The organism is Pedobacter sp. MR2016-24, assembly GCF_026239655.1.
GTDB lineage: Bacteria > Bacteroidota > Bacteroidia > Sphingobacteriales > Sphingobacteriaceae > Pedobacter.
Genome location: NZ_JAPIVO010000002.1, coordinates 634,385 through 821,134, shown reverse-complemented (window position 1 = coordinate 821,134; position 186,750 = coordinate 634,385). Strand labels below are relative to the sequence as shown.

Genomic DNA, 186,750 nt, shown 5'->3' with positions numbered 1-186,750 from the left:
CAATTGAGAAGTTCCTTTTTTACCTAATGCAATCTCTAAACCAGCGTGAGCATAAGAGAATTTATCATTAGCAGCAGAAGCAACGCCATCAAAGTTATTGGTTTTCATAAAGTTAACAGTATAACCTAAATCGATGTTAACACCTTTGGATAAACCTAACTTAAAACCTGCACCAACCGGGATGAACCAGTTTTCATCGTAACCAGTGCTTGCACCATTTGGCGTGTTTTGAACATTTGCACTTGATGACATATAACCGGCACCACCAGTAATATAAGGGGAGATGAAATTACGTTTTTGGTTTAAGCTTAAATTAGCTAGTGTAAAGTTTGCACTTACAGCTGCCGACCAGTCAATACGTGTTTCAAACGAGCTTGCATCCTGACCTGCAGAAGGTGAAGGAAGCAGGTTGTCTCTGAAGCCTTTCACTTTACCAGCCAGGAAATCAGCCTGGATACCAAAACCTGGTGAAACTTGCTTCTTAATGTAACCTCCGTAGCCCCAGCTTTCCTGTGGTGTGCGGAAATCACCGTTAGTTCTGTTATTGAAGGGAGTGTAATGCGTCAACATACCACCGTTAAGTCCGATTGACCAGGTGCGGAAATCTTTTTTGTCAAAACGTTTCGTCGTGTCCGAATTCATGTCCTGAGCAAACAGAGAAGTTGACAATCCTACCAGAGATAATATCAATGCTGATTTAGTAATGCTTGTTTTCATTTTTTGGTTAATTAGTGTGAGTAATTTTGTTATCAGCACACATGAAATAATTCAGCCATACAACTTACAGAAGTAAATTTCTCTGTTAAACCTCATTTAAAACGGCGCTGATAGCTTTTTTAATCAGAGCCATTCATCAACTAAACTAAAAAATGTATGTTATTTACTACATCAACTTCTAAAAGCGTCTATTGGCCTTGTCAACGCTAAATTTTCCTATTCCGCTTTTAAAGCTAAATGTTGCTTTACTGGCCGGGTGCAGACTGGTTAACAGGAATTTCAAACCAAAAGTCAGAACCCACATTAACTTCACTATCCACCCCAATTTTTCCCAGATGCCGGTGTATAATTTCGGCCGAAATATACAGTCCTAAACCAAGTCCGGAGAACATATTGGAAGATTCCTCAACCCTGAAAAAGCGGTTAAAAATAAACTCTGCCTTGTCTTTTGGTATGCCTATTCCCTGATCTTTCACTGATACCCTCAGCTTATCACCCTCAATTTTTCTTGCCCGGATCACAATTTCTTTCCCTTTAGGAGAATATTTCAGCCCGTTGGAGATGAAATTTGTCACTACCTGCTCAATCCTGTTCTTGTCAGCTGTGAGCTCAAAATCTTCTATATCCTGAATGATAGTCTGTCCACCCAAATTTCCCTGTATACCATCTACCGCGTCTTCTATTACTTCCTGAATATTAAAAGTAGAGAAAGTAAAGTTCATTTTGCCAGCCTGTATTTTGGTGACATCTAAGAGGTCATCTACCAGCGTAGTCAGTTTTGCAACCTGCTTATTGGCTTTATCAATAAAACCAAAAATATGTCCGAATTTCTCCTGTTCTGCCATTTTCAATGCAAACTGCAGATAACCTTTGATGGTGGTAATTGGCGTCTTCAGTTCATGACTGGCAATACTCATAAATTCATCCTTTTTATACATCAGGTCTTTGGTAGTCTGCTGTGCAATCATCAAATCAGTTACCTCAAAACCAAAAAAAGAAATCCCATCAATTATACCTTCAGCAGAATATACCGGATTGATAATAATATCAAACCAACTGTCTTTCATTTCTCCTGTTTCTGAATCCTGATGGAGCAGCTTGTAAGAATTCGCAACAAAAGTTTCTCCGGTGGCCATCACCTGTTGTTCAAATCCTTTCAGTTCCTCACTGTCCAGTTGCGAACCTTCCCGTAATTTTTCTTTACCTATAAATTCGTAGCCGCCATCAAATTGAATAAAAGCCTCGTTCACAAATTCATAAACCAGGTTCTTTCCCCTTCTGATGCTGATCAGTGCGGGTGCCTTTTTGAAAATACTATAAAATTCATCCTGCTGCTTTTTGATCAGCTCCTGCAACTCGGATCTTCTTTTTTCATTTTCCTTCTGCGTACTGATATCAATCACATAAGTTACGGCTTCTCTAAAATTATCATCATCAAGAATAGCCGAACCCACCAGCACATCCACAGGGGTACCATTTTTATGCAAATATTGTTTTTCAAAAGGTTCACAGTAACCCTGTGTTTTCAGCAATTGCGCAGAGACATTACTTACCGGCATAAATGCCTCCGGAGTAATGTCTTTCCAGTTGATGTTACCCTGCTCAAAATCTTCCATGGTATAACCCAGCATGTCCAGGAAAATATGGTTAGCATTTTCTATTCTGCCTGAATCGATATTGGAGAACAGCATACCAATCACATTAGAATCGAAGATCTTTCTGAATTTGCGTTCAGTAGAACTGAGTCGCGTTTCTGTATCAATCAGCACAGAAATATCCAGCATGGAACCAACCATACGGTAAGGAATCTCATTCTCATCCGTCAGAATACTCCCCCTGTCCAGAATAGTTGCATATTCGCCATCAGCTTTCCTCAAACGGTATTGCGCTGTCCACTGCGTGTCTCCATTATTGATTGCATCGTAAACACCCTTTTTCACCGCGTTGCGCTCGTCAGGATGTATGAGCTCAAAATAGAATCCTATATTTTCATTTACCGGATCTTTTCCATAGCCGTACATGTTGCTGAAATTAGCACTTCTCCACATCGTATTCTCTGCCAGGTTCCAGTCCCAGATAGTATCATTAGTAGCTTGTGAAACCAGATTAAACCTGTTTTCACTTTCAGACAGCCGCATAGTGCGTTCCCGGACTTTGATCTCCAGTTCACTGTTCAGCAACTTAAGATTCTCACGAGTCCCCAGCAGTTCATTGTAATTTTTCTTGAGCTTTTCTTCTGAGATTTTCTGCCTGGTAATATCCGTAATCGTAGCCGCAAAACCGTCAGACATCTTCACAGCCACCAGCTCCAGCCAGGTTTTTTCGTTTAGTTTTAACTCTACCTGCAGCTGGCCTCCCTTTTCAACCACGTTGATGTACCGCTCCATCAGCTGACTATCTGCTATCTCTGGCAGCTGTTCCAGGATCATTGCTTTGGACAGCTCCTTTTCATCTTTCTTCAGAATTTTAAGCGCAGCATTATTGAAAGAAATACATTCAAAATCTGTGATAAAATGCTGCTTGTTCCGGACAGACCTAAAAGCCAATACGCCATTTAAACTGGCATTAAAAACCCCTGTAATAATATTATTCAGTTCAGTGAGCTTGGAGATATTCACAAAAGTGATCACTACACCATCTGTTTTTCGGTCCTTCCTCACATAAGGCATGATTTTCATCAGGCTACTGTCGCCATTCCTGATCTGCACTTCTTTTTCAATCACCTGACCAGTCTCCAATACCTGCTGTATGTCGCCATTCAGGTTATCTGCTTTAATATTATTAGAAATCTGCTCAATAGAGCGGCCAATGTCTGCCGCAATCAGGTTTACCATACTGATGGCAGCCGGATTAAACTTCCTGATATACATGCCCGCATCAACAAAAATCTGACCTATATCCGTGCTTCTGAAGTAATTATCGAGATCGTCATTCAGGTCAACCAATTCCTTAATCTTGATCTGGTGTTCCGTATTTAAAGTATGTAATTCTTCGTTCAGCGATTGTAATTCTTCATTGCTGGACTGGAGTTCTTCATTTGCAGAGAGCATCTCCTCGTTGGTAGACTGCAATTCTTCATTGGTCGTCTCCATTTCTTCTACCGCCAGCTGTAAATTATTCCTGGTTTCGTTCAGCTCCGCTTCCAGCTCAAAAATATACTCGTCCTGCTTGCCGTCACTTATGCCTGACATTCCACGGTCGTCCTTCTCAGGGATAGTCTCCAGTGTACTTTCACCAAATACGATCAGGGTGAAACCCACCCCGTTTTCCTGATCCGGTGGTTTAACCGAAATATTCAAATACGTTTCCACCCGATCCATATGGAAACGTACACGCTTCAAATGCGTGATCTCCTTCTCTTTCCATGCTGTTCTCAAAGCAGTATTTAAAATAACAGATACTTCTTTCGGCACCATTTTCAGGATATTCAACTCTATCTTTTCATCCGGCAGAGACAGGTACCTGCGGTAATCGCCCACAGCATCCTGCATGATACAGGATTTATCTACATATACACCCGCATAGCCCAAATCCCTGGTCAGGAAACTACTGAAACTCTTCTCAATCGGACTCATTGCCAGCTCACTGAGATTAGGTTTCTTCGTTTTGTCGACCAGCGATCTTGCACCTGTATTATAGGTGTTATAGCTGGCATAGTTAATTGTCCCTGTCTTCTGATAGAACTTCCATTTTCCGGATATCTCTGTAAATCCTTCCTTTAACGAAGAAACGGTTTCGCTCGACCCCAGGAAAAGGTATCCTTCCTGTACCAGAGAAAAATGGAATATAGAAAGTATTTTTTCCTGAAGAACGCTGTTCACATAGATCAGCATGTTCCGGCAGGTAACCATATCATTTTTGATAAATGGCGGGGATTTGATCACATCGTGTTTTGCAAAGACCACCATTTTTCTGATCTCGGGTATAACTCCATAGAAATTTCCGTCCTGCACAAAATAATTCCTGAACAAAGACTCCGGAATCTCTTTACTGATATTTGGAGGATATTGGTTTTTCGAGGCAATCTCTATGCTTTTATCATCGATATCTGTAGCAAATACCTTAATGTCAATTCTCTTCCTTGATCGTTTAACCGCATCAGCAGCCAGTACCGCAACGGTATAGGCTTCCTGTCCCGTACTGCAGGCACAAACCCATATTTTTAAAGTATCACCATGCGTTTTTCGTTCAATTACCTCCTCCAGCTGTTCCGAGAACAGTTCAAAAGCAGCAGTATCTCTAAAGAATTTAGTTACCCCAATCAGGAAATCCTGCCCCAGTATTTTCACCTCCCCTGTATTTTCTTTCAGGAAGTCAACATAGGCATCAAGGGATTTAATGTTATTTTCATTCATTCTCCGGCCAATGCGACGGATAATGGTTGGCGTTTTATACAGATTGAAATCATTGCCGCTTTGCTGATGAACGAGCGTAAAAATCTCATCCAGCAATGCCTCGTTGATCTTGCCGTTTTCCAATACCTTTACCGGTTCTTCCTTTACATAATTGAACAGTTCGACGCTCATTTCTGCAGGTGAAAGAATAAAATCTGTATGACCGGAGGCAATTGCGCTGTTCGGCATTCCGTCAAATTTAGCGGTTGAAGGCTCCTGTACAATGACCATCCCTCCATAGTCTTTTATCGCCTGGATTCCCCTGGTACCATCTGTTCCTGTTCCGGATAATATAATAGCTATCGCTTTTTCCTTTTTATCCTTCGCAAGCGTATGTAAAAAATGGTCTATTGCCGTATTTGGGGCTTTCACTAACGACTTTTCCGTCAGCTTCAACCTACCGCGACTCACCGTCATCAATTTATTATTAGGGATAATATACACACAATCCTGTTGTACAGCCATGTCATCCGCTGCCTCAAACACTTTCATATGTGTATGTTTACCTACCAGTTCTACCAGAAGGCTTTTATAGTCGGAAGACAAATGCTGAATCACCACAAAGGAAAAACTGGCGTTTGCCGGCATATGATCAAAAAACTGATGAATAGCTTCCAATCCTCCTGCCGAAGCCCCTATGGCCACTATATATTTATCGTATCTCTTGTTGTTTTCTTTTGTATTATCTTGCCTCATTACAGGTTGTTGCATTAATTAAATTGCTGGTCAGCACTGAATTGAAATAAGAAGTTCCTTAGAGATTCTGCAAGTTCCAGCTCAGTTTCATTCCAGATTTCAGACTGTCCGTAAACAGTCTCCAGCCATAGTTTAAAAGAGTTGCGCGGATGATAACTCAAACCATCTTTCTCCAAATTGATGGCCTGATTCGGATCACCACCCCACTTAATGTCCCTTATTCTTTCCGGTCTGAAACAGATCAGCAGGTCACCCCTGTTTCCGCTAACCGGGATAATCAATATACCGCTGGCTACATCCTTATATGACTTCCCCTCTTCGTAGATTTCGCCCAGTTCATTACTTGCAAAAACATTCCCAAAAACCTTACCTTCTGCCCACAGCAGCAAACTTTCCAGTTCTTCCTCTTCCGGAACAAGTCCCACAGACGAAATCTTACCCTTCAGATTTACAGCAAATCCGCTGCAATTAAACAATTGATTCAGGTTTTGGTTTTCATCCTCAATTAAACCCTTTACCACGTCTCCCTTAGAAAAGATGTTTTCTGTAACCGATGCTTTCAGTTTAAGCAAATGCGCAGAAACAGCAAGTTGTTCCTGCTGAATTACCGAAGAAATACGATAAGAGATTTCTAAACTCAGCCACTCAAATATAAACCTGCTTTCGGTACTGAGGTATTTAGGGTGGGTATGATGACAGGAGATTAATCCCCAAAGCGCGTCGCCCACCATCACCCTGATAGACATTGATGCGGCAACATGCATGTTGGCCATGTATTCCAGGTGAACACCTGCAACACTTCTCAGATTACAATCAGACAGATCAAGAAATCCGTTTGTAATACTGTTGATTACCGGGAAAAGCTTGTATGATTTGTAATTCCTGTCTGGAATTAACCGGAAAGGATTTTTAATATATAATGCCCGTGCCTGTCTTGGCACATCAGATGCAGGAAAGGTCTGTCCGAGGTAACTTTCCAGTTCTCCTTCAATCTCTTCTGCTATTACTGTACCGTTCCAGTCTTTATCAAAACGATACATCCTGATACCATCAAATCCTGTTATACGGCGGATTTCATGAATACTGGCTTCACAGATATCCTGTAAACTAGCTGTATTTTCAAGCGTAGAGATGAAAGACCGCACTTCCTGAAAAACAGCAGAGAAACTACGTTCAGGTTCCTCGTCATCCTTTTCAATTTCGAGGATAATCAGATCACTTTTAATGTGGCATAGTATATTTACCGGAATCAATATACCATCATTGTTAAAAGAAAAGCTAAACGGCACTCTATTTCTTGGACCTCTGGCCATCTCTTTTCTGAGTTCAGAAAGCTGGGCAGCAGTGAAAAATTCAGAAAGATGTGTTCCGATAAGTTCACGGACAGGTTTTGAACAGATGAGTTCTAAGTTTTCACTTCCCTGAACTATCTCCAGGTTTTCTATATCCGCCACTATCAGGTATCCGTAATCCTGTATAGAGTTGGTTTGATGTATAGCCAGATTACCACAAAATGCAGCATCGTAGTTTTTATTTTCATTCATAAGCAATACCCGCCGATGTAAGCGGAAAGGGCTTAAAAATATGGATTATTCAATAAAATGAGCAATAATGAGACATATAAATTGACTTTACAACTTGCAGGAATGAGAGAAAACATCCCTGGCATGTCACCTTGAGAAAATTCAATACTGAGTTTGCCCTTTTCCAAATCTGTAAATGGGCGGACAGCTAAGCACTTCTTTGAAAAAGAATCGTAGCATAGTTGTAACGTAATTGTAGCATCCTATTCATACCTGTCCAAAACATTTATGTCTGGATATAAAAATGGACTACGCTTTTCAGCAGATGAGCTAAGAACTGGAAATAAAAGACTTCCTGTACACGTTAGGTGATTGATCGGTGTAGCGCTTGAATAATTTATTAAAAGATTGCGGGTGCTCAAAACCCAGCTGATAAGCAATTTCAGCAATTGTAAGTCTCGTGGTACTCAAACTTACTTTAGCCTTTTCAATTAATTGTTCGTGGATATGCTGCTGGGCACTTTGTCCCGTCAATGTCTTCAGCATATCCGTTAGATATCTTGGCGAGACATGAAGATATTCAGCCACCTCAAGAACTGTGGGTAAGCCCTCTACCTCACTTGCAAAACGTTCTGCCAGGTAGCTATTCATTTGAGTAATCAGATCATGATGAACTGCTTTGCGTGTAAGGAACTGCCGGTTATAAAAACGGTTACTGTAATTAAGCAATAGTTCGATTTGGGAAACCAGCACATCCTGACTAAAGCTGTCGGTATTACTTTCCAGCTCAGCAGCAATATTTTCAAATAGACCAACCAAAACTTTTTTCTCTTTGTCTGATACAAACAATGCTTCATTTACCTCGTAAGCGAAGAAACCATATTGCTGAATGTTCTTTCCCAGCTGATAATTCCGTATCAGATCGGGATGAAAAAACAACATGTAGCCATCCTCATAACAGCTTTCTTCGGTAGACATGGTGATCATTTGATGGGGAGCCAGAAAAGCCAGCCCCCCTTCTTCAAAATCATAATGACCCTGTCCGTATTTCACATGGCCACTGAAATGCTCCTTCAATGAGACCTTGTAAAAGTTAATCAGGAAATTTCTTCCGGCATTTTCACGGCTCACCTGATCGCTATCGTATTTCACCAGTGCAATTAAAGGATGCAGCGGTTTAGGCAGCCCCAGATCGCGCATAAATGCTGAGATGCTTTTGATAACGTTAAGCTGTGGTTTAACTTTCATGATGAAGCTAATTTAAGATTTATCCTGTTATTAAACCACGGTGAGTATAATCTTACCTTGAATATGACCAAGAGCAGCCCTTTCATGTGCCCTTTGAGCTTCCGCCAGCGGAAAAGTACTGTCTATCACAACCCGAATCTTTCCGGCCTGAAGTAATTTACCAAGTTCTTCAAGCTGTGCACCATTTGAGCGAACCTGAGTGGCCGAAACCGTAACTCCCAATTGACCTGCCTCACCATCATCTGAAAAACCTAAAGGGAAAATCGGGAATAAAGCACCGCCAGGTTTAAGTGTACGTAAGAAACGACTGGTTGTCGGACCGCCGACTGCATCAATAACCAAATCCAGATCCCGTACCATATCCTCAGGACGAGTCTTTGTATAGTCGATAAACTCATCCGCACCGAGATCTCTCAGCATAGCTTCATGTTTTCCAGATGCCACTGCGATTACTTTTGCACCTTTCCATCTGGCTATCTGCAATGCAAAGTGCCCTACCCCACCTGCTGCTCCGTTCACGAGTACGGTTTTACCTTCGAGCAGGACTGGTTCATGCCTGTTTGGCTGAAGTGGATTCGGTTCATTATGCCCAAGATCTACGAGAAACTGCCATGCAGTAAGCCCTGCCATAGGTACCGCAGCGGCTTGAATGTGATCGATAGCTGCGGGTTTGAGCGCAAGTTGAGAAGCCGGGACGCTGACGTACTGTGCATAGGCCTTACTTAGTCCGAAACTCGGAAAGCGAACCATGGAATACACTTCATCACCGATGGAAAAATCATTCACATCATCAGCGATAGCCGCAACAACTCCTGAAATGTCTGTTCCAGGGATGACCGGGAAAGGCACGTTTGGCTGCCACTCAGGCGGCAACATCTTGTATCCGTCGCGCAGGTACCAGTCGGGCGGATTAATGCCAACCGCATAAACGCGAACCAGTACTTCTCCAGACTCCAGCTCAGGAACTGGTGCATCCTCATATTTTAATACTTCAGGGCCACCAAACTCATGTAACCGGGTGGCTTTCATCAACAGTTTGTTAGCAGTCTTATTGGCTTTGTTTTTAAATTGTTCCATCTGATTTTGTTCTTTTGATTATACAAAAGTCAGCAAAGGCGTTATTTAAAAATTAGTCTGGATTGTCAAAAGTGTATCCAAAATCCCTGCGCTCTTATTATTTCGCATCTTCTTCCATGTGATCAATATATTAAAATCATTGTTTATGATAGTATCAGTGTGGTTCCAGTCGACTTTAGTGGCTGTTTAACTTTACTTTTTTTCGGGGCAAACAGGGGGTTAAAGTAGGGTTAAAGGCCCTTTTTAGCGCTAATAAGCGCACTAACCCCCCACTAACCCCGCACTAACACCCTACTAGAGGGCTGTCAAAGCAAAAAAGAAGCTGAGGATTAGCAAAACCTATCCTAACCGAAATCAAAGTGTCCTATACGGGTTTACTTGACACATTAGGCTTAATGATTCATGTTAATTACTGTTTTTACTTGACATTTTACGAAGACCAGGATCGGGGCTGGCGGCTATATTGGTCAGGTATTCATTTGGTATTGGTTTGGTATTGTCTTGATACTGTTTTGATAAATCAGACCAATACCACTTTAATATCATGTTATAGTTAAGCGAAGATAGCCTCTTACCCGTAGTATCATCATAAGATAAATTCGATAATCATCAATTATTATCTAAATACTATTGATGCTTGCAATAGCCTTATCCAGCGCATCATCTGTTAAACCAGGGATGTAAATGAGGGTGTTCCAACAAAGCTCGAATGTGTTTCTAAAGTGAGATATATCAGCGATGCGCTATAGGTGCTGAATGGCAAATGGAAACCCACCGGTTACTGTGACTTATGAGTCAACAACTTACAGCGATACGCTGAAAAATGTGCTGCATGAGCTGGGCGATTGGGGTGAACAGCCCCGGGCGAAGATCAAACAAAGCATACGAAAATGTTCTTAGTTCATTCCCAGCAGGTTAACGAATTATCTTCCCGGAATTGGAAAGATATCAGGTTGTCATCATTGGAAAGATTGAGACGCATCAGCGAAAGCTTGATACAAAAACTCAGTTCTGATAACTTTGAACCTCTTATTTTTACAATCCTGATAAAAGGATAAGGAGAACATCGTAACCAAACATAAACATGAACAAATTTATCAATTTAAAATGCCTCAGCTTACTGACCTGCTTTTTTACCTTGGTACAAAGTCAGGCTCAGGAAAGAAAAGCCCCTTCCTACCCCCTCATCACACACAACCCTAATTTTAGCATCTGGTCAAATACTGACGAGCTGAATGCATCTACGACTACGCACTGGACCGGAGCTAATCACTCGCTGCTGGGTCTGATCAATGTTGACGGCAATATTTACCGCTTCATGGGCAAGGAAGAAGCAAATTACAAAACAATACTCCACACAGCTGACGAAGCACCTTTTACCGTTAAGTATACGGAAAAGGCTCCGCAGGGAAACTGGATGTCCGGCACTTATGCTGCGGGCGACTGGAAATCAGGTTCAGCGCCTATAGGGGATAATGCAAGCCTGGTAAAAACGCTCTGGAAATCAAAAGATATCTGGGTAAGAAGAACATTTACAATTGCCAATCCGGCCAGTATCAATGAGCTGTTGTTAAAGATAAACCATGATGACAATATCGAAGTATACCTGAATGGCAAAAAGGTCTGGCAAAAAGAAGGCTGGACTACCTCTTTCCAATATTATCCACTCCAGAAAAAAGACTTGAAAGCGGGTAAAAACGTAATTGCTATCCATCTGGCCAATAATGCGGGTGGCAGGTATCTCGACTTTGGTTTGGCAGATAAACAGCAAGACAATGCAGCAAAGATTCAGTTAGCGAAACAAAAAAATGTAGAAGTTACTGCCACACAGACAATCTATGATTTTACCTGCGGCAAAACAGATCTGAAAGTAACCTTTACCTCCCCTCTTTTAATGAATGATTTAGGGCTGCTGGCGCGTCCGGTGTCTTACATCACCTACACCGTTCAGGCTAATGACAAAAAAGATCATGCTGTTAAAGTCTTTCTAAGCGCCTCATCAGATATCGCTGTATACAGACCTTCACAGGAGGTAACGGCAAAAAAATATGCAACGCCGGAATTGACCATTCTCAAAGCAGGTACCAAAGAACAGCAAGTGCTGCAAAAAGGAGCTGATGATATGCGCATAGACTGGGGATATTTCTATGTAGCCGCTCCCAAATCCGGCAATGTTTTACAGTTCATCACCAGTGGCAGTACTGCAGCCGACGCTTTCAGGAAAGGTTCTTCTGTTTCTACTGCTTCACGCGGTAAATCACTTGCTCTGAATACGGTGGTATCGTTTGAAACGGTGGGTCAGAAACCGGTAGAACGTTTTCTCGAACTGGGTTACGACGAGATTTATTCCATTCAGTATTTTAAAAAGAACCTCAGACCCTGGTGGAATACTTCTGGTAAGGAAACGATCGAAGGACAGCTCACCAATGCCGCCAAAGAATATACAGAGGTGATGCAGAAATGCGAAACCTTCGATGCAAGTGTTTATGCAGACGCGTTAAAATCGGGCGGCAAGGAATATGCGCATCTATGTATGCTCGGCTACCGTCAGAGTATTGCGGCGCATACCCTGGTAAAAAGTCCTGAGCAGGAAATCTTATGGTTATCGAAAGAAAATAACAGCGGCGGTTTCATCAATACAGTAGATGTAACCTATCCTTCTGCCCCTTTGTACCTGATCTACAATCCGGCTTTAATGCAGGGAATGTTAACTGGTATTTTCTATTTCAGCGAAAGCGGTAAATATCCGCATCCATGGGCTGCACATGATTTAGGTACTTATCCACTGGCGAATGGTCAGACTTACGGAGAGCCGATGCCTGTTGAGGAATCTGGTAACATGATCATCCTTACCGCAGCCATAGCAAAAGCGCAGGGTAACGCAAATTATGCAAAAGCACATTGGAAAACGCTGACGATCTGGGCAGATTACCTGGCAAAAGAAGGGCTGGATCCTAAAACACAATTGTGTACGGATGATTTTGCAGGTCACCTGGCAAGAAATGCAAACTTATCTGTAAAGGCCATTGTAGGTATTGCCAGTTATGCACAAATGGCAGAAACGCTGGGTTATACCGAAACTGCTCATAAATACAGGGCTATTGCAGAAAGCATGGTACCAAAATGGATAGAAATGGCAGATGCGGGCGACCATTACGCGCTTACTTTCGATGACAAAAACACCTGGAGCCAAAAATACAACCTGGTATGGGATAAAGTATTGGATCTGAACCTTTTTCCACAGCAAATTTATAATACGGAGATTAAGTATTATCTTAAAAAACAGAACAAATTTGGTCTGCCGCTGGACAGCAGAAAGGCTTACACTAAAAACGACTGGATTCTTTGGACTGCGACTTTCGCCCCTAACCGCGATGAATTTGAAGCGCTGGTAAAACCAGTGTACAGGCATGCTATCGAAACAGAATCACGCGTTCCGCTGAACGATTTTTATGATTCCAATACGGGTATCCGTGACAACTTCAAAGCCAGAAGCGTAGTCGGCGGCTTCTACATGAAAATGTTCGCTGACAAACTTAAAGGGAAATAAAAAATAAAAGACTGTCTCAAAGGGACAGTCTTTTATGCTTTTGCCCCCATTTATCGAGTTGTTCGATAACCGGCTTCAGGTCATATCCAATTGCAGTGAGTTCGTATTCTACGCGGGGCGGCACTTCAGCATAAACCGTTCGCTTTACAATTTTACTATCCTCCAGTTTTCGCAATTGTAAGCTCAGCATTCGCTCTGTGATGTTAGGCAGAAAGCTTTTCAATTCTCCAAACCTGAGCTTGCCGTTAATTAACCAGGAGCATATGACCAAAGCCCACTGACCTCCTATAATTTGAGCGGCATATACTTCCGGACACTCATCAGCCAGGGCTTGTTTGTTAACGAAGTTAGATGAAGTTTCTTTGATCGTGGACATTACTTACATTTTTTATAGTACATTACAATTGGTTGCTAATGTATCAAATATAAATTATGCGCTTTAGATTAGCTTATAATTACAAGCAAATCATATGAAAACATTAGTAATAGTTACCCATCCGGATATCGAAAATTCTGCCGTTAACAGGAGATGGATTGAAGAACTGAATAAATTCCCCGACAAATATGTAGTGCATCAGCTGCACAAAGTTTACCCTGATGAAAAAATTGATGTGCCGGCCGAACAGCAGCTGGTTGAGCAATATGACAAAATTGTATTCCAGTTTCCCTATTATTGGTTTAACAGTCCCGGTTTTTTGAAGAAATGGCTAGATGAAGTTTTAACTCACGGATGGGCTTATGGAAGTAAAAGCGGTTACAAACTGGAGGGAAAGAAAATTTCGCTGGCTATGTCTGTAGGCGTTGATGAAAACGAATACAGTACGTTGGGAACCTATAAATATACGCTGCAGGAATTGACCCGTCCATTCGAGCTGAGCTTTGAATATGTAAAAGCGGATTACAGACCGTTTTTTGCGCACTATGGATTAGAATACAATTCTTCTGCTGAATGGATTGAGAAAAGTGTTCCGCTTTATCTGGATTTCCTGAATAATTTATAAAAAGAAATTGCACCATAAACCGGATAAAAAGATGATGATTGCAATGAGATAAAACATAGCAATCATCATCTTCAAAAGGTATGTGCAGCTGAATAGGCGGCACCCTTATTCAATTGTTATCTTTTAATAAATGGGAGAAAGGATACTGAAAAACTGACGTATGGGGATGAACCATTACTGGTCTTGTAAAAATAGTCCTTGGGTTTATCATTCCTGTCGAACATTCGGGATGATAACGTATTGAAAAGTCCGCCGCTAACCCCCAAAACCAGCTTTTTGGTAGCCAGGTACTCGAAAGTTGCTCCGCTGCGCAATTCTGCATAACTGTAAATATTATCTCGTGGCAAAGCAGGCTGGTCTAAATCGAAGAATTGCAGACTTCCACCCAATTCTGTTCCTAAAGAAGCCCAGCTTTTCTTAGACAATTGCTTTCTCAGGGCTAACCTTGAAGGAACATCAACAAATAATTCCAGCTCAGATTCCTTGAATTTATGCCAGTAACTTACAATAGTGAAAAACGGGGTAACGGCAGATGGATCTAAAATAACTACTGCGCCTAAACTCAATGAGGTATTGAGGGTTCTTTTGATGGGAATAGTCAGCACGCCGACAAAGTTGAGCCTTTTGATGGAAGAGAACTCATCTGTTACTCCGGTTACTCCGCCAGAATAAAATACCTGGTGATTGAAAACCGTATCAGAGCGACTAAAGTTGGCGCTTATGCTCACCGTGCGCTTGGTAATATCGATGGCTGTAGTAGGAAAACCAGCATCAAAACTATTGATTTCTGTGATTTGCGTGCGTTGTTGCTGATAACCTACAGTAGCACTGATCAGGTTTCTGCCCCAGTGTTTTACTGGCACGCTGAAGTTAGACCTGATGCGGGTCATGTTCATTTTCCCTTCATATAAATCTTTTCCTTTTAACTCCCCTTTTACGTTGGTATTTCCAATCACATCAAAGGCAACAGCACCCTGCCGCAGTTGAGGGTAACGTTTTGCATATTCAGACAGACCTTCCAGTGTGAGTGAATCGCGCATTCTTTTGATGGCAATTTCCTGTTTCGTTTGTGCAACCACAGTATTCATCCCTGCACCTAAAACCATTGCAACTGTTAATACTTTGTATTTCATATAGAGTAGCTGAATATTAATTATGGGCTTCCAGCAATAGCTGTTTTTCACCCTTTTTATGAGAAAATTTTGCAATCAACTTATCTATAATGAGATACATGGAAGGCACCACAAATAAGGTAAGGATCATTGAACTGGTTAGTCCCCCAATAATTACCCAGGCCATACCATTTTTGATCTCGGCTCCCGCACCACTGGCAAGAGCGATCGGCAACATCCCTAAAATCATGGCCAGTGTTGTCATTAATATCGGTCTCAGCCTTTCTTTTCCTGCCTCCAGGAGTGCTTCTTCCACACCATGTCCTTCGCTTTTAAGCTGATTGGTAAAATCTACAATCAGGATGGCATTTTTAGAAACCAGCCCCAATAACATGATCATTCCAATAATAGAGAAAACATTCAGGGTATCCATCGTTAGTGCCAGTGCCAGTAAAGCACCAATCAGTGCCACAGGAATAGAAAACAGTACCACAAAAGGATAAATCGCATTTTCATACAGCGCTACCATAATCAGGTAAACGAGCACTATAGCAACTACCAGCGCAAATCCCAGACTGCCAAATGCATCACCCTGATTTTTTGCATCTCCAAGGTATTCTATACTTACGCCAGCAGGCAGTTTAATCTGGCTTTCCTTAGCTCTGATATCTTTGGAAATTGAGCCCGATGGCCTGCCGGCCACATTCGCATTTACCGTAATGGAATTTAGACGGTCACTCCGCTCCAGCACACTCTCTCCCAAACCTTCTGTTACTTCAGCAAACTGACTCAGTACAAAGGTCTGCCCGTCGTTGTTACTAAAGGACAGGTTCCGTACATTATCAATATTTGATTTGTCATAGCTATCCAGACCAATCAGGATATCATATTCATTACCTGCCTGCTTAAATTTACTCTGATCGTTTCCTGTAAAAGCATTTTGCAGTGCAGATCCCACCTGACTGGCATTGATGCCTAACAAGGTCATTTTTTCCCTGTTCAGGTTTACCTCGACCTGCTGTTTCTGATTTTTAACAGATAACTGCACAAAACGGGTACCGGGTACAGACGCAACAAGTTTCTGGTAATCCTCAGCTACCTTGCGGATAGCTTTCAGATCAATGCCTTTAATGGCAATCTGGATGGGTGCTGCTGTGGCGCCGCCCACTAATGAAGTAGGTGCAGCGGTAATTTTCACCCCTGGTATGACCTTGCTGAGCTTTTTCTGCATATCGTTACCAAATTCCTCGGCCGATAAACTTCTTTCTTTTTTGTCCTTCAGGGTAACTGTGATTTCAGCCAGATTGGCGTTATTACCTGCACCAGCCACGCCGCCGCTGACAAAACCGATACTGGAGAAGGTTCGCACTACTGCAGGATCTTCTTTAATCATTTGCTCTGCTTCCTGCGTCACCATATTGGTCTGATAAATGGTCGCAGATGGAGCCAGTTCCAGTTTAATTAATAATTCTCCCTGATCTGCGGAAGGCATAAATGCAGCGCCGATAAAGCCGAAGGGGATGAGCGTTATTGAGCCGATAATCAGCAGGATAACTCCACCCAAAAGCCATCTCTTTTTGTGTAATATAACAGCCAGTGCACTGCCATACCCGCCTTTAACTTTATCAATAAAATTTTCAAATCCAATATTGATTTTCCCCCATAGGGTATGTTCGTTCATCTCTTCAATCCTGCCGAACCTGCTGGCCAGTAAAGGTGTTACCGTAAAAGATACAAACAGACTCATTAAGGTAGAAAATACTACTACCAGTGAGAATTCCTGTAACAGGGAACCAATAATACCGCCTGAGAAAGCAATGGGCAGAAACACTACCACATCCACCAGGGTGATGGCCAGGGCAGTAAAGCCAATCTCACTACGGCCATCAAGAGCGGCCTTTTTTCTGTCGGAGCCCATTTCCAAATGCCGGTAAATATTCTCCAGCACCACAATAGAGTCATCCACCAGGATTCCCACTACCAGCGACATTGCCATGAGGGTCATCAGGTTAAGGGAGAAGCCCAGAAAGTACATGATGATAAATGTGGGTATGATGGATGAGGGCAATGCCACCAGCACGAACATGGAACTTCTGAAACTGTGCAAAAAAGCAAGCATTACAATTCCTACGATCACTACAGCCAGGCCAAGGTCTTCCATCACCGCATCTGCGGATTTTAAGGTATACTCACTCTGGTCAGAAGACACCGTAAACTTAATCGCATTGGCTTTATATTGTGCCTGTATCTCATCAAATTTGGCTTTCACCTGCTCGCTCACATTTACTGCATTGGCATCACTTTGTTTGATGATCTGCACACCGATGGAAGGGATCCCGTTGATATGGTTAATAGCGGTGGTTTTTGCAGTTGCATCTACTACCTCTGCAATATCACGCAGATAAACACTCCCCGCTTTGGGCTGCTGCATCACGATCAGTCCGCGTACCTCTTCAATAGAGGTTACATTGGCGTCAAAACGAATGGACAGTTTCTGGTCGCGCGTTTCAATACTGCCCGCTGGAAAAGATTGGTTGGCATTACGGAGCGCATCCGTTACCTGACCAATGGCGAGGCCGTAAGCTTTGAGTTTTTCCTGGTCGATATTCACCTGGATCTGCCTTTCATCGCCACCAATGATGTTTACCTGCCCAACACCTGTCACATTCTGCAATATGGGCAAGAGTTGTTTGTCGACAAAATCGTATAAATCTCTGGGTGCCATGGTTGATGTTACACCGGCCTTGATTACGGGCGATTCTTCAAGGTTCACTTTGTTGACGAGTGGTTTATCTACATCATCCGGTAGATCGTTTTGTGCCTGATCTGCCTTACGTTGTATATCACGCTCGGCCTGATCTACATCTGTACCACTTTTCAATGCAACAACAATACTGGATACCCCCTCTTGTGAAGTAGAAGAAATTTTATCAAGACCTTCCACAGCAGCGAAAGCATCTTCCAGTTTCTTGGTTACGGAAGTTTCTACCTCCGCTGCTGCTGCACCGGGATAAGTGGTGGTGACAGAAACGGTGGGCACTTCCAGCTTGGGAAGCAGGTTATAATTTAAACTGAAGTAGGATCTTGCGCCAAATATAAACAGCACAGTGAAAATCACTACAATTAATAAAGGCCGTTTAACGGCAATTTCGGTTATTGACATTGCTGCTGATTTTATTTGGAAATACTTATCTGTGAACCATCCTTAAGATTGATCTGTCCGGATGTAACTACGATCTCACCTTTATTTAATCCGCTGATCACCTGTATCATGTCGCCCATCTCTATACCTGTTTTGATAGCTTTCTGGCGAACCACATTATTCTCCACCACATATACCGAAGCATCTTTGATACTTTCTGTAAGTGATTCTCTGGGTATAGACAATACTTTCTGGGTAGTTTTTCTGGAGAAGTCGGCATATACAAAGGTTCCTGAACGCAGCAGGGAGCTTTCTTTATTGTCTGCCAGGATTTCGATCCTGTAGTTATGCGTTTCGTCTGCCTGCGGACTGATAAAGGTAATTTTACCATTGAACACCTGACCGGGATAAACATCTGTGGTGATCTTTACCTGCTGGCCCTGTCTGGCCTGATAAACTTCCGTTTCAGTAAGGTTAAGCTGAACTTTAGCTTGTGACAGGTTGACAATAGTAGCAATCTCTGCTCCGGCATTGGCAAAAACACCTTGCTCTAAAGGTTTATCTGCTATCGTTCCGCTGGTCGGTGCTTTGATAGCTGCGTCAGCAATTTGTTTTTTCACCTGACTCACCTGATTGGTCGCATCCAGGTAATTCTGTCTGATCTCATCTACCTTTTCCTGGGTAGCTGCCTGCCCCTGCAGCAATTCTGTATAATTATTCAGATCACGGCGCAATTTAGCAGCATTGGTCTGCGCTTTTTGCAAATCAAGCTGCATCAAACGTGTATCCATGACAGCTAAAATCTGACCTTCAGTTACATGGTCTCCTAATTTAAACCGAAGCTCCAGTATGGTACCGCCTACAGTAGATAATACTTTGGCTTCTTTGAAAGGCGCCAGGTTACCGGTCTTTTTCAAATTGATTTCTTGTAGTTCCTCTTTAACTGCCGAAACTTTTACAGGTATCCGTACCACACTATCCTGGGTAGGTTTTTCCTTTTCGCTTAGTTTACTCTTGTTGGCTGCAAGCTTAAAGATGATGAGTCCGATAATGACCACGACAATCAGACCTACGATGTATTTTGTTTTCATTAGTTTAATATTTGTTTTTAAGGTGATGAAGCTGTCACAAGCTGTTCATTGCTAATTATAAGCTTATGATGGTCTCCAGTTTAGAGTGATGTATAAAATGTTTTAAGACTTCCGGCAGCTTTTTCGAGGTCCAGTTTAGCCTGCAAAAAACTATAGAGTGAATTGAGATAAGTATTTTGAGCATCCTGAATAGCACTCTGGGCATTTAACCATTCTGTAAGGGTTTCAACACCTTTTTTATACTGCAAATCAGTCACCGTAAATACAGATTGTGCCAATACGATATTACGCTGGTCGTTCTCCAGACTGCTTTGCGCTTTGATCAGTTTTGTTTTGGCATTTTCGTATTCCAGTTCATATTTTCCGGCATCCACTTTCATGTTCTCCACTGCATTAATGCTTTTATACTTCGCCTGGTTGTACTGGGCATTGCGTTTAAAAAAGTCGAACAGCGGTATATTTAACTTCAGGCCTACCGCAGAATAACTATTTAATTCCTTTACTGCAGGCCCCAGGGTATTTCCAAAGCCATTTGCACCATACTTGGCATAGGCGCTTAATTTTGGTAGCCAGCCAGACTTCAGTCTGCTCTGATCTATTTCCAGTAGCCGCGCATTCACTTCAGAAAGCTGGTAATCTGTACGGTTGATGACAGTGAAATCCGGATTCTGAGTAGTATTGGCCACCTGCGGCAATACATCCTGCTGAGATATGCTATCCACCGCTAATTGTTCGCTAATGGGATAACCCATTTCATATTTGAGTTGATTTTGTGCCAGGATCAGGTTACTCTCCGCAACACGGATCTGCGAGAGGGCATTGTTATAATCTACGGTAACCTTATCCAGGTCCTTTTTCAGCGTTACCCCTTTTTTTACCTGCAGAGCGGAAATATCAATTTGCTTCAGGTAGGTCTGGAGGTTTTCACGTAATAATGCCAGTTGCTCGCGATAAACATAGATCTGGTAATAGGCATTGCTGATATTATAAATAATTGTTTCCTGGTTCTGCTTGATATTCAGATCGGCCTGCTGTTTATTATACTTATTGGCCTTCAGGCCTACTAAAATTGATTGATCGAAAATAGTCTGGTCAAGCTGTACCAGTCCATTGGTATTATACTTCTGGCTAAAGGCAACCCTGATATCTTCCGGCCCGAAAACACCTGCAGGAATAATAGATTCCTGCACTTTTAAGTTGTTATCCAATGTCGCGGTAACACCAATTTTTGGTAAGTATTCTGCCAGTGCCTCTTTGGCCTTCGCATCGGCAGCCTTCTTTTCATTCTCATACACTACATTGGTACGGTTATTTTTTAACCCGTATTCAATGCATGTTTTTAAGGTATATGACGATTGTGCACAGAGCCCCATAGGAAGCAATGCAAAAACGAAAAAATATAGTCTCTTATTCATATCTATTTAAATTGTCCTTTTCTACCCGCATTAATTCGTGGTATTGAGCTGAAAAATCTAAATATAGTGGCCTTAAAAGGCTATTTTGGGGGTAATTGAACCGAGATGGACAAATGAATATACGAGATGTACAAAAAGCGTATTGAACTGCCCAAGGTTTATTGCTCTACCCATAGCAGGAAATCCTGGACTTTGAGGCGACTGACTATAATTTTTACAGGGGTATCACATTGTAATTTCAGGAACAGCCTTCGGTTGAAATAATGCTCAATATCCTGAATTGAATTACGGTTAATGATAAATTGTCGGTTAGCCCTGAAAAAAAGCTGTGGATTAAGCATGGATTCCAGCTGATCGATAGTGAACGGTACCGTATACTCCTGATCTGTGGTGGTATTGAGTGTGGTAACACCGGCAGTGGCATAGACAAAACACAGTTCAGCAACCTTCACGGGAATAATCTTATCCCGGTAATGCACCAATAAAGATTGTTTATAATTGCTGTCCAGCTGCACCAGTACCTTATTGAGGCTGGCACCGTAAGCTGATGGTGAATAATGGTCTTTAATGCGGTTATATTTTAACAGGCTCCGCTCTACCATTTCTTCTTCCAGGGGTTTTAGCAGGTAATCGATACTATTGGATTCAAAAGCATGAATGGCATACTCATCGTAGGCCGTGCAAAAGACAATGGGAACGTTGAGCTGTACTGCTTTAAAAATTTCAAAACTCAGGCCATCACCCAGTTGAATATCAGAAAAAATCAGGTCCGGCGGAGTTTCTTCCTGAAACCATTTGATTGCGCTCGCTACTGAAGAAAGTATGGTCAGCACTGTAATAGTACTGTCGAGATTTTCCAGTATGCCACTTAACTCCTTCGCGGTGCGTGGCTCATCCTCAATGATGATAACTTTCATGACTGATCAGGGGTAAGGTAATAGTGAAATCGGTGTCCGTCTCCGCTACTACAATTTCCCGGTTAAAAAGTAAACGGTAACGGTCGTTGATATTTTTTAAGCCCATTTTGGTGCTCTCCACTGGTATGTTTTTAGGTTGGAAAGGATTATTTACCACCAATTCCTGTTGATCATTCACATAAATTTCTATATGCAGCGGCATATCAAGAGAGACTACATTATGTTTGATGGCATTTTCGATCAGTAACTGTACAGACAGTGGCGGAATTAAATAATCATTATAATGTTCGGGTATCTGAATAGTAACCTTCAGTGCATGCTCAAAACGGGTACGCAGGATATAAAGATAAGCATGTACAAATTTGAGTTCTTCGGCTATCTGTGTAATTTGATGTTTGTTGATACTGAGCAGGTAGCGGTACACATGTGACAGATGCACCACAAACTGTTTCGTATCTGCTTCATGAGTAATTGTTTTCAAGGTAGATAATGAGTTGAACAGGAAATGGGGACTAATTTGTTCCTGCAGTGAATGCAATTGTGCACGCAGATGCGCTTGTTTAAACTGCTCATTTTCCAGTTTGGTTTTCTGCAGGATATCGTGGGTAAAAAGTGTAGAGTACACCACATAACAGATCATGGTCAGAAAGAATATCCCTACTCCCCGCCGCACTAAATCTGCAAATGTAGGTTCATAAGGAAGTTCGGACAAATAGAACTTTGTTGGAATATGGTTTAAAATGAAATAAGTAAAAGCCAGCAGTGCTGCAATAGACAGCACAATACTCACTACAGCATTTACCTTATCACTGCTAAAAATATGATGCCGCTTGAAATAAGCAATAATGAGCCAGGAAATCAGAACAGAAAAAACAATAGACAAAACGTTTCCAATATACTGGAGTAAATGGAAAGTCTCAAAACTGGAAAGCTTGACCAGACCAGTACCCACCACCAGGATACCGATGAGAATGAAAGACCATTTCAGTTGATAATTCTGATACATGCACAAATGTAATTAATCAGGCATACAACACATCACTGAAAAGGGGAAGTGTACAAAATAGGCTTTGAAATGCACCAGTGCTTAAGCGACTATTGAATGTCAATAAACAAGCTGAATCGTTCTTTTTCAGATAAAAGATTCTTTTTAACTGCTGACATAGGGCTGTCACTGTTCATATGCAACTTTGTTTATACGAACAATTCAATCTTTCCCATAGGTGCTCGGGGATTGGGCGGATAAAAATTAAAACTTAATGTCAGCAGGAAAAGGTTATATCATTATCATGTACACGAATATTTGTACATCACAGGATCTTGGAAAACTATCAATTACGCTGGATTCATTCTCCAGCGTAATGGGATGGTCAATCGATATGTTTGATTGCGATAAAGTACTCCGGATTGAGGCCAGTAAAGATATTACCATCTCCCTGATAAAGGAGCTCAGACCTTCAGGTATTGAGTGTAATTTAAAGGGAATTTTTAATAAAAGGCCAATAGATACTGAATGAGTAGCTTACCAGGGAATTTCTCCCGTGTCCGGATTGGTCTCTTCGCTAAAAAACTTACCTGTTGGTCCGTTTTGATCAATTAACGCGTAATGAATGATGCGTTTTGCTGCTATTTCAACATCGCCTCCATGCTGTCCGGTAAAGTCGGTTTTTGTATAACCCGGGCAAACCGCATTTATCTTAAAAGCAGTATCACGCAATTCGTAAGCCAGGTGCACTGTATACATATTCATTGCCGCTTTTGAGGAAGCATAAATTGCGTATTTTGCATAGTCATATGCAGGCCAGTTTGCATCGCTTTGTAACGACAACGAGCCTACACTTGTACTTACATTTACAATTCTTGGTTCGGCCGACTGCTGCAATAAGGGTATAAAGGATTGAGTAACACGAACCACACCATACAAATTGACATCAAATACTTCATTGTAATGGTCAGCTGAAGTCTCCAGGGCATTTTGAGGCAGAATTCCGCTGATGCCTGCATTGTTAATCAGGATATCTAAACTCCCCTTTTCCTGTTCAATGATCGTTTTGGCCGACAAAATCGTATCAGGTTGGGTAACGTCAATCTCAATCGTCCTGATATTTTCAAATCCATCATCGCTTAATTCCTTTACGATAGTCTTTCCTTTTTCAATATCTCTGCTTCCCAGATAAATGAAAAACCCTTCTTTTGAAAGTTGTTTTGCTGTTGCTAAGCCAATTCCTTTATTGGCTCCTGTGATCAATACTGATTTCATTCCTATTTTTTTTATGAATCAAAATTGGCCTTTAGAAACAGGAAATCATTTACCATTTGGTAAAAACGGATCTAGCGAATATTTTTTCTGATTCTACTAAGCGATTGTTGCGTAATCCCTAAATAAGACGCGATGTAAGCCAGTGGAATACGGTTAGTCAACGATGGATAATTTTCCATAAACTCATGGTAACGCGTAGTGGCATCTTGTGAAATCACAGGGCCCTTTCTTGACTTTTGATACATACACTTTTGAACCATCTTATTTTTCATATTGTCCCAGCCAACAATGGTATGAGAAAGGTCCTCCCAATCAGCTTTTGAAAATACGATGAGTTTGCAATCGGTGCAGGCCTGTAAATATTCTGATGAAGCAGTGTTTGCTTCAAAATTGATATAGTCGACCACCAGGCTGTCTTCACCCACAAAACATCTGGTGATTTCATCGCCTTTGTTATTGTAATAACAACCTCGTATAATCCCTTCCACGATAAAGCCTAACTGCCTTGGGATGATTCCTGCTTCAGAAAAATAAGCATCTTTTTTCAGGTTAATTTCTGTTCCTTTCTTCTCAATAAGGTCTGTCTGTTGCTTGTTGAGATTGCCAAATTGTAAGCTATATGCCGTGAACGCTTTCATAGGAGCAAATTAGACAAAGCAATTTTAAATACATTTATCATTTGGTAAAAATGACAGGTAACAATGATTCGGATCAACATGGTACAGGATTTTAATTTCTGCAGCCGGATATGAACAAATCCTTTACTAAGCTGTTCTGCTATTAAATTCAATTGCGTGTTATTTCTATGGCTAAAAAGCGTGAACCTTCTTACCTTAATTTTGATAAAGAGAGTTATCCATGGAAACCGGATATAAACTACAGGAAGCAGCCCCTGGCTTACCGCGTAGGTAAAGGAGAACAGGGTGTGTTGATCTGTGAACCATACAAATCTGAGATTGGCCGGTACTGGCGATTCAAAAATCCGGAAATTGCAAGTGAGAGTAGCAGGGTAATATTCGACCTTTTTACAGCATATGTAAACAACAAAGATTTTGTAGGTGCAGACATGGCCAGAAAATTTTTGCAAATGGGTTATACGCGGGCCAGGCGTTATGCAAATTATAAAGGTGGTAAAAAATACGATAAGAATAATGGTTATGCGCAAATGGAGCGCGGAACCGGTGAACCGGAAAAAGCAGAAGCCGCAGCAATTTTTTACGTGAGCTGGAAAAAAGCGGAGGCTGATCCTGATTACCAGGAGATGAAAGCAGACTGGAAGGAAAGACTGGGATGAGATACAATAACAATAAACCTAAAATAGAAGATAATGAACAATGACCGCCCATATGTAATGTGCCTGATGATGACTTCGGTAGACGGCAAAATATTAGGAGAAAAATGGGGAAACAGCCCAAAAATGAAGATACTTAGAAATAAATTCGAAGAAGCACATGAAGAGCTTGGCATTAAGGCCTGGATAGTTGGCCGTACCACCATGGAAAAGGATTTTACAGATTTTACTAAACCTATACTTAAAAAGGGTCATCAGACGTTGGATCGCAGCGACTTTGTAGCGGAACATCAAAGTGATTCCTTTGCAATTGTTATAGATGGGAAGGCCAAACTGGGATGGAAAGAATCAACCATGCAAGGTGATCATGTGATTACTATATTGACAGAGGATGTACCTGATGCTTACTTAGCACATCTTCGCGATATAGGCCTGTCCTATATTTTTGCGGGTAAAAAAGATATCAGTTTAAAGACAGCACTCAGAAAATTACGTTCTCTTTTTGGTATTGAACAACTCATGCTTGAAGGCGGCAGTCATATCAATGGAAGTTTTCTTAATGAAGAACTGATAGATGAACTCCACCAATTGCTCCTCCCCATTGCAGATGGAACAATTGAAACGGCAACACTTTTTGAGATAGAGGCGAGCGTAAAGAAAAAGGGAGCAACATTGATGAAACTGGAGAATGTAAAACGGATAGAAGATGATGTGCTGTGGCTGACTTACAAGTTTGATTATTGATAAACCCAAGCTGTTTTGCATTATCTTTAGGAGATCTTTGATCTGCATATTTCCTGATGAACAAAAAGAATTCCCTTCCGCTGCACATCCTCCCTGAAACACAGTTCTTAGCAGTGGATGAGCAAATTGCATTTGGTGAACATTTCATCAATCACCGGATCGATTTCTATGCCATTATCTGGTTTACTCAAGATCAGGATATCCATTATATAGATTTCGAGCCCTTTCCGATCAAAAAAAACGTCGTATATCTTTTAGCAAAGAATCAGGTTCATTCTATCCCATCACAGGTACTGCCTAACGCAAGGATCATTGTTTTCTCTGATGATTTTTTTCATGCTCTTGAAGAAGCACAACTCAAACAGCTTTTTCTCCCTTTCGAAAATGAAGGGATCAGTATACCGGCCGAGATGATACCTTATCTGGAGAACCTGTTTTCACTGATCATAGCGGAATTTCAGGGCGATGCAGAGATTAGTTTGCTGATCAAATACACTAGTGCATTTCTGTTGGTGCTCCGGCGTTTCGCAAAACAACGCTCCCCTATGATTTACAGTAACGATACGCGGATTATGAAGCTATTATCTTTGATCGAGCAGCATTTCAGGGAACATCAACCGGTTTCGTTTTATGCTGATCAAATTGGCTTGACGCCCAAAAGAACCAATGAGATTTTAAAGGAGATTTTAGCGGTCAGTGTCAGTCAGCTTTGTCAACAGCTTTTATTGCTGGAAAGTAAAAGGGCGCTCTATATGGGCACCCTTTCTGTTAAGGAAATTGCCCACCAGCTCGGATTTTCAGACCAATCCTATTTTTCACGATTTTTCCGGAAACATAGCGGTACCACGCCTGAACAGTTTCGGAAAAATTTCCTTGATCCGGATGAGTTATAAAAGCATATGTTCAATTTGTGCTAATAAAAAGCAGTTATGTGCTAAGCTTAGCGCCTCCTATTGTCCAACTTTAAACCCACTAAATTGTTCTTGGAATATCAATTCCGGATTCGCGCCTTTCGCAAATCCGGGTAAATAAAAAAAAATGGAAAAGTTAAAAAATAAAGTGATCGTCATCACTGGCGCAGCAATGGGTCTGGGATTGGCAAGTGCATTAGAAGCCGCGAAAAATGGGGCTTTATTATCTCTGGTTGATTTTAATGCTGAATCCCTGGAAGCGGCGAAGAAAGAAATTGAATCAAAATATCCCGGAACCCAAATCCTGACTGCTGTTGCGGATGTATCTGATGAGGAAGCCGTAAAAAAGTACGTGGAGGAAACTGTAAACACCTTTGGGCGGATTGATGGGTTTTACAACAATGCGGGTATTGAGGGCAGACAGGCTCCTTTAGTGGATTACGACCTGGACGTATTTAAAAAGGTTGTAGATATTAACCTGATGGGTGTGTATTATGGGCTGAAGTATATTATTCCCGTTATGCAAAAACAGGAATATGGAAGAATTGTAAACGTTGCCTCAGTAGGAGGAATCAGAGGTGTAATGAACCAGACACCATACGTTGCTACTAAACACGCTGTTTCAGGTATCACTAAAACTACTGCACTGGAGTATGGAAGGTTTGGCATTTTATCTAATGCTATAGCTCCGGGAGCCATCTTAACGCCAATGGTTGCAGAAGCTTTCAAACAAGTCAATCCATCCGATCCTCAGGCGGCCGAAGATGAATATGCAAAAGCAAATCCTACAAAAAGATTGGGAAGACCTGAAGAAGTAGGTAAATTGGTTGTATTCCTGCTAAGTGAAGACTGCAGTTACGTAAACGGTCAGGTGATTGCCATTGATGGAGGTCAATCCAACGCTTACGGAAACGTTTAGCGATAAATCAGCCAGGCACTATTGGGGCCTGGCTTCATCTGTATGATACCTCACATAAGTATCCCTGATATATTGCTCAATCATTGCAATTGCATGGGGAATAGTCTGATCGCTTTTTAAATCCAGCATTTCCACGATCACCTTTTCATGATCCTGCCTGAATTTTTGCACTGCCTGTTCTACAGCGTGCTCTATACCGGATTTTGCGATCTGAGCCAACAAATCATCCTTCTGCCCTACCCAGCATAAGGTATCTGTACGGTGGTCAGCGAGACGCTCATTATATTCGTCATAATCGTCATCGTGCAAAAAATACATGATCATGGAGGCAAAGTCGTCCGCATGTTTTTTGACATACTCCTTTATTTCTTGAACCTGTTTCATAATGTTTATATGTGGCTCCACAAAAATAATAAAATTATCAAAAATATGGCTCTTCAACCATTTTTATTAGAACAAATAATATCTTCTTTAGTGTCCGAAAATGGAGGACTCAGGAAAACGGTATAGAAGAGATGAAGCTTTAATTAAGCTGGTGGGCCACAATATCCGTAAGTACCGAAAACTAAAAGGTTTCACTATCGCTGCTTTCGCCACAATGATAGAAATGGATGCCAAGCAACTTTCCAATTATGAATTAGGTAAGGTAGATACAAATATTACAATGATAGGCCTTATAGCCCGGCATCTGGACATAGAACCTTACATACTGTTTATAGAATAACGTTTGCTTTGTAACCCGCTATAAATCAGGAAAAATTTATGATCCATCCTCACTGATGCTTACTGAACTTATCTACAAAGCAGGTTGCAATTGATTGCGATTGATCAATCGGTTAACTATAGCAGCCAGGTGATCAATATCAAATGGTTTGGCTATAAAATCTTCCGCGGTACAGTCTTCTTTCATCGTAGCGATTTTCGAATTTGCAGTCATCACTACCACCGGGATATGTTTAGTGTCTTCAGCAGATTTTAGCGCTCTGCAAACATCAATTCCATTACCATCAGGAAGCATTACATCCAGTAAAAAAAGATCCGGAGAGAGGAGGTTTACATTTGCCTTGAAAGCTGATACAGTCTCAAAACCAAAAACCTCATATTCTTCCTCTTCGAGCACAATTTTTATGATCTCAAAGATCTCTGTGGTGTCCTCAAGAACACATATTCGTTTATTCATTATTTAATAATACAGGTATTAGTTCAGAAACCCTTAAAACATGTTTTTTGTTTGGACACAAAACTAAAAAAATATTCGAATTTCACTTCCGTCCAATCTTAACTATCTTACAAAGAACAACCCTATAAATAGTAATCTTAAATACGCTCTGCATACAGGCCTCCGGATTGGTATGAACCCGGGGGCCTGCGAGCTTAGGTTGACTATTGTCGTGTACCGGCTTTATAATACAGTTCGGCCAGTGTTTTTTGATATCCGGAGATCATACTTTCGCGTTTGATTTTCATGTCTATCAGTTTTGACTCGCGACTATTGATCAAAAACAATGTGCTTTCTCCCAAATCAAATTTCTGAGTTTCCCCCTTCAATAAGGTCTGCTGATTGCGGATACTTTGCACCTGCACATCAAGTTGTGAAGAATAGGCAGAAAGATCGTTATAAGAGGCAAGAATGTTATTCCTGATCTCACGCCCGGTTTGCTGCAGGTCGTAATCCAGCTCTCTCTGTTTGATCTTTACTTCGCGCAGTTTTCCACGCTCTGCACGTAAAAAAAGGGGAAATGCAAACTCAACACCAAGCTTATAATTACTCCAGTTAAAATCGTAATAGTCAGGCACATTACCGCTAAAGCTTGTCCTGTTGGATATTAAAGTACCGCTAACATTCAGTTTGGGCTTCAGCATCTCCTGGCGGTAACTCCTTTCAATAGCCAGCTGACCACTTTTAATTTGTAATTTGAGCAGTTCAGGATGCTGGTTCGCAGCCTGGCCCATTAAGGTATCCAATACGGATTGCCCTGGCTTAGTTATATTTTCATCTATATGCTGAGGTGCCGCATTTAAGGGCAACTCCAGCGGGGTACCTTGCTCACTCCACAGGTGATTAGATAATATCAATCGCGCGTTTTGCAATTCTATCTTCGTTTTTTCTTTCTGAATGATACGCTCCTGTACGGTAATATAAGCTTCCACAGAATCAATAGTAGGTTTATCACCAATTGCCGTTTGCCTGCTTAAAGCTTTAAATCTGCGTTCGGCAAGTTCTACGCCTTCATTAACCAAAGCAAACTGTCTGTAAGCATAATACCAGTTCCAGTAATCTTTAACAACAGCATACCAGGCATTGTTAATTTGTTTTAACTGTTCGGCTTCAGCGTACTGTACCATTATTTTCGACTGCCTTAAGGTACTGCGACGGGCATCAATAAGCAAGCCCTGTCCCAGGGGGATACTCAAACCGACGCCAGACAGACCTTCAGGTGATGTACGCGTTTGCGGGTTGGTATAAGTACCTACACTACGGTCATATCCAACTTTTAAATCTGCACCGGCAAGCCATAGCGGAATTTTAAGTTCACTGTTCCAGTTATTGTAATATTCTGTGTCACCGAATAATTTGCGGTTAAAACCGGCTTTCAGGGCTGGATCAAAATAGCCGAGCGACTGCAATACATTTGCCCGGGCAGATTCGCTGAGCAAAGCTGCCTGTTTTACTATAGGATGGTACCTGAAAACTAATACCTGCAGATCTTCAAGCGCAAATACGCTCGATGTATCGTTTACAGGTTTGGTTTGTGCAAAGCTCCCGGCTGTGATCAGGAGCAGCAATATCAGTATGCATGTGGCAGGAAATCTCCTGAAATATCTATTCATCTCATCACCTCCATCGTTAACTTTTCTCTTTACTACTGGTTGGCTCTTTTTCCAGACTTGGCGGGAAACCGTTAAGCTGACGCCAGATTTCGTACCATAATGGTACTGACCTCAGAATAATACGGCCATATACGCCTGAACCTTGTCTTAGTTGTGGCGGCCAGGGTTCGTCTTTTGTTGGAACCGGACTAGTTTGTCTGATCAGTAATCTATACTTACCTCCGGTACTGCTAATACGGTCGATTGCCGAAATCTTTCCTGCAAAAGTACCGACAGCAACAGATGGCCAGCCCGAAAACTGTACGGAAGGCCAGCCTTCAAATTGGAGGCGGACATCACTGGTATCCAATATCAACGGCACATCCATAGCACTCACATATAACTCGGCGGCAACTAATGGCGATTTAGGTTGTAAGGTTGCTACCGACTCCCCTTCTTTGATATTCTCGCCTATACCGGCTTTGAGTGTTTTTACCACGTATCCGCTTTGCGGTGCCCTGACAATGTACAGACCGCGCCTGATATTAATGTTTGAAATATCATTCCTTAGCTTGGCAATATCGCCCTGTGCACTGGCCCTGCTCGAAACTGCTGAACTCATATCTGACTGTGCTTTGGCGAGCGACTCCTGATATTTAGCCCTGATATTGTCCAGTTCTATACTAGAGTTAAGCAGGTTCTGAGCGGAATTACTCAGTTTGTTTTGCTGACTGATTACTTTTGCCCTGTCTTCCTGCAATTTTAGTCTGCGCGTTTCAATATCGGTTAAGGAGAAGAGCCCATTTTTATAACCAGCTTCATAACGCTCCAGACGTACTTTGGTAGTTTCGTAAAACTGCTGAACCGCAAGCAAGTCTGCACTGTCAATCCGAACGTAGTTTTGTGCCTGTCTTACTTTATTCTCTGCAGCACTGAGCTGATAACGCAACCCATCGCTCAAAGCCCTGATCTGCAAATTTGTGGCGTCCATTTTTTTGGATGCCGCAGTTTCACTGCCGCGTTTTGCATCGAGCTGCTCATTTAAACGTGCGGGTAACTCCGGATCAAAATAAGACTGACTCGTTTCTGATATCACCAGAATAGTATCCCCTTTTTCTACTTCCTGCCCTTCGCGCACGGCCCAGTGTTCAATACGACCACCAATTTGATTTTGTACAGTCTGAGGCCTGTCTTCAGGTCTTAAGGCAGTGACAGTACCACGCCCTGGTATCGTTTGCCTCCAGGGCAGCAGCAGCAATACTATAAAAAGAAAAAGCAAAATCAGCATCACCTTTCCTAATACTCTGGGGCCTTTTGCCTTTAGAATTTTACTGTTGGTCTGAACAGACAGTTCTTCCCAGTTTTTGATCTGGGTTAGATTCTTACTCATCTTAGCCATGTATCGTATCTCCTTCCTCTATTTCCAGATCGGTTACTACGGCAAGCTTTTCACTACCAGTTACCATATCGAAAACTGTATTTAAATTGGTCATCAGTTTTTCTATTGCATAACTGATCTGAACAATAATCACTTCCGCGGCTACAAACTGTCCGAATGTCATTTCACGCTCTACAACAAAATAGGAACCCAATAAAAGCAGGGAACCCATCAATATGGTCCGCATGGCTACGGCACTCACAAAAAACCTTTTAAGGATGCTAAAATGATCATTTCTTGCCTGAATGTAATTAGCAGTTATTTCATCTGTGCGGGTAATGACTTCCTGACACTTAGCCGCATTATGCCGGTAGGCATCAAGATCACCAGCTACTTCCTCCAGGTAGGCCACCACTTCATATTTATATTCCGATTCTTCAATACTGGTTTGCACCCCACGCCTGTAATACAAGACCACAACCAATACAATTACCAGCAGGACAAAAATGCCAAAGGCCATAAATACCGGGTGATAGAAGGATAACAGGATAACGCTGAAAAAGATCAGCACCGCAGCAGCTACAATATCTACAAGTAATTTCGTTAGTCCCTTTTGTATGGTTAAGATATCAAAAAAGCGGTTAACAAGTTCTGAGGGGTTCTCACCTTCCAGTGCCTGCTTTTTTATCCGCGGTAAACGGAAGGCAAATTCAAGTGCCGCTTTAGCAAATATCTTCTGCTCAATAACCTCCACCAGGGTAAGCTGGCCGATCAGCAGCAGTCCGCCGATCACGATACCAATTAAAATAACAGCAATAAGAATGTAGGTAGAGCTGTACATCGCCCCATTAGACAGCAAGTTGAAAACTGCACTTGTACCCAATGGCAGGGTAAGGCCAATCAAGCCAATCAGCATCGCGTAGACGTAAATATAATTGATGGTAGAACGCTCGTAGTAAAGTATACGTACGAGTCTTTGCCAGGGCGTTGGGGCTCCGGCAGTATGATGTTTCTTCATTCTGATGAGAATATGAGTTGATAAATTATTTCATGAACCGAAGGCAGCGTACTGCATACGGGATTAGAAATGTATTGCCTGAGCGCAAATACAAATAATTTATACGAGCTGGTCGGGAGGCGGTGTTGGGACAGTCTTTAGCGGATGACTCCCTATTTGCATGATGTAGGAATACATGCTGAGTGGTAAATGGTTAACCCATAAATCATGTCCGTGATCTATACAGGAAAAACCAAATGTGAGCATTTTCTTGTCTTTTTTATCGAAAGCTTCTTCTTTGATGTCTTTTCCTTCCTCTGCACTTTTTTCAATAGCGAGGGGATTAAGAGAAGATGAAAGATAAGAAATTGAAAAGGCGCATACTTTCAGGAGCATGATACTGAGCAGCACCACGCCTAATACGTTTTTTAACAATTGATTCCTTAATAGCTTCATCATCAGACATTGCAAATATAGCGCATTATATTTTTTTTCTGTTAACCTGTTTGAACACAGTAATGTCATCTGTAAAACCTAAAATCGGCTATCTTTTGGAATTGCTGACAAGCAAGTTAGCTGGTAGCAAAATAAGCTCATCAGTCCACAGCGCTTCAGGAGACGGGAAGGCTAAAGAAAAATGTGGCGCCTTTACCCAGTTCACTCTCCGCCCATATCCTCCCGCCATGCCGTTCAATAATCTCTGAACTTAAATAAAGTCCTATCCCGAATCCCGAGATATGCTGCATATTATTGCTTTCCACCCTGTAAAAACGTTCAAATAGTTTCTCCAGATCTTCGGGTTTAATACCCATTCCCTGGTCATGGATGGCAAGGGTTACACTGCTATTTTCAACACTAGAACTGATTTTAATCAATTTATTGTCTGGTGAATATTTAATCGCATTGCTCAATAAATTAGATATCACAGAGCCAATTTTATCACGGTCGGCATCTACTTCAATGGCTTCCATGTGCTCAAAAACTAACTGATGCTGACTATGGGAAAGCTCCGTTTCGTCGATAATTTCACTGATCAGGGCATTAAGATCAAATTTGGTGGTAGCCAGAACAATTTTCCCTGACTGTAATCTGGATACATTTAGAAAACCATTGATCATGGTACCCATCTTTTTCACCTGTCTTAATATCCTGTCCAGTTTATCAGTAGCAAAGCTGTCATCCGATTTCCGGGCCCGCATTTGCAGTACCTGCGTAAAGCCGCTCAGTGTCGTCAGCGGTGTTTTAAGTTCATGGCTTACCATACCAATAAAATCATCTTTACGCTGACTGTCTTCTTTAATTTCAGTAATATCCAATATAGTTCCAATCACGGAAATTGCTTCTCCCTTCTCATTCAACTCCGCCATACCACTGGTATTCAGCCATTTTGGCTTATTGCTTCCTATAGGAGTGATTTGATAATCCTCATTAAAGCTGCCTTTGTTTTCAACTGCCTGCGCAATAGCGGATAAAAGTTTTTCCCTGTGTTCAGGAACGACCATTTCAGCAGCGCCCAAAAATGTGAGTTCCACATCAGGCGCAAATCCATGCAGTATCCTGGCGCGCTCAGAAATGATCAGCTTACCTGTAAGTAAATCCGACCGCCATATACCCATTGCTGCGGCATCAACAGCAAGTTTGAGGGTATCATTTACACGTTCCAGTTCATGGCGGGCCAAAACCTGTGCAGTTACATCTGCGGCTACAGCCATCATACCGGTTACTCTTTCATCATCTTCACGCAGGGCCTCAATAGTCAGGTTGATAAAGAGCTCCTCTTTTTTGCCAAAACGAACCAGTTGAACTGGTATGTCGCCCGATATAAAACGTTCCCCTGTCTGATAAACATGGTCCATCATTTCTTTGAATCCCTGTGAAGCCAGTTCAGGAAGAGCATTAAGCAAAGGCTGTGCAATGACTTCATTTGCTGTCCTGCCCCAGTATTGCAGCATCCTGTCATTCGCCATTTCAATAGTATGCATTTTCCCGCGGTAGATAGCAATGGCTACCGGTGCTTCGGTAATCAGGTTGCGGAGCTGCTGTTCTGCACGGTTACGTGCTTTAGTAATTTTGATCTGGGTACTGATTTTTGTGAGCAACTCTGACGCTGAAAATGGTTTCACCAGGTAATCATCAGCTCCCGCTTCCAGTCCGTCTATCCTTGCTTCTTCACCGGCACGAGCCGATAAAAAAATTACTGGCAGGCGCATCGTCGCATGTTCCTGTCTGATCTGTTCCAGCATAGTTTTACCATCCATTACCGGCATCATGATATCACTTAACACCAGATCCGGTTCAAAATGCGGGATCTTTGAAAGTGCGTCTTGACCGTTTACAGCTATCGCTGTAGTAAAATATGGCTCCAGAATTCTGTTCAGATATGCACGCATATCTGCATTATCATCCACTATGAGAATGCGTGTATTTTCGTCGGTTTCAACATCAGGATAAGAGTAACCAGCAGTTGCTTCAGTATGAGTTGCGACAGGTTGACTTTCCGTTTGTAAAAGACCGGAGGCTTCCTCTATAAAAGAAGTTTTCTGTGCACTGGTATCTATTTCTTTAGGATGGCTTTGAATGAGTTCCGGCGGAAGATGGGCTTTACCCATTGGTATAACCACAGTAAAAGTTGATCCGCTTCCTTCTATGCTGCTCACACTGATCTGCCCACCATGAAGTTGTACCAGCTCATATACTAAGGAAAGTCCTATACCTGTACCCTCATGCGTTCTTCCTGCGGAGTTTTCCACCCGGTGAAAACGTTCGAACATATGCGGTAACTCTTTTTGGGGGATTCCCACCCCTGTATCTGAAACTTGCAGTACAGCAGAATTCCCCTGACAGAAAAGCGTAAGTGTAATTGTTCCCTCAAGCGTATATTTGAAAGCATTGGAGAGTAGATTTAAAACAATCTTTTCCCACATCTGGCGGTCGACATAAACATCCCCATCCACCGCCGGACTGTCCACTATCAATTGCATACCCGCTTTTTCTATAATAGAGCGAAAACTGCTGGCAAGGTCAGTAGTTAACTCTGCCAGATCTATTTTTTGGTAAGCAGCCTGGGTACGGCCGGCTTCCACACGACTGTAATCCAGTAAATTATTAACCAGTTTTAATAGTCTGAGTGCATTGCGCTGTGCAGATTGAACAGTTTCCTGTATATCTGCAGGCAACTGACTGCGGTTAAGCAAATCATCCAATGGCCCGAGTATCAAAGTAAGCGGGGTTCGGAATTCATGACTTACATTGCTGAAGAAAGCAGTTTTTGAGCGGTCTATCGCAGCCAGTGCTTCTGCTCTCTTTTGTTCCTGTTCAAAAGCATATACATTGGATACGGCAGTGTTAAAGGTATTCGCCAGCTGGTCATAAAAATTATGGTAATCGCTGTCCAGCGCCCTGGAGGCACTTACACCTGCTACTACAAAACCGAACACATCTTCTTGTCCGCTGATTTTAAGCGGTAAGATCATTGCTGATTCAGGCCCGTTAGCATAGGGCTCGCAGTTAAACGTGCCGAAACGTTCCTGCAGGTGATTCAACTCTTCTAGCTGACCAGAATTGTTGACTTCCGCAAATGGCCAGGGACTTTTTTCTACAGACAAGTCCACTGTTACAGGTGCTAAAGCAGTGCCGTCAGCTAATCCTGCAGAATTGATTAAGTGAGCAATTCCTGTTTGCGCATCAAATTTATAAATCAGTATAAAGGGAATATCCAATAAATATTCCGGATAATTTTTTTGTGTAAAACTGCCAATTTCCTCAATACTTTTGGCTTTCGCCAGTACCACACCCAGCTCCTTTAATACCTGGGTTCGCCGGCCACTCAGCATTTTTGCTGTGGTTTCGGTAATTGGATGAAATATCCCGCCTACTCCGCCAGATTCATCCCGGATCGGAGCAAAAGAGAAGGTCATCCAGGCCTCTTCAATATAACCATAGCGGTCAAGGAACATGCGTTGATCATTAATATACGTTCCTTCTCCTTCTCCGCCACGCTCAAAGGCATCACCCACTACGGGTAAAGCGGTTTCCCAGCAAACCCGGAAGGGCATCCCCATAGATTGTGGATGTTTGGCACCGCAGATTGGTCTATAACTGTCATTATAGATTTGTATCCTGTCTGGTCCCCATGCAATCAGAATTGGAAACGTAGAAGAAAGACACAAACTGACCGACGTACGCAGGCTTTGTGGCCAGGTTTCGATTGGTCCTAAGGCAGTAGAAGACCAATCCATTGAGCGGATAAGTTTACCCATCTCTCCGCCACCTGACAAAAATTGTTCTTTACTTTCAGAAGAGCTTAAAATCATAATTGAACATAACAGCATTGAACAAATATCCACTATACTGTGGTGTAAAGATATGCATCTGATTTGCTTAAGCAAAAAAAGAGAATACACCTCCCTGTCTTATTACCTCTGGTATGCTGATATACGCACGCTTTCAGGTACTGAATGATGCATTTTATTGATCCGGAGGAAGTAGCTGATAAAAAGATTTTATTATCCTTTTTAATACTAATATTATTAGTATTTTTGACCTATGGGTATGAATGAAGAAAAGGGGTTTCACAGGCTATGGCACCTATACAATGAAGCGAAAAAAAACAATTGTTTTATTTACGACAAGAGCAGGAAAATGTGGTATACGCCAGAACATTTCAAAGAAAAGTATGGTAACATAAAAGCCACAGATAGCTTAATATCGAGCTTTTTAGACGACTTGGTAGTCAGAGATCCTACGGCAGATCTCCATGCTGATCAAAAACAACTCGTCGAAAAAATCGATAAATTAAGGGCCGAAATTGCTAAAGAATTGCGAAGATTATCGGAGCTTAACAGGACTGGCTTAAAATCTGATCAGGATAGACAAAAAGAATAATACAGTTGGCCGGCTCTTATTTACTAATAATAATAGTAAATCATATCCTGTTATTCTTGTTTTTCAGATTGACTTAATGCGTATAAATACTTATGTTTTTTCAGTATAAATCCTCTCTTCTACACTTATATATGTATGTAACTTCGCCGCAAAACACATGCATAGGTATTCGGAGATCTGTTTATTTAATCGGGAAGCTAATAAAATTATGAAAAACATGTATAATGAAATTAAAATAGCTGATTATAAAACCGCGCTAATCACACTCTGGAAAGAAGAACCAGAATTGCAGATTGCAATGGGCTTAAATTCATTTTTAAATATTTTCATTCCATCAGCAAATGATAAAACCCCGACTCTTCCAATAGTTTACGTAAACAATACAGATCAGAGCCTTATCATTTCAAGAATCAGACAGCTTTATGATCAATGCTTTTCTAAAGTTTAACAAACTGTCCCTTTAGGCCACCACAATTATTCTCCCTGATTTACCAGTTTGTTCTGCAGCTATATGCGCATCCCTCACATCAGCAAGCTTGAAAACCTGGTGTATGGGAACTTTCACCTTTCCTTCTGCGACCAGCTTAAGCCTGTATTTCAGTAAATCGCACACAAAAGGTTCATGTATTATAACATCTTTTTTGATCAGTCTTACTTCTTCATGAGTAGAATTTTCTCCTACAAAAATAGTCTCTGAAACACCAAATTCTTTTAGGGATTGAAGCGTATCGGCATGCCTGCCCGAAGCAAATACTTTTACTCCGCTATTGGCAAGTAGCTGAACAACTGCATGAGCAGGACGCTAATGATATAGTTCCTGCTCTTTAGTATAATAAGTCTTACGGCCACCAATCTCTTCCACCAAAATATTCTCTCCAGTGGGACTTTGCTTGATGCCGGCACCATGAACCTTTAGAAAATCTTTAATCTCCCCACCCAATTGGTCAGGCAGCATATGGCGGATTTGTTTAATCTCCTGTTTCAATACCTCTATTATTGTCTTATGAAGTACTTTCACCTGATCTTTAGGAATTGCTTTGGAGACCGACATAGGAGAAATTCTCGCGGCCCAGAGAATCTCATCTGCATAAGTATTTCCAATTCCCCTGATGACTTTTTGATCCATCAATACCGTCTTAACAGGCGCCTTCTTTTTAGCGAGCAATTCTTCCAGATATTGCAGGCTCATCTCGGGAGACAATGCATCAGGTACTGTTGAAGAGACCGGGTTAAGCGTTGGCGTTGCTGCCTTCTGAAAATCTGTTAGCGCAAATGCTTCCTTACCCGTAAAATGCAAAGCTACAATCTGATGTTTTGCCACTTCATCCCCATCCAGCAATTTCAATTCGCCATGTAACATAAGATGCAGTCCCAGACTTGCCCCTCCTCCAAAATGCAGCTGAATGGTCTTACCTTCACGGCTCACCGTTTGAAGTTTGTGTCCTTCAAGTGCCGTTTTTAGTTCTTTCCCGCTCACATTAAGTTTTCTGTCCACACTTACAACAACCTGTTCAAGTGTTTTATTTTTGAAGCGCTTCTCCAGGTTCGCGGCGAATACTTCTAAGTCTGGTAATTCCGGCATAATCAATTCTTTTTATTTCTTTTTCAAAATAGATCCTGAGAGCGGAAACAGCGACCACTGTATCGCCCGGAATGCTAATATATTATAAAAGCGAATAACAGGAAAAATGTTTTTATCAAGAAATAACCGGCTAACTAATTGTGCAGATTTATCACCGTGTCTAGTTATTGAAACCGAATTTAAACGCTCATGGATAATCTTCAATAAAACGAGGCTATCCCGGAAGGAATAGCCTCGTTTTATTGAATTTCTGAGCATATTCCTCAGATGTATGTGGCGCCTGCCCTTCGTGGATTACCCGCTCACAGGACTTTTTTTTCACTGAAATATAAATATCTTTTCTTCTAACACAATTTAAGGAAATGATTTCTCATTGCCAATTTTAGTTATTAACATTTTTTAAAATACAATTCGATAGCGCAAATCATAAACCAGCCTTTATAAACGGCTTAGTTTTTGAAGGTAAAAATCAAAATAATTTATTCATGATACATACAATAAAGCCCTTCCTTTCTAAATTAGCCGTTGCTGCTGCGCTAACACTTACATTCACTCTTCAATCTTGTAACGAAGCTCCTGACAAATTTTTTGGTATTGCTGTCCTCAACACCAATACCATCTCCGATTTTGGAACGCCTATCCTTGCAAAACATATTGATGATGAGACCACTGAATTCCCAGATATTCCTTCCAGTAAAAAGAAAGGCGACGAGGCTGTGCAATATGTTGCAAGAAACCTCTCCTATATGGAAAAATCCTTGAAAGATATTAAAGCACTGGGTGAAGGCGGTGACGACCGTAAGGAGATTAAAGCGCAATCCATTGCCCTATATGAATATGTGATTCCAGTATATAAAAATGAATACACTGCATATGCGAAGTTATGTGACACGAAAGCACCGCAGGAACAAAAAGATGAAATCATCAAATCTATTGCACAAAAATATAATGCGGAATTTGAGCGTAAATACGGTCAGTTGTTAGCAAGTGGTAAAACCTTTGCAGATAAACATGGCATAAATGTAGACTGGAAATAGATTTTCATTCGCATAATAACAATAACACTGCCATCCAATCTGGATACAATAAAATCCTATTTGGAAACACCGCTATCCTAAGCCTGCCTGATCTTTGTATCGTACAATTTAAACGGTAGAAAATGCAGAAAACAATTTTTATTACAGGCGCATCGGCAGGCTTAGGAAAAGCTACGGCTAAATTATTTCAATCTAGAGGCTGGGATGTCATTGCTACCATGCGGAATCCAGAGCAGGAAACTGAGCTTAAACAACTGGAAAACATCACGCTGTTGCCGCTTGATGTAACCGATCCTGAACAAATTAAAACTACCACGGCCAAAGCAATTTCCTTATATCCAATCGATGTAGTCTTCAATAATGCAGGCTATGGCTTAATGGGAGCTATGGAAGCCCTGCATTTTCAGCTAAAGAAGAGCATATCCGCAATCGTTTAACAAACTATTTAAAAAGAGAACTGCAATTTCACCACTTGAATATCGGCAGACATTTAACTAAGCGCTTTTATAGGTGATGAGTTAAATGTTCAGCTTCAACTGGTGAATCTTTTCTGAAACGAAAAGTCGGGATCATGCATCTCGATTTCATTCCTGCTGGTTTCAAGTTGTGCCGCCTTAGCATATACAAACATCTGTTGTTCATAATCATTTATAGCAGAGGCTATAGTTTTAAATTCCCCCTGGATGAGGTGATCAGCTAAAATCAGTGCATCCAATAGTCCGATATTCACACCCTGACCAGCAAAAGGTGGCATCAGATGCGCAGCATCACCGATAAGCGTTATAGGTAACGGGCGATTAGCCGTCCAGTCCGGATCTAATGGTATTTTTCTCGTCGGTAAACCAACAAAAGAAGAAGTAGACCGGAATAGTTGCCTGTAACATTCATTAGAGGAAGCGAACATAGCGGAAAGAAACGTGATGATGCCTTGCTGATTTTGGAAGTCGAGTCTATTTTCATGAACCCACTCCGCCGTTTTTCTAAAACTTACGTTATAGGTTAATACGCCGTTGTTATCTGGGATGGCGACTAAATTAATACCCTGAACTGCCACCATCAGAATAGTATCGTTACACAATTGGTAGAACTCCCTGCAGTTGAGTTCCGGTTCTACCACTTCGCCCTGTATCATAAAAGTTCCCGTGTATTCAACTTCCGCATCCGTAATATATTTTCTGGCGTTGGACATTCCTCCGTTGGCTCCGATAACAAAATCGGCAGTTGCGGTCGACTCATCTTCAAAATGCAAAAGCCATTTTCCCTCATGTTCCTGAATCCCGGTAAATTTGCTGTCCCAAATCACTGTATCGCCGGTCAGGCTATCCAGCAACATTCTTTTCAGATCGTTTCTATTAATTTCAGGACTGTCATATTCAGGTGCTTTGGTAAAAAACACCTTACCCTGCTCATCAGCCAGTGTCCTTCCCATGGGTTTTCCTAACGCAAAATAACGTTCCAGCAAACCTGCCTTTTTCAGTGCTGCTTGCCCGGAACCTTCATGCAGATCAAGCGGACCGCCCCAGATTCTTGCCTGTGGGTCTCTGTCCCGCTCGTAAACATTTACAGTTACACCTGCCTGCTGCAGTAATCTTGCCATGGTCAGACCCACTGGTCCCCCGCCGATAATGGCTACTTTCTTCTTCTTCAATAACATGGATTTCATTTATAATGAATCCCAAAATTCCGGAATGCTCCTGTTTTAATCTTGAATAAACGCGACAAAATGATTACCTGAAATATCATTTTTTACTGCTCGCGCGAAGGCTGCCGGCGTAATACCGCTGTAACGTTTAAATTCCCTGCTCAGATGGGATTGATCTGCATAACCCAGCTCATGAGCCAGACCGGTAATGCTGCAATAGGGATCAATCAACAATTTATTGCGCGCCTCCTCAAAACGCGTCAGACCAGACACATCTTTAACCGTATAACCCGCGGACAGCCTGAACTTTCTTTCCAGCGTACGTACCGTTGCATGAGCAGCAGCGGCGACCTGGTTTACCGGCATACTTCCCTTCGCTTCCCTTATCGCAAAGCCCGCTTTAACGAGTAAACTGTCAGTATCAGTCTGCGGGCCTGCCTGCAGGAAATACGCGCTTAACTCAGCCACTGCCTCCGGTATCTGCCCCTCCATCACCCGCTTATTCAACCTGGCCTGAAGGAGTGCGATAGGATGTTTAGCTATTCTTGATCTGTTTTTGTCAGACGGCAAGCCCAGCAAATTGAAAACTGTCCAGGGAAAACACCTTATTCCAATCACTTCAAAACGACCTTTTGTATTTAAAACAACAGGCTGACTGAGCAACCCCATTAAAAATGGTGAGGACAATGGCTGTAAAATTCCATTATAAGCAATGCTGCAATCGCTTCCGAAATGGAAAAAGATTTCCGCATAACCATCAGGCAAGATCTCAAAATCAGACCGCTGTTCTCCAAAGTCTCTGCGCGTATACCAGAAGCACTTGATAATGTCTTTTAGTTCTTCAGGAGGTTCAAATTCTTCGTGATGCATGTTTAACTAAGTTAAGGAATAATTTAATCAATCCTTATACTATCAATTGCCTGCTGCATAGCATGGTCCTTCACTCCTGGTACTTTTAATCCTTCCGCACGGAATACTGTCTGATCGGTCATCCCTAAAAAGCCAAGGAAGGCTTGTAGATAAGGAGCAACAAAGTCATTTGCTTTACCAGGTCCTGTTGAAAAAATACCACCGGAAGACATTGCTACATAAACTTTTTTTCCGGTGATCATTCCAGCAGGCCCGTTTTCATCATAACCAAACGTTATTCCTGCCCTTGTAATATGATCAATCCATGCCTTAAGCGAGGTATGAATGGTAAAGTTGTAAAGCGGAGCACCAATAACGATGATATCCGCTGCCAGTAACTGTTTAACAAGTCCATCAGATAAACGAATGGATTCTTTCTCTTCTTCCGTCAGCTGATCGCCAGGAATAAAAAATGTGCGGAGAACAGCAGGGTTAAGATGGGGAATGTCGATATCGACCAGATTCAATTCATCAACGCTACTGCCAGGATACTTTTCCTGAATTTTTTCGATAACAGCATGTCCCAGCTTTACGCTGTACGATGCAGGGCCTTGTATGCTTGAGATTAAATGAAGGATGTTTTTCATAAAAGCAAAAGTATGACTGGTAACTGGTAAAAAGTTACTACTTACCCAAAGGTAAGCGCTTACGTTGAGGTAAGTCTGTATCTTTGCGGCTATGAAAATGATTAGAAATGAGTCCCTTCCCAACATAGAAGAATGCACAGATTCACTCAGAAACGTAATTGATGCACTCTATGTGCTTAACGGAAAGTGGAAGCTGGCGGTGATCCTTTGTCTGGTACGGTCATCGAAACGTTTCAATGAAATTCAGCATGAGGTGACGGGCATATCTTCTAAAGTATTGGCTAAAGAACTAAAAGATTTGGAGTTAAATGGCTTCATCAGGCGTAACGTATATCCAACTACACCGGTAAGCATTATTTATGAAGCGACTGATTATAGCCGGACTTTAAAAAATGTAATCGGTGAACTGAGTATCTGGGGACAACAGCACAGAGAAAAAGTAAAGCAAAGTATGCGTAAACAATCCTGAGTAAATCGTCCTTTCACCAAATTTTTCCTACCAATATTACTGATTGAGTGCTCCTGTTACAGCAGTTTAGTTTGATTAACTAAATTCGCAACATTAACCGATATATCCTGTTAATACTCATCAGGCGCACAAAAACCATGAAGAAACAACTACTACCTGTACTTTCAATCCTTGTCATACTATTCAGCTCAAACAGAATTTTTGCCCAGTCTGCCGCTAAAACTGATACCATAAAAAACGACACGCTAAAAAACCATATTCTTCATGAAGTAGTAGTTTCTGCCTCCCGCAGAGCCGAAAGCATACTGAAAGCTCCGGTTACTATTGAAATTCTCAGTAACAATGACATCAAACGATCTGCCGCTCCCAGCTTCTTTGATGCACTGGAGAACGTAAAGGGTGTGCAGATGCTGACGCCTAGTATAGGTTTCAAGATCATCAATACACGTGGTTTTGCCAACACTACTAATGTAAGATTTACCCAGCTGGTAGATGGTATAGACAATCAGGCACCGCATATTGGTGCACCTATAGGCAATGCAATGGGCCCCAGTGATCTGGATATTGACAAGGTGGAAATCATCCCGGGTACTGCATCAGCCTTATACGGATTAAATGCGATCAATGGCCTGGCCAACTTTATTACAAAAGATCCTTTCTTAAGCGCCGGTATCACCATACAGCAAAAAACAGGCATAACCCACGTTAATGATCCACAGTCAGCCGCCAAACTTTTCTCTGAAACCAGTATACGGATAGCAGAAAAAATCTCATCGAGGCTGGCTTACAAAGTCAATTTCACTTACACAAAAGGTTACGATTGGATTGCCAACAATCAGACAGACCTGAATGCCGGTGCAAATACAGGTGTAGGCATTAGTGGTGGAATTGACAATCCTGCATTTGACCCCGTTAACGGGTATGGTAACGAATCCTCCAATCGTCGCAGGATCACTTTAAATGGCAGACAGTACCAGGTATCCAGAACCGGCTATAATGAAAAAGATATGACAGATTATGATATCAGGAACATCAGGGCAGATCTGGGTGTACATTATAAAATGTCAGACAAAACCGTATTGAGTTATAGCTACAGGATTGCAGATATCAATAATGTTTATCAGCGTGCAAACCGTTTCGCTTTAAAAGATTATGTATTACAGCAGCATGCGCTCGAATTGAAGAATGATATCTTTCAGGTCAGGGCATTCCTGACTGCTGAAAATACGGGGAAGTCCTATAATCTTCGTTCTGCGGCAGAAAATCAGGACCGCAGATTTAAAAGTGATAATCAATGGTATGCAGATTATACCTCTGCCTTTAACAGTGCAATTGCGCATACAGGAACCCCTACTATCCAGGCTTTAACCCAAGCCCGTCAGGTGGCAGATCAGGGCAGGTTACAGCCCGGCACTCCTGTTTTCCAGAATTCTTTAAATGAACTGGCAGACATCAATAACTGGGATGAGGGAGCGGCCTTAAGAGTGAAAGACAAACTTGTTCATGCCGAGGCGCAGGGAGACCTGTCAAAAGCTATTGGCAATAACTTCAAAGAAAAGACAGGATTGGATCTGTTAGCAGGAATAGATTACCAGACTTATGTTATTCATCCGGATGGTAATTACTTCATCAATCCGGCGGCAGGAAAAACGTTTGATACCTTTAACTATGGCAGGACAGGGGCTTTTTTGCAGGCAGGTAAAACTTTCCTGAAAGATCTGCTGGCAATCACAGCCACCTTAAGAGTGGATAAAAACAACTATTTTGAAACTAAACTGAATCCTCGTTTTACAGCAGTGGTGACACCCGATCAAAATCAAAGCATTAGACTATCTTACCAGAGCGGCTCACGTTTCCCAAGCATCTTTGAGGCATTTTCCAATGTGAACAGCGGTGGGGTGAAACGTGTGGGCGGATTAAAAGTAATGTCAGACGGGGTTTTTGAAAACGCGTATTTACGCAGTTCCGTTGATCAGTTCCAGGCAGCGGTAACAAACGACTTTAACAATGGTATCCCCACCGCAACGGCAATTGAGCGGCAAAAACAGCTGCTGATCAAAAATTATTATACCTACCTGAAACCGGAACATATCAATTCCCTTGAGATTGGCTATAAAGGATTGTTTCTGGATAGAGCACTGAAAGTTGATGCCGATTTTTATTATAACAAGTATGATAACTTCATTGCGCAGGTAGAGATGAATGTCCCGAATACCACAGTGCCGGATTCTATCCCTTATGCACTGACTGACAGGAGTAAACAGAGCCGCTACCGTTTGTATACCAACTCAAAGAGTGTAGTATACAACATAGGTGGAAGCCTTGGTATAAGTTATTTACTTCTTGGGCGATATACCCTGGGCGGTAATCTTGCTTATGCAAAGTTGAGCCGGACGGAAAACAATGACGGTTTTGAGGACGGTTTTAATACGCCTGAATGGATCAGCAATGTCTCACTGGCTGGCGATCACGTGATTAAAAGCTTAAGCTTTATGGTGATGTACAAACATCAGAGCAGCTATTACTGGCAATCGTTTTTAGTGAACGGCCAGGTAAAAGCTTATGGTAATCTGGATGCACAGGCAAGTTATGATTTGATGAAAAATAAGCTCGGAATCAAAATCGGCGCTACCAATGTGCTGAATAAATATTATTATTCTTATTTGGGCGGACCGTCAGTGGGTGGCATGTATTATACCACCCTGACTTATCAATTATAACCTTTATTTTGTAATCTTCAACCTCCTTAACCATTTACTGATTACTGGTAAAAACAGTTAGCGATTAACCATCTTTTGGCCGGCTTCGCTATAACGATGTCCTTGTACGTCAATCTTTGCTACCGCTGTATTGATTTCGCTAAGATCACTATCGTTTAGTGTAATAGCTGCTGAGCCAATATTTTCTTCCAGACGATGTAATTTCGTCGTACCTGGGATTGGAACGATCCATGGTTTTTGAGCCAAAAGCCATGCCAGGGCAATTTGTGCTGGTGTTGCTTCTTTGTCCTTCGCAATATGTTGCAGCAGCTCCACCAGAACCTGGTTAGCCTGACGGTTCTCTTCAGAAAACCGCGGTACGCTATTACGGAAATCAGACTGATCAAAAGTGGTCTTTTCGTCAATCTTTCCGGTCAGAAAACCTTTACCTAATGGACTGAAAGGAACCAAACCTATACCCAGTTCTTCCAGTGTAGCTAAGATTTCCTGTTCCGGCTCTCTCCACCATAACGAATATTCACTTTGTAAAGCTGTTACTGGCTGTACAGCATGAGCCTGACGAATAGATTGTACCCCAGCTTCAGAAAGACCAAAGTGTTTCACTTTACCTTCCCAGATTAATTCTTTGACTGCTCCTGCTACATCCTCCATCGGTACATTGAGATCAACTCTGTGTTGATAGAGCAGATCGATATGGTCCGTATTTAACCGTCTTAGTGATGCTTCTACCACCTCGCGGATACGCTCTGGTCTGCTGTCCGGTCCTGCAGACGGCTTGCCATTTTTAAAACCAAATTTTGTGGCAACGACCACCTCTTTGCGAAAAGGTGCCAGTGCTTCACCTAAAAGCTCCTCATTTGTAAATGGTCCATAGGCCTCAGCAGTATCAAAAAATGTTACACCACTTTCGTAAGCCGTCCGGATAAGCTGAACGGCATCCTTTTTTTCTGTTGCTGGTCCGTAACCAAAACTCAGTCCCATACAACCTAAGCCCAGTGTCGAAACCTCCAGGCCGTTATTTCCTAATGTTCTTTTCTTCATATTATTTAATTTAGTCCTTTGCATCGTATTAATTTATACTACAAAGGTGGCTTGTTTTAGATTTGCAATTGGTAGACGGATTACGGATTTACATACCAGTTTTACAGGTAAAGCGGAGTGCAAGCCAATCAAAAAGCCTTTTACAGTCCTCTTTGTAGTGCAGCAAGTAGCTATCCTTATCTTATTCATACAGATCCGGCATTTTATGAGCTCCGCCTGATTGTACTTCACCCAGTTTATTCAAAATAGCGAGACTAAACATCTTTCTACTGAAATTGCCCCTGTTAAGTTTCGTATCCAATAGCCGTTCGTACAAGCTATGCATCTCAGGTAATATAAAACGCCTGTCGAGCAAATAATATTCGATAGGTTCATGATTCAGACCTCTATTAAGTGTAGCTTGTGCTCGTTTTAATAGCTGTTTATCATCAAAGTTCAATTGCAGCTGTTTGTTCATTGTAGACCAGCGATTGTCTCACTGCTTACATATTCTGTAGGAAATTTCCATTCCGGGAGACCTTCTGATTTTACCAGTAGCGTTTCAATTAATCTGTTAGCAAGAAGCAAATGCAACAAACCGTAAACCTTCTCCATGTCAGACCTTCAGCGTTTATATGAACTCCTGCTGGACAAGACATTAGATAGAGGGAACTTTTCAAAAAAAATTACAAGTCTGGATATATTAAATTCCAGTTTCACCAAGTGAAAGGTTCAAAGATATAGAGCACCAACACCCTTCAGATTTAATGAAACTATTTTGATAAAAAAGGGAAAGGAATATATAAAACATTCTAGATCTTTAGGTTCCACAGAATCAAATTGCTGATAGTATACAATTTACTGATTTTTATACCACTTTTACTGATTCCCAGACTTATTCCGATGCCTGAATTTTTAATTAATACATTTGAATAAATAAAGGGAATGGACATGGAAACATTGCAAACATTCAATACCGTTAACGAGTACAATGCTTTTAACAAAAACGTCACTAAGCATCCGCTGGTGAGTATTGTCGATCTGTCAAAAGCAGATCCGAGACAAGGTTCACGTATGTACTTCGGTTTTTATACAATCTTTCTTAAGGATGTGAACTGCGGTGACCTCGTATATGGAAGAAACACTTATGATTATCAGGAAGGGACACTGGTTTTTCTCGCGCCGGGACAGGTGGCGGGCATAAACAGTAATGGCGAATATTATCAGCCTAAAGGTTATGCGCTGGTATTCGATGCTGACCTGATACATGGCACTTCTCTCGGCCGTCGCATTCAGGAATTTTCCTTTTTTGGCTACCAGTCTAACGAGGCCCTTCATTTGTCAGACAAGGAAAGGAAAATTATACTGGACTGCTTCTCAAAGATTGAATATGAACTGGAACGCGCGATTGATAAACACAGTAAAAGATTGATCGTCTCTAATATTGAATTGTTTCTGGACTATTGTGTACGCTTTTACGACAGGCAGTTTATCACCCGTGATCATGTGCATGAGGGGGTGATAGCTAAATTTGAAAACCTGTTGAATGATTACTTTAGTTCTGATAAGGCAGAATTATTGGGTTTACCTTCTGTAGCTTATTGTGCCGATGCATTGCATTTATCGCCTAATTACTTTGGTGACCTGGTGAAAAAAGAGACTGGTAAAACCGCTGTTGAGCATATTCAATTGAAACTGATCGCGCTGGCTAAAGAAAAAATATTTGACAAAGATAAATCGATCAACCAGGTTGCGTTTGAACTGGGATTCAAATATCCCCAGCACTTCGCCCGCCTGTTTAAAAAACGTGTTGGACAAACGCCAAACGAATATCGTTCTATGAATTAGGGATATGGAATTTTCTTTATTCGGATGTAATTGTTTTTATTTCTTTTTAAGTACCTCATCTAACACAGCTTCAGCTGATGTTGCATTTTCTTTTGTAACAGTAGTTTTAATAACCGCCATAAATTCTCCAAGCTGTTCAGGTGTTATCCCTACATTTAAACAAATACCTAAATGTGATTGCAACATAGGTTCTACACCACCTATACTGCTCAATACCGAAACGGTGACCAATTCTCTTTCCTGATAGGTTAAAACATCGCGTTCAAAAATATCAGCAAATAAGTGTTCTTTAAGGAATACCTCAATTTCCGGAGCAAAAGCCGCATAGCCTGTCTTCGGGTCCTTTTCCTTCATTCCTGTTAATTCTTCGAGCGTCTGTTTTCCACGTACATATTTGCCCCTGTTATCTTTTACGGGCGACGCTTCCGGGCCAGTTCTATCTTTGATACCTTTTGCCTGTCGTTCTTTAATCACCTCCATAAAGGTCATAATCCCTCTCAGACTCCTCGGGAAACCACAATAGGCATAAAGGTGGACAAATGATTCCCGTATTTCATTAACGGTAACGCCGGCATCAAGCCCGCTATTTAATGCTGTCTTTAAATTTGCCAGATTGCCCTGGGCAGTATAAGAAGAAATGGTGATCAGATTTTTCTGTTTCGGATTTAAAGTGCTAAGCGCTGACCTTTCCGATTGCGCCTTTACATTAATTGACATCATACATAGTAATAGCAAAAATTTAATAACTGGTTTCATCGCCTCTTTTTAATTATAATATCAACTTACATCTCTCTACTTTTCCATTCCTGCATTACCCATATCAAATGGCAGTTTCCTGATTCGTTTTCCTGTCAAATCAAAGATGGCATTGGTTAAAGCAGGTGCAAAAGCGGGTAAACCAGGTTCGCCCATACCCCCTGCATCTTCGTCATTCTCCATAATGTGTACCTCTATTGGTGGTATATCCATAATCCTCGGCATTTTATAATCGTAAAAATTACGCTGTTCTACCATACCATCTTTAAAGGTGATCTCATGAATTGTCGCTGCACCTATAGCCATGACCACACTGCCTTCTACCTGCGCTGTGATAATATCAGGATTCACGTACCAGCCACAATCTACTACCACCCAAACTTTGTCGATATGAATTCCACCGGTTTTCCCTTTGGAAACCTTCACAATATGTCCTACTGTGCTGGCAAAACATTCTGTGATGGCCACACCATATCCATCGTTCTTTTTTCTGCTTTTCCAGCCGGAAACTTCTTCCATTTTATCGATCAGGAGCTGGCTTCTTTCATCCTTCAGGTATTGCCTCCGTAGATCCAGCGGATCTCTAACCGCTTTGTGTGCAAGTTCATCCATAAAGCTTTCGTAGGCAAAACCATTGGTAGATGCATAAACAGAGCGCCAGAAACTGGTTGGTATAGGCGTTTTGAAAGGCAGATCAGCAAAACTGATGTTTTTGATCGTATCGTAATAAGGTTTTAAAAACCCTTCGGAGGTGCTTCGGTTCGGTTTCCCATTGTCACCGCCACGCCAGTGATCATTATTCTGACCTGCCATACGGAACTTAAGCGCAGTAATCCCGCCGTCTTCAACTGCACCTTCACAACGATAAGAAACACCTGGCCTGAAAGGACCTTGAGTGGCATCGTCTTCCCTTGTCCACACTACCTGCACCGGCGCACCGATCTCTTTAGAAACTAAAACAGCCTCATAAGGATAATCCGGCATCGCTTTGCGACCAAAACCACCACCTAAAAAAGTCATGTTCACGATCACGTTCTCCCGCGCCAGCCCCATTTTTTTACTGACGTAATCTTGTATCCAGTTAGGTGCCTGTACAGGTCCCCAGATCTCCACTTTATCACCCTGAAAGTGCGCAATGCAGTTTACCGGTTCCATACAGCTGTGAGATTGGTAAGGGGTCTCGTAGATCACATCCAGTTTATGGTCTGACTGCGAGATGATTCCTGTCGGGTCACCCTGAGTTTTTAAAGGTAAGCCCTCGCTGCTTTGCAGCAATTCCCGGTGGCGACTATAAATCTCCGCGGTACTGATATGTTCAAAGCCAGTATCATCCCATTCCACCCGCAGCGCTTTTTTTCCTTCTATAGCTGCCCAGGTAGAATTAGCCACCACAGCCACTCCTTCCCTGTCAGTGTCCCACACTCCCATTACCACCTTAAAAACCTTCGTTACACCCGGAACTTGTAAAGCAGCCGAAGCATCAAAGCTTTTTACTTTACCGCGTAGTCGCGGGTTACGCTTAACAGCTGCAAACTGCAGTCCGGGAAGCCGTTTATCAATTCCAAAAATAGCTTCCCCATTTGTTTTCATGGGTGTATCTCTACGGTGATTTCCTTTACCAATAATTTGGTAGGCCGATCGTGGTTTGAGCTTTACCTCTTTTGGAGGTGCTAGCTTAACAGCATCAGCAACCAGCTCTCCATAGTGGAATTTTTTACCCGAAGCTTTATGAATTACATGTCCTGACTCTGCATAACATGCGTCAGCAGCTACTCCCCATCGTGCCGCAGCCGCCATAATCAGCACCTCACGTGCAGTTGCACTTAACTTTAACAGGTTTTTATAGCTCCCCCTGATGGTGGAACTTCCACCTGTCAGCTGACTACCATATTTTTTTTCATCACCCTGAGTCAGCTGAATATCCACTCCATAGAGGTCAACCTCTAACTCCTCGGCAATAATCTGCGCAATGGAATGGTATACACCCTGCCCCATTTCGGCGCGGTGGCAGATAAGCGTGACTTTACCACTGGTATTGATGATAATCCAGGCGGCTAATTCCACACCTTCACTTGCAGCATTGACCAATGCCTGATTGATCACTTTCACACCAGCCTGACCTGATGTATATAATCCAAGGCAAAGCGCTGTGCCTCCTATACCTGCCATCCTGAGGAAATTCCTCCTGGACAGGCGTTCAGCTTCTTCTGATACTGACATATATTATTCTTAAAGAATCAATTGAAATCTTATTATTTCTTTGGCGCATAAGCACCGGTAGTGAGCCAGGTGATCCAGGCTTTTTTAAACGCAGCATGACTCACAGGCGGCAGCGTTCGACCTTCACCCATATTCCATCCTGCTAAAACCAGTCCGTCATCTGCATGCGCAATCAGTTTTTTCAGGTCTTTATGCCCGTTTTGTTCAGGATCTATCAGCTGTTTAGCCAATTGACGAGGAGTTTTACCTTCAAACACCATCTTCATATCTGCTGGTGGCAAATGCCAGTTTGGATTTCCTGGAGGGGTATGCAAACCGGGTGAGTTTTCCGGCTGATGGCAATTTGCGCATTTCATTGCAAGAATTCCTTTACCATCTTTACCCCTCTTCGGAAACATGGTGTGTAAATGACTATCATCTCCCTGCAGCGGAATGTCTCCAGATGGGTGACAGTTCATACAGCGTGGACTCATCAGTACTTTATAAACCGCCGTAAAAGCTTTCACAGAGGCAATACTATCTTTTTTAACCACAATAGGTGTGGTGAGCCCAGCTGCAGAACGCTGTTCACGATGCATAGCAAAAGCCATTAATCCGATCATACAGAGTATAATCCCCATTACCACAAATGATTTCATACGCTGCCTCCTTCCTTTTTTTGCAGTTCGGCGGCCAGGTGAATCGCTTTACGGATGCGCAGATAGGTACCGCACCTGCAAAGGTTACCGGCCATGGCATCATCAATATCCTGATCAGTAGGATCGGCTTTCTCCCTTAAAAGGACTGCAGCGGACATAATCTGTCCGGAATGACAATATCCGCACTGAGGTACATTCTCTTCATTCCATGCCACTTGCAGAGGGTGATTATTTTGAGCGGATAATCCTTCGATGGTAGTTACCTGCTGCCCTTCAGCACGGCTTACTTTGGTTACACATGAGCGCACCGCTTCCCCATTTAAGTGGACTACACATGCACCACATTGTGCTACACCGCAGCCATATTTTGTACCGGTCAAACCGATGAGATCTCTAATTACCCACAATAGTGGCATATTAGGATCAGCATCCACCTGGTAAACTTTATGGTTTACATTAAGATTGATCATAGATTTTGTTGTTGTTATTACTAAAATACAGAATTGGCTGCTGAATTCAGATTCCGAACTCCCATATCAGTAATAATGGTAGGAAATAGAGTAAAATATATACTTGTATAAGATCTCCCTGCCCATTGATAGTATTTCCTACAATAAATTAAAATCATGTTTCTTACAAATTGATAAAATATTTATCAATTTGTACTGTTATAAGCAGCAGATATGGTACAATACCTCACAGAAGAAAATGGAAATGGATTTACCTGGATAGACATTGTTAGTCCGGCTAAAGAAGAACTGGAAAAAATTGCCCGTGAATATGATTTACATGATGCACTGGTGAGGGATTGTCTGCAACCCGACCACCTGCCCAAATTTGAAAAAAGGGAGCATTACAATTTTATCATCTTCCGCGTACATACCGGCAAAGATACTTTAGAAGCAGACTCTGTGCAGGAACTGACCAATAAGATTGCCATATTTTACAATGAGAAATTTATCATCACCATCCACCGTACAGCGCATCCATTCACCGCTACGGTTAAATCCTTAATTGATTCCAGGAAATATCAGCATACAGAGCAGGTCCTGAATGAGGTGCTGTTAAAGTGCCTTTTAACCTACGATACTGCATCCGTACAGCTTACTAAATCGGCCGACTTTTATGAAGAGACTATCTTTCTGAGAAGTAAAAAAGCGTCGCTTTTAAAGGGTCTCTACCATTTGAAGCGCAAAGTAGATCTACTCCACAGAATGCTGGTACTCTCCTCTGAGATTGTAGACAATGTCGATAATGCCGAAGGGAATGAAGATACCCGGAACACCAGGGATTTATATGTGAAACTACAGAACGTTTATGCCAGCGCTTCGGAAAACGTGCATCAGCTCCTGCAGATTTATTTCTCTACCTCTTCACAGAAGACAAATGATACGATGCGCATCCTCACTATCTTTTCCGTTTTTTTTATGCCGCTCACTTTTATTGCCGGAATTTATGGAATGAACTTTAAATATATGCCAGAATTAGGCTGGAAACTGGGCTATCCGGGAGTAATGCTCCTGATGGCTATCGTAACCGTACTGATTTTCTTTTGGTTTAAAAGAAAAAACTGGCTGTAAGTCTCACAATTTCTTCTGCCATTTAGGAAAGCTTTCTTTCAAAACACACTGTAATGATACTGGCATAGGCCATTTACAGCAAGATTTTATGAAGCAGGTTAAAAAGACCATACTAAACCATAAAATGATGGACGGGGTGAAGATGGAATACAAGGGCCACTCACTCACATGGATAGCAGCGCACTCTCATATGCTCATTTCTCTTATGGAACAAAACTGGAAATATGAAGAGCTCATACCCCGATTAACGGAGGAATGGGAAGAAGAAAGTTATGACGATCTCCAGCTATTGAAAAACGTAGCCCCACCTGAAGTTGTCAGGTTCATGCATATGGTCGTATCTGCGTATATCATAGAAAAGATCCTGGATTTCAGAAGGTCAATGGTTGGGGAGTAAGTCTCATATCATCAAATTGTCATATAGCTTTTTTTCAAAACCACAGTTGATTCCCTGCCGTTAATAAGCATCCTTATAGCAAAATGGCCATTTGCAATTTGGGCATATCAAAAATTCACAAGCTATAGACGACAATGATGAGTATTTACCCGGATAATATACATGAACTCAGTAACGACATACAAAGAGACGATACTTATTACCGTTCGATCATAGAAAACAATTCCTTCTATGCTATTAAAACGGATCTGGAAGGAAATTACAGCTATATGAATCCCTTCTTCTGTAAGATGTTTGAACTTAATCCGGACCAATGGATTGGCAGGCCGTCAATTGACCTCATCATCCCGGAAGATCACCAGTTATGCATTGATACTGTAGGGAAATGTTTCGCTGAGCCGGGCACATCACATTGGGTCATATTGAGAAAACCACATCGTAAAGGAATGGTCTCTACCCAATGGGAGTTTAAATTAATCTTAGACGCAGCAGGTAATCCACTGGAAGTGCTTTGCATTGGCCATGATATCACTTCCCTTATTTTGAGGCAGCAGGAATTACAGGCACTGGTTGATGTAACTGCCGAACAAAACAAAAAGCTGGTGAACTTTACCTATATCATTTCACACAATATCCGCTCACATGTAGCCAATATCATAGGCATTATGGACTTAAATGAGTTAAGCGATGACGAAGACAAAATTAACAATTGGGAAATGATCAAAAAGAGCATTCATAGTTTGGATGCGACCATTTTTAACCTGAATGACATCATTAATATACAAACAAACACCAATTTACCTGTTAAAAAGATAGTGGTAAAAGAGGAGGTCATGAGAATTATTGATAGTATCAAAGTATTGTTTACCAATGCAAATACTCAAATCAATTATTATTTTGATGATAAAGCCTATCTGGAAACCAATGCGGCTTACCTGGAAAGCATCATCCTGAACTTGTTAACCAATGCACTCAAGTATAAATCACCTGACAGACAATTAGAGATTGATTTATCTTTCTATCAAAGTGGAAAATATAAGGTTTTGATTTTTAAAGACAATGGAATGGGTATCGATCTGGATGCTCAGGGAGATAAAATCTTTGGCATGTATAAAACCTTTCATGGAAATGCCGATGCTAAAGGTATGGGACTGTTTATTGTAAAATCCCAAATCGAAGCACTTGGCGGTAAGATAGAAGTGGAGAGCAGACTCAATGAAAGCACTACTTTTAAAGTATATTTTGTTGTTGACAAAAATCCTGACTGATCATTTTTGGTAAACTAAAATAGAATGTTGAGCCTTCTCCAGGCTCACTCTCTGCCCATATTCTGCCCCCATGCCGGGAGATAATTTCAGCTGAAAGATACAAGCCGATACCAAAACCGGATGCCATATTGATCTGCATTCCCGCCACGCGGTAGTAACGGTCAAAAAGCTTGGGCAGGTCCTGCGGGTTTACTCCAATCCCTTCATCGCGAACTGAAAATATGATTTCACTTTCATTGTTTTCGCACTTTACGGCAATAACAGCACCTGATGGTGAATATTTTATGGCATTGGAAAGCAGATTATTGATCACATGCCCGATCTTGTTACGGTCAGCCTCTACCAAAACCTGCTGCACTTCAGGAAAAAGAATCTTGTGGGAAGATATGGTGGCATCAAACTCCTCTGCCACCTCGGCCAAAAGTGCTGCCATATCAAAACGCTGCACATCCAGGTGTATCTTGCCCGCCTCCAGTCTGGAGATATTCAGAAAGCCATCTATCATTACAGACATTTTTTTCACCTGCCGTTCCATTTTTTCTAATAACCGGGGCGCTAAACCGTCATTATTTTTAAATAGCTTAGCTAGCACCTGCGTATATCCTGTAATTGACGTAAGCGGTGTTTTGAGTTCATGGGAAACCATAGCAATAAAATCATTCTTACGCTGCTCATCTTCCTTCTGTACTGTCACGTCCATCACCACCGCATAGATATGCGAAAAACTTCCTTCCCCATCAGGACGAACCTTTCCTGCCACCCGCATCCAGCGCCTTTCTCCAGTCTCCAGGTGCCGAATGGCATAGGTACTGTCTACCGGTGTGCCTTTTTCGGCTGCATTGATCATTGCCATGTTCACTTCTTCCAGGAACTCCGGTTCCACCGCCGCTGTCACCATTTCCCAGGTGATCTCTCCGGAAAGCGGCAGACCATACAGGGAGCGGTATCTCTGCGACAGCTTTGCCTGCCCGGTTTTTAAGTTCAAACTGCAGCTACCCAGGTCCGCCGCATCAAAAGCTGCCTGTAAATTTTCCTCACTATTTTTCAATTCAACAGTGCGCTGCCCCACTTGCTTTTCCAGGCTGATGTTAAGTGATAAAAGTTCCTTTTCCGCAAGATCCAGCTTTGACGTCAGCGAACTTACCTCCAAGGCAGACTCTACCTGTGCATTCCTGCTCTGGGCCAGCTGCCTTCCCATGAGTACCTGATCCGTTACATTTGTAGCAAGTTGCACGATATAACTGATCTCTCCGTTATCATCCAGAACAGGCGTATGACTGGGATCCCAGTATCGCGTAATGAATTTCCCTGGATGAGCAATATCCGGCACGTCATAGCGCTGAAAATTCATTACATGGCGCTTTTTAGTCCGCAGCACTTCCTGCAAAGATGCATTGATGTTCTTCATTCCATCTGCCTCCGGCAGATCTGGATTATCAGGAAAGGCATCAAAAATATGCCTGCCACGGAGGGCTTCACGCTCGGTCTTCGTCGCCTCCAGATAGAGGTTGCTTGCGGTAAGTATATAGAGATCCGGGGAGAGCACTAAAAAAGCGCCCGGCGCCGTTTCCAATGCCTTTAGCGTAGCTGACGAGGGTGGGTTATATGACTTCATTTCAATACGAATAGACGAATATATGGATAAAGGCAAGAAAGCTGCCTGTTCATTCCATTATTCCTCTGTAATTAAGGCTAATCATTTCGTTCATGATTAGTACCCTAATATCTAATCCATGATCTGTTTAGTCTTAAGTTATTACGTCAAATTCACACGGCTGATGCACATCTTTGAATAGTGGTTTCTTTAATTACCAGCATATCAAGCTACTGAGTTACATTCCGTTTTACTGAACATTGCTGAATTTCGTAGAGAAATTAAGAGATATTCATAAATAAGCCGGTTATTATACCGGCCTATTACTTCTTATTTAAATATTTCATTCAGCTTCTGAAGCAGATCTTCACCCCGGAGATTCTTGGCAATGATTTTTCCCATCGGGTCGATTAAAAGACTTTGCGGGATTGCCACTACGCCATAGGCTTTTGCTACTGCATTCTGACGTCCCTTGAGATCACACAGTTCTATCCATTGAAAACCGTTTGACCTGATTGCCTCCAGCCAGTTTGACTTTTTATCATCTAATGATATTCCAATGATCTCAAAATTTTTATCCCTGAACATGGCATAGGCTTCTTTAAGATATGGATATTCCGCCCGGCAGGGACCGCACCAGCTTGCCCAAAAGTCAATCAGTACATACTTACCCCTGTTCACCGCTGCAAGTGAAACTATTTTCCCCTTATCGTCCATCTGGCTAAAATCAACAGCAGGTTGTCCAATGGCAAACTTTTTTGCCATAGCGAGTCGCTGAGCCACCAGTTTTCCATCCGCAGAAGATTTGTAGGCCGGACTTACAGCATTGTACATTACTTCAAAATCATCAGGATTTTCAATAGCTATAGCGTTATCAGTCAGAAAATTGTATGATACCTGAGAACCCGGGTGACTAACTACAAAGGCTTTTATAGCTTGATTGATTTTTGAATACCGTTCCGATACCATTTCTTCGTTAGAAGCGCCAATGGAATCTGCAGATAACGTTGCCTGCTTTGCTTTCCAGATGTTGTATACGGCCTGGCCTGCAGAATCTATCAAGCGTTTATATAAAACGTAATCAGCTTGTACCTGACCGCCAGTTATCTTAGCAGAAGTAACTGTAGCTCCCTCAACCCTGATCTCGGTCGGTTCCAGCATCATGTCAGTCCCGTCAATCTCAGGCATGACATCACCAACTTTAAGTTGTTTTTTGACTTGATCAGAAGACATCAACCATAGGTTCGCCCTGACAGGGCGACTTACCATTCCTTTAAAAGAGAATTTTCCCTCTGAGATCTGAACGGAGTCACGCAGGAATTTGCTGCCATCGGTATAGGCGAGAAAGGCATAAGTGGGAACGGTTAGGCCTGTAATATAACCATACAGGTTAAACTTGTGCTGAGCCTGTAAACCAGTGCTGACTAATACGCAGATTGTTAATAGAAAAGATTTGAGTTTCATATCTATTTGGTTGAAAATATCATTATTTATTTGGTTACAATCATTAATTATAGCCGGGGTTCTGTGTAAGGCTACGGTTCAATATACGTTGTCCGTTAGGCACAGGATACAGCGCTGCCGATGGCTTCCAGGAAGGTTTTACAGCTCCAAGTACGGCATTGATACGTCCCGTACGTTTAAGATCGAGCCATCGGTGTCCCCATTCACTGTTGAGTTCAATCCTGCGTTCCTGTTCAATGGCAAGTAAAAGCCCCTCTTTATCCACAGCCGGCGTATTGCCCAGCCCGGCACGGCCACGTAAAACAAATATATCTTCCCGGGCACCTGTAGTATTACCAAGCTGTGCACGGGCCTCCGCCCTGATAAGGTATAGCTCGGCCAGTCTGAGTATGGTATAATACTCTGTATTTGAGCCGCTTTGCAAGCTCCTATATTTATAAGGATAACTATAAACAAGCTCGCTGTAAATAGTGCTTCCTACCCAGTTGGCTTTTCTGGCATCATTTGTCTCAAATGCCCCAAGCAGCGCAGGAGTTAAAAAGTAAGTTGGAATCTGCGTCACGGGGTTTGGCAACACCTCTGTGGCGTACCAGGTATAACCGCTGTTATCATTATACAATTGCCATATTGCCTCTTTGCTGGTCGCACTAAAAACGGAATTCAGGTTGGCGTTCAATTCAAACAGACTTTCATTATTGATGATGCTACTGGCCTGAGTTTCGGCTGCTGTCCAGTTCTTATTGTACAAATATACCCTTGCCAGCATGGCTGTAGCTACCCATCTGTTTGCTCGGGTCCTGCTGCCATCAGAAATTGAATAATCCGATGGCAGGTTAGCCTGTGCAAATTTCAGGTCTTCGATGATTTGACTGTAGACTTCAGCTGCAGCTGTTCTTGCCATATTCGCATTCTTAGAAACATCCGTACTCAACACCAGAGGCACATCTCCATATACATTTACCAGGTAGAAGTAACAAAAAGCCCTGATGAACCTCGCCTCAGCCGAAGCCTGGTGCTTAAACCTCAGGGAGATGCCGTCTGCGGAGGACACGCCTTCCAATATTGCATTTGCTACATAAATAGTTTTATAAGAGTCTTCCCAGATACCTGCTGCATTTCCGTCTGTAGATAAAATGGCGTTATTCGTAAATGCGTCAAAATTATTACCATTGTACTGGAGCTCATCGGCACTCAATGCCAGCAATGTGGAGATACTGTTCCGGTAAGCTCCGGTCTGAGGGGCAAAGGATTCGTACAGGCCTGCCAAGGTCGACTGCACGGTGGCTGAATCCTTAAAAACTGTAGTCGTAAGCAGTTCAGTCTTTGAAGGTCCCACGTCAATTAATTTTTTACAGGAACCCAATAGCAGTACTAATCCAACTGCGGCGAATATTTTAAATGTATGATCTAATTTCATGGATACAAGGGTTATAAAGTGAATTTGATACCAGTTACCAGCATGCGTAGCGGTGGGAGACTAGTGGTTAATGTTTCAGGATCCAATCCTTTATATTTACTGAAGGTCAGGAGATTCTGCCCATGGCAATATAGCTGGAGTGCCGAAATTTTGAACTGTTTTGCTATGGCCAACGGGAAGGTGTACGACAGGGAAACATTTTTTAGTCGCACAAATGATGCACTTTCTATAACAGCGTCTGAAGCTGTGTAATAATAAAAGGCATTAGTCGCCGGCGTACCATACCTTGAAGAATACTTCAGCGGAACATCCAGAAAGCTTTCCGGAATATTGTAACCCGTTCCAGGATATGCTGTAAAATTCAGATCACCCCTTCTTGCCTTTCTGTTCACAAACTGAAAAAGGAAATCCAGTTGAAATCCTCTGTAATTAAATGTATTGTTCAGACCGCCAAAAAATTTTGGATCGGAAGTGCCGGCCACAATAAAGTCGCCGCTCCCATTCGCAGCCAATCCTGAAGTGATCATACCGTCGCCATTCATATCCTGTGCTGTGGCAATACCGTCAACTATGCCGGTCGAGTGCAGCGCGGTAATCAGGTTAAGGGAATGACCAACAACATAAGTATTCGCATAAACAGAGTTATCCAGATCCGGGAAGGCAAGCAGTTTATTACGGGGGCTAGAGATGTTAAACGAAGTCCGCCACGTAAGACTTTGAGTTTTAACATTCAAGGTAGAGAGTTCAAATTCCAAACCTTTATTCTGTACAGTAGCAGGAAGATTGGCACTATAATCATTAAATCCGGCCTGTATTGGCAGAGGCATGTTGCCGAGCAAATTATTTGAACGATTTCGGTAGTAATTTGCAGAAAGGAAAATGCGGTCGTTTAAAAAACCAAGTTCCAAAGCAAAATCCAATTTCTTCGTCACTTCCCACTGCAGATAAGGGTTATTGATGCGTGAAGGCGAAATGCTGGATGTAGGACCATAGCCGATACCGGGATTGTAAGTACTTAATGTAGCGTAATCCTGGATAGATTTATCACTGCCTATGGTGCCATAGCTGGCACGCAACTTTCCAAAACTTAACCAGGGCATAGTTGAGATACTAAAGTCCTCTTTAGAAAAAATCCATGCTGCTGCCCCACTACCAAAAGTTCCGAAAGGCCTTTCAGCCCCAAACCTCGAGGAGCCATCACGCCGTAAATTACCACTGAGAAGGTATTTGCCGTCGTAATCGTATTCAAGTCTCCCAAATCCGGAATCATATTTATAATTATTATATCCCGAAGAGCTATAGATTACGGTCAGTGCGTTCAGGCTGGTTGCCAGCTGAGGATTAGAGAAAGTGCCCATTACAAAGTAAGGCTGCGTACTTTCCATCTGCTGCCAGCTGCCACCAACCAGGGCGGTCAGTTTTCCTTTTCCCCACGCATGGCTGTAGTTTAGTTGTGGTTCGGCTATGTAGGTCTTAATAAAATTATTGCCGAGCGTTGATGTAGGAGAATAATTCAGGAGCGGGTTGCTTGCACTTGCCGGCGTTATGGTAGTGCTGAAAACATTATTGTAATTGTAACCCAGATCAGCCTTAGCAGTCAGCCCCTTCACTATTTTATAGCTCATATTCACACTACTTACCAGATTGGTTGATTTCAGGCTGCTGATAGAATTGAACGGCGCAAGAGGATTGTTGTAGCCCGGTCCAAAATACAAGTTGCCATCGGCTTCGTATAATGGGTAATTGGGCGGTAACGAATAATTCGTTATTGCGATATTGTAATTTGGCACACTGTTATTGTCTGTATTGTAACTTGCCGATAGGGAAATGCTGAACTTTTCGTTTGTGCTCCTATGCTGCATACTCGTATGGAATTGCACTGCCTCATCTCTGGTAGATGTTTTCATCACGGTAGATTCCCGCCGGTAGTTCCCGCCAAAAATAAACTGGTTATAAACGTCTCCGCCAGATATATTAAACGCGGCCTTAGTTTGATGAGCGGTATGTCCTATCAACAAATCAGGGATATTGGTATATGCTGACTGATCCCAGAACAGCAGATCCGGTGCGTTGATAACCGTTGGGACAATACCCTCATTTGCAAAAGCCTGCGTCCTGATCCTCAGATAATCCGCAGTACCCAGCATCTTTACCCTGTTGGTTACTTCACCAAATCCTGAGTTCACGTCGACAGAAAGCTGGGTATTACCTGCCCTCCCCTTTTTTGTGGTAATCAGAATTACGCCATTTGCGCCACGGGAACCATATATGGCTGTAGCATCAGCATCCTTGAGTACGTTAATACTTTCAATCTCGTCCGGGCTTATATTGTTAAGCGGACTAAAACCCAGCAAACCAGCACCGCCTGCAGTCTGCTCCACTGGCCTGTCGCCAAAGGGGATGCCGTCAATAACATATAATGGAGTGCTGGACTGAAAACCTAAACTCGTTTGTCCGCGGATAGAAGCGGAATAAGTTGCGCCTGCATAGCCTGCACTCTGTGTAATAAACAAGCCTGGCACGCGTCCGCCTAATGCGAGGATTGGATTGGAAACAGGCTGCTGTCTAATCTCGTTGCCAGAAACCGGACTTACGGCCCCGGTATTCAGACGTCTGGTGGTAGTGCCATAGGCCACCACTACTACTTCATCCAGTTTGGCATTACTAATTTCCAGCATGACACTTCCCAGATCCTTATTTACATTAATCTCCCTGGTCAGATAGCCTACAGAACTGATAATTAATATCGATTTTTCATCAAGGCCATTGATACTGAAATATCCTGATGCATTCGAAAGAGTTGACCTGTTTGCTCCTTTGACCAATATGGTTGCTCCGGAAACAGGGGATCCATTCTGATCTACAATACGGCCGGTAACATCAATAGCTGCTAATGCATTTACTACGCGATCCAAGAAAGACACTTTTCGCTCTTTCACTGTAATAGTTTTCTCATTGACGATAAATGTCAAAGGTTGCCCAGCAAAAATCTGGTCGAGTACCTCATTAAAATCTGCATTGGTTACTTTAATGGTTACAGGGCGGGCATTTCTGATTTGTCCTTCATTATATAGAAAAACGTATCCGCTCTGAATTCTGATGTCTTTCAGCACAGCTTTTAATGAGGCATTTGATTTAGAAAGGCTGATTTTCTGTGCAACGCTGGCTCCGCTAACCTGCATTAGACATATCATCAGTAATACGGTGGTGAGTCGCATAATAAGCAATATTTTTTGGTACGGCCATACTTGCGCACAGCGGTTCCTGGTATAATTTATATACATTTGTTAGGTTTGGTTTTAGCATGTACCTCCAGCCTCGAAAACTTTGGTACATGCAGTTAAAGTTGATTGTTAATTGATTTTGCCAGACTGCAACCGGAAGTGTGAACAGCACTTCCGGTTCGTTTATTTCTCAGCCATCTAAGAGTCGTTTTTGTAGATTTTCATCATAATTGTGTGGTTAATTATTAATTGATTATTTGAATACATAAATTTTTCGGTCTTCAATTCTGAAGTGTACTTTCCCGGTAGCCTCAAGGGATTTCAATAGTTTAGCAACACTATTAAATCTGGAAACGCCACCGCCAAACCGCTCATGAGCGATGTTGTCACTATATATGACCTCTACATTATACCAGCGTTCCACTTGTCGCATAATGCTCCCTAATTCCTCATTCTCAAATAAGAACAGATTATTTTTCCAGGCAACGGCCAGTTCCGTATCTACCAGTTGAACATTGATATTTTTTCCGTCATTAGTCGCTTCAGATCCGGGAATTAAGGTTTGACTATTGTTTACAGTACTGATCAATATACTACCTTCAAGCAAGGTAGTTTTTGAGCTTGATTCGTCGCTATAAGCGTTAATATTGAAATGTGTACCCAATACTTTTATTTCCTGACCTTTGCTTTCTACAATAAATGGATGCGTTTTATCCTTTGCAATTTCAAAATATCCCTCACCGGAAAGACTGACCTTTCGATTCTTTTGGTTCACAAATGATACAGGATACTTTAGTGAAGATGCTGCGTTTAGACAAACCGTACTGCCATCAGGTAACCGCACCTGCGTCTGCTCACCACGTGATGTTTCCAGCTTATTCATGACACCCGCAGCAGCGTTACTATTCTCAGTGATCGTGTAAACGATTTCTCCCTTTGCGTTCCTGGAGATGCTGACACCAGATTCATTAGCCAGATTACCGGCTGCAGCATCAGTAAGATAGATTTTTTTCCCGTTAGCAAGCGTAAGTGTAGCAGCATGTTTACCCGGGGCAACGTCGTTGGCATAGCGGAATTCAGCAGCTTTCAGCCTGATACGTGAAGTGGTAAAAAACCATATTCCAATCACCATCGACGCTATTGAGGCGACAGCAATACATTTAATATATAGCGGAAAAACCTTGGGCTTTGGAGATATATTGCGGTGGACACGTGAAAGAACTCTTTCTTTAATCTCCCCGAGGTTCTGAATTGCTGGGTCTGCCCCTTTAAAAGAGTCGCACCAAACATTGAATTGAGCAATTTCGGCATCAGTTGCAGTGGAATTAGAAATGCGCTCCATGATAAGGAGCAATTCATTGTTAGCTGTCATTGGCTGAGTTGGCCAGGTTCTTAATTGCCCGTCATTAATAAGAGAACTCAACTATGGTCAGCACCCAAGCCCAATGATTTTTTTTTAAATCAGCATTAACCAAAAAGACATACGCCCCAAATGTACCTTCAATTTCTTTAAAGAAATATTCATCTGGTTCTCTACCGTCTTTTCTGAGATTCCCAAACGCAGGGCGATTTCTTTATTGGTTAAATATTCTTTGCGCGAGAGTTCGAAAATCTCCCGGGCCCTGTCAGGTAAACTTGATGTAAAGGATCTAATGATCTCTATCAGCTCCTTTAGCTCGAGACTATCCTCTTCAATGGCTTCATTCAAAGCCGGAGCATTTGCTAAAATTTCACTCCTGCGCTGACTAACCCTGATTACCCCGGCAAGGTTAAATTTTACAGCCGCAAAAAGATAAGCTTTTAAAGAAGTGATCTTCAGGTTTTTCCTATGGTCCCATAACCAGGTAAAGACATTTTGTAAAATATCATCACATTCAGCTTCATCTTTTAAAATACTAAATGCAAACTTATACATAGGTCCCGAATACCGATGGTAGATCTCATTAAACGCAGGTAGGCTTTCCTGCTTTAATAATTCAATCAATTCATAGTCGCTTTGTATATTGGGGGAAGGCATTATAATAATTACTGATGGTAGTGTGATCCTTATCACAAATATATAGATTATTGCAGCTCATTCACCTGCAAGCAAAGATAAATCTCAGTAAGCTTCTCATTTTGAGAAAACCGAATCAATATATTTCATTTTCCAGCTTTTGATTTTGACATTCCGGACGCGATGACAACGAGATCAAAGATATTTTGAAATACATTTGCATTATGTTGTCGCGTATACTATATTTGTGACAACATAAAGACAACGCGATGAGAAAATTAGAATTTGCCTCTCTTCAGGTAAGAGACTTGGAAGTTTCAAAAGAATTTTACACTAACAAATTAGGCTTTGAGCTAACCGGGGCTGCGAATCCCGCAGCCTGCATTTTCAAATACAAAGACGGTGAAGCCAGCTTTGCAATCAGAAAGCCCATTGGTGATTTAGAGGGTAAGGAACTAGGAGTAGGTACATCGCTGTGGTTTGCTATTGATGGAAAGATAGAAGAGCTGCAGGCCGATTTATTACAGAAAAACGTACAGCTATCAGGCCCCGTGCAAAACACCCCATTTGGAAAAATCATCATTGCAAAAGATCCTGATGGATACAATATCACTTTTTTACAGACTGAAAACCTATCATAAAATGATAAAAAAGGATATTGACTTTCACTTCAAAAGTCCGGACGACAGTCCGGGTTATCTTCTCGGACAATTGACCACATTATGGCAACGAAAGTTAAAACGTGTATTGGATCCACTAGACCTTACCCAGACACAATTTGTACTGTTGGCTGCCCTCGCCTGGCTTTCAAAAGAAAATGATGCGGTAACCCAGATTGATATTGCCAATCAGGGCAATGCCGATCGAATGATGGTATCAAAGGTACTGCGTACTTTAGAGGAAAAAAGGTTTTTGACCCGCAAAGAGCACAAGACAGATACCAGGGCAAAAACTATTAGCCTGACCTCATCAGGAAGTGCGGTTCTTCAAAAGGCGCTTACTGCTATCGAGACCGCGGATCTGGAATTTTTCTCCAACCCCGATCTGGATGTTTCAGCCTTAAACGCTACCATGTTAAAACTGATCAATAAAAATAAGGAAGACTAAACACATTTATATCAGGATATCAATATATGTTGACATCCTGATATAGTGATACAATCGAACAGGGATGCCTGACTATTTGGCCAAACAATTTGTTTTTACCTTAGCCTTCGCTAAAAGTGGTTCAGCAGAATTCCGGGTAATTTCCTGACAATTGATCTTGTTTACATAGCCGGCTTCTGTGCTCACTACATTCACATAATTGGTTTTGCCCTCAATTACTGTAATTTTTAATGGAGCTGTTTTTTTTGCAGTTGGTAATCCTCCGGTAGTGATACTAACGGTATGGTCACCCACGCTGAGGTCATGCACAGAATAGGATTTGTTTTTTTGCTTGCACACTAACTTACCGTCAATATAAAAGTGATAATTCACAGCCAGCCCGGCGTAACCTGTCACCCTGATTAAATATACCTTACCAGTATTTGTTTGTGAATAAGCGCTGAATGAACCTGTCAGTAAAAATCCCAATAGCGCGAGTAGTTTGAATGCTTTCATCATGTTGTTTTTGTTAGGTGATTGAAAATAATAATTAATAGAGTAAAATCGAAATAAAATTATTTTTCAAATCAACTATCACAACAAATCTGTCACAAACTTGTTGTTTTTTACTATATAACTATATTTGATATTAAACGGCTCAGACGATGAAAAAAAAACTATTATTTTTTATTGGGGTAATATTTATGGTAAACGCTTACGCTCAACCCAAAACCACGGCTAATCAAGACATAGTATTGAAATCCAATGGCGAAGAAATGAAAGGAAAAGTCACTCAGGTAAGTGATGCTGAGATTCATTTCATCTATAGCGGAGAAACGGCGGAATATATCCTTAAAAAGTCTGACGTATTAAAAATTACACATTCCAGTGGGCGTGTAGAAACATTTAATCAGTCAGCCCAAGCCGCCGAAACACGCAAAAACGACCCGGTATCCATGACGGCGACGCCGGCAGATCATCACAATAAAATTGCCATACTACCTTTTGCTTTTCTGCTGGACAGGCAGGCGGGTGCACAGGAAGTGGGGATTAAAGCACAGGAAGATACCTATTCCTTTCTGTCTAAACATGCGGCAGGGTATACCCTGCTGGATATCCGCACAACAAATGCGGCACTGATTAAAGCTGGGGTAACGCGCGACAAAATGATAGGATTTACAATGAAGGAGATATGTGACATATTGGGTGTAGAATATATTATTGATGGTACGGTAACACAAAACAAAGGATACGTGACCAGCAGCACCTATGGCAATACAAATACTGATATCAAACGTAAGAGTGACGATAAAGTAAAAGTAAATACCTCCGATTACAGTAACAGCAATTCAGTTCAGCGTTACGATGTCAGTGTTTCTTTAGGCATTTACATGGACAACAATGCCAGCATTTACAACCAAACCCATAAAGCCTTTTTTACTAGCACTGATGGTTCTTACAGTGGTCCGTTGGAATACCTGTTAAAAAGGTGTCCTTTGTACAGGAAGTAATCCCGCTAAAACAGAGGAGTTGGTAACCCATCCAGCTCAAAACTACATTTATACACATTACAGAAGAATTATTGCTTAAATAAAAACAATATTTATTTATATTTATGCTTAAGCCAATTTTCCCAAAACAAGTGGCTACATTGATATGGCTAAGAAAAAGAAGACCAATGCAAACCTCCAGGCAAAAAAAGCCGGGGAAAAGCAATTAAGGACAAGGTTTTTGGAGCGCATCCGATTTATAGCGAAAGCACTGATAGGTGACGAGAAATTTGGTCTCATCCCATCTTATTTTTTAGAAGCGGTTACAGTACTACGCGTTCCTGCATTAAAAGTAAAAGCAAAACCTGGCTCAGATATTTTGAAATCAACGGTAGTACAATACAATAAGTTATTTACTGCATTTATCAATGAACACACTATCGAGACAGATTTTAAGGTTGAAATACCGCTGGCCTGGTATCTTTCCGAAGGCATTGTATTGCTCAACTATATTTCCGTCATGTCAGATAACCAGTTCCGGGATGCAAATTTAGTGAAAGAAGCTTTTCAACAGTATCTTCCTGGTTCAGACCACCACACCTGGATAGGAGATATGCTGGAAACCACTATTTTTGATGCAAATGTTTTCCTGAGTGAGTTAGACAAGTATATTCTCCATGCAGATATGACAGATACGGCTTATATTGATCCGGAAACTGATGATAATGCCATCTTCATACAGCGCATCCGCTCCGAAAAAACAAAAGTTCTGATAGACGACCATCAGCGGACCGCAATGAAAATAGGTTGGGTCTTATCAGATGAACAGTGGAAACATTCGCATATCAAACCTGCTCAGATTGGATTTGAGGGTGTGGGTAGCGATGTATCTTTACCTGTTTATATACAACAGCACGCTATAAACAAATTACAGGAGCGAATAGATATTACTCCCGGAATTTTACATATCTGTTTGGGAGGATCTTTTGACCAGGAAGTGATTTCATATATAAAAAAAGACAACCACAGCCTGGTGCCTTACTATTTATCAGATCAGAAAGTTGGTTATTTATTATGCAGATGGTGTGAAAATAAAATACTGATTTCTACATTCCTGTTTTTAACCAATGACGGTACGCCGGAGGGAAAAAAACTGAAAGAACTCTTAATGCTGGAAAAAGCTGATAAAGCATATCTGGGCATAGATACCATGTCTCATTTTAACGCTTATCATCTTGAAAACGATGAAGGGCTCAGCGAATTGTTTACCGCAGCAGGCTGCGGCTCATTACTTAAGATGAGCCATCTGGAGCAGTTTTCTAAAAAATCTATTGCAGACAAAGATCCGGAGTCTATCCGTAAATATATTTCAGACTTTGGGATACAACAAAAAACCCATCCTATTTCTGCAACGCCCAATTGATGATACATTGTCATTAAATGTTTCCTTCTATGGAAATACATCCATCTGGTTTTATATTTGCCTCTTTAGCCCCCTGATCAATGCTGGATAAATTTCATCAATACCTTTCTTCTAAAGTTGTCCTTAGCCCTGCTGAATGGGAGAAAATCAGCAGGATTTGTGTCTTCAGAACACTTATTAAAGGGGAGTTTCTATTGCGTGAAGGTGAAAAGACTGCTGATCTTATTATTGTTGTGCAGGGCTGTATCCGTACCTATCTTGCAGACAGTCTCGGAAAAATCAGGATTAATAGTTTTGCCATTGAAAATGAATGGGCAGGTGATGCACAAAGTGTAGGGAGAGGTGTTCCTTCTAAATATAGTATAGATGCTATTGAACCTACCACAGTGGTGCTGATCAATAACCTGAAGTTCGAGGCACTCTGCAGGCAAATCCCGCACCTGAACCAATTCCTGACAGATAATCTTAAAGAATGTTTATCAGGGAGCCGCGGACAGCATGATTTGGTCACCATTCCAACCGCAGATGATAAATACCGTTCTTTCTCTGCCCGGCATCCTGAACTTTTAGCGCGGGTGCCACAGTATATGATCGCCTCCTATTTGGGTATCACGCCAGAATCATTAAGCAGGATCCGAAAAAAACTGGCGAAAGAGCGATTTTTTACGGTCTCATAGCTTTGAAACGGTTTATTCTTCTTTCTGACTCAAAGCCTTTGCCCTTTCAAAAAAGCTTTTTTGCTGTAATTGCTGTTCCACCTCAACTATGGCTTTCATTAAGTTGTTTTGGGTATCAGTCAGTTCGGTAATTGCGGCTATAATTATTCCCCAAACCGGCTGCATTTGTTCCACCAGCTTCTTTCCTTTTTCGGATAATTGCAGCAGACGTTTGCGTTCATCATGTTTATCCTTCTTTGAGCGAATCAGCTTTTCCTTTTCCAGTTCCTTTAATAAAGTAATAGTGGAAGGATGGGTATAGCCAATCTCATTTGCCAGTTCAACAACGCTTAATACAGGTTTAAGGTGCAGTGTATAGATTACCGGGAACCACTTAGGCTCAAAGCTGATTCCATTCTCCTTATAAACCAGGAAGCCATCTTTCCTGATCTGTTCGCTCAGGCGTTGCAGCCGGGTCGAAATGGCTAAAATGCCCGATTCATCAATTACATTCATTCGGTCGCTGTTTAAATGCTTAAATGTAAGTGATAAAACTTATTATCGGCCATCATCCTTGGAAAATAAGCAGGGAGGTCAGCTACAGCTATGCTATTGAAATCATTTTTCTCATAAAAGCGATGTGCAGCTTTTAAGATATCCACAGTGCCCAGGTATACATCGGTGATATGCTGGGCACGGCAAAAAGTCAGCAGGGTTTCCAGTAATTTCTGTGCAATGCCATATTCCTTACCTCTGAATTCCTTTTTCACAAACATTTTTCGCAGGGCGCATGCATTGTGCCCGGTATTGATCAGGGCAATGGTTCCGACTAATTTGCCGTCGATCTTTGCACCCCAGAAATTTCCACCCCCCTGCTGGTAATTGGATTCGATATCAAGCAAGTCTGGCTGCCCTTCAATAGTTATGGGTACATTAAATTCAATTTGCTGTATGGGTAATATCAGGTCGATGATTTCGGTACAGTCATCATTAAATATAGGCGCGATGGTTAAATTGATTGTGTTCATAATTCCATATATTATTTATGTTCAAATATACGTAGTTAAATACATAAAAGAAGAAAATATTCATATAGATATACAAAAAGAGGCCGCCTCAAGATTGAGGCAGCCTCTTTACAGGTAAATAAAAAAATTTAGACAGCTGATATAATGCTAATTAACAATATAGCCTGCAATCTTTTTATTGACATCTTCACCCCTGAGGTTTTTTGCAATTACCTTTCCATCAGGACCAATCAATACATTTTGAGGGATAGCACTGATACCAAAACGAAGGGCAATTTCAGTTTTGAATCCTTTCACATCGCTTACCTGAGCCCACGGCAATTTGTCCTGTTCAACGGCTCTTAACCAGGCTGCTTTAGTGTCATCCAGAGAAACACCAACAATCTCAAAATTCTTTTCTTTCAATTCATTGTATGCTTTTAACAGGAAAGGATTTTCGGCACGACAAGGCACACACCAGCTTGCCCAGAAATCTACCAGCACATATTTACCTTTTAAGGAAGAGAGCTTGAATTCATTGCCGTTTTTATCCGGCAGGGTAAAGTCGATCGTTTTTCCTATGCCGAACAGCTTTGCCTTATTGTATTTAGCAGTTAACTTCTGACCGTTAAAACTAGCCAGCACTCTCGGACTCAATACACTGTAAAAAGGCTCAAAAGTTACCGGATCAATAACCGCAGTTTTATTTTCTGCAATCAGGTCTACACTTACGTAGGAATCGGGGTGACTGTAGATAAAAGAATCTAAAGATTTTTCAATTTTAGCATGCACAGGTCTGGCCTCAGCTTGTATCGTTTTAATCGCTACCGTATCTTTCACTTTAGCATACCATACTTTGGTGAACCGCTCGGTAATTTCTTTAAACCGGGACAGCAAACGCTGTGTTTGGGCAGTGTAATTCAGAAAATCTGTCTGCGCCTGTGCTCCGGTAATCACAGCTGTAGCCATGCTGTCTTTTCCCGCGACTTTATAATTGCCTTTTTCGAGGTAAAACAATTGGTCGTCGGATGATCTGCGGGTTTCGTTAACCGCTTTTTTCACCGGAACTAAACTCAGATAAGCCTTATTCCCGAAAGAAGTGGTGCCGCTCAGGCTAAACTTCCCGTTTTTAACAAGGGCACTGTCTTTAGCATTTTTACCTTCGCTGTTGATGTAATTCAGCATGACCATACGGTCTGTTCCCGCAGCAGATAATTTTCCTGATATTTCAAATTTATCCTGTGCCATGCAGAAGCCTGAAGGCAACAATAACAAGGCAGCAATTGTGATTTTTATGTTCATGGTGATACAAATTATTTAATAAAGGCAGCTAATTTTGCTGGCAGATCTTCACCGCGAAGATTCGCAGCGATAATCACGCCTTCCGGACTGATCAATAAATTTTGTGGTATGGCTTTAATGTCTAACATGGCGGCCAATCCTTCTTTTACTTTCATTCCCTTCAGGTCAGACACCTGTAACCAGGGTAGTTTATCTTCTTTTACCGCATTTTCCCAGGAAGCTTTACTTTCATCAAAAGACACACTTACAATTTCCAGATTCCTGTCTTTCAGTTGCTCATAGGCTTTGATTACATTGGGGTTTTCTTTACGGCACCAGTAACACCAGCTCGCCCAAAAATCTATAAATACATATTTGCCTCTTAAGGATTTGATGTTGAATAGTTTCCCGTCAATAGCTGTTTGTTCGAAATCGATGATTTTCACACCCACCGCACGCTTTTCATTGGCTAAGATCCTGCTGATAGCCAGTTGACCCAGTGGGGACGACTGCAGCTGGGGAGAGAATTTGTAGAACAATGGTTTTACAGCTGCAGAGTCAAAGTGACTGCCCAGAACAGAGTGGTTGAATGTATATAAACCCATAAACGAGTTCAGGTGAGTCTCTACAAATTTCTGCTGGATAGCCTTGATCTGTGCTACATGGCTGGTCAGGCTATCTTGTGCCTCTTTTTTCTGTGCTACAGTTTTTCCTTCTACAACGCCATGATCTTTAGTAAACTCATTTTGAATCTTCATGATTTTATTGGTAATCGGCGTAACCAATGCAGCTAATTCCCGGTTTTCCCGATCAGACACTGAACCTGTTACTGTGGCATCTTTGATCGCATCTTTCCCGGTAAATGTGATCCTGGAATTTTCGAGATAAAAACTCAGATTATCCCTTTGCTGATCAGCTGAGCGTTTGATGGCGATCAGCGCATTTTGTGGTTCCTCCACTTTTCCGGTAAACTGGAATTTTCCACCCTTAATCTCTACAGAGTCGGTTTCCTTCCAGGCCCCGTTTTGTAAAGTAACCAGGTAAGCCCTGGCCGGTCCTTTTAAGTCTGATAATTTTCCGGTTAAGGTATAGTTTTTTTGAGCTGCTACCATAAAAGGTAGCAGCATCAGGATTGAAATCAGTGATTTCTTCATTTTCTTATGATCTATAATTACTTTATCTTCAATTAATTCCTCAATAAAATCCCACTTACAAAACCAATGTTGTACGTAACTGTAGCTGATGGCTTATATGGAGTTGCGGCCAAAATGGTGAAGCGCAGATATCTGGCCGTAGTTAATGAAGGCATAGTTAGCGTCTGACTTTTCGTGGCATTATTGACATCTATTGCATAGGTACCTTTATCTACCCAGGTAATGTTATCTGAACTCGTTTCCACTTTAGCAGAAGAGGTATAGCCCCCTGCGGCCGGTGTAACAGCGGTTGGAAAGAAATAGTCAAATGACGGAAAGGTAACATTGCGTCCAAAATCAATACTTACCCATTGTGGTAAAACGGTTGTATTTGCACTTGCCCAAAAGGTTGTACCTGTAGCCGCATCCACCGCTCTGGCGGGTACATTAACGCCAAGTGTGGATGACGCAGTAGCTGTAAGCGTATATCCTGTATGGTCTATATAGGCCGCCTCACCTGTGTTAAAAACGTAATAAATTACCTTGCGTGTTTTCGGATCCTGCACTACTCCATCTACAGATGCTATAACCAGTGGAAGCACGTAGGCAGTGCGCGCTCTCAATGCGGTCTGAAAACTCAGATTCAGTACACCCGCTTCTGAAACCCTGGTTCCTGCCGCGATGGCTACTGTTGGTTTATAATACAGATAGCTTGTTGTAGGCAATAAAAGCGCATTATTCCCATACTTCGTTCTATAATCAGCAATTTTAGTGGTATCCGTCGCGAAAGTTACATAATGGGCATCCGAAGATACATCACCCTGTAACGCAGCTTTCATTTCTACACTCACTAAAGTTATATTCCTGATGTCAAATGCAGTTGACACCACGTCGGTTGAAGCTGGCAGATCAAAGGTCACACGTCCTTCTGCTAGCGTTTCGCGAACTGACTTGTCTTTTTTACATGCCGTAAGCAAAAACACTGCCGTGCATATTGCCAGTATATTCAATTTATATGTTTTCATCTCTTGTGTTCTATAGATTATGGATTCTGTATCATGTCCGGGTTAAAGGCTATCACCTGGATCGGGATTTGCAGTGTATATTTACTGCTGTGTGGCTCTAATGTAGCAATCACTCCATTCTGCGCATTTAGTCGGGTTACAACAGGCATTCTGTCTTCCATATCAAATCTTCGCATATCAAACCAACGTAGGCCATGGAAAGGTAATTCACGTCTTCTTTCTGCGAGTACCTCAGTTAGCACCACATCCTGAATAGTAGACGTAAAATCTCTGCTCGTAACCGGAGTACCCGTATACCGGTTGCGGCGAACTTCGTTGAGGTGGACTAATGCTGTAGCCAGGTTATTGGCTCTTGCTGCACCTTCAGCAGCAATCAGGTGCATTTCCTGTACAGTCGTGCCGGAATTAGTAAAAGAAAAGACGTTTGTCACTGCTTGTGCATAAAACAAAGTTGCTCCTCTTACCGTACTGGCCCAATTCGTATATAAAACTGTTCTTCTGGCATCATTGGCTGCGAACATACTTTTTAACTCTGCAGATATCGAAATTCCTGCAGCAGCAGAGGATCGACCGTAAATTGCGTCCGGGTGCGACACCACATTGGTGGTAGCTGGAAAAGTTGCAGCATTGGTATAATCAATCATTATTGCACGGGTACTGGCCAGCGCCAGTTCAGCATAACGCTGCGCTTCTGTATATTCCCTCCTGTACAGATAAACACGCGCTAAAACGCTGTAAGCGGCAGCTTTTGAACCGCGAAACCTCGCATTCGAGTTATCCTCCGGAAGGTTGGGGATTGCCTCATTGATATCATCGATGATATGCTGGTAAATTTCAGCAGCAGTACTTCTGCCAGGTGCTTTTTTACTTACATCATCCGAGGTGACAAAAGGTACAGCCAGGTCGGTCGCAGCGGTTGCTGCATTATAAGGTTTGGCATATTCGTTCACCAGGTAGAAATAAGAATGGGCACGGCCCAATAAGGCTTCGGCCTTAAGACTGTTTTTCTGCGATGCTGTGCCTCCCTGGGCAGCGTCAATGCCCAATAATACGGTATTGAACAGGCTGATGCGTCTGTAGTGTTCACCCCATAAATAGGTCATTGACCCTACATCGGTAGTAAACTGCGGTGCCCAGGTATAGACCAATTCACCCAATGTGGTTGGCGGAGTATTGATGTTCAATACATCAAGATTGTCCGTCATGTTATTCATTAAGTTATTACCGTCCGTTTCAGTGGTCAGCACAACACTATTTAACCACAGATCAAAGTCATTCGTTGTTTTCAGCAATTGCTTGCCTTTTGGTTCAACATCCAGATACTTGTCGCAGCCACTAAAAATCAGACCACACAGTAATAATTGGGCGGCTATATATTTAAATTTTTTCATTCGTACCAATTTTAAAAGTTAGTGAATAAACCCAGTGTATAAGTAGGGGTCACATACGATTTGCCGTAGCTTCCCGTAGCCATACTAAAATTATAGCGATTAAAGCCTACCGTATACAGGTTTGAAGCCTGGGCCTTGATCTCGAAGTTCTTAAAGCCGGCTTTTTTTATAAAATTCAGGTTATTTAACCGGTATGAAGCCGTCACATCGCCGAGCGTGATGTAATCACCATGTACCACGTAATTGCTGTTATACAAGTATGCCCATGATGAATTGGGGTTACCCAGATCAGTCAGGTTTGGAATATCTGTCTTCAGCTCGTCACCCGGAACCCTCCAATAGTTACCTGCTCCTGGCAAAGGTCTGTTATCTGCAGGAGTGGGCCTTGGCACCCTCACTTTAAAACCACCATAATAGTTCACCATCGCAAAGAAGTAAAAGTTACCCACATCTACGCGGTTACTTAATCCTGCACTAATACTCGGAACGGTAGTTCCGGAATACTGAACCAGTCCCGAATCTTTGCTGGACATCGCAGTAACTAAAGGCTGTCCGGTACTACTGGTATTTACTACATAAGATGTACCATTTTGATCCACAATAATTGGATGACCTTCATTGTTCAAACCCGTGGTATTGTAAGAAAACATTGCACCTACAGGATAACCACTTACATACCCCAGTACATCAAGAATTTGCGGATCGTATCTACCCGTCCGGGCAACATCCAGCACCTTACTGTTATTTTTGGCAATCACAAGACCTGTATTCCAGTTAAAGTTTCTCGTGGAGATCCAATCTGCTTTCAGGCTAAACTCCAAACCATTATTCCTGATGGTGGCATAATTAACCAAGGCTGAACTGGCACCAAGCGTTGGGTCGATCGGAGAATTACCCATCACATCCGTCGTTTTTTTCGTATAATAATCAAAGCTACCACTGATATTTTTGAAGATACTAAAATCCAGTCCCATGTTCAGGTTCTCTGTCTGCTCCCAGCGGAGGCCGCTGTTGGCATTGGATGCTAACACAAGCGAGGTCAATGTAGGCGTATTGCCGCCATTATTCTGTGCCTGGGCAATCACCTGCGGAAGTGAAAGCTTGGCCACATTTCCATTAAAGCCGAAGGCACCGCGCAGTTTTAACTGGTGAAGCCAGTTTACATTACTCATAAAATCTTCTCTGTGAATGTTCCATGCTGCTCCCAATGACCATAATGGTTTGTATTTATATCTTGGATCACTACCAAACAGGTTAGACTGATCAATACGAATACTTCCTGATAAGGAATAGGTATCCTTATAGGAATAAACAATGTTAGAAAAGCCCGATAAAAACCGGTCTTCACTATAGGTCTGGTTAAACAAACTGTTTAAAGCTCCAAGAGGTATTCCAGTAACCAATGTACCCCTAACTGACGCCAGATTGTTAATGATAGAAGCATAGTCAACGGGCTGTTGCAGCAAACTCTGGTCGTTATAGCCAAAATAAGAGGCTAAATTGCCTTTATTTATAACGTTCCGCAATTCTGCACCCGCTATGGCATTGATAGAGTGGTTGCCAAATCTTTTGTTATAGTTCAGTTGCGTACGCGCAGTATAACCATTGGAGCTGGTATTCTGCTGACGAAGGAAATCGCCGTCAGGTACATTCCTTTTAAATACCCCCCCTGCAGTCACGGTATAATTATTTACCCAGGCATTTACTTCCGAAGAACCCTGTGCAGCCAGATGTCTGATTTCTGAACGGGAGGTCTCATATACGCCGCCAAACAAGAGGTTAAAGCCTTTTCCGATATCATAGTTAAAATTGGCAATGGTTTTGTTATTTAGTGTGCGCGTTTTGTCGCTTATTGAATTAGCGTCAACCAGCGGATAATAGTTCTGGTCTAACAAACCCTGAGACATGATGTAACTGTTATAAACTGGCGCGTAGCTTTTAGAAATGATAGCGGCAGGATTGCCATTTACGTCTTCATAGCGTTCATATCCTGCGAACTGAGATGCACCTGGTATAGGCGCACCGTTATTACGAAGTTCCTGATATTCTGTGGTCAGTTCCAGGCTTAATCGTTTCGCCAGTTTCAGCGTTGTTCTGCCCGTTAATAAAAATCTGTTATTGCCATTCAGGATCGCATTATTTTGTTTACCTGTATAATTTGCAGTAATATAATACAATGCAGTAGGCACACCACCAGAAACATTTAATGTACTTGTTTGCGTAGCTGCCGTCCGCTGGAATAAACGGCTGTAATCATCCAGATTATCATAGTTGGCCAGCGCTGCAAAAGAGCTTTCGGCCTGCGCAGGCGAAATGATGCCGGCTGCAAGCTGAGACTGGAGAAAGAAAGGGATTGAACGGCCTATATTCCCTACCCCTGTATTGAACAAGGTTCCCCAGGTTGCTGGCGTAATATTTAGCGTTTGTCTTTCCCTTACGTATTCGGAATTGATAGCTGATGCATTTGGATCCCAACGGTAACGGCTATAATTCTCCTCTGGTGTAAGACCAAGGGTTGTCCTGAAACTGAACTGTGCTGCACCGGGACTCGCCTGCTTCCGCTCAATAATAATTACCCCATTCGATGCCCTTACCCCATATACAGTAGCAGAAGCAGCATCTTTAAGTATGGTTACAGATTTGATCTCGTTCGGATCAATCATATCCAGTGTCAATTCAGTTGGATAGCCATCCACCACAATTAACGGACTCTGGTTGGCAGACATGGTGGAAATACCCCTGATATTAAATAAAGGCCTGGAAGTTTTATTACCAGTCGGGTCTGTAGATGTCAATGAAACCGAGTTGTTGATCATCAATCCGGGTAAACGGTTTACCAATCCATCAAGAAAATCAGAACTCACCCTTGATTCATATTCTTTTGTGCCAATCTGCGCTACCGCACCGGTACTCTGTTCAGGTTTGATGCGCTGGTAACCCGTATTGATGGTTACCGCAACTTCATCCAGCCTGGCCACATCAATAGCCATACGAATCGTACCCAGTTCTTTCGCCGATTTGATTTCCTGTTGCCTGTAGCCAATATAAGAGATGACCAATGTGGCATCCTCTTCCACGTTTTGCAGCGTAAAAGATCCGTCCGCTCCTGCCCTGGTAAATTGCTTCTTCCCTTTGATTATCACGCTGGCACCCGCCAGTGGATTCCCCGTTAAGGAGTCTACCACTTTACCATGAACAGTGATATTTAAAAATGGCGCCAATACGGCCTGTATAAACGTTTTAGGTTTAGCCTTTAAGGTAACAGTATTGTTGTTGATCTCATACGTAATTGGCTGGCTTTCGAAAATTTCGTCCAGTACCTTTTTGAATTCTACGTCTTTAACTCTAATATTTACGGATTTTGCCTTCTCAAGAAGGTCTCCTGGCACTACAAAATTATAGCCACTCTGTTTTCTCAAGTTCCTGATGATATCCTCTAACGATGTATTGGATTTGTTCAGGGTGATTTGCTGTGCAAAGCCAGCAGCACTAACCTGCATGATGGTGGCTATTAAAATAACGGTGGTTAATCGCATCATCAGCCAAATTTTATGGATATACCTTGGTATACCCGGTTTCATTTCTAGTTTATTTAACACTTCATTTAGGTTCTGACAGAGACTTAGCGGTCCAAATGAAAGACCGTCAATATTGCTTTAATGAGCAGTATTAACTAAGTTTGTTTGTCTGGTTAATTGCAGCATGCCGGCGTCGTCAAAACTCAGCAGCTGCGGTTCGGTTGATAATTTGTGTCAAGGCCATACTTACCATATCCTGACGCCAATCAGGGTATGGTTTACCTATTTTCTTGCTCTGGGGGCCGGGCTTAATTCTATTGTAAGTTTTTCTGCATAGGGTTGGGTTTAGTAAATTGGTGAATTGAATGATGATTAGCGGGAGACATAAATTTTTCTTCCCTCGATTTTAAAATGTACATCTCCGGTAGCTTCAAGCGGAATCAATACCTTTGAGATATTGTCAAAGCGGGATACTGATCCCCAAAAAATACCAGCAGGAATTTCTTCTTTATAAATGATTTCCACATTGTACCAGCGTGCAATCATTTGCATAATTTCCTTGATATCCAGACGGTCAAAAACAAAATTATTGCTTTTCCAGGCCACAGCAAACTCAGGATCTACCCTGCTCAGGTTGATATTTCCATGGCTATTGGCAGCCTGATTTCCGGGCTGCAACAGCCTGGTCTGGCCTTTATCCTGAACTTTAACACTACCTTCCAGTAAAGTGGTGCGGTAGGCACTTTCATCCGGATAAGCATTTACATTGAAATGAGTACCCAGCACCTCTATGGATTGCGTGCCGCTTTCCACAATGAAAGGATGGTCTTTATCTTTAGCAACTTCGAAATAACCTTCACCGCTCAGTTTAACTTTGCGCAACCCATTTACAGTCAGTGCCGGATTATAAGTTAAACTTGATGCTGCATTCAGCCACACTTTCGTCTGGTCCGGAAGTGTGATGATATAAGTTTCTCCAATCGCTGTGGTCAGCGTGTTCAGCGCATTGGAATTGCTTTGGCCGGCCTTAACCTGATAAATCACTTGTCCGTCAGCGGTTTTTGAGATCGATAAACCCGACTCTTTTGCAATCTCTCCATTGGCGGCACCATTTAAACTGATCTTTTTGCCATTTGCCAGGGTTAGCGTTGCCCCCATTTTTCCTGGTGCGATATCATTTGCTGTCAGGTGTGTATAATCGGCTTTCCTTTCAGGCCCGGTTAATAAATATATGCCAAAGGCCACAAGAACAGCGGCCACGCCGGCGATAGCCGCCATACGGCTCCATAGCGGGATGCTCCTTTTTGTAACGGAGACAACAGGGATTTCAGCGAGCTGAGATTTGATTTTGTGCAGCGTGTTTTCCCATGCAGGGTCATATTCATCTGCAAAAGCAGTATCCTCAATTTCAGCATCCAGGAGAATGATCACTTCTTCATCATATTCTTTTTCAGCAATGCGGTCGAAAAAGAGCGTCGTCTCCTCGGCAGAGGTTTCACCTTTAACATATTTTGCAAATAGTGGTTGAATAGATGAGTTTTTGGGCATTGTTTTAATAAATGTTGTTGGTCTGATCCGGGTGTGTAAAGGATAAGTACAACAAAGTCAGGGATAGGACTACTCGAATAAAAATAAATTTATAAACGCTTGTAATACAGGAGAATTATTATAAATCCAGATAATAATCCGGCCTGTTCGTCCAGGAAATTACGGATATATTTTGTGGCATGCACCATCTGATTTTTGACGGTATTCTTGGATATCTGCAATTGTTCTGCAATCTGATCATGGCTAAGCCCCTCATTTCTGCTCAACTCCCAAATGAGTCGACGCTGGGCAGGCAATTGTTCAACTGCAGCTTTGACCGACGCTACACTTTCGCGAAAGATGATCCGTTCTTCAGTGTCATTGGTTGATGCCTCTGCATAATCAGCAATACTTTTTAAAATTCTTGCATCACTGGCCACTTTTTTCAAATATTTTAAAGCCTGACGATTAGCGATACTGAAAAGATAGGAAGTAGGATGATTCACTTCGGCAAAGGCTTCCCTGCTGATCCATATGTTAACAAATATGTCCTGGATTAATTCTTCAGCCAATTCCGGGACTTTTACAAGCTTTAATACATAGGGAAAAAGTCTTTTCGAAAAATGCCGGTAAATGGTTTCAAAAGCACGTTCATCACCTTTAGCAAGATTTGCAAAAAGCTCAGCTTCATTTACCAATTTATAAATTACTTTACCCATTTTACACCTTTCGCACGAAATACGCTAAAAAAAACATTGAAACCTTTGCTAATGTACAAGATTTCCATCATACAGCAAGACTTCGCCTGATCTATCCGGAAAATCCAGCCAAATTGTTTTATTTATGTTACATCAGCAGCAAAAACTGATCATTTTTTTACCAAAATCAGGCATTTCGGCAAATTACCGGAGATGGAACTATTGCTGGAATTCACCGCACCTGTTCATCGATTGTTAACTTATTGTAAATTAGTATGCTCAGCTAAAATCAGGCATAGATATTGCATTCTGCATCATCTATCATGAAAACACGATTACTTACTACAAAACTGCCTGAACTACTGGACTATGCCCTGGCCATTGTCATCAATTCCGTACCCGGTATGGCAGAAGCGGACGGAAGCACCAAGCAGCTATACCAATCCATTACCAAAGAACTATTGGCACAGGAACTGAAATCTAAAAGTCAGTTCGCCCGCCGTAACTTCCGTGTTCTGGCTGGAAAATCTAAATGCAGACACCTTAATAAAGTGAGCGCTTAGCAATTACCTCTGCTAAAAACGATGAAGTGCATCACTATCCTCAATGCCTGAAAATTTTTGATGGTGGCTCATTACTATAGCGTTATAGTAAAAATTGTACCTTTTCCTTTTTCACTCTCTACTTCAATTGTTCCATTCAAAGATTCGATTTGCATCTTGGTCATATATAAGCCCAATCCCTTTCCTTCGCGATCGTGGTGCAGCCTTCCATACAGTACAAATATTCGTTCCCTATGTGCAGCTAAGTCTATACCTAACCCATTATCTGCTATAGCAATCACTGTCTGATTTCCCTTTATACATGCCCTGAGGCTAATTACAGGTTGTTTGTCGGTTGAACGGTATTTGATTGCGTTACAAACCAGGTTGAACAATGTGCTTTGTATATAGCTCTTAATGCTGGTGAGTTCATCAGCATCAGGGTCTATGCCTATATTCAGTACTGCTGAGCTTTCATCAATTTCTTTTTTAAGGTTAATACAGACCGATGAAACCACATCACTTAATAAAAATGTTTCTTTTTTTTCTTCCTGGGTGGACCGTACAGACAACACCGTATTCAAATCACGCAATAAATCATCCATTGACCGTGCGGCCTGGAGAATGTAGCGTTTTGTATCGGCTGCTTCCCCGGATTGGACCTCATATTCGAGAATTTGGGAAAGACCGAGGATACTCGCCACCGGTGCACGCAGGTTGTGCGATACGATATGACTAAACTGCATCAATTCATCGTGTTTTCTGCTCAGTTCTTCAATTAATTTTTCGCGCTGTATCTCTGCGGTTCTTCTTGGGGTAATATCACGTGCAGATGCATAGAACTCACGTATCCATCCCTTCTCATCTAATATAGGCACTACATAATCTTCCAGCCAGATATACTCACCGCTATGTTTGTGTTTCATCCTGTAAACGCGCGTACGCGGATCTTTGGAGGTAAACATATCTTTGGTAGTCGCTTTTACCTGCTTCAGGTCATCCGGATGTATAGCTTTGATCCAGACCAGCGGATCATCACGCACATCCTGAACTGAATAGCCGATTATACCTTCCACCTGTGAACTGAGATAGGTAAAGGTATTTTTGAAAGGGTCTGATTCATCTAAGGAAACAATATAAAATACCTGGTCAGATGAGGTAATTAACCGTGTAACGAGCTCACTTGTTTTCTCCAGGGCTAAATTGGTCTCCTGCTGCCCGGTTACATCGCGCGCCGATCCATACATGTGCATTACCTGTCCCGCTAAATTGGCCTTAGCCGATATGCGGTCTTCAATCCAGCGGTATTCCTGCCTGCCCTGGTGGTACATACGATAGGTAATGACCATCTCCTGTCCGTCCAGCGCCTTTTGAAACATTTCATTTGTTCTGACGGCATCTTCAGGATGCACAGCTTCGATCCACCTCCGGGGGTTTTCGTCAAGTTCCTGCGAACCCATGCCGATGATTTCCATCGAACGTCCACTGATGAAGCTATACATACTTCCGGCTGCATCGGCCGGGTTAATATCCCGGACATAAATTACCTCATCTATATTACTTAAAATGTTATTCAGAAATGTACGCTGGTAAATGATTTCATTCCGGTAATTTTCCATCTCCTCACCAAGCAATTTGAGGCCGGTAACGATTTTTTTGAGTAGACTTACATCTGCTGTGACTTCATCTCTGGCACCGGTAGTATGGCGACTGAATTCGGTAAGCAACAAAATAATACTGTCCAGCTGAGAAGGCGTTGTATTATGCATAGGTAAATGATTGATTGAATGAAGATCGCATTTTGTTCTTATATACTGGTCAAATGCTCAATATTTAATACATTTAATTCACACCACCAAAACGCCATCCTTAAATATAAATCTTAGATCGAAAAGATCACAGGCTCATCGTATTAAAAGAAAAGCGGAAATGACACATCCGTTCACTTCCGCTTTTTCTAAATTAACGCTCTCCATATAAAGACGAATGGGACGGTAGAATATTGTGTGCGCATGTAAATAAAATGTAATCCGCAGCACTTTAGGATCTTTACAATCTGTGATACCCATATTGATGAGAAAGGAATACATTTTCTATTCACCCTCTTTTTGATCAAGGAAGTCAGGCGGATACAATATTTGCCCATGTTTTTCCGCAATCGCCTGTATTGTTTTGATAGATTCAGGATCCATTGGCGGCGATGGAAGAAATTCGCCGGCAGCTACGGGTTCGCCTATTTCTTCAAAAAATTCTTCCAGCCCCGCAGGGACAACCATGCAAAGCAATTGTGCCATTTGATCACTCACATTTTTAAAATAATGTACAATGCCCCCTTCCGGTACTACCACAAAAGAACCTTTTTTTGCCGTATAAGCACCGGCTTCGGAATGAACCTCTACCTCGCCGTCAAGAATATAAAAAGATTCATAAAAACTGGCATGAGAATGTGGTCCCGGACCGTTTTGGGGAGGCACCAGCATTTCAATAGTTGAAAATGCCCCATTCGTTTGTTTGCCGGAAACAAGTACGCGGTAGTTACCACCAACTACAGCTAGTATTTCGCCACCTTCAGGTCCTACTGTGATGGGGTTTGGCTTTGAGTTTTCCATATGATTTTATATTGAGTAAAATTAAAATGTTTATTTACATATATGAGCGTGGTGTACGCCATGTGTATACGATTCAGTTACCGGATATCGCCTGTTATTTTTACAGCAATTTTGACTGCGGTCTGGTTGCTAATAAAAGTACCCCAAATACAGCACAAATAATGATGGCTATAATGTGTGGCATAGCCTGCGCTGTACTAGTGTAACTTTTGCTGAGTACGATCAGCATGTCCGTAAGCGGTATCATTGTACCCGCTAATAAAGTCACGCCCAAAGCCCGTCTCTCCTTCATCAGTACAAAAGCACAAATGATCAGTCCGGAAAAGATGTCTCTGATCCCTTTGATATAATGAAATGAATAATCCCCCTGGTCATTAAAATGGATGCCGTATGCAGCTGTGGCTACCTGAGGAGAGGTAAAAAACCTGGCGCCGAGAAAAATCATTCCCAGGCCCAATAAAAATGCGATGATGTAAGAAATTCTGGTTGTCATAATATTTTGTTTCAAGGTTAAATAATGAATCAAAATTATCAGAACAGGAACCGCTATTCATGCACTTAAGTTAACAAATCAAATCTTACTAAAAATTCTTTTCCGGATACGGCTTAATGATTGCGGTTTCACCCCCACAAATGAGGCGATATGGTATTGGGAAATCCTTTGCTGCAGGTCCGAATGATTTTTTAAAAATCTTTCATACCGAAGTTCAGGTGTTTCTGTATAAAATGAATTGATGTCCTTCAGGATTTGTAAAAAAACCATTTCAATTGCAATCCTGCCATAGCGTTCTCCTTCCCTGACCTTCGCATAAAGCAACTGCAGGTCACTATGAGAAATGACTAAAACAACACTGTCCTCCAGGGCCTGAATAATTTTTGATGAAGGGCTTTGGGGAATAAAACTTTCATAATTACAGACATATTCATTTTCCTGGGAAAAGGCATACGTTTTCTCTTCACCATCGTGATTAATATAATACCTCATCAGCCCCTTCGCAACAAATCCAACCTGTTTACAGATCTGCCCGTCAGCTAAGAAAAAGTCCCCTTTTTTGTAAGTCTTTTCTTTAAACAGCCCGGTAATAATGTCTTTCTCTGTCTCATCAAACGATATCAGACTTTGTATATTATGAAGTAAGTTGCCGTGGTTTTCCATCATGTGTAAAAATAACAATTCACATGAAATGTAGTTTTATGTTTTTGCTGCGCTTATGGTTTTTGAACCTAAGCAGCCGGCTGCGCTTGCCATGCCTGCGCTGCATAGGACCAGTCTTAAATTTGCCCGCCTAAAAAGCCAGTTCATAGGGTTTGGGTACCGGAATTTCCGAGCGGAGTTCTTTTGCAGCATGAAGTGGGAAATAGGGATTCCTTAAAAATTCGCGTGCTATCAATACAAAATCGGCATCTCCGTTTACCAGGATTGTTTCTGCCTGCTGTGCATTTGTGATCAACCCTACAGTGCCAACCAATAATGTATCTTTCACTGCACGTTTGATCGCAGCCGCAAATGGTAACTGATAACCTGGGCCTACAGGAATCTTTGCTTTCGGCACAGTACCACCAGTAGAAACATCAACCAAATCGACACCCGCTGCTGCTAGTCTGAGGCTCAGCCATACCGAGTCATCACTTGTCCAGCCTTCTTCCACCCAGTCGGTAGCAGAGATACGAACAGCTATAGGAAGTTCTTCAGGCCAGACCTTTTTTACATCTTCAATAACTTCAAACAATAGCCTTGTTCTGTTCTCCCTGTTCCCTCCATAATTGTCGGTTCTCCGATTTGGAATGGGAGATGAAAATTCATTCAGCAAATAACCATGGGCACTGTGAATTTCAATCAAATCGAAACCCGCCTTCAGCGCTCTGACAGCGGCATCACTGAAAGATTTCCTGATGGCCATTATATCTTCATGCGTCATCTCACGAGGGACCTGCATATCTGGAGAAAAAGGAATGGCAGAGGGAGCAATCACTTCCCATCCATCCTGATCTTCAGGCATCAGGGCATGGCTTTCTGCACCTGATGCCCAGGTACTTCCTTTTCTACCGGCGTGCGCTAACTGAATCGCTGCAACACTGCCGCGAGCCTTGATGAATGCAGCTATTTTTGCAAGAGGAGCAATATGCTCATCTTTCCAGATCCCAAGATCACCGACACCAATTCGCCCGTCAGCACATACCGCTGTTGCCTCCAGCATCACCGTTCCTGCACCCCCCATGGCCCTGGATCCATAATGTACCAGGTGCCAATCACTGGCAAATCCATCTTCGGCCGAATACATGCACATAGGTGAGGTAATTATACGATTTCTGAACCTTACTGATTTGACATTCAGTTCACTAAATAATTTTGACATTTTTTGTTCTTTTAATTTTAAGCGCATTATTTAAAGATCAACTGTCTTTAAATAATGCGCTTTGATAGTCTTCCCTATTTTTGATACAGGTGAAATAGTTTGGCAACAACTTTCCACTCACCATCAATTTTAATCAATGAATGGTAATCTGTAAAGTCTTCATTTGCCGCATCGCTCTCCATTTCAACACGGACAATAGCCGTTGTCGCAGTTTTGTGCAATACATCCAGGTGGGTCCTGATGTTGGGAGCCTTACCAAATTCTGCTACATACGTATACAAATTGTCTATACTACCTTCCGACAATCCATTCTGAAGGTGGCCGTACATTACTGCATCCTGATGAAAGGTTTTTTTCAACTGCTCAACATTGCCTGTTTTCAACCCTTCTACATATCCTTTTACTACTGCCAATACCTCTTCATAATCCTGAACTGCATTGCTGTTTTGATTTACGCTCATCATTTTATTTTTTACATGATAAATTATACTTACTTCATTCAAGTCTTGTTCACAGCAATTATTTTAATCATCATTGCAGTTAAACATTTAGAGATTTTAAAACCTTAAGATTTTATGTCACTATCGATTTGACTCCACAAAATTAGGATGATTGCACCTTACGCACCCGTGATTTACCTCACTAAATAATAGTGTGATACATTACGCTTTTACTTATGCAGTTTATATTTACCCTGCACCGATTTCATTATATTTGTATGAAAAATCTATAAATTAAGTACATGGTAGATGTTTTAAGAAAACATATTGAGGACATTGTTAGTATTACAGATGAGGAGTTTGCCTTAATATTATCCTACTTCACTAAAAAATCCTGTAAAAAACACCAGTATTTAGTAGAGATGGGCGCTTTAGCTCCAAATGAGTATTTTGTACTTCAGGGCTTAGTGAAATCCTCACATATTGATCAGTCAGGAAGAACACATATTCTGCAGTTTGCCATGGAGAATTGGTGGATATCAGACATGGAGGCTTTTCAAAAAGGCACATATGCTACGGTGGATATTGACTGTCTGGAAAAAACGGAAGTGTTGTACATTACTTACAAAGACAAGGAAAAACTCTGCAGTGAACTTGCAAAAATGGACTATTTTTTCAGGATAAAAAGCAGTGCCGGAAACGTTGCCCTTCAAAAAAGAGTGTTAATGCTGATGTGTGCCACCGCGACTGAGCGTTACAATTCCCTGATACGTCAATACCCCGATCTTTATCAACGTGTTTCTAAAACTTTAATCGCATCTTATCTGGGTGTAACCAGAGAAACTTTGAGTCGCCTCACATCCGGCTAAGCTGATCAACCAGTCCCCTTCTATTCTTCTCAACGAGTTAGTGTGAACAGCTGGTATTCAGGATGCTCTTCGTTTGTTTCCTGTGATTGAAGAAAGTTAAATCTCCTCAGCAGTTTAGTTGAACGCTGATTCCGGTTGTGGGTAAACGCCACTATTTTTTGCAACTGCAAGGTTTGAAAAGCATAGGCAATCACTTCCCCTGCTGCTTCCTGCATTATTCCCTGGCCCTGCAATTTTGTCATCAGCTCATAGCCAATTTCACAGCTACTTTCTTCCTCTGAGAAGTTAAAAAGACAAATTGTCCCAACAACTGTTTTTGTTTCCGTCAGCGTGATTACCCAATAAAGAGAATTGTTTTTTTGAATATGATCATTAATCATGTTGATGAAGTGTATGGCATTATCAATTGTTTTACTGGGTTCCCTGTCAAGATACCTGTTTATTTCTATGTCAGCGCGCAAAGCAAAAATATCCTGCTGGTCATCAATCGATAATTGTCTGAGTGTGAGCCTTTCGCTTGTCAGGATCGGGAAAGGTGTGAAATTTCTGCTTACCATTTTTGTCTGATTTAATATTTTAAGATATGGCTGTTACAAAGTATTATCAAGGTAGTTAATATCCCTGACGGGAGATACTTTTCATCAAATTTCTAATTCAAAGAGTGCTTTTTTTGACGCTCTTTCTTATTTCCTGTTCATAAGCATAAGCGATATCAGAGTTCTCATTTGCTTGATTTCCGATAACAATCACGCTGGTATTACTTTTGGGATAGTACAGGTTAACAGCAGTATATCCTGCATTTGGATGAAATCCTGTGTGTCCAAATTCCAGGATGCGATCTTCGTCATTTATTCACAACCCATATCCATATGACAGCATGAGTAAAATCTTATTTGTTTATTATTTCTTCAACAATATTCAAAAACTTTTCTTGTTGATCTGCAAAAGGATAGTGCGAGCAATTATCTATAGTATAAAAATTTGAAGAGCCAGTAATCTTTTTTAAATCTGATAATTGTTTTTTAGAGAAAATGCCATCTTGCACTCCATAAATGGCTGAGAGCTCAATCTTTTTATTTACGATGTTTTTTAGCATGGGTTTCGTGTCAATATTGACACGCGATTCATTTTGATAAAAAAGCAAAGGCGCTTTATCATTGCGAATATTGGATTTGGAGAAGCTACTGTTCTCGTACTTCGCATTCACTCTTTTTGATTCTTCGGTAGGTGTCGTCATTTTGAAGAAGCCATAGTGTGATGCAACTTCATAAGTCTGTTTTCGATATTCTGCACTTTGCACATCAAAGGATTTAATATTTGAAATCTTTTTAAGAATTGACATATCCTTCTTTTGGGTTGCAATTTTTAGAGTGGTGCCAAGTATATGGTCATAAGATTCCTGTTGCGAAAATAGTCCCCCGACCAAAATAAGCCGCTCTACTTTTTCGGGAAATTTACTTGCAAACAAAGTTGAAACAATACCGCCGAAGCTGTGACCTAAAAGACTCACTTTTGTTAATCCATATTGTTTCATTAGACCATTCAGATCAAGACAGGCCTCATCAAACGTCAGTTTTGCGCCTGGATCTCCAGACCGGCCTTCCCCTCTTCGGTCATATACAATTACATAGTAACCTCTTTCACTCAGCGCTGTTGCGGTGGTTCCTTCAAATAATGTGGAATTACCCCGGGGACCACCGTGTACATATATTAAAGCCGGATTCCCTTTTTGACCGTAGGCTTTAGAATATATTTGCTGAGCGAATGACCTTTGAGGTTTAACCGATAAAACAGTAATAAATAGAAACAATACTATTTTAAGTTTAATGGTAATTATGCGATTGCATGCATTGAAGAGACCTGGCATTAGCTAACAAATTATGCTGTAAAATTTCGTGAATATAGTAATTAATCGAACGGCTGGAATTGTTTATGTTCCCATGGTCCGCCCAGGTAATACCAAAGATCAAGACCTAAGGCCTGAATATCAAATGCTATAAATTTCTGAGAAAGTTCTGCCAGCAATGTCTTAGCGATTTCAGGACTCGTCTTATTCTGAACTGTAATATGCCCCCTGAATCCCTGCTTGTCCTGAGCACTAAGACGGGCATTAAATTTCTGGCTCAATTCAGACCGAAGGAGGTTCAACGACTGGCTTTCTACCCGGAAAGCCACACCCGCACCAAGATTGAATAACCCGGTTACCTGCATAACAAAAGATGAAACCGACAGCTGCGAAATGATCTGCACTGTTTCTGGTGTATCTGGTAGTTTATGAAACAGCGTTAGATGTGCTTTTAAAAAATTGCGTTCAGGAGGAAAATGCTGCAAACGCAGTGAATCGAAATAGCCCTGAGAAATACTATCCAATCGGACGGTCAGAATCAATACACGCTCCTCTTTTTCATTCATAACGGTTAAACATTTTAGGTCACCCCTTATGGCTTTTTAATGATGGCAGCACAAGAGACTCAAATATGCCGATAATCCGATCAGCATTATAATTATAATAGATATCTATAAATCATGCTATTTTAATACCAGGCTCCTTTCATCCAAATTTGCCTCAGTTTTTAAATCTAGAATATCAGATCAAATAGTTAATAAATATCAATAAAATGGAATACAGAAAATTAGGAAAAACAGATCTAAAATTATCAGCTATTACTTATGGTGCATTTGCTATTGGCGGAAGTATGTGGGGTGGAAATGAAAAACAAGATTCTATCAGAGCTATTCATGCCTCCTTAGATCATGGTGTAACCAGCCTGGACACAGCACCTTTCTATGGTTTTGGATTAAGTGAAGAGTTAATTGGCGAAGCTATCAAAGGCAGAGACCGCTCAAAAATCCAGTTGTTAACCAAATTCGGATTGGTATGGGATGGCAGCAACAAGGAAAAGGGGGAATTCTTCTTCGATGCGGGCAGCGATGGAAAAAGCATCCCGGTATATAAATATGCCTCCAAACAAAATATCATCAAAGAAGTCGAAGAAAGTCTGCAAAGGTTGGGTACCGACTATATAGACTTATTGCAAATCCACTGGGCAGATGCAACTACACCTATTTCAGAAACGATGGAAGCGATGGATGAGTTGATTAAACAAGGTAAAATCCTTGCTGCAGGTGTCTGCAATTATGATCTTGCTCAATTACAAGAGGCAGAACAAACCCTATCGCTCGCATCAAATCAACTTTCCTATAGTATGCTCAACAGGGCTATAGAGCGGGATATAGTACCTTATACCATTGATCACAACATTGGCCTGATTGCTTATAGTCCCTTGGAAAGAGGTTTATTGACGGGTAAATATTTTAAGGATGCTACTTTAAAAAATGACGATCACCGTAACGGCTATTTCGGGCAGTTTAACGCTGAAAAAGTAAAATCATTTTTAACCAGTATTGAACCATTAGCGAAGGAAAAAAATGCAACGCTTGCACAGCTGGTGTTACGCTGGACAACGCTGCAGCCCGGAATTACATTAGTACTTGCCGGATCAAGAAACGCTGAGCAGGCTGTATCAAATGCACAGGCAATGAACATCAAGTTGAACACTGAAGAACTCCAGCTGATCAATAACCAGCTTTTAACACTTTAGCACATGGGAAATAAATGCCATTATTGTACTATCCTGTTTAAGTACTTCAACATTTACCTTTATATCCTTAGTCACTATTTTATCTCCCTTTACAATGAATGCTGGTTCATTACTTTGACAACCAGTAAATAGCGCAATGACCGTAAGAATTTTTGTTATCCTTATCACTATCAGGATAGTAGGCTTGACAAATCGGATTGCTGGTTTCATAAACAGTTGATTGTAATCATTAATATTACCTGCAGCACTCAAATTATGCCCCATTGGTTTGTTTGCCGGAAACTGGTACGCGGTCATCCAGCCTTTTTCTTGAATGTTTTCAATCAATTGAAAGAGGCTCTGAATTCTACCGGCGACTGCTTTGTTTTGGCTTTGAACAACTTACTAAACGATTGCAAATGTTCAAACCCCAATTCAAAAGCAATTTCGCTGACGGATAAATTAGTGGTAGACAACTTCTCTTTAGCCTTTTCGATTAATTTTTCATGAATGTGCTGCTGGGTATTCTGTCCCGTAAGCACCTTCAGCAGGCTGCTCAAATATTTAGAAGAGATATGAAGTGACCCGGCGAGATAAGCAACGGTCGGCAAGCCTTTTAAGATCAGGTCATCACTATTAAAATAATCTGTCAATAAGGTTTCCAAACTTTCCAATATATGGTGATTGGCTTTCTCCCGTGTAATAAACTGCCGATGATAAAAACGATCAGCATAGTTGAGCAATGATTCGATATGCGAGATAATGATACGTTTACTATATTGGTCAATATTGGACTGATATTCCAGCTCAATGTTTTTGATGATTGCTGTGATGATTTCTTCTTCTTTTTCAGAAAGATGCAAACCTTCATTCAATGAATAGTCCCAAAAATCATATTGTTTAATAGTTTTGGCCAGGGAGGTATTCCAAATAAAATCAGGATGAATGTAAATTACCCATCCTGATTTTTCTACTTTTTCATCTTCATTGTCAACACCGATACTGAACACCTGGTTGGGCGACATAAAAGACATGATGCCTTCATTAAAATCAAAAGGTTGTTGTCCATACTTGCTTTTGAAGTTGAGCATTCTTTTAACGGAAATCGAATAAAAATCCATATTCATACTAACCGGCACACTACCATGTGCATCTGCAACTGTTCCCACATCAATTACGCTCAGTAGCGGATGAAGCGGTGCGGGCATGTGTATGAAATGGTGAAATTCGCTTATCGTTTTAAAATGTTCCATAACTATTCTTTGTCTTTTTTGATTTCCAGCACCAGCTTGCCACGTATATGCCAGGATTCGCTTTCACGGTGTGCTGCAGCAAAATCTTCCAAAGCAAACACTTTATTGATAAATACCTTCACTTTGCCGTCATCAATCAATTGTGCTATTTCTGCTAACCATTCCTGTCTCGGTTGGTTTGCAGAAAGTTCCGCTACCGCATTTTTTCGGGAAATGGCTTCTTTGAGTTCATCACTAAACGGAAAATCCGTATTCACACTGACTAATACCCCTCCTGTCTTAAGCACCCTGACAGCTTTTAAACGTTCCATGTTATCGCGCATTGGCGAAGCCTCCAGTACAAGGTCAATATCATGTAACAGTTCCTCATACTTTTGGGTATTGTAATCAATAACCTCGTCCGCACCAATTTCACGCAGATAGTCGAGATTGCTGCCAGAAGCAATGGCAATTACATAGGCACCTTTTGCCTTGGCAAACTGTACGGCGAAACTTCCAACACCACCTGAGCCACCCTGAATTAAAATGCGTTGCCCGGCCTGTAAATTTCCGTATTCAAACATACCCGTCCATGCCGTGAGCGCTGCCAATGGTACAGCTGCGCTTTCAGTAAAACCAATGCTTTCAGGTTTTAACGCAAACCGGGTAGCTTTGGCGACACAGTATTCTGCATAACTTCCGTTGCCCGGAAAATTAGGGACACCATATACGGCATCACCTTTCTGAAGAGCAGTTACCTCATCACCTATTTCTTCCACAATACCTGCTGCATCCCAGCCCAATGTGAGGGGTAAAGTCAGGAAAGATCTTAGCGCTTCATTTGCACCATTCCTGATCGCCCAGTCGACAGGATTAACACCACTGGCAAACACTTTCACCAAAATTTCATCCTTTGCCGGGACAGGACGGTCTATCTCTTCGAATCTGAGTACCTCTGGTCCACCATATTCATTAATTCTAACTGCTTTCATCATTTTGATTTTTGTTAGAACGAATTTCAGGATCATTCCCAAAGTTAATTTAGCCAAACTTCACTTTGTTTAAGCCTGATTGCCTGTTCAATAGCTATCACTACCCTTTTTATCAGGATGTAAAGGCACAACCAGGTAACAACCATCCAGTTCATGGGAATGATTGTTATTAAAACCAACAGTGAGGATATTGATACCTGACAACTGCTGATTAAACAAATCCAGCGTCCCCCATTCCCCATTATCATAATAACCACCAGAGGGAACACTTCCGGACAGTATATAACTGATTGGATGTTTAAACTTTAGGCTATCTGTCCCAATTTTGAGTTGAAAATAACCCATACCATACCATCGTGCAGGTCTGGTAGATGGTGCTGCCGCCATAGAGAAATAGGTGCCGGACTGATACCGCTGTTTCAAAAAATAATCGATGCTGATTGCAGAGTTTGGGTTTTCCCAGGCGTAATGCTTTAAACCAGTCTGGTGACTATAGTCCGTAACCGGCAATAACTCATGGAAATTATGCTCAAACTCAGCGGGCACAGCAATGTTACTCTTTTTCGGGATATATACTTTGAACACTTCGCCATCAACCGATAGGATGAAAGTCATTGGGTCGTCCTCTTCATATACTGTTACCGCATCAGCCCGTGATAACAATTCCCCGGTCAGGCTCGATAGTGCTTCCGGGGCCATTTGCAAATCTTTGTTGATGCTTTTGTAGGGCCTCTTCTGGTCATTCCCGGTTTTAAGATAATCATTGTAACTGTCTTCATACAGCAGATGCCCGTTAAATGGTCTGCCAAAGGCCGTGTTGCCTGTTTCATTCAGACTATCCAAAGCTTCTCCTTTACTGTTTATTCTGTAATAAGTTATCGAATAAGTTGGTGACTCGTATTCTTTAGGCTTGAACTCCTCTACGCTCTGCACAATGATATTCCTGGTAATGGAATCCCGGTAAATTGTTCTTGGTCTGGTGCCGGTAAACAAGGATATAATTTGATAGTCTCTGCTTTTTACTTGTTCATTTAATGCAGGATAACTCTTGTATTTTTCAGGTAGGCGCGAGAGAAAATAGCTTTCACTTCTAAAATAAGCCCTGACTAATAAGCCAAGGAAAACGACTAACACGATGAGGACTATATACATTTTCTTTTTGTGCATGTGGATGTCTAATCTGGAATCATATTCCGGTTCTAAAATAAGGTTAGTTTTTAACAAGCCCGGAATATTTTAATTCAATAGCTATCCCTGATTTTTCAGTGACTGGTGCTACAACGCTGAAATGGCCTGGTGATTTCACTCAGATTGCAAAATATGGTGAAAACAGCTAAGCCGCGAATTGATAAAACTTAATTAGAAATATTATATTAGCGAAACCAACGCTCAAAAAAATGTATTCTAACAAACACCTGGCACGGATTGCCGGCTTCCTTTATTTATTGGTTATTTTAACAGGGCTATTTGCCGAAATCTTTGTCAGACAGGCGCTGCGTGTTCCGGGTGATGCCCTGGCCACTGCTCATCTCATTCAGCAATCGGAAACCTTATACCGTTTAGGACTAGTTGCAGACCTATTTAACTTCGTCTGTGGACTTCCAGGGGTATTGATTATGTATGTATTATTTAAGCCTGTCAATAAATATCTGATTAGCCTGGCGATGTTTTTCGTGCTCATTCAAACAGCAGTTATAGCAACCAACTTACTGAACCAGGTTTCACCCCTGCTCTTTTTAGGCAATGCCCAGTACCTCACTGCATTTGAACCCAGGCAACTGGCTGCCCTCGCTGTGCATTCGTTAAATTTGCAGGCGCAAGGTTACGGCATAGGACTGGTTTTCTTTGGATTTTATTGCATAACCGTTGGTTACCTGATCTTAAAATCACAGCTCGTGCCGCGAATTCTGGGCGTACTGTATGCACTTGCCGGAATAAGTTATCTGGCAAACACCTTTACGATGCTCCTGTCGAAAGATTTCGCTAATCCGCTGTTTCCCTATTTTGCATCCATATCATTTATTGGCGAAATCTCACTTTGCTTATGGCTTTTAGTTATGGGAGTAAAAGACACTCAAAAATAACCCTATAAATTAGCTGGTTAACTCAATAATTTTGCAGTCATCCAGTTTAAGACTAATGGTGGAATCAGCTACCGGTCTCTATTGATGCCATGCGGATGGTGCGCTTCGATCTGATCTGCCAGCAGATGCAGCAGTTCTTCTTTCAGTTTTCCCTGGTTCTGGCAGATGTGCAGGTAATTGTATTTGTCCGGCTCAAAACTGGCTACTACTCTGCCATTCTGAAATACGTTCACTTTACAGCTTTCGCCGTTGTGGTGCAGGTATTCACCAATCTCAAAATGATGAACCTTTTTATCTATAGTGATACTGATCGGGTAATTTTCCATTTGCTTGCAATAACAATCCGTATAAAATGTAGTTTTAACTTTTTGCTGATCTTATTCTTATTCTACTCAACTAACAAATTAACTATTAAACTGTTATATCAGCAACCTAAACATACCACCATGCAGGAAGAAGAAACTTTCGAAATAGCCGTAAAGATCAATGAAGGATTGGAGCCCTTAACTTTTACCATCATCGCTCAAGACGACATCTCAACACTTGAACATGTTTTCAGTTTCAAGGTAATAAGGGATAAACATACGCTCGCTACCATTCGGCCCGACGCTGATCACTGCTGGCAATTGTTAAAAGGAGAAATGGAAAAGGAAGATGTAGATGCAATTGGATCGGCTATTGACGCTCACTATGCGTAATGCATAACTTTCAGTGACTCTTAGCCTATCTATGCAGGATTAAATGAGGTTTTTAACCAAAAGTCTCTTTAGCCTTGTTTATGGCAGCAATCATATCAATACCTTCACCTAATACACCTGTAAATAAATCACCTGTTTCCCGTAACCGGTCCGGCGCATTCTTTATCGTAAAGTCCCGCATCGTCAGTCCAGGTTTCACTTCATCCCAGTGCAGTGGCATGGACACTGTCGCCCCGGGTTTTGGTCTGAGAGAGTACACGCCTGCGATAGTAGCACCAGGCCTGTTCTGCAAAAAGTCCAAATACATTTTCCCGCTCCTGTTTGAGATCATCCTTTCCAGAGTAGTATACGAAGGAAGTTCTTTATGCACCAGCTTCACCACTACCTGTGCAAAAAGCTGACTCTGATCATAACTATACTTAGCGCCCAGTGGTACATAAATGTGAATACCTGTAGATCCCGATGTTTTTACAAAAGACGGCACATCCATACCATCTAATACAGTCTTTGTCATCTGCGCCGCTTCAATTACCTGTTCAAAGGTATTTTTATCCGGATCCAGATCAATCACGCAATAATCAGGATTATCCGGCGATTGCACTTTACTGAACCAGGGGTTCATTTCGATGCAGCCCAAAGTCGCCATCCAGAGCAATGTAGCCCGGTCATACCCCAGCAAATATTCCTTTTCTTCACCTTTATCATTGGTATGCGGCATCGTATGTGCCCAGGAAGGTGCAGTTTCCGCCACATTCTTCTGGTAAAAACTTTGCCCGTGTATCCCTCCGGGAAATCGGTTCAGCGACATGGGTCTGTCCAGTAAGTAAGGCAGCATATAGGGCGCAACCTGATCATAATAATTGAACATATCCCGCTTTGATATTCCGTCTTCCGGCCAGTATAATTTATTGAGATTCGTAAACTTGATCAGGTGTCCATCGATCTTCTTTTCTGCGATTTCATTTTTTCCTTCCATCAATGGTTTTTCCGGCATTTTTCGGTGTACCCCCTTCACTTTTCCAGTAGCCGGCGCAGCTTCCGCCACTATTTCTGCTGTGACTGCCGCAATCTCCAGCACCACATCAGCCGGATCTTTATCCTCGCGCAGACCTTTAAATGAGGCCTGCCGCAGCTTGCCATCCCTGCTGATTTCCGCAAATTCCACTTCGCAAACCAGTTCCGGTTTCAGCCAGGTCGGTTTGGCGCCCAGCCGCTGAGGGCGGAACCGGGAAGGCTCGTCCACATCAGGTACAGTTTCAAAAGGGCAGACTTTCGTTTCCAGCTGCTTAAATTGCTTCAGCAATTCTTTCTGCATCAAATCATTGAAACCAGTGCCTACTTTACCGATATACTGAAGGGAACCTGCATCATCATAAACACCAAGGGCTAACGCACTAAAATTCTTTTCAGTATCCCCGTTCCGGGTATAGCCGGCAATTACTACTTCCTGACGAAGTTTAGCTTTCACTTTCAACCACTCCCTGGACCGGGCATCGCCTGTATATACACTTTCAGCGCGTTTTGCAATAATCCCTTCCAGTTTCATCCGCTTAGCAGATTCATAAAAGGCTATTCCATCTGCGTCAAAAAGATGACTGATCCGAACGGTTCCGTCTTCAGCAGGCAAAATAGCTTCGAGGATTTTGCGGCGATTCAGCAAAGTAAGATCCGTCAGCAGCCTACCTTTAAACCATAAGATGTCGAAGACATAAAAGACCAGGTTGAGTTCCTTTTTATCCCGCCAGTTCTGCAAAGCACCAAATTCCGGCACCCCGATTTCATTTAAAACAACAATCTCACCGTCAAGTACCACATCCAAATCCCATGTTGCCATCAGCTCATTGATGGGAGAAAAGTGTTCATATACAATGTTGTTTCTGGACACCAGTTCAGCTACACCATCTTCCACAAACGCTAATGACCGGTATCCATCCCATTTAATTTCATAGAGCCATGCCGGATCATGAAAAGGTTTGTCTACCTGCGTCGCTTTCATCGCCTTGATAGTTCGCGGCATTTCAGCCGAAGGAGCGGCATCCAGCAATGCTTGAACTTCAGCATCCAGAGAAACACCTTCTTCAATCCCAGCATTGTTTCCGCCGGCCGCTTGTTTCCCTGCCGACTTTCCGCTATGCTCCGCCCCTGCTTTCCTCGTATCGGACTTCTCTACATGCTCCCCCGCTTCGGCAAGGTCAATCCACACTGGCGCATGGTCACTGGATTTCTCCCAGCCGCGAACGTGTTTATCCACCCCACCAGATTGTAAGCGCTCAGAAAGAACAGGGTTGAGCAGAAAATGATCAAGGCGCAAGCCCGCATCTCTGTCATAAGCCTTCCGCAAATAATCCCAGAAGGTATAAATCCGTTCCCCGGGATAAAGCTTTCGGATGGCATCAGTCCAGCCCTGAGCGACCAAAGCTGCGAAAGCGTCCCTGCTCTCGATCCGAAACAACGCATTGCTTTTATATTTTTCCGGCTTATAAGTATCTAATTCTGTAGGCATTACATTATAATCGCCCACCAGCATCACCGGCAGTCCGGTATCAAATAAGGTCTGCCCATGTTCAGCTAACCGGGAAAACCAGCGTAACTTATAGTCAAACTTAGGCCCCGGATATGGATTGCCATTGGGCAGGTACAAACAGCCAATCACGATTCCATAGGTGAAACCTTCAATATAACGGCTATGCGTAAAAGAATCATCTTCCCCCGGTAAGTCGTCCCGCAGTTGCCTGATCTCTTTCTTCGATAAAATCGCAACCCCATTCCAGCTTTTTTCACCTTTCCATATGGCATGATACCCGGCCTTTTTAATTGCTGCGACCGGGAAATGAGCAGATTCACTTTTCAGTTCCTGCAAACACACTATATCGGGCTGCGCCTCAGAGAGCCAGCGCAAAAGTACTGGCAGACGGCCATTGATCCCGTTGATATTGTAAGTAGCAACCTTCATCAAATAACCAGGTCTTTATGCAGTTGATTCAGTACAAAATTACTTTGCGTTTCTCCAGGCATATGCTTTAAATGTTAGGTAAATGTTTGAGGATAACACATTAACGCATACATGGTTTTTGAAATGCCATAAAGCTATGTCAAAAAGCCAGGGTCGATTTTTACCGAAGATGCAAACAGTTGCAGCCGCTGGTTTGTAATGATGGCAACGAATATCATGCAGACAATACCGCGGTATGGCAAAACGGAGAACAAACACAACAAAAAGTAGCAGCATGCCGGAGTATATTGCACCAATGCTGTGTACATTGGTCAAAGACCCTGTAGTCAGTACTGAATACATTTACGAACTCAAATGGGACGGCTACCGGATTATATCCAGAGTAGAAGGTACGGAGTTAAGGATGGATTCCAGAAGCGGGCTCGACTATACCGCAAAATACCCGCTGATTGCAGAGGCACTGCAAAGTCTGGGGCACGATCTCATAATCGATGGGGAAGTCATCGTGCTCAATGCAGAAGGAAAACCAGACTTTGATAGCTTACAGCTCTACAATGGAAAACGTACACCAATCCGTTACTGTGTTTTCGATCTGCTCTACCTGGATGGCAATGACCTTACCCAACTACCGCTCTACCAGCGTAAGGAACTACTGGAATCGCTCACAAAGGAAAATGAGATTTTCCTGTTCAGCGCAAGCTTTGATGACGGAAAAGCACTATACGAAAAGGTACTGAAGGATAACCTGGAGGGTATTGTTGCCAAGAAAAAAGACAGCGTCTATATCCCGGGAGTCAGGGGGCATGACTGGCTGAAAGTGCCGACAAGGAAAAGACAGGAATTTGTGATTGGTGGCTGGGCAGAATCAGAGAAATCCCGTTCTTTCAAGTCATTGCTTTTCGGCGCTTATGAGAATGGCAAACTGCAATGGATCGGCAGATCAGGCGGAGGTTATAAACATGCAGAGATGCCTGGCATCCTCAGACAGCTGCAGGAAATTGAAACCGACCAATCACCTTTTGAAAACAAGATCCTCGACACCAAAGGGGCAAAAACTCATTTCGTGAAACCAATACTGGTTGCCAATTTCGAATTTGCGACATGGACTAAATCTGGCAGGATCAGGAAACCCGCTACCTTTCTGGGTTTCCGTCAGGACAAAAATCCGAAAGATGTAGTCCGTGAAATCCCTGAAGACAGTGGCAATGTCGAGGAAATCATCAATAAGCAATATCAGGAAGAAATACCGCCTCAGGAAAAATTAAATCCTGATCTTGAAAAATATCATGACAAGAGGCGTTTTGATATTACCCCGGAACCTGAGGGTGGAATACCGGAAAGTGAAAGACTTCACTTTGTGGTCCAAAAACACGATGCCTCACATCTGCACTACGATTTCCGCCTCGAAATACGTGGCGTATTAAAATCATGGGCAGTTCCAAAAGGCCCTTCCATGAATCCTGAAGATCACCGGCTGGCTATGGAAGTGGAAGACCACCCCTACGATTATAAAGATTTTGAAGGCATCATCCCCGAAGGGCAATATGGGGGCGGTACAGTACTGGTTTGGGACAATGGCAGTTACGAACCAGCCGAGCCTGTAAGCGGCAAAAAGGAGCAGGAAAAATGGCTGCTCTCTAACTATCATAAAAATAAGCTCAGCTTCATACTCCACGGAACAAAGCTGAAAGGTAAATTTAACCTGATTAAAACCTATGGAAAAGGCGAGAATGCCTGGCTGCTCACCAAGGTAAAAGACGGCCATGAACTGACTACTGATATTACCAAAAAGGACCAGTCCGTGTTATCCGGCTACACCATACTCGAAGTTGCGATGAACAGCCACGCGAGGGTATGGCAAAGCAACAGAACGAAAGAAGTGCCGCAGGAATCAAATACGAATCAGGAAGAAGCGGAACTGGAAGCAGAACTTGCAGGTCCTGAAGTATTGGATGTGACTGAAGAGGCAGAAGATGCGCAGCTGCCTGAAGCCGTCCCGCAAACCAAGCACCGCAACGTCGGAGAACTCTTTCCTCAATCAGACAACAAGCGCTCCACCAGGTCTAAATTAGCTGCCGAAAGCAACTGGAACAAAATCTTCGCAGAAAAGATCAAATCTGAAGGAAGCGTCACCATTGAAAACCATACCATTCAGCTCACTAACATTGAGAAAAAGCTTTGGAAAACAACCAACAAAGCACAACTTATAGCTTATTACAATAACGTGGCCGAGTTCATCCTGCCGCACCTGAAAGACCGGCCACTTTCTATGCAAATCAAAAACATCAACGCCGGGGCACCGGGCTTCTACATCAAAGATATGGAAGGCTTTCAGCCGGACTTCCTGGATATACATTCCACCAAAAGAAAACAAAAAGTAAAAGGAAAAACAGAGTTCATCGATTATCCAGTATGTAATCATCTTCCGGCCCTGCTATGGCTGATTAACCTGGGCAACATTGAGCTGAATCCCTGGAATTCAACCATCAAAAATCCGGAAGAACCAGACTACATTACGATCGACCTGGATCCTTCAGATGACGATTTCAAAAAAGTTGTGAAAACCGCCCTGGCTGCCAAAGCTTATTTTGACGAAAACAAGCTGACCAGTTTCATCAAAACTTCGGGTCAGACTGGAATGCATATTTTCATCCCCTGTAGCGGTTTCAACTACACCCAGGCCAGAAAATTAGCCGAACATATCTGTGCGGAAATTCATAAAAGAGTCCCCCTGTTCACCACATTGGAAGTGGCTGTTGATAAAAGGGGGAATAAGTTATTTGTAGACTTTTCACAAAACGATCCATCAGATACACTAGCATGCGCATATGCGGTGAGACCAGCAAAACAACCTACGGTATCTACCCCTATTGACTGGAAGGAAGTTACCTTAAAGCTGCAACCAAGCGATTTCACTATTGATACAGTGCCAGAAAGACTAAGAAAAAAAGGAGATCTCTGGAAACGTATGTATGATCCCGGGATCATCAGGAAGAATAATAAATCTTTAGAGAAGATCATTTAAACAAAAAAAGCCAGGACTTTCGCCCTGACTCAACTGGTGTGTAGTTTGCTTTTTAATTCGAGAGTGGTAATATCTGTCCTATATATGCACTATTTGTTCGCTTTTTCTTATCCGGCCAGACAAATGTGAGCCAGAAATGAACTTCATCTCCATACTCTTCTTCGGGAAACCTGATGTCCATCATTTGCACAGGTTCATCTGCTTCAACAACATAAATAGCCGGAAGTTTTCTGGTAGCATTGTATTTGAATACATAGATCATTTTTTTACCTGTAGGCTCAATATCGGCATTCTCCCATTTCACCTCCACGATCCTTGGGGAAATATACCTGACAAAAGGGTTCAGCGGTGCCGGCAATGCGCCTATACTCACAAATACATTACTATAAAGTATATAGAATTTGGGAGAAACGCCACCTAATATTTCCCGATTCGCTTTCATTGTCTGATTAAATCGCTGCGTCTCACTTAGCTGTTCGGAGAAATCTTTAAATCCGATCATGATCATCTGTTCGATTCTACGCAGGAAGCGTTTGATATACAACCATTTTTTTCTGTGATGACGATAGGCATCTCCGGTCATTTTTCTTTTAGTCGTTGTTCTCATTGATAAATTGTTTAGGTTTGATATTTAGTTATTTGTTTTTTTCAATGCAGCGAGGGCAACATGATTACTCCGCTCCAATTGCCGGCCAGCTCTTAAGATAAATTTGAGGACGGGCTGATGAGGATAACGCTGACATATATGAGTAAGATCAGCATAGGTAAAATGATCAGGCCGGTTATTCAGGAAATCTACATCCAGCCGCTCGTTTACTATCAATAAACATAACCAGTTCAAAATATCAATCGTGGTGCTGGTATATTCAGAAAGAAAGTATAAAGCATCTTCCCTGCAATCATTAGGAATATATAGTCTGGTCAGATGATAGCAAAATTTGTCTGCTATACTAATGATTCTTTTACCGGCTGCTCCATTCAAATTATATAGTTCTTCTATTTCTGCCATGCTTTCCTGGCACTCCTCTATCGCGATTTTATAGGATTCAGAAACGTCATCTTCTAAAAGACTGATTAATTCCCAGGTAACTTCATCTACTGTATCATTTACGATCAGGTATAACAGATCTTTGAACTGCCCATGTAAGCCCAGCTGAAACACATGCAGTATCAGCCCCCCTAATGCTACATCAATTGTACGAGCCACTATTGGACCAATATCTTTGGTATTATATTGTGTGCTGGCCATATCAAATGTTTTTGAGTTCAATCAAGGGATATACGTCATCCCACCTGTAGTGTAACGTGCCATTGATTTCTACACTTTTTAATATTCCTTTTTTAGTCCATCTACTAATGGTACGGGCTGAACGGTTGAATAAGACCATCACATCCGCCGGAGACAACAGTTCCTTCTTCTTCAACAAGTTGTTTTTTTCTTCCATTAAGGACAGCATCTGACCCAGGATCTGGATAACTACGATAAATTTGTCATTTGAATCATTCATAATATTTAGGTTTAGGGTTTACGATCGCAATCCCGGCACACCTGGTCAGGACAGCATTAATTATCTTTTTATAAAATCCGGTTAGCAGATGATTCTGCGTGCAGCTTCGTTGAATTTATTCAGGTCTCTATCCAGGCACTCACCGTCTATTGATGCTACCAGACTGATTAATATTCCTTCCAGGGCCGTTTCATCGCCAGCATAAGCAGCAGCTGCAATGATCCGGATACGCTCCCTTTTGAAGTGGCTGTAACCATCAGGGGGGATGTGACCATATTTAGGTTGCAGACGGAGGAAACAAGCTGAACCTGCAGCAATACTTTCCGCTGTCCAAATTCCCGATTTACTTAAGTTTTCCCTTACTCTGACCATGATATCCGCTATCTTATTCAGTACTATTGTTTCGGACTTAAAGAACAGTTCTTTACCCAGCAGTTCATTTAAAGAAAGCGATACAGCGGCTGAAATATCTTTGCCCGACACCCGAAATTTATCTCTTATCTTCCTGATTAGTTTAGCCGGCCCGCATAACAAATTTAAGTCGTTAATAAACGGCAGAAAAGAAGAGTAAGGACGCAGATAAACCAGGGATTCATATTTACTGGTAGTTGTACTCATCAATAGATTTTCTGACGACTGGAAGTAAGATACGTCCCTGTCATCTTCAACAATGACAAATTTATAGGTATCCCGAAGTGCGTGAATCCTTGCGGCCCTTTCCGCGTCAATCTCATAGTTAACTGGAGCAACTCTTCTTGAACTGATATAAACGATGCCTACCAGCTGTTTAAAACACATCACCTCCAGTTTATCCAAATCCTTTCCGGCAGCATCATAGCTCAAAACATGACTTCCAGGCCTGACGTCAAAAATTGTTTTCACTGCCGTTTCGTTAATCATCCCAAGCGTTACAATTATTTTCTTGCGGTTGTTTAAAAGCGCCATAAACGTGCAGTATAACGTTGATTGATAGCCAGAAGAATAATAAATCTGGCTATCACTGTAATCAATTCCAAGGCTATAACTTAACTTTTGCCTGGTATGCGTGATTACCTCCGGAATAATCTTAACCCTTAGTTGTTCAGGACTCAGTGTACTATTTTTTTTCGTCGCGGCATTCCATTTCTTCCGAAAATTGCTGACAGCGGTTGCAGATTGTAAAAGTACTTCTTCTCCCAACTGCACTTCATCAACATCGTAGCTGGAACCAGATTCACGCTGCTCATTCTTTAACGTTTTTTGATTTCTGGCTTTTCTATTGACAAAATAGGTTCCTCCTCCACTCCTGGCCTCTATAATCCGCATGGTCTTGAGCGTTTTCGCAACGTGACGGATAATGGCTTCAGAATGTTGTGTTTCCGCTACAATCTCTCTTTGTGTAGGGAGTTTTTCACGTATCACACTCTTATTAGTGTTTAGCAAATTCTTGATTCTCATCACAAGTATATCTATAACATTTTCTCCCGGAGCTACCACAACTGCAAAAACATCTAACCATAATTTGTTCATAACTTCAAAATTATTATCTAATAATCAAATTTAAGTACCAAAAATGTAATGTCAAATTGAATTCTGTTAATAACACTTTTCCTGTTGCAATCATATAAACTTATGGTAAACCGCGAATTTGCTCTTCATCCTTAAAACCAAATACAAATGTGCATTTTTGAGAAAATTCGGGCAGTTCGTTTCTCATTCGTCGAAAATTCAGTGTGTATACCAAATCTTTTATTTAAAAATCAGAAATAAACAATCATCTAATTTTCAGCCAATTGTATTTTTTCTGAATTAGGGTTAAGAAACAAATTATGACGATAAATCCCAGTACTATCAAAGCTGTGCTATTTATACTGCTGGACCGGTCTACCTTTTTTGACGCCTGTTTTTGCTTTTGGTTCTGTCGAAATTCACTTTCGGAATTACTTTTCTGGTGCTTATTTTTGACATCACGCGCTCTGAATTTACTACTCCCTTTCAGATCGCCCTTTATCAACACCTGCTCCGCCTCTCCCTCAAAACCCCGGTCAGGAGAAAAGGTGAATTTCCCTTTGGGCCACAACTGAATATCCCAGGATTGATGTAAAGAATCATCTTCAGCCACTAATCTTATGGAATGATCAGTCTTGTCTGTAACCGTTTTACGCTTAAGATCAGTTGCATTTTCAAAACTGGAAGCTGATAAGTTCCTGCTGACGTGTTTGTCATTCAGCACCCCGCAGCTGCAAAACAGCAATGCAGCTAACAGGCACATATTTTTTTTCTTCATCTTAATGCCCTCCTAAATCTATCCAGTCTGCTATTCGGTAAATCGTCCGGAAATGTCGTTTTTTCCTGTATACTCCATCTCCTTCCCTGCTGCCACTCACATTTGTATTGGCCTCAATAGTGGAAATCCAGGAACCGTCAACTTTTTCGATCAGTCCTGCATGTGCAATCCTTTTTAGCTGAGGGAAGTAGATGCCGATGACGTTCCCCGGCAAAGCAGAGCGCGCTAAACGTGATTGCGGAAAGAGATCCGGCGACCAGCCAGACCTGGGTTTGCTCAATCCTTCTTTTTGGAATACCCAGCAGACAAAAGCAGCACAATAAGGTTCAGGCCGGTTAAGTCCTACACTTCGCAGGTATTCCGCAATCGCTTTGCCGTCATTCTGACCGGTTTTTTCCCTTACGCCGACCTCCTTTGCTGCAGTTACAATAATCCGGGATCGTACATCTAACAGATTGCGATCAGGCATCCTAAGGCTGCCAGCAATACCGAAACAAAATATAGCGAAAACAAGCTGAGTTGCTGCCATGATGTTAAAGTGTTAAATTGTGAAACCATCTGTTGAATTTGCGGCAGGCCGAGCCTTAGCCAAAATTGCTGCGTTAACCACCAGGTTATTGCGCAGATCGCCAAAAAGGTAATCATGCTTACTACTATGAGGAGCCAGATGCTCTGATTGATACTTGCAGCTTCTGCTTCCATCTGCAGCCACCGGGGCATTACAGACCAGACAATCAGCAAAGAAAGAAATAAGAACATAGGTTCGAAATTCCTGAGAGCCCTGCCGCATGTTTTTACTATCCTATTATTGAGATAGCTTAAGCCCTTAATTTTGGGCAGTTTTATGACATTTGCGTTCATCACATTAATTATTAAAATATTAGAAATCTGTTAATTACTTGAGTTTAAAGATGCCCGGCAGCAATGGCGAACTGCCGGACAATCTTAAATGATACTACCTATAGCTTGGCTGTATAGGTACCTAGGTATTCACTCCTGAATGACTTTGTACCATCTTCGGATGCGAAAAATATCCAGGCATGCATGGGACTGCCAGCAAAACTGTTCGGCACTTTCATGTCTAACTTTCCTATTCCACGCTTTACCTCACCTATGCTCGAGGTATAACGCCCCTTTGCAATATGATAGAAGACGATGCAAGCCAGGTCGGTATTCCTCAGATCACGCTGTTTTTGCGAGCCAGTTACTTCAGGACTCCAGGTAATGTTCATCATCGCACCTGCGTCTGCCGCTTGTACCTGAACATCATTATCACTATCCTCTGCACCATTACTTAGCCTCACTTTTGTGAAATCAAGAGCAAAATCTGGTGAAATTCCTGTTATCGCATTTTTAATGTGATATTTCACTGCAGTGTTAACAGGAGTACTGGATTGTTTATGAATCTTGTAACCGGTATTGATCACTTCAGCAAAATTATTCATGGCTTCTGTTGTTAACCTGAAGATTTCTCTCACATCAATCTGGCTTTGCGTAGCCGGCTTGGTTGATTTTGTTGGTTGTTCTTTAACCACTTGCTGGCCATTCACCACACTAAACACTACGGGGCCTACACTTCCGGTAACTTTACCGATTACCCCACTTTTTACTTTTCCCATTTTTTTAAGATTTAAATTGTTAATAATTCTGTTAATTACTGTTTAAGATCAGCGCTAAGCTTAAACGTTGAACGAAAGTAGGAGGCAAATTCCAGAAAAAAAAACGTTTTCAGGTGCATGTCCACTAATGGCTGGCTTTGTCTCCGATATGTCCATAAATGTCCTGATCATTTTTTTTAATCAACTGAATTGCTGTCCCATACTCCTCCAAACATTCAGATCTTCAACCTCAAAATCACCAGGTACCAGCTGTGCAAAACAGATGGCGCCTGGGCTCATCAGCGGATTATTCAGCAGATGCTGGTAATCGTAGTATTTCAGAAATATACTCAGCAGGCAAAGGCAACCATCCGGAACTGTGAAAGTAAATTCCTGACCACCCAGCTGTTCCTGTTCTTTTTTAGCCAGGATGACCATTTGATTCAGCGGTTCATTTAACCGCTTACCGTCTTTTAGATTAAACAGCAGCAAACTCATGGTGAGGTGACAGGCATTGCTGCTCCGGATAAATTTGATATTCTTTTTCGCATTGGCCGAAGGAAATTCCACCCGCAGGCTATTCCCTTCCAGCATAATCCCGGGATTGAAACCCAGATATTTATGCAGAGGTGATTCCACATTGAAGTTCAATCCGTTCAGCCGGTTGAAACTGTCAACTCCAAAAGTATAGCTCATCGTAGACAGATCCCTGCATTGCGAAAGAACCGGATTGATACTTGTCATCAGCCTGTTGTGCAGCGTCCCGTCATGATAGCCCATGATCTCTTCACCATAGCCCTCCTTGATGTGCTTTACCATCAAGCTGGCCATACCAAAGGTTCCGGAAGCCTTCTTTGTGTTTTCTGTCTGCTTCATTGTTCCCGGAAGTGGTTTGGCACAGACAACTTGCTTACCTTTTCTTTTCCTGAAGATCACCGGTCCTACCGGTCCGGTAAAATGTTTTCCATTAAATTTTCCCATAATTTTATTTTTTTATGGAGGCGAATGTAATCCAAGAAAAACATTAAATGAAGCATTCTGCGAGCAGGATTTACCGATGTCCGGTAATGGCCGGTTTTGACGGACAGAGATGACAATATATACTTAACAATCAGGGAAAAAGGATGGCATGAAGCCTGATCAGGAAGGGAGCAGGAACTGAATAATACCGCATATATACCACGTATACTGCGCATCTACTCCGCCTTTTTTAACTAGCTGAAAAAGGCGGAGTAGATGCGCAGTTTATGCGCTGTATACGCGCAGTCATGCAGGTCAGTCTCCCTTGTTACCCACTACTTGTCTTATCCTTGTTTTACTTGACAACATTGGGACTATAACGTTCTATTATTTCTGTTTTTACTTGTCATTTTATTTAATTTCCTGAAATCCCTTTACGCTGATTTTATTTTCCTGTATTTACTTTACCTGAAAGCTGATGAAAAGCATCATGCCGATATTATGGTGTTTGTAAATCACAGCTAATTGTACGCTTTAAAAGCATGATGGCCTTTGATAGAGTAGCCAGGTTACAGTGATGAGCAATATCGATTTTAATTTGTATTTTTAAGGCAAACTATACCCGCATTGATCTTCAGCTTCAACGCCGCACCGGATTTCGACTTCATGACTTACTTCGCGCGGCATATCGGCGCAACGGTAGAGAGTGATATGATGGTTATTCCCCTGCAATTAGGGGATGGATCTATTCGCAAACTTTCGTTTGGGCCGGAGTTTAAAGTAACCCTGCACCATTATTTACTGAAGGAAGACCTTATCATCAAGCGTAATGCTTCCGGCCAAGGAAATGAATTGATCACCATCTTCTTTTACAGCAATGAACAGCCGCTGGGTATCACGTACGGTACCGATCCGCATATCCAGTTTTCCGAGCAGGACGAATCGGCTATTCAGGTTACCTCCAACGATCTCAATTCTACCATCCGCTTTCCGGCAGGTTACATGATCCATTACATGGTTATTGCTATCTCTCCAGCATACTTAAAAAACCTGATTGCACTAAAAGAACAGAACACCACTATTGAAACCATTACAGGCAGTGGTAATTCGTTTCTTTTCCTGGAAAAGATGACGGCAGATATTCGTCTGCTGCAGAAGAATTTAGGCGTGGTAGAAATGAAAAATGGCCTGAGCTATTTTTATATGCACATCAAGGTGCAGGAACTGCTCTACCTGCTATTTGAAAGGTTATCGAAACGCGAAAGCATACCGCATCAGAACATCAACAGTGCCGATGCTGCCAGGTTGCTGCATATCCGTAACGAGGTGTTGAGCGATCTGAGCACGCCGCCTGTGCTGTCTGAGTTAGCCGGGATCGCCGCCATGAGCGAAACCAAACTGAAACAACTTTTTAAACAAGCCTTTGGCGATACCATCTATAATTATTTTCAACAGGCGCGCATGGAGGAAGCGGCTTTTATGCTCAAACAGGGCAAGCGATCCGTTGCCGAAGTTGGTTATGAATTAGGCTTTACCAATCTTAGTCACTTCAGCCGTTTGTTCGAAAGGCATTACGGACTAAAGCCCAAAAAATACGGTTCTGCCAGATAGGACTGTTTTTCTGTCTTTTGCTGCTATTATCAGGCGGCAGTTAGCGGCAACTTTGTAGTGTAAACAAAAACACTCCAAAATGAAAAAGTTATTTCAGCCGTATAACAAGGGCACCTTAAAATTAAAGAATCATGTGGTGATGGCTCCCATGACCCGTAGCCGCGCCATCGATAACATCCCCAATAAATTAATGGCCACTTACTATAAGCAGCGGTCCGGTGCCGGGCTTATTGTTACCGAAGGTACCTCGCCCAGCCCGGAAGGTTTAGGTTATCCACGTATTCCAGGTATTTTCTCGGATGCACAGGTAGCAGGCTGGAAGCTGGTGACCAACGCTGTACACGAGAGTGGTTCTAAAATATTTTTGCAACTGATGCACACCGGTCGCGTGGCACACAGCAGCAACTTACCTGAAGGTTACCAGGTGGTCGGCTTGTCAGATAGCCAAGCTGCTGGTGAGATCTACACCGAAACGGGTATGTATGAATATTCGGCGCCTAAAACGTTGGATACTCATGGTATACAACGCATCATTGACGATCATGTTCGCGCTGCAGAAAATGCCATCGACGCCGGTTTTGACGGCGTGGAACTGCATGGTGCACATGGTTACCTGCTGGAGCAATCGCTGAACCCGCACGCAAATAACCGGACAGACAACTATGGAGGTTCTATAAAGAACCGAAGCCGGATAATATTGGAGATAGTACAAAAGACCTCGAAAATGATCGGTGCCAATAAGGTTGGTATTCGCTTGTCGCCATTTCTCACAACTAACGGCATGCTCTCATACGAAGAAAGCGAAGTGCACGATACTTATGTTTACCTGGCCCAGGAATTAAACCGACTGGGTATTGCATACCTGCACATCTCTAACAACCCTGGTATCCCGCAAAAGACACATAACGCTATTCGCGAAGCTTTTACAAACACCATTATTTATTGTAACGGCCTCACCGCCGAAACAGCTGAGACAATGTTACAGGATGGACCGGCCGACCTGGTGGCCTTCGGAAGAAGCTTTTTGGCCAACCCCGATTTCATGAGGAGGATAGAAAAAAACGAACCCTTAAACGAGCCGGACTATAACACGTTATATACGCCCGGCGAACAGGGCTACACCGATTACCCGGAATTGAACTAATCATTAACTTTTAAACATACATCACCATGAAAATCACCACAACAGGCTCATTAGGAAATATAGCCCAACCATTAGTAAAACAACTTATCGCAGCAGGTCATGAAGTCACCGTCATCACTACCAAGGATGACAAAATAAGCGATATTGAAGCATTAGGCGCTAAAGCTGCCGTAGGTTCCATCAGCGACGCATTGTTTCTGACCCGGGCATTCAGCGGTGCTGATGCCGTGTACACCATGATGCCGCCATCCATAGGCACCAGTAACTTTATACAAAACATCGCAGATGCTGGTCAGGCTTATGCTGATGCTGTCAAAGCAGCAGGCATCAACCGGGTAGTGTTGTTAAGCAGCGTGGGTGCAGATGCAGCGTCAGGCAACGGCCCGATACAAGGCGTTCACCGGGTTGAAAATATCTTCCGCCAGCTTAATGGTGTTGATGTAACCGTCATTCGCTCAGGATTTTTCTATGTTAATTTTCTGAGGGACATTCCGCAGATCAAAAGCCGGAACGTATTCGGTAATAATTACAGCGGAGATATCAGGCTGGCGTTAACGCACCCCGATGATCTGGCTTCGGCAATAGCTGAAGCGCTGCAGGCTAAAGGGGATGGTTTTGAAGTGAAATATGTGGTGAGCGACGTGGCAACAGGTGATCAGCTTGCTGCATTGTTCGGCAAAGCTATAGGCCACCCGGAACTTACATGGACAGCAATACCTGACGAGCAGCTAAATCAAGGCATGCGCTCTGCCGGTATGTCGGCGGAGTTAGTTGGCCTTATTATAGAAATGGGCCAGGGCGTGCAAAATGGCCTTATCATGAACGACTTTTTCAGCACAGACTGCAATGTGATAGGAAAGGTTAAGCTGGAACAGTTTGCGGAGGAGTTCAAAAACAGGTACACACAAGCTTAATATCATTTTACCGGCAGCAACTTAAAAGAAGGATGAGATCCAGGTGCCTTGCCCGAGTTGCTGCCTTAATAAAAAGTATTCCATTATGGCTACAACAATAGGATTTTGGTCTACAAACGCTTGCTTGCTTGCCGCTCCCGAGCTTTGCATGATAACAAATAAGTAGCAATGAAGTTAGGCAGTTCTTGACGAGTTTGTTAGAACAACATTGCTCAGAATTTTAAACTTGCAGGTTACCTAAAATCTCACCGCTTTCTTTGGCGAGTCGCTTCCCCCAATCGTTCACGGCAAGCAGCATGGGAATAGTCGTCTTACCGAGGTCGGTCAATCGATAAATTACTTTGACCGGTGGCTTATCACCATGCACCGTTCTGGAAATCAAACCGTCATGCTCCATTTGTCTTAGCTGCAGACTTAATGTCATTTCGGTAATCGTTGTTATCTCTTTACGCAGTTCATTATATCTTTTCTCGCCATCTTTTAGAAAATAAAGGATAACAGCTTTCCACTTCCCGCCGAGTAAATCCATGGCCAGGCTTACGCCACATGGATATATCTTGTCATTTAACTTGAGATAGTTCATAATATTTCCACCTATCATAATTGATAGTTATTGCAAATGTATTTAGCCATCAATAGTTTTGCAACTATAATTTATATAGTATGGCATTAATCATTTTAGCACATCCGCGTTATAATAGTTCCTTAGCTAATAAAACGATCATAGAAGAACTGCAAAGCAGTAATCAGCATCACGAAGTAAGAGATATACACCGTCTATATCCTGATTACAGGATTGATGTTCAGGCGGAACAGGAGGCACTACTCCGTCATGATACGATACTCCTTCAGTATCCTTTTTACTGGCTCAATTTACCGGCAATCTTGAAGCACTGGATCGATGAGGTTTTCGCATACCAGTTCGCCTACGGGTCACAAGGTGATAAGCTAAAAGGTAAGACTATTATCCCCAGTTTCACAGTCGGTGCTGCGGAGAAGGAATATCAGCTATCAGGTAAACACCATATGCGGATTTATGAGTTTTGTAAAAGCTTGGAACATACCGCAATTTATGCTCAAATGAATTACATAGAGCCGGTCTGTTTCTTTGGCGCATCGCTTAATGTAGAAGCTTTTACGGAAGAGAAAGTTAAAAGAAACGCTAAACATCATGCACAAAAGATAATTAAGATCCTCGAACACCTTGAACCAACACCTGGCTCAGTATCTATCTAGGATTTCATTAAAACACTGCTGCAGTTTTATTAGGCAAAGCTGCAGCAGCATTTTCAAACTACAAGTTTATTCCAGTTCGATAACTATTTTGCCAAATGCACCTTTGGCTAAATGATCGAGCGCTAAAGGTAGGTCAGCAAGCAAATAGGTGGTTTCGATCACGGGCTTCAGTCCCGTCCGGTCTACTGCACGAATTAAATTCTCCAGACCCCGACGTGAACCTGTACCGATACCATGTATCGTAATATCTTTAAGCATTAAAGGCATTGCAGGAGCAAGTAAATCGAAACCATCCAAAGCACCGATTTGGCATATGCGTCCACCAACGGCAGTTAGTTCTACAGACCTTCCCAAATTTGCACCACCTATAACTTCCAGAACCACATCAACCCCGCGGTCATTAGTAATATTAAGTACTACTTCCATCCAGTCGTCCCTATCCTTATTTACATAATGATCTGCACCCAGTTCTTTTGTCCGTTTCTCATTTTTAGCACTGCCGCAGACTATCGTTTCTGCCCCATGCGCTTTAGCAATCTGCAGACCAAATAAGGCGACTCCACCTGTGCTCGGGATCAATACGGTATCACCTGCGCAGACATGTGCCCGTTCTGCAAGTGCAAACCAAGCTGTCAGTCCCGCAACTGGCAGAGTACTGGCCTGTGCGTTGTTGAGGCTCGAAGGAGCTTTGACAAACCATGCTTCGGGTAACACGATATACTCTGACAACACTCCTAGATAATAACCGCCAAGTGTGCGGTAAAATGGTGATCGGGCGTTACCGGGCCTTATACCATCAATCCAATCTGGTGACGCTGTAGAAATTACTCGGTCACCGATAACTAGACTGGTGACACCATAGCCGAGTGCAACTACCGTTCCTGCCAAATCGGAGCCGGGGGTAAAAGGGAAATTAAGCGCAAGGCCACGTCCGGTTTCGATGATCATTTTGTCGCGGTAATTTAGAGCAACAGCAGCAACTTTCACCAAAACTTCTCCCTGTCCTGCCTGCGGTATATCTACATCCCGTAGTTCAAGCTGATCTTGTCCTATGGCATCCATCTGCCAGCTTCTCATTTTCTTTCCTTTATAGTTCATTTTTTTTTCTACAAAGTTGGGGAAGCATACTGGCAAGCACAACCCCCGATAAATTTATCTATGTCTGAAGTAAAATGAATATTGCTTATTTTTGACATATGGCAACTCAATATATACGTAAGATTCCGCTTCTCGATTGTGGGCATGAATATATACGGAAAATCCTCCATGGCAGGTGGAAAATAGCACTGCTTATACGGATAAATGATGGAATTACACGCCCTGGCGAAATTTCGCGCAGTATCCCTCAAGCCACACGTCGTGTTCTGGACGCCCAGCTCGGGGAAATGTTGATGCATAACTTAATAAAAAAAAAGGTTTATAACGAAACCGTACCACGTGTCGAATATCAGTTGACAGATTTAGGACAATCTCTGATGCCGGTAATTAATTCGATGGGACAATGGGGAGAAGATAACATAGAAACTTTAAAAAGTTCTGTCAAATAGATGTCCCGCCCCCTTTTCTGTGGAAGAGTTTTTATCGAAGTCCAGATTTTATGCAGAAAAGTAAATAAAAGAAGAGCCTTAATGCTGCTGTCTGCTAGTCTTTATTGTGACGCTAACCCAAATCTGACAGAGGATTATTTGGTGTCACTAAGAACATTAAATCCACAGGATCATGATGTTCAATAAATCCTATTTATGGAGATTCAGCAACTCCGTTAGCAGCATCCTGTTTTCCTCCAAGGCCGCTAAATCATGCATATGAATTTTCCTCAGATCAACAGAAACCATCAGGTCTATACTCACATGATAATACCCCGAAATCCGTTTTAAAATCTCCAGCGGGGGTTCAGATTTTCCGTCTTCATACTTGCTATATCGTCCCCTGCTAATGATTAAATCATTGGCTACCTGCTGCTGGGCGCACTTTTTTTGTGCTCTCAAATACCGTAAGTTTTCTGAAAGGAGTGACATTGCTAATATTTATAGCACCAAAAATAATAAAAAAGTCATAACACCCATTAATTTTGCTAAATAATTTAGCATATTATTTATGGAGAGAGCGATAGTGCATATGGATTTAGACACCTTTTTTGTGTCGTGTGAAAGGTTAACCAATTCGCAGCTGAATGGGATACCGCTGATTATTGGGGGTGGCGACCGGGGCGTGGTGGCCTCCTGCTCCTATGAGGCAAGATATTTTGGCGTACGCTCAGCCATGCCTATCAAGATGGCCATGAACCTTTGTCCACAGGCCAAAATCATCAAGGGAGATATGGAACTCTATTCCAGGTTATCCCATACCGTTACCTCGGTGATTCAGGAAAAAGCCCCGGTAATGGAGAAAGCCAGTATTGATGAGTTTTATCTCGACATCACCGGTATGGATCAGTTCTTTGGTGCCTACAATTGGACAACTGAATTGTCCGCCTCCATCACCAAAGAAACAGGCCTGCCCATCAGCTTTGCCCTGTCCGTGAACAAAACCGTTTCCAAGATCGGCACCGGCGAGAGCAAACAAAAACGCAACCTCGAAATTCCGCAGCCGATGGTGCGCTCCTTTTTAAACCCGCTCTCTATACGCAAGATCCCGATGCTGGGGGAAGTGACCTTCAATTTATTGTCCCGCATTGGCATCCGCAATATCCAGACCCTCTCTGAAATGCCGGCAGAAGTATTGCAGCAGATGATCGGTAAAAACGGACTGGAGTTATGGAAAAAAGCGAACGGGATAGACAACCATCCTGTAGAACCTTATACCGAAAGAAAGTCCATCTCCAAAGAGCATACCTTTGATCAGGATACCATAGATATCCCGAAACTCAAATCATTAATGGTGGGCATGGTAGAGAAACTGGCCTTTCAGCTCCGCTCAGAAAACTGGCTCACTTCTACCGTAACCGTGAAAATCAGGTACGCCAATTTTGATACCGAAACCAAACAATGTAAAATCCCTTATACTTCTGCCGACCATACGCTGAACCGGGTAGTCAGCGAGCTGTTTGAGAAACTCTACCAGCGGAGGATGCGGCTTCGCCTGATCGGCATACAGCTGAGCGGGCTGGTGCGCGGCACCCATCAGATCAACCTGTTTGAAGATACGGTGGAAATCATGGCGCTTTACCAGGCAATGGACAAAATGAAGCTGCGTTTCGGCGCAGACGCTGTGGCACGTTGTGCCGGTGCAGTATTGAAAAAAAGATCCAAAAACTAAAACGTTTCAATATGTACCTGAACTGTCATTCCTTCCACAGCCTTCGCTATGGCACGATCCCCCTGTCCGAACTGGTGGAGCAGGCTAGTGAATATAAACTCAGCACCCTGGCGCTGACCGATATCAATACCGTTACGGGCATCTATGAATTTATCAAGGCCTGCCGGGATAAGGGTATTAAACCACTGGTAGGCATGGAATTCAGGTATGACCACCGGCTGCATTTTATCGGTCTGGCGAAAAACAAGGCCGGTCTGGGCGAAATGAACCGGCTGCTCACCCATCATAATTTTGAAGGTACTCCGCTCCCGCTGCAGGCGCCGGACTTCGAACATGTAATAGTGATCTACCCTATGGAAAACATCCCTGCCAGTTTGAAAGCTCATGAGTTTATCGGCGTACGTCCTGAGCAGCTGCCCGGTCTGTTCCATCAAAAATGGCAGGGCTATCTCAACAAAATGGTGGTTTTGCAGCCGGTTACCTACCGCACCAAAAAGGAATATAGTCTGCACCGGATTCTGCGGGCCATAGACCGGAACCAGCTTTTATCCAAACTGGGTGAAGACGATTACTGTAAAAAGTCTGAGTTTATGCAGCCTCTGGAGAAACTGAAGGCTCTGTACCAGGATTACCCGCAGATTCTGCGCAATACAGAAGCCGTCATTGCCGACTGTAATTTCGAGTTTGAATTTGGCGTACCCAGAAACCGGAAATATTATACCAATAACAAAAAAAGCGATATGGAGCTGCTCTCCAGTCTGGCCAGGCAGGGCTTGCTGAAGAAATATGGAAAAAACCATACAGAAGCATCAGCCAGGGTGGAAAAAGAACTCAAGGTGATTGATGAGCTGGAATTCAGCGGTTATTTCCTGATCACCTGGGACATTATCCGCTACAGCAACAGCATGGGCTTCCTGCATATCGGCAGGGGCAGCGGGGCAAACAGTATTGTGAGCTATTGCCTGGGCATTACCGCCATTTGTCCGCTGGAACTCGATCTGTACTTTGAACGCTTCCTGAACCTGAACCGCAAGAGTCCCCCCGATTTCGATATCGACTGGAGCTGGAAAGAAAGGGATACCATCCTGGAATATATCTTTAACCGCTACGGGAAAGAACATGTCGCTTTTTGTGGTACAAACGTAGAATTTAAATACAAATCCATCTTAAGGGAGGTGGGCAAGGTATTCGGGCTGCCCAAAGAGGAACTCGATACGCTGACCATCAATCCCATGAACCTTCACGATAAAAACTCCATTGTACAGCAGGTACATAAATATGGAGAGATGATGGAGAAGTATCCCAACCAGCGCAGTATGCATGCCTGTGGCATCATTATTTCCGAAGAACCGATCACTAACTTCACTACGCTGGAAATGCCGCCCAAGGGCTTCCCTATCGTGCAGTTTGATATGCATGTGGCCGAAGAGATCGGTTTTGAGAAGTTTGATATCCTCAGTCAGCGTGGCATAGGTCATATCGACGAAAGCGTAAAGCTCATTGAGATGAACCGCGGTGTAAAGGTAGACATCCGGGACAATGCCATTTCCAAAAACGAAGCTGCCTGTAACGTATTCCTGGAAAGAGGAAAAACCATTGGCTGCTTTTATATTGAAAGTCCGGCCATGCGCGGTTTGCTACGGCGACTCAAATGCAATGACTACAAGATCCTGGTGGCCGCCTCTTCGATCATCCGGCCCGGTGTAGCGCAGAGCGGGATGATGAAAGAATATATCTTCAGGCATAACTATCCCGATCGCTTTGAGTATTTCCATGAGGTATTTAAAGAACAGCTCGGGGAAACCTATGGCATCATGGTATACCAGGAAGATGTGATCAAAATTGCACTGCATTATGGTGGATTGCCCGCTGCCGACGGGGATATCCTGCGCAGGGCGATGAGCGGAAAAGGCCGTTCTAAGGAAGCATTGCAGAAAGTGAAAGAACACTTTTTCGAAAGCTGTGCGCAGCAGGGTCATCCCATGAAACTGAGCGAAGAGATTTACCGGCAAATTGAGTCCTTTGCCGGCTATTCTTTTTGTAAAGCGCATTCCGCATCCTATGCCGTGGAGAGTTACCAGAGTTTGTACCTGAAAGTGCATTACCCCATAGAGTTTATGGTCGCCGTGATCAACAACATGGGCGGCTTTTACCGAACCGAAGTTTATGTCCATGAAGCCAGGATGTCTGGTGCACATATCCAGAACCCCTGTGTCAATAAAAGTGAGTATACTACTACTTTGTATGGTATTGAAGTTTTCCTGGGTTTTATGCACTTAGACGGTTTGCAAGGCAAGGTTGCACTGGAAATTGTTGCCGAACGCGAAAGGAATGGAAATTATAAATCGATGGAGGATTTCATTAACCGCATTCCTATCGGCATTGAAGGGATACAAATCCTGATATTTATCGGCGCATTTCGTTTCACCGGGAAAACCAAGAACCAGCTGCTGGTCATCGCCAGGCTGATCCTTGTGAATTTCAAACCCGAGAACAGGAACCTGATGCTGATCCAGGAACCCGTGAAAGAATATAAACTGCCCACACTGGAAAGATCGGTATTTGAAGATGCCTTTGATGAAATTGAGTTGCTCAGCTTCCCGGTATCCTGCTCCCCTTTTGATTTGCTGCAAACCAAGTACCGGGGATCTGTACAGGCCAAGGAATTGCCTCTGTACCATAAAAAACAGGTGAAGATGATTGCTTACCTGATTTCACGTAAGCATGTTCCTACTAAAATGGGGCCGATGTATTTTGGCACCTGGATAGACAGCTATGGTGAAATGTTTGATACGGCACACTTTACCAATACGTTGAAACAGTATCCATTTCAGGGCGGCGGCTGTTATTTGTTACTGGGAAATGTGGAAGTGGACTATCATTTTCCAACGATTACGATTGTGAAGATGGCAAAAATGCCTTTTATCCCTGACCCAAGGTTTTCAACTGGTGATGAAAAGCAGTTTACGGCGCACAAGAATATCCAGGAAGATGTGAGCATGACTAACAGGGCGCCTTATCCGCAGGAGCAGGATATTAATTTGCCGAGATATAAGATGAGGGATAAATGATAAATAAAAAGATACCTTAGCGAATGGCCCAAAGGTAATAATCAGGAAGTCCGGTAAAACTTTCCGTAAAAAACAGGATGCCGATATAGCCTGTATATACCGTGGCAGATATCGCTGCAACGGTCATTGCTACAGTAAGTGAGGTATATCGTCAACATAAAAACCGCACTCAGCAAATATAGCAGTCCAAAACAAAATAAGCTTTCATTTCTGAACTTCAATAATGCTACAAATTGAACATCAGGTAATTTATAATTTTAAATTAATTGAATGAAGCTCTGAACTGGACCGGAGAAAGATCGGTCTTGCTTTTAAACAATTTGCTGAAAGACTGTGGGTACTCGAACCCTAGTTCAAAAGCGATTTCGCCTACAGTTAGCGTAGTCGTCGAAAGTTTTTCTTTAGCCTTTTCGATGATCTTTTCGTGAATATGCTGCTGGGTATTCTGACCGGTAAGGGTTTTCAAAACTCCACTCAAATAATTGGGAGAACAATGGAGAAGTCCAGCAATATACTGTACGGTCGGTAATCCTTTATTGATAACCTTGTCATCATTGAAATAGTCGTCAAGAATCTTCTCCAATTTATCCAGGATCCGACTTCCCGATATTTTACGTGTAAGAAACTGACGCATATAAAATCGATTTGAATAATTGAGGAATGATTCAATTTGAGAGATGATGATAGACTCACTGAATTTATCAATGTGTGAATGATATTCCTGCTCAATATTTTTGATAAAACTGTTCAGGACAAGTTCTTCTTTTTCGGAAACAAAAAGAGCTTCGTTTATCGCATAATTGAAAAACTCATATCTTTTGATGTTTTTAGCTAACGGATTACCCCATAAAAAGTCTGGATGAATGAGCAACATACTTCCTGCACTCTTAAAATCATCATCCGCTTTGAATGAAAATATCTGATTAGGCGATATAAAGAACAAGATGCCGTCATCGAAATCATACTTTTGCTGCCCATAGCCGTACCGTACATTTCCGACCTCCACCTTTTTTAGTGAGATGATGTAAAAATCAAAAATCACCTTGATACTTTCCTCGCTTTTGTAAGGTGTTATTTGAGCAAGGTCTATGACACTTATCATAGGATGTTCAGGATTACCTGCACCAAGTATTTTATGGTATTCTTTGATAGTTTTTATTCGGTAGGGCTGCTGCAAAATCATTCCGGTTAGTTTATTACAAGGTTTAAATATAAGATTATTCCAGATCAACTCTTTCTAAAGTAAGTCCGGGATTTAATCCGAAGAAAGAAAGTCCCCAAAAGCCTTTGATATTGAGGTTGCCGTTTTTGGTAATGGTAAGATAAGAATCATAGGTATTTCCATTTTCCCCATCATAATCATATAGCTTTCCTTTCCAGCTGTTCTTCTTTTCATGGAACGTAATTTCTGTTAACAGAAAAATTCCTACCAAAGGCATTTTCCGTTTTTCTTTGTCAGGATTATTGACGTCTAGAAGAGGTTTTCCCTGCTTATCGACAGAATGTTTTAAATAGACTAGTTTGCCGTAATAGTTGTTACCGCTCTTAAATATCTGCACATTGCCTTCCTTTATTGGACTGTACCATATACCAATAATATCATCGGCTTTTGATTGTGAAAATAACATTGTTGAAAAATTAAGAAATAGAATTGTTAGAAATAGATGTCTCATTGCTCATTGTATTTTATAGCAAATTCTGCTGCAAAATCTTTAATTTTTACCCTGCCCAGAATGTCTGGCCTGTTCCTGAAGTAATCTTCAAACAAACTACCATTATGCATCGCAACATTCATTTCTGTAAATTCTTTGGCGATCTGGTCTGATGCTCCTATTTTTATAAAGGCATCGCTCATTTGCTTATCGCTGATAAGCACCCATTTCAAGTATGGCTTTCCAATGGCATTTCCTAAAAACAGAGGCTATTTCCTGACAGGTAAGTACTTCACTGGCAACATATCTTACTTTTTTGCCTTTTTGTTGAGTGTTCATTTCCTCAGCAATGGCGGTTGCAATATCTATGGGCGACACCCAAGCTATTTTGTCGGCTCCGCCATAATTTGATAATATTATTCCGGAATATCCTTTCAGAAGACCTTTCAGACCATAATGTTTAAGGTAGAGTAATTTACCGATAATACCTCCCAAAAACCCTTTGCCCTTAATCATATCCATAAAGGCATACAAATTATAATCAAAAGATCCCGGGCGAAGATGGGTAACAGTTACGTCAGAAGGAAGTTGTTTAAAAACACATTCCGCGATGTAATGAAAAACTAAGACACCTGCCCCAGTTGCTTTTTCGGCACCAACACTACTCAAATGAACTACTTTTTTTAAGCCCGCATTTTGAATCGCCTGAACATAATTTGTACTGATTTTCAATGCCTGTTCCTGATAATTAAGATTCTGATCCCCGAAAAAATTAAAGGGGGGAATCATACAGTAGGCAGCGTCCTGACCTTTAAAAGTGTTGGTTAGAAAAATGCCATCCTCTATTTCGCCGATCGCAGCCTTTGCTCCCAATTGCTCTATTTCTGCTTTCCTTGCGACCGAACTGCTGATTACGGTAACTTGATGTCCTTGTTTAATCAATTGCAACAAAAGCGGCTTGGTGATATTCCCTAATGAACCTGACAAAACTATTTTCATATTATTTTATCGTTTAATGATGCTGCAAAGCTCAGTCAATTTAATTCACGGTATGTGTTCGAATCCACTTTTCTTGTGTTCTAAAACACTGTAATACACTTCGTAGAAAATTAAGAATGGTAGTGATGTCATAATTTGCAAATGAGATTATTATTGCGACGTGTATCTGACTTGTGATGGACAAGAGTTCTACATTGTATTTACCAATCTGTTCCCGCTGTTAAAGTAAAAACCAAAAAAATTCTGGAGCAACCGCTATACCCTTACGCATGGTGAACTTTGGTGAGTTGTATATGCCAAATAATTTCTACATTGCTCACGATTTAGTGGATTTATATCAAAGAAAATCATCAATGGAGTACTATAGTAAATACAGTGATTCGGAACTTTCGGAGTTATTTGGCTCCGGAGATGACGCTGCATTTAAGGAAATATATGACCGCTATTATAACCTGCTTTACCTTTTTGCTTATAACAAACTCCGCAATACTGATGAAGCCAAAGATGTGGTGCATGATGTGTTTGCGTGGATGATTGACCACAGGCAAAACTTTGTTCTGAAGACTTCGCTATCCAGTTATTTGTATAAATCCGTACTGAACAAGGTATTCAACATTTTTAGCCATCAGGCCATCGTTAAAAAATACATTGAGCAGGGCGATTATTTTATTGAAGTAGACAGCGCCGAAACCGATTATTTGATCCGTGAAAAAGACATTGCCGATATGATCAGTCAGGAAATTAAGACCATGCCCGCTAAGATGCGTGAAGTCTACGAACTTAAATTCAAAGGGTATTTAAGTGCAAAAGAAATCGCTGCCAAATTAAATATATCCGAAAACACGGTGAACACGCATCTCAAGCGGGCGGTCAGAAAGCTCAGGGACAATTTAGGCCCCGCTGTTTTTGTACTCTACATCCTGAATAGATAATTTCTGTTAAAAATTATCTTACTGATAATCAGTTTGTTGATTAATTATTTTAATTTAAGTTTACTTTTTCTTTATCTGGAGTCACCAATGAGGCTATTTGATCTGCCATAGTGTAAATCAGCATACAAAGCCTTATGGAAAAAAAGGACATCAAGGATATTTTAGAACAGCTGCCGGCCGGAAGCCATAATGAGCGGGAGGGGCGTATGGCTAAGCTCTGGCTTTTTCAGCTCAACAATAAGAAGAGAGCTGTTGTGTCCGAATCTGAACTGGATAGTTCGAAGTCAGAAGTCTGGCAGCGGCTGGAAGCCCGGCTCGTTTCTTCTTCCCGTAGCGTAAAACTATGGCCTCGTATTGTGGCGGTAGTCGCTGCAGTTGCTTTGGTTGTGTTGGGTGTTTACTTCTTTAATTATAATAGAAAAACAGCTAATCAACCTGCTGATATTATCGTTCAGGATATTACGCCTGGAAAAGTAGGGGCTACCTTGACATTGGCGTCTGGTAAGCAAATCAGACTAACTGATGCCGCTAATGGTGAGCTCGCCAATGAGGCTGGAATTAGTATCACAAAAACAGCGGATGGACAATTGGTTTACGAAATTCGCGGTTCGGATACTCATCCAAATAGCATCAACACTTTATCGACAGCTAAAGGGGAAACGTACCAGGTGCGATTGCCAGACGGCACTATGGTAGAGCTGAATGCTGCCTCTAAAATCAAATACCCAACTAGTTTCGCAAAGCTCAAAAACCGGAGCATCACCTTATCCGGTGAAGCTTATTTCCAGGTAGCAAAAGACAAAAAACATCCCTTCATCGTAACTATAGGCAAACAGGAAGTCACTGCACTGGGAACACAGTTCAACATTAAAGCATATGACGATGATGCCAGCATCAAAACCACCCTTTTAGAAGGAAGTGTAAAAGTCTCCACAATTGGCAACCGCAACAGCTACGACCGCACACTGATGCCCGGGCAACAAGCCACATATAGCGGAAGCGGGGGAATTAGTATAAAAGAAGTTGACACTGAAGAGGCTGTGGCCTGGAGAAATGGCTTCTTCATATTTGATAATGAAACGATGGAAACTGCTATGCGCAAAATCAGCCGCTGGTATAATGTAGAAATTATATTCGAACAACAGGAACTCAAAAAGGAAGTATTCGGCGGAAGCGTATCCCGGTCTGAAAACATCACAGCACTTCTAAGAGTACTTAGTAAAGCCGCGAACGTAAATATGAAAGTCGAAGAAAAAAGTATCATCATCAGCAGGAAATAATATTATCAGCCAGAGAATCAACTAAACCATAAACCAATCCAAACAAAATGAAAACCACTGCAGAGGACCCCTAGATCCATCCGACGAAACTGACAGTAAAAAAAAATCAGGAGTGCTGCAAACACTCCTGATCAAAAAAACTGATCAGATCTACAAATGACTTGTAACCATTTTTTAATTCTAAACAGAAGACCAAATGTATAAAATATATACTAAACCAACGTGTTGGAAAAATCAACACGTACCTAAAATCCTGTTGATTATGAAACTAACCACAGTTTTAATGATTGCTATAATGATGCAGGTGAGCGCAGCTTCTTTTGCACAGAAACTCACGCTCAAAAAAAACAACATTACTCTGGAACAATTCTTCAAAGAAATCCGGAAACAAACGGGCTATGCAGTCATCTATACAGCCGCTACTATCAAGGACGGCAAATTAGTTGATGCAAATTATACTAACACACCTATAGAAGAAGTGCTCAGCAATAGCTTAACCAATCAAAACCTGGTCTACGAATTAGACGGCAAAAACATCATTATCACCAGGAGGGCCTCATCCTTTCTGGACAATCTGGTGAGGGCTTTTGCATCGATTGACATCCGTGGACGTATAGTCGATGCTCAGGGTACTTCTTTACGTGGGGCAACCGTGAGTGTTAAAGGAACTGTAAAACGTACTCAATCAGATTCGGAAGGCAATTTTTACCTGGCAAGTGTTGATGAGAAAGCAATAATTGTGGTCTCCTATATTGGGTATGAACAGGTGGAGCTGTCCGGGAAGTCGGAAATGGGTATCATTCGCATGAAGCCAGTAGCAGGGGAATTGCAGGAGGTAATAGTTAACAAAGGGTATTATACTGAAACCCAGAAACTGGCTACAGGAAACACTGTCACAGTAACAGCTAAAGACATTGAAAAGCAACCAGTATTAAACCCTATGCTCGCCTTGCAGGGAAGAGTGGCTGGTCTCCAGATTACTCAGACCAGCGGGGTAATCAACGGTCCGCTGAATATTCAGATCAGGGGCAGGTCTTCACTAAACGATCTAGTTGGCAATAACCCCTTATTTGTGATTGATGGGATTCCCTTTCAATCTACATTATTGATGGATCCGCTTGGAAATAATGGTGGGAACGGCGTGTTCGCTAGCAGTCCGCAAGGCAATCCGTTAAACTATATCAATCCAAATGATATTTCAAGTATCTCCGTATTAAAAGATGCCGATGCAACAGCTATCTATGGTTCCAGGGGCGGAAACGGGGTGATCCTGATTACGACCAAAAAAGGCCAGACCGGAAAAATGTCCCTCGGCCTGAACATCAACCAGGGTTTTACCCAGGCACCAAAAACTTTGGAATTGATGAGTACCCAGCAATACCTGGATATGCGCCGTGAGGCTTTCAAAAATGATGGTCTCCCTGTACCCGATATTGCAACTTCCCCTAATGATCCTAATTATGATGTCAATGGAACATGGAGCCAAACGGCAAATACCAATTGGCAGAAGGAATTAATTGGTCAGTTTGCCGCTTACACCAATATCAATCTTTCCCTTTCAGGCGGTACCGAACTGGTTCAATATGGTATTAGGGGTACATTTAATAGACAAGGCAATTTATCGCCAGGGGATTTTGATGATAAAAGAGGCGGACTGAATTTTAACATCACCACCCATTCAAAAGATAAAAAACTAACAATCGATTTTTCTGGTAGTTTCCTCAGGGACAACAACCTGAATTCACAGATTGATGTGACCGGAAATACCTTAAGGGCACCTAATGCACCTGATTCATTCAAACCTGACGGAACATTAAATTTTGGCGGACCAAATTCTGATAATGGGAACAATCCTTATGCTAATTTGGCACGGACTTACAGTAATAAAACAGACAATGTAGTGCTCAGTTTGAAACCAACCTATAAGATTGCTAATGGACTTGTTTTTACAGCTAATATCGGACTTACGAACCTAAATAGTAACATCAAAATTAAACAGCCGGTTTCTTCTTATTCGCCTTTATACCTTTCACTCATTCCCGCTTCAACCATTCCTGCATTAATCAATACGATCAATGAACAGAAGACATGGATCGTAGAACCTCAGTTGAGCTATGAGGTAAAAATAAAAGACATTAAACTCAGTGCGCTGGCAGGTACCACCTTTCAGAAATCTGCTAGTGAGGGACATTACTTTATAGGCACAAATTTCGTAAGCGATGCGGTAATAGGCAATCTGGCTAATGCAGGTCAGGTTGGCGTGGGTGATGGCGGTTCATATCAATACAAGTATAATGCCGTTTACAGCAGGCTAAATGCCAACCTTTCTGACAAATACATTCTCAACTTTACTGCCAGAAGAGATGGTTCTTCCAGATTTGGCCCTGATAAACAGTTTGGAAATTTCTATTCTGCTGCTGCTGCCTGGATATTTTCATCAGAGAAATGGATTGAAAATGCATTCGACTTTATTAGCCTCGGTAAACTGAGAGCAAGTTATGGTAGCAGCGGCAATGACAACATCGGCAACTATGCTTATTATGATTTGTATCAAAGCCGGGGTGCAAATACCTATCAGGGATTGACAGGTTTCTATCCCCGCTCCCTGGCAAACCCAGATGTGGCATGGGAAAAAAATGCTAAACTTGAGTTTGCAATAGATCTTGGGATTTTCAAAGATAGGGTGATTGCCACTGCGGCCTATTACAGAAATCGCAGTTCCAACCAATTGCTCAACTATAGTATTCCTACGTTTACCGGATTTACAGGTGTTCCAAACTATAATTTTCCAGCTACGGTCCAAAACTCGGGTTTAGAAGTCACTTTAAGCACGCGTAATATTACTACCGGTAATTTTGAATGGACTTCTACTTTAAATTCCTCTTTCAATCGCAATAAACTGTTAAAATTTGACAACCTGGAAAATTCAAACTATGCAAGCATACTTGAAATTGGCCAGCCGGTCAACGGCAGAGGTTATGCATGGGTCTATAAGGGCATTGACCCTACGACAGGTTTGCACACCGCTCTTAAGAAAGATGGAACAGTGGGTTCAAATGCCGGAAACTATGTGAACCTGTCCAGCGAATACCAAATTACCGCGATAAATACCTTGCCAAAGTATTTCGGGGGGTTGAATAACAGCTTCCGATATAAAAACCTGCAGCTGGATGTATTTCTGGAATTTGTTAAACAAGTAGGCAGGGTCAGTTTAACAGATTTTGCGCCAGGTTATTTTAGTACCGATCTTTATGATCAAATCTCAACCTCGCAGAGTAATGTGCCTGTTGAATTTCTGGACAGATGGCAGAAACCAGGGGACCAGGCAAAATATCAGCGTTTCACACAATCCTTTGAAGGTATAAGGGCTTACAGTACCTGGGCGCAGAGCGATGCCAGTTATGTGGACGCTTCTTACATCCGTGCAAAAAATGTAACCCTTTCTTACCAGTTACCTTCTGCTTTTAAAAATAAGCTGAAGGTAAAAAATGCAAGTGTTAACCTTTCAGCGCAAAATGTTTTTACCATCACCCCCTACAAGGGCCGTGATCCGGAAAGCCAATCTTATTCAACACTTCCTCCACTCAAAGTATTTGTGCTTGGTATACAAGTTAACCTTTAAATCTTATGAAAATGAAATATATATACACTATACTCATTTTGATCTCATTCACCCTGACCTCCGGGTGCAAAAAATTTGTTCAACTTGATCCGCCTGACGACAGGCTCACAGCATCTACCATATATGCGACGAATGAAACCGCAACATCAGTACTGAATGGGCTATATGTACGGATCGCTGAGACCAATAATGTGCTGACCAGCTATGCAACAGCCTATATGGGCTTCGCTTCCGATGAACTTAAAAACCATTATATCAATGCGGCTTCCTCGTATACACAGCTTTACCAGAATAATGTGTCTGTTGATACCGAGATTTACTGGAGCACCACTTATACACTCATTTATAATTGTAATGTGGCTATTGAAGGTATAGAGACCAGTAGTAAACTGAATGCGCAGCTCAAACTGCAGTTGGTGGGGGAAGCCAAATTTATGCGTGCATTGCTTTATTACTATCTTGTGAACACCTATGGTAAAGTCCCGTTGGTCACTAAGCCTGATTACCGCCTGTACACCATGGCCAAACGTGCTGAAGTGGCTGAAATTTATACGCAGATCACAGCCGATCTGCAAGATGCACAGGTTAAACTCAGCAAAGATTACTTAAATGGTGATGCTTTAACGTCATATCCTTCTGCAAGCGCAGAAAGAGTACGCCCTACTTATTGGGCTGCCACGGCATTGTTGGCCCGTATCTATCTATATAATGAACAATGGCCGCAGGCAGAAACTGCCGCTTCTATTCTGATTGACAATACATCCATGTTCTCCCTGGTTGCCCCCTCTTCGGTATTCCTGAAAAACTCTCAGGAATCCATATTTCAGCTGCAGGCTGTTATTCAGGGCAACTATGCTTTATTCGAGGCACGTACTTTTGTGCTGACCAATTCCATAGGTACTTCATCCAATCCTGCCTCTATCAGTCCTCAATTGGAACAGGCTTTCGAGGCTAACGATTTAAGGAAAGCAAATTGGATAGGAACAGCAAACATTTCTGGCGTAAATTACCTGTTCCCATACAAGTATAAAGCCAGTACACCGGCATTAGCGGCCAATAAACCAGAGTATCTGACCTTGCTCCGTTTGGCCGAACAGTATTTAATCCGGGCAGAAGCACGTGCCCATCTCAACAATATAAATGGTGCACAAGCTGATATCAACAAAATCCGTAATCGCGCCGGACTGGGAAACACTTCTACCCTTAACCAGTCTGCACTCCTGGATGAAGTGATGAAAGAAAGACAGCTGGAACTCTTTTGTGAGCAGGGCCACCGATGGTTCGATTTAAAGCGTTCCGGACGAATCAATGATGTAATGACAGTGGTTAGCCCTACAAAAGGGGGAATATGGTCTCCTTATAAGCAATTGATGCCCATACCTGCTTATGAGATTAAAAACGATAAAAATTTAGACCAGAATCCAGGATATAATTAATTATTATTAAAATATAAACACATGCTATTTCAAACGTCTAAAGTTATATCCGGGCTTGATGCAATAAATAGCTAACATCACTCAGCTTTAAAAAAAATGGAACAAATTTCAAAAAAAATCATATTTACACTAACATTAATCGCCGTATTGCATACTGTTGGATTGGCGCAAAAAGCAACCCAGTTTGTCATCAATGGTACTTTTAAGAATATGGCAGCAATGCCAGACAAAGTTTTCCTGATATATCCGGATTACTTAAATAGGAAAACTGACAGTGCAACTGTTGTCAACGGAACTTATAAATTTACTGGAGAAATAGAGAACGATGCGATAGAATTAACCCTGGCGTTGGGTCCTGAGCTGGACCAAATGAATGTAACAGAAAAAGTTAAGGCCCGATTGATCATTGTTAAAGGTGAAACAGACGTGATTTTGGATGGTTCCATTTCAAATGTTACAGAAACGGGAGCATCAGCTGAAGTATATCATCAATATAATCAGGTTTTCGCTAAAGCTTTCAAAGGGGTCAACATTATTGTAGAGAAAATGCAGTCTGTGAGTTATTTGACACGTAATGATGTAAGGGTGCAGGCCCTGAAAGCATACGAAGATAGTTTTGCGGACCTGAATGAAATCCAATCACAGTTTGTTAAGCAGCATCCTGGTTCAACATTGATGCCACTGATGACGTACTATGTTGCTGGAGGAGGTTCAGTCAGTAAAGCTAGAGCAGATTCACTTATTACAATACTGGAAAGTCAAAATGAAAGTAGCAAAATAAGAAGTGTAGCTTTGACCAAACTCAAAGAGAAATCGGCCCGGGCCTCCTCAGAAATGCTGGTGTCGGAAGGGAAACAGGCACCTGATTTTACACAAAATGATGTAAATGGCAGGCCAGTAAAATTATCCGATTTTCGGGGTAAATATGTGTTGCTTGATTTTTGGGCGTCATGGTGCGGGCCATGCCGTGCTGAAAACCCAAATTTGGTAAAAGCATTTAATTCTTTCAAAGACAAAAACTTTACTATTCTAGGTGTTTCACTGGACAATCCTGGTAAAAAAGATGCTTGGCTTACTGCTATCGAAAAAGATGGCCTGACATGGACACAGTTATCCGATCTGACAGGCTGGGATAATGCAGCTTCAAAAATTTATGGTGTACGAAGTATCCCTGCAAACTTCCTGATCGATCCTTCAGGAAAGATCATTGGTAAAGATTTGAGAGGTAAGGAACTAAATAACATTTTAGTAAAGCTACTCAGTGAACAGTAAATTTAACCTTAGTATACAGGGTCTAACACGGGCGGCATGTGCCGCCCATATTAATATCTGGTTGTAAAGGGTATAGAAAATTAATTGAATATCTTTAAGTTAACTGTACCACTATTTCAGAGTGAATCACCTGCAAAGCCTACTATAGCCTTGCAGGTGATTTGATATAGGTTTCCCTTTACAGTTTTTGGAAGGATTAATAATTATAAAAGCAAAAAATACAGCGGTAAACATTGTAGAAAAATATGGTGGTACCATCACTTGCGTGAAGTTCAACAAAAAATTATGTAAATCCTGCCCAAAAGGACGACTGCCTTCGACACTATAGCTAACTGAAAGATAGCTAAAAAACAAAAACCCCGTTTCTAAGACGTTAAAACGGGCTTCTGGCATAGTGGATCATGATGGACTCGAACAGCGTGGCCTAGGCCATATCGATGAAAGCTTAAGGCTCATTGAAATGAACTGCGGTGTGAAGGTAGACATCCGGGACAATGCCATTTCCAAAAACGAAGCTGCCTGTAACGTATTCCTGGAAAGAGGAAAAACCATTGGCTGCTTTTATATTGAAAGTCCGGCCATGCGCGGTTTGCTACGGCGACTCAAATGCAATGACTACAAGATCCTGGTGGCCGCCTCTTCGATCATCCGGCCCGGTGTAGCGCAGAGCGGGATGATGAAAGAATATATCTTCAGGCATAACTATCCCGATCGCTTTGAGTATTTCCATGAGGTATTTAAAGAACAGCTCGGGGAAACCTATGGCATCATGGTATACCAGGAAGATGTGATCAAAATTGCACTGCATTATGGTGGATTGCCCGCTGCCGACGGGGATATCCTGCGCAGGGCGATGAGCGGAAAAGGCCGTTCTAAGGAAGCATTGCAGAAAGTGAAAGAACACTTTTTCGAAAGCTGTGCGCAGCAGGGTCATCCCATGAAACTGAGCGAAGAGATTTACCGGCAAATTGAGTCCTTTGCCGGCTATTCTTTTTGTAAAGCGCATTCCGCATCCTATGCCGTGGAGAGTTACCAGAGTTTGTACCTGAAAGTGCATTACCCCATAGAGTTTATGGTCGCCGTGATCAACAACATGGGCGGCTTTTACCGAACCGAAGTTTATGTCCATGAAGCCAGGATGTCTGGTGCACATATCCAGAACCCCTGTGTCAATAAAAGTGAGTATACTACTACTTTGTATGGTATTGAAGTTTTCCTGGGTTTTATGCACTTAGACGGTTTGCAAGGCAAGGTTGCACTGGAAATTGTTGCCGAACGCGAAAGGAATGGAAATTATAAATCGATGGAGGATTTCATTAACCGCATTCCTATCGGCATTGAAGGGATACAAATCCTGATATTTATCGGCGCATTTCGTTTCACCGGGAAAACCAAGAACCAGCTGCTGGTCATCGCCAGGCTGATCCTGGTGAATTTTAAACCAGAAAACAGGAACCTTTATTAATGAACTGCGTTCCAATGGAAGGTATGCTTTTTCACTGCCAGAAGTACATGGTCAATTTGAACACTCAGATGAAGCAATTAAAAAAGCACTTCAGAGACTTAAAAAGAAGAAAAAGATTGCTTTAATAAGGAATGAATTCTATGTAGTTATTACTCCTGAATACCGGAGTAAAGGCTAAAGATATTTGTTTTTATGACTATAGAACTAATGTTCATCATACCCTCAAAAAAAATCCTCTTACATACGAAAGCTTACATGACTTTGTTAAGTGCTTTAGCCCACAAGATCGTGCAAAAAGGAAACCAAATTGGACTGAACAAAATAAAAAAGGTAGATTATTGAATACTTCACCTCCTATAAATGGTTATTAAATAAACATTAGTTGCCAATAATTCTTATGTCACTTTTCTAGAACGACATTCCCGCCATCAACGATGAAAGATCTATCATTGGCTTTCATGTATTCTGGTGCAGATTTGCTGAAAGGGTCCAGTGCTTTTTGGCGTGCAAGCAGAATCTTTGCAAAATCTGTCATTCCATTCAATATGTTTGTGCAGTACACTTCATAACCTGTATCGTAAAACGCCTTTAAAACCGTAATAGAAGGATGTCCATAACCTTTTCCGGCTGATGCAATGGCATTCTGAATTTTAAAGTTTCCAATGTTTTTCCAGAAATCAGGCGCATGATTTTTTTTTGAACCGTGGTGTGGAATTTGACATACGTGGAAATTTACACCAGAAAAATGATGGGGCTCATTATCAAAAGCCCGAAGAAAACTGACCTTTTCTGTATCACTTGTCAGAAGGTAGTTATAACTCTGATAGGTCACTTTTAAAAGTGTCGACAGTAAATTTGCTGCGCGACTTGCTTCTTTGACGTTAACTTTTGCATCAAGCTTCACTATTTTCTGGTAATCTCTGACATCCTGCATTGATGGCGCAAGTGACACAATCGTAACTTCCTTATCAATTTGCATTTGTTTCCCGTCGAGCAAAGTCTCCTCCCGGCCAATCAGACCTTTTTTTATCATGTCAACCCATTTTACACGTATCGAAGTCAACAACTCGGTGTCAGTGGGGGTTATTTCGAAATATTTGAAATAATCTTTAAGGTCCCCCAACATAAATGTACTGGCTATTCTCCTGATCTCAACTTCATTCTGCTCGCTGTAATTAAGCAAATCAAGAATACCGGAATAATGATCAGAGTGAGGATGGGAAATAATCAAAAACTCGATCACTTTGTAGTTGCTGTTCTGTAAATATGACACAACCGGGTTATCCGTTTTGCCTCTTATGTTGCAATCTACTATCCCTATTTTATCTATTCCGTCGCTGTTCCATTCAAGAATAATGGAATCACCTTGTCCTACGTCTTTAAAGGTTACCTTCATTGTCCGAAATGTTTGGCCAGTCCATATCATCAAGACCAATTGGGTCCGTTTTAATAAATTTTTTACTCAGGTCGGCATTCTCTTCCAGAAAGTCAATGGTACTCGATCCGGGTTTATTTGTGATCTTAATTCTGATAAATTGTTCCGGTGTGGGTTTCAAGAAATTGTCAAACAGATGAAGGTCAAATCTTCTGACCTCGAAAACGTTCTTATCCTCATCCATAAGGCAATTGATAAGTACTTCCTGATAGATTTCGTCAACCTCAAGTATCTGACCAAAATAATCGTAACTGCCCGTCGGAATTTCTTTCAATCTTGCGCCAACGTCATCAAGCAACCTTGGTACATCAAATGAATTGTCTTTATTTCTGTATCGTTGTTTGCTTCTTGAATCAGTGAAATATGGCATAGTAATATCGATTGTTGCCATTGCAGCGAGCAGTTCTTGTGTGTAATCGTCTGCATCCCTCGACCAAACTACAAGTATGTACTTTTGTCCATAAGGAACTATTCTTTTCAACCATTCCGTGCAAGCAAAAGGATCAAACTGCACGCCAAAATCAGTGACAAAGTACAGATCCATAAATACCATCTCAACATCTTTTAATGGTTGCGCCGGATAGTGGGGATCAAATATGTCAACATTGTAGTAATGATTGCTTATGGACAATTTGTTCAGCTCTAATTCAAGAGGAGTCGCATCGTCATCGTTGTCGTCTACAATAGCAATCTTAGTTCCAAGTGCAAGTACAGGGGCTTCCAATAATAATTCAGACATAATGCTTATTGATTTTTATTAAATATTAATTCAACGGCTGCGCCGGTATATATTTCAGGAACTTCTCTTCCGGAAAGTTCTTCGCGGTCTGTTATAATGTTAAGACGGCCATAATTGATCATGATCGTATCTACCAGATACATACCTATACCTATGCCATTACGTTTTCGCGTGTAATAAGGTGTTACGATATCTCCGACTGTCTCTTTAAAACCAGGACCGTTGTCAACGACCAGAATTGAAACCCCGTTTTCAATTTTAGTAATCTTGATGAAAATTCCTTTGAAATCTTTATAAACGGTGTCGAGCCAGTAAAGGCTGTTGTCGATAAGGTTCATCAAAACAGTGACGATAAGTCTTCTGTCGGCTTTGAGCATAATCGTGTCATCTCCCCCGGGGGTAATTGATACGTCGATCTTCCACGATTGTAATCTGGAATTGTAATTGCCGACGGCCGTCTTTACAACCTGAACCGCCGGCATATTCACGGCTCCGCCTTTTCTCAGTACAGACAGTAATCCTTCCGAGTAGTCCTTCAATTCGGAAACTTGTGAGGTTATTCTGAACTTGTTTACGGGATCTTCTGCGACAGATTCCTGCATACGTGGAATAAGCTTTTCTATTTCGTGCATTGCAAATGAGGCCGTCATTCCAACACCAGCAGGAATAAGTAAGGCATCTCTGTCCTCATTATATTTTTCACCAACGCGATTGGCTTCTTCAAGCAAAAGGGCCTGATTGGTTGCATCAAGACCTGATCCCGATATCAATCCACGGAAGTTCTGAAGTCTGTCAGCAAATGTGTTTCCACCGGTTCCTTTCTGGTTGAACTTCAACCAGCGCTGGCGATCATGAAATCTTTCAGCTTTGAAGGCGGTAAGGATATACTCAAGAACAACAACGAAATTCGCGTAAGCAGCGTTATGTATAAATCCTTCACGATTTGTTTTTTCGATTAATGGTCCGGATGTTTCTGGATCCAGGTAGACATACCCAATGATCTGGTTGTTAGAAAACCATTCTTTATTATTAACTCTTTTGATATCAAGCCCTAGCCAGTCATTTCCCGGATCACCATAATCATAGACCCTCAGGTCGCCTTTGAAAACCTTAATGCCATGATGGTCGCGCAGGAGATCCCTGATATTTTTCGGACTATTTGTGACGTCTCTCAGCGACATGGAATCGAGATCATATGAATACATCTCTAGCATGAGATTACCGAATGGTAATTCTGCCGCGTCAAATTCTGCAACTATATTTTCTATGACAGGGTTTTCATATTCCTGTTCTTCTAAAGATTCGCGCAGGTAGGGAATAACTTCACCGCGTATATTATGTTCGTAATGTTCCAATTCAGATGACGGCAATTTATTGTCTATAATCCGGCTTCCGATTTCATTATTATTAGCGAGACGAAACTCATAATCGAAGGTCATATTATAGTCTTTGTCGACAAATGCTGTAACCTTGTATGGGGCAAGTTCAAGAAGACTGGAGGTTTCCGGAATATTATTGAGCCACCAGTTTCCAAAATCCAGCTCGATACGGAATTTACTGGGATCATTTTTTGGCGACACCATCGAAAGCGTTTGCTTTTTTAACTGCCTCGCCATTCCGCGCGTCCATTCTTCTTTCAGGCTTGCGACCTGAATGAACGTTCCATGCGAATCTTTAAACAAAAACGTAGCAGGATCACTATTCATCGTCCACTCAATACCAACATCATCGAGATAGCGGCTTTGAGAGAATCTTCTCCAGTCTATACTAACAGTAATTTCGTAATCAAGGAGCTCAGTTCGTACAAATTTACCGTCAGCATCCTGAATAACCCGGGCTGGTCTCGAAACGAGTTTTATACGGTTACCTAGTTTGTGAACCGCGAAACGACCAACACCTTTCTCACCCATAGGTATGCGATTGAACATGGGGCTGCGTTTGATCGTTCGTACACCATCAATGTTTACCGGCTTTCTGAAATCCGTCCCCGGCTCAAACCATACGTTTTCAAGAACGTCCGCCGTGATCCCCGTCCCTGAATCGGTGATTTCTATAACAGCGTCGTCTATCCTGTCGATATTATGAAATGTTACATGAATGCTTTTCGCATCAGCATCATATCCGTTTTTTATAAGCTCATAAATGGCCATTACAGGGCTTTTGATAAGTTCTTCGCCGAGCAGGATGAGGATATGAGCCTTAGGCCGGAAGTTGATAGAATGATTTTGTGTTAGGTCATTATTCAACTGCGGGACTATAGTACGTGTATCGGTCGCAGGTGGGGCGAGTTCCTGTGGCTCACTAGAGAATGACCCAACGAATAATGACTTGTCAATTAGTTTGTTGGTATCGTCATCTGACATTTGAAACTGATCCAGAAAAATGGATTTATCCTGGGCGCTTCTGAGCAGGAAGCCGAGATAGTTTTCTTCATCCTCCTTTACTAACACAACAAGGTCATCGACGTTGAAACTTCTCCCAAGTCGTGTAACACGGTATTCATCTCTTGTTCCCTGCCCATAGTATATGAACCTGCATCGGGATGTAATGTTATCAGACCACACAATGGTTGCAAACTTTTCCTTGTTCTGCCCGTGGATTCCAGGCTGGTTAAATACAAGCGAAATGGAATTTTTTGGTATATAAAGTCCTGCCTGATGTGCGCCAGTGGTTCCTGCGTCATTTGGAGATATAAATTTGCAAAAACTATAAACATTGGCATTTACAGCTGATACAGCAGCCGAAACTTCGTTTGTCATATGCGGTTCATTAGCATTGATTAAACGATAAATATATTAAAATAATAGCGGAGTTGCGCTATATCTGTTTTGGCGGTCGTTTACCAGTTCGATAAAACTTTTTACGTCAATAAGGTCTTGTTGCTGAATCTGAGTGAAAGTACCGAAAAGGGGCCGTGGAATTACCAGTTGAAGGTTATTCGCCTTCATATCTTCAGTTTGATTTCTGCTGATCGACGGTTCAAGTGTAATAAGGTGTTTAGATTGGATCTTTGCTGCTTCGGAAAGCACCTGACGCCAGCGATCCTTGGCAGTGGTTTTTACGCCGAGCATCGTAAGCATAGCACTATCATATTGTTTATCGTGATAATATCGTGACCCGGGGAAAATAAAATCAGGCTTATTGTTACGTTCGGTTACAGCTCCGTGTGAAAAGTGCACTTTATTCAGGCTGAATAAGACTTCCAGATTGTTTTCAAACGAAAAGCCTGCACGGGCCTTTCTCCGGTTCTGAATACTCAATGATAGTTTTATAAATTCTTCAACGTCGGTGCCGTCTTGACCGAATCCTTTTTTTAGTTGCTCTTTTACAATTACTTTCTCAAGTGTTTTGAAAAGCAGTTCCTCCCGTTCCAGCCAGGCCATAAGAGTTTGGTCAGGTTCCTCTACCGGTGAAACACCCTTTACCGTTGATCTAGCATAGGCAGAAAACTCCTTAGTGGAAGGGAACCTTCTGCCGAACAAACGCAGCAGGTCATCAAGAAAATCCGGGGCAGTTTCTTCAGTTTCCATGCCCAGAGAAGAAAGAATGTAGCGGCCTGCGTAGCCTATGTCTTTTTTATCTTCCGTTAAATCCAACACTGAAAATCTGTTACCGGCTTCTTCCATTCCGAAGAGCCAGAGCAGCTGCTTTTCAGCGGTAGAATTCTGTGGCGCAATGATTACCGCAAGTTTGTCCTCACCGGTTCTGCCAACCACCACTAGATCACCTGTATTAGATCCGGAAAGTACTTCGTTGGAAGAATAGTAAAACCTAAACTCAGTCCGGGTCGGATGGTTTTCCCGTGCATCATACCAAGTCATAAAGCCATCCGTTTCCAGTAGTTTTTCTTCGTCGTCCGTCAGGTACATAAATTTGGCACCGAATTTTCTCTTTTCAGACCCAAAAATACTACGGAACTCATTTATCCCGTTAAATTCATGCTGATTTGAAGCATCAGGTGCTACTTCCACCTGGCTCAATCGCTTGACACCAACGCCTGTGAAAAACCGGGATAACGGACTCGCCATTATTTCTGAAGCTGTAATAAATTAACAACCTGTTCTCCGACAGCCTTAATAAGCGGCATGACTACTGAATTGCCAAACTGACGATAAGCCTGAGTATCAGAAACCGGGATCCGGAGTGATCTGGTTTTGCTTTTGGTATTGATCGGCCATATCGGGTACCCCTGAAGCGCAGCTGCCTCATGCGGTGTCAGGCGTCTAGGGTTCTTGCCATCTTGTGGTATCAGAATTTCCGCTCCGTCCTTGTGGTAGCGTGCGCTGATCGTGCGAGTTACACCATCAAGATTAACCAAGCCGTAGCCAAAGCCATTACCTTTTTCCTTATGTTTCTGGGCGTAGTCTTTCAGATATTTCCAGAGATGATCGGTCAGCGTGTATTTGGGTTCAACTTCGGACTGAATGATACTCCTGACCGCTTGCTTCTTATCAGGATAAATAACAGAGTCGAAACTAAACTTAATGTCGTTGCCGAATACCCTTTTATCAAAGCCAATCATGAAAGTTCTTTCACGGTGCTGCGGCACGAACGCCGCGCCGTCAATAACTTTGGGATCAAATGAATAATCGAGATCCAGCAAAGTTTGCCTTATTACTTTAAAGGTATTCCCCTTGTCATGGCTTACCAGATTTTTAACATTCTCCAGAAAAAAAACTTTTGGCCGGTGCGTACGGAGGATGTCTTCTATATGGAAGAACAGATTACCCTGTTTCTCGTCATCAAAGCCGTGTAATCTGCCCAGACTGTTCTTTTTAGAAACCCCTGCGAGTGAAAATGGCTGGCAGGGAAAACCACCGCAAAGTATATCAAATTCAGCAGGTATGTGCGCTTTGACTTCATCGCTCGTGATATCACCGAAAGGATAATCACCATAGTTCGCAAAATAGGTTTGTTTGCTGTATTTGTCCCATTCTGATGTAAACACACATTTTCCACCAAGATCCTGCAGTGCCATTCTGAAACCACCTATACCTGCAAAGAGATCAATAAATGTGAATGTTTCCGTGCCCGGTTCAGGAGATGGAAAGGGAATGACGTTACTCCTGGTTAAACTTAACTGTGCCTGCGTATAAAGGTCATCAACGGTCACTTTTTTTGTAAGATGTGCATATTTATCCAGTAATCCTACTGCATCACTATATATAACATTTCCAGTAGAATGGTAGTGACTGAGCAACGCCAGGTCAAAATCATCCGGTACGGAAAGTAGTTTCTTGATGCTTTTTGTTTTGATCTTCAGGTCTTTGACAACCGCTTTTTCATCCATTTCGTATACACATTTTACAAATGCAAACTAACGAAATTTTTCCTTAAATAACGGGGCTGATTTTAGCTGACAGTCCTGCAAGGGTATTTTCGACTGAATTTTTCTTTAATTCACACTCCCACAACTCAATTACTTTCCAACCTGCTTCCTGAAGTTTACTGACCGCTTTTTTGTCGTTGGCTCTGTTGTTCGATAATTTATTCATCCACCATTCGGTTCTGGTTTTTGGAACAACAAAATACCGGCAACCGTCATGCCCGTGCCAGAAACAACCGTGGACAAAAATAACCGTAAGATATCTGGGAAGGACGATATCTGGTTTTCCGGGTAATTTTTTATCATGAAGCCTGTAACGGAAACCTTGGGAAAACAAAAATTTCCTGACCAGCATCTCTGGCTTTGTATCTTTGGCCCTGATACGGGACATATTAAAACTTCTTACAGCAGGAGAATGCACATCGGCCATATGAGCGTCCCGACAAATCAGGTGCCAAAATTGGAGGTTATCGCAGATGGCAGAGGAATTAATTTATCCAGCACGGTCTCTTTCAAAAAGATTTCGTGCATAAAACTGTAGATATCCTCGTCGTTGCGTTTACAAATTTCAAAAGCCTATTCCATTAACCGGTTTCTTAAAGCGGCCTCTTCACGTTTGTAAGTTGGCTCTCCGGTTTGCATATGAACATAATCATTGAAATCCGTGTCGGGATGTACCTTTGCGCTTTCTTCAATGAGGCAATGCATAAAAGCTGCCACATCTTCCAAGCATTTAATTTCGGTTAACTTGATGTTTGATTTTATATGAGCACCCGATTGTCTTCGGCCTGACGAATCATAATCTCCAGCGCTTCATCACGGGGCATAATATTACCTAACTCTTTAAATGACTGTTCATCGCTGTAGATTCCGTTAGGATCATTCCATCTCAGCCATTGCTGGATATCTTCCTTCGTCATTGCATTAACAAGCACCGGTAGATTTTCTTCGGATATCTCTGTAATATCCTGATAGCAGTAGCCAGTGTTTTTCCAGAAGCTCATGATTTAATAATTAATTATATGTTCCAAATCAGCGATCATTCCATGATTTAATACAATTCTCCAGATCTTCACTGATCACTACCAGTTCATCTTTACGAACGGACTCCCGCGCTGCGGCACTCGGGTCTTTCACATTACGCTGTAACTCTTTCAGATTTACAACCAGTATCTCGTCGTTATGAGCAAAATCAGCAGGATCTTCGGCTATGATGTAAATTTGATCTGGCTCCACATCAGAATAGAAGAAATCATTCTACGTATGTGTCTGTGGCTGGCTTGGTTTTATTGAAAGATCCATTTACAAATTTAATTAAAGTGAACGATTAATACCAAGGCGGCCCCGGCTAAAATAAAGGCGGCTCCCGGTATGTTATTTAATTTTCGGGGCACGGGACCAACAGTGCCAATCCGTAAGAAGAAAAATATTGCATCACTGCCATTCCCTAAGTTAAACCTCCTAATGCCGATATGTAAAGGAGTACTAAACCAATGCTTATTAATCTTAAACCGAAGGGATGGGTATAATTACAGTGCTCTTTCCTGTTCACCGAATAAGGATCAATGGCCGTTTTAAATTTCGGGTCGGCCTGAGTGCGAACAGCGAACGAAATCGGCAATGGCTTCGACCTTGCCCACGGCCTGAAAACAGGCTATAACTACTTTGTGAAATGGTACCTGCACCAAGCCTTGGTAACGGCAGGAGAATCTTTTCCATATGAAGACAAATTAGTTAAGGTAGAGAAATTGAAGCTTGCGGATGAAATTTATTTTAGTGGAAAACCACGCAGTGAAATGGAACTATTGAATTGTTCTATGAAAGGGGGATTACAGAACTTATTAAAAATTAAAGTTACAAGACCAAAGGCTGGCACATAATTGGGAAACTACATTTAAGATATCGCTAAAATAACTTCTGCTCGAAATCTACTCTTTAATTGTTCAGCCGCCCGTTGAGTGGATATTGAAAACGAATTCTATCTTTTGCTTAAAGGCGTCCTAAGTTCTAGGGACGATAAACGTACGTATTTAGTCAACACAGGATAACTGAACATTATCTTTGAGTCCCAATATTTTTGCTGATATATCTCAACTATGGTTTATGGTTATAGCTGGTACTTACTAAAAATTTAAGATAATCCGAAATGAGCTCAGATAGTGTAGAAGATAGGAATCAAAGATTCTAAGTCTTTTACTCTATCAATGCTAAGGGGAGCTTAATCTGGTGGATTAAGCTCCCTGATTCGTTGTAATCCAACTATAATTGATCGGTAATATATTTAGCCCGTTCTGCAAGAACAGCCTTTTGCCATTCCCGTATCACTTCCCTTCCTGCTTCCCTTGCTTTCGTCCCATTGTCATTGTTTCTCCCCATATTTGTAGCGAGTGTATCTGTAAAACGCTGGAGGTAATGATCTTCGAGATCAAACTCGGTATCACTATCCTGGTCCTTTAGCTCAACATACTGCAGAAAGAACAAGGTGGCCCATTTCATTTGTTTACTTGTTCCGGTATAATACGAAGGAAAAGAGACCTTATTGATAAACGACTGGACAAATTGTTGTGGCTGGATATTGTAAATGGTACAGAGGCTCATAAAGTCCTCTGGTACCTGTACATTGATTGTTATTTCCATGTGTGCGGATTAATTGTGATTGTTGATGTCTTGATAGTGTTTGTGGTAGAATTCTTTTAAAATGGTGATGCGTTGCTGCAGGCTGCGCACGTTGTGAATGTGCAGACGTATTTCATCCATTTCGCAGATAAAATCTACTTCCTTGTCACTGAACTCAGGCACTTCAGTATTTTGCCTTCCAAAACCCAACACTATTTTCATGAAAAAGGCCATAGTGAAATTATCATTTGGAATCTTTAGCCCGGTTCTGGCCTGCATCTCTGCGATGGAAATCTTACCCATAAAATTTTCCAGGTATTCTGCCGGATAACAATTGTGCAGTTCGCAAAGCACGGTAAAGTCTTTGGTAAAGCTTAAGGAACGGTTTTCATCCAGATAAAAAGTATCCGAGCTGGTGTATACCCGCTGCATGTTGTTGTACAGTTCATCTATGTACAGCAGAGACTTTTTCCTTTTAGCTATAGCACTGCTTAATACTTTTTCGGCGAGTTCATTAATCCACCTGAAACAATTTGCAGCATTCTCCAGGCAATGGCTGAAAGCATGACTGCCATTTGCAGTTCTTCTTTTTTCAGCTACGTAAAGGCCGATAGTTTTTGAAGCTTCAGAATAACCTTCACTATATTGATCCGCAAGCGAATCGTAAACTGTAGCGTGATTGATGAAGATTTGTAATACTTCCTGCTCATCCAGTCTATAGACGGCACAGGCAACGCGGAATTCCAGCGGGATGGTAAGCTGGTGATAGTTGATTTCTGTTTTCATATTGATCTTATTTAATTTTTCAATTTAAATAAGCCTCTATGAGGGGTTACCACCCTAAAAGGTATAGGGCTGGTAACTCACTCAGTCTATTGTAGCACGGCTCTGATAAAGCCACCTTTTCTTTCGAAAAGGCCCTCACATTAAACATAAGTGAGCACCAGCCCTATAGCAAATATAGGGTTTTAGGTTGCTCATCTTACGCTCGCGAGGTTAAATTTATCAGATTTTGCTGCGAGGCTTGTAAGCAATTCTTAATTATAAATTAGGATTGCGTATTCTTTATTTCTTTTTTAATTTTTCCATATGCTAATTTAGCATGGTTTAAATAAAATAAAAAATATATTTTAAATTAAATACACATCAAAAGGCAGAAAGAAGCAGTGCAACGCAACTCCAACATCTATGGCACTTTCTCAGTCAAATAACACACGCAATATTACCTCATCTTTGGCATCTTGGCCATACTGTATTTCTGGTAAAAATTTTGAATGTGTTCATTTATCTTTGAAACAATTTATCCCAGAAAGCTGTAAATCTAATTCAGTATAAGACAGTCATTGATGAAAAGGTCTTTCCGATTGTAATAGAACTTTATGCTTTATTCCAAATTAGGGATCATATTCCTATCCGGTTTTCATCCCTGAAATAATGCGTTGTCTATGAATAAACCCCCAATCCGCTATTGTATCGGTAAGTTGTTTTAGTGATGTTCCATAATCGGTTATCCGGTATTCTACGGCAACAGGTGCAGTAGTCAACACTTCACGCTCAATCAATTCATTTATTTCCAGGTCCTTCAATTCGCGGCTTAGCACTTTGCCGGAGATTCCTTTTACTTCTTTCAGTAATTCTGAATACCGCATCGGTTTATAACATAGACACGCGATGATGGACATTTTCCATTTTCCATTTAAAATTTCCATAGTATCACTAATTGCCAGGATTTTTTGTCCGCAATCTTTTATCAAGTCAAGCTCTTTTTTCATCTCATTCACGTGGTTACCTATTTGTCACTATAACTTTTTGTCACTAGGTTACAAATGTACACATCATAGTTATAGCTTTGCAATCAAATCATAAAAAATGGAATTAATCAAAAATTTACAATGGCGCTATGCTGTTAAAAAATACTCAGATGAATCGGTCAGCGAAAATAAGATCGACCAAATTATTGAAGCCATCAACCTTAGCGCCTCTTCTTGTGGCATACAGCCTTATCGCTTGATGGTAATAACTAATCCTGCAATCAGACAAAAATTAGCGGAAGGATCATTCAACGCACAAATTCATGCTTCTTCTCATTTGCTGGTTTTTGCTGCTTTTAACACTATTACCAGCGGGTATATAGCCGATTATGTGGCAATGATGGAAGAACAAAGAAATTTGGAGAGCGGCGCGCTCAATGCCTTAAAGGATACTTTAACCCCTTATTTTTCTGGCCAGACAGCCCAGCAAACTGCTATTTGGTCAAGCAAACAAGCATATATTGGATTAGGAACAGCATTAATTGCTGCTGCAGAACTCAAAGTGGACGCTACTCCTATGGAAGGTTTTAATCCTGAATTATTTGATGAAGTTTTGGGCTTATCAGAAAAAAATCTTCATGCTTCAGTGATTCTTTCTCTAGGCTACAGGGATACTGACAACGATTATCTCGCTTCACTGCCTAAAGTTCGTTTGCCAATCTCCGAATTTTCAAAAAAAATAGACTAATCAATTCCTAAGCAGGCCAACCCCGCGAGCGTTGGCTGCTTAGGGATTATGATAAAGAAGTTGCAAGAGCACGAGAGGTTTAGCTGATCGTTTGATTTTGTTAACTTTGTACATGGAGCCAACACAAAGCCTTGAGGATTTTTACAGTCAAAAAGTGAACTTCATGCCTGATAACCTAAAAAAGGAAATGGGGCATTTCAACGTATTCAATCTGGACGATTTCCTGGGCAAACACGCTAAACCTATTCCCTACAGCCGCAAAGATTATTTCAAGATCAGCCTGTTGAACGGTCATAAACGGTTGAGCTATGCCGATAAGGTGGTGGATGTAGCAGATTACGCTTTATTGTTTGCCAATCCATTGATCCCCTATAAGTGGGAGCCTTTAGGAGATGAGCAATCTGGATATTTCTGCATATTCACTGAAGCATTCTTTAATCATTATGGGAACATTAAAGAATATCCGCTATTTCAGCCGGGAAACACTCCTATTTTTCCGCTCTCTGTTACCCAGAATGAATCGATTCAAAATATTTATCTTAAAATGCTTGAAGAGATCGGATCTGATTATACTTATAAATATGATGTATTGCGAAACCTGGTCTTTGATCTGATCCATACTGCGATGAAAATGCAGCCCGCAATTGCTTCGAGCTATTCGAGCATGAATGCCGCAACCCGGATCTCCTCACTTTTTATTGAATTGCTGGAAAGGCAGTTTCCTATTGAAACTCCTGCACAGCAAATGCTACTAAGGACACCCTCCGAATTCGCCTCGCAACTAGCTGTACATATTAATCACCTTAATCGAGCCTTAAAAGAAACCACAGGAAAAACTACCTCTCAGATCATCGGAGAGCGTGTAGCGCAGGAAGCGCAAACCTTACTCCGGCATACCCAATGGAATATCGGCGAGATTGCATGGAGTCTTGGATTCGAAGAACTATCTCCCTTTATCAATTTCTTTAAAAAGAATTTCAACCAGTCACCACGATCCTTTAGAAATATAAGCACTGTTTGATTTTATCAACTAATGGTTTGAAAGCTTCAACTTTAGGCTAACATAGCGACTTATCTTTGTGTCATCAAAATAAACAAAGGTAAGCATGAGTGTACATATAAATCTGGAAGGTAAAGTAGCGATAGTGACCGGGGCCGCAGGTGGCATTGGTCTGGCCGTGGTTGCCATGTTAATCGAAGCAGGAGCAAACATAATCGCAGAGGACAAAAGTGAAAATGTTTATAAGTTGGAAAGCCAATACCCGGGAAACGTATACGCTACGCAGGGCGAGGTATCGGAAAGGGCGACAGCCAGGCGTGCTGTTGACCTGGCTACTGAGAAATTTGGTGGTGTCGATATCCTCGTGAATAACGCCGGACGGTCATTCCCAAAAGCATTTCTGGAAATTCGGGATGAAGACTGGGACAGCGTAATGGCCGACAATGTGAAAGGCATGTTCGTTCATGCAAGTGAAGCCGTTCCATCTATGATAGCCCGCGGTGGCGGCACGATCGTTAATACGGATTCAGTTTCCGGATTGGTGGGTATCGCTAACCTGGTCACCTATTGTACCTCAAAAGGTGCCGTAAGCTTGTTTACAAAAAGTCTGGCTGTTGAACTGGCTCCAAAAAATATCCGGGTTAACGCAGTTGCTCCGGGTGTGATCGAAACACCTATCCTCGATAGCCTTACCCCCGATGGCCGTGAGGTATTGAGAAATGAAGGGGCAAAAGAACCGATTGGCCGGGCCGGGCAGCCCGAAGAGATAGCGACCGTGATCTTATTTCTCTCTTCTTCCTTGTCGAGCTTCATGACAGGCGCTATCGTTGTTGCCGATGGTGGTTATACAGCAAAATAATTAATGTCTACTCATAAATAAAATGGAAAATAAGAAAAGAATTTTGATAGTCGGTGCTGAAAAAGGTCTCGGACTTGGCTTAGCAAATGAGTTTTTTAAAAGAGGATACCACGTTACCGGCACCTGCCGTAAAGGTGATGACCAGTCAACATTAGAGGCAATGGGAAAATCAGCTCCTGACAGGTTAGTCGTAAAAAATGTGGATATCGTAAATATGGCCTCGGTACAAGAATTAGAAAGTTCATTGCGTGGACAGGTATTTGATATTATGTTTTATAATGCAGGAATATATGGCCCTTTGCACCAGTCTTTGTTGGAAGTTAATGATGACGAAGTAACGGCTCTATTTTTAACTAACGCTATTGGCCCGGTAAGGCTAGCCAAACGGTTAGAAAAATATCTGGAAAAAGAGGGCGGAATGATTGCGTTTATGACCTCCCACCGGGCAAGCATAGCAGGTAATACAGAAGGAGCTGTTGAACTTTACAGTGCAAGCAAAGCAGCACTTAACTCGCTCAGCAGAAGCTTATACTTTCACGTCCAAAAAGCTGGTCGTACCGTGCTGAATGTCCATCCAGGCTGGGTAAATACCGATATGGGCACTTTAAATGGTACTGTACCATACGAGATAGAACTGGAAGAAAGCGTTATGGGTGTAGCCAATGTTGTAGAACATCATTTTGGCTCTGGCCGGCAAGCATATGTTGATTATACCAACAAGACACTTCCCTGGTAATGCCGGGATTGTTTTCCCTGCAAAACAATTAATCATATCTATGGCGAGATAAATTTCAGGTTAAGTACTTCTGGCATCTTACATCTGCTTGCCTGATACTATATGGTTGAATATCCCCGTACTGTAATTCATTCTTTATGAATATCATCTGCATGTGAGAAAAACATAAGTAATGTTAGAAACATAGCAGCAAAGGACCGCTTTATATATGTAGTTGTTTCATAAGGCAGAAGGTTAGATTACAGTAATAACATCATTTCTTTTTTTAGTTTCTAGCCAGCCAAATGGAGTGAGGTAATCCCCGGATAACCCCTGTTCTTTAAGAATTCGTTCAAACTCCGATACTCCTTCCTGTGCCACCGCTATTAATAAACCACCGCTGGTCTGGGGATCCGCCAGAATAAAGCGTTGCTGTTCTGTCAACGTATTCACCTTTTGGCCATAACTGTTCCAGTTTCTTTGCGTTCCACCGGGATAGCAGTTATGTTCCAGGTAATAAGGTACTGAAGATATGACAGGAACTTTATCAAATTCAACAACAGCAGACAGCCCACTCCCCTCACACATCTCTGCTAAATGTCCTAATAATCCAAAACCAGTCACATCCGTCATTGCTTTAACGCTATCCAGACCACCAAAAATTTCACCTAGTTTGTTTAGCGTAGTCATGCTCTTTAATGCTACTGCCGCATCTTCAGATTTTAAAAGCCCTTTCTTTTGAGCTGTAGATAATATACCAACTCCCAGGGCTTTCGTTAAATATAATCTGCACCCCGCAGTAGCTGTAGAGTTTTGTTTCAATTGCCTGATGTCTATGATACCATTTACAGACAGGCCAAACACTGGCTCGGGGCAATCAATACTATGGCCGCCAGCCAATGTAATTCCTGCTTCTGCGCAAATTGCCCTGGCGCCTTCCAATACTTTCTGAGCTACCTCTGCAGGAAGTTTATCAATTGGCCATCCGAGAATAGCGATTGCCAAAACGGGTTTCCCACCCATGGCATAAACATCACTTATGGCATTTGCAGAGGCTATTCTGCCAAAATCATAGGCATCATCAACAATAGGCATAAAGAAATCTGTTGTTGAAATTAATCCTGTTCCGTTGCCAAGATCAAGAACAGCGGCATCATCCCTTTTATCGTTTCCTACTAAAAGGCGTGTATCTATAGCAGCGGGAAGATCACTGTGTAAAATTTTATCTAAAATCGCGGGACTAATCTTACAGCCGCAGCCGGCGCCATGAGAATATTGAGTAAGTTTTATATGGTGTAAATCCATTTTTCTGATTGATGTTAGTTTTTTAAATTCAATGCTACCATTTGCAGGATTTTAACAGCATTAGCCGCAAAATCACTGCTATCGATCTCTACTGAAAAAATGTTTTCTTTATTACGTTTGTTTAAACCGGTATGGTACGTTTTATCATAATAGACTAATACAATACGGATAAAGTCGGCCATTCTGTTTTCCTGAATAGCCTCTATCGCATGTTTAGTCTGTTCAGGGCCTAACCTTTTCCAAATTCGCTGTGTACAGCCGATTAGAAAATCAGGATCTAAAACACCATATTCATTAACCAACAAATCAATACGATGCTGCAGGGGTACGTTGAGATTTATAAGAGGTGCATTTCTCATTTGATCCCACAGGGGTTTTGGAATACATCTTTTTCCAATCGTTAAACCTTCATCCTCCATCCAGATTAATTTATTAGCATCCAGCTGATGAAGCTTAAAAGCCAGGTTGTTCTCAAATTGTTCCTGCGTGGGTTGTACCAAAACGTTCATCGTCCCATAAGAAGATCCTTGATGCTGTGCCAAATCTTCCAAATCGACTACTTGTTCATTATTGGAATGAAACTGATGAAGAATTTTAGTTTTACCAGAGCCTGTCATTCCACCTAAAACAGTGAGTTGGTAAGGCTTTTCAAATTGCTCTACCGACCATCTGCGGTAACTTTTGTATCCCCCTTGTATGAGGTAGACTTCAAAACCATAAAGATCGAAAGCCCATGCCATCGATCCACTTCTCATACCGCCACGCCAGCAATGGACAGCAATTTTTTTTGACGGTGCTATTTCTAAGGCTTCCTTGATGAAGCCAGACCATTTTTTACCGGTTAGATCAAAGCCAATCAAAATAGCCTGTTCTCTACCAACTTGTTTGTAAGTTGTTCCCACTAATACCCGCTCTTCATTTGTGAAAATCGGAATATTGAATGCTCCTGGAATTTTCCCCTGCTCAAACTCCGCTGGAGTTCTTACATCGATTAAAGGTATAGATTCAGCTAAGTTGATAAAGTCAGCTATAGTAATAGGTTTGATCATTCTTTGAATTTGATGCAAAGATGCGCAAATACGTTCTAACATTTGAGAATTCTATTTGGCTTTAAGGATTCAGAATAGTTCTCTATAATCAGACATTAAACTGGAGGTCATAAAATGCCGCCTTTTCCAAAAAACCGGCACGGTTAAGTCCGGCCAGTGTGATCTCCTGCATGATTTCTCTCAATGCATCTTGTTTGAATATCCATTGTAAAATATCAATAAGATAAACGGATGTATTCCGTTTATCTTATTGATATTTTACAATTATACTGAATTAACGATCCATCATATATTTTTTTGCGGATTTTTAGCCAGAGTATCTGTAAAATGCTGGAGGTAATGATCTTCGAGATCAAACCCGGTACTATCCCAGAAAGCTGTAAATCTATTTCAGTATAAGACACTATCGAACTTACTAGTTGCTTAAAGTATCTGGTGCATATTTTTAATATAATTTTAATTTCAGTGACAAACTGTTGTCACAAGACGAAGGTATCTTTGAAAAAAAAAGATTATGAATAATTTATTTGACAGCACAGATACAGCAAAAATCATTGAAAGACTTAATAAACTGACTCCTGAAAGCCAGAGACTATGGGGAAAGATGGAAGTCGGCCAGATGGTTGCTCATTGTAATGCATCCCTTGAAACGGCTATGGGTTTAACCGCTCCGAAAATGTTGCCCTTCTATTTGCGGGCTATAGGATTTTTCCTTAAAAAAGGTATAGTCAGCAGCGATCCTATGCCTAAGAATATGGGTACGGATAAAAGCTATATAATAAAAGATGAGCGCAACCTTGAGCTGGAAGTAGCAAAAGTTTTAAAACATATAATTGCTTTTTCAGAAGGTGGGCCTGCTAAATGTACACAACGACCTCAAATATTTTTCGGTTCATTAACACCTATTGAATGGGCTACGATGCAGTGGAAACATTTTGACCATCATTTGAGACAATTCGGAGTTTAAACTTCGTACTATTAGCGTATAACTAAATACTAAATTTATAGGATCGCAAGACCCATCGATGAAAATAAATTCAAGCAATATTTTTGTAAGCGGAAACACATGAGCACATGGTAAATTATTCAAATTCAGTTATTTTTGTTGCCATCTGATATGGAAATCATTAAACGGTTCGACCGAATATTAAAGATCTTTTTTATTCTTCAATCAAGGGTTGTAATAACCGTTGAAGAATTGGAAACTCTTTTTTCAATTAGCCGAAGAACGATCTATCGTGACATTAAAGCACTTGAAACGGCTGGCGTTCCTATAACATATGAAGCGGCCCGAGGCTATTCCATTATGGATGGATATCGAATCCAGCCTTCTCGGTTCACCCAGGAAGAAGTATTAAGTCTTATGATTGCTGAGAAAATCATGCAAAAACATGAAACGCAATTTATAAAGCAGCATTTTGAAGCAGCATTGATGAAAGTTAAGGCCTCTTTTCAACTCCACCAAAAAAACGATCTTCTAAATTGGCAGGACAAATTAGAGGTATCGAGCGGGCTGAACACTGATGAGTACCTGCCTGACGTAATTAATCTACTCTTCCAAAGTATAGTTAAAAAACAAATTGTCAATCTGTCTCATATTAAAAGCGGCGAGGTATGCGCTATTACAAGGCAGATTGAGCCAGTAGGTTTATTTTATGAAAGCAACTTCTGGTATATTCTTGCTTTCTGTCATCTACGGCAAGATTACCGTAATTTCAGGCTCGACCGTGTTAAAAAAGTTTTTATAACCCAGCAAGATTTCACCAGGGAACATTTACCAGTTGATCAACTGAGAAAGGATAACACGCCATCAACCATCACGAAGATCACAATAAGGGCTGACCAAAAATTTGCGCATTACCTTTTTTGGGAAAGGCAAAACTATGGGTATAAAAGCGAAGTTATAACCGATTCAGGTTTGCACATGTATTTTGAGTATGGAGATCACCCTACGGCGTTCGCACGCTGGTTTATGAAGTTTGTTGATGTTGCAGAAATTATTGAACCTGTCTTTTTGAGAGAGGAGCTGAGAGGTTACCTGATTGCAGGGTTAAGGGATTCTTCTAATTCAGGAAACATTTAATGATTTAAATCGATTTTGTTATACTGTTAACTCAGGGGAGTCCCCACCTCTGTTCCAACTAAGAATAGAAGACGTAATTAATTCCGAATTGGTTCTCCTTGTTCAGAACAAATAATTACATTTGAGACGTCGTTTGTAATAGATTAACTAAGGGATTGCCCAATGAACAAATTTGTATTAATTGCTGTGCTTATCTTACTTGCACTTTTTGTTTTCCTGAAATTCCGGTTAACAGGTATAGGTTATTATTCCTGGATCTTTTCCGGGGTGATGACAATGCTATTAATGCTATACCCATTAGTTTGGTATGATGTACTTCCGGATTGGTTAAATAAAGTTACAAGGGCTGTTACCCATTTTGATATGGGATTGTTAAGCCTGATGGTGGCGTTTATCATCCTTCGTGACATCATCTTTGTACCTTTGTCATTCGCTAAGTCTGGCTTAGTTGATCAGGTATTCTCCGGTACAGCCACGGGCTGTATGTTTGGAATTTCTCTTTTGCTGTTAACGTTGGGATACATCCATGCTAAAGCAGGCCCTGAAATTAAATATGTTGATGTACCTATCATGAATTTAGCCCCCTCATTGGACGGCTATACCATTCTTCAGATCAGCGATCTGCATGCTGGCCCGGCGATAGATCGCAGTTATGTAGAAAATGTGCTTGAAAAAGTTAAGGAAATTCAAGTAGATGTTATTGCGCTGACCGGGGATATCGGGGATGGAGATTTTTCTAAGTACCATGATCGAGTGGCACCAATTGCAGAACTATATGCAAAGGCCCCTGTTCTATATATTCCCGGCAACCACGAATATCTGCATGATAGTGGTAAATGGTACGATTATTTTAGGCAAATGGGCTTTCACTTATTATTTAATGCACATACTGTAATCTCACACAATGGCGCTACTATACTTTTTGCGGGGATAATTGATCCCGAGGTCAAAGAGGTTGACCCGCAGCAAAAGCCGGATATACAGGCTGCAATAAAAAACGCGCCACCTGCTGACTTAAAGATCCTGCTTTCTCACCGCCCGGATATTGCGAAGGAGGCGGCTGCGGACTTCGATCTGCAACTCTCAGGACATACACATGCCGGACAGTTTCTTCCATGGAGCCTGCTCATGAAATTGTTTCAACCGTTTGCAGTAGGGCTAAACAAATATGGTAACATGTGGATTTACACAAATCCGGGTACCGGTTTTTGGGGGCCGCCGATCAGGCTTGGTACTACATCCGAGATAACGGTTTTGAGACTGGTTAAAGGATAGTTCTTAAAGCTGGTATTATTATTATTATTTTTGAAGCATGGGTAAAAGAGAGAACATACTGCAAATGGTTGAAAAAATGGGTGTACGAGCAGAAAAAGACGGCTATCCACCTGCGGCCGCACGCATCCTTTCTTTGCTATTGATCGCTGATCCTCCTCACCAGACTTTTGAGGAATTACAGCAAACCCTTAATATGAGCAAAAGCGCTGTCAGTAATGGTCTAGCGCTGTTACAATCCCGGTGCCTGGTAGAATATTTTACGGTGAACGGTAACCGAAAACGTTATTTCCGGATCCAGCGAACTGCCTGGTATGAATTTATGAAGACCATCGTACGTACGCAGCGCCCCTTTACTATTCAGATAATTCCTGAAGCTTTAGCTTTCCGTTCTGATGAGTATCCCGAAACGAATCAATTACTGATTCAGGCAAAAGAATTCACCGATTATATGTTTGGTAAGATGGAAGAAGCCCTGAGCGAATGGGAAAAATCACAAATAAAATAATATTTATTTTAATTTAGTTCTCCTAGTAAAGAACCAAAAAGTACTTTTGTTGTTGTTCTTTAAAAAGAAGTAAACAACAGAATTATGAAATATAAAGTATTAGGGAAAACAGGACTATTTGTATCAGAAATGTGTTTGGGCACGATGACCTTTGGTCAATCGGCTGGAAGGTATGCCGCTGCCTCTGGTGTAACACAGAAAATGGCTGATGACATCATCCGGCTAGGCTTTGATGCCGGCATTAATTTTATTGACACCGCCAATGTATATGCAGGCGGACAATCGGAGGAGATCGTAGGTAAGTCTATCAGGAACCTGGGCCTTGCGCGTAAGGATTTAGTGATCTCAACAAAAATGGGACATGCCACAGGTGATGGCCCAAATGACGGCGGGAGTTCCCGCTACCATATCATGAATCAGGTAAAGGAGAGCTTGAAGCGTTTGGGTACCGATCACATTGATCTTTACCAGTTGCACGGTTGGGATGCAGCCACACCTTTAGATGAAACGATAAGGGCGCTCGACGATCTGGTTACCCAGGGACTTGTCCGTTACATTGGTATATCCAATTGGGCTGCCTGGCAGATCCAAAAGGCGCTGGGCAAGACAGAGCAGCTTAACACGGTTCGGTTTGAGTCTGTCCAAGCTTACTATTCACTGGCCGGTCGTGATCTTGAGCGCGAAATACTTCCAATGCTGGAAAGTGAAAACTTGGGTTTAATGGTTTTTAGCCCCCTTGCCGGAGGATATCTTTCTGGCAAATACCGAAGTGGTGAAAGCACAGGCAGGCGTGCTACTATCCAGTTCCCACCTGTTGACGAAGTAAAAGGTGAACCCGTGCTGGCAGCGCTGCAAGAAATCGCTACTGGGCATAATACGAATATGCCCGCAATAGCGCTAGCCTGGTTGTTACAAAAGCGTTCAGTAACAAGCGTCATATTAGGAGTTAAACATAAAGCGCAGTTGGAAGACAATTTGAAAGCTGCCAATGTCACGCTATCGGAAGACGACATTAAAAAATTGAATGACGCAAGCGAGCTTACACCGGAATACCCGGGCTGGATGATGGGTAGCAGCGCTCCTCGCGAACATTTGTTATCTACGGGTGAATTGACCAAACAATACTAAACTGTAAACAGAACGGGACGAACTACTACAGTCCCGTTCTTTTCTTAGCTACCTAATGAAGTTAACATATGATGCTTGCATGTCTTTACTGATGGAATACATGAGGAATATGAGCGGCTTAAAAGTCCTGCAATGAAACTAGGTTTACCTGAAATAGGTTGATGATTATACTATTTGATCATACAAAGATGCGACACATAGGCAAGGTTTGTTTTGCTGAAAAGTCCAGGTTTGTATGCTAAAAAGGTCAAAGGGCATATGAAAGCACTTATAGACCGGTTGTTAAACTCTCTTTCGTATCCGGCTCAGGTGTTCTGGTGTTAAACCGAGGTAAGATGCGATATAGTATTGGGGTACTTGCTGGACTACATTCGGGTAAATGGCTGCAAAGTTCCGGTATTGCTCTTCATGGGTCGTTGCAATGATTTTTTTCCGCTTGGCTTCTACCCCACAGAATACGTGCTCTATAATCAGCCGTCCAAAGCGCTCCCAGATTTTGTATTTGTCGTACAGCCTGTTGATACTATCTTTTTTGAAGACCAGCAAATCAACATCCGTTAAGGCTTCCAGATATTGCTTAGAGGGGGTTGATAAGATGAAGCTTTGGAAATCTACCACGAACTGATTTTCGGATACGAAATCGACCGTAGACTCCTTTCCGTTTTCAAATACATACTCGCGGATCACACCGGAAATGATAAAGCCGATAAAGTTGCAGGTTTGCCCGTCTTCCAGCAACAGGTCTTTTTTCTTTAGTTTCTTTTCCTTTAATATAGCTGCAAAGGCATTCCATTCTTCCTCATTTGGTTGAATGAAATGCCTGATGAATGTTTCTATTTTGGAAAGCGAAATGGGATCGGCCATGTAATATGTTATTGAGGAGTCAGGGTATAAATATCGATCATAGGAACTTGCAAACAAAAAATAAATCGTTTCGACCGGCATCCATCGGCAGACCAGATGTAATAACCTCTGATCCGCCGTGATGCTCCCCCCTCTTATTTCAACCTGTCGAGACTGGCAGTTGGTTGATCTGTTCCGCTATGATTCCCAACAATTGTTGTCTGGATGGTTCCGAGGTAACTGATCGATGTTTCAATGTAGTCGCCCGGTTTCAGATAACGGGTGTTTTTCATTTCTTTTTTCAAATAGTCATTTAGAATATAAGGATGCATTTTTGCACTGAAAAACCCGCCAGTAAAAATATACCGGGTAACTGACCCGAAAATGAAACCCTTGCCTGGCGCATTGAAAACAACACCCGCTGGTGTGCCCGTGATAATGATACTGTTGGCCGGGATACAGTTGCCTTCAAACAGTTTGATCATCCGGTTCTGAAAGTAGCTGTTGGTTTTACCTTTTGCCGATAAGGACCGCTCTACGATCTTTTCAATATCCCAGACCATATCCCCGGCATTACCGTTTTGCCGGACAACGCCGTTAACACTTAGCTGAAGATGCAGCTCCTTCACGAAAGCGCGCCAGTTCCTCGGGATCACCAGATATGGCCCGGTTGGCAAAAAGCCTTTTTTACTTTTGGCATCGGGGAACCCTTTGCCGCCGGTTACATTCTGGCTGTCCATCTTGCGCATCAATTCCGCTCTGTCCGTGAAGTCGTTCACAACGAGGAAGCCTACCAGCATTTTATCCAGGTCATCCGCAGCGCAAACCGCTGAAGGAAATACAATTCCAAGCTCCACCTCGTGGTCCAGCAGCCAGCCCTCGCTATACTTCAACTGGTGTATAGCGGGATCTGTATGAACTAGTTTAGGAAACATAAATGGTTTAACCTGCCCCGTTTCTTTGCCGTGTTCTGCATAGTTGATGCCTATCGCCAGGTGCTGCGTGCCGGCAACGCTGGGCAGCAGGTCTGCATATTTCAGCGAAATCTGCTTGTGGCTCTTGCTGATGGTCTTTACCACATCTTCGTAAGCCATGCCTTTGATCACATCAAAGGAATTTTTATCGTAGCGACCAAGTGCTGCACTGATATCTATACCCCTAACGCTTTTTCCATCATCCTGCTGTACGGCTAGTGTATGTACCTGTCCGTCTTTATTGAATCTACTGAAGGTCAACGCTTCGGCTGTCGGCTTAATCATGGGCTTGCCTTTTTTCAGGCTTTCTGCTTCAGCGATAGTATCGATCAGCAGTTCTGCTATTTCGCGGTGCTTTTTCATGCTTTCCCATTTTGGTAAAAAGCTGGAAAACGCCGGATAAGTATTGATGATAGTCAGGAAGCAACCAATGGCTAAGCCAATAAGTATTCTATTCATAATGATCAAATTATTGTGATTATTTTTTGCCTGGAACGATTCTGTAACTTAAGCCGATCTTAAACGCCAGGCCCTTCGATACTTCGGGATTGATCGGATCAGCGCGATCCCCAAACTCTGCAAAATCGACGAATGCTTTTGCCTTATCTGTTTTATTGTATATTTCCATGTTTCTGATCAGTGTATAAGCGGCCGTTCCCCTTACCGCCCAGTTGGAAGATATATAACGTTCCAAAAAAAGGCCCGGATTAACCGTATTGTATTCGAAGTAGCGTTCCTGATTGTCCAGACGGTAGGTTGAATTTTGAACAGACAGGTTAAACCCGGTATTCATTTTCTGGTTTAAAGCATAATTGATGGTAAGATCTTTTGGCAGATCACCAAAGATCCGCAGTTTCCCGCCGGCTTTCCAGTCCATACCAACCGTAACGAGGTATTGGGGACCATAGAACTGTCTTCTGTAACCCAATACCGCTCTCCAGGTCAGGTTTTCACTAGCCTTCCAACTGCCCCTGACGATACCGCCAAATTTGATAGCTGAACTTTTCACATTTTCAAAGTCGCTGTTCATCGTGGGCATTAGTAATGCAGTCAGGTTGAAAGCTGGACTAAGCATGGTACTGTAACCGAATGTAGGGGAAATGCTGTAAACTCTTTTCACTTGGAAAGCCGGGTGGGTGCCTGAAAAGTTGAAAGCTTCCAGGTTTCCGCCAACAATTAGGTATTTAGATTTATTCGGCGTCAGGAATATAGGGATCGCCGTAGCAATTTTTAAGTTGTTCCCGGTAAATTGCTGTTCATTTGCCGGCGTTTTTATTGTAATGGGCATGTGCTCATAGGATATGTTTACGCCTTCAACATAACCTTGTGCGATAGTCCTGGCTGGCGATAAGATAAGCAGCAGTATGGCTGTCAGGAACGTGATACCTAACCGCTGGGTAGTTTGGGCTGCCGGTCTCATTTGTGTTTGTCTTTTTTCAATGTTTTTCATGCCGTATGGTTTTGATTTTGATTTCCTTTTTGGAATGAGACAAAACTATCCCGCAGCATTTCTAAACTCATTGATATTTATCAATATCAACTGGCATATATTGGTGTGTTGTAATATATTTGTACATCGCCCCACAAATCATATCATGTACGAGGTAATAACTAGCGCTTTGCGCAAATTGGTCGACTTCACCGATGAAGAACTTTTCTTATTCATGCAAAGGCTCAGACCGCTGCACCTTAAAAAGTATGAACTTTATCTGAAGGAAGGCCAGGTCTGCAAAATGATGGTACTGGTGCATAAAGGTGGTCTGCGTTATTATTCCCGGACTGTAAAAGGAGAGCATACGATCGGGTTTGCTTTTGAAGGTGAATGGCTGGGTGATTATGAAAGCTTCCTGCTGCAGACACCATCAGACTGTCTGATCGAAGCACTTGAAGATTGTGAGTTATTTACCTTAAGTTATCCGGACATGCAGGCGCTCTATCAGCATAGCCAGCGCTTCGAGAGATTCGGACGTATTATGGCCGAACAGCTCTTCTTAGCGACTGCCAGAAGCAAAAGTGACTTCATGCTCCGTAACGCCAGGGAACGATATATGACCCTGCTTAATACCCGGCCGCAGATATTTGAAAGATTACCACAGCACCTGATCGCTTCTTATCTTGGTATCCTGCCTCAAAGTTTAAGCCGTATTCGGGCAGAAGTAGCGAAAAAATTAACATAGGATAATAAAAACGTTTACTTTATTCACCTAAAGTCATTTTCCTAAAGGCTTATTAAGCGCAGTTTTGCAATGCGTATTTTAACGCGGCATAAATCAATATGGAAACATCACAGATCTTCTCACTCGTTAGCAGCCTTGCCGCAGTACAATGGCTGCTTTTGATCATCCTTCCTAAATGGCGAGTAACACTTTGGCTGATCAGCTATCCCCTTGTACCGATAGTGCTTTCAGTAATTTACTGCATTTATATCACTGGCTTCTTTAGCATTTCGGGTGGTGGATATGGATCCCTGCAACAAGTACGTACACTTTTTGCAAACGATAGTCTCTTACTTGCCGGTTGGGTTCACTATCTCGCCTTCGACCTTTTGATCGGTTTTGCGATCATCAGATCATCGCAGGAAAGAAACATTTCTCACTGGCTGGTTATACCCTGCCTCGTAATGACCTTTATGTTCGGTCCCGTTGGCTTCCTGCTTTATCAGATCATTAAAAAAATTCGTCAATAACCATGAGAACTTTATTAAACCGCATGAGAGCTCTCAGCCCGGTATTGTATTACTGTGGCCTGGCGCACTTCGCCTTGTTTATCGTTTTTATCATTACCGCCTTGTTCGATCACCGGCAATTAATGGGCCTGAACTTATGGATCAAACCGATCAAATTTGCCATATCGATAACGATATACTGCCTTACCTGGACCTTGCTTTTACAGTACTTACCCTTTGAACTTATCAAAAGACGATTTGCACGGTTCACTGTCTTTGCGATGAGTTTTGAAATGTTCGCCATTGCGTTGCAGGCAGCCAGGGGACAGCTGTCTCATTTTAATCATTCCAGTGCTTATAATCTGCTTTTATTTAATCTGATGGGTGTAGTAATTGTTTCCCAAACATTATTTGCGCTTTATATCGGGATTCAGTTTTTTAAAGTGAAAGCCATACAACTTACCCCGGCAATGTTGTGGGCAATCAGATTGGGGATTATTATGGCTTGTTTCTTTGCTTTTGAAGGAGGTTTGATGGCCGCTAAGATGTCTCACACGGTTGGTGCAGCTGATGGTGGTCCCGGACTGCCGCTATTTAATTGGAGCCGCATTGCAGGTGACCTGCGGATCGCTCATTTTATGGGATTGCATGCGCTGCAGATTATGCCTCTTTTCGTCCTGCTCACAAATTATAAAAGTGCCCGCCCAACGATCGCTTTTGCATCTTTCTTTTTCGCATTTGTATCCCTGCTGCTTTTTAATGCGTTACTAGGTCGGCCGCTGCTGTAAAGACAGTTCTTTGTATCTGGAAGAAAACAAGCTGCAGAAGGGCATCATGGGAAAGTGAAATGCGGACTTAGAAAGCGGTGTCGGGCAATGGTAAATTGATATTACGGTTATACTTTTAGAGTGACCATAATCCTGCAATCTCAAATAAACAAAAACTTCTAAATGTTTTTATTTCATAATTTTATGAAATGAACAAACGAGAGAATATAAGCGATTTTCATAGCCGGCATGGATGGGAATATCCTAAAAATGGACAATTCAACGTGTATAACAGAGAAGAATTTTCTTGTGATAGTACATCCCTGCCGCCCAACCGCAGGGATTTCTATAAAATATCTATGATCACAAGAGGTACTGGAATATTAAGCTATGCTGATAAAGTCATCCGGATTGATAAACCATCCATTACCTTCTTTAATCCTTTGATTCCCTACTCGTGGGAGCCTACTTCGAACGATCAGGCCGGCTATTTCTGCCTGTTTACTGAGGACTTCATCAACCAAAGCCTTAAAAGTGAGAGCCTTTCACATTCGCCTTTATTTAAGATAGGAGGAAATCATTTGTTTTTCCCTAAAATACAGAGTATTGAGTTATTAAAAGGTATTTTTGAAAACATGTTCCCTGAGATCCGTTCCGGATACGCTCATAAATATGAATTATTAAGAAGCTACGTGCAGGTCATTATGCATGAGGCAATGAAAATACAGCCTGCAGATACATTTTATCAACCAGTCAATTCAGCAGAGCGCATCACTACTATGTTCCTGGAACTGTTAGAACTGCAGTTTCCTATCGACGCCCCTACACAAAACTTGAAACTCAAAACAGCTAAAGAATTTGCTTTGCAGCTCAACGTACATACCAATACGCTGAACAGAGTTCTGAAAGAAAGCACAGGCAAAACTACCACGGAATGGATTGCCAATAGAATTACTAACGAGGCAAAAGCACTATTACAGTTCAGTAATTGGGATATAACAGAAATTGCCTATAGCCTGGGTTTTGAATATTCGGCAAATTTTATCATTTTTTTTAAGAAGCAAACCAATACAACCCCTTTAAAGTACAGGAAAGCTCTTTGTACACCTATTTCCAAACTATAAAGGAAAACATCAATCACCTTCTGCATTTAATTCCTGCTTCCGGTTATCATATCCCATACCATGTCATTAGAAAGATGGCTGTCTAACCGCAGACTTCCTGTAAATGTCCGATCTTACACCAAGTTAATAATCATATGTTTGATTAGCATAATTTTAAACTAACCATAAAATGGAGCTTTGCTTCATAAAAATAATGTATTTATGGAAAGTGAAAATCTATGTAAAAAAAATAGTAATGGTGCTCAGGTATCAGCTGTCAACCTTTTTAATAAGGATAATACTCAACCGATCTCTCCGGCATGGACAGCGGTTTTCTCGCTAACAATGGGCGTCTTTGGATTATTAACAGCAGAGTACCTGCCTGCCAGTCTGCTCACACCGATGGCTTCAGAACTAGGGCTTTCAGAAGCGGTAGCCGGTCAGACGGTAACTGTGACCGCAATAGCCGCATTGTTTTCCGGACTGTTGCTACCGGGACTTACACGGTCTTTAGACAAAAGGATCGTATTGCTCAGCTTTTCTGCTTTGATGATTGTCTCTAATCTTTTTGTTGCTTGCTCATCAAGCATAATGGTGCTTTTATTGATGCGTGCTTTGCTCGGAATTGCCCTTGGAGGCTTTTGGGCAATGGCAGCAGCAGTAGCAATGCGTCTTGTACCTTTAAAACTGGTGCCACGTGCCTTATCGATCATTTTCAGTGGCATAGCTGTCGGAACCGTGGTCTCTGTGCCTCTGGGCAGCTACCTGGGAGGCTTATTCGGTTGGCGCAGTGCTTTTTATGCAGCAGCGGCAATTGGTGTAGTGACGTTAATTTTTCAATGGTATACTTTGCCAAAACTGCCTTCACAGCGGGCAGCCAAATCTACAACAGTGCTTAAAGTACTGCTGCGTCCGGGCATAATAGTAGGAATGCTGGGCTGCGTGCTGGCACATATGGGCCACTATTCCCTTTTTACTTACGTCCGTCCCTTCTTAGAGGATACAATAAGAATTGGCGCTGATGGAATAGCCATACTATTGTTGGGCTTTGGAGCAGCGAACTTTGCCGGTACGCTTCTGGCAGGGCGGCTCATGGAACAAAGTCTGCGCTGGACATTAATCAGTATGCCAATTTTGGTTGGAGTTGTAGCATTGCTCCTGGTATTGTTACCACCCACTTTTACCGGACATGCATTGCTGATTGCCGTCTGGGGAATGGCTTTCGGCGGGGTGCCGGTTGCATGGTCAACCTGGGTGTCCACTGCAGTTCCCGATGAGGCAGAAAGTGCCGGAGGAATGGTTGTAGCAGCAGTACAGGGTGCCATTGCAGCGGGAGCAGCCATGGGCGGATTACTATTTAATTATGCCGGTATCTCTGGAGTATTCGTCGCGGCAGGTATCTCTATGCTTTTAGCTGGGGTTTTTATCGCATTGTTTGTCAGGGTTAAGGCTATCGGTAAGGAAGCTGGAAGAGCGGTTGTATCTCATCATTGAAACGTGGAGCAAACCGTCTACGAGTTTGACAACAGCATAGCAGCAAAAGCTTAGTAAAACAACTATATTTCGATTACCTTTTAATTTCAATCAGTAATACCCAGGCATCGTAAACGGACTTGATGAATGATAAAAATATCGCCATTACTGTCCAGTAAAGTCCAGGATTGCCAAATAGTATAAGAGAGATTCCGCCTATGACATACAATATGGTAGCAAGCTGATCAAACAATAATGTAAAAAGATAAATGCGTTTAAATTCCGTCAATGACTGATAATATATTTTAAAATCTGCCCTGGTTATTAAAATCCAGACGATTAAGCCAAGTACGATGGTTTCACAACCAATTAAATAATGACTTTCCTGCGGAACGAGTAAAAGAACCGAAAAGATCAAGATCATTAATAATAATATCAAAGCCACTGAAGCCTTAATTACCAGGAGCGGGAAGGATAATATATGTGTGAGGTTGATAGAAATTCCAACAAATATCAGTCCCGTCAAAGTTGCTGCTGCCGCTGCTGTAGCTAAAAAAAAGTCATTCCATTCTTTCATATTTTATCTCTTTATCAGTTTAAAACTTCATTTTTAAAGGAAACAGTAACTGCACATGAAATATGTGCAGTTACTATCTGTCCAGCTCCTTAAGAATTATTTCCGGTATGGGATATGTCGAGAAATTTGCAATACCGCGCCTGAAATAGCCACCTTCCATCTTGAAATACAAGCCGATCATCATATATTGCCGTGCTTTGATATAATGATCCATCGTGGTTGGCAGCGTTTTCGGATAAAATCCAGCGCGCAGTTGCAGTATCTCCCGAGATCGTAACTATACCTGAATGCAGCTTCTGACAAAAAAAACGTTTGCCTGTTGCAAGTTCAAGGAATAGCTTTACGATACTGTCGCGACCTCTGCTTTCCAGATGAAGAGGTTCGGCTAACTTCCAGGTACCATCTTCTACCCACAATGCTTCAAAACACTGCGCATTTCCAGAAAGACAGCTGTCGGCAAAGGAAGCAGTCAGCGCCCGGATTTGATGCTCATTTTCTAAAGCTTTCAGTCGTTCCTCTATGCCAGTCATAACTTAGCAGAACCTCCTGTTTCAGTAGCTGTGTTAGGCCATATCCCACTAACAAGCCGCTCCCAATTTCCATGTGCTATAGCTTCCCTTTCGGCTTCAGAGATTGAGGCTTGTGCTAAAAATGTCTGGGCACCCTTTTCGCCGCAGCTTTGATAAGGCCAATCCTGGGAAAACATCATTCGTTCCACTCCCACTATCTCAATCGTACGGGAAAAGTAGTGCTGACTAAAGATGCCGCTTGGCGTGTAATAAACGTTTTGTTTGAAGTAGTCAGCAATAGGGCGTTCCAGTTTGAGGCCCGCATGGTTTAGTTGTCCAATGCGATCCAGATAGAACAGGACTACTTCCCCCCAGTGGCCGACAATTACCTGAAGCCTGGGGTAACGGTCAAAGACTCCGGTCAGTACCATACGCAGAAGCTGTATACCAGTTTCGTAATGCCAGCCAATGGCCCCCATGGAAAGCATGATGTCGGCAACCGGACCTACACCAGCGTAATAAGCATCGCGCACCCCGGATGGCGGAAGCTGCGGATGGATATATAACGGTACCTGCAGTGCCTCTGCAGCCTCATAGATTGGATTGAAATCACGATGATCCATATTACGCTCATGGACACGTCCATTTAAAAGCGCTCCTTTAAGTCCAAGATCCTGCACAGCACGTTGTAACTCTTTTGCAGCTGCAATTGGCGACGGTACAGGAAGGGTAGCAAAGCCATCGAAGCGATCCGGACGGTTTGCAATGGCACCAGTGAGGATATCATTAAAATCTCTCGCAACTGCTATGGAATCTGCTGGTTTAAAATTCTGAACCCCGGGTGACGGCAAGGACAACACCTGAACGTCAATACCGGCATCATCCATTGCCTGAATGCGAATCTCTTCCAGATCTTCCAATTGCCTGACATATTGATTGCCATTCATCGAGACCGTAAAGTCCTGTATCGCAGCAGTTGCCTCCCAGGCTTCGCGAACCTGACGAGGTACAAAATGTTCTTCTAAAGCTATTATTTTCATTATTCTCTTTTAGATATTTTAGTTGCGTACATTAACCAATATGTTCCGCTAAAAATTGAGCAGTACGTTCGTCCGCTACCTTTGCCGTGGCTTCTGATCTGCGTTTGCCAAGCGCACATGCAAATCCATGATGTTGTCCCGGATAGTCGAAGATTGTAATTTGCTCATTACCATCAAATGCAGCATGAATCTGGTTTTGAATTTCCTCACCAACATGCTCATCAAACTCAGGCATATGTAACAGGAGTGGATTTCTGATGGCATCTTTTTCACCCAACATACGCTCAATCTGTACTCCATAATAAGAAACTGCTGCATCGATATCCGTACGGGCTGAGGCAAATGCGGCCATTCGCCCCCCAAGACAATATCCGATCAGGCCGATTTTCGCCTTATTGCCTACAATCTCACGGGCTTTGTTAATTGTGCTCTGTACGTCATGTACCCCCTTATCTGTATTGAAGCGAATAACCACATCCACAGACCGTTTCATGGCAGACTTTATGTCCGGGTCTAATTCCATGCCCGGATCAAGACGCCAGAATAGATCGGGCGCAATAGCCAGATAACCGTTCTGGGCTAAAAGATCGCAGCGCCAGCGAATGTCTGTATCTACCCCGAAAATCTCCTGAATAACGATAACCGCTCCCCGGGGTCTTCCATCGGGCTCCGCTACATAGACGTTGAACTTGCCTACGCCATCGTAGGATTGTATCTTTGTTGTAAAACTCATCACTAAAATGCTAAACCGTACCACATGGTACGGTTTAGCAAACGTACTACATAGTACGGTAAAAAACAAATAAAATAGATGTCAAAAGAATTGCAACAGGAGGCCCGCCGTAAAATGATCATAGAAATAGCTGGAAAACACTTCCTTGACTATGGTTATGGTGCTACTACGATGTCTGCAATTGCGTCTGCTTATGGTGGCTCAAAAGAAACCTTATGGCGCTACTTCCCTAATAAAGAAGTTCTATTTGCAGCCTATATTGAGCATGCTACAGCTTCTTTTCGCGGAAGGTTAGCACCACACTTAACATCAGACAAACCTTTGGAGCAGTCCCTTAGAGACTTTGCAAAGCACTATATTGATGAAATCTGTTCCTCGGAATCGATTGATTTGCACCGGCTTGCAATTGGTGAGAGTGCGCGTTTCCCGGAAGTGGGAAGGTTATTTTATGAACGTGCGCCTAAAGCTACTGAGGAGTTACTTGAAAACTTTTTAGCAACACAAATGGGCATTGGGAAATTACCTTCGGGAGATGCAGGCAGAGCTGCCAGAACACTTATTCAACTCTGTATGATGGCACGATATCCGGTAATTTTTTGTATCGATAAAGCTTCAGCTATTGATTCGACTGAATTGGCGCGCATGAGCGTTAGGGACTTCATGGCCATTTATGGACCGTCTTAAAAGTAGCTACAAGGTATTGTATGCCAGAGCAGAAGCGAAAGAGAATAATATTTTTGGAAAAAGAATCCTTAAACAAATTTTCTGATGCCCATCATATATCCCAAATGCATCCCCTCGTGATAGTTATTGCATTCGAACGCATCGCGTACTGATTCCAGGTGAAATCCTATTCCTGTTATTCTTTCATTATAGGAAACGAAAATATCTTTTGCAACGTCCATTTCAGTTTTTTCAATCAGTGAAGTTAACAGTGCTTTCAAAGTATTGGCTTCATTTTCAGAAACAGGTGCGGTTGGTTTTGTGCCTGATTTATATTGATCAAATAAGTCATCCGAGATATATCCTTGTAAGTTTGCACCTTTGTAGATCAACTTTTGCTGGGTGACAATAATGTGTCCGATGTTCCAGATAAGATTATTGTTAAATCCTTTGGGGACTTTGTTAAGTTGCTCCAAAGAATATTTGTCAAAGAACTCCATGTACAGCTTTCGGCTTGCTTTCCAAGTTTTGAGTATAGTTTCCATCTAGCTTTTTTTTATTTCTTAAACGACTTTTACAGGTTCATTCCTCACTTTTCGTCGGACTTCTTTGATGGTTGACTACAACCAGAGAACATCATCAGGCCAAAGGCCAGGAGTTTCATTGTGTTCATTTAGGGAGGCTAAACCAAAATGTAGTCCCCACACCCTCAACGCTGTCAACTCCAATATCTCCACCATGACGCTGGATAATGTCTGCACTGATGTAAAGACCCAATCCTAGTCCGGAAACCTGCGCACCAGATGGGTCTGCGCGGAAATAACGATCAAATAAATGCGGTAGCTTATTTTCCGGAATACCAGGACCAGTGTCCCTTAGTGAAAACTTTACTGAACCTGTAAGTTCTTCAATACTCAAATATATACTCTTGCTGTCCGGTGCATATTTTATGGCATTGTTGATGAAATTCATCAGCACCTGTTCTATACGGTTTTCATCTGCATTAATCTGAATATCTTTCGGACCTTCCACAATCAGCTCATGCGTCCCCTTTTGCAGTGTATGTGAACAACATTCTTCCAGCATATCTGCTATTACAAAATCCTTTTTCTGCAGCATCACATGCCCTTCCTTTATCCTGGAAACATTCAACAAATCATCCACCAACTCGCTGATCTTTTCCATACTCCTGCTGCATTGTTCTACTAACCTTGGCAACATGGCTGTCGGATTTGCTTTCATTCTTTCTAAAAGCTGTAATGAAGCTTTCAAAGTAGTGATCGGCGTTTTAAGTTCGTGACTTGCAATGGAAATAAAATCATCCTTTTGCTGCTGCAGTTGCTTAAAATCAGTAATATCAATCACAGTACCCAGTAGTTTTTTCAGATTGCCGTGAGTGTCATAATGTACGTTTCCCTGCACCCGTATCCACTTCAGCGAACCGTCTGCATTCATAAAGCGCGATTCATAAAACAGCTTCCCGGTTTTTTTGGCAATAGCATGCGCCTGATCACTCAGGTGAGCATCAAGAGGATGATAGGCTGCAAGTATATCTGCCCTGGAAACAGGACCTTTTATTCCGAAAATCTCGTTGAAACGCGCTGAACCCTTAAGTGACTGATCGGCGTATCGATATTCATAGGTGCCGATTTCTGCAGCTTCAATTGCCAAACGGCTTCTTTCTTCCATATCTTCGATCTGACGCCTGGCCATTACTTTAGCGGTAACATCATTCCCTAATACCATAATGGAGCTTACTTTACCCCGGGCATCTTTAACGGGTTCATATACGAAATCGATAAAAACTGTTTCAGCAGCCCCATTTCGGATCAACCCGACTTCATGCTCAGTTGCATAAAAGGCAATTCCGGTATCAATCACCCTTTTCATCACTGGGGCATATACATCAGCAGCTTCAGCTACTCCTTCCCAAATGGTACGATTTTGTATTTGCGGAGCAGTTTTACCAACTAATTCCAGATAACTATCGTTAACATCAGTTACCATGAGATCCCAGGCACGGATCACGCAGATGGCAACCGGAGCTTGTCTGATCAAATCGCGGAACCTTTTCTCACTCAACGCCAGCTCTTCATTTAGGGTAGCGAGTTCTTCATTAGTTGTAGCAAGTTCTTCATTGGTGGTGGCAAGTTCTTCGTTAAGGGCAGTAAATTCTTCATTGGAGGCGGCCAAATCTTCATTCATGTCCTGAAGGCGCTGTTCATCCAGTTTCCTCTGGGTAATATCAATACACGAATTTATAAATCCCGCAAAAGTTCCATCAGAAAGGAATCTGGGCGTACCTTTTTTAAGCAACCAGCTATATTTCCCATCAGCAGATAATACCCTTAATTCAGCCGTATAAGAAATTCTCCTTGCAAATGCCTGCTGATGAATTTCAAAAAAATATTGCTTGTCCTGATCAGCAATCAAATCATGCCACCCCTTTTCGAGCAGTTCAACAGCAGTCCTTCCGCTCAGTTCGGACCATGCTTTATTGAGATAGATCCACCTTCCGAACTGATCAATTACAGATATCAAGACGTCAGTATGATCAGCCATTGACCTGAATCTTTCTTCGCTTTCGGTAAATTCCATGACCCGGCATGCTACCATTGATTCCAATTCAAGGTTTATCTGTGATAGTTGTATCTTGTTAGTATAAAGTTCCTCATTGGTCGCATTGAGTTCTTCGTTAGTTGCCGCAAGTTCCTCGTTAGTGGTAGCAAGTTCTTCGTTAAGTGCCTGCTCGCGGATCAGTAACTCCCTGTTCTGATTTGCTTGTTCCAGTTCTTTCTGGTTTAAAAAACGTTCTGTAACATCGGTTGCGGTATGCAAAACAGCCACTACCTTATCATTTTCGTCTTTTATAGCGCAGTACTGGAAATCGAAGTAAAACGTGTCGAGTCTTCCATCAATCAATATTTCCGCAGCTGTATCTTTTCCTGAAATGATAATCCCATCATTCCACACCTGTTTAAACATTTGTAAAAATGGCTGCCCTGATAATTCAGGCATAGCCTCTAACAGACTTTTACCAATCACCTCAGTTCCCCGGCCCCAGATGGCCAGCATAGCGGCATTAGCAAATTCGATTCTGGCATCTTCCCCGATATGTACAGCGGTAGCCGTAGGTGAAAAAGAGAGCACATGTTTAAATTGTTCAAAATTCAAAGGTATTACCGGATCGTTCATAGGTTATGCTCAGTTGCGGCGACTAAAATAGCAAAATGAACTGAATGTACAATTAAGTTGCTATAACCAGCACAGGCAGCCCTGATCAAACCCTAGCCTACTTTTTACAGACGATATACCAAAATTTTTGCGCTGGCTTTTCACCAGCCGCTATCATGGGTTCACTGATGGGTTGAGCATCTATTAAGCCATAATTGTTAAATTCCGATTGGATGGAGTCGGAATCGTAAAAATAGAGATTAACACCAGGCCAGGTGGCAAAAGTGTCTTTGTCTATCTCCTTTCCTTGTCCGTATCTGAAATCCGTTTTTGAAATAGATACAAAAACCATATACCCACCTGGTCTGATTTGATGATAACAATCATCTATCAATTTTATTCTTTCTTCAGCATTTAATAAATGTAGTAGCGCATAACAGAAGACACCATCATAAATCTCCCCGTCAAATGGCATTAAACCAACTGATCCATGATATATCTGAAGGCTATCCCCGAATTGTTTTCCTGCAAAATCAATCGCAGTCTGAGAAATTTCAATTCCGCTTACCTTGAATCCACTAGCAGTAAATGGCTTTGCATTTCTTCCGTAACCAAATCCCGGAATCAGGATTTTATTCAATTGATGTTTTTTGAATAGTTCTACCGTGGCAACAGCGGAATCAGCTGGTTCCCAGCCCCACATTTCCTGTTTATCTTTAAAACTTGCTTCCCAAAATTCTGTCATAAAATATTGTATAGATCCTTTTGCATCATTTGCAATCCTGTTGCATTATTCAAATATCATAAATATGTTTGACATGAAACAACTAAATTATTTTGAACTGTATTCTGCCCTTTGTTTATCATTACAAAGCTTACCCTGTTTTTATCCTTGAGGGTAAACTTTCCTTCAATTTTCAAAACTGATCAATGAGGTATTTTGCCCTGCTTGTTATTACTGTTTTGCCCTTGTCTGATCACAATTCTGCCGATCTTAAACGTAATAGACCTACTGTTGTAGGATTTGTCTATACGGGTTTGCTTCATGTAGAATTACAATAGGGTTGTTATACATCAACTCAATTCAGCAATCGCATTTATTACACGAAATAAATTCGATTATTTTACAAGAGTGTTAAATGCCAGTAATGGAATTTAACAATCAACTTCACTTCTCAGTATAATTTTTTAGAACAGAAAAAAAATAACATATTTTCTGGGTTAAATAGCCCCTTTCAAGCATTCCAACAGAAAAAAACACTGTTTAAACACTATTTGGAAGATAGTATAGAAATACACATCTTAGAAATCCAAAATAAATAAACAACAATGAAACGCTCAATTTTAGAACCTAATTACATGCTTTTTGAGGATGCACCTGTAGCAACAGCAATATTTGATGCAGACAACATGAAGCTTCAAATGGTCAATCAGCCGATGTTAGATTTGTGGGATAGGCCGGCATCAATTAATGGCTTAGCGTTACTGGATTTTTTACCGGAACTCGCGGATCAGGAATACCCTAAATTATTGGAAGGTGTAGTTTTATCAGGAGAAGCGCACAAAGATAGAGGTGCGCTGGTGTGGTTAGAACGAAATAACAAAAAAGAATCTGTTTTTATGGACTACAGTTATACGCCCATTAACCTGGGTAACCGCATAACCGGAGTTTTAGTGATGGCAACCGATGTTTGCGAGCGTGAATTGAACAGGCTCATCATCCAACAGTCTCAACGCGATCTCAGAGCCTTAGTGATGTCGGCCCCTGTGCCGATGTGTATCTACAGGAATGCTGAATTTAAGATTGAGGCAGTGAATAATTTTATGCTGGATTTATGGCAGGGAACCAGAAAAATGAATCTCTCTATACTCAACCATGTATTTCACAATGGAGTTCCCTATACTTTTACTGAAGGAGGGATCACCTATAACTTTACCCCACTTTGGAGCGGCGTAAAAACTATTAGCGGTGTTTGTGTGATTGCAGCTAAGCAATAATCAAAAAAATGAACCCTGCATTGCTGCAGGGCTCTGGCATCGGGAGGGACGATCTGTCTGCCAATTATGAGTATTTTAAAATAAGCCCTGCATTGCTGCAGGGCTTGGTACTCAGATGTACCTATCTCGCCTATGAGAATATTTTTAATGTACCTTGTATAATTGCTATCATTCCGATGGCATAAGGCATCCATACCTGTTCTTTTATTTTAAAAGCCTTTTCAGATCAATTGTTTGATGATGTAAACATAACAATAATAATAATGGTTCTGCAACCATTATCCACTTCATTAATTGTATATTTTTCAACAATTTACTGAAACACATTTTACAGACCTACAGGTAGTTACACCAACAATATAAATGCTATTGATCTGTTGCGAACTAAAAGGATTAAGTAAAAATCTCAGTTTGTAACGGGATGGATAAAGGTTCAGATTTTGTATGTGGAAAACGAAAGGGAATCCCCTACATAATGTGCAGAAAGTTTTTTTGTTCGTCCTGCAGTCCATTTCTGCTTGACGGACACACCGGAAAAGTAAGCGCAAATTCAGAGCCTTTTCCTAAAGTACTTTTAAAACTGATCGTCCCACCCTGCAATTCTGTGAATTCCTTACATAACATTAGTCCCAATCCCACACCTTTTTCGTTATTGGTACCGTAAGTTGATTCTGCCCCTACAGAAAATAATTGCGCTTGTTTCTCAGCTGAGATCCCGATACCATTATCTTCAACACTGAATGTAATAAAATTACCATCTGCTTGTGATTTCAGGTTTATTGTGCCACCAGAAGGTGTAAATTTCACTGCATTGCTGATGAGATTACGAAACACAATTTTAATCATCTCCACATCGGCAATAATGCAGATATCCGGATTGATTTTATTGTTGATTGTAATCACCTTTTCTAAAGCAGATATCTGTAAAATCTCAAGGACAACCTTTAGTTCCTGGAATAAAGGCACACTAGTTAAGGAAACCTGCAGCCCCCCTTCCATTTGTGCTTTAGTCCATAGTAACAAATTATTCAGCATAATCTGTGTATTCTTGGTTTCCTTCAGCAATCCAGCTTTAATGGTTTGCCTTTCATTTACATCAATATCATATTCCAGTAAAAGCTCTAAAAAGCTCTGGATGGAATTTAACGGCGAGCGAAGGTCGTGCGAGAGGATAGAGAGCAATTGCGTTTTAGATTGATTTGCTTTACGTAAGTCTTCTGATATGGCTAATACCTTGTTTTTTTCGCTGATTAAACTCTTAACGATATAACTTAAGATAATGAGAATGCAGGCCACAGATCCCAGATAAGTGAAAATCAGATCAAGAAAGGCAGCAGACCTGCTGCTGTAGCCATTGGTTACCTGTGAAGGATAAATGTATTCAATACATAATAAACTAACTATGGTAAGTATATTTAAAGTAATCCAGAAGGGATACTGTTTCTTTGGCATCACCGCTAAACTAAAGAAGAATGAAGTAATGAACAGCAAAAGCGTTGGTCCGTGATAACCTGAGTTAATGAAAAAATTCACTACCAGTATCAGGTTCAGCGCAAGACAAAAGATTGTAGCACTGGATTGTGTACGATTATATAGACGTGAACTGATATATAATAGGGCTGTTAATGCAAGTGTAAAACTTAATATCAGTGCAGCATAAGGTACCTGGGTGATTAAATTTACCAGCAATGAAATAATCAGGGAAGCAATAGTGATTAAACTAACTTCATGAAAAATTCGCGCCTCCATGCTCACCGTATGGTGACCAACGAGGGTTTTGTGTAGAGCGAAGATTCGGTTTAGCATACTATATTCAATATCATTTATGATGCCACAATAACAGCATCTGCAGTTAATACAACTTCAAGGAGTTTGCGTTTCTTATAATTTACAATCAGGCTATAATAAAAACCGGTGTCCCTATGGTTACCTGCATAAATCAACAGCAAATTTGTAAAACAAAAAATAGCTGTTCAGGTTACATTCAAAAATAGAAAATATGCCGATATTACTTTTGAGTGCGATCTTCGCCAATGTATTTACAATAGGTTTCGTATGGTTTGATATTTACTTATGGCGTGAATGGTACTTACATAAAGACCTGGTACAACCCGAATATGGACAGGAATATGCACAACATTGCCTGATCGGCGCTATCGCCATACTCGTTTTATTTGCGCTGGGTAAAATAGTTATTCGTTCCCTTTTCAGCGGAAGTGGTAAAGGTATGCAGGATGAGCCTGTAGCTGAGCGTTATCCTGAGCAATACCAGTTACAAAGACCAGATGGCAGCATCATCAATATAGAACAGGGTGGTGTGAAAGGGAAACAGGCGATCATCTTTATCCATGGATGGAATTCCAACAGCATGCAATGGTATTATCAAAAAAAATATTTTGAGAAAGATTACCATTTGATCCTGATGGATCATGCCGGTCTGGGTAAATCTAAAAGACCTGATAACAAAGACTATAGCCTGGAGAAATTGGCGGCTGATTTGAATGCGGTAATTGATTATTCAAATGTTAAGGATCCGGTACTCTGGGGGCATAGCATGGGTGGCTTCACAATATTGACCTTTTGTAAAATGTATGCAGACAGACTGCAACGAATCAAGGGGATCATCCTCGAGCATACCACCTATACCAATCCCACTAAAACATCAGTCATGAGCGGATTGCTGCAAGCGATTCAGAATCCGGTATTAAAACCGATTTGCTGGATCATGATTGGCTTATCTCCCCTGCTTTGGATCAGTCGCTGGATGAGTTACCTCAATGGAAGCAGCCTGATCATGACACGTTTGCTCACCTTTGCAGGAACACAAACTGCAAAACAGCTCGACTTTACAGCTTTACTATCAACGATGGCTCCACCGGCAATTACCGGCCGTGGTGTATTGGGCATGTTTGAATATGATGCTACTGAGGTATTAAGCCAAATCAATATTCCTACACTTGTGATAGGGGCGGATAAAGACCGCTTAACAAAACTGGAAGCCAGTGTTTTCATGAATGAACATATTCCCGGTTCGCAGCTACTGGTGCTTTCCAGTGCAGGCCATATGGGGTTTGTGGAGCAGCACAGACATGTAAACGCAGTTGCTGGTAAGTTTTTGAACTTTAAGCCTAACCCTGCAGATCAGGTTATAGCGAATGAAAGAATACCCCAGAAAGTATAATACAATGAATGATTATCAAAAATAAGGATAGCAGTTAGCTGTTCTTTAGCCCTTGCAGGAGCGCTCCTGCAGGGGCTATTTCTTTTTACAGCATTATTTCAATTGATTGCACAAGCGCAACAGAGGAAATCTTTAATCTGCTACAGGCTACATAAAACGTTAATCTCCGCAGCCAGTTCAGCGGGCTTTCTAATCAAAGTCGGGTGATCCCAATTGACAATTGACAAAGGCATCCCCTTCACTTCTGCTGACTCCGGATCCTCCACAATTACATTGCCTCCCATATGATTCATTTGTAATGATCCTATTAATCCATCCTTACCGCCACCAGAGAGAATGATACCTATAGCCTTTTCTTTGAAATCATTGGCCAGGGAAGTGAAGAAGATATCAATTGCATCATTTTCTATTTTGATATCTCTTTTTTTTACCCTGATCCAGCCCTGCTCCAATTCAATGGTAATATTTTCTGCCATCACATAAATGTTTCCGGGTATGATGCGGATATCATTTTCTACACGCAATACAGGTAGCGAAGTATGTTCCGATAAGATTAGGTTCAAAATACTTTTACGGTCACGCATTAAATGGGTTACCACAACAAAAGCTACGTTTTTACCCACCTTGATATGGTTAAAAAATTCGCTCAAAGATTTCTGGCCACCTGCTGACGCACCGATCCCTACTGTAAAAAATGAATTATTCATATAATGTGGTGTGATAGCATAAAATAGTAACGAAATAAAAAGATGCAACAATAGATTGACACTAATGTTTGATCGCGGAGACTTTATGAAGGCGAAAGACTTTGAATTTCCCGTTCAATGCTGAGGGTTTCCTCCACAGGAAGCCCGAACTGCTGACCTAAACGGATGATGGCACCAGAGAATAAAGCTAATTCTGTATGTTCTTTCCCCGATTGTACATCCAGCTGCAGCGAGGTTGGCGTAGCATAGGGGAAAGATTCGGCTCTTTTAAAAGTTTGATGAATGATATCTGCAGGAAGATTGATTTTGCTGACCTGTGCAATTGCCAGGATTTCGCCCATTATCTTTTCTGCCCGCAAGTGTAATTCGGGATTTTCATTGACCTGCCCAATGGACTGATTATATCTTGCAGAGACAAGACCGAAACTGGCAATAAAGAAATACTTGGTCCAGATAGCAGGAAAAGCATCGTCTGTTAATTCTATATCAATAGCTGCAGCCTTAAAGAGATTGATAATGGTCTGCGGATTATATTCCGGATGCTGTGGATCCTTCCCGGTAATGATTCTACCGGGATTGCCTTTATGTTCTACCGTGCCCTTTTCTTTAATATGCGAGGCTACATATACACAAGAAGGCAATACTATTCCCGTTGGGATGATTTTACGAATCCGCTCATAAATATCAACGCCATTCATCAAAGGAATCATAATGGTATCTTCTTTAACGAGTGGCCTGAGCTGTTTACAGATATTCTCCAGATCGTATTCTTTTACACAGATGAGGTAAATAGATGTATCTGGCAATCCGGATACATCTTCTTCGATATTATCAGGAAAAACAGCCTCACCTGTATTTTCCGGAGAGAGCAAAGTTAAGCCATTGGTTCTCACTGTTTCATAGGTTGCCCCACGTGCAATAAATGAAATACCGATCTCCGGATTATTGCCGAAATGCTGAGCAAGTTTAAAGCCGAAGTACCCTCCTACTCCGCCAAGGCCAACTATTGTGATTTTTTGTTTCATGTGTTATTTATTCTTTACAACATTGTTTCACTGCAATACTTCTCAATTCCAGCAATGAAAGTAAATAAATTAACTATGATATATCAGCGCCCTGCTTAAAGAATAAGCAGGGCGCTGAAAATGAGGTAAATACACTATATTGATATTAAGGTTTCAATACAACTTTAACACAATCATCATCCTTTTCATCAAAAATCTTGTAGGCTTTTGATACCTCGCTCAATGGCATGGTATGGGTAATAATATCGTCCAGAACTACCTTTTCTTCTTTTACCAATTCAATGAGTTTATCAATATAGTTGAGCACGGGTGCCTGCCCCTGTTTAATGGTAATTCCTTTATCAAATATGCGGAATAAGGGGAAGTTATCATACGGGCTACCATATACACCGAGGATGGATACTGTACCGCTTCTGCGGACTGCCTCAAAACACATCTCCAGCACTTTCATGCTGCCTTTCTCAAAGTTAATGGTTGCTTTCAGTTTGTCAATCAGGTTCCTTTCCGGCTCAAAACCTACTGCGTCTATGCATACATCTGCACCACGGCCAGCGGTCATTTCGCGAATAGCGGCTACCACATCAACTTTATGTGGATTTAAGGTATCTACATTATTCACTGCTTTTGCTTTTTCCAAACGGTAATCTAATGGATCTATGGCAATCACACGACTTGCGCCGTGTAACCATGCTGCTTTTTGTGCCATCAATCCAACCGGACCAGATCCAAAAATAGCCACGACTTCGCCTCCTTTAAGCTGCGCCCAGTCAACCCCAGACCAACCTGTAGGAAAGATATCGGTCAGGAACAATGCCTGTTCATCTGTAATATTCTCAGGGATAATTCTCGGGCTCACATCTGCATAGGGAACACGCACATATTCGGCCTGCCCGCCAGAATAACCACCGTAAAGGTCTGTATAACCAAACAGGGCTGCCCCTTTTTGATCCATCAGGTCACCATTAGGCCCGTAGTGTTTGTAATTAGAGTTTTCACAACTAGGTGAAGCGCCATGGTTGCAGAAAAAACATGATCCGCAGGCAATCGGGAAAGGTACAATTACACGGTCGCCTTTTTTCAAATTCTTTACTTCGGCACCTACTTCTTCTACAATCCCCATAAATTCATGTCCCATCACCATGTCAGTCGATTGCGGCACTGCCCCACTCAGGATGTGAAGGTCTGATCCGCAGATTGCTGTAGAGGTCACTTTTAAAATAATGTCTGTTGCCAGTTCTATACGGGGATCGGCTACAGTGGTGTAACTGATATCGCCCGGTTTGTGAAATACTGCTGCTTTCATATTTGATATATAAGGTAAATGATAAACCTTCAACAAGACTGGCCGGAAGTTGTTTACTTTATTCTGCTTTATAAACAGGAGCATCCTTAGGTGTAATTTTGACGGAAGCGAAAAAACAAAAAACACAGACCACAGATGACTAGTTTAACAATCAGGGCAAAATAATTTAACATTGATAAACATGGCAACTCCAGAAACCTTTTCTAATCAGAATTTTCATGCGCTCTGTGATGAGCTGGGCACACGCGACGCGGATCTGAATGCAATTCTAAAAACACATGGCTACCCACCCATGTGGACACGTCCTAACAGCTTTGAAACCCTTGTACATTTTGTGCTGGAGCAACAGGTATCACTGGCTTCTGCCTTGGCAGCACTACATCAACTGAAAGAAAAGACAGGGAATTTAACGCCGGTAAATCTATTGAAACTCAGCGATGAAGAAATGCGGGCTTGTTATGTGAGTCGCCAGAAAATGGGTTATATCCGGGGTCTTGCCCAGGCAATTACAAATAACGAACTGGATTTGGCCGCTTTGGAAACTTTGCCTGATGATGACGTAAGGAAAAAGCTCATCGCTTATAAAGGAATCGGTAACTGGACAGCGGATGTATACCTGATGTTTGTACTGCAGAAAACGGACATCTATCCTATAGGTGATATTGCTGCCGTAAATGCGTTGAAAAGAGCTAAACAGCTTGCCAAAGATGCAGACAAAACACTGATTTGGGAAATTGCGGAACAATGGAAACCCTACCGGACAATTGCTACCATGATCTTGTGGCATCACTATTTGTCTGCACCGATTAAGCGGGAAAAGGCTGCAACTATTGTTGCCCTCCCTAAAGATTTACCATAAATATCAGATCACAATTGATAAACAATTAGTTAGCCGCGACTTTAACCGTATTGTTTTGCAGCATCATTCTCGTTGCCAAAATATGTTCGCAAGGACCTTTTTTAAGTTTATTGCTTTGGTAAAATGCACACTCGCAGGAACCATCAATTAAGCGCTGATCTTTATCAATTAAAGCCAGGGTACTAAAAGTTTCATTTTTAGTTCTCACTTTCCCTTTGATTTCAAGTACATCATTTTCTATTTTGGTTGCAATTTTCACAAGATGCTGCACGATAAATTCATTTGCAATTTTTTCCTGTTCGCTGCCAAAACGTAAAGCCGAAAAATCAAGGGGATCCTGGCTAAGCTCCCTTACACGGTAAAGACCCTGTTTCAAATCGTAAATTACACGTCCGGCCTGAGTATAAGCAGTTAATGCAGATGAAACTACCGCAGAACTGAGTCCGGATTTTTTTGCAATGTCGGCCGCAGAGGCAAACCAGGTTTCCTTTAAGCTACTGAAGACTTTTTGTTTAGTCAATATATCTACATTGCCCCGGGGTGCCATCAGGTCGAAATTACCCGCTTTGCTCCAGTCGTTCGTTGTCCAGCCCGAGAGCCCCAGTGTAAAAGTCATATCACCCAGATCGGCCATAAAAAAAGAAGGTAAACCAGAGCCCAATAAAACTACTTTAAAGCTTTTCGCAATCGGAATCAAACGTTCCAATATCATCAGCCTTCTTCTGCCCCAGATTCTGATTGTCTTTTCTTCCGCACCGGTGTAAATAGAGCGATGGAAGGTTAACGTTTCGTACCAGGGTTCAATCACCAAACGAACCGGTTGACCAGGTGCTAAAATAAAACGCAGGGCCCTCGGACCAGTAGTTTCTTTAAAGCGACGTAAATACTGGCAGAGGCTGAAAATATCCATCGGGTGTAATTCAAATGTAGTGGCAGGCAAAGTCATCGCTGCACTTACCTGCAAAAAGCCTCTTACCCATGAATCCGGCAAATCAATCTTCACCTCTTTATACACCTCTTCGTTGGTTGTTGTGGCTTCAAATCCTGAAGGATCAATCTTGAATGAGGTATCCTTATACCCTCTTATTTTTTGAAATTCGCCATATAATTCTGCAGAATAATCTATGTTGGTGGTGCCGCATTTAAACTCGTTAATTTCTGTAAATACATTGTAATTACAACTCAGCTTGCCATAGGAAGACTCATCCTGACTAAAACACTCAAAAAACAGCTCATCCGGATGAACGGTAATTACCGGATCAAGCACCATCCAGGCATCGCGGTCATTTTTATACAAATAATCGAAATACCTGAGTTTTGCTTTGTTGAATGGTCCCAGCACCCGATCTTTTTCCCGGTAAATCTCCTTCAAATCATTTCTGATTTCCTCTATGCGATTCTTTACCTGCTCAATCTGAAAACCAGCCATGTATTCGCCGAGCCAGAGTTTTTCCTGCTCTTCAGCCCAGGCTTTATATTCGGCCCTGTCTTTCGGTTTGTAACGCAGATCAGAAACCACTACATCATGCAAGGCAGAAATCGCCTCCCGAAAGGCTATTTTCTTATTTAATTTTCCAACAAAAAAAGTTGGATCACGAAGCGCATCAGGCGCAAAACTCATTGCTGTTTCATTCGCATCATTACTGATGGAGGTATTTCCACTGTATTTATAATTGAATAACATGCGCTTAATTTTTGATGACCAGATGCATATCCAACTCAGGATAATGCGTTTTAATTTTTGTTAAGATAGCAATGCAGGCCGCTTTATCCTGAATGGTAGACTGTGCGGATACATCATCCAAAATGCCGACTGCCCAACTTGCAGTTTCCATATTTTTAAGTGATTCCTGATATAAGAAGTCGAAAATCCGGTCTTTAGCTACCCTGCCTTTGTTCACCCTGGTTAGTACAGAACGGAAATAGAAAGTCAGTTCCTGCAGTAATTCGGGTTGATCTTTGGTATAGGCTGCTAAATAACTGCTCACAAAAGCCTGAACATTCACGCTTGGATGTTCGCTTAATTTCGTCAGATAATCCAGGGCATGTTCCGCCTTGAAAAATCTGGTGATCATTTCCTTACCGAAACGTTCTACATCCGGCCTGATCGAATCTACTATGCTGATTAAAGTATCAGGATCCCAATCTGCTTCCGTAAAAGCTGTTTTAAAGAAATGAAAAGCATAAGCTCTTGTATCATCCCATTTTGCATCCAGCAGGGTAAGCGATTGATTTCTTTCCTCCCGGATCCGTGCTACATTCTCTTTGAAGTAATTCCAGCACCATTGGCGGATGGCCAGAATTTCATGACTACCAAAAGAGATAATCTGTCGTAAAGAAAAACGGTTTGGATCACTGTAAGCCTTTAAAATTTCATAACCCGCCAGATGGCTGATTCTATATTGTGCATGAATCAGTTTGGTGATCTCTTTTGGCTGCAAACCACTGTTCCAGTACGGTTTTAAATCATTTACTAAAAATTCGTTTAACAAGACATGCGCCCCCTCAAACTTTTCCTTCCGCATTAATGCATATGCGAAATGCGGCACAATGGTATTCCCGATCCGGGGTTGACTCGCCAGTAGCTTCCTCATGATATTCAATGCAGCAGCTAAAACTTTCTCATCCGCAGCGTCAGTAAGATTCATCAACAGTTGGATATGCTCCACCATAAAATGATCAGGATACTGATTTAACAAATCGATACCTCCATCGCGCACTTCAGGAAATTCGCTCAGCAATAAGCTGTTGGTCAGGGACATCGGAATCTCTGTTGCAGGTGTATTTCTGGTCTTGTTCAGTAATATTTTCACCGCCAGAATCTGATTGGCATTTAAAGCCGATGACAGTAACTGCTCCACCATAGCCCAGCTCAGTCTTTCCATTTGTCCTTCCGCTATGAGTACTAAACGATCGATCGCATTTTTAGCCTGAAGGTTGTTGAAGTCCGTATTTTCAAAATGCAGCAGTTCAGCAATTGCTTTACCCAAAATAGCCTGTATCCTTTCTACAGGAAACTGATGCTTGTGCAAAGTTTCGGAAATCCAGTTCTTGTTATCCTTCACCACATTGAATAGCAGAGTCAGCACAAAATCAATATCATTCAAATACAATTCTGCATTGCGGTTCACCAAATCCTGCGCCCAAAGTCTGGCATTTTCACTATTCGCAGCTAACACCTGGGCAATAAAGACAGGTTTTTCAGCAAATTGCCTTTCTTCCTTTTTCACTATTTCAAAACCGAACTGATTCGGCAAATCGAACGGACGATTCAGCAATTGCAAAACTGAACGTTCATCAAAAAGTGCGATAATTTCTTCAATCAGTGGATGAGCCTTTAACCTGAGATAAGCAAAAAGAAGAATCCGGTTCATCTCTGCCTGCATCAATAATTGTACATAGGCCTGGGGCTTCGCATCCCAATCTTCAGGATATAATTCCAAACGCGCCCATGGGTCTTCTATATGTTTAGGGGCAAATTCTGACTGTTGAAGTGGTACGGGAGCAGGTGGAGCTGTTGCTGCCTCTTTCTTTCCAAACAAGCTTTTAAAAATACTTTTTGCAGCATCAATGACTGACCCGCCGCTGTCGCCAGTCGTGCCCGGATTATTACCTGTCGATGCCGTTGCAGTATTGATATTGGCTGGATTATAATAGTAGTGCGAGCTTGTTACTGTTTTTTTACCAGTGATAAATCTGAGGTTAGCCTGCAGTTGGCGCCCCGGATCATTTCCAAAAAGTATGGTGGTAAGCAGCAGGGAATTCGAACATTCAGGATAATCCATGATGACGTAGGAATAAAGTTTTTTTTGATAGTCATAGCTCCCATAATCGCTGAGCGGCTTCTCCTCTGCAATCGTATAATCCTTTTCTTTATACTGCAGTAAAATATGGAGCGCGAGTTTTACATACGCTGATCCGTCTGCTCTTTCTCCCGTACTTTCGAGAAAGTCGACTGAATTTTTCTGCAGATACATTTTCGTATACTGCGAAAATGCCAGTTTACTTTCTTTATTTCTGAGTTCTGCACCAACCTTAACCGTCTCATCAATCACTGCTAAATATTGCTTGTGATTCGCATCCAGTGAACTTGTTCGCCTGAACATGGCCGGCTGTTTTTCGAAACCGTAAGCTAAAATGGCCACAGTTGCCGCGTCATTTCTCAATTGTGCCAGCTTATAAATGGCTCTTATGTGTTTAAAAAAGGGTGGTTTATAGGCCCAGGTTTTTAATACATTACCAAGCACGGGTAACAATTGCGGTTGCACTTTAGCTAATAAATACAATGTGGTAAAATAAGCTATTGCTTTATCCGCTGTATGTTGATATAAGGTGGTTTCCAGCAGCTCCATGTCTTTGGCTTCTACTGCATGCCTGACTTCATCAGGTAACTTTTCCAACAGCTGATTGCTGATTTTCTGTTGTTCATCCGCAGCAGCGATAGTCAGCAGTCCCTCAAAAGCCAGGTTAGTGATATATTCTTTTTGCCTGACGTTACTGGCCAGCGCCGTAAACAAAGGTCCGGCTGTAGTTGCATTCATTTTAGTTAAGGCATACAAGGCAGCATAAGTCTGCATCTCGTCCCCTCTGGTCGCCAGCTTGATGATAAAAGGAATGGCCTCCTGTAAATCCAGCATACCCGCTTTCCAAATCACACGACTCGCTTTCCATTCGGTTTTGAAACTATTTTTACCAACTATGGCATCCTGCAAGCGCTGCAAAATTGCACCATGTTTGGTATCCGGGTTTACAGCATCCAATGAGGGCAGCTCCATAAACACTTCGGTTTCGGTCTGATACCCTTTTTTCCGTTTTTCATTTTCCAGTTCTGCAAAAAGCAGTTCTGCTTTATCCAGAGGCAATGCCGCAGGTGTTTTGGTTCCTTCTTTAAGTGTTCCTTCCCTTCTTCCGTATCTGAAATTGACTAAGAATTCGTTTGCAGAAAGCTCGCAAAGGTCAATCTCATATACTTTATCAGATTTCCCTTCCTTAAAAAATAATTTACTTTGTTTAATGAGTTTCATATACAAAACATTTAAAGAATATTCCACCAATCGTAAGTCTTCCCATCAGCTGAGGGGCTTACCGGCGTTTCCAATTCAACTTCGGGCACTGCTTCTTCTACGAGAGTTTCGGTTTTCACTTCAACAAGCTCCTCCTCTACCACCGGATAACCGTATTTAACAACAATTTTTTCGAGCTGAACTTTAAAAGCGGCCGCTTTATCGGGGTTCACCATCTTTACAAAGTTGATGTAACCATCCACCGCATTGATCAGGTTCCTGGCGTTACCCCATTTTTTGCCTTCCCATCCATGCAAGGCTACACTGTGCAAAAACGCTCTGAATTTGCGCAGCTGATCACGCTGAACGTTCAATTTTTCGTTGACCACAATCCCAGTCACCTTTTGCAAATTGCCCTTCCGCATGATATGCGTTTTCGCCGGATGCATCGTGAATCCTTCAGCCTCTATGATCTTCTTCAGGAAAAACAATAAACTCGCAATATTCTTTTCGTTCTCTTTAACTGTAGAGAAGCTTAAATCATCCGCATAACGGGTGTATGTAAAATTGAATTTTGCGGCTAAGCCCCGAATTTTCTTATCCAGCTTGAAAGCGATTAAATTGCTGATTGCCGGACTCGCGGGCGAACCTTGAGGTAAAACACGATTTCCTTTTTGCACGTAATAGGAAGCCCCATCCATTTCCACTTTTTCGGTTTCTGCATGGGTACAAATTAACGCGAAGATCGTAGACAGCTGTTCTGCATAACCTAATTTGTGGAACAAACCTTTTACCCGTTTATAACTGATGCTCGGGAAGAAATCCTTTAAATCAACATTGATCACAATGTCCTTTCCCAGATGCGGTTGCGCATTGCTGATGATGGAGCGTCCTTTGATGAAACCATGAACCTCATCATTATTTTCGATGCGGTTCAGGACATTCTCCAGCATCCACATCTGCAATTCCTTTAAGCGCGTTTTTGGTGCAGAGATTAATCTTTTGCCACCCGCTTTCTTGGGTATTTCGAAAGTATGGTAATGACTGATCTGGGAAACTTTTCTTTGATAAAGCAGGTAACGCAAAGCAGATAAATCAGCACCAATGGCGGATGCGAAATCAGTAACCTGATTAAAAAACGGCAGATTGAATTTGCTTAAGATTTCAAGGTCGGATGCTGTCTGATTTAAGCCACCTGACACGCCTTTGCCCAGATAAATGATCTGCTGTTGCTGAATATTCTTCCAGTTATCAGCTTTATCTGCTCTCTTTTGTTTGTTTTTTTGTTTGGTGACCTCTCGCTTTTCCTTTGCCAATTTCATACGGGCTTTC

At 41.9% G+C, this 186,750-nt stretch carries 171 protein-coding genes (1 of these 171 running past the window's edge); 64 read left to right on the top strand and 107 right to left on the bottom strand.

The annotated features are described in order from the left end of the window. The 5 genes from OQX62_RS07740 to OQX62_RS07720 all read right to left on the bottom strand — a co-directional run. On the bottom strand, nt 1-717 hold a 717-nt coding region (locus tag OQX62_RS07740), incomplete at its 3' end, for an outer membrane protein (RefSeq protein ID WP_265830877.1). A gap of 245 nt (nt 718-962) precedes the next feature. Beyond that, nucleotides 963-5,822, bottom strand: coding sequence for a chemotaxis protein CheB (locus tag OQX62_RS07735; RefSeq protein ID WP_265830876.1), 4,860 nt, complete (start codon nt 5,820-5,822; stop codon nt 963-965). Continuing rightward, complete coding sequence (locus tag OQX62_RS07730; protein WP_265830875.1) at nt 5,822-7,351, bottom strand: GAF domain-containing protein; 1,530 nt, start codon at nt 7,349-7,351, stop codon at nt 5,822-5,824. The genes OQX62_RS07735 and OQX62_RS07730 overlap by 1 nt, the downstream gene beginning before the upstream one ends. Before the next feature lie 309 nt (nt 7,352-7,660). Further along, nucleotides 7,661-8,578: a helix-turn-helix domain-containing protein gene (locus OQX62_RS07725; protein WP_265830874.1), complete on the bottom strand. Its 918-nt coding sequence runs from the start codon at nt 8,576-8,578 to the stop codon at nt 7,661-7,663. Nucleotides 8,579-8,608: 30 nt separating this feature from the next. After that, the gene (locus OQX62_RS07720) at nt 8,609-9,655 is read right to left on the bottom strand and encodes an NADP-dependent oxidoreductase (protein WP_265830873.1); all 1,047 of its coding nucleotides are present in this window, start codon (nt 9,653-9,655) and stop codon (nt 8,609-8,611) included. Nucleotides 9,656-10,411: 756 nt separating this feature from the next. Between OQX62_RS07720 and OQX62_RS07715 the strand changes: the two genes are divergently transcribed. Both OQX62_RS07715 and OQX62_RS07710 read left to right on the top strand, forming a co-directional pair. Beyond that, complete coding sequence (locus OQX62_RS07715; protein WP_265830872.1) at nt 10,412-10,555, top strand: hypothetical protein; 144 nt, start codon at nt 10,412-10,414, stop codon at nt 10,553-10,555. Between the two features lie 184 nt (nt 10,556-10,739). Continuing rightward, nucleotides 10,740-13,205: a glutaminase family protein gene (locus OQX62_RS07710; RefSeq protein ID WP_265830870.1), complete on the top strand. Its 2,466-nt coding sequence runs from the start codon at nt 10,740-10,742 to the stop codon at nt 13,203-13,205. Nucleotides 13,206-13,221: 16 nt separating this feature from the next. Here the strand turns inward: OQX62_RS07710 and OQX62_RS07705 are convergent, their stop codons facing one another. Further along, nucleotides 13,222-13,581, bottom strand: coding sequence for a winged helix-turn-helix transcriptional regulator (locus OQX62_RS07705; protein ID WP_265830869.1), 360 nt, complete (start codon nt 13,579-13,581; stop codon nt 13,222-13,224). Nucleotides 13,582-13,675: 94 nt separating this feature from the next. On the opposite strand from OQX62_RS07705, the gene OQX62_RS07700 reads away from it, so the two are divergent. After that, nucleotides 13,676-14,206: an NAD(P)H-dependent oxidoreductase gene (locus OQX62_RS07700; RefSeq protein ID WP_265830868.1), complete on the top strand. Its 531-nt coding sequence runs from the start codon at nt 13,676-13,678 to the stop codon at nt 14,204-14,206. A 116-nt stretch (nt 14,207-14,322) separates the two neighbouring features. Here OQX62_RS07700 and OQX62_RS07695 read toward each other — a convergent pair whose 3' ends face one another. The 6 genes from OQX62_RS07695 to OQX62_RS07670 all read right to left on the bottom strand — a co-directional run bounded on the left by OQX62_RS07695 (nt 14,323) and on the right by OQX62_RS07670 (nt 22,889). Then, nucleotides 14,323-15,339, bottom strand: a complete 1,017-nt coding sequence (locus OQX62_RS07695; RefSeq protein WP_265830867.1) for a hypothetical protein — start codon at nt 15,337-15,339, stop codon at nt 14,323-14,325. A 16-nt stretch (nt 15,340-15,355) separates the two neighbouring features. Beyond that, entirely contained in the window at nt 15,356-18,481 is a 3,126-nt protein-coding gene (locus OQX62_RS07690; RefSeq protein WP_265830866.1) for an efflux RND transporter permease subunit, read from the bottom strand. Between the two features lie 11 nt (nt 18,482-18,492). After that, nucleotides 18,493-19,551, bottom strand: a complete 1,059-nt coding sequence (locus OQX62_RS07685) for an efflux RND transporter periplasmic adaptor subunit (protein ID WP_265830865.1) — start codon at nt 19,549-19,551, stop codon at nt 18,493-18,495. Nucleotides 19,552-19,631: 80 nt separating this feature from the next. Next, nucleotides 19,632-20,966, bottom strand: a complete 1,335-nt coding sequence (locus OQX62_RS07680) for a TolC family protein (protein WP_265830864.1) — start codon at nt 20,964-20,966, stop codon at nt 19,632-19,634. Between the two features lie 158 nt (nt 20,967-21,124). Then, on the bottom strand, nt 21,125-21,883 hold the full coding sequence (locus tag OQX62_RS07675) for a LytR/AlgR family response regulator transcription factor (RefSeq protein WP_265830863.1): 759 nt from the start codon (nt 21,881-21,883) through the stop codon (nt 21,125-21,127). After that, nucleotides 21,864-22,889, bottom strand: a complete 1,026-nt coding sequence (locus OQX62_RS07670) for a sensor histidine kinase (protein WP_265830862.1) — start codon at nt 22,887-22,889, stop codon at nt 21,864-21,866. The genes OQX62_RS07675 and OQX62_RS07670 overlap by 20 nt, the downstream gene beginning before the upstream one ends. Nucleotides 22,890-23,142: 253 nt before the next feature. Here OQX62_RS07670 and OQX62_RS07665 point away from each other — a divergent pair, with 253 nt between their 5' ends. Beyond that, a complete protein-coding gene (locus tag OQX62_RS07665; RefSeq protein WP_265830861.1) occupies nt 23,143-23,400 on the top strand; it encodes a hypothetical protein in 258 nt (85 codons plus the stop codon). A 5-nt stretch (nt 23,401-23,405) separates the two neighbouring features. Here the strand turns inward: OQX62_RS07665 and OQX62_RS07660 are convergent, their stop codons facing one another. After that, nucleotides 23,406-24,143 (bottom strand): SDR family oxidoreductase, encoded by a 738-nt coding sequence (locus tag OQX62_RS07660; RefSeq protein ID WP_265830860.1) that lies wholly within the window; start codon nt 24,141-24,143, stop codon nt 23,406-23,408. Between the two features lie 71 nt (nt 24,144-24,214). Continuing rightward, complete coding sequence (locus tag OQX62_RS07655) at nt 24,215-24,781, bottom strand: Crp/Fnr family transcriptional regulator (RefSeq protein WP_265830859.1); 567 nt, start codon at nt 24,779-24,781, stop codon at nt 24,215-24,217. 167 nt (nt 24,782-24,948) lie between these two features. On the opposite strand from OQX62_RS07655, the gene OQX62_RS07650 reads away from it, so the two are divergent. The 4 genes from OQX62_RS07650 to OQX62_RS07635 all read left to right on the top strand — a co-directional run bounded on the left by OQX62_RS07650 (nt 24,949) and on the right by OQX62_RS07635 (nt 28,008). Then, complete coding sequence (locus OQX62_RS07650) at nt 24,949-25,437, top strand: DUF4385 domain-containing protein (protein ID WP_265830858.1); 489 nt, start codon at nt 24,949-24,951, stop codon at nt 25,435-25,437. A 33-nt stretch (nt 25,438-25,470) separates the two neighbouring features. Then, complete coding sequence (locus OQX62_RS07645; protein WP_265830857.1) at nt 25,471-26,178, top strand: dihydrofolate reductase family protein; 708 nt, start codon at nt 25,471-25,473, stop codon at nt 26,176-26,178. A gap of 56 nt (nt 26,179-26,234) precedes the next feature. Then, on the top strand, nt 26,235-27,071 hold the full coding sequence (locus OQX62_RS07640; RefSeq protein WP_265830856.1) for a helix-turn-helix domain-containing protein: 837 nt from the start codon (nt 26,235-26,237) through the stop codon (nt 27,069-27,071). Between the two features lie 145 nt (nt 27,072-27,216). Continuing rightward, nucleotides 27,217-28,008, top strand: coding sequence for an SDR family oxidoreductase (locus OQX62_RS07635; RefSeq protein ID WP_265830855.1), 792 nt, complete (start codon nt 27,217-27,219; stop codon nt 28,006-28,008). A gap of 18 nt (nt 28,009-28,026) precedes the next feature. Here OQX62_RS07635 and OQX62_RS07630 read toward each other — a convergent pair whose 3' ends face one another. Next, complete coding sequence (locus tag OQX62_RS07630) at nt 28,027-28,392, bottom strand: hypothetical protein (RefSeq protein ID WP_265830854.1); 366 nt, start codon at nt 28,390-28,392, stop codon at nt 28,027-28,029. Nucleotides 28,393-28,492: 100 nt separating this feature from the next. On the opposite strand from OQX62_RS07630, the gene OQX62_RS07625 reads away from it, so the two are divergent. Continuing rightward, nucleotides 28,493-28,732, top strand: coding sequence for a helix-turn-helix domain-containing protein (locus tag OQX62_RS07625; protein WP_265830853.1), 240 nt, complete (start codon nt 28,493-28,495; stop codon nt 28,730-28,732). A gap of 72 nt (nt 28,733-28,804) precedes the next feature. On the opposite strand, the gene OQX62_RS07620 is transcribed toward OQX62_RS07625, so the two are convergent. From OQX62_RS07620 to OQX62_RS07595, 6 genes are all read right to left on the bottom strand, one after another. Further along, nucleotides 28,805-29,188, bottom strand: a complete 384-nt coding sequence (locus tag OQX62_RS07620) for a response regulator transcription factor (RefSeq protein WP_265830852.1) — start codon at nt 29,186-29,188, stop codon at nt 28,805-28,807. 203 nt (nt 29,189-29,391) lie between these two features. Next, nucleotides 29,392-30,840, bottom strand: coding sequence for a TolC family protein (locus tag OQX62_RS07615; protein ID WP_265830851.1), 1,449 nt, complete (start codon nt 30,838-30,840; stop codon nt 29,392-29,394). Nucleotides 30,841-30,856: 16 nt separating this feature from the next. Then, nucleotides 30,857-32,209, bottom strand: coding sequence for an HlyD family secretion protein (locus tag OQX62_RS07610; protein ID WP_265830850.1), 1,353 nt, complete (start codon nt 32,207-32,209; stop codon nt 30,857-30,859). 1 nt (nt 32,210) lies between these two features. Then, nucleotides 32,211-33,215, bottom strand: coding sequence for an ABC transporter transmembrane domain-containing protein (locus OQX62_RS07605; protein ID WP_265830848.1), 1,005 nt, complete (start codon nt 33,213-33,215; stop codon nt 32,211-32,213). A gap of 99 nt (nt 33,216-33,314) precedes the next feature. Next, nucleotides 33,315-33,653, bottom strand: a complete 339-nt coding sequence (locus tag OQX62_RS07600; protein WP_265830847.1) for a hypothetical protein — start codon at nt 33,651-33,653, stop codon at nt 33,315-33,317. 152 nt (nt 33,654-33,805) lie between these two features. After that, entirely contained in the window at nt 33,806-37,507 is a 3,702-nt protein-coding gene (locus OQX62_RS07595; RefSeq protein WP_265830846.1) for an ATP-binding protein, read from the bottom strand. Between the two features lie 238 nt (nt 37,508-37,745). Here OQX62_RS07595 and OQX62_RS07590 point away from each other — a divergent pair, with 238 nt between their 5' ends. Both OQX62_RS07590 and OQX62_RS07585 read left to right on the top strand, forming a co-directional pair. Continuing rightward, entirely contained in the window at nt 37,746-38,078 is a 333-nt protein-coding gene (locus tag OQX62_RS07590; RefSeq protein ID WP_265830845.1) for a hypothetical protein, read from the top strand. A gap of 208 nt (nt 38,079-38,286) precedes the next feature. Then, nucleotides 38,287-38,526 (top strand): hypothetical protein, encoded by a 240-nt coding sequence (locus OQX62_RS07585; protein WP_265830844.1) that lies wholly within the window; start codon nt 38,287-38,289, stop codon nt 38,524-38,526. A gap of 12 nt (nt 38,527-38,538) precedes the next feature. Here OQX62_RS07585 and OQX62_RS07580 read toward each other — a convergent pair whose 3' ends face one another. Together OQX62_RS07580 and OQX62_RS07575 are read right to left on the bottom strand one after the other, a co-directional pair. Next, nucleotides 38,539-38,691 carry a zinc-binding dehydrogenase gene (locus tag OQX62_RS07580; protein ID WP_265830843.1) on the bottom strand — a complete coding sequence of 51 codons (153 nt, stop codon included), beginning with the start codon at nt 38,689-38,691 and terminating at the stop codon, nt 38,539-38,541. A 189-nt stretch (nt 38,692-38,880) separates the two neighbouring features. Next, nucleotides 38,881-39,660, bottom strand: a complete 780-nt coding sequence (locus OQX62_RS07575) for an Fpg/Nei family DNA glycosylase (RefSeq protein ID WP_265830842.1) — start codon at nt 39,658-39,660, stop codon at nt 38,881-38,883. Between the two features lie 485 nt (nt 39,661-40,145). Here OQX62_RS07575 and OQX62_RS07570 point away from each other — a divergent pair, with 485 nt between their 5' ends. Both OQX62_RS07570 and OQX62_RS07565 read left to right on the top strand, forming a co-directional pair. Next, nucleotides 40,146-40,697 (top strand): hypothetical protein, encoded by a 552-nt coding sequence (locus OQX62_RS07570; RefSeq protein ID WP_265830841.1) that lies wholly within the window; start codon nt 40,146-40,148, stop codon nt 40,695-40,697. A 122-nt stretch (nt 40,698-40,819) separates the two neighbouring features. Then, the gene (locus OQX62_RS07565) at nt 40,820-41,134 is read left to right on the top strand and encodes an SDR family NAD(P)-dependent oxidoreductase (RefSeq protein WP_322973704.1); all 315 of its coding nucleotides are present in this window, start codon (nt 40,820-40,822) and stop codon (nt 41,132-41,134) included. Nucleotides 41,135-41,229: 95 nt separating this feature from the next. Here OQX62_RS07565 and OQX62_RS07560 read toward each other — a convergent pair whose 3' ends face one another. From OQX62_RS07560 to OQX62_RS07550, 3 genes are read right to left on the bottom strand one after another with little or no spacing between them, the layout of a single operon-like run. Then, nucleotides 41,230-42,351 (bottom strand): FAD-dependent oxidoreductase, encoded by a 1,122-nt coding sequence (locus tag OQX62_RS07560; protein WP_265830840.1) that lies wholly within the window; start codon nt 42,349-42,351, stop codon nt 41,230-41,232. 45 nt (nt 42,352-42,396) lie between these two features. Then, nucleotides 42,397-43,209 (bottom strand): helix-turn-helix domain-containing protein, encoded by an 813-nt coding sequence (locus OQX62_RS07555; protein WP_265830839.1) that lies wholly within the window; start codon nt 43,207-43,209, stop codon nt 42,397-42,399. A 23-nt stretch (nt 43,210-43,232) separates the two neighbouring features. Next, nucleotides 43,233-43,835: an FMN-dependent NADH-azoreductase gene (locus OQX62_RS07550; protein WP_265830838.1), complete on the bottom strand. Its 603-nt coding sequence runs from the start codon at nt 43,833-43,835 to the stop codon at nt 43,233-43,235. Between the two features lie 91 nt (nt 43,836-43,926). Between OQX62_RS07550 and OQX62_RS07545 the strand changes: the two genes are divergently transcribed. Beyond that, nucleotides 43,927-44,304, top strand: coding sequence for a winged helix-turn-helix transcriptional regulator (locus OQX62_RS07545; protein ID WP_265830837.1), 378 nt, complete (start codon nt 43,927-43,929; stop codon nt 44,302-44,304). 137 nt (nt 44,305-44,441) lie between these two features. Further along, a complete protein-coding gene (locus OQX62_RS07540; RefSeq protein ID WP_265830836.1) occupies nt 44,442-47,024 on the top strand; it encodes a TonB-dependent receptor in 2,583 nt (860 codons plus the stop codon). Between the two features lie 57 nt (nt 47,025-47,081). On the opposite strand, the gene OQX62_RS07535 is transcribed toward OQX62_RS07540, so the two are convergent. Continuing rightward, nucleotides 47,082-48,065: an aldo/keto reductase gene (locus OQX62_RS07535; protein ID WP_265830835.1), complete on the bottom strand. Its 984-nt coding sequence runs from the start codon at nt 48,063-48,065 to the stop codon at nt 47,082-47,084. A 181-nt stretch (nt 48,066-48,246) separates the two neighbouring features. After that, entirely contained in the window at nt 48,247-48,522 is a 276-nt protein-coding gene (locus OQX62_RS07530) for an NrtR DNA-binding winged helix domain-containing protein (protein WP_265830834.1), read from the bottom strand. Between the two features lie 135 nt (nt 48,523-48,657). Here OQX62_RS07530 and OQX62_RS25140 point away from each other — a divergent pair, with 135 nt between their 5' ends. After that, nucleotides 48,658-48,771, top strand: a complete 114-nt coding sequence (locus tag OQX62_RS25140) for an NrtR DNA-binding winged helix domain-containing protein (RefSeq protein ID WP_416276554.1) — start codon at nt 48,658-48,660, stop codon at nt 48,769-48,771. Nucleotides 48,772-48,995: 224 nt separating this feature from the next. Further along, nucleotides 48,996-49,892: a helix-turn-helix domain-containing protein gene (locus OQX62_RS07525; protein ID WP_265830832.1), complete on the top strand. Its 897-nt coding sequence runs from the start codon at nt 48,996-48,998 to the stop codon at nt 49,890-49,892. A 36-nt stretch (nt 49,893-49,928) separates the two neighbouring features. Here OQX62_RS07525 and OQX62_RS07520 read toward each other — a convergent pair whose 3' ends face one another. The 4 genes from OQX62_RS07520 to OQX62_RS07505 all read right to left on the bottom strand — a co-directional run bounded on the left by OQX62_RS07520 (nt 49,929) and on the right by OQX62_RS07505 (nt 53,976). After that, nucleotides 49,929-50,612, bottom strand: a complete 684-nt coding sequence (locus OQX62_RS07520) for a carboxymuconolactone decarboxylase family protein (protein ID WP_265830831.1) — start codon at nt 50,610-50,612, stop codon at nt 49,929-49,931. Between the two features lie 72 nt (nt 50,613-50,684). Continuing rightward, entirely contained in the window at nt 50,685-52,868 is a 2,184-nt protein-coding gene (locus OQX62_RS07515) for a xanthine dehydrogenase family protein molybdopterin-binding subunit (protein WP_265830830.1), read from the bottom strand. 32 nt (nt 52,869-52,900) lie between these two features. Continuing rightward, on the bottom strand, nt 52,901-53,506 hold the full coding sequence (locus OQX62_RS07510; RefSeq protein WP_265830828.1) for a hypothetical protein: 606 nt from the start codon (nt 53,504-53,506) through the stop codon (nt 52,901-52,903). Further along, nucleotides 53,503-53,976: a (2Fe-2S)-binding protein gene (locus OQX62_RS07505; RefSeq protein ID WP_265830827.1), complete on the bottom strand. Its 474-nt coding sequence runs from the start codon at nt 53,974-53,976 to the stop codon at nt 53,503-53,505. Before OQX62_RS07505 ends, OQX62_RS07510 begins: the two co-directional genes overlap by 4 nt. Nucleotides 53,977-54,189: 213 nt before the next feature. Here OQX62_RS07505 and OQX62_RS07500 point away from each other — a divergent pair, with 213 nt between their 5' ends. The 3 genes from OQX62_RS07500 (at nt 54,190) to OQX62_RS07490 (ending at nt 56,751) form a co-directional block, all read left to right on the top strand. Next, nucleotides 54,190-55,086 carry a CorA family divalent cation transporter gene (locus OQX62_RS07500; protein WP_265830826.1) on the top strand — a complete coding sequence of 299 codons (897 nt, stop codon included), beginning with the start codon at nt 54,190-54,192 and terminating at the stop codon, nt 55,084-55,086. A 205-nt stretch (nt 55,087-55,291) separates the two neighbouring features. Next, a complete protein-coding gene (locus OQX62_RS07495; RefSeq protein WP_265830825.1) occupies nt 55,292-55,483 on the top strand; it encodes a hypothetical protein in 192 nt (63 codons plus the stop codon). Between the two features lie 134 nt (nt 55,484-55,617). Further along, a complete protein-coding gene (locus OQX62_RS07490) occupies nt 55,618-56,751 on the top strand; it encodes a PAS domain-containing sensor histidine kinase (protein ID WP_265830824.1) in 1,134 nt (377 codons plus the stop codon). Here OQX62_RS07490 and OQX62_RS07485 read toward each other — a convergent pair. The 6 genes from OQX62_RS07485 to OQX62_RS07460 form a co-directional block, all read right to left on the bottom strand. After that, nucleotides 56,714-58,366, bottom strand: coding sequence for an ATP-binding protein (locus OQX62_RS07485; protein ID WP_265830823.1), 1,653 nt, complete (start codon nt 58,364-58,366; stop codon nt 56,714-56,716). The genes OQX62_RS07490 and OQX62_RS07485 overlap by 38 nt on opposite strands. A gap of 309 nt (nt 58,367-58,675) precedes the next feature. Then, on the bottom strand, nt 58,676-59,809 hold the full coding sequence (locus tag OQX62_RS07480) for a TlpA disulfide reductase family protein (protein WP_265830822.1): 1,134 nt from the start codon (nt 59,807-59,809) through the stop codon (nt 58,676-58,678). 43 nt (nt 59,810-59,852) lie between these two features. Continuing rightward, nucleotides 59,853-61,226 carry a RagB/SusD family nutrient uptake outer membrane protein gene (locus tag OQX62_RS07475; protein WP_265830821.1) on the bottom strand — a complete coding sequence of 458 codons (1,374 nt, stop codon included), beginning with the start codon at nt 61,224-61,226 and terminating at the stop codon, nt 59,853-59,855. Between the two features lie 11 nt (nt 61,227-61,237). Next, complete coding sequence (locus OQX62_RS07470) at nt 61,238-64,444, bottom strand: SusC/RagA family TonB-linked outer membrane protein (protein WP_265830820.1); 3,207 nt, start codon at nt 64,442-64,444, stop codon at nt 61,238-61,240. Between the two features lie 259 nt (nt 64,445-64,703). After that, on the bottom strand, nt 64,704-65,822 hold the full coding sequence (locus OQX62_RS07465; RefSeq protein ID WP_265830819.1) for a FecR family protein: 1,119 nt from the start codon (nt 65,820-65,822) through the stop codon (nt 64,704-64,706). Between the two features lie 84 nt (nt 65,823-65,906). After that, entirely contained in the window at nt 65,907-66,467 is a 561-nt protein-coding gene (locus tag OQX62_RS07460; RefSeq protein WP_265830818.1) for an RNA polymerase sigma-70 factor, read from the bottom strand. A gap of 248 nt (nt 66,468-66,715) precedes the next feature. Here OQX62_RS07460 and OQX62_RS07455 point away from each other — a divergent pair, with 248 nt between their 5' ends. Continuing rightward, nucleotides 66,716-67,087, top strand: coding sequence for a VOC family protein (locus OQX62_RS07455; RefSeq protein ID WP_265830817.1), 372 nt, complete (start codon nt 66,716-66,718; stop codon nt 67,085-67,087). Nucleotide 67,088: 1 nt separating this feature from the next. Further along, nucleotides 67,089-67,553 (top strand): MarR family winged helix-turn-helix transcriptional regulator, encoded by a 465-nt coding sequence (locus OQX62_RS07450; RefSeq protein WP_265830816.1) that lies wholly within the window; start codon nt 67,089-67,091, stop codon nt 67,551-67,553. A 72-nt stretch (nt 67,554-67,625) separates the two neighbouring features. Here OQX62_RS07450 and OQX62_RS07445 read toward each other — a convergent pair whose 3' ends face one another. Then, nucleotides 67,626-68,051: a hypothetical protein gene (locus OQX62_RS07445; RefSeq protein WP_265830815.1), complete on the bottom strand. Its 426-nt coding sequence runs from the start codon at nt 68,049-68,051 to the stop codon at nt 67,626-67,628. A 146-nt stretch (nt 68,052-68,197) separates the two neighbouring features. Here OQX62_RS07445 and OQX62_RS07440 point away from each other — a divergent pair, with 146 nt between their 5' ends. The 3 genes from OQX62_RS07440 (at nt 68,198) to OQX62_RS07430 (ending at nt 71,122) form a co-directional block, all read left to right on the top strand. Further along, a complete protein-coding gene (locus tag OQX62_RS07440; RefSeq protein ID WP_265830814.1) occupies nt 68,198-69,043 on the top strand; it encodes a hypothetical protein in 846 nt (281 codons plus the stop codon). Nucleotides 69,044-69,188: 145 nt separating this feature from the next. Beyond that, nucleotides 69,189-70,445, top strand: coding sequence for a hypothetical protein (locus OQX62_RS07435; protein WP_265830813.1), 1,257 nt, complete (start codon nt 69,189-69,191; stop codon nt 70,443-70,445). A gap of 80 nt (nt 70,446-70,525) precedes the next feature. After that, a complete protein-coding gene (locus OQX62_RS07430) occupies nt 70,526-71,122 on the top strand; it encodes a Crp/Fnr family transcriptional regulator (RefSeq protein ID WP_265830812.1) in 597 nt (198 codons plus the stop codon). 12 nt (nt 71,123-71,134) lie between these two features. Here the strand turns inward: OQX62_RS07430 and OQX62_RS07425 are convergent, their stop codons facing one another. The 9 genes from OQX62_RS07425 to OQX62_RS07385 form a co-directional block, all read right to left on the bottom strand. After that, nucleotides 71,135-71,617, bottom strand: a complete 483-nt coding sequence (locus OQX62_RS07425) for a MarR family winged helix-turn-helix transcriptional regulator (protein WP_265830811.1) — start codon at nt 71,615-71,617, stop codon at nt 71,135-71,137. A gap of 11 nt (nt 71,618-71,628) precedes the next feature. After that, the gene (locus tag OQX62_RS07420; RefSeq protein ID WP_265830810.1) at nt 71,629-72,129 is read right to left on the bottom strand and encodes a GNAT family N-acetyltransferase; all 501 of its coding nucleotides are present in this window, start codon (nt 72,127-72,129) and stop codon (nt 71,629-71,631) included. A gap of 147 nt (nt 72,130-72,276) precedes the next feature. Next, nucleotides 72,277-73,410, bottom strand: coding sequence for a TlpA disulfide reductase family protein (locus OQX62_RS07415; RefSeq protein WP_265830809.1), 1,134 nt, complete (start codon nt 73,408-73,410; stop codon nt 72,277-72,279). Between the two features lie 11 nt (nt 73,411-73,421). Further along, the gene (locus OQX62_RS07410) at nt 73,422-74,543 is read right to left on the bottom strand and encodes a TlpA disulfide reductase family protein (protein WP_265830808.1); all 1,122 of its coding nucleotides are present in this window, start codon (nt 74,541-74,543) and stop codon (nt 73,422-73,424) included. A 32-nt stretch (nt 74,544-74,575) separates the two neighbouring features. After that, a complete protein-coding gene (locus tag OQX62_RS07405) occupies nt 74,576-75,547 on the bottom strand; it encodes a discoidin domain-containing protein (RefSeq protein WP_265830807.1) in 972 nt (323 codons plus the stop codon). Between the two features lie 17 nt (nt 75,548-75,564). After that, complete coding sequence (locus OQX62_RS07400; protein ID WP_265830806.1) at nt 75,565-76,938, bottom strand: RagB/SusD family nutrient uptake outer membrane protein; 1,374 nt, start codon at nt 76,936-76,938, stop codon at nt 75,565-75,567. Between the two features lie 11 nt (nt 76,939-76,949). Next, nucleotides 76,950-80,477, bottom strand: a complete 3,528-nt coding sequence (locus tag OQX62_RS07395) for a SusC/RagA family TonB-linked outer membrane protein (protein WP_265830805.1) — start codon at nt 80,475-80,477, stop codon at nt 76,950-76,952. Nucleotides 80,478-80,828: 351 nt separating this feature from the next. After that, nucleotides 80,829-82,004, bottom strand: coding sequence for a FecR family protein (locus tag OQX62_RS07390; RefSeq protein ID WP_265830804.1), 1,176 nt, complete (start codon nt 82,002-82,004; stop codon nt 80,829-80,831). Between the two features lie 89 nt (nt 82,005-82,093). Further along, on the bottom strand, nt 82,094-82,702 hold the full coding sequence (locus OQX62_RS07385) for an RNA polymerase sigma factor (protein WP_265830803.1): 609 nt from the start codon (nt 82,700-82,702) through the stop codon (nt 82,094-82,096). Nucleotides 82,703-83,004: 302 nt separating this feature from the next. On the opposite strand from OQX62_RS07385, the gene OQX62_RS07380 reads away from it, so the two are divergent. Next, nucleotides 83,005-83,244, top strand: a complete 240-nt coding sequence (locus OQX62_RS07380) for a hypothetical protein (protein ID WP_265830802.1) — start codon at nt 83,005-83,007, stop codon at nt 83,242-83,244. Nucleotides 83,245-83,318: 74 nt separating this feature from the next. On the opposite strand, the gene OQX62_RS07375 is transcribed toward OQX62_RS07380, so the two are convergent. From OQX62_RS07375 to OQX62_RS07350, 6 genes are all read right to left on the bottom strand, one after another. Next, nucleotides 83,319-84,992 (bottom strand): sensor histidine kinase, encoded by a 1,674-nt coding sequence (locus OQX62_RS07375; protein WP_265830801.1) that lies wholly within the window; start codon nt 84,990-84,992, stop codon nt 83,319-83,321. A gap of 324 nt (nt 84,993-85,316) precedes the next feature. Next, nucleotides 85,317-85,832: a cupin domain-containing protein gene (locus tag OQX62_RS07370; RefSeq protein WP_265830800.1), complete on the bottom strand. Its 516-nt coding sequence runs from the start codon at nt 85,830-85,832 to the stop codon at nt 85,317-85,319. A gap of 100 nt (nt 85,833-85,932) precedes the next feature. After that, nucleotides 85,933-86,325 (bottom strand): DUF4267 domain-containing protein, encoded by a 393-nt coding sequence (locus OQX62_RS07365; protein ID WP_265830799.1) that lies wholly within the window; start codon nt 86,323-86,325, stop codon nt 85,933-85,935. A gap of 78 nt (nt 86,326-86,403) precedes the next feature. Further along, nucleotides 86,404-86,991, bottom strand: coding sequence for a Crp/Fnr family transcriptional regulator (locus OQX62_RS07360; RefSeq protein WP_265830798.1), 588 nt, complete (start codon nt 86,989-86,991; stop codon nt 86,404-86,406). Nucleotides 86,992-87,118: 127 nt separating this feature from the next. Further along, complete coding sequence (locus OQX62_RS07355) at nt 87,119-88,189, bottom strand: NADH:flavin oxidoreductase/NADH oxidase (RefSeq protein ID WP_265830797.1); 1,071 nt, start codon at nt 88,187-88,189, stop codon at nt 87,119-87,121. 74 nt (nt 88,190-88,263) lie between these two features. Beyond that, nucleotides 88,264-88,653 (bottom strand): nuclear transport factor 2 family protein, encoded by a 390-nt coding sequence (locus OQX62_RS07350; protein ID WP_265830796.1) that lies wholly within the window; start codon nt 88,651-88,653, stop codon nt 88,264-88,266. A gap of 278 nt (nt 88,654-88,931) precedes the next feature. Here OQX62_RS07350 and OQX62_RS07345 point away from each other — a divergent pair, with 278 nt between their 5' ends. Next, on the top strand, nt 88,932-89,498 hold the full coding sequence (locus tag OQX62_RS07345) for a Crp/Fnr family transcriptional regulator (protein ID WP_265830795.1): 567 nt from the start codon (nt 88,932-88,934) through the stop codon (nt 89,496-89,498). A 29-nt stretch (nt 89,499-89,527) separates the two neighbouring features. Here OQX62_RS07345 and OQX62_RS07340 read toward each other — a convergent pair whose 3' ends face one another. The 3 genes from OQX62_RS07340 to OQX62_RS07330 all read right to left on the bottom strand — a co-directional run bounded on the left by OQX62_RS07340 (nt 89,528) and on the right by OQX62_RS07330 (nt 91,910). Beyond that, a complete protein-coding gene (locus OQX62_RS07340; RefSeq protein ID WP_265830794.1) occupies nt 89,528-90,055 on the bottom strand; it encodes a GNAT family N-acetyltransferase in 528 nt (175 codons plus the stop codon). 332 nt (nt 90,056-90,387) lie between these two features. Further along, nucleotides 90,388-91,365 carry an alpha/beta fold hydrolase gene (locus OQX62_RS07335; protein ID WP_265830793.1) on the bottom strand — a complete coding sequence of 326 codons (978 nt, stop codon included), beginning with the start codon at nt 91,363-91,365 and terminating at the stop codon, nt 90,388-90,390. Between the two features lie 41 nt (nt 91,366-91,406). Next, nucleotides 91,407-91,910: a 2'-5' RNA ligase family protein gene (locus OQX62_RS07330; protein WP_265830792.1), complete on the bottom strand. Its 504-nt coding sequence runs from the start codon at nt 91,908-91,910 to the stop codon at nt 91,407-91,409. A 206-nt stretch (nt 91,911-92,116) separates the two neighbouring features. On the opposite strand from OQX62_RS07330, the gene OQX62_RS07325 reads away from it, so the two are divergent. After that, nucleotides 92,117-93,100: an aldo/keto reductase gene (locus tag OQX62_RS07325; RefSeq protein WP_265830791.1), complete on the top strand. Its 984-nt coding sequence runs from the start codon at nt 92,117-92,119 to the stop codon at nt 93,098-93,100. 323 nt (nt 93,101-93,423) lie between these two features. On the opposite strand, the gene OQX62_RS07320 is transcribed toward OQX62_RS07325, so the two are convergent. The 3 genes from OQX62_RS07320 to OQX62_RS07310 all read right to left on the bottom strand — a co-directional run bounded on the left by OQX62_RS07320 (nt 93,424) and on the right by OQX62_RS07310 (nt 96,470). Next, nucleotides 93,424-94,332: a helix-turn-helix domain-containing protein gene (locus OQX62_RS07320; protein WP_265830790.1), complete on the bottom strand. Its 909-nt coding sequence runs from the start codon at nt 94,330-94,332 to the stop codon at nt 93,424-93,426. A 2-nt stretch (nt 94,333-94,334) separates the two neighbouring features. Then, nucleotides 94,335-95,306 (bottom strand): NADP-dependent oxidoreductase, encoded by a 972-nt coding sequence (locus OQX62_RS07315; RefSeq protein ID WP_265830789.1) that lies wholly within the window; start codon nt 95,304-95,306, stop codon nt 94,335-94,337. Nucleotides 95,307-95,390: 84 nt separating this feature from the next. Continuing rightward, a complete protein-coding gene (locus tag OQX62_RS07310; RefSeq protein WP_265830788.1) occupies nt 95,391-96,470 on the bottom strand; it encodes a hypothetical protein in 1,080 nt (359 codons plus the stop codon). A 230-nt stretch (nt 96,471-96,700) separates the two neighbouring features. On the opposite strand from OQX62_RS07310, the gene OQX62_RS07305 reads away from it, so the two are divergent. Further along, nucleotides 96,701-97,387 (top strand): DUF4386 domain-containing protein, encoded by a 687-nt coding sequence (locus OQX62_RS07305; protein ID WP_265830787.1) that lies wholly within the window; start codon nt 96,701-96,703, stop codon nt 97,385-97,387. A 68-nt stretch (nt 97,388-97,455) separates the two neighbouring features. On the opposite strand, the gene OQX62_RS07300 is transcribed toward OQX62_RS07305, so the two are convergent. Beyond that, nucleotides 97,456-97,713: a hypothetical protein gene (locus tag OQX62_RS07300; RefSeq protein WP_265830785.1), complete on the bottom strand. Its 258-nt coding sequence runs from the start codon at nt 97,711-97,713 to the stop codon at nt 97,456-97,458. A 120-nt stretch (nt 97,714-97,833) separates the two neighbouring features. Here OQX62_RS07300 and OQX62_RS07295 point away from each other — a divergent pair, with 120 nt between their 5' ends. Continuing rightward, nucleotides 97,834-98,085 (top strand): hypothetical protein, encoded by a 252-nt coding sequence (locus OQX62_RS07295; RefSeq protein ID WP_265830784.1) that lies wholly within the window; start codon nt 97,834-97,836, stop codon nt 98,083-98,085. Nucleotides 98,086-98,137: 52 nt separating this feature from the next. Here OQX62_RS07295 and ligD (OQX62_RS07290) read toward each other — a convergent pair whose 3' ends face one another. After that, nucleotides 98,138-101,038 (bottom strand): DNA ligase D, encoded by a 2,901-nt coding sequence (gene ligD, locus OQX62_RS07290; RefSeq protein WP_265830887.1) that lies wholly within the window; start codon nt 101,036-101,038, stop codon nt 98,138-98,140. Between the two features lie 274 nt (nt 101,039-101,312). Here ligD (OQX62_RS07290) and ligD (OQX62_RS07285) point away from each other — a divergent pair, with 274 nt between their 5' ends. Continuing rightward, entirely contained in the window at nt 101,313-104,063 is a 2,751-nt protein-coding gene (gene ligD / locus OQX62_RS07285) for a non-homologous end-joining DNA ligase (RefSeq protein WP_265830783.1), read from the top strand. A 52-nt stretch (nt 104,064-104,115) separates the two neighbouring features. Here the strand turns inward: ligD (OQX62_RS07285) and OQX62_RS07280 are convergent, their stop codons facing one another. The 8 genes from OQX62_RS07280 to OQX62_RS07245 form a co-directional block, all read right to left on the bottom strand. Continuing rightward, entirely contained in the window at nt 104,116-104,670 is a 555-nt protein-coding gene (locus OQX62_RS07280; protein WP_265830782.1) for a DUF6266 family protein, read from the bottom strand. A 24-nt stretch (nt 104,671-104,694) separates the two neighbouring features. Then, a complete protein-coding gene (locus OQX62_RS07275; protein WP_265830780.1) occupies nt 104,695-105,312 on the bottom strand; it encodes a hypothetical protein in 618 nt (205 codons plus the stop codon). Nucleotide 105,313: 1 nt separating this feature from the next. Continuing rightward, a complete protein-coding gene (locus OQX62_RS07270) occupies nt 105,314-105,571 on the bottom strand; it encodes a hypothetical protein (protein WP_265830779.1) in 258 nt (85 codons plus the stop codon). 81 nt (nt 105,572-105,652) lie between these two features. Further along, the gene (locus tag OQX62_RS07265; protein ID WP_265830778.1) at nt 105,653-107,080 is read right to left on the bottom strand and encodes a GntR family transcriptional regulator; all 1,428 of its coding nucleotides are present in this window, start codon (nt 107,078-107,080) and stop codon (nt 105,653-105,655) included. A gap of 244 nt (nt 107,081-107,324) precedes the next feature. Continuing rightward, entirely contained in the window at nt 107,325-107,837 is a 513-nt protein-coding gene (locus OQX62_RS07260; protein ID WP_265830777.1) for a hypothetical protein, read from the bottom strand. 1 nt (nt 107,838) lies between these two features. After that, on the bottom strand, nt 107,839-108,366 hold the full coding sequence (locus tag OQX62_RS07255) for a peptidoglycan-binding protein (RefSeq protein ID WP_265830776.1): 528 nt from the start codon (nt 108,364-108,366) through the stop codon (nt 107,839-107,841). 430 nt (nt 108,367-108,796) lie between these two features. Further along, nucleotides 108,797-109,456 carry a DUF6266 family protein gene (locus tag OQX62_RS07250; RefSeq protein ID WP_265830775.1) on the bottom strand — a complete coding sequence of 220 codons (660 nt, stop codon included), beginning with the start codon at nt 109,454-109,456 and terminating at the stop codon, nt 108,797-108,799. 180 nt (nt 109,457-109,636) lie between these two features. Further along, nucleotides 109,637-110,416 carry a hypothetical protein gene (locus OQX62_RS07245; protein WP_265830774.1) on the bottom strand — a complete coding sequence of 260 codons (780 nt, stop codon included), beginning with the start codon at nt 110,414-110,416 and terminating at the stop codon, nt 109,637-109,639. Nucleotides 110,417-111,022: 606 nt separating this feature from the next. Between OQX62_RS07245 and OQX62_RS07240 the strand changes: the two genes are divergently transcribed. From OQX62_RS07240 to OQX62_RS07230, 3 genes are all read left to right on the top strand, one after another. After that, nucleotides 111,023-112,006: a helix-turn-helix domain-containing protein gene (locus OQX62_RS07240; RefSeq protein WP_265830773.1), complete on the top strand. Its 984-nt coding sequence runs from the start codon at nt 111,023-111,025 to the stop codon at nt 112,004-112,006. A gap of 79 nt (nt 112,007-112,085) precedes the next feature. Further along, nucleotides 112,086-113,150, top strand: a complete 1,065-nt coding sequence (locus tag OQX62_RS07235) for an alkene reductase (protein ID WP_265830772.1) — start codon at nt 112,086-112,088, stop codon at nt 113,148-113,150. Nucleotides 113,151-113,176: 26 nt separating this feature from the next. After that, on the top strand, nt 113,177-114,064 hold the full coding sequence (locus OQX62_RS07230) for an NmrA family NAD(P)-binding protein (protein ID WP_265830771.1): 888 nt from the start codon (nt 113,177-113,179) through the stop codon (nt 114,062-114,064). 220 nt (nt 114,065-114,284) lie between these two features. On the opposite strand, the gene OQX62_RS07225 is transcribed toward OQX62_RS07230, so the two are convergent. Beyond that, nucleotides 114,285-114,665 (bottom strand): winged helix-turn-helix transcriptional regulator, encoded by a 381-nt coding sequence (locus OQX62_RS07225; RefSeq protein ID WP_265830770.1) that lies wholly within the window; start codon nt 114,663-114,665, stop codon nt 114,285-114,287. Between the two features lie 62 nt (nt 114,666-114,727). Between OQX62_RS07225 and OQX62_RS07220 the strand changes: the two genes are divergently transcribed. After that, nucleotides 114,728-115,300: an NAD(P)H-dependent oxidoreductase gene (locus tag OQX62_RS07220; protein WP_265830768.1), complete on the top strand. Its 573-nt coding sequence runs from the start codon at nt 114,728-114,730 to the stop codon at nt 115,298-115,300. 66 nt (nt 115,301-115,366) lie between these two features. Here the strand turns inward: OQX62_RS07220 and OQX62_RS07215 are convergent, their stop codons facing one another. Continuing rightward, a complete protein-coding gene (locus OQX62_RS07215; protein WP_265830767.1) occupies nt 115,367-116,434 on the bottom strand; it encodes a zinc-dependent alcohol dehydrogenase family protein in 1,068 nt (355 codons plus the stop codon). 62 nt (nt 116,435-116,496) lie between these two features. On the opposite strand from OQX62_RS07215, the gene OQX62_RS07210 reads away from it, so the two are divergent. Beyond that, entirely contained in the window at nt 116,497-116,847 is a 351-nt protein-coding gene (locus tag OQX62_RS07210) for a winged helix-turn-helix transcriptional regulator (RefSeq protein ID WP_265830766.1), read from the top strand. Nucleotides 116,848-117,036: 189 nt separating this feature from the next. Here OQX62_RS07210 and OQX62_RS07205 read toward each other — a convergent pair whose 3' ends face one another. Continuing rightward, nucleotides 117,037-117,318: a helix-turn-helix domain-containing protein gene (locus OQX62_RS07205; RefSeq protein ID WP_265830764.1), complete on the bottom strand. Its 282-nt coding sequence runs from the start codon at nt 117,316-117,318 to the stop codon at nt 117,037-117,039. A 79-nt stretch (nt 117,319-117,397) separates the two neighbouring features. Here OQX62_RS07205 and dinB point away from each other — a divergent pair, with 79 nt between their 5' ends. Beyond that, nucleotides 117,398-118,558, top strand: coding sequence for a DNA polymerase IV (gene dinB, locus OQX62_RS07200; RefSeq protein WP_265830763.1), 1,161 nt, complete (start codon nt 117,398-117,400; stop codon nt 118,556-118,558). 11 nt (nt 118,559-118,569) lie between these two features. Further along, entirely contained in the window at nt 118,570-121,629 is a 3,060-nt protein-coding gene (locus OQX62_RS07195) for a DNA polymerase III subunit alpha (RefSeq protein ID WP_265830762.1), read from the top strand. A 262-nt stretch (nt 121,630-121,891) separates the two neighbouring features. Here OQX62_RS07195 and OQX62_RS07190 read toward each other — a convergent pair whose 3' ends face one another. The 4 genes from OQX62_RS07190 to OQX62_RS07175 are packed head-to-tail and all read right to left on the bottom strand — an operon-like array spanning nt 121,892 to nt 124,229. Then, nucleotides 121,892-122,812: a helix-turn-helix domain-containing protein gene (locus OQX62_RS07190; protein WP_265830761.1), complete on the bottom strand. Its 921-nt coding sequence runs from the start codon at nt 122,810-122,812 to the stop codon at nt 121,892-121,894. 34 nt (nt 122,813-122,846) lie between these two features. Continuing rightward, entirely contained in the window at nt 122,847-123,257 is a 411-nt protein-coding gene (locus OQX62_RS07185; protein ID WP_265830760.1) for a DUF2147 domain-containing protein, read from the bottom strand. 41 nt (nt 123,258-123,298) lie between these two features. Beyond that, nucleotides 123,299-123,484 (bottom strand): hypothetical protein, encoded by a 186-nt coding sequence (locus OQX62_RS07180; protein WP_265830759.1) that lies wholly within the window; start codon nt 123,482-123,484, stop codon nt 123,299-123,301. A gap of 4 nt (nt 123,485-123,488) precedes the next feature. Next, complete coding sequence (locus OQX62_RS07175; protein WP_265830758.1) at nt 123,489-124,229, bottom strand: SDR family oxidoreductase; 741 nt, start codon at nt 124,227-124,229, stop codon at nt 123,489-123,491. A gap of 404 nt (nt 124,230-124,633) precedes the next feature. Here OQX62_RS07175 and OQX62_RS07170 point away from each other — a divergent pair, with 404 nt between their 5' ends. The 6 genes from OQX62_RS07170 (at nt 124,634) to OQX62_RS07145 (ending at nt 134,287) form a co-directional block, all read left to right on the top strand. Then, on the top strand, nt 124,634-125,212 hold the full coding sequence (locus tag OQX62_RS07170; protein WP_265830757.1) for an RNA polymerase sigma factor: 579 nt from the start codon (nt 124,634-124,636) through the stop codon (nt 125,210-125,212). 134 nt (nt 125,213-125,346) lie between these two features. Continuing rightward, entirely contained in the window at nt 125,347-126,492 is a 1,146-nt protein-coding gene (locus OQX62_RS07165) for a FecR family protein (RefSeq protein ID WP_265830756.1), read from the top strand. A 262-nt stretch (nt 126,493-126,754) separates the two neighbouring features. After that, nucleotides 126,755-130,114, top strand: coding sequence for a SusC/RagA family TonB-linked outer membrane protein (locus tag OQX62_RS07160; RefSeq protein WP_265830754.1), 3,360 nt, complete (start codon nt 126,755-126,757; stop codon nt 130,112-130,114). Nucleotides 130,115-130,125: 11 nt separating this feature from the next. Next, nucleotides 130,126-131,550: a RagB/SusD family nutrient uptake outer membrane protein gene (locus OQX62_RS07155; protein ID WP_265830753.1), complete on the top strand. Its 1,425-nt coding sequence runs from the start codon at nt 130,126-130,128 to the stop codon at nt 131,548-131,550. A gap of 96 nt (nt 131,551-131,646) precedes the next feature. After that, complete coding sequence (locus tag OQX62_RS07150; RefSeq protein WP_265830752.1) at nt 131,647-132,822, top strand: TlpA disulfide reductase family protein; 1,176 nt, start codon at nt 131,647-131,649, stop codon at nt 132,820-132,822. Nucleotides 132,823-133,216: 394 nt separating this feature from the next. Next, on the top strand, nt 133,217-134,287 hold the full coding sequence (locus OQX62_RS07145) for a hypothetical protein (RefSeq protein WP_265830751.1): 1,071 nt from the start codon (nt 133,217-133,219) through the stop codon (nt 134,285-134,287). A gap of 400 nt (nt 134,288-134,687) precedes the next feature. Here the strand turns inward: OQX62_RS07145 and OQX62_RS07140 are convergent, their stop codons facing one another. From OQX62_RS07140 to OQX62_RS07105, 8 genes are all read right to left on the bottom strand, one after another. Next, nucleotides 134,688-135,683 carry a ComEC/Rec2 family competence protein gene (locus OQX62_RS07140; RefSeq protein WP_265830750.1) on the bottom strand — a complete coding sequence of 332 codons (996 nt, stop codon included), beginning with the start codon at nt 135,681-135,683 and terminating at the stop codon, nt 134,688-134,690. Beyond that, nucleotides 135,667-136,461, bottom strand: a complete 795-nt coding sequence (locus OQX62_RS07135) for a hypothetical protein (RefSeq protein ID WP_265830749.1) — start codon at nt 136,459-136,461, stop codon at nt 135,667-135,669. The genes OQX62_RS07140 and OQX62_RS07135 overlap by 17 nt, the downstream gene beginning before the upstream one ends. Nucleotides 136,462-136,466: 5 nt before the next feature. Next, nucleotides 136,467-139,220: an EcoRII N-terminal effector-binding domain-containing protein gene (locus OQX62_RS07130; protein ID WP_265830748.1), complete on the bottom strand. Its 2,754-nt coding sequence runs from the start codon at nt 139,218-139,220 to the stop codon at nt 136,467-136,469. A gap of 36 nt (nt 139,221-139,256) precedes the next feature. After that, nucleotides 139,257-140,489, bottom strand: a complete 1,233-nt coding sequence (locus OQX62_RS07125; protein WP_265830747.1) for a type II restriction endonuclease — start codon at nt 140,487-140,489, stop codon at nt 139,257-139,259. Beyond that, nucleotides 140,489-141,751 (bottom strand): DNA (cytosine-5-)-methyltransferase, encoded by a 1,263-nt coding sequence (dcm, locus tag OQX62_RS07120; RefSeq protein ID WP_265830746.1) that lies wholly within the window; start codon nt 141,749-141,751, stop codon nt 140,489-140,491. The genes OQX62_RS07125 and dcm overlap by 1 nt, the downstream gene beginning before the upstream one ends. Before the next feature lie 43 nt (nt 141,752-141,794). Continuing rightward, a complete protein-coding gene (locus OQX62_RS07115; RefSeq protein ID WP_265830745.1) occupies nt 141,795-142,217 on the bottom strand; it encodes a very short patch repair endonuclease in 423 nt (140 codons plus the stop codon). A gap of 331 nt (nt 142,218-142,548) precedes the next feature. Beyond that, entirely contained in the window at nt 142,549-142,791 is a 243-nt protein-coding gene (locus OQX62_RS07110) for a hypothetical protein (protein WP_265830744.1), read from the bottom strand. Nucleotides 142,792-142,819: 28 nt separating this feature from the next. Next, on the bottom strand, nt 142,820-143,023 hold the full coding sequence (locus OQX62_RS07105) for a hypothetical protein (RefSeq protein WP_265830743.1): 204 nt from the start codon (nt 143,021-143,023) through the stop codon (nt 142,820-142,822). A 359-nt stretch (nt 143,024-143,382) separates the two neighbouring features. On the opposite strand from OQX62_RS07105, the gene OQX62_RS07100 reads away from it, so the two are divergent. Then, the gene (locus OQX62_RS07100; RefSeq protein WP_265830742.1) at nt 143,383-143,667 is read left to right on the top strand and encodes an AbiH family protein; all 285 of its coding nucleotides are present in this window, start codon (nt 143,383-143,385) and stop codon (nt 143,665-143,667) included. Between the two features lie 379 nt (nt 143,668-144,046). Here OQX62_RS07100 and OQX62_RS07095 read toward each other — a convergent pair whose 3' ends face one another. The 3 genes from OQX62_RS07095 to OQX62_RS07085 form a co-directional block, all read right to left on the bottom strand. Further along, complete coding sequence (locus OQX62_RS07095; RefSeq protein WP_265830741.1) at nt 144,047-144,424, bottom strand: hypothetical protein; 378 nt, start codon at nt 144,422-144,424, stop codon at nt 144,047-144,049. A 9-nt stretch (nt 144,425-144,433) separates the two neighbouring features. Further along, a complete protein-coding gene (locus tag OQX62_RS07090; protein ID WP_265830740.1) occupies nt 144,434-145,189 on the bottom strand; it encodes a hypothetical protein in 756 nt (251 codons plus the stop codon). Between the two features lie 623 nt (nt 145,190-145,812). Continuing rightward, complete coding sequence (locus tag OQX62_RS07085; RefSeq protein WP_265830739.1) at nt 145,813-146,175, bottom strand: winged helix-turn-helix transcriptional regulator; 363 nt, start codon at nt 146,173-146,175, stop codon at nt 145,813-145,815. A gap of 97 nt (nt 146,176-146,272) precedes the next feature. Here OQX62_RS07085 and OQX62_RS07080 point away from each other — a divergent pair, with 97 nt between their 5' ends. The 4 genes from OQX62_RS07080 to OQX62_RS07065 all read left to right on the top strand — a co-directional run bounded on the left by OQX62_RS07080 (nt 146,273) and on the right by OQX62_RS07065 (nt 149,497). Next, nucleotides 146,273-146,902: an NAD(P)H-dependent oxidoreductase gene (locus tag OQX62_RS07080; protein WP_265830738.1), complete on the top strand. Its 630-nt coding sequence runs from the start codon at nt 146,273-146,275 to the stop codon at nt 146,900-146,902. Between the two features lie 163 nt (nt 146,903-147,065). Beyond that, entirely contained in the window at nt 147,066-147,923 is an 858-nt protein-coding gene (locus tag OQX62_RS07075) for a helix-turn-helix domain-containing protein (protein WP_265830737.1), read from the top strand. A gap of 85 nt (nt 147,924-148,008) precedes the next feature. Continuing rightward, complete coding sequence (locus OQX62_RS07070; protein ID WP_265830736.1) at nt 148,009-148,761, top strand: SDR family NAD(P)-dependent oxidoreductase; 753 nt, start codon at nt 148,009-148,011, stop codon at nt 148,759-148,761. Between the two features lie 43 nt (nt 148,762-148,804). Next, complete coding sequence (locus tag OQX62_RS07065; protein ID WP_265830735.1) at nt 148,805-149,497, top strand: SDR family NAD(P)-dependent oxidoreductase; 693 nt, start codon at nt 148,805-148,807, stop codon at nt 149,495-149,497. Between the two features lie 234 nt (nt 149,498-149,731). On the opposite strand, the gene selD is transcribed toward OQX62_RS07065, so the two are convergent. Together selD and mnmH are read right to left on the bottom strand one after the other, a co-directional pair. Next, the gene (selD, locus tag OQX62_RS07060; protein ID WP_265830734.1) at nt 149,732-150,781 is read right to left on the bottom strand and encodes a selenide, water dikinase SelD; all 1,050 of its coding nucleotides are present in this window, start codon (nt 150,779-150,781) and stop codon (nt 149,732-149,734) included. 14 nt (nt 150,782-150,795) lie between these two features. Continuing rightward, nucleotides 150,796-151,872, bottom strand: a complete 1,077-nt coding sequence (gene mnmH / locus OQX62_RS07055; protein WP_265830733.1) for a tRNA 2-selenouridine(34) synthase MnmH — start codon at nt 151,870-151,872, stop codon at nt 150,796-150,798. Nucleotides 151,873-152,344: 472 nt separating this feature from the next. Here mnmH and OQX62_RS07050 point away from each other — a divergent pair, with 472 nt between their 5' ends. The 5 genes from OQX62_RS07050 to OQX62_RS07030 all read left to right on the top strand — a co-directional run bounded on the left by OQX62_RS07050 (nt 152,345) and on the right by OQX62_RS07030 (nt 156,821). Further along, nucleotides 152,345-152,797, top strand: a complete 453-nt coding sequence (locus OQX62_RS07050) for a DUF1569 domain-containing protein (RefSeq protein WP_265830732.1) — start codon at nt 152,345-152,347, stop codon at nt 152,795-152,797. Nucleotides 152,798-152,947: 150 nt separating this feature from the next. Further along, a complete protein-coding gene (locus OQX62_RS07045; protein WP_265830731.1) occupies nt 152,948-153,913 on the top strand; it encodes a helix-turn-helix transcriptional regulator in 966 nt (321 codons plus the stop codon). Nucleotides 153,914-154,075: 162 nt separating this feature from the next. Next, complete coding sequence (locus tag OQX62_RS07040) at nt 154,076-155,188, top strand: metallophosphoesterase (RefSeq protein ID WP_265830730.1); 1,113 nt, start codon at nt 154,076-154,078, stop codon at nt 155,186-155,188. Between the two features lie 37 nt (nt 155,189-155,225). Continuing rightward, the gene (locus OQX62_RS07035) at nt 155,226-155,693 is read left to right on the top strand and encodes a GbsR/MarR family transcriptional regulator (RefSeq protein WP_265830729.1); all 468 of its coding nucleotides are present in this window, start codon (nt 155,226-155,228) and stop codon (nt 155,691-155,693) included. 84 nt (nt 155,694-155,777) lie between these two features. Next, complete coding sequence (locus OQX62_RS07030; protein ID WP_265830728.1) at nt 155,778-156,821, top strand: aldo/keto reductase; 1,044 nt, start codon at nt 155,778-155,780, stop codon at nt 156,819-156,821. A gap of 282 nt (nt 156,822-157,103) precedes the next feature. On the opposite strand, the gene OQX62_RS07025 is transcribed toward OQX62_RS07030, so the two are convergent. The 3 genes from OQX62_RS07025 to OQX62_RS07015 all read right to left on the bottom strand — a co-directional run bounded on the left by OQX62_RS07025 (nt 157,104) and on the right by OQX62_RS07015 (nt 160,088). Next, nucleotides 157,104-157,685 carry a Crp/Fnr family transcriptional regulator gene (locus OQX62_RS07025; RefSeq protein WP_265830727.1) on the bottom strand — a complete coding sequence of 194 codons (582 nt, stop codon included), beginning with the start codon at nt 157,683-157,685 and terminating at the stop codon, nt 157,104-157,106. Between the two features lie 134 nt (nt 157,686-157,819). Continuing rightward, nucleotides 157,820-159,097, bottom strand: a complete 1,278-nt coding sequence (locus OQX62_RS07020; RefSeq protein WP_265830726.1) for a fumarylacetoacetate hydrolase family protein — start codon at nt 159,095-159,097, stop codon at nt 157,820-157,822. Nucleotides 159,098-159,116: 19 nt separating this feature from the next. After that, complete coding sequence (locus OQX62_RS07015; protein ID WP_265830725.1) at nt 159,117-160,088, bottom strand: DUF6268 family outer membrane beta-barrel protein; 972 nt, start codon at nt 160,086-160,088, stop codon at nt 159,117-159,119. 145 nt (nt 160,089-160,233) lie between these two features. Here OQX62_RS07015 and OQX62_RS07010 point away from each other — a divergent pair, with 145 nt between their 5' ends. The 5 genes from OQX62_RS07010 to OQX62_RS06990 all read left to right on the top strand — a co-directional run bounded on the left by OQX62_RS07010 (nt 160,234) and on the right by OQX62_RS06990 (nt 164,667). After that, complete coding sequence (locus tag OQX62_RS07010) at nt 160,234-160,815, top strand: Crp/Fnr family transcriptional regulator (protein ID WP_265830724.1); 582 nt, start codon at nt 160,234-160,236, stop codon at nt 160,813-160,815. Nucleotides 160,816-160,913: 98 nt separating this feature from the next. Continuing rightward, complete coding sequence (locus tag OQX62_RS07005; RefSeq protein WP_265830723.1) at nt 160,914-161,324, top strand: ABA4-like family protein; 411 nt, start codon at nt 160,914-160,916, stop codon at nt 161,322-161,324. Nucleotides 161,325-161,326: 2 nt separating this feature from the next. Beyond that, nucleotides 161,327-162,091 (top strand): hypothetical protein, encoded by a 765-nt coding sequence (locus tag OQX62_RS07000; protein ID WP_265830722.1) that lies wholly within the window; start codon nt 161,327-161,329, stop codon nt 162,089-162,091. 188 nt (nt 162,092-162,279) lie between these two features. Further along, on the top strand, nt 162,280-163,194 hold the full coding sequence (locus tag OQX62_RS06995) for an AraC family transcriptional regulator (RefSeq protein WP_265830721.1): 915 nt from the start codon (nt 162,280-162,282) through the stop codon (nt 163,192-163,194). Between the two features lie 201 nt (nt 163,195-163,395). Then, nucleotides 163,396-164,667, top strand: a complete 1,272-nt coding sequence (locus OQX62_RS06990) for an MFS transporter (protein ID WP_265830720.1) — start codon at nt 163,396-163,398, stop codon at nt 164,665-164,667. A gap of 73 nt (nt 164,668-164,740) precedes the next feature. On the opposite strand, the gene OQX62_RS06985 is transcribed toward OQX62_RS06990, so the two are convergent. The 4 genes from OQX62_RS06985 to OQX62_RS06970 form a co-directional block, all read right to left on the bottom strand. Further along, nucleotides 164,741-165,223, bottom strand: coding sequence for a hypothetical protein (locus OQX62_RS06985; RefSeq protein WP_265830719.1), 483 nt, complete (start codon nt 165,221-165,223; stop codon nt 164,741-164,743). Nucleotides 165,224-165,312: 89 nt separating this feature from the next. Next, nucleotides 165,313-165,753: a nuclear transport factor 2 family protein gene (locus OQX62_RS06980; RefSeq protein WP_265830717.1), complete on the bottom strand. Its 441-nt coding sequence runs from the start codon at nt 165,751-165,753 to the stop codon at nt 165,313-165,315. After that, nucleotides 165,750-166,772, bottom strand: coding sequence for an amidohydrolase family protein (locus OQX62_RS06975; RefSeq protein WP_265830716.1), 1,023 nt, complete (start codon nt 166,770-166,772; stop codon nt 165,750-165,752). Before OQX62_RS06975 ends, OQX62_RS06980 begins: the two co-directional genes overlap by 4 nt. 31 nt (nt 166,773-166,803) lie before the next feature. After that, nucleotides 166,804-167,505 carry a dienelactone hydrolase family protein gene (locus tag OQX62_RS06970; RefSeq protein ID WP_265830715.1) on the bottom strand — a complete coding sequence of 234 codons (702 nt, stop codon included), beginning with the start codon at nt 167,503-167,505 and terminating at the stop codon, nt 166,804-166,806. Nucleotides 167,506-167,583: 78 nt separating this feature from the next. Here OQX62_RS06970 and OQX62_RS06965 point away from each other — a divergent pair, with 78 nt between their 5' ends. Continuing rightward, nucleotides 167,584-168,189, top strand: a complete 606-nt coding sequence (locus OQX62_RS06965) for a TetR/AcrR family transcriptional regulator (RefSeq protein ID WP_265830714.1) — start codon at nt 167,584-167,586, stop codon at nt 168,187-168,189. A gap of 68 nt (nt 168,190-168,257) precedes the next feature. Here the strand turns inward: OQX62_RS06965 and OQX62_RS06960 are convergent, their stop codons facing one another. The 3 genes from OQX62_RS06960 to OQX62_RS06950 form a co-directional block, all read right to left on the bottom strand. Beyond that, nucleotides 168,258-168,713 (bottom strand): DinB family protein, encoded by a 456-nt coding sequence (locus OQX62_RS06960; RefSeq protein ID WP_265830713.1) that lies wholly within the window; start codon nt 168,711-168,713, stop codon nt 168,258-168,260. Between the two features lie 124 nt (nt 168,714-168,837). Then, nucleotides 168,838-171,363: a PAS domain S-box protein gene (locus OQX62_RS06955; RefSeq protein ID WP_265830712.1), complete on the bottom strand. Its 2,526-nt coding sequence runs from the start codon at nt 171,361-171,363 to the stop codon at nt 168,838-168,840. Between the two features lie 97 nt (nt 171,364-171,460). Then, nucleotides 171,461-172,087 carry a class I SAM-dependent methyltransferase gene (locus OQX62_RS06950; RefSeq protein ID WP_265830711.1) on the bottom strand — a complete coding sequence of 209 codons (627 nt, stop codon included), beginning with the start codon at nt 172,085-172,087 and terminating at the stop codon, nt 171,461-171,463. A 584-nt stretch (nt 172,088-172,671) separates the two neighbouring features. Here OQX62_RS06950 and OQX62_RS06945 point away from each other — a divergent pair. After that, entirely contained in the window at nt 172,672-173,340 is a 669-nt protein-coding gene (locus tag OQX62_RS06945) for a PAS domain-containing protein (protein WP_265830710.1), read from the top strand. 8 nt (nt 173,341-173,348) lie between these two features. Beyond that, on the top strand, nt 173,349-173,525 hold the full coding sequence (locus OQX62_RS06940) for a hypothetical protein (protein ID WP_265830709.1): 177 nt from the start codon (nt 173,349-173,351) through the stop codon (nt 173,523-173,525). A gap of 283 nt (nt 173,526-173,808) precedes the next feature. Here the strand turns inward: OQX62_RS06940 and OQX62_RS06935 are convergent, their stop codons facing one another. Continuing rightward, nucleotides 173,809-175,146, bottom strand: coding sequence for a sensor histidine kinase (locus OQX62_RS06935; protein ID WP_265830708.1), 1,338 nt, complete (start codon nt 175,144-175,146; stop codon nt 173,809-173,811). Between the two features lie 193 nt (nt 175,147-175,339). Here OQX62_RS06935 and OQX62_RS06930 point away from each other — a divergent pair, with 193 nt between their 5' ends. Next, entirely contained in the window at nt 175,340-176,521 is a 1,182-nt protein-coding gene (locus OQX62_RS06930; RefSeq protein WP_265830707.1) for an alpha/beta fold hydrolase, read from the top strand. Nucleotides 176,522-176,661: 140 nt separating this feature from the next. On the opposite strand, the gene OQX62_RS06925 is transcribed toward OQX62_RS06930, so the two are convergent. From OQX62_RS06925 to OQX62_RS06915, 3 genes are all read right to left on the bottom strand, one after another. Then, the gene (locus OQX62_RS06925) at nt 176,662-177,228 is read right to left on the bottom strand and encodes a chemotaxis protein CheB (protein ID WP_265830706.1); all 567 of its coding nucleotides are present in this window, start codon (nt 177,226-177,228) and stop codon (nt 176,662-176,664) included. Nucleotides 177,229-177,311: 83 nt separating this feature from the next. Further along, nucleotides 177,312-178,253, bottom strand: coding sequence for a ketopantoate reductase family protein (locus tag OQX62_RS06920; protein WP_265830705.1), 942 nt, complete (start codon nt 178,251-178,253; stop codon nt 177,312-177,314). Nucleotides 178,254-178,398: 145 nt separating this feature from the next. After that, complete coding sequence (locus OQX62_RS06915; protein ID WP_265830703.1) at nt 178,399-179,556, bottom strand: zinc-dependent alcohol dehydrogenase; 1,158 nt, start codon at nt 179,554-179,556, stop codon at nt 178,399-178,401. A 181-nt stretch (nt 179,557-179,737) separates the two neighbouring features. On the opposite strand from OQX62_RS06915, the gene OQX62_RS06910 reads away from it, so the two are divergent. Further along, nucleotides 179,738-180,415: a DNA-3-methyladenine glycosylase family protein gene (locus OQX62_RS06910; RefSeq protein WP_265830702.1), complete on the top strand. Its 678-nt coding sequence runs from the start codon at nt 179,738-179,740 to the stop codon at nt 180,413-180,415. Nucleotides 180,416-180,440: 25 nt separating this feature from the next. Here the strand turns inward: OQX62_RS06910 and OQX62_RS06905 are convergent, their stop codons facing one another. The 3 genes in view from OQX62_RS06905 to OQX62_RS06895 are tightly spaced (at most 11 nt apart) and all read right to left on the bottom strand, a layout consistent with a single transcriptional unit that may run on beyond the window. Next, on the bottom strand, nt 180,441-182,099 hold the full coding sequence (locus OQX62_RS06905; protein ID WP_265830701.1) for an SWIM zinc finger family protein: 1,659 nt from the start codon (nt 182,097-182,099) through the stop codon (nt 180,441-180,443). Nucleotides 182,100-182,103: 4 nt separating this feature from the next. After that, entirely contained in the window at nt 182,104-185,439 is a 3,336-nt protein-coding gene (locus OQX62_RS06900) for a hypothetical protein (RefSeq protein ID WP_265830700.1), read from the bottom strand. Nucleotides 185,440-185,450: 11 nt separating this feature from the next. Then, on the bottom strand, nt 185,451-186,750 hold the 3' portion of the coding sequence (locus OQX62_RS06895; RefSeq protein ID WP_265830699.1) for a reverse transcriptase family protein. It continues 230 nt past the right edge of the window; 1,300 of the gene's 1,530 nt are visible here — the last part of the coding sequence; its start codon lies beyond the right edge, outside the window — the gene reads right to left on this strand; the stop codon is at nt 185,451-185,453.

Coding starts and splice junctions, on each gene's coding strand:
- OQX62_RS06985 (WP_265830719.1), bottom strand. CDS start 165,223: ATGAAAGAATGGAATGACTTTTTTTTAGCTACAGCAGCGGCAGCAGCA.
- OQX62_RS06935 (WP_265830708.1), bottom strand. CDS start 175,146: ATGCTAAACCGAATCTTCGCTCTACACAAAACCCTCGTTGGTCACCAT.
- OQX62_RS07335 (WP_265830793.1), bottom strand. CDS start 91,365: ATGCCAGGTCTCTTCAATGCATGCAATCGCATAATTACCATTAAACTT.
- OQX62_RS07225 (WP_265830770.1), bottom strand. CDS start 114,665: ATGATAGGTGGAAATATTATGAACTATCTCAAGTTAAATGACAAGATA.
- OQX62_RS07670 (WP_265830862.1), bottom strand. CDS start 22,889: ATGTATCAGAATTATCAACTGAAATGGTCTTTCATTCTCATCGGTATC.
- OQX62_RS07320 (WP_265830790.1), bottom strand. CDS start 94,332: ATGGAACATTTTAAAACGATAAGCGAATTTCACCATTTCATACACATG.
- OQX62_RS25140 (WP_416276554.1), top strand. CDS start 48,658: ATGTCAGACCTTCAGCGTTTATATGAACTCCTGCTGGACAAGACATTA.
- OQX62_RS07445 (WP_265830815.1), bottom strand. CDS start 68,051: ATGATGAAAGCATTCAAACTACTCGCGCTATTGGGATTTTTACTGACA.
- OQX62_RS06940 (WP_265830709.1), top strand. CDS start 173,349: ATGAACCCTGCATTGCTGCAGGGCTCTGGCATCGGGAGGGACGATCTG.
- OQX62_RS07690 (WP_265830866.1), bottom strand. CDS start 18,481: ATGTCAATAACCGAAATTGCCGTTAAACGGCCTTTATTAATTGTAGTG.
- OQX62_RS07315 (WP_265830789.1), bottom strand. CDS start 95,306: ATGATGAAAGCAGTTAGAATTAATGAATATGGTGGACCAGAGGTACTC.
- OQX62_RS07430 (WP_265830812.1), top strand. CDS start 70,526: ATGCTGGATAAATTTCATCAATACCTTTCTTCTAAAGTTGTCCTTAGC.
- OQX62_RS07370 (WP_265830800.1), bottom strand. CDS start 85,832: ATGGAAAACTCAAAGCCAAACCCCATCACAGTAGGACCTGAAGGTGGC.
- OQX62_RS07595 (WP_265830846.1), bottom strand. CDS start 37,507: ATGATTTTAAGCTCTTCTGAAAGTAAAGAACAATTTTTGTCAGGTGGC.
- OQX62_RS07170 (WP_265830757.1), top strand. CDS start 124,634: ATGGAGTACTATAGTAAATACAGTGATTCGGAACTTTCGGAGTTATTT.
- OQX62_RS07140 (WP_265830750.1), bottom strand. CDS start 135,683: ATGAAGGTAACCTTTAAAGACGTAGGACAAGGTGATTCCATTATTCTT.
- OQX62_RS06900 (WP_265830700.1), bottom strand. CDS start 185,439: ATGAAACTCATTAAACAAAGTAAATTATTTTTTAAGGAAGGGAAATCT.
- OQX62_RS07470 (WP_265830820.1), bottom strand. CDS start 64,444: ATGCGACTCACCACCGTATTACTGATGATATGTCTAATGCAGGTTAGC.
- OQX62_RS06980 (WP_265830717.1), bottom strand. CDS start 165,753: ATGACTGGCATAGAGGAACGACTGAAAGCTTTAGAAAATGAGCATCAA.
- OQX62_RS07625 (WP_265830853.1), top strand. CDS start 28,493: ATGGAGGACTCAGGAAAACGGTATAGAAGAGATGAAGCTTTAATTAAG.
- ligD (WP_265830887.1), bottom strand. CDS start 101,038: ATGAAGGTTGCTACTTACAATATCAACGGGATCAATGGCCGTCTGCCA.
- OQX62_RS07515 (WP_265830830.1), bottom strand. CDS start 52,868: ATGTCAGTATCAGAAGAAGCTGAACGCCTGTCCAGGAGGAATTTCCTC.
- OQX62_RS07675 (WP_265830863.1), bottom strand. CDS start 21,883: ATGAAAGTTATCATCATTGAGGATGAGCCACGCACCGCGAAGGAGTTA.
- OQX62_RS07040 (WP_265830730.1), top strand. CDS start 154,076: ATGAACAAATTTGTATTAATTGCTGTGCTTATCTTACTTGCACTTTTT.
- OQX62_RS07700 (WP_265830868.1), top strand. CDS start 13,676: ATGAAAACATTAGTAATAGTTACCCATCCGGATATCGAAAATTCTGCC.
- OQX62_RS07160 (WP_265830754.1), top strand. CDS start 126,755: ATGAAACTAACCACAGTTTTAATGATTGCTATAATGATGCAGGTGAGC.
- OQX62_RS07305 (WP_265830787.1), top strand. CDS start 96,701: ATGTATTCTAACAAACACCTGGCACGGATTGCCGGCTTCCTTTATTTA.
- OQX62_RS06955 (WP_265830712.1), bottom strand. CDS start 171,363: ATGAACGATCCGGTAATACCTTTGAATTTTGAACAATTTAAACATGTG.
- OQX62_RS07375 (WP_265830801.1), bottom strand. CDS start 84,992: ATGCATAATACAACGCCTTCTCAGCTGGACAGTATTATTTTGTTGCTT.
- OQX62_RS06905 (WP_265830701.1), bottom strand. CDS start 182,099: ATGTTATTCAATTATAAATACAGTGGAAATACCTCCATCAGTAATGAT.
- OQX62_RS07725 (WP_265830874.1), bottom strand. CDS start 8,578: ATGAAAGTTAAACCACAGCTTAACGTTATCAAAAGCATCTCAGCATTT.
- OQX62_RS07490 (WP_265830824.1), top strand. CDS start 55,618: ATGATGAGTATTTACCCGGATAATATACATGAACTCAGTAACGACATA.
- OQX62_RS07575 (WP_265830842.1), bottom strand. CDS start 39,660: ATGCCGGAATTACCAGACTTAGAAGTATTCGCCGCGAACCTGGAGAAG.
- OQX62_RS07485 (WP_265830823.1), bottom strand. CDS start 58,366: ATGAAGTCATATAACCCACCCTCGTCAGCTACGCTAAAGGCATTGGAA.
- OQX62_RS07715 (WP_265830872.1), top strand. CDS start 10,412: ATGGCAAATGGAAACCCACCGGTTACTGTGACTTATGAGTCAACAACT.
- OQX62_RS07150 (WP_265830752.1), top strand. CDS start 131,647: ATGGAACAAATTTCAAAAAAAATCATATTTACACTAACATTAATCGCC.
- OQX62_RS07000 (WP_265830722.1), top strand. CDS start 161,327: ATGAGAACTTTATTAAACCGCATGAGAGCTCTCAGCCCGGTATTGTAT.
- OQX62_RS07280 (WP_265830782.1), bottom strand. CDS start 104,670: ATGAGAACAACGACTAAAAGAAAAATGACCGGAGATGCCTATCGTCAT.
- OQX62_RS07135 (WP_265830749.1), bottom strand. CDS start 136,461: ATGTCTGAATTATTATTGGAAGCCCCTGTACTTGCACTTGGAACTAAG.
- OQX62_RS07235 (WP_265830772.1), top strand. CDS start 112,086: ATGAAAAAGTTATTTCAGCCGTATAACAAGGGCACCTTAAAATTAAAG.
- OQX62_RS07080 (WP_265830738.1), top strand. CDS start 146,273: ATGGAATTAATCAAAAATTTACAATGGCGCTATGCTGTTAAAAAATAC.
- OQX62_RS07720 (WP_265830873.1), bottom strand. CDS start 9,655: ATGGAACAATTTAAAAACAAAGCCAATAAGACTGCTAACAAACTGTTG.
- OQX62_RS07380 (WP_265830802.1), top strand. CDS start 83,005: ATGAAAACACGATTACTTACTACAAAACTGCCTGAACTACTGGACTAT.
- OQX62_RS07425 (WP_265830811.1), bottom strand. CDS start 71,617: ATGAATGTAATTGATGAATCGGGCATTTTAGCCATTTCGACCCGGCTG.
- OQX62_RS07665 (WP_265830861.1), top strand. CDS start 23,143: ATGTCAGCAGGAAAAGGTTATATCATTATCATGTACACGAATATTTGT.
- OQX62_RS07525 (WP_265830832.1), top strand. CDS start 48,996: ATGGAAACATTGCAAACATTCAATACCGTTAACGAGTACAATGCTTTT.
- OQX62_RS07415 (WP_265830809.1), bottom strand. CDS start 73,410: ATGAACATAAAAATCACAATTGCTGCCTTGTTATTGTTGCCTTCAGGC.
- OQX62_RS07495 (WP_265830825.1), top strand. CDS start 55,292: ATGGAACAAAACTGGAAATATGAAGAGCTCATACCCCGATTAACGGAG.
- OQX62_RS07090 (WP_265830740.1), bottom strand. CDS start 145,189: ATGAAAACAGAAATCAACTATCACCAGCTTACCATCCCGCTGGAATTC.
- OQX62_RS07070 (WP_265830736.1), top strand. CDS start 148,009: ATGAGTGTACATATAAATCTGGAAGGTAAAGTAGCGATAGTGACCGGG.
- OQX62_RS07685 (WP_265830865.1), bottom strand. CDS start 19,551: ATGAAAACAAAATACATCGTAGGTCTGATTGTCGTGGTCATTATCGGA.
- OQX62_RS07450 (WP_265830816.1), top strand. CDS start 67,089: ATGATAAAAAAGGATATTGACTTTCACTTCAAAAGTCCGGACGACAGT.
- OQX62_RS07535 (WP_265830835.1), bottom strand. CDS start 48,065: ATGAAGAAAAGAACATTAGGAAATAACGGCCTGGAGGTTTCGACACTG.
- OQX62_RS07630 (WP_265830854.1), bottom strand. CDS start 28,392: ATGAAACAGGTTCAAGAAATAAAGGAGTATGTCAAAAAACATGCGGAC.
- OQX62_RS07205 (WP_265830764.1), bottom strand. CDS start 117,318: ATGTCACTCCTTTCAGAAAACTTACGGTATTTGAGAGCACAAAAAAAG.
- OQX62_RS07605 (WP_265830848.1), bottom strand. CDS start 33,215: ATGAAGAAACATCATACTGCCGGAGCCCCAACGCCCTGGCAAAGACTC.
- OQX62_RS07265 (WP_265830778.1), bottom strand. CDS start 107,080: ATGAACAAATTATGGTTAGATGTTTTTGCAGTTGTGGTAGCTCCGGGA.
- OQX62_RS07015 (WP_265830725.1), bottom strand. CDS start 160,088: ATGAAAAACATTGAAAAAAGACAAACACAAATGAGACCGGCAGCCCAA.
- OQX62_RS07420 (WP_265830810.1), bottom strand. CDS start 72,129: ATGAACACAATCAATTTAACCATCGCGCCTATATTTAATGATGACTGT.
- OQX62_RS07615 (WP_265830851.1), bottom strand. CDS start 30,840: ATGAATAGATATTTCAGGAGATTTCCTGCCACATGCATACTGATATTG.
- mnmH (WP_265830733.1), bottom strand. CDS start 151,872: ATGTTAGAACGTATTTGCGCATCTTTGCATCAAATTCAAAGAATGATC.
- OQX62_RS07500 (WP_265830826.1), top strand. CDS start 54,190: ATGGTACAATACCTCACAGAAGAAAATGGAAATGGATTTACCTGGATA.
- OQX62_RS07075 (WP_265830737.1), top strand. CDS start 147,066: ATGCCTGATAACCTAAAAAAGGAAATGGGGCATTTCAACGTATTCAAT.
- OQX62_RS07330 (WP_265830792.1), bottom strand. CDS start 91,910: ATGAATGAAAAAGAGGAGCGTGTATTGATTCTGACCGTCCGATTGGAT.
- OQX62_RS07440 (WP_265830814.1), top strand. CDS start 68,198: ATGAAAAAAAAACTATTATTTTTTATTGGGGTAATATTTATGGTAAAC.
- OQX62_RS07345 (WP_265830795.1), top strand. CDS start 88,932: ATGGTAGATGTTTTAAGAAAACATATTGAGGACATTGTTAGTATTACA.
- OQX62_RS07360 (WP_265830798.1), bottom strand. CDS start 86,991: ATGATGGAAAACCACGGCAACTTACTTCATAATATACAAAGTCTGATA.
- OQX62_RS07180 (WP_265830759.1), bottom strand. CDS start 123,484: ATGAGCGATGCCTTTATAAAAATAGGAGCATCAGACCAGATCGCCAAA.
- OQX62_RS07650 (WP_265830858.1), top strand. CDS start 24,949: ATGGCTAAAAAGCGTGAACCTTCTTACCTTAATTTTGATAAAGAGAGT.
- ligD (WP_265830783.1), top strand. CDS start 101,313: ATGCCGGAGTATATTGCACCAATGCTGTGTACATTGGTCAAAGACCCT.
- OQX62_RS07475 (WP_265830821.1), bottom strand. CDS start 61,226: ATGAAATTAGATCATACATTTAAAATATTCGCCGCAGTTGGATTAGTA.
- OQX62_RS07395 (WP_265830805.1), bottom strand. CDS start 80,477: ATGATGCGATTAACCACCGTTATTTTAATAGCCACCATCATGCAGGTT.
- OQX62_RS07560 (WP_265830840.1), bottom strand. CDS start 42,351: ATGTTATTGAAGAAGAAGAAAGTAGCCATTATCGGCGGGGGACCAGTG.
- OQX62_RS07540 (WP_265830836.1), top strand. CDS start 44,442: ATGAAGAAACAACTACTACCTGTACTTTCAATCCTTGTCATACTATTC.
- dcm (WP_265830746.1), bottom strand. CDS start 141,751: ATGGATGAAAAAGCGGTTGTCAAAGACCTGAAGATCAAAACAAAAAGC.
- OQX62_RS07310 (WP_265830788.1), bottom strand. CDS start 96,470: ATGCACAAAAAGAAAATGTATATAGTCCTCATCGTGTTAGTCGTTTTC.
- OQX62_RS07610 (WP_265830850.1), bottom strand. CDS start 32,209: ATGAGTAAGAATCTAACCCAGATCAAAAACTGGGAAGAACTGTCTGTT.
- OQX62_RS07130 (WP_265830748.1), bottom strand. CDS start 139,220: ATGACAAACGAAGTTTCGGCTGCTGTATCAGCTGTAAATGCCAATGTT.
- OQX62_RS07530 (WP_265830834.1), bottom strand. CDS start 48,522: ATGAACAAACAGCTGCAATTGAACTTTGATGATAAACAGCTATTAAAA.
- OQX62_RS07590 (WP_265830845.1), top strand. CDS start 37,746: ATGAATGAAGAAAAGGGGTTTCACAGGCTATGGCACCTATACAATGAA.
- OQX62_RS07085 (WP_265830739.1), bottom strand. CDS start 146,175: ATGAAAAAAGAGCTTGACTTGATAAAAGATTGCGGACAAAAAATCCTG.
- OQX62_RS06910 (WP_265830702.1), top strand. CDS start 179,738: ATGGCAACTCCAGAAACCTTTTCTAATCAGAATTTTCATGCGCTCTGT.
- OQX62_RS07400 (WP_265830806.1), bottom strand. CDS start 76,938: ATGAAAAAATTTAAATATATAGCCGCCCAATTATTACTGTGTGGTCTG.
- OQX62_RS07600 (WP_265830847.1), bottom strand. CDS start 33,653: ATGATGAAGCTATTAAGGAATCAATTGTTAAAAAACGTATTAGGCGTG.
- OQX62_RS07035 (WP_265830729.1), top strand. CDS start 155,226: ATGGGTAAAAGAGAGAACATACTGCAAATGGTTGAAAAAATGGGTGTA.
- OQX62_RS07545 (WP_265830837.1), top strand. CDS start 43,927: ATGAAAATGATTAGAAATGAGTCCCTTCCCAACATAGAAGAATGCACA.
- OQX62_RS07735 (WP_265830876.1), bottom strand. CDS start 5,822: ATGCAACAACCTGTAATGAGGCAAGATAATACAAAAGAAAACAACAAG.
- OQX62_RS07020 (WP_265830726.1), bottom strand. CDS start 159,097: ATGAATAGAATACTTATTGGCTTAGCCATTGGTTGCTTCCTGACTATC.
- OQX62_RS07405 (WP_265830807.1), bottom strand. CDS start 75,547: ATGAAAACATATAAATTGAATATACTGGCAATATGCACGGCAGTGTTT.
- OQX62_RS07250 (WP_265830775.1), bottom strand. CDS start 109,456: ATGGGAAAAGTAAAAAGTGGGGTAATCGGTAAAGTTACCGGAAGTGTA.
- OQX62_RS07010 (WP_265830724.1), top strand. CDS start 160,234: ATGTACGAGGTAATAACTAGCGCTTTGCGCAAATTGGTCGACTTCACC.
- OQX62_RS07640 (WP_265830856.1), top strand. CDS start 26,235: ATGAACAAAAAGAATTCCCTTCCGCTGCACATCCTCCCTGAAACACAG.
- OQX62_RS06990 (WP_265830720.1), top strand. CDS start 163,396: ATGGAAAGTGAAAATCTATGTAAAAAAAATAGTAATGGTGCTCAGGTA.
- OQX62_RS07115 (WP_265830745.1), bottom strand. CDS start 142,217: ATGGCCGATGTGCATTCTCCTGCTGTAAGAAGTTTTAATATGTCCCGT.
- OQX62_RS07295 (WP_265830784.1), top strand. CDS start 97,834: ATGCAGGAAGAAGAAACTTTCGAAATAGCCGTAAAGATCAATGAAGGA.
- OQX62_RS07510 (WP_265830828.1), bottom strand. CDS start 53,506: ATGAAATCATTTGTGGTAATGGGGATTATACTCTGTATGATCGGATTA.
- OQX62_RS07155 (WP_265830753.1), top strand. CDS start 130,126: ATGAAATATATATACACTATACTCATTTTGATCTCATTCACCCTGACC.
- OQX62_RS06925 (WP_265830706.1), bottom strand. CDS start 177,228: ATGAATAATTCATTTTTTACAGTAGGGATCGGTGCGTCAGCAGGTGGC.
- OQX62_RS07325 (WP_265830791.1), top strand. CDS start 92,117: ATGGAATACAGAAAATTAGGAAAAACAGATCTAAAATTATCAGCTATT.
- OQX62_RS06960 (WP_265830713.1), bottom strand. CDS start 168,713: ATGGAAACTATACTCAAAACTTGGAAAGCAAGCCGAAAGCTGTACATG.
- OQX62_RS07365 (WP_265830799.1), bottom strand. CDS start 86,325: ATGACAACCAGAATTTCTTACATCATCGCATTTTTATTGGGCCTGGGA.
- OQX62_RS07585 (WP_265830844.1), top strand. CDS start 38,287: ATGAAAAACATGTATAATGAAATTAAAATAGCTGATTATAAAACCGCG.
- OQX62_RS07210 (WP_265830766.1), top strand. CDS start 116,497: ATGGCAACTCAATATATACGTAAGATTCCGCTTCTCGATTGTGGGCAT.
- OQX62_RS07355 (WP_265830797.1), bottom strand. CDS start 88,189: ATGTCAAAATTATTTAGTGAACTGAATGTCAAATCAGTAAGGTTCAGA.
- OQX62_RS07340 (WP_265830794.1), bottom strand. CDS start 90,055: ATGGTAAGCAGAAATTTCACACCTTTCCCGATCCTGACAAGCGAAAGG.
- OQX62_RS07505 (WP_265830827.1), bottom strand. CDS start 53,976: ATGATCAATCTTAATGTAAACCATAAAGTTTACCAGGTGGATGCTGAT.
- OQX62_RS07095 (WP_265830741.1), bottom strand. CDS start 144,424: ATGGAAATAACAATCAATGTACAGGTACCAGAGGACTTTATGAGCCTC.
- OQX62_RS07110 (WP_265830744.1), bottom strand. CDS start 142,791: ATGAGCTTCTGGAAAAACACTGGCTACTGCTATCAGGATATTACAGAG.
- OQX62_RS06950 (WP_265830711.1), bottom strand. CDS start 172,087: ATGACAGAATTTTGGGAAGCAAGTTTTAAAGATAAACAGGAAATGTGG.
- OQX62_RS07635 (WP_265830855.1), top strand. CDS start 27,217: ATGGAAAAGTTAAAAAATAAAGTGATCGTCATCACTGGCGCAGCAATG.
- OQX62_RS07195 (WP_265830762.1), top strand. CDS start 118,570: ATGTACCTGAACTGTCATTCCTTCCACAGCCTTCGCTATGGCACGATC.
- OQX62_RS07255 (WP_265830776.1), bottom strand. CDS start 108,366: ATGGCAGCAACTCAGCTTGTTTTCGCTATATTTTGTTTCGGTATTGCT.
- OQX62_RS07190 (WP_265830761.1), bottom strand. CDS start 122,812: ATGATTTTGCAGCAGCCCTACCGAATAAAAACTATCAAAGAATACCAT.
- OQX62_RS07660 (WP_265830860.1), bottom strand. CDS start 24,143: ATGAAATCAGTATTGATCACAGGAGCCAATAAAGGAATTGGCTTAGCA.
- OQX62_RS07005 (WP_265830723.1), top strand. CDS start 160,914: ATGGAAACATCACAGATCTTCTCACTCGTTAGCAGCCTTGCCGCAGTA.
- OQX62_RS07350 (WP_265830796.1), bottom strand. CDS start 88,653: ATGATGAGCGTAAATCAAAACAGCAATGCAGTTCAGGATTATGAAGAG.
- OQX62_RS07300 (WP_265830785.1), bottom strand. CDS start 97,713: ATGGAAAATTACCCGATCAGTATCACTATAGATAAAAAGGTTCATCAT.
- OQX62_RS06975 (WP_265830716.1), bottom strand. CDS start 166,772: ATGAAAATAATAGCTTTAGAAGAACATTTTGTACCTCGTCAGGTTCGC.
- OQX62_RS07435 (WP_265830813.1), top strand. CDS start 69,189: ATGGCTAAGAAAAAGAAGACCAATGCAAACCTCCAGGCAAAAAAAGCC.
- OQX62_RS07480 (WP_265830822.1), bottom strand. CDS start 59,809: ATGAAACTCAAATCTTTTCTATTAACAATCTGCGTATTAGTCAGCACT.
- OQX62_RS07050 (WP_265830732.1), top strand. CDS start 152,345: ATGAATAATTTATTTGACAGCACAGATACAGCAAAAATCATTGAAAGA.
- OQX62_RS07565 (WP_322973704.1), top strand. CDS start 40,820: ATGCAGAAAACAATTTTTATTACAGGCGCATCGGCAGGCTTAGGAAAA.
- OQX62_RS07025 (WP_265830727.1), bottom strand. CDS start 157,685: ATGGCCGATCCCATTTCGCTTTCCAAAATAGAAACATTCATCAGGCAT.
- OQX62_RS07695 (WP_265830867.1), bottom strand. CDS start 15,339: ATGAAATACAAAGTATTAACAGTTGCAATGGTTTTAGGTGCAGGGATG.
- OQX62_RS07680 (WP_265830864.1), bottom strand. CDS start 20,966: ATGAATAAGAGACTATATTTTTTCGTTTTTGCATTGCTTCCTATGGGG.
- OQX62_RS07260 (WP_265830777.1), bottom strand. CDS start 107,837: ATGAAGAAAAAAAATATGTGCCTGTTAGCTGCATTGCTGTTTTGCAGC.
- OQX62_RS06930 (WP_265830707.1), top strand. CDS start 175,340: ATGCCGATATTACTTTTGAGTGCGATCTTCGCCAATGTATTTACAATA.
- OQX62_RS07230 (WP_265830771.1), top strand. CDS start 113,177: ATGAAAATCACCACAACAGGCTCATTAGGAAATATAGCCCAACCATTA.
- OQX62_RS07550 (WP_265830838.1), bottom strand. CDS start 43,835: ATGAAAAACATCCTTCATTTAATCTCAAGCATACAAGGCCCTGCATCG.
- OQX62_RS07620 (WP_265830852.1), bottom strand. CDS start 29,188: ATGAATAAACGAATATGTGTTCTTGAGGACACCACAGAGATCTTTGAG.
- OQX62_RS07655 (WP_265830859.1), bottom strand. CDS start 24,781: ATGAAAGCGTTCACGGCATATAGCTTACAATTTGGCAATCTCAACAAG.
- OQX62_RS07275 (WP_265830780.1), bottom strand. CDS start 105,312: ATGGCCAGCACACAATATAATACCAAAGATATTGGTCCAATAGTGGCT.
- OQX62_RS07410 (WP_265830808.1), bottom strand. CDS start 74,543: ATGAAGAAATCACTGATTTCAATCCTGATGCTGCTACCTTTTATGGTA.
- OQX62_RS07220 (WP_265830768.1), top strand. CDS start 114,728: ATGGCATTAATCATTTTAGCACATCCGCGTTATAATAGTTCCTTAGCT.
- OQX62_RS07465 (WP_265830819.1), bottom strand. CDS start 65,822: ATGACAGCTAACAATGAATTGCTCCTTATCATGGAGCGCATTTCTAAT.
- OQX62_RS07570 (WP_265830841.1), top strand. CDS start 40,146: ATGATACATACAATAAAGCCCTTCCTTTCTAAATTAGCCGTTGCTGCT.
- OQX62_RS06920 (WP_265830705.1), bottom strand. CDS start 178,253: ATGAAACAAAAAATCACAATAGTTGGCCTTGGCGGAGTAGGAGGGTAC.
- OQX62_RS06945 (WP_265830710.1), top strand. CDS start 172,672: ATGAAACGCTCAATTTTAGAACCTAATTACATGCTTTTTGAGGATGCA.
- OQX62_RS06965 (WP_265830714.1), top strand. CDS start 167,584: ATGTCAAAAGAATTGCAACAGGAGGCCCGCCGTAAAATGATCATAGAA.
- OQX62_RS07710 (WP_265830870.1), top strand. CDS start 10,740: ATGAACAAATTTATCAATTTAAAATGCCTCAGCTTACTGACCTGCTTT.
- OQX62_RS07730 (WP_265830875.1), bottom strand. CDS start 7,351: ATGAATGAAAATAAAAACTACGATGCTGCATTTTGTGGTAATCTGGCT.
- OQX62_RS07385 (WP_265830803.1), bottom strand. CDS start 82,702: ATGGGTAAAGTAATTTATAAATTGGTAAATGAAGCTGAGCTTTTTGCA.
- OQX62_RS07520 (WP_265830831.1), bottom strand. CDS start 50,612: ATGATGTCAATTAATGTAAAGGCGCAATCGGAAAGGTCAGCGCTTAGC.
- OQX62_RS06995 (WP_265830721.1), top strand. CDS start 162,280: ATGAACAAACGAGAGAATATAAGCGATTTTCATAGCCGGCATGGATGG.
- OQX62_RS07185 (WP_265830760.1), bottom strand. CDS start 123,257: ATGTTATTTTCACAATCAAAAGCCGATGATATTATTGGTATATGGTAC.
- OQX62_RS07270 (WP_265830779.1), bottom strand. CDS start 105,571: ATGAATGATTCAAATGACAAATTTATCGTAGTTATCCAGATCCTGGGT.
- selD (WP_265830734.1), bottom strand. CDS start 150,781: ATGGATTTACACCATATAAAACTTACTCAATATTCTCATGGCGCCGGC.
- OQX62_RS07645 (WP_265830857.1), top strand. CDS start 25,471: ATGAACAATGACCGCCCATATGTAATGTGCCTGATGATGACTTCGGTA.
- OQX62_RS06915 (WP_265830703.1), bottom strand. CDS start 179,556: ATGAAAGCAGCAGTATTTCACAAACCGGGCGATATCAGTTACACCACT.
- OQX62_RS07455 (WP_265830817.1), top strand. CDS start 66,716: ATGAGAAAATTAGAATTTGCCTCTCTTCAGGTAAGAGACTTGGAAGTT.
- OQX62_RS06970 (WP_265830715.1), bottom strand. CDS start 167,505: ATGAGTTTTACAACAAAGATACAATCCTACGATGGCGTAGGCAAGTTC.
- OQX62_RS07030 (WP_265830728.1), top strand. CDS start 155,778: ATGAAATATAAAGTATTAGGGAAAACAGGACTATTTGTATCAGAAATG.
- dinB (WP_265830763.1), top strand. CDS start 117,398: ATGGAGAGAGCGATAGTGCATATGGATTTAGACACCTTTTTTGTGTCG.
- OQX62_RS07045 (WP_265830731.1), top strand. CDS start 152,948: ATGGAAATCATTAAACGGTTCGACCGAATATTAAAGATCTTTTTTATT.
- OQX62_RS07165 (WP_265830756.1), top strand. CDS start 125,347: ATGGAAAAAAAGGACATCAAGGATATTTTAGAACAGCTGCCGGCCGGA.
- OQX62_RS07705 (WP_265830869.1), bottom strand. CDS start 13,581: ATGTCCACGATCAAAGAAACTTCATCTAACTTCGTTAACAAACAAGCC.
- OQX62_RS07390 (WP_265830804.1), bottom strand. CDS start 82,004: ATGCCCAAAAACTCATCTATTCAACCACTATTTGCAAAATATGTTAAA.
- OQX62_RS07245 (WP_265830774.1), bottom strand. CDS start 110,416: ATGGGAAAATTTAATGGAAAACATTTTACCGGACCGGTAGGACCGGTG.
- OQX62_RS07555 (WP_265830839.1), bottom strand. CDS start 43,209: ATGCATCACGAAGAATTTGAACCTCCTGAAGAACTAAAAGACATTATC.
- OQX62_RS07460 (WP_265830818.1), bottom strand. CDS start 66,467: ATGCCTTCCCCCAATATACAAAGCGACTATGAATTGATTGAATTATTA.
- OQX62_RS07125 (WP_265830747.1), bottom strand. CDS start 140,489: ATGGCGAGTCCGTTATCCCGGTTTTTCACAGGCGTTGGTGTCAAGCGA.